This is a genomic window from Burkholderia sp. A2, assembly GCF_001729305.1.
GTDB lineage: Bacteria > Pseudomonadota > Gammaproteobacteria > Burkholderiales > Burkholderiaceae > Burkholderia > Burkholderia sola.
On the sequence record NZ_LZXX01000105.1, the window covers coordinates 111,736 to 339,745 of the forward strand.

Genomic DNA, 228,010 nt, shown 5'->3' on the forward strand with positions numbered 1-228,010 from the left:
GCGCACGCATACGCTGCACGATCCGGTGCGCTGGAAATACCATGCGATCGGCAACTACGTGCTCAACCACGTCAACCCGCCGCGCCACGGCTACCTGTGATGACCGACACGCTCACGACTCCATCGCCGTTCGCGCCGAAGGACCCGGCGCGGCGCCGCTATGCGCTCGCCGCCGCGTGGGCCGCGGCCGGGCTCGGCGGCGCGGCCCGCGTGTTCGCGGCCGACGCCGCGGCCGTGCCGGTGCGCGGCGGCACGCTGTCGCTGTTCGCGCAGCCGGAGCCGCCGTCGCTCGTCAACGCGCTGACGCCGCACGTCGCGTCGCAATACGTCGGCGGCAAGATCTTCCAGGGGCTGCTCGGCTTCGACCCGCAACTGCGCGCGGTGCCGGTGCTCGCGCGCAGCTGGCGCGCGTCGGCCGACGCGCTGACGTACACGTTCGAGCTGCAGCCGGGCGTGCGCTGGCACGACGGGCAGCCGTTCGGCGCGCAGGACGTGGTGGTCACGCTGAAGGAAATCGCGCCGCAGGCGCTGCCGCGCACGAAGGTGACGTTCGACAAGTACGTCGCGTCGATCGATGCGAGCGGCCCGCTGCAGGTGACGATCCGCCTGAAGAAGCCGTATGCGGGGCTGATCAACCTGCTCGGCAGCGGGCTGCTGCCGATCCTGCCGGCGCACCTGTACCAGGGCAAGGACCCGCGCAGCAATCCCGCGAACCAGCATCCGGTCGGCACCGGCCCGTTCGTGTTCCGCGAATGGAAGCGCGGCGCGTACATCCGTGTCGCGCGCAACCCGGATTACTGGAAGAAGGGGCTGCCGTATCTCGACGGGATCGTGTTCAACGTCGTGCCCGACGCGGCCGCGCGCTCGATCGCGTTCGAACGCGGGCAGATCCATGCGCTGCGCGCGGGCGACGTCGACTACGCGGACATCGCGCGGCTCGCGAAGCTGCCGGGCGTCGAGATCACGACGCAGGGCTGGGAGCTGTTCACCGGGATGGCCTTTCTCGAACTGAACCAGCGCAAGCCGCCGTTCGACAACGTGCTCGTGCGCCAGGCGGTGTTGCATGCGCTCGATAGGCAGTTCATCGTCGACCGGATCTTCTTCGGCTACGGGAAGGTGGCGAACGGGCCGTTCGTGTCGTCGTCGCCGTTCTACGATCCGAACGTGCCGCGCTTCGCATACGACCCGGAGCGGGCGCGCGCGCTGATCCGGCAGTCGGGCGTCGACGTCGGCAAGTTTCCGCTCGTGCTGATCAACGGCGAGAAGGGCGGCGCGTGGGAGCGGGTGGCCGAATACACGCAGCAGGCGCTCGGCCAGGCCGGCTTCCGGCTGCGCGTGCAGACGACCGATGCAGCCGGCTGGTACGCGCGCGTCGCGAACTGGGATTTCGACCTGAGCTACAACTTCCTGTTCCAGAACGCGGACCCGGATTTCGGCGTCGCGCCGCTGTACCGGATCGACGGCATCTCGAAGGGCTCGCCGTTCGGCAACGTCGAGGGCTACCGCAATCCGCAGGCCGATGCGCTGTGGGACGCGGCCGCGCTGGACACCGATCCGGCCGCACGCCGCGCGCGCTACGCGCAGCTCCAGACCACGCTCGCGAACGACGCGGCGATCGCGAACATCTTCGAGATGGTGAACCCGACGGTGTACCGGCGCAACGTCCACAACCTGCTGCGCACGGCCACCAGCGTGAACGACAGTCTCGAGGACACGTGGATCGGATGACACGATGAACACGGCGCTGCGCTTGACGTCGACGGTGCTCCGGGGCCTTGCGGTCGTGCTCGGCGTGCTGGTCGTGAACTTCTTCCTGATCCGGCTCGCGCCGGGCGACCCCGCGCTGATGCTCGCCGGCGACGCGGGCTCGGGCGACGCCGCGTACGTCGAACGGTTGCGTGCGCAACTCGGGCTGAGCCGGCCCCTCGTCGAGCAGTTCGTGCTGTATCTGCGCGATCTCGCCCACGTCGACTTCGGGTTCTCGTACCGCAACCAGCTGCCGGTCTTGCAGCTCGTCCTGGACCGCCTGCCCGCGACGCTGCTGCTGATGGCGGCCGCGTTCGCCGTGTCGGTCGTCGCGGGCGTGACGGCGGGTGCGATCGCCGCGTATGGCGAGGCGCGCGGCGGCCCAGGGATGCGCCGTATCGCCCGTGCGATCGGCGCGCTCGCGGTGATCGTCTACGCGACGCCGCTGTTCTGGCTGTCGCTGATGAGCGTGATCGCGTTCTCGGTGGTGCTCGGCTGGCTGCCGTCGTTCGGAATGGAAAGCGTCGGCGCCGGCTATACGGGGTGGCGCCGCGCGCTCGACGTGGCCGCGCATCTGGTGCTGCCGGCCACGACGCTCGGGCTCGTGTACGGCGCGATCTACGTGCAGCTCACGCGCGCCGCGATGCTCGAGGTGATCGAACGCGAATTCGTGCGCACCGCGCGTGCGAAGGGCGCGTCCGAGCCGCGCGTGATGATCCGCCACGTGCTGCGCAACGCGCTGTTGCCGGTCGTCACGCTCGGCGGGCTGCAGCTCGGCCAGCTCGCGGGCGGTGCGCTCGTGACCGAGATCGTATTCGCATGGCCGGGGCTTGGCGGACTGATGTACGACGCGCTGCTGCAGCGCGACTATCCGGTGCTGCTCGGGCTGCTCGCCGTGGTCGCCGCGCTCGTGGTGCTGTTCAATGCGCTGACCGACCTGCTGTACGGGATCGTCGATCCGCGCATCGACTGGCGGGGGGCGCGATGACGCGCGGCTTCCTGCGCCGTTTCATACGCGCGCGCGGCGCGGCGGCCGGCATGCTGTTTCTGGCCGTCGTCGCGCTCGTCGCGCTGAGCGCGCCGCTGTGGCTGCCGTCGCCGTGGCGCATGGCCGGCGAGCCGTTGCTGCGGCCGCTTCAGGCCGGCCATCCGCTCGGCACCGACATGCTCGGGCGCGACGTGCTGATCGCGCTGCTGTGGAGTGCGCGCGTGTCGCTGTTCGTCGGGCTCGCGGCGACGGTTGCGACCTTTGCGCTCGGTGCGTCGATCGGCGCGCTCGCGGGCTGGTGCGGCGGCTGGATCGACCGGGCGCTGATGGCGGTCACGACGCTGTTCCAGACCGTGCCGCAGTTCGCGGTCGCGGTCACGATCGCGGCCGTGCTCGGCGCGTCGCTCGAATCGACGATCGTCGCGATCGCCGCCGTGTCGTGGCCGGCCATCGCGCGGCTCGTGCGCGGCGAATTCATCGGGCTCGCGCAACGGGAATTCGTGCTCGCGGCGCGGCTCGCCGGCGAGTCGCCGGCCACGCTCGTACGGCGCCAGATCCTGCCGCACGTCTGGCCGCCGCTCGCGGTGCTGGCCGCGCTGATGGTCGCGACCGCGATCCTCACCGAATCGGCGCTGTCGTTTCTCGGGCTCGGCGATCCGTCGCAGATGAGCTGGGGCTTCATGATCGGCGCGGCGCGCAACGTCGTGCGCGACGCGTGGTGGCTGAGCATCTGGCCGGGGCTCGCGATCGTCGCGACCGCGCTGGCGATCAACCGGGTCGGCGAAGGGTTGCGGCACGCATCGGCGCTTGCGGAGCACGGGCGATGAGCGGCGCGCCGCTGTTGTCGATCGAGCGGCTCACGCTCGCGTTGCCGGCCGGCGCGGAACGCCGCGACGCGGTGCGCGACGTGTCGCTGACGCTCGCGCCCGGCGAGGTGCTGTGCGTGGTCGGCGCGTCCGGGTCGGGCAAGTCGCTGCTCGCGGCCGCGATCGCCGGCCTGCTGCCGCGCGGCGTGCGGCACGCGGGCGGGCGCATCGCATTGCGTGGCCGCGACCTCGCGCAGTGCAGCGACGCCGAATGGCGCGCGATTCGCGGCCGCGACGTGTCTATGGTTTTCCAGGAACCGCTCGCCGCGCTGAATCCGCTGATGACGGTCGGCGCGCAGGTCGACGAGGTGCTGCGCGTCCATCGCGTGCTGAGCGGCCGCGGCGACGGTGCGGCGCGCGCCGCGCGCGTGACGGCACTGTTGCGCGACGTCGGCCTGCCGGAGCCCGAGCGGCTGCGGCACGCGTATCCCGACGCGCTGTCGGGCGGCCAGCGCCAGCGCGTGCTGATCGCGATGGCGCTCGCGCTCGAACCGGCGCTGCTGATCGCGGACGAACCGACCACCGCGCTCGACGTCACCACGCAGGCGCGCATCCTGGCACTGATCGAGCATGCGGCGCGCACGCGGCGAACCGGCGTGCTGCTGATCACGCACGACTTCGGCGTGGTCGCGCGCGTCGCCGATCGCGTCGTGGTGTTGCGCGACGGCGAACCGGTCGAGAGCGGCCGCGCGGCCGACCTGCTGCGCGCGCCGCGCCATCCCTATACGCGTGCGTTGCTCGATGCGGTGCCGCACGGCCGCGTCGAGCCGCGCACCGTCGTTCGCAGCGGCGTGCCGGTGCTGGACGTGCACGGCTTGCGCAAGCGCCATGCGCCGCGTCGCGCATTGCCGTTCCTGCCGGCGCGAGGGCGACGCGGCGTCGATGCGCTGATCGACGTCGGCTTCACGCTGCATGCCGGCGAGACGCTCGGCATCGTCGGCGAATCGGGTTCGGGGAAATCGACGCTCGCGCGTGCGCTGGTGCGGCTCGCGCGGGTGGATGCGGGGCGCATCGTCCTGCGCGGCGAGCACGATCTCGCGCGCCTGCCGGAACGGGCGTTGCGGTCGCTGCGCCGCGACATCCAGATGGTGTTTCAGGACCCGTACGCATCGCTGAACACGCGTCAGACGATCGCGCAGATCGTCGCGACCGGCCCGCTCGCGCATGGTGTCAGCCGCCGCGACGCGTATCGGCGGGCGGCCGAGCTGCTCGCGCAGGTCGGCTTGCCGCCGGACGCGCTCGACCGGTATCCACACGAATTTTCCGGCGGGCAGCGGCAACGGATCAGCCTTGCACGTGCGCTGGCGCTCGAGCCGTCGATCCTCGTGGCCGACGAAATGGTCTCGGGGCTCGACGTGTCGGTGCAGGCGCAGGTGCTCGACCTGCTCGCGTCGGTGCAGCGAAGCCGCGCGATGGCGATCGTGTTCGTCACGCACGACCTGCGCGTCGCCGCGCAGATCTGCGACCGGATCGCGGTGATGCAGGCGGGGCGGATCGTCGAGCTGGGCGACACCGCACAAGTCTTCGGCGCCGCGCGCCACCCGTACACGCGCGCGTTGCTCGACGCGATGCCGGTATTGCCGGCGCGCGTGGTCGCGAACGGTGCGGCGGAGCCAGCCACGCGTGCTCATCGCATCAACGAGGAACAATCATGACCTCCGTTTCGAACGTCGCGGCCGATGCCTCGGTCGTCGTGGCCGGCGTGCCGGTCGAGGTGCGCGCCGGGCGCACGCTGAGTGTCGCGCATCGCGCCGCGCCGCACGGCTCGCCGCATGCGGGCACGGTGCTGTTCTTCGCGCACGGCGGCGGCGGCAACAAGAATCAGTGGCGTGCGCAGTGGCGCGCGTTCGCCGATGCGGGCTACGAACTCGTCGCATGGGATTTTCTCGGCCATGGCGACAGCCCGCACCCGCCCGCGCGAAACGGCGCGTACCACGGCGACGCAACGCTGCTCGACTATCTCGCGCTGTTCGACCGCTACAAGGGCACGCACAACGTGCTGGTCGCGCATTCGCTCGGCACCGGCAGCACGCTCGCGTTGCTCGATCGTCTGGCGACGCTCGGGCGGCTGCACGAAGCGAGCGGCGCGCTGCTGCTCGGCACGCAGCTCGCGCGCCCGGTGACACGGCCATCGGCATTGCCGGGCTGGTTGCTCGAATGGATCAAGCCCGTGTTCGCGCGGCGGTTCCGGCGGCTCGCCTGGCATCCGCAGGCCGATCCGGTGCTCGTCGCGTACGAGTCGCGCGTGGCGCGCCGCAACCGGATGACGACGTTCCAGGCCGTGCTGCGCGATGCACCGTGGCCCGATGCGGCTCGGCTCGCGGCGCTCGACCTGCCGGTCGCCGTGCTGGCCGGCGATGCCGACGGCCTGACGCCGCCGGCCGGCGGGCGTGCGCTGGCCGATGCGTTGCCGAATGCGACGTTCGACGTGCTGGCCGCCTGCGGGCATCAGTTGATGCTCGAGCGGCCCGATGAGGTCGGCGCCGCATTGCGTGCGCTGCTCGAGCGCGCGGTTCAGCCGGCGCCGTCGGCGTGAGCGTCGAGGTGTGCGTCGGCGGATGGATCATGACAAACCGGCCCGCGGTTCGGGCAACGGTGGATGAGGAGGCGTTTGATGTCTGAAGTCGAAGTTTCGTTGGATCGGCAGGACCGGCTCGTCTATGTGTCGGCCCGGGACCCGCTCACGCAGCCGCTGTTCGACGAGCTGGCGTACGAGTACAGCAGCCGTTACGCGGCTTATATCTCCGAGGACGAACTCGCGAAGGAGCTCGTGCGCTACCCGGTCGAAGCTTTCGCGCCGCCTCATGGCGCGTTCCTGCTGCTGTTGCGGGAAGGGCGCGCCATCGCGGGCGGTGCGTTCATGCGCCATCACACGCCGGCCACCGCGGAGTTCAAGCGCATCTGGGTCAGTCGCGCGCATCGCCGTCAGGGGCTGGCGCGGCGCGTGTTGGCGGAACTGGAGGCGCAGGCCGCGCGGCAAGGCTACACGCGCATTCACCTCGGCACCGGGCCGCGCCAACCGGAGGCGGTCGGCCTTTACCGGACCTCCGGCTATACGCTGCTGTCGTCGCACGATTTCGGCGAGGACGCGCCGCCCGGCGTGCTGTTCGAGAAATATCTGCTGCCGGTTCAGCCGGTGCATGCCGGCAACGTGGAATGAATTGATGACGCCGGACGAGCCGCACGCTTGCGTGCACACCGAGCTTGCCGACGCCGTTGCCCCGGCGCGACCGTCCGGGCGGTTCGGCTCACCTGCGCGACGGCTCGATGCGCGCGGTGCTTCGCACGATGCAAGCGCCAGCGCCGACATCGTGCTGGGCATCTGCGTCGCGATGGGCTTCACTACGCTGCTCGATCAGGCGATCTTCACGCTCGCGGTGCCGGCGCTCAGGAGCGGGCTGCGCGCGTCGACAGCCGAAATCCAGCTGATCACGTCGGTCTATTCGATCGCGTTCGGCATCGCGCTCGTCCCCGCCGGCCGGCTCGGCGACGCGTTCGGGCGCCGCCTGCCGTTTCTGGTCGGGCTTGCGATGTTCACCGGTTTCAGCGTACTGGGCGGCGTGGCGGACGATGCACGAACGGTGATCGCCGCACGCGTGCTGCAAGGGCTCGGCGCGGGGATGATCAATACGCAGATATTCGGCTTGATCCAGGACCTGTTCACCGGCACGGCGCAAGCCCGGGCCCTCGGACGATACGCGATGGCCGGCGGCCTGTCGGGGCTCGTCGGCCCGATTCTCGGCGGGCTGGTGCTTGCATCGGTTCCGCCGGACATCGGCTGGCGGCTGCTGTTCCTCGTCAATGCCCCGTTCGGGATCGCCGTGTTCTGTCTGGCGCTTCGGTATTTGCCGCGCCGCCGGTTGTCGGATCGCCGGTTTTCGATCGACCTGGTCGGGTTGATGCTTCTGTCCGCGATCACGCTCGCGCTCATGCTCGCCACGCTGGTCGGGAGTGCCGCGATGCCGTCGCGGCGCGTGTGCGTCGCGGTCGCGCTGGCCGGGCTGCCGTTGTTTCTCGCGTGGGAAGCCGCGTATCAGCGCCGCGGCGGCACGCCGATCCTGTCGCGCAGCCTGATCGGGTCGCGCGGCTATGTGCTCGGCACGATCGTCGCGATGTGCCAGTTTGCAGCGGGTGTCACGCTCGGGATGGTCAGCGCGTTGTTCTTTCTCGACGGCTTGCATCTCGACCCGCTGCTGTACGCCGCGCTGTCGATTCCTGCCGCGCTCGCATCGACCGCATCGGCGATGTGGAGCTGGCGTTTCGTCCGGCGCTTCGGCCGGGGCGGGACCGTGTTCGCGATAGCGTGCCATGCGCTTGCGGTCGCCGCGCAAGGTTGGGCGGCCGAATACCTCGAGGTTCGCTGGATCGTACTCACGTACCCCGCGATCGTGTTGCTGCAGGGCGTCGCCGGCGGCCTGATTCATGCGCCGAATCAGGCGATGACGCTGGCAGAAATCGGCCAGGATGAAGGACGTGGGCTGGCTGCGGGGTTTCTGCAGTTGTCGCAGCGCCTTGCGTGCTCGATCGGCATGTCGTGGGGAACCGGTGTGTTCCTGGTGCAGGCATCGTCTTCGGCCGGTTTGGCGGCATACCGCGCTGCGTTCGTCGAAGTGCTGATGCCGATATTGCTGCTGGTCGCCGGTGCGTTCGTGGCGGCATGCGCGGACTGGACGAGCAGGCGAGCGCAGCGTCCGACGGCGTGACCGGCAGGACGGGCCGCATTCCTTTGATGCATTCCGATCTCTACGTTACGTCATCCTGATTATGTGTATCTGTGTGCATAACGATTTCAAAAATGCTTGGTTTGCGCGTGAATGGTTAACGCGCACTATTGGGCCACGCGACACAGGAAATTAACCGTGTCGAACAAATCGATCCAATCCGGCAAATCAGAGGCAGATGGCTTGAAGCATCTGGCGTATCCGTGACAGACGAAGTAATCGACACCTCCCCGCTCGACCCGCTCGCGCTGCCCATGTTCGACGAATTGTCGGTCGAGTATTCCACGCGCTACCAGGACTTTCGCGCCGTGCCCGCGGAAGTCGTGCGCGATGAGCTCCTGACGTATCCGCCCGAACTGTTTGCACCGCCCGACGGCGCGTTCGTGCTGATCCGCCGAGGCGACGAAGTCGTGGGCGGCGGCGCATTTCAGCGCTACGACGAAACGACCGCCGAGCTCAAGCGCATCTGGGCGCATTCCGGCGTGCGTCGTCAGGGCATTGCACGTCGCGTGGTGGCCGAGCTGGAAGCCCGCGCGTTGCAGCAGGGGTACCGGCGCGTTTATCTGACGACCGGATTTCGTCAGCCGGAGGCGTCGGCGCTCTATGCCGGCACCGGCTACGCACCGCTATACGATCCGGCGATCGCACTGGAAGTGCATTGGCGGCTGCCTTTTGCAAAGGATCTGCTCGAGCCGGGCCGTACCGATCGCTTGCAGGATTTGAAGCCGGACAGGCCGTTGGGCCGGCCGTTCGGCGCATGACGGATGAATACTTCCATGGGATATCGAAAAATGAATCGTCGTCGCGGAATCGGTCTCGCATTGTCCGGCGCGTTTGCCCTCTTGTTCATCGGAGCGGCTGGCATCGCACAGTCGGCGCCATCGCTGAACCTGAGCCCCGATCAGCATGATCGCCCGCGCGTCACGCCGGATGCGGCCGCCATCAAGCTGATTCCGGAGAATTTCCGCTTCGTCGAGAAGGGCGTGCTGACCGTCGGGATCGCGGTGGGCGTTCCGCCGATCAGTGTGTACGCAACGGATGCGAAAACGATCGTCGGGGCCGATCCGGATCTCGCGCAACTGGTGGCGGACGAACTCGGCCTGAAGCTCAAGCTCGTGCCGCTCGCATGGGCGGACTGGCCGCTCGCCGTCGCGTCGGGCAAAGTCGACGCGGTGCTGTCGAACGTGACGGTGACCGAGGCGCGCAAGCAGAAGTTCGACTTCTCGACCTATCGTCGCGACGTGCTGGGTTTCTACGTCGAACAGAACAGCGCGATCAAGCAGATTCGCGAGCCGAAGGATATCGCGGGGTTGCGCGTCATCGGCGACTCGGGCACCAATCAGGAAAAAATCCTGCTGGCATGGGACAAGGACAATGTCGCGCACGGATTGAAGCCGATTCACGTGCTGTATTACGACGACCCGTCCGTCCGCGCGCTGGCGCTGGCATCGGGACGTGCCGATGCGATTTTCAGCGTCAACGCGGTGTTGGCTTACCAGGTGAGCCAGGGTGTGAAGATCAGGCAGGTGGGCACGGTCAGTGGCGGATGGCCTCACACGGCCGAGGTGGCCGTCACGACCCGCAAGGACGGCGGGCTCGCGGCGCCCATCACCTATGCGATCAACGACCTGATTCAGAACGGCAAGTATCGCCAGGTACTGAGCCGCTGGAATCTCGATAGCGAGGCGATCACGAAGGCCTCGACGAATCCGCCCGGGCTTCCCGATCTCTGATTGGGCTTGAGTGGATGAAGACCGCCAAACGGAATGGCGTTTGACTAATCATACGCACTACTACTGAAAGGCATCGCGTAGCGAGCCTTCGATCGACAACGAGCGGAGAAATCATGCGGCACACACGGGGCGAAGGGGTTTCGCCGAAGACGCGCAGGACAGTGATATCGGTGGCGGTGGCGGCAGGCGTCTTTCATGGCGCGGCCTGGGCGCAGGAAGCGGGAACGGCGGACGCAGCGGCAGCGGCAGCGGTCGCGGCGCCGGCCAGTAGTGCGGTTGCACCGGCATCGTCGGCTTCAGCCGCGCCTGACGGCAAGGTACAGGTGCAGGACCGCGTCGTGATCACGGGTTCGCGCACCGAGACGCGGGCGAGCAAGAGCCTGACGCCGATCGACGTGATCGGCGGCGATCAGTTGCGCGCGACCGGGCAGACCAACCTGCGCGACGCGCTGGTGAAACTGTCGCCGTCGATCACGAAGACCTCGTACTCGGGCGATACCGGCGTGCTGACCGACACGCTGTCGCTGCATGGCCTGACGCCCGACCACGTGCTCGTGCTGGTGAATGGCAAGCGCCGTCATACCACTGCGAACATCACGCTGGACCCGGGCCTGAACCAGGGCTCGACCGGCGTGGATATCGATACGATCCCGGTGGGCCTGATCGACCATATCGAGGTGCTGCGTGACGGTGCATCCGCACAGTATGGTTCCGATGCGATCGCGGGCGTGATCAACATCATCCTGAAGCGCAACACGCACGGCGGCGAACTGGCGACGACCAACGGACAGACGTATTCGGGCGACGGCTTCAAGACCAGCGAATCCGCGACGATCGGCCTGAACATCGCCGACAAGGGCTTTCTCGACCTGAGCGCCGGATTCGACCGGCAGAACCATACGATCCGCACGGGGCCCGACGACTATTTCGGGCGGTTTCCGCAAGGGCAGGGCTATTACAACCCGATTCTCGGCGACCCCTCCAGTTCGCGCGAAACGGTCGGCTTCAACGCCGGCTACTACCTCGGCGACGACGTCGAGCTGTACGGGTTCGGCACCTACGCGCACCGGAACGGCGACGCGTACCAGAACTATCGTCCGCCGTCGGTCCTGCCGCAGGTCTACCCGAACGGGTTCGTGCCGGTCGAAACGATCAACGAGAACGATTACTCGGTGACGGCCGGTGTGAAGGGCAAGAACCTGTTCGGCTGGGCATGGGATCTGAGCACGACCTATGGCGGCGACTACAGCGTGTTCGGGATGCGCAATTCCGCCAACACGGGGTTGTACGCGGCATCGGGATTTACGCCGACCACCTTCCATCTGTCGACCGTCAGCAACACCCAGCTGACGAACAACCTCGATCTGTCGCGGGCATTCAATGTCCCGCTGCTGCCCGCCCCGCTGAACGTCGCGGTGGGCGTCGAGCAGCGTCGCGAAACCTACACGATCCGCAATGGCGAGCAGGCGTCGTGGATCGACGGCGGCTCGGCCGCGTTGCCGGGCCTCGCGCCGGTCAGCGCGAGCGACATCTCGCGCAACGTGATCGGCACGTACGTCGATCTGTCGACCTACCTGACGCCGAAATGGCAGGTGAACCTGGCGGGCCGTTACGAGCACTACAACGACGTCGGCGACACGACCAACGGCAAGGTTTCGACCCGCTACCAGTTCTCACCGGCGATCGCGGTTCGCGGCAGCGTGAGTTCCGGTTTTCGTGCGCCGTCGCTGGCCCAGGAGTCCTACACCAGCGTGACCACGTCGCCCGCGTCCGTGGGCGGCATCCTGGCGACGACATCGCCCGGCGCGCGCCTGATCGGTGCGCAGGCGCTGAAACCCGAGCAGTCGACCAGCTACAACTTCGGTTTGGTGCTCAATCCCGTTCGCAACCTGCAGCTGACGATCGATGCGTACCAGATCAATATCCGCAACCGGATCGTCCTCGGCGGCACCGCGTCGGGCGCCGCGGCGATCGCCGCGCTGGAAGGCGCGGGCCTGAGCGTGCCGGGCTCGGTGCCGGCATCGGCGGTCAGCGCGAGTTACTTCACCAACGGCGCGAACACGCGCACACGCGGGATCGACCTCGCCGGCACCTATCACACCGGGTTCGGCCGCTACGGCCAGGTGGACTGGGATTTCGGCGTGAACCTGAATACGACGTCGGTCACGCACGTGGCGAACGGATCGAACGGGAAGCCGTCGCTGAACGGACAACAGATCGCATCGCTGTCCACGACGACACCGAAGAACAAGATCATCATCGGCGGCACCTGGCGTCTCGACAAGTGGGCGGTCACGCTGCATGAAACGCGCTACGGGAAGACCTCGGGCGAGGGGACCTACTTCGTCGGACCGAACGCGTTCTCGACGTCGCAGTTCGTTCACTACGAGGAAGCCGCGCGGTATGTGACCGACCTCGAAGTGCGCTATGACGTGACCAAGCAGTTCCAGATCGCGGCAGGCGCGCAAAACCTGTTCGACGTTCGCCCGAGCAAGCTGCCTTTCGAGACGCAACTGGAAGGTATCCAGTACAGCGGCGGCAGCACGATCGGCGTCAACGGCGGATTTTATTATCTGCGCGCGCGCTATCTGTTCTGATCGAACGACCATATCCATAGCAGAAATGACCGTAACGGGAAGGTGCTCCGTTATCCATAATGAATGACCTGTCCGGCATGTTCCGCTGTATCGGCACGCGCCGGACGCCGCTTCGTTCCGGCGGGTCAGCCGTTCTACAAGGTTGAGCTTCATGTCTTATTCCCTCTCGATTCTCGACAAAAGCCCGATTGCAGAAGGGGCGAGCGCGCATGACGCACTGAGTTTCACGATCGCGCTCGCGAAGCGTGCCGAAGCACTCGGCTACAAGCGCTACTGGATTGCGGAACACCACGGCGCGCCGGGTCTCGCGAGTTCGGCGCCTGAAATCGTCGTGTCGCATTTGCTCGCGCATACGTCGCGGATTCGCGTCGGGTCGGGCGGCGTGATGCTTCAGCATTACAGCCCTTACAAGGTGGCCGAATCGTTTCGCGTGCTGGCTTCGATTGCACCCGGCCGCGTCGACCTCGGCGTGGGCAAGGCGCCCGGCGGGCTGCCGCTCTCCACGCGCGCATTGCAGTGGTTTCACGACAAGTCGAAGAAGCCGGATTTCGCCGGCCAACTCGCCGAGCTCGATGCGTTTCTCGGCGACGGCGTCGCACCGGACCATCCGCTCGCCGGCGCGATCGCACTGCCCGCCCCGGCGGAGCCGCCGCAGCGGATCCTGCTGGGCGGCAGTCCGGAAAGCGCCGAACTGGCCGCGCGGCATGGCTGGCAGTTCTGCTATGCAGGCCACTTCAACGGCGACGTGGCCAATATCGAGCGGTCGATCGACGTCTATCGCAATGCGACGGGCCACGTGCCGCTGCTCGCCTTGTTCGCGGTTGCCGCGGAGTCGTCCGAGGACGCGAAACGCCAGGTCGGCGCGCTGAGGATCTTCAAGCTGCGTTTCGGGAACGGGCAGAGCGTCAACCTGCCGAGCGCGGAGGCGGCGGCCGATTTTGCGCGCCAGATCGGTGTGACCGATTTCCGGATCGACGAACTGCATCCGCAGGCGCTGGCCGGCACCGCGCAAGAAGTGCACCGGGAGCTGGACGCGCTGCATGAGCGCTTCGGGATCGACGAGTTCGTGATCGACAACCCGGTGACGGACCCGACCAGACGTCTCGCATCGCTCGAAGCGCTGGCACGCGTCGAGCAGCCGGTCGGCGTTTGACGGCGAGCGTTCCTTTTCCCTCTTTCGCATGCTGATCTGACCATGACCCAACGTAACCTGACATTCGGACTGATCCTTCACGGCGCCGGCGGCCACATGAATTCGTGGAAGCATCCGGCCGGCCCGGCCGACGCGAGCGTCAATATCGATTTCGTCACAGGCATCGCGCAGAGGGCCGAAGCCAACGGCGTGGCGTTCGTGTTCGTCGCGGACGGCCTCTACATCAACGAGAAATCGATCCCGCATTTCCTGAACCGCTTCGAGCCGATCTCGATCCTGTCCGCGCTCGCGACGGCGACGTCGAAGATCGGGCTCGCCGGCACGCTGTCCACGTCGTACAGCCACCCGTTCACGGTGGCGCGCCAGTTCGCATCGCTGGACCTGATCAGTGGCGGCCGTGCCGGCTGGAACGTCGTGACGTCGCCGCTCGAAGGGTCCGCGAAGAACTACGGCGGCGAACATCCGGATCATGCGCTGCGTTACGAGATCGCCGACGAATATCTGGAAACGGTGCAAGGCCTGTGGGACAGCTGGGACGACGACGCGTTCGTGCGCGACCGCGCAACCGGCCGCTTCTTCGACCGCGACAAGCTGCACACGCTGAACCACAAGGGGCGCTTTTTCAACGTGGCGGGGCCGCTGAACATCCAGCGCTCGCCGCAAGGGCAGCCGGTGATTTTCCAGGCCGGATCGTCGGATGCCGGCATCGCGCTGGCCGGCAAGTATGCCGATGCGGTGTTTACCCATGCGCCGTCGCTCGACGAGACGCGCGAATTCGCCGAACGCGTGCGCGACAGCGCGGTGGCGCACGGACGCGCACGAACCGACGTGAAGATCTTCCCGGGCATCGGGCCGATCGTCGGCGCGACGCGTGAAGAAGCCGACGAGAAGTACCGCGCGATTCGCGACCTGCTCACGATCGACGAAGCGTTGGCCTACCTCGGCCGCTTCTTCGAGCATCACGATTTTTCGCAGTATCCGCTCGACGCGCCGTTTCCGGAGTTGGGCGAACTCGGCAGGAACAGTTTCCGTTCCACGACCGATCGCATCAAGGAAGAGGCCAGGAAAAACGGTTCGACGCTCAGGGAAGTGGCGCTTGAAGTGGCAACGCCGAAACCAGGGTTCATCGGTACCGGCGAGGAAGTCGCGGACGAACTGATCCGCTGGTTCGATGCAGGCGCGGCTGACGGCTTCATCCTCGGCTTCCAGGTGCAGACCGAAGGGCTCGACGATTTCGTCCGTTACGTGATTCCTGCACTCGAAGCGCGAGGTCGCTACGACCGTGCGTTACCGGGTGCCACGCTGCGCGACCATCTCGGCTTGCCGCGTCGCGTGAGCCGCTACGCAACCGCAGAGACTGCGTGATGAACGACCTCTCCCGGATTGCCGGCCACGCACCGTTCGTGCCCGATACCGCCGCACCGGCGGGCCCCGACTACGCGGATTACCGCGTCGTTCCCGCTCGCTATCCGGCCAGGGCGGCCGGCACCGTCGCGGCGATCGTGCTGATCGCGGCCGTTCTCTATTCGGTGCTCGGCAACCCGCGCTGGGGCTGGAACGTCTTTGCTCACTGGTTTTTCTCGGAGGCCGTGCTCGCGGGCCTCGGGCAGACGCTGCTGTTGACGGCGCTCGGTGCGGTGCTCGGCTTCGCGCTGGCCATTCCGCTCGCGCTCGCGCGGCTCTCGCGTTCGCCGCTGTTGTCGTCGTGCTCATGGGCGTACATCTGGCTGTTCCGCTCGATTCCGACCATCGTTTTGCTGCTGTTGCTGAACAATCTCGGCTATCTGTACGACACGGTCAGGCTGGGTGTGCCGTTCACGGACATCGTGTTCCTGCGCGGCCCGACCACGGACCTGATCACGCCGTTCATGGCGGCCATTCTCGGGCTCACGCTGACCCAGGCCGCGTTTGCGGCGGAGGCGATCCGCGGCGGCATCCTGTCCGTCGATCACGGGCAACGCGAAGCCGCGGCCGCGCTCGGGCTGCCGCGCGCGCGGCAGACCTGGCGCATCGTGTTGCCTCAGGCGATGCGTGCGATCCTGCCCGCCGCGTTCAATGACGTGATCGGCCTCGCGAAGGGCACGGCGGTCGTCTATATCCTCGCGATGCCGGATCTGTTCTACACGGTGCAGATCATTTACCACCGCAACCTCGAAGTGATCCCGATGCTGATGGTCGCGACCGTCTGGTATCTGGTGATCCTGACCGTGTTGTCGGCGATCCAGGTGCATATCGAGCGGCACTATGCGCGCGGTGCGACGCGCGACGCGGTCGCCGTGCCGGGCCGCTTCGCAGTCCTGCGCAGAGGTCGGCTTGCGCTCGACGCACTGCTGTTCCGTGGCTCGGCGACTGACGCTAGGCTGGCCGCCGCCGCCGCCGCCGCCGCCGCCGCGCCGGACACGGAGACGGCCGGCTGGGCGAAGCAGCGCGTCGGCGCGGCCGTCGGCATTCACCGCGTATCGAAGAGCTTCGGATCGCTGAAGGTGCTCGACAACGTGTCGCTGGCGATCCCGTCCGGGAGCGTGACGGTCGTGCTCGGGCAGTCGGGATCGGGCAAGTCGACGCTGTTGCGCACCATCAACCATCTGGAGCGCGTGGACGAAGGGTTCATCGACATCGACGGCGAACTGGTCGGCTATCGCCGCGACGGGCGCACGCTTTACGAGCTCAAGGAAAAGGACATCCTGCGCCGCCGCGCCGAAGTCGGCATGGTGTTCCAGAGCTTCAACCTGTTCCCGCATTTGACCGTGCTCGAGAACCTCGTCGAGGCGCCGGTCGCGGCCGGCCTGTCGCGTGCGCAGGCGGAAGCGGAAGCACGCACGCTGCTCGCCCGGGTGGGCCTCGCCGGCAAGGCCGACGCGTGGCCGCGTCAGTTGTCCGGCGGGCAGCAGCAGCGCGTCGCGATCGCGCGCGCGCTTGCGCTGAAGCCGAAGGTGTTGCTGTTCGACGAGCCGACTTCCGCGCTCGATCCGGAACTCGTGAACGAAGTGCTCGACGTGATACGTCAGCTTGCCCGTTCCGGGACCACGCTGATCGTCGTCACGCACGAAATCGGTTTTGCGCGGGAAGTGGCGGACACGATCGTTTTCATGGACGGCGGGCGCGTCGTGGAGTCGGGGCCGCCGTCGGCGGTGCTGACGGCCCCCGCGCATCCGCGTACGCGCGAGTTCCTGTCCAAGGTGCTGTCGTAGTGGTGCCGTGGCCATGCACCGGCACCACGGCAAATGACGAAGGATGAGAAAGGTGAGCAACGTACGCATTGATCATATAGCCTTCCTGACGCCGGGAAATTATCCCGACGAAGATGCGAGCGCGGGCTTCGAGCGGACGCTCGAACTGTTCCGCGTGGGCGAGGCGCTCGGTTACGACAGCGCGTGGGTGCGGCAGCGCCATCTCGAGCGCGCCGTGTCGTCGGCCGCCACGTTTCTCGCGGCGGCGAGCCAGCGCACGACGCGGATCGGGCTCGGTGCGGCGGTGATCCAGATGGGCTACGAGAATCCGTTCCGGCTGGCCGAGGATCTGGCGACCGTCGACGTGCTGTCGCACGGGCGGCTCAACGTCGGACTCAGTGCGGGCGCACCGAATCACGGCGCGCTGCTCGGCGAGCGGCTGTTCGACACCGATCCGGATCTCGTCGACTTCTCGCACGCGCGGGTGGCGCGCCTGCGCCGCAATCTCGCCGGCGACTGGCTCGGCGACGACGACACGTTCGTGGAGTCGGCCGCGGGGCGCGTGCGGCCGCGCGTGGGTCCTTATGCGCCCGGATTGACGGGCCGGCTCTGGTATGGAGGCGGGTCGAGGCGCTCGATCGAGTGGGCCGCCCGAAACGGCTTCAACCTGCTGATCGGCAATCTGACCACGGGCGAGGGGACGGACAGCTACGTTGATGCCCAGCTCCGGCAGCTCGAGCTGTACCGCGCGCACTGGAGCGAAGCCACCGCGCCGCGTATTGCGCTGGGGCGCGTGATCGTGCCGACCGACGGCGCGAATGCACGCGAGCGCGAACGCTATCGCGCGTTTGCCGACGGCCGCCATGCGCGCACGCTCGCGCCGCAGGGCGAGCGGCGCACGCTGTTCGCGCCGGATCTCGTCGGCACCTCGGACGAGATCGTGGAGCGGTTGCTGGCCGACCCGGTGGTCGGACAGGTGCGAGAGCTGCGCCTCGAATTGCCTTACGACCTGCCGTTCGAGAATTATCGGCAGATCCTCGAGGACTTCATCACGCGTATCGCCCCGGCACTCGGCTGGCAGCCGGTTGGCCGGCGCGAGCCCGCCGCGGCCTGATGCGATCGACATGACATTCCATCGAACGCAGCACGTGATCGAAGTCGACGATGGACCGGATGCCGCCGGGCACGCCGCATCTTCGACCTCGTTGCAACTGGACCGAACATGACAACCGCTTCTCAATCGCAGTTCGCGGCAATCGGCCGCCCGCGCCGCTTCGGCAACAAGCAGACTCATCCGGTACGCCGCTTCGGCGGCATCGCGATTGCCATCGTCCTGCATCTCGTGCTGGTCTGGGCGCTCGTGAATGGGCTCGCCACCCGGGTCGTCCAGATCGTCCAGCAACCGATCGAAACCCGGATCATCGTGCCGGTGAAGCCGCCTCCGCCGCCCCCACCGCCGAAGCCGGTCGAGAAGGTCGTGTCCAAGCCGCGGGTGGCGCCACCGCCGCCGCCGTTCGTGCCGCCGCCCGAGGTGCGCGTGCAGGCGCCGCCGCAGCCGACCATCACGCACCAGGACGTGCCGGCGCCGAGCGCGCCCGTGCACGAGGCGCCGCCCGCGCCTGCGCCGGTGCCGGTGCCGGTCGCGAAGCCGGTGAACCGCGAGATCGGCGTGGTCTGCCCGAATTCGGACGAAGTCCGGTCGTCGATCGTCTATCCGACGGAGGCGCAGGACAACAACATCACGGGCGATGTCACGATCGAATTCACGGTGGACCCGGACGGCCGCGTCGCGAACCTGCGGGTCGCGCAGCCGGCCGACCCGGTGCTCAATCGTGCGGCGCTCAACGCGGTCAAGCGGTTTCACTGCATTGCGCAGGGGGAGCCCGTGCGCGTGCGCGTCCCGTTTTCGTTCAACCTGAATTGATGCAGGCCACGGCAAGCCGTTCGACCGGGCCGTTTTTTCGAATCGACACATGACGCATACGGAGTCCTTATGAACAAGCGCTTTCGCGCCGCGATCGCGGCAAGTCTGATGATCACGGCCGGCATCGGCGGCACGCTGGCTGCACCGCAAGCCGTGCTTGCCCAGCAAGCGGCGGCATCCGCGCCGAGCCAGGCGGCCTCCGGCGGGGCGCCGACCTCTGCGGCGCCGGCTGCCGCAACCGCGGCCGATCATGCGGTGCCGCCGCCCGAGCCCGCGACGTCGGCAACGGTCGAGAATCCGTACGGGCTGGGCGCGCTGTGGGCAAACGGCGACTTCGTCGCCCGCTTCGTGCTCGGGCTGCTGGTGGTCATGTCGCTCGGCAGCTGGTACATCATGATCACCAAGTTCGTCGAACAGGCGCGGGCGAACGGTCGCGCGAAATCGGCCGACGAGCAGGTCTGGAATGCGCCGACGCTGGCCGAGGGCGCGGCCCAGCTCGACGATGCGTCGCCGTTTCGCTTCATCGCCGAGAACGCGATCGAGGCGGGCGAACACCACGACACCGCGCTGCTCGATTCGGTCGACCGCAATACCTGGATCGACCTGAACATCGAGCGTTCGATCACGAGCGTGTCGAACCGGCTGCAGGACGGTCTGGCGTTTCTCGGCACGGTGGGTTCCACCGCGCCGTTCGTCGGCCTGTTCGGCACCGTATGGGGCATCTACCACGCGCTGACCGCCATCGGCATCGCGGGCCAGGCGTCGATCGACAAGGTTGCCGGCCCGGTGGGCGAGGCGCTGATCATGACCGCGATCGGCCTCGCGGTGGCCGTGCCGGCCGTGCTTGGCTACAACTTCCTCGTGCGCCGCAACAAGTCCGTGATGGAGCGCGTGCGCGATTTCGGCGCGCAACTGCATACCGTATTGCTCGCGGGCGGCCGGCGCGCGGCGGGCGGCATCGCGACGCCCGCCGCGCAGTCGCCGCAGGCGCTGGCGGTTCAGTCGTAAGCGGAGCGCGTCATGGCAATCAGTGTCGGCAGTGACGACAACGACGAGGTCATCTCGGCGATCAACACGACGCCGCTCGTGGACGTGATGCTGGTGTTGCTGATCATCTTCCTGATCACGATCCCGGTGGTGACCCATACGGTCCAGGTGCAGTTGCCGGCGGAGCGCGTCCAGCCGCTGCAGACGCAGCCGAAAAGCATCGAGATCGCGGTGAACCGGCAGGGCGACGTCTTCTGGGGCACCGAGCATGTGGACCTGCCGACGCTGGTGACGCGGCTGAAAGACGTGTCGGCGCAGGCGCCGCAGCCGGACGTGCACGTGCGCGGCGACCAGGCCACGCCGTATCAGTACATCGGCAAGGTCGTGACCGCGTGCGAGCGGGCCGGGATCGGCAAGGTCGCCTTCATCACGCAACCGCCCGCACGCGGCGGTTAAGGAGTTCGAACGATGGGTATGAACGCAGGCGCCGGCGCAGGCCGGGACGAGCCCGAAGTGATGGTCGACATCAACACCACGCCGCTGATCGACGTGATGCTGGTGCTGCTGATCATGTTGATCATCACCATTCCGATCCAGATGCATTCGGTGAAGATGAACCTGCCGGTGGGGAATCCGCCGGTGCCGCCGCATCCGCCCCAGGTGGTGCAGATCGACATCGGCGCGGACGGCACGGTCAACTGGAACGGCGCGGCCGTGGGCGCCGGCGCCGCGCTGGACGCGAAATTCCGCGCGGTGGCGGCCGAGGCCGACCAGGACGAGATCCGTTTGCGCCCGGACAAGTCCGCCCCTTACAAGGCGGTGGCCGAAGTGCTGGCCTCCGCCCAGCGACAAGGTGCGACGAAGATCGGGCTGATCGGCAGCGAGCAGTTCTCGCAATGAGTCATTCGAACGCGTCGGCGATCGGTCGAGCTTCGGCGCTCGACGACTGATCGCCGTACATCGGGCAGTCGCTGTTTCCGCAATCTCGGCACCGATGAAGCCGGGGTGGCAGAGGAAGCGTCTTTACATCTATATCAGTAGAACAAACGAATACCAATCATGAGCGAAACGCAGGCAGTGCGGCAGAACGGGCGTTCCAGGCAAATCCATCTTGGCGCGACGATCCATGGTCCCGGCGGACATTACGCCGGGTGGCGCCATCCCGACGCGGTGATCGACGCGAGCATCAATCCTGATTTCGCGAAGCGCGTGGCCCGCCAGGCCGAGGCCGCGAAGTTCGATTTCGTGTTCGTCGCGGACGGCCTGCATATCAATGCGAAATCGATCCCGCACTTCCTGAATCGTTTCGAGCCGCTCACGCTGCTGTCGGCATTGTCGGCCGTCACCGAGCGGGTGGGGCTGGTGGGAACGCTGTCTACGTCGTACAGCGAGCCGTTCACGGTTGCCCGGCAGTTCGCGAGCCTGGATCACCTGAGCCGCGGGCGCGCAGGCTGGAACGTCGTGACGTCGCCGCTCGAAGGTTCCGCGCGGAATTTTTCGCGCACCGAGCATCCGGAACATGACGAACGTTACCGGATCGCCGACGAATATCTCGAGGTCACGAAGGGGCTCTGGGATTCATGGGAGGAAGATGCGTTCGTGCGCGACCGCGCGAGCGGCGTGTTCTTCGATCCGGCCAAGCTTCATACGCTCGATCACAAGGGCAAGTATTTCTCGGTCGAGGGGCCGTTGAACGTCGGGCGTACGCCGCAGGCTCGCCCGATCCTGTTCCAGGCCGGCGCGTCCGACGCCGGCAAGCAACTCGCGGCCACGCATGCGGATGCCGTCTTCACCCATCACGATACGCTCGCTCAGGCGCGCGACTTCTATGCGGATCTGAAGCGGCAGGTGACCGAGCACGGGCGTCAACCCGACGAGCTGAAGATTTTCCAGGGAATCGGCGTGATCGTCGGGCGGACGGCCGAGGACGCGGAGCAGCAATACCAGGACAGTCTGAAACTGATCACGGTCGGCAGCGCGCTCGACCATCTCGGCCGATTCTTCGAACATCACGATTTCGGCCAATATCCGCTCGACGCGCCGTTTCCCGAACTCGGCGATCTCGGCAGCAACAGTTTCCGCAGCGGGACCGACGAGATCAAACGCAATGCGCGCGAGCGCGGACTGACGTTGCGCCAGGTCGCGCTCGAAGCGGCCGCACCGCGGCCGCGTTTCATCGGTACGCCGGAGCACGTCGCGAACGGCCTGCAGGAATGGTTCGAAGCCGACGCCGCGGACGGTTTCATCGTCGGCGGCGGTACGCCGACGGCGTTCACCGAGTTCGTCGAGCAGGTGGTGCCGATCCTTCGGGCGCGTGGTCTGTTCCGGGCCGAGTATCGAGGGGCGACGTTGCGTGACCATCTCGACGTGAGTTATCCGCGCAACCGCTACGCGCAGGCATAAAGTGCGGCAGCACGCGGTGCTTGAACTGCATCGCGACCAGTTTGCCGTTGCCGGATTTTCACGACCAGGCAACGGCAACGCTATTCGAAAAGCCGCCGGGTAAATCGCGCCGATCTCAACCGCCCGCCGGCCCGGCCCGGCTGAAGCGCTGCTCGACCACCTCGGTCCCCCACTGCGTGCCCGCGGCTTCGCTCGTCAGCGCAAAGCCGAACGACTCGTACAGATGGCGTGCGGCGTCGAGCCCCTTGAACGTCCACAGGTAGGTCTCGCGAAACCGGTGTTCGTCGACGAAGCGCATCGCGAGCGTCATCAACTGTCGCCCGACGCCCGAGCCGCGCAACGCATCGTTGACGATGAACCAGCGCAGGTGCGCGACGCCGGTCGCCGGGTCGCCGTCGATCGCGAGCGACGCGAGCGTGCGCCCGTCTTCCTGGCACAGCCAGAGCGCCTTGCCGTCGGCCGGCAGCGCGCCCGCGAAGGCAGCCAGTTCGGTCGCCACCCGCTGCTCGAAGAACGCGCCGAAACCCCAGTGTTCCGCATAGAAGCGCGCATGCAGGCTCGCGATGTCGCCGATGCAGCCCGGCTGGTAGCCCTCGCGAACCGACGGCGCATCGGCGGGCGCAATGGGCGCCCTGGCTGCGTTGTCCTGCGCGAGCGCGTCGGCATACAGCGCGAGCGAACGCAGCAGCGCCTGCTGGTCGGCCGGCATCATGCGGCGCAGCGCATTCGACACCTGGTCGGTCGCGAACGTGTCGATTTTTTTTTGGAGCTTTTTGCCTTCGGCGCTCAGGTACAGCTCGATCGCACGCGCATCCTCGCTCGACACGCGGCGCTCCACGACACCGGCCGCTTCGAGCCGCGCGAGTTGCCGGCTCGTGTTCGACTTGTCGAGCCGCAGGATGGCGCCGAGATCCTTCGCGTTGATGCCGGGCGCCATCCCGATCTCGAGGATCGCGTGCACGGCCGACGGCGCCCAGTCGCTGTCGGCCAGCGTCGCACGCATGAAGCCGAGCTCGCGCACCAGTTTGCGCGAGAAGTCGCGCAGCTCGAGGATGGTCGCGTCGCGCGGCTTGGCCGGCGCGTCGATGAGGTCCATGGTTTGCTCCCGAAAGGTTGCGTGTCGCAATCAATAATAGTTGCGAGTCGCAACTTGAGCAAGGCGGATTTTCATCGGATCGATTGCTTCGGGCGGGCGTTTCCGTGCTGCCGGGGGCCCGGCGGGCGCAGCGCTGGTACCACGCTCGGGCTGCGGGGCCGCGACGGGTATTGAAGCGGATCGCCGCCCGCGGCGAAGTGGCCGCATACTGGGCGGAGTAGGCCGATCTGGGAGCAGGGCGCCGATCGACCCTCGATCGACGACTGCGGACCGCGGAGATCCTGATGAACAAGCTGCTGCCGATGACAATCGCGTTGTTTGCCGGGAGCGGCATCGGGGCGGCGCCGCTCCACCCGGCCGGCACGCTGGATGCACCGCCGTGCAGCGCCGCGCATGCGGCGGACCAGGGCGGGAACGCCGCGATGCCGGGCACGTCGGTCCGCAGCGTCTCGACCGCCGGTTGTTCGGGCGCGGTGTTGCAGGGCGACCGGGCCACCGCGACGGTCAACGGCGACAGGGTGGAGTTGCGCGATGGCGTCGTTTATGTGAACGGCCGATCCTATGGCGCGGTCACGCCCGCGCAGACGGTCGAATACGAGGTCGCGCGCGACCGGCGCACGTTGAAGGTCGACGGAAAAATCCGCACGCCGCTGCGCTGACGCGTCTCGGTTTCGATACGCCGCCACGCGTCATGGGGTGTCCGGATCGCCGCGCCGGCGCGCGTCCTATTCGACCAGCGTCGGCCGGCCGTCGCCGAGCCGTACTTTGCCGCGGTTTTTGTTGGTATTGCCCGGTGCGAGCGGAACGGAAGCGTGGCCCGGCTCGCTGTAGCCGAGCCGCTCCGCGATCGCGGCGACCGTCAGCGCGTGATCGTCGAGCCACCGCACGGCTTCGTCGGGACGCACGTCGTCGAGCAGCGACGGGAACGTGATGCCGTCCTTGTCGAGCCGGTGGTGCAGCGTGCGTTCGGTCGGGTGCAGCGCATCGGCGAGTGCGCCCGCGCCGCATGTGTGCCGTCGCTCAGCGTTCTTCCGGATCCGTTGCGGCCGCATCGAGTGCCGCAACGGATCCGGCGGCCGCGCGCCTGCGGATCTCGGAATCGAGGATCAACCGCCCGCGCAGCTTGCCTTTCATCCGCTTCACGTGCTTGGGCGCCTCGGTCATGTGCTCGACCATCAGCGCCCGGACGCGCTCGGCATCGCGCTCGCGCGCGGCGTGCAGGATCGCCTTGTGGATCGACACGTTCGCTTCGCCGAAGCGCTTGTGCTCGACGAGCGGCGTGTCGTTCCGGAACTCGATCAACTGCCGGATCATCTCGTTGATCAGTTCGCAGCTGAAGCGCAGGAACGGATTCGGATTCGCGGCCGCGAGGATGTCGTGGAACGTCGTGTCCTCCTGCCGCTGACGCAGCATGTGGCCGCGATCGTGCACGCCCGACGCGCCGTCGCAGCACGCGATGTTCGCTTCCAGCGCCGCGAAGTCGCGCGCCGTCAGATGCGGCACGGCGCCGGCGGCCAGTTCGGGTTCGAGCAGCTTGCGCACCGTATAGATGTCGTCGATCGTCACGTCCTTGAAGAACAGGTAGTTCTGCAGGAGCTGAAGCGTGCGGTCGAGCGGCACCTCGACGACCATTCCGCCGCCCGACGGCCCCGTCGTGACCTTGATGAGCCCCTGCACCTCGAGCGATTTCAGCGCCTCGCGGATCGTGCTCTTGCTCACCGCGTAGAGCTGCTGCAGCTCGGCTTCGCGCGGCAGGCGGTCACCCGGCTTCAGGTCCTTCTCGGTGATCAGCCGCTTGATCTCCTCGGCGACGAGGTCGGCCCGCTTCGGCTGCTTGATTTCGACCGCGAGGCCCGCCCTGGCTCGGTCCATGACCATCTTCACGACTCCTTTGTCTGACCGCGCGCCGCGTCATCGTCGACGATCGTCCCGGCGCGGGGTACGGAATTTTGCCTGATTGACACCAATTTTGATCAACTCTAGCATCAGGTTCATTCTATTTATCATGATAAATAGGATCAACCGGCGACGCGCATCCAGGCATGGCGTGGGCACGGTTTGGCAGTCGGTCGTATCGCGTGTGTCCCCCCTCATGAGGAGCGTCAACTTGAATCGCCGAGAACTGTTGAAACTGGCCGCGCTGTCGGCCGTGCCGGGCGCGCTCGGCAGCATGTCGTCCCGGGCCGCGTTCGCGCAGGGCTCGCCCATCCAGCTTGCCTGCCCGGTACCGATGTCCGGCCCGTTCGCCGCCAACGGCAAGTACGCCGATCTCGGCATGCAGCTCGTCGTCAAGCAATACGGCAAGGTGCTCGGCGCGCCGCTCGCCTATACGGCGCTCGACACCGAGGGCAAGCCCGCGACCGCCGTGCGGCGCGTGCAGGAAATCGCACAGCAGAAGGGCGTGCGTTTCTTCGCGGGCGGTATTTTGTCATCCGAATCGTTGGCGATGGGCAAGGAAGTCCAGAAGGCGGACGGCGTGTTCATCACGACGGCCGGCGCGGACGAGATCACCGGCAAGGATTGCAACGCGGCGACGTTCCGCTGGTCGGTGCCGACGTTCGGCGCGATCGAGCAGACGGTGCGCCCGTTGATCCAGATGCTGCCGAAGGCGAAGCGCTGGTACACGATCACGCCGCAATACGTGTTCGGCGACGGCCTGCTGTCGGCCGCGAAGGCGGTCTTCAAGGAGAAGGGCATCGAGCACGTCGGCAACAGCTACCACTCGCTCGCCGAGAAGGAGTTCAGCGGCTACCTGACGAACGCGGCGGCCGCGCAGCCGGACGTGCTGCTGATCCTGAACTTCGGCTCGCAATCGTCGGACACGCTGCGTCAGGCCGTCAGCTTCGGGATGAAGCGCAACTGCACGATCCTGCTCGCGTGGGCATCGGGCCTCGAACAATTCGAGGCGCTCGGGCCGGACATCTGCGACGGCGTGTATTTCGGCGCGCAGTACTGGCACGGCATCGATTCGCCGCTGAACCGCGATCTCGTGAAGCGCGCGAACGCCGCGTTCAAGGCGAACCCGAACTACAGCCTCGCGGGTTCGTACATCTGCTCGAAGATCCTGGTCGACGCGATGGTGAAGGCCGGCAGCGCCGATCCGAAGAAGGTCGTCGCGGCGATGGAAGGGATGAAGTACGACGGCCTCACCGGCCCCGAGGAAATTCGCAAGGGCGACCACCAGGTGCTGAAGAACTACTACCTGCTGAAGGGCAAGCCGAAGAGCCGGATGAAGAACGCGGACGACTATGCCGACATCGTCAGCTCCGGCCAGTCGTTCCTGCCGCTCGACAGGACGGGCTGCAAGCTCGCGTGACGCCGTGCATGCGTTCGCGGCGCATCGCGCGCCGCGGGCGTCCGTTACCTTCCTTTCCGACACGGAAGCCATGAACGTCTATCTGCTGCAGATCGTCAACGGCATCGGCGTGGGCATGCTGTATTTCCTGCTCGCGGTCGGCCTGTCGATCGTGTTCGGCCTGCTGCGCTTCGTGAATTTCGCTCACGGCGCGTTCTACCTGCTCGGTGCGTATCTCTGCTACCAGGCGCTGCAATGGTCGGCGAATTTCTGGGTCGCGCTCGCGCTCGTGCCGCTCGTCGTCGGCGCGTTCGCATGGATTGTCGAGAAGCTGGTGCTGCGCCATGTGTACGCGCAGCAACATGAATTCCACATCCTCGCGACGGTCGGGCTCGCGCTCGTGCTGCAGGAGTGCGCGATCCTCGCGTGGGGGCCGCTCGGCGACAACGTGCCGCCGCCCGACGCACTGAACGGCGTCGTGATCTGGGGCGGCTTCGTCTACCCGAAGTACCGGCTGTTCGTGATCGCGTTCACGGCCGTGCTCGCCGCGTTGCTGTGGTGGGTGCTCGAAGGCACGCGGCTCGGCAGTACGGTGCGCGCGGGCAGCGAATCGACGGAGATGGTGTCGCTGCTCGGCATCAACGTGACGCGCGTGTTCAGCCTCGTGTTCGCGCTCGGCGCGGCGACGGCCGCGCTGGCCGGCGTACTCGCCGCACCGATCCGCGGCGTCGATCCGTTCATGGGCATCGAGGCGCTCGGCGTCGCGTTCGTCGTGGTCGTCGTCGGCGGGATGGGGAATTTTCTCGGTGCGCTCGTCGGCGGGCTGCTGGTCGGCATCGTGCAGAGCCTGATGAGCACGCTGTGGCCGGAAGGCGCGCGGCTGATGATCTATGTCGCGATGGCGGCCGTGCTGCTGCTGCGTCCGAACGGTTTGCTGGGGAGAGCCGCATGATCGATTCGTCGAAACCGCTGCCGCCGGGCGCGGCAGCGTCGCAACGCCCGCAGCCGTGGCGCGGCGTGCTGCAGCGGCCGGAAGGCTGGCTCGCGGTGGTGGCCGCGTGCGTGTTGCCGCTGGTGCTGAGTTCGGGGTCACTCGCGACCGAAGTGCTGGTGTTCGCGCTCGCCGCGCTCGGCTGCAACCTGCTGCTCGGCTACACGGGGTTGTTGTCGTTCGGGCAGGGCATCTTCTTCGGGCTTGGCAGCTACGCGGCGGGGCTGGTGCTGACGCGCGGCGTCGCGTCCGTGACGGCCGCGTTGCTCGCGGCCGCGGTACTCGGCGCGGTCGCGGCCGCACTCGTCGGCTGGTTCTCGATCCGGCAGCGCGGCACCTATTTCGTGATGCTGACGCTCGCGTTCGGGCAACTGTTCTACTTCCTCGCGTATACGACGCCGGACGTGACGGGCGGCGACAACGGGCTGCTCGACATCCCGCGGCCGGCGCTCGCCGCGTTCGGGCATCCGCTCGTCCCGCTCGATTCGCCGTGGCGCTACTACGGCTTCGTCGCGGTGCTGTTCGTCGCGGTGTTCTGGCTGCTGCTGCGCGTATCGCGCTCGGTGTTCGGCCGCACGCTGCTCGCGATTCGCGACAACGAGGCGCGCGCCGCCGCGGCCGGCTACGACGTGAAGCGCTTCAAGCTCGCGGCGTTCGTGATCTCGGGCGCGGTCACGGGCCTGGCGGGCGCGCTGCACGCGTTGATGACGGGCATCGCACCGCTGTCGAATATCGACTACCACACGAGCGAGATGATCCTCGTGATGACGGTGATCGGCGGCACGGGCAACCTGTTCGCGTCGGTGCTCGGCGCGGCGTTCTACGTGCTGTTCGCGGACTGGCTGTCGACGCTGTGGCCGCGCTGGCTGCTGCTGCTCGGCCTCGTGCTGATCGCGGTCAGCCTGTTCATGCAGCGCGGATTGTGGGGGCTGGGCGAACGCATCGTGGCGTCGCTGCGGCGTAGCGATCGCGCGGTGGCCACGGTCAAGGAGCGGCAATGAGCGAAGCGATTCTCGAAGCGCGCGGCATCGTCAAGCGCTACGGCAAGTTCACCGCGCTGGGCGGCGTCGATCTGCGCATCATGCCGCGCACCGTGCATTCGGTGATCGGCCCGAACGGCGCGGGCAAGACGACGCTGTTCCATACGCTGACCGGCACGCTGCCGATCACGTCGGGCTCGATCCTGTTCGACGGCCACGACGTGTCGCACGAACCCGATCACAAGCGCGTGCGACGCGGCATCGCACGCTCGTTTCAGGTCACGAGCCTGTTTCAGAACCTGAGCGTGCGCGAGAACCTGCGCGTCGCCGCGCAGGGCGTCGAATCGCGGCGGGCGTTGAATCCGTGGACGCCGCCGCGCGGTGCGCTCGCGCATGACGGCATCGTCGACGACGTCCTCGAGCGGCTCGGCCTCCAGCGCTTCGCCGATACCGCGGCCGGCGTGCTGTCGCACGGCCAGCAGCGCCGGCTCGAGGTCGGCATGGCGCTGGCGGCGCGGCCGCGCGCGATCTTTCTCGACGAGCCGACGTCGGGCATGGGGATCGACGATCTCGACGACATGAAGGCGCTGATCCGCGGCTTGCGCGACGACTACACCGTCGTGCTGATCGAACACAACATGGGCATCGTGATGGACATTTCGGACACGATCACGGTGATGCAGCAGGGGCGCGTGCTGGTCGAAGGCAAACCCGACGCGATTCGCGGCGACGCGCGCGTGCGCAGTGCATATCTCGGCAACATGATCACGGGAGGCCGCGCATGATGCTCGACGTGAAGGAGGTGCACGCCTGCTACGGCAAGAGCCACGTGCTGCAGGGCATTTCGCTGAACGTGAACGAAGGCGAGACGGTGACGCTGCTCGGCCGCAACGGCGCGGGTAAATCGACGACGCTCAAGACGATCGCGGGCGTCGTCGCGCCGACCGGCGGCACGGTGACGTTCGCGGGCCGACCGGTGTCCGGGCAACCGGCGCACCGGATCGCCGCGCGCGGCCTGTGCTTCGTGCCCGAGCATCGCGGGATCTTCCGGCTGCTGTCGGTCGAGGAGAACCTGCGGCTCGGCGCGCGTCGCGATTCGCCGTGGCAGCTCGACGATATCTACCGGATCTTTCCGCGCCTGAAGGAGCGTCGCCGCAACGGCGGCGCGCAGTTGTCGGGCGGCGAGCAGCAGATGCTCGCGATCGGCCGCGCGCTGATGAATCATCCGCGGCTGCTGATGCTGGATGAGCCGGTCGAGGGGCTGGCCCCGGTGATCGTCGAGGAAATCGTCGAGCAGTTGAAGCGGATCAAGGCGGCCGGCGTCGCGATCCTGCTCGTCGAACAGAACCTCGAAGTGTGCACGCAGCTCGCGGACCGCCACTTCGTGATCGAACAGGGCGTGATCGTCTACGAAGGCAGCAACGCGGCGTTCGCGGCCGATCACGACGTGAAGGACCGCTACCTGGGCGTCGGTGTCGCATGAGCCGTGCCTTTTCAATGCGAGGAATGGCAACGATGCAAGTACAGGATTCGACTCCGGGCGTCGTGGCGTCCGGCTTGCGCGTCGACGGCGCGCGGCTGTGGGACAGCCTGATGCGTCTCGCGCGGATCGGCGCGACCGACAAGGGCGGCGTGTGCCGTCTCGCGCTCACCGAACTCGATCGCGACGCGCGCGACCTGTTCGTCGCGTGGGCGCGGGAAATCGGTTGCACGGTGCGCGTCGACGCGATCGGCAATATCTTTGCGCGGCGCGCGGGCGAACGGGACGACCTGCCGCCGGTGGCGACGGGCAGCCATATCGACACGCAACCGACGGGCGGCAAGTTCGACGGCAACTACGGCGTGCTGGCCGGCCTCGAGGTGCTGCGCACGCTCGATGACGCCGGGGTGCGCACGCGCGCACCGCTCGAGGTGGCGGTCTGGACCAACGAGGAAGGGTCGCGCTTCGTCCCGGTGATGATGGGTTCCGGCGTGTTCGCGGGCGCGTTCACGCTCGACCATGCGCTCGCGCAATGCGATCGCGACGGCGTGTCGGTGCGCGACGCGCTGGCCGCGATCGGCTACGCGGGCAGTGCGGACGACGGGAACGGCGCGCACCCGGTCGGCGCGTATTTCGAAGCGCATATCGAGCAGGGTCCGGTGCTGGAGGCGCACGACACGACGATCGGCGTGGTCGAGGGCGCGCTCGGACAGCGCTGGTACGACGTGACCGTCCACGGGATGGAGGCGCATGCGGGCCCGACGCCGATGGCGCTGCGGCGCGACGCGCTGCTGGTCGCGGCCGATCTCGTGCGTGCGGTGAACGGCATCGCGCGCGCGCATCCGCCGCACGGACGCGGCACGGTCGGCTGGGTCGACGTGCACCCGAATTCGCGCAACGTGATTCCCGGCCGCGTGACGCTGACCGTCGACCTGCGCGCGGCCGACGACGCGACGCTGGCGGCGATGGATGCGGCGCTGCGTGCGGCATGCGCGGATCTGGGCGCGACGGCCGGGATGCGGATCGACATCGAGCCGGTCGTGTACTTTCCGCCGCAGCCGTTCGATCCGGCGCTGGTCGAGCAGGTTCGCGCGGGCGCGAATGCACTCGGACTGTCGTCGATGAACGTGATCAGCGGCGCGGGCCACGACGCGGTGTATCTCGCGCGCGTGGCGCCGACCGCGATGATCTTCGTGCCGTGCAAGGACGGGATCAGCCACAACGAAATCGAGGACGCCGATCCGGCACATCTGGAAGCCGGCTGCAACGTGCTGCTGCACGCGATGCTGGGCGCGGCCGGAATCGCGGAGGGCCATGCGCGATGAAGATCCTGATCGCCCGGATGAACCACGAGACCAACACGTTCTCGCCGGTGCCGACGCCGCTTGCCGCATTCGGCCGAAGCGGCCCCGACTGGGGCGACGACGCATATCGCGCGAATCGCGGGATGCGCACCGCGATGGCCGCGTTCATCGATGCAGCCGAGCGCGAAGGCGCGGACATCGTGACGCCCGTGTCGGCGGCCGCGAACCCGAGCGGGCCGGTTGCGGCCGATGCGTACGCGGCGATCTGCGATGCGATCGTTGCGGCCGCACCCGGTTGCGACGCGGTGATGCTGGACCTGCACGGCGCGATGGTCGCCGAGCAGAGCGCGGACGGCGAGGGCGACCTGCTCGCGCGCGTGCGCGCGGCGCTGCCCGATGCGCCGATCGCGGTGGCGCTCGACCTGCACGCGAACGTCACGCAGAAGATGATCGACAACGCGGACGTGATCGTCAGTTTCAAGACCTATCCGCACGTCGACATGTATGAGACCGGCGAGCATGCGGCACGGCTGCTGCTCGACCGGCTTCATGGCCGCGCGCGGCCCGTGCTCGCGTGGCGGCAGCCGCCGCTGATGACGTCGACGCTGCGCAGCGCGAGCGCCGAAGGCGCGATGCAGCGCGCGGTGGAAGCCGCGCGGGCGGCCGAGGCGGATGGCATGCTCGCGGTGTCGATCCTGCCCGGCTTCTCGCTCGCGGATATTCCCGTGCCGTGCATCAGCGTGGTCGTGGTGGCCGACGGCGACCGCGCGGCGGCCGACGCGGTCGCCGAGCGCATTGCACGGCAGATCTGGGATGCGCGCGACGCATTCGTCTATCGCAGCGCGCCGCTCGCCGAATCGGTCGCGCAGGCCGCGGCGCTCGCCGACGGCGCGGAGCGCCCGGTGCTGATGCTCGATCACGGCGACAACTGCATGTCGGGCGGCCCGTGCGACACGATGGACCTGCTGGAAGCCGCGCTCGCGCACGGGCTCGACGGGATCGTCAGCGGGCCGTTGTGCGACCCCGAAGCCGTCGCGGCGCTGATCGACGCGGGCGTCGGCGCAACCGTCACGGTGCCGGTCGGCAACCGGCTGCCGTCGCACGGCGGCGTGCGGCGCGAACCGTTTCGCGCGACGGGCATCGTGCGCGCGATCACCGACGGCGAATACTTGATTACCGGCCCGACGTACACCGGGCAGCGTGCGTACATGGGCCGCACGGCCGTGCTCGATATCGGCCCGGCCACGCTCGTCGTCACCGAGCGCACGCAGGAGCCGTGGGATCTCGGCGTGTTCGAGAGCGTGGGCGTCGATCCGCGCCGCGCGCGCTTCCTGTTGCTGAAGTCGCGGATGTATTGCCGGCCCGTATTCGTGCCGATTTCGTCTGCGCTGGTCGAATGCGACAGCCGCGGCGTGACCGGTTCGGACTTCGGGCTGTTCCGCTACGAGCGGCTCGCGCGGCCGGTGTATCCGCTCGACGACATCGTCGAATGGCCGTCAGGGACGCGACGCGCGGATTGACGGAACCGAACCGCGTGCGAGACGCCGGGCGGGCGCGCTTTCGGGCATCATGCGATGGCGCCGGCCCGTCGGGCAGCAGGGTCGGCAATCCATTGCGTCCGCAACCGATCCGGAGAACCGACCGCCATGCATTCGAATCCTTTCCGCCTGCGCCGCGCGCGCCTGCTCGCCGCGCTGACTCTCGCCACGACGACCGTTGCCGTGCATGCCGCCGACTGGATCGTGTCCGGCAACGACGGCAAGTACCAGCGCGTCGAGGGCCGCGACACCTATCTGCCTTCTCCGCCCGCCGACACGCTGACGCTGCTCGATGCCAGTACATTCCCGCCGAAGGTCGCGGTGCAGGTCGACGTCGAGAACGGCATCCAGGGGCCGCCGCAGGCCGTCGCGATCACGCCGGACGCGAAGCTCGCGCTGGTCGGCGCGCCGACGCGCTACGACACGGCCGCGAAGCAGCTCGTATTCGACACGTTCCTGCAGGTCGTGAATCTCGACAGCGCGCCGCCCGCGATCACGCGCATCGAGCTCGGCACGCATCCGCAAGGGATCGCGATCGATCGCTCGGGCCGGCTCGCGCTCGTCGCCAACGTCGACGGCAGCGTGTCGATCCTGCACATCGACGGCGCGCAGGTGACGCTCGACGGCACCCTGAAAATCGGCAAGAAGCGGCTGGCCGGGATCAGCTTCACGCACGACGGCAAGCATGCGCTCGTGTCGCTGCGCGACGAGCAGGGCATCGCGGTGCTGAACGTCGACGACGGCAAGGTGACCGACAGCGGCACGCGGTTGAGCACGGGCGTCGCGCCTTACACGATCGACGTGTCGAGCGACAATCGCTGGGCCGTCGTCAGCAACGTCGGGCTCGCCGGACTGCCCGGCTATACCGGCACGCTCGCGGGCGACGCCGATTCGGTCGCGCTGATCGACGTGTCGCGCGTGCCGTTCCGCACGGTCCAGTATTTGACGGTGCCGTCGCTGCCGGAAGGCGTCGCGATTTCGCCGAACGGGAAGTGGATCGCCGTGCAGGCAATGGACGGCTCGAACCTGACGGCCGACAACCCGGGCCGCCACAAGCTCGGCAAGGTGCTGCTGTTCGAGATCCGCGACGGGCAGGCCGTGAAGGTGAACGAGGTGCCGGGCGGCGAAGCCGCGCAGGGCATCGTGTTTACCGCCGACAGCCGGCACGTGATCGTGCAGTTCAACGTCGAACGGCAGCTTGCGTTGTATGCGGTCGAGGGCGGCAAGCTGCGCGACACGGGCAAGCGGATCGCGCTGACGGGCGGGCCGTCTTCGTTGAGGACGTTGCCGCGCTGACGGGCTTTGTTCACGGCTCGTGGCGACGGAGCGTATGCGGGCCGTTCGGCCGTGAGGGGCACGCGCCCCTTCAACGGATGAAGGCGCGGGCGAACCGGCGGCGTGTACACGAGGATGCGTGCGAAAAGAAGCGCGCGGTACGGCCGCACCGGGCCGCACGACCGCCGTTACGGACGCAGCAGATCGAACCCGCCGAAAACCACGACACCGCTGAGCGCGATCATCGCGACGGAGTGCTGGCCGAAGTAGAGAATCGCGGCGGCGAGCCACGTCGTGATGCAGAAGGCGCCGATGCGGGCCATCGTGTGTTCCTCGAATGCGTGATGAAGTGAATGCGTGCCGCACGGCGTTCGCCGCTCGGGCGGTGAGCGGGGTACGCATGCAGGCGGACGGAAAAGGCGACTCGGGAAGCCGCGAGGGGGCGTCGGCATACGTTGCATGCCGTGCCTCGACAGTCCGGAGCCGGAGCCGGCGGCATCGCGCGATCGGGCCTGAAGGAGGCGTCCGACGTGCGCATCCCGCCGGCGAAGCGGCGATTTTACCAGCGCCGCCATGCCGCCAATCTGGCCCTTTCGCGATCAATGTCGGTCATCGCGCGGCAATTCACCCGACCCCGATATTCAAGTTTCGTGTGATGAGTGCCGTAAATGAACTGGCAGGCGATTTCCGCCCCCCGTCATTTCGTTTACCGACACACGAACCGACACGATGCAGATCGATTTCTCCACGACCGCGCGATCGCCGCTCGCGGACAGCGGCGTGACCGCGAACCCGCCCGCCGCGACGTCATCCACCAGCGGCGCGGCGGATGCCGCGAGCACGACGGGCGCCACCAGTGCGACCGGCACGACGGGCGCCACCGGCACGAAGGATTCGACCGGCGTCACCGGCGCAACGCCCGGCGCAGCGGCCGCATCGCAGGAAGACCCGGCGGTCGCCCAGCTGAAGGCGCTGATCGAGCGGCTGCAGAAGCAACTCGCGACCTTGGAGCAGCAGATGGCCACCGCGGCCCAGCGCGCGAAGGACGACCCGGCCGCAGCCATCGAGCAGCAGTCGCTGAGCGCGGAAGCCGGCGCGATTTCGGCCGCGCTTGCCACGGCGATCTCGCAACTCGCCGCGGCGCTCGAGAAATCCGGCGGCTCGCAGTCGGGCGGGCTGGTGTCGACGCAGGCCTGAGCGGCCACGGCGGCGTCGGCCGCACGCATTACAATCGCACGCTCGTCTCCCTCTCAAGGACGGCTGAACGATGAATGCGGAACTCGACGACGACGAACTCGTTCGCTTCGACGCGCACGGCGGCACGCCGCTGCCGGCAGCCGACGCCGAAGGATGGCTCGACCATGACGGCGCGCGCATCTGGTACGCGTCGTTCGGCCAGGGGCCGGCGGTCGTGCTGTTGCACGGCGGCCTGGGCCACGGCGGCAACTGGGGCAACCAGGTGCCGGCGCTGCGCGCGGCCGGCTACCGCGCGATCGTGATCGACAGCCGCGGGCACGGCCGCAGCACGCGCGACGACCGCCCCTATTCGTACGAACGCATGGCATCGGACGTGCTGGCCGTCCTCGACACGCTGCACGTCGACCGTGCACGCTTCGTCGGCTGGAGCGACGGCGCATGCATCGCGCTCGTGCTGGCCGCCCGCGCACCGGAACGCGCGGCCGGCGTGTTCTTCTTCGCCTGCAACATGGACCCGGGCGGCACGAAGGAGATGGCGCCGAGCCCGCTGATCGACCGCTGTTTCGCGCGGCACCGCAAGGACTATGCGCGACTGTCCGCGACACCGGAGCAGTTCGACGCGTTCGTCGCGGCCGTCAGCGAAATGATGCGCACGCAACCGAATTACACCGCGCGGGATCTCGCGGCGATCGCCGTGCCGGTTGCGATCGTGCAGGGCGAGCACGACGAATTCATCCGGCCCGAGCATGCGGCGTACCTTGCGCGGACGATCCCGGGCGCGACGCTGACGATGCTGCCCGGCGTGAGCCATTTCGCGCCGCTGCAGCGGCCCGCGCGGTTCAACGCGGCGATGCTGGCGTTTCTCGACCGGCTGCCGGAATGATCCACGGGCAGGGCGCGCGGCCCGCGGGTGAGCGGGCGCGTGCGGCGGCCCGCGTTCAGACCATCGCGTTGTCGGCGCCGGGAATCTCGTGCGCCTTGATCTGCTTGCGCTGCAGCTTGTAGCGCAGCTTCCCGAGCATGCCGTCCTCGTGGCTGACCCGCGTGATGGTGCGCACGTACTCGTCGTCCGGCGCGATGGCCTGCGCCCCCATGATCCAGCGCACGCTGTCGCGATAGTCGTACAGCGACTTGTCGTTGACGTCGGCAAGAAAGAACGACAGCGCGGCCATTGCGGCCGGGTGGCCGCCTTCGGCATGCCGGCGCAGTTCGTCGACGTAGCGATGGCGCGACGGATAGTCGTCGATGTCGCCGATGAACATCAGCATGCACTCGAGGCCGTCGGTATGCCCCATCTCGTGCGCCTTGCGCGCGGCCTCGACGGCTTCGACCTGCATGCGCGCGCGTTCGGCCCGGTCCGTGCTGGTCTGCCCGATGTGATGGTACGTGTAGCCGAGCCGGTACGCGGCCATGTTGCCGCCGGCTTCCATCGACTCGCGGAAGTAGTGGGCGGCGCGGTACGGGTCGGCCTCGACATGCGTGCCGTCCTTGTAGAAGCACCCGAGCAGGTAGTCGCACGAATCGCCGCCCGCCTCGTATCCGATCCGGCAGATGGCGAGCGCATCGGCGGGGCGCCGGTTTTCATACTCGAGGGCGGTGGCGACCTGGTTCCAGGCGAGCGAGCCCGGCTCGTTCACGCGTGCCGCTTCGAGCCAGGCGTCGCCGCGCGCGTCATCGTGGGCGAAACCGAACGTGCCGGTACGATGTCCGTAGCCGCGCAGGATCATCGCCGCCGTGCACGCGCGTGCGTCCGATGCGCGTTCGATCGCGCGGGTCAGCCAGGCGCCATCCGGATCGAGGGCGAGCGCGAGCCGCAAAGCCATCGCCATCGCGCGGTTGTCGTCGATCGGCTCGTTGCGTTCGGCTTCCTGCAGCCGCGCGTAGGCCTGTTCATACTCGTTGCGTTTGAAATGGCTGTAGGCGAGCCAATGCAGCGTTTCCCAACGGTGATACGGATGCAGCGCGGCGTTCGCACGCGCGAGCGTTGCGGTCATCGCGTGGCGCGCGTCGTCGTCGTCGTCATCCGCATCGAGCGTGCTGCCGGCGTAGTCGTCGCGCCAGATCTCGTGCAGCAGCCGATCCTTCTCGACCGCATCGAGGTGCGCGCACGCGTCGGACGCGACGAACGCGCGGATGTGATCGTGCGAGCCGCCCCAGCGCGGCTGCATGTACCAGATGAACGTGCGCATCGGGAAGAACAGCTTCGGGTGGATGTGCAGCGTCGCTTCCATCCAGTACCACTTTTCCTTGCGCAGCTTCCTGCCCTGGACCGGGCCGGGCAGCGCGTCCGGAAATTCCGGCGGGCAGGCGACCGGCACGTCGGGGTTCAGCCCCGAACGCGCGAACATGTGCTGCAGCTCGGCGCGCGTGGCTTCGTCGTCGGCGCCGGCGTTCAGGCGCAGTTCGGTGACGGGCCAGCGACGCTCGCGCACGAGCTGCGCGAGCCACTCGGGTTCGCCGAACGACGACACGCTCGTGAAGATCACCATCGGCGCGCTCCACAACGTCGGTGCGAGCGCCAGCGCGCGCAGCGCCGCGACGAGCGTCAGCGTCGCGCACGCATGCGCGCCGATCCAGCCGGCTTCGGTCACCGTCTCGGCCCAGCCGCTGCCGCGGTATTCGTAGGCCCAGTGGTGCCAGTAATGCGCTTCGCACAGCCACGCGTGCGCGGAGCGCGGGTTCGCGGCCTGCCATGCGCGCAGGCGCGCGAGTCCTTCGGCGCCGGCGTCGATGCACGGCTGCACGTCGGCCGGCAGCGCGTCGACGTACCGCCCCTCGGCGGTGCGATCGGCGAAGCTGGCCGCGAGCGCGGCATCGAGTTGCGCGTCGAGCGCGGCATAGTCGCCGGCGCGCAGCAGCGCGTCGATGTCGCAGACGAACCAGCGGGATGTCGCGGGCGGAATCAGGTCGGCGGAGGCGGAGGACATGTCGGTATCGGCGGTCATGACGAAACGGGTTGGGGGTCGAAGATGCGGTAGCGCTTCCACGGCAGCGAAAGCCAGTTTCCGGACGGATTGCGCAGGTACTCGCGCACTTCCTGCGTGGCGCGCGACGACGCGGGGCCGTCCTGGCCGCTGCCGCGCAGCCACTGCTGGCGCGCCCGCGCATACGCGAGCCCGAAGTCTTCCCAGCTGTCGAAGCTGTCCTGCGCGCGCTGCGCATTGAGCAGCAGCACGACCCACGCGTGCTGTTCGGACGTCCAGCCGAGTAGCGCGATGCAACGGACGAGAAACGCGGTGCGCGCGCAATCGAATGCGAGTGCGTCGCGCACGCGCCCGATCGCGGCGAGCTGTTCGTAGAAGCCGTCGTGCGAGCGGCCGACGCCGCGAATCCAGCCCGCGAGGATCGACGGCACGCGCTGCACGATCTGCCACTCGGGCAGGTCGGCCGGCAGGTCGAGTTCGCGCCGTACCTGGCGCGCGAGCTGTTCGCGCTGCGAATCGGGCAGCGCATGGACGAGGTCGTCGCAATCGCAGCGCAGCCCGTTGCGGATCAGCAGGATGTCGGCCAGCGCGAGCGCCCAGCGGCGGCGGTTCGGCGGCGCCTGCTCGGCCTGCGCCTGCGCGAGCCTGACGGCCATGGTTTGCCGCACCGGCACCGTGCTGTCGGCGCTCGCGGCCTGGTCGGCGTCGACTTCGCGCACCATCCGTGCGGCGACCCGCAACGAGCGCCACACGTACCACACGAGCCCCAGCACGGCCACGCCAAGCAGCAGTCTCAGCATGACGCGCTCCCGTCCGTCGGCGCAGGCAACGCGAACGCCGCGCACAGCGCGGGATCGATCGCGATGCCTTCGATCTCGAATGCGGTCGCCGCCGGCGGTGCGTCGGGTGCGCGCGCGCTCGGCAGCGCATCGGCCGGCAACGCATGGCGCGCGGCCGCCGCGACGGCGGGATCGATCTGCCGCAACTGGCCGAGCGCATAGGGCGCATTGCGCAGCAGCAGCCATTGCAGCACGGCCGGCGGTTGCTCGAAATGCTCGATCAGGTGGGAGTTCTCGCTCATCACGCTCAGCAGATGGTCGGACGAGCGCACGTCGGTGACGAAGGTCCACGCGCCGGTGGCCGCGCCCGGCGCATCCGGTTCGAACACGAGGCCCATGCCCTCGCAATCGGGATGACGCTCGCCGCGCGGCGCGAGCGCACGCAGGAACTGGCGAACGTCGTCCGCATAGCGGCGCACCGGATGGCGATTCTGCTTGCCCTTGATCTGGTCGATGCGCAGGCCGTCGCCGCTCGCCTGCAGGCTGATCGTCACGTGCGGCTGGTTGCCCGCGCCGCGCAGCGTGAAGAGGCGCAGCCGGCCGTCTCGCGCGGCTTGCGCGTACTGCTCGCCGTAGCCGCCGCGCAGCCGGCGGCGATCCGCGAACTGGCCGAGACAGTGCTGCATGTAGTACGACTCGTACGCGAGCTCCTCGCGCAGCGCCGCATGATCGCCGACGAATTCGCACACGATCCCGTTCGGCGTGCGCAGCACCTCGCGCAGCGCGAGGCCGCTGCTCGGCACCCAGCCCTTGTCGCGGCGCGCCTGCATCCGCTGGTGCTCGCGTTCCCACATGTCGAGCGCCATCGCGCAGGTGATGCGTTGCAGTTTCTGCGCGAGCCGCGTGCCGGCGCGCGAGCGCAGGAATTCGACGAGCACGCGCTCGCGGTCGATCAGCAGCATGTGCTCGGGATCGATGAAGTAGAGCGCCGCCGGCTCGGCGGCGGGCGGCGGCGCATCGGGCGTCGGGCCGGATGCCGCGGATGCCGATTGCGCGCGGAACCGGCGCACGAGCCACTCGGGCGCCGGCCGGTCGGCGCCGGCAAGCGCGCGGTAATCGGCCAGCGAAGCGAGCGGCTGCGCCTGCTCGAACGCCCCGACGACCCAGCGGAAGAAATGGTTGCCGAGCCACGCGCGGATCTCGGCCGGATCGCCGCGCTCGGCGCTGCGGCGCGCGATGGCCGCCTTGATGTCGGGCGCATTGACGACATCGCGCGGCCGATAGGCCGACGCGGCCACGGTTTCGGTCACGGGCTCACTCTCCGGTCGGGCAGGGCGTGCGCGGGCAGTGCGCGCGGGACCCTGGCGGTTCTTCTGGCTCAACGACGAAACGGCGAACGTGCGCGCGGAAATGCGGCGGCGTCGCGTATTTCGGTTCAGGTCGGTCGGTGCGTGAAAATCACGCGACCACGCGGGAGCGGGCGATCGGGAAAGGGCGATACATTGTTTCTCTCAGGATGGGTTTTATTTTTTGCTTCCGCGAGTCTACTTCGATCCATGCGGATGAATCAATCGCGCCGCTGGCCGGCGCCGGCGGATCTGACAAGAGTTATCTCTTTTTCGTCGATTTTCGATACCGCGCCAATCGACCGCCGGATTCGATGCTGTCGAAACCGACAGGTTTTCCTGAAAACCGGGCATGCGGCCCGGAGGCGATCGTGGTCCGTCCGGCATTCTCCACGTCTCATAAGTTTTTCTTTCGGCTCGCGCAACATATCCTCGATTGTTGGCGGCCGGGCGGTAGCGGATAGTCCTGCTTCGACAGGCCGGCCGACGCGCGCTGCGCGCGGCGCGGCCGGATCTGCTGTCCATGCAACCATCAGAAATGGAAAGGAACCGCACCCATGCGATTCAACGCGACACGCTTCGCGGCGATCCTGTTCGTCGCCGCATGCGCGACCGCCACGGCCGGTCGCGCGGCCGCCGTCACGCAGGACGCGCTCCACGACACCGTCACGCGCCAGATCGCACCGCTGATGAAGCAGTACGCGATCCCCGGCATGGCGATCGGCATCGTCGCCGACGGCAAGCCGTACGTGTTCGACTACGGCGTGATGTCGACGCAAACCGGCAAGCCGGTGACCGGCGACACGCTGTTCGAGATCGGCTCGGTCAGCAAGACGCTGACCGCGACGCTCGCCGCGGACGCGCAAGAGGGCGGCGAACTGTCGCTCGCGGACCCCGTGGCCCACTATCTGCCCGAGCTGCAGGGCAAGCCGTTCGGCGTCGTGACGCTGCTCCAGCTCGGCACGCACACGCCCGGCGGGACGCCGCTGCAGGTGCCGGACAGCATCCGCGACGACGCGGGCCTGATCCGCTATCTCGACGCGTGGCGGCCCGAGTATGCGCCGGGCACGCACCGCAAGTATTCGAACGTCGCGATCGGCATGCTCGGCTGGCTGACCGCGAAGGCGACGCACAAGGATTTCGCGACGCTGATGGCGCAGCGGCTCTTTTCCGCGCTCGGGATGACGCACACGTACATCGACGTGCCCGCCGCGCGCATGGCCGATTATGCGCAGGGCTATACGAAGGACGGCAAGCCGGTGCGGATGACGGAAGGCATGCTGTGGCAGCCGGCGTATGGTGTGCGGACCACGGCGGCCGACCTGCTGCGCTTCGTGCAGGCGAACCTGGGGATGATCCAGACGGCGCCGCGCCTGCAGCGCGCGATCGAACGCACGCACACCGGCTATTTCCGCGCGGGGCCGCTGACGCAGGATCTGATCTGGGAACAGTATCCGTATCCGGTCGCATTGCCCACGCTGCTCGCGGGCAACGCGCCCAAGATGCTGTTCGATGCGGTGCCGGCCCGCGCGATCCAGCCGCCGCTCGCGCCGAACCCCGCGACCTGGATCAACAAGACGGGGTCGACCGGCGGCTTCAGCACGTACGTCGCGTTCGTTCCCGCGAAGCGGATCGGGATCGTGATGCTCGCGAACGGCAACGTGCCGATCGAGGATCGCGTGAAGGCCGCGTACCGGATTCTCGGATCGCTCGGCGACGGCCGGTAACGGCGCCGCGCTCGTGCCGGGGAGCCGGCGTCGCGTGGTCGCCGGCTCCCCGGCACGAGATCACGGCCGACGTCCGCACGCTGGTCGAAGCAGGATGCGTCCGACACGGCCGATCATCCCGCCGCGCGCAAAGCTGTTTTAGTGATTCACGCCTTCCGCCGCTGGCGCCGGCCGCCGATACTGCGACGCACGACTTTTTGCGAGACGGTGCCGCATGACCCGTCTCGCCTCCGGAGCAACGAATGAAAGGGGCCGTGATCTGCAACGGCATGATCTACGGCGACGGCCTCGGGCTGCGTTGCGAGAAACGCGCGTCGACCTGCGCGTGTTCGCGGGTCGGGCCGCCCGCTTCATACCCGCCTATTCGGACAATATTCGCTGCGAATTATTGAATCGAAATCAACTGTGATTCGCGTGTGCGCCCGCTTATCAAACGGGCCCGGCGGCACTATCGTGACGGTTCCTGACACCGCTGACGATTGCCGACCATGAAGACGACCCTCGACGAGATGCTCGCGTTCGTGACCATCGCCGATACCGGTTCGTTGACGGGGGCGGCCGACAAACTGCACCAGCCGACCTCGGTGATGAGCCGGATCCTGCGACGCCTCGAGGAAAAGCTCGACACCACGCTGATCCGCCGCACGACGCGCCGCCTTGAAGTGACCCAGGAGGGCACGCTTTTCCTCGACTACGCGCGCGACATCATCGCATCGGTCGAATTCGCCGAGGAACAGATCGCGAGCCAGCGCGAGACGCCGGCCGGGCGGCTGCGGATCAATGCGGCGATGCCGTTCATGCAACATGTGATCGCGCCGATGATGCCCGGCTTTCGCGACGCGTATCCGGCGATCGAGGCCGAACTTCATACGAGCGACGAAATCATCGACCTGCTCGAACAGCGCGCCGACGTCGCGATCCGGATCGGCGAGCTGCGCGATTCGACGCTGCACGCCCGCAAGCTCGGCAGCAGCCGACTGCGCATTCTGGCGAGCCCCGCCTATCTGGAGAAAGCCGGCGTACCGACGAGCGTTGCCGATCTCGCGAACCATACGCTGCTCGGTTTCGTGCAGCCGGAAACGCTGAACCACTGGCCGCTGCGTACCGCGGACGGCGACGTGTACCGCATTCATCCGGCGCTGCAGGCGTCGAGCGGCGAGACGCTGCTGACGCTCGCGCTCAATGGCGCGGGCATCGTATGCCTCGCCGACTATATGACGGGCACGTATCGCCGCGATGGCAGCCTCGTCGAACTGCTCGTCGACGACACGGTCGAGTTTCGCCAGCCGATTCATGCGGTGTTCTATCGCAATGCGACGCTGTCGTCGCGCGTCGTCAGTTTTCTCGACTATGTGAGCGCGCAGTTGAAGGAAGGCGGCGACATCGATTGAGTCGATGCCGCACGCGCGGGTTCGCGCCATGTAACAGGGGCGACGGGTTCGAATGACATCGAACCCGTCGCCCTTTGCGCATCGGTCGATCCCGGCCCACGCGCTTACTGCCCCAGCGCGCTCATCAGCCTGACCCGGCTCAGCGTTTCCTCGGTGCGTACCTGCGCGAGCGAATCCTCGGCCGCGAGCAGTGCACGCTGCACTTCCAGCGTGTCGATGAACGCCGATTCGCCGCTGCGCCAAGACCGGTTGATCTGCGTGTACGCGCCGCGCGCATTCGACACCGCGCGCTCGAGGCGCTCGGTTCGGCCGTGATTTCGGGCGACCGCGGCCACCGATGTCTCGACGTCGGCGACGGCCGTCAGCACCGCCGTGCGATAGGCGGCGAGCGCCTGGTCGGCCTGCGCGCGACGCAGCGCGACGACGCTGCGCCGCCGTCCGCCGTCGAACAGCGGTGCACTCGCGCCGGCGCCGGCCATCCACGCGAACGAACGCGCGAGCGACGCGCCCGAGAAACCGTCGATTGCCGCGCCGATCACGCCGATCAGCTGCAGGTGCGGCTTCAGGTCGGCCTCGGCCACGCCGATGCGGGCATAGGCCGCGACGACGCGTGCCTCGGCCGCGCGCACGTCGGGCCGCCGGCGCAGCAGATCGGCCGGCGTGCCGATGCCCGGTGCGGCGGCGGTCCACACCGGCTCGGACACGGGCGGGTCGAGCCGCGCATAGACGTCCTGCGGCGTCGACGCGGTAATGATCGACAGCCGATGGATCGCGGCCTGCCGCTGCAGTTGCAGCGCGGGCAGTTCGGCCAGCGTCGTTTCCGTTTGCGCGGCGGCACGGTCGACGTCGGCGACCGGCACGACGCCCGCGTCGAACAGGCGCCGTGTCGATTCCTCGGTGCTGCGCTGGCTCAACCCGTTGGCCTCGACCAGCGCGAGCCGCTGTTCGAGGCCGCGCACCGTCACATAGGTGCGCACGGTTTCGTCGATCGTCGCGATCCGCACGGCCGCCGCATCGTTTTGCGCCGACGCAATATCCGCGTCGGCCGCCGACACCCCCTGGCGGATGCGGCCGAAGATGTCGATTTCCCACGCGAGGCTCGCATTCAGGTCGAATGCGTTGCCGATCGTCGGCGTGTCGGTCGGGAACGCCTGCGAGGCGGACAACCGCCGGCGGCTGGCGCCGCCATTCAGATCGACGGACGGCAACCCTTGCGACGCCGCGCCGATGCGCACCGCGCGGGCCGCGTCGATGCGCGCGACGGCCGCCTGCAGATCGAGGTTGTTCGCGAGTGCCGTGTCGATCAGCCGGTCGAGGATCGGATCGTGGAAGCCGCGCCACCACGCAGCGGTGTCGGCGGCCGGGCCGCCGGCCGCGAGATCCGCGTTCGCATAGGTCGCGGCCAGCGGCGGCGGCGCGACGGTGGCGACCGGCGCGCTCGTGCACGCGGTCAGGACGGCCGCAGCGGACAGCGCGGCCACGAGTCGAACGAACTTCATTGCACCTCCTCCGGTGCGACGGCCGCGACAGCGGTCTGGCGCATCGCGAGCCGGCGAACCATCACATAGAACACCGGCGTGAACAGCAGCCCGAAAAACGTCACGCCGATCATCCCGAAGAACACTGCCGCGCCGACCGCCTGGCGCATCTCCGCGCCCGCGCCTTCGGAGATCACGAGCGGCAGCACGCCGAGGATGAACGCGAGCGACGTCATCACGATCGGGCGCAGCCGCTGCACGCACGCGTCGACGACGGCCTCGACGAGTTCGGCGCCGTCGGCCTCCAGCTGCCTTGCGACCTCGACGATCAGGATCGCGTTCTTCGCGGCGAGCCCGACCAGCACGATGAAGCCGATCTGCGTGAGGATGTTCACGTCCTGGCCGAGCGCGCGCACGCCGAGCGAGGCGGCGAGCAGGCACATCGGCACGATCAGCAGGATCGATACCGGCAGGCTCCAGCTGCCGTACTGCGCGGCGAGCACCAGATAGACGAGCAGCACGCACAGCGGGAACACGAGCAGCCCCGTGTTGCCGGCCGTGGTCTGCTGATACGACAGATCGGTCCACTCGAACGAGATGCCGGGCGGCAGTACCTGTTTCGCGAGCGTTTCCATCGTCGCGATCGCGAAGCCCGAGCCGAGGCCCGGTGCGGTATCGCCGTTGATTTCGGTGGCCGGATACAGGTTGTAGCGCGGCGCGCGATCGACGCCGAGCATGTCGTCGATGCGCGTCACGCTGCCGATCGGCGCCATCTCGCCGTCGCGATTGCGCACCTTCAGCCGTGCGAGATCCGACGCGTCGACGCGGAACGGCAGGTCCGCCTGCGCGGTCACGCGATAGGTGCGACCGACGATGTTGAAGTCGTTGATATAGGTCGAACCGAAATACGTCTCGACCGCGTCGTTGATCGCCTGGCTCGGCACGCCGAGCATCTCGGCCTTCTCGCGGTCGAGTTCGACGTGCACCTGCGGGCTCGTCGCGGAGTAGGGCGTGTAGACGCCGACCATGCCGGGCGTGCGGTTGGCGGCCGCGACGAGATCCTGCGTCGCCTTCGCGAGCGCGGCGGTGCCGAGGCCGTTGCGGTCTTCGAGCCGCATCGCGAAGCCCCCCGTGCTGCCGAGGCCCTGCACCGGCGGCGGCATCGCGACGACGATCGACGCTTCGGTGATGGTCGCGAGCCGCTTGCGCATCTCGGCGGCGATCGTGTCGATCGTCAGGCCGCGTGCCTTGCGTTCCGGCCAGGGCTGGAACACCGGGAACAGGCCGGCGCTGTTCGCCGAGTTCGTGCCGGTCGCCGCGTTGACGCCGGAGAATACCGGCACGCGCGCGACACCGGGCACCGACAGCGCGATGTCCTCGATCTTGCGCGCGACCGCGCTCGTGCGTTCGAGCGTCGCGCCGTCGGGCATCCGCACGAGCACGACGAGGTAGCCGCGATCCTGCGCGGGAATGAAGCCCTTCGGGCTCGACACGAGCAGGTAGCCGGTCGCGGCGATCAGCACCACGTACAGTGCAGCCATCGCGGGAATGATCCGGACGATTTTCCGGACCAGCCGGCCATAGGCATCGGACAGGCGCTGGAACAGGCGGTTGAACGCGGTCGAGAAGCGCCGCGCGACGCGCATCGCCGGCGCGAACGGCGCGGCCATGCGCGATGTCGGCGCGAGGGCGTCGTGGTCGCCGGCGTGCGCTTTCAGCATCATCGCGGACAGCGCGGGCGCGAGCGTCACCGACGTGAAGAACGAGATCGCGGTCGACACGGCGATCGTCACGCCGAACTGTCGGAAGAACTGGCCCGAGATGCCGGGAATGAACGAGGTCGGCACGAACACCGCGCACAGCACGAGCGTGATCGCGAACAGCGCGCCGCCGACTTCCTTCATCGTCAGCAGCGTCGCGTCGCGTGGCCCGGCGCCGGCCGATAGGTGCCGCTCGACGTTCTCGACCACGACGATCGCGTTGTCGACGACGATCCCGACCGCGAGCACGAGGCCGAACAACGTCAGGTTGTTGATCGAATAGCCGAGCACGGCCATCGCCGCGAACGTGCCGACGAGCGACACCGGAATCGACAGGATCGGAATGATCGACGGCCGCCAGCCTTGCAGGAACAGCAGTACGACGAACACGACGAGCACGACAGCTTCGTAGATCGTCTTGACGAGTTCGTGGATGCTGTCGCCGATGAACGCGGTCGGGTTGTAGCCGATGTTGTAGACGATGCCCTTCGGGAAGTCCGTGGACAGTTGGGCCATCTTCTTCTCGACCGCGTCCATCGTCGCGACGGCGTTCGCGCCGGGTTGCTGCAGTACCTGCAGCGCGATCGTCGGATGGCGCAGCATGTAGCTGTCGGTCGCATACGCGAGTGCGCCGACCTCGACGCGCGCCACGTCCTTCAGCCGGACGAGCCTGCCGTCCGTGCCCTGCTTGACGACGATGTCGCTGAAATCCTCCGGGCGCTTGAGCCGCCCTTCGAAGATCAGGTTCGGCTGGAACGCCTGGTTCGCGATCGGCGCCTGCGCGACCACGCCGCCCGCGAGCTGCGTGTTCTGCGAACGCACCGCGGCGATCAGGTCGGCCGGGCTCAGGCCGAACGACGCGACGCGCTCGGGGTCGAGCCAGATGCGCATCGAGTATTCGCGCGCGCCGAGCGCGTTGATGTCGCCGACGCCTTCGATCCGCTTGAGCACGTCCGCGACGTTGCGGATCGCGTAGTTCGATACGTACAGCGGATCGTAGCGCTGGTCGGGCGAGTACAGGAAGATCGTACCGAGCTGCGTCGGCGACGACTTGCGTACCGACACGCCGCTGCGCTGCACGGGCTCGGGCAGGCGCGGCGTCGCGAGCGCGACGCGGTTCTGCACGAGCACCTGCGCCTTGTCGACGTCGGTGCCGGGCTTGAACGTCACGGTGATGTTCAGGCTGCCGTCCGACGTCGCCTGGCTGTACATGTACAGCATGTCTTCCACGCCGTTCACTTCCAGTTCGATCGGCGTCGACACCGTTTGCGAGACCGTTTCCGCGGAGGCGCCCGGGTAGGTCGCCTGGATCACGACGGTCGGCGGCGCGATGTCCGGATACTCGGACACCGCGAGCGAGAAATAGGCCAGCGCGCCGACGATCGTCAGCACGATCGACAGGACGATCGCGAGCACCGGCTGCTGGACGGACAGGCGGCCGAGGTTCATTGCGCGCTCCCGGTCGTGCCGCTCGCCGCGTGGGCCACCATGGCCGCGTCGATCGCGCGCGGCACGGCCTTGACCTTGTCGCCGGCCTGCACGCGCTGGAAGCCGTCGACGATCACGCGATCGCCCGCGTTCAGCCCCGCGTTGATTTCGCGCAGGTTGCCGTGCAGGCGGCCGGGCGTCACCGGGCGGATCGCGACGGCGCCGTTCGCGTCGACGAAGTACAGCACGCGGCGCGTCGCATCGGTCGCGACGGCCGTATCCGGCACGAGCAGCGCGTGGTGCGCGACACGGCTCGACAGATACACGCGGCCGAACTGGCCGGGGCTCAGGCGCCGGTCCGGATTCGCGACGCGCGCGCGCTGGCGCAGCGTGCCGGTCGAGTCGTCCAGGCGGTTGTCGACGAAATCCATCGTCCCCGTCAGCGACGGCTGCGCGTCGCCCGGCAGCGCGATCGCGACCTGCCGCGACGACGCGTTGCCGCCGCTTTTGCGCGCTTCGCGCGTATAGCGCAGGTAGCTTTCCTCGTCGACGTCGAAGTAGATGTCGATCGGGTCCTGCGACACGATCGTCGTCAGCACGGTCGCGTCGCTGTCGCCGCCTTTCACGAGATTGCCCTCGCTCACGCGTTTGCGGCTGATGCGGCCGGACATCGGCGCGACGATGCGCGTGAACGACAGGTCGAGCCGCGCGCGTTCGAGGGCGCCTTGCGCGCTCGTCACTTCGGCCTGCGCGCTTTGCACGGCCTGTCTGCGCTGGTCGTAGAGGCTCTGCGCGATCGTATCGGTCTTGATCAGGACGCTCGCGCGCTCGAAATCCTGCCGGCTCAGTTTCAGTTGCGACTGCGCGCGCTCGAGCGCACCCCGCGCGGCCGTGACGGCCGCCTGGTACGGGCGCGGGTCGATGACGAACAGCAGGTCGCCCTTGCGGACGACCGCGCCGTCCTGGAACGCGACCTTGTCGAGATAGCCGCTCACGCGCGGGCGCACGTCGACGGTGTCGACCGCTTCGAAGCGGCCGGTGTAGACGTCGACGTCGTGGACGTCGCGCGCGACGGGCGCGCTGACGATCACGCTCGGCGTCGCGGGCGGCGCCTTGTCGTCCGACTGGCAGCCGGACAGCGCGAACAGCGCGGCCAGCGGAACGGCGGCCAGCACGGCCGGTCGCGCGATGCGCTTCAATCCTGGATATCGGTTCATATGCGTGCGAAATGTCGAGTGGGGCGCGTGGCGCCGGACGGTGCGAAGTATCGTGCGCGGCGCGCGGCGGATAAACCGATGAAGCGGCATAAGAACTTGTACTGCGCAGTCACGAATCGCGGCCCACAGCGGCGACGCGCGAGCCGGTTTCGCGGAGCAGGACGAGGGAACGGAAATGCAGCGACGACGCGCGGCCCGAATGCCTGTTCAGGCGATTCGGGCCGGCCATGCGGAGGGGACGGACGAGCGGGTGCGCGTATCGAAAGGCGTGCTCTCGTGCGCGCCGACGTGACTCAATGACCGCGATAGATCGAGTCGCGGCCGTTGATCATCATCGCGCGGCCGGATTCGCCGGTGGTGCGGGGTTCGCTGCCGTAACCGGTCTTGTCCGCGGTCGGGGCGGCGTGCGGCGCTGCCTGCGCGACGGCGTTCTCGCGCACGCGCTTTTCGGCGGCAAGGATGGCGGCCGGATACTGGTTGTGATCCAGCGCCGGGGTGTAGCCGACGGCCGCGAGGCGGGCCATCTCGGCCTTCACTTCGGCACGGGTCAACTGATGGTCGGCCGATTGCGCGAACGACAGCGCCGGTGCGGAAAGGATCAGGGCGGCGAGGGTGGAGGAAACGAGCGTTTTCATCATGGGTACCTGTGTGGTTGAGTCAGCCGCAACCAACGTCGACCCCGTCGATGTCGTTGCGAGTGCACCCAATATAGGTATCGCGGCGGCCGGGAAAAATGGCCGTCCCGCCAAATCATTTTTGATCCCGAGTCATGAATCGAGCGTGAATTCGGTCGGTAGCCTTGCCTGTCGGGCCGTTCGCCCGAACAGCGCGCCGGAGCCGCGGATCGAAACGGGCCGCAGATCGCCCGGTCAGACCTAACGGGACTCAACTGTGTCGAATTCCGTCTTGGACAGACTTAACCCGTGTGCCTAGACTGAACCCGCTTTCCATCCTTCCCTGGAGAAATCATGAGTCTCAAAGACAAGCTGCCCGGCAACAAGATCCTCGGTTTCGGTACCGCCCCGCTCGGCAACATGTTCCGCAACATCCCCGACGCGGAAGCCGCGGCCACCGTCGAAGCCGCGTGGCAACACGGCATCCGATATTTCGATTCGGCCCCGTTCTACGGCGCCGGCCTCGCGGAAATCCGCCTCGGCGACGCGCTGGCGAACCATCCGCGTGACGAATACGTGCTGAGCACGAAGGTCGGCCGCGTGATCCTCGACGAAATCGAAGACGTGTCGGCGCGCGATCTCGGCGAAAAGGGCGGCCTGTTCGAACACGGCCGGCCGAACCGCATCGTCAACGACTACTCGGCCGACGCGACGCTGCGCTCGATCGAGGACAGCCTGAAGCGCCTGCGCACCGACCGCCTCGATATCGTGTGGGTGCACGACATCGCGCAGGACTTCTACGGCGACGAATGGCTCGCGCAATTCGAAGTGGCGCGCAAGGGCGCGTTCCGCGTGCTGGGCAAGCTGCGCGAAGAAGGCGTGATCAACGCATGGGGCCTCGGCGTGAACCGCGTCGAACCGATCGAGCTGGTGCTCGACCTTGCCGAACCGCAACCGGACGGCATGCTGCTGGCCGGCCGCTATACGCTGCTCGATCACGAGCGCGCGCTGCAACGCGTGATGCCGGCGGCAGCCGCGCGGAACGTCGGGATCGTCGTCGGCGGCCCGTACAGCTCGGGCGTGCTCGCGGGCGGTACACACTTCGAATATCAGAAGGCTTCGCCGGACATCCTCGCGAAGGTCGACCGGATCAAGGCGATCGCCGCGCGTTACGACGTGCCGATCAAGGCTGCCGCGCTGCAGTTCTCGATGTCGCATCCGGCCACCGTCGCGGTGATTCCGGGCGCGAGCCGTCCGGAGCGGATCGCGGAAGACCAGGCGGCGCTGAACGTGGCGATTCCGGCCGACTTCTGGCGCGAGATGCGCGAACAAGGTCTGATCGCGGCCGATGCGCCGCTGCCGGCCGATCGTTGATCCTGGCAGGTGACGACATGGCACAGGCAAATGCAGGTATCGAGGTCGCGGCTTCGGCCGACACGGTTTGGCAACTGATTGGCGGCTTCGGGTCGTTGCCCGACTGGCTGCCGTACATTCCGGCCAGCGAACTGAGCGAAGGCGGGCGCGTGCGGCGTCTCGCGAATCCGGCGGGCGACGCGATCGTCGAGCGGCTGGTCGCGTTCGACGAAGCGGAGCGCAGCTATACGTACGCGATCCTCGAAGCACCGTTCCCGGTCGTGAACTATCGCTCCACGCTGCGCGTGCGCGAGCACGGCCCGAACGCGTCGACAGTCGAGTGGTCGGGCATGTTCACGCCGCACGGCGCGACCGACGAGGAAGCCGTCCGGCTGTTTCGCGGGATCTACGAAGACGGCCTCGCGGAGCTAGCGAAGCGTTTTGCGCCGGCTTGATGGCAGCGGCACGCGGCATCGTGTGAGCAGGAGCCTGGCGAAATCAGGCTCCGTCAGCGCCTTCGTTACGGGCCTCGGCCTGCTGCGAAGGCGTTGGCGCATGCGTGGTGCGCGCGATGCGCGGGAAAGATCGGGGCGCGAAGCAATCGACGCTCCGCGCTTTCAGCGATTCAATTTCCGACTGCCGCGACGACCTCCTCGCCGGTGAGGATCTCGCGGAAGATGCCGACCAGCGGCCGCAGGTTGACCTTGTGCCATGCGGCCCACAGCGGCGTGCGGTAGCTGAACCACGGCAGCTCGCGCAGCACGACGCCTTCCGGCACCTGGCGACGCAGACTCTGCTGGATCATCGTCACGCCGAGCCCCGCGGCCACGAGGCCGAGCGCGGCGAGCGGCTCGGTTGCTTCCACCGAAATGTCCGGCGAGAAGCCGGCCTTCGCGCAGGCCGCGACGAACGCGCCGTGACGCGGCGCGCTGTCCTGCTGCGTGACGCCGATCCACGCCTGCGCGGCGAGATCGTCGGCGACGAGCGTCTTTTTCTTCGCGAGCGGATGTCCGTCGGGCATCGCGAGCAGCATCGGATCGTCCAGCACCTTCGTCGATTCGAGTTCGGGATCGTCCGGCGCGGGCGGCTCGGTGACGAGCGCGATGTCGAGGCTGCGCTCGCGCAAGCCTTCGAGCTGCGCGGCCGATTGATAGTTATACAAAGCGATGTGAACGGACGGGCGCCCGGCGCGCAGCGTTTTCAGCGCGCGCGGCAGCACGCCCGAGTGCGTGGCCGTTTCGAGGTAGCCGATGCAGAGGCCGCCTTCGTCGCCGCGGCCGAGCCGGCGCGCGAGCGATTCGAGCCGGTTCGCGTGGCGCAGGAACGCGTGCGCTTCGCTGAGGAACGTGCGCCCGTCGCGCGTCAGGCGAATGCGCTGCTGGCTGCGTTCGAACAGCGTGAGGCCGAGCTTTTCCTCGAGCTGCGCGATCTGGCGGCTGAGCGGCGATTGCGAAATATGCAGGCGCTCGGCGGCGCGGCCGACGTGTTCCTCTTCCGCGACCGCGATGAAGTACTGAAGCTGGCGGATGTCGAGCATGTCAGACCTTACGGGACTCAAGATTGACGAATTATGTCCCGAAAAGACTTATCCGTGCAACCTGGAGACCGCTCGACGCGGCGCGGCACTGCCGAGCGCCGCATGGCGCAGCGCTCGCATGAGCCGCTCGGGCGAAGCGGAGCCGCCCCCGTATTTGCCGTCAGTTCCCGTACATGTCGAAGTCGAAGTATTTCGACTGGATCTTGTTGTACGTGCCGTCGCTGCGAATCTGCGCGATGGCGCGATTGAGTGCGTCGCGCAGGTCGGTGTCGGCCTTGCGTACGCCGGCCGCGTCGCCGTTGCCCATGATCTTCGCGTCGTACACCACGCCGCCGGCGAACGAGAAGCCCCTGCCGCGCGGCGTCGACAGGAACCCGAGCTGGCCTTGCACGGCATCCATCAGCACGCCGTCGACGCGCCCGGTGACGAGATCCGCATACGCCTGGTCGTAGCTCGGGTACGGCACGACCTCGACCTTCGCGGCCGCCCACTTCTCGCGCGCATAGGTTTCCTGGATCGTGCCCTGTTCGACCGCGACGCGCTTGCCGGCGAGCTTCGCCGCGTCCGGCAGCAGCCCGGATCCGGTGCGCGCGATCAATCGCGTCTGGTTGCGGTACAGGCGATCGGTGAAGTCGATCTGCTGGCGCCGCTGTTCGGTCGCGGCCATCGACGACAGGATCACGTCGAACTTGCGCGCCTGCAGCCCCGGAATCAGCCCGTCGAAACTGCTCGATACCCACACGCATTTCGCATTCAGCTTCGCGCACAGCGCGTTGCCGAGATCGATGTCGAAACCCTTCACGCTGCCGTCGGTCGCCGTCGACTCGAACGGCGGGTAGGTCGGATCGACGCCGATGCGGATGGTCGTCCATTCCTTCGCCGACGCGAGCGACGCGAAGGCCATCGCGGCGGCGGAAAGGAGAATCGTGATGCGCGTCTTCATGGTCAGGCTCCGTTCGTGTGGGGAAGAGTGGGCGGGCGCGTCAGCTCGGGAATTCGCCGCGCTGAAAATCGTTCGACAGTTCGAGCGCGTCGGCCATCTCGCCAATGGCGACCGGCTTGATCGGCGCGCGAATCCGGTAGTGACCGACGTCGCCGACGCTGCGTTGCTGCACGTCGGCGATCAGTTCGCCGACCGTCGTGCCGCACCAGCGGCCCTGGCACGGGCCCATCCCGCAGCGCGTAAACGCCTTCATCTGGTTCGGTCCCTGGCAGCCGAGCGCCGCGAGCTGGCGGATTTCGCCGGCCGTGACTTCCTCGCAGCGGCACACGATCGTGTCGTCGTCGGGGTGGCGCAGCGTGGCAGGCGGCGTGTACAGCGCATCGAGCAGCGGGCGCACCGCGAGGTGGCGGCGCAACGCGTGCAGCACCGGGCGTTCGCGTGCGGCCTGCCGTTGCGCGTCGAGGGTACCGAGCCGCGCGGCGATGTCGAGCGCGGACACTTCGCCGGCGAGCGCCGCCGCCCGCGCGCCGCCGATGCCCGCGCCGTCGCCCGCAATCCACACGTGCGGCACGCTGCTGCGGCCGCGCGCGTCGCACTGCGGCCGCCAGCATGCCGACGATTCGTCCCATTCGTGTGCGCAGCCGAGCGAACGCGCGAGCTGCGTCGACGGAACGACACCCTGATGCAGCAGCACGAGCGACGTGTCGAGCGTCTGCACGACGCGTTGCGCGTCGCGAAAGCGGATGCATTCGGCGCGGTCGTCGCCGTCGATGCGGATATCGGTCGTGCCGCGATACACCGGAATCCCGGCGCTGCGCACCGCGCGCAGCATGCGCCAGCCCTTGAGCAGATAGTCGGCACCGCGCAGCGCCGGCAACGCATGCGGGAGCGCGCGGCGCCACGCGTCGCGCGGTGTCGTGTCGACCAGCGCACGCACGCGCCGGCCGGCATTCAGCAATTGCGCGGCGAACAACCACAGCAGCGGGCCGCTACCGGCGAGCACGGCGTCGGCCGATGGCGCGAGGCCGGACGCTTTCAGCAGCGTCTGCGCGGCGCCGACGCCCATCACGCCGGGCAACGTCCAGCCCGGCACCGGCCACGCCCGCTCCTGCGCGCCGGTCGCGATCAGCACCGCGCGTGCGCCGATTTCGAGCGTGCCGCGCGACGGGCCGCTTTGCGTGAGCATCGCGACGGGTTCCGGCTCGAACGCGATTTGCCATACGATGCTGCGCGGCAGGTAATGCGCGCCGCTCGCGAGCAAGCCGTCGACGAGCGGGCGGCCTGCCGTGTAGTCGGCGCCGAGCCATTGCGCGAGCGGCGCCGGTGCGTCGGCCACGTTGCGATAGATCTGGCCGCCGGGCGCGCGGCCTTCGTCCGCGACGACGACCGACAAGCCGGCCGCACACGCGGCAGTCGCCGCCGCCATGCCGGCCGGCCCGGCGCCGACGATCAGCAGGTCGCACTGGCGGCGCGTCATGCGAGCCTCGCCTTGCCGTGCATCGTGCGCACGTGCATGCCGTCGGCGACGGGCGTCATGCAGCCTTGCACGTTCGGCACGCCGTCGATGTCGACGAGGCAGTCGAAGCACACGCCCATCATGCAGAACGGGCCGCGCGGCACGCCGCTCACCGCGCTCGTGCGGCACGCGGCCGAACCGGCGGCGAGCATCGCGGCCGCGACGCTGTAGTGCGCGGGCACGTCGTGCGGCGTGCCGTCGATATGGATGCGCACGCGTTCGGGCGTCGCGGCGGCGGGAACGAGGGATTCAAACATGCCGGGCTTCCGTGGGCGCGGCGAAGCGCGCGGTGGTAAAGGCGGACAGGTCGGCCGGCGCGGCGTGGCCCGCGATCCACGGCGCGACGAGATCGGCGTGGGTCGCCGCGAGCGTCACGCCGCTGTGGCAGATCGCGATGAACGCGCCGGGATACGTGGTCGACGCCTCGTAGACGGGCAAGCCGTCGGGCGTCATGATGCGCAGCGCACCCCATGCGCGCACGATGCGTGCATGGGCCAGCGCCGGGAACGCAGTGCGCGCGCGGCGCGCGATGTCGACCATGGCGGGGCGCGTCTGCCCGTCGTCGAAGCCGACGTCTTCGGCCGAGTCGCCGAGCAACACCGAACCTTCCGCCGTTTGGCGAACGACGAGCGTCGGATAGTCGAGAAACGGCGCGAGGCGCTCGGTGACCATGATCTGGCCGCGCAGCGGCGAGATCGGCGCGCGCAGGTCGACCATTGGCGCGAGCCGCGCGTTGTCGAGGCCGGCCGCGAGCACCACGCGCCCGGCTTCGAGTTGCGCGTGGCGCGTGTCGATCTCGAAGCGCCCGGCGCGCGGGCGGATCTCGGCGACTTCGCTGCGCGGCAGATAGACGCCGCCGCACTGCTGGAACGCCTGCAACATCGCGCGCAGCGTGGCGAGCGGATTCGCGTGACCGTCGTTCGGCGACCACAGCGCGCCGGCCAGCGACGGCGACGCCGACGGGATGAGCCGCCGCAGCGCGGCGGGATCGAGCACCTCGTACGACAGCGCGGCGTCCTGCCGGCGCAGCGATTCGAGCAGGCCGGTCGCACCGTCGAGTTCCGCGCGATGCTCGAACAGCTCGATGCCGCCCGGCCGTTCGAACGCACAATCCACGCCCGTTTCGCGCTGCAACTGCGCGGCGAACGCGCGCCAGCGCGCCGACGATTCACACGACCAGTGCGCATACGGCAGGCAGCGGCCGCCTTTGCCCTGCACCCACACGAGCCCGAAATTGCCGCGCGCCGCGCGAAACGCGATGTCGTCGCCGTCGCACACCGCGACGCGTTGGCCGAGACGCGCGATGCCCCACGCGATGGCCATGCCGACGAGACCGCCGCCGGCCACGACGACGTCGAAGCGGCGCACGGTCATGCGCGGCTCCGGTGTCGCGGACGAGGCGGTTGCATGTTATATCCCATGGCGGTGCGGCTCCTTGCTTTCAGTACGTTGCGGAACCGATGTTCGGACAGGCAAAATGGGCTGTCCAATACAGCTTGATCAACGACCCATAATCCAGTGTTATGACCACGCCCTCGCTCAGGATTCGCCAGATCGAAGCGTTTCGCGCGGTGATGCAGCGCCATACCGTCACGCGCGCGGCGCGCGATCTCCATATTTCGCAGCCGGCCGTGAGTCGGCTGATCGCCGATCTCGAGGAGCGGATCGGCTTCGTGCTGTTCGAGCGGCAGCAGGGGCGCTTCACGCCGACCGCGCAGGCGCGCGTGCTGTACGAGGAGGTCGAACGCGCGTTCGTCGGCCTCGACCGCGTCGCGCAGGCCGCCGAGCAGATCCGCGCGATGCGGCGCGGCACGCTGCGCGTGGCGGGTTCGCCCGCCGTCGCGCTCGACCTGCTGCCGGAAATCGTCACGCGTTTCTCGCACGCGCATCCGGGCGTCGACATCACGCTGCTCGCGCACAGTGCGTCCACCGTCGTCGACAAGGTCGCGTCGGGGCAATGCGATGTCGGGCTGATCGCCGAACCCGTCCCGCATCCGGCCGTGCGCGGCGAGCGGCTCGCGGAAAGCGCGATGTGCTGCATCGTGCCGCGCGGGCATCGGCTTGCGCGCAAGCGCGTCGTGCAGCCGGCCGACCTGCGCGACGAGTCGTTCATCTCGTTTCCGCCGAGTTTCGAGGCGCGCAGCGCGATCGACCGCGTGTTCGTCGAAGCCGGCGTGTCGCGCGTGCTGTCGATCGAGGCGCAGCTGTCGCGGACGATCGTCGCGTTCGTCGCGAACGGCGCCGGCGTCGCGCTGATCGATCCGGTGACGGCCGCGTACGCGGGCCAGCGCGTGGTCGTCAAGCCTTTCGAGCCGGCCGTGCCCGATCACTTCTACCTGGTGACGTCCGCATCGCAGCCGCTGTCGATGATCGGCGACGCGTTTTGCGCCGATTTGCGCGATGCGTTCGCGAGGATGCACGCACCCGGTTCGACACGGGTCGACTCGCCCCTGCCCGCGTCGAACCGCCGATGAGATGAAGTACCGCCGATCCTATTGCGCCGCGGGTGTGAACGGTGCAGGAATCCGGCCCGCTTCCTGACGCGCGATCATCCAGCCGGGATAGCAGGGCGGTAACGCGCTCACGGCATCGAGACGCGCCAGTTCGTCGTCGGTCAGCACGACGTCGACCGCGCCGAGATTGTCGTCGAGCTGGTCGATCCGCTTGGCGCCGATGATGACGCTCGTGACCGCCGGCTTCGCGAGCAGCCACGCGAGCGCGATCCGCGCGACCGACACGCCGTGCGCGCCGGCGATCGCGCGCATCTCCGCCACGCACGGCCAGGCCCGATCCAGATCGACCGGCGGAAAATCGAAATGACCGCGCCGCGAACCTGCTTCGGTCGACGCACCGGGGCCGAACTTGCCCGACAGCAATCCGCCGGCGAGCGGCGACCACACGAGCAGCCCCATCTGCTCGTCGACGGCGAGCGGAACCAGTTCGCGCTCCACGTCGCGCCCGGCGATCGAGTAGTACGCCTGCAGCGTCTCGAAACGCGTGGCGTGAAGCGCGGCACTCAGGCCGAGCGCCTTGCCGATCTTGCCCGCGCGCCAGTTCGACACGCCGACGTAACGGATCAGCCCCTGCCGCGTCAGATCGTCGAGCGCGCGCAGCGTCTCCTCGATCGGCGTCACGGGGTCGCTCGCGTGAATCTGGTACAGGTCGATATGGTCGACCTGGAGCCGTTCCAGGCTTCGCTGCACCGAATCCATGATGTGACCGCGCGACGCACCCTGGTCGTTGGGGCCCGTGCCCATCACGCCGGCCGTCTTCGTCGCCAGCACGATCTCGTGGCGCGGGACGCCGAGGTCGCGCAGCGCCTGCCCGACCACGCGTTCGGCCTGGCCGAACGAGTAAATGTCGGCGGTGTCGATGAAGTTGACGCCTGCGTCGAGCGCGCGGGCGATCAAACGGTTCGCGTCGTCCTGGCCGACCGCGCCGATCGCCGCCCACATGCCGGCATCCGCGTTGCCACCCATCGTCATCGTGCCGAGGCACAGCTCGGACACATACAGGCCGGTGCGGCCCAATTGCTTGTACTTCATCAGAATTTGCTCCGAGAGCCCCGCCATCGATGGCGGGGGAGGACGTCGATGCAGCGCCCTTCAGAATCGGCCGGACACAATGCGAGGCGTTGACCGGTGGCGCCCCCGCATGAACGTCGGAATGTTAGTTGGCGCGTGATTTGCCGGCCCGCAACTGTCCGGCAATCGCCGCGACGCGCGCGCCATAGCGGCGCGCCGTTTCGAGATCGCCCGGCGACATCTCTTGCGGCGACGCATCGGCCGGCGTCTGCGCCATCGGCGCGATGTAGGCGCCCATGCGGTTCAGGTCGTCGCGCGTCGACGCTTTCAGATTGGCCGGCTTGATGTCCATGCTGACCCAGATGCCGCCGTGCTGTCCGGCCAGCAGAAAGAAGTATTCGAGCGTATTGAGCTTGTCGCCGTTGACGCTTGCGCTATTGGTGAAGCCGCCGAAGATCTTGTTTTGCCATCCGCTGTCGAACCAGACCTTCGACGATGCATCCGCGAACTTCTTGAACTGCCAGCTCGGACCGCCCATGTAGGTCGGCGAGCCGAACAGGATCGCGTCGGCGTCGGCCAACGAGTTCCACGCATCGTCGGCGAGGTGGCCGTCGGCATCGATCGCGACGAGTGCGGCGCCGGCGCCGTCCGCGACAGCGGCGGCCATCCGTTGCGTATGGCCGTAGCCCGAGTGATAGACGACGACCGTTTTTACCGGCGGGTCGAGTTGATCCATGGTGGTTTCCTTTCGTTCGGGTTGTCGTTCGGACGACGTGGGAAACTACTCTACCGAGCCGTAACCGGGTTATAAACGACGACAGATTGAACGTTCCGTTACTTTCCGGATGAACAATGCAGAACCTTGACGCGCTGTTGATTTTTGCCCGTGTCGCCGAAATGGCGAGCTTCACGCGCGCCGCCGAAAGCCTCGGTATTCAGAAAGGACGAGTATCCACGGTCGTCCGTGTACTCGAACGGGACATGGGTGTCGCGCTGCTGCATCGGACCACGAGGCGCGTGCAGCTCACCGAAGACGGACGCGCGTTCTATGCGCGCGCAACCGACCTGCTCGCCGAAGTGCAGGAATTGCAGTCGATGTTCTCGGGGCGCGGTACGTCGCTGCGCGGCAGGCTGCGTGTGGACATGCCCACGGAACTCGCGCGCAGTGTCGTGGTGCCGGCGCTGCCGCAACTGATGGCCGCGCATCCGGATCTGGAGCTGGAGCTTTCCAGTACCGACCGGCGTGTCGATCTGGTTCGGGAAGGGTTCGATTGCGTGATCCGGCTGGGTCCGATCGCCGACGAGACGCTGATTGCCCGGCCGCTTGGCCGGCTGCGCATGACGAATGCGGCGAGCCCCGACTATCTCGCGCGGCATGGCGTACCGCACACGCTCGCCGATCTGCACAGCCAGGGGCACAAGATGATCCACTACACGCTGACGCTCGGCGCGCGGCATCCCGGATGGGAGTATCCGGACGGCGACGGCTATGCGTGGCTACCGTTGCCCAGCGCGATGCAGGTCAACAGCGTGCAGACCTATCACGCGGCGGGGCTGGCCGGCATCGGGCTGATCCAGGCCGGCTATTCGGCGCTCGCGCATCACATCGAAAGCGGCGCGCTCGTGGAGGTATTGCCCGACTTGCGGCCGGAGCCGCTTGCCGCGTCGCTCGTCGTCGCGCATCGGCGCAATCTTTCGCCGCGCGTGCGGGCTTTCATGGACTGGATCGCGGGCGTGTTGAAGCCGTACCTCGATTAGCGGAGGGGGCGGCAGGATTTTCCGAATCCGTGTGGCGATGAACGTCCGGCCACTGCATCAACGTACCGAATCCCGCGCCTCGCCCAGCACCCACTCCGCAAACGCCCGCACCGGCGCCGCACTCAATTCGATCGGCTCGGGCAGCACGAGGCAGAAGTTTTTCGTCACCGCTTTGCCGTCGGGCCAGGGCGCGACCAGACGCCCTTGTTCAAGCTCGGCCCCGATGTAAAGGCGCGGCACCAGTGCGACGCCGAGGCTGGCCAGCGCGGCCTCGATCAGCATCGAATGCAGATCGTATCGCGGGCCGACCGCCGAATTGGTCAGCACGATGCCGGTCTCCTGCGCATAGACCTGCCACGCATCCGGATTCTGCCGCCGGTGAAGGCGCGGCAGCGCATCCAGCGACGGGTTCGCGCCGGCGCCTTCAAGAAGCGCCGGACTGCAGACGGGCACCAGCACCTCTTCCAGCATCGGATGCACATGCATGCCGGCCCAGGCCGGATGCGCGAAATGAATGGCCGCGTCGAAGCCGCTGCCGGCCAGGAGGAACGGTTCCATCCGTTCGGCGATATGCACGGTGACGTTCGGATGGCGATCCTGGAAGCACTTCAGCCGCGGGATCAGCCAGCGCGTCGCGAAGGTCGGAATCGCGGCGATGTCGATGCTCGCGCCTTCGACGGGCTGCCCCATCAGATACAGGCTGTCCCGTTCCAGGCGATCCAGAATCTCGCGCACCTGTACCGCATATCGCGTGCCGTTGGGCGCCAGCCGCACGCGGTTGCCGACGCGCTCGAATAGCGTCACGCCAAGGAATGCCTCCAGCCGGCCGATCTGGCGACTGACCGCGCCCTCGGTGCGCGCCAGCTCGTCGGCGGCGCGGGCGAAGCTGCCGTGTCGGGCCGCGGCCTCGAAGGCCAGGAGCGCGGAATTGCTCGGGATCTTGCGTCGCATCGGGGTCTCGCCGGTCGGAGTGTGTTCGAGCGTCAGCTTGATCAAATATCACTGAAGGCTGACTTTAAGTCGATATCTACGTGGGAGACCGCAGATTAGCATTACGTCACTGCACTGAATATCCCGCATTCGAACGAAGGACAAGCCGATGATCTACACCGTGGAATGCAGCTTCGCCGACCCGGCGAGCGAAGCCGAATGGAACGACTTCTACAGTCTCGACAAGCTGCCGGCCCTCATCTCGGTGGCCGGTTTTCACACGTCGCAGCGGTTCAGCGCGATCAGCGACGGTTGCCCCGTTTATCTGGCCGTTCACACGATCGACGGCCTCGACGTGCTGACCGGCGATGAATATCGGCGCAAGGGCGGCGGCAATTTCGCGCGGTGGCAGCAGCACATCACCGACTGGCACCGCAACCTCTATGGCGATATCGGTCCGGCGCCGGCGGTCAATGCCGACGAACTGCTCGTGCTGAGCGCCAGCGGACCCGACTCGATGATCGAACTGGGCCTCGAGCCGCTGGCCATGCAGGCCGTTGCACTGGAGCAGTGTCCGGCGCGTCGCTGGCTCGCGGTCCTGCCGCGCAGCGATGCGCCGCTTGCCGACAACGTGCCGGACGACCTTGACCTGTACGCACCGATGACGGCGCAACTGACGAAGGCCGCCCGCGATGCCTAACCTGACTTTCCATATCGATGCGGAACGCATGCCGCCTGACGCGCGCCTCGCCGAACTTTCCGGCGACTGCATCGAACTGTGCACGGATGTCCTGCAGGCGGAATTGACGAACGTCCACGTCATTTACGTGGCGGTCCGGCACGGATGCGGGCATCCCGTTTTCGCGGAAATCCGGTATCGCGTGGCGTCGTCTCGCCCGCCCGCGGTCATGAACGCGTTCATGGAGGCGCTGGATCACGCGATCGTTCGCCGCACGGGGCTGACGGCGCGCATCCGTTGCTTCGGTCATGCCGCGCCGGACCTTCACGCCCGGAACTAGCCGCTGCGGAGAAGCATGATGTCCAACGTTACGTTTCCCGGCCGGCGTGTCGGCGATTTCACGATCACCGCGATCAGCGACGGCTACCTCACGGCCAGTCTCGATTTCCTGTCGAATATCGACGCGGCCGACGCTGCTGCGATGCAGCGCGCGGCCGGCCAGCAGCAGCCGTCCGCCGTGCATATCAACTGCTACGTGGTGCGCGGCGCGGGCCGCACGGTTCTCATCGACGCCGGAGCCGGCGGTATCAAGGAATGGGGCGGCCGCCTGATGGACAATTTGCGACTTGCCGATATCGATCCTGTCGCGATCGACACCGTCCTGCTCACCCACGCCCATCCCGACCACGTCGGCGGGCTGGTGAATGCGGCCGGACACGTGGCGTTTCCGAATGCGGAACTGGTCGCGCATCGACGCGAGGTCGAATTCTGGCGGGACGACGGCAACCTGAGCCGCGCCAGCGAACGCGCCCGCGGCAATTTCCGGATCGCGCGTCACGCATTCGACGCTTACGGCGACGCGTTGCGGACCTTCGATGAAGGCGAGGTGCTGCCCGGCATCGCAGCCATACCGCTACCGGGGCATACCGACGGACACACCGGCTATGTGCTCGAATCCGGCGATCGAGGCCTGCTCGTGTGGGGCGACATCGTGCATTTTCCGCATATTCAGATCAAGCGGCCGGACGTATCGATCGCGTTCGACCAGGATGCGTCGCTGGCGGCGACGACGCGTTCGCGGTTGCTGGATCGGGTCAGCGCGGACGGGCTGCTGATCGCCGGCATGCACCTGGGCGAACCCGGGTTCGCGCGCGTCAGGCGAGCGAACGGCGAATACGGGCTGTGTTACGAGACCGACGCGTGACGCGATGCCGGCGATCCGCCGGAAACGCCTGCCGACATGCGCTATAGCGATCGGTGGGCAATGGTGCCGGACGCGTGCGGAAACGGTTGGCCGCGCACCGGGCATCAGCGCATCCTGTCGGCCGACGAGGTTCGTTCCAGGCGCGGCGGCGGCCGGTAGCCGCGCTGCTTCCGCCTTCCCTTGTCGCAATCGTCAAGATTCGCGTCGCGTGCGGATAAAAGCCGCCCGTTCCCGGCGCCGTTAACCCGTTCGCAGCCCCCGCGCCGCGTACTGCGTGATGGCGCGCGTCGTTCGTGTTCCGGAATTCACATCCGCCGCTGGCCGTGCCCGGCCGGCTCAAGGGAACGTCATGCGAAAACAACTCACTATCCGTGGTGGACTCGTCGCGACCATCGCCGGCTATACCGTGCTGCTCGTGCTGGTGGTCGGCGCCTGCATCGCGGCGCTCTACATCGGCAACGGCTCGCTCGAGGCGATGTACCGCGACGACACCGCGTCGCTGCTGCACCTGAAGACCAGCTCCGAGCGAATGCTGGTGCTGCGCGAACGCATGAGCGACGTCGCGCAGATCATCAGCGCCGGCCAGCCGGCGAAAGACGAAGTCGCGCAACTTCACGCGCTGCTCAAGCAGAGCAACGACGAACTGGACGCGTACACGCGTCTGCACGCGCGCGACGCCAGCGAGCAGGCGCTGTTCGATACGCTGCAGAACCATCGTCGCGCGCTGCTCGACCGCGTGTTCCTGAAGGCGCTGTCGCAGCTCGACGGCGACGACGCGTTCAACTTCCTCGACACGCAGCGCACGGCGCCGCCCGCATTGTTCGCCGCCTACCAGGCGGCGATCGACGCGCTCGAATCGTTCCAGGTCACGCGCCAGAAGGCGCGCTACGATGCGGCCGGCGTCAATTTTCATCGGATCGTATGGGGGATGGGGGCGGTCGCGGCGCTGGCGCTCGTCGTCGGGTTCCTGGCGCAGCGCGTGCTCGCGAAGGCGATCATCGAGCCGATCAATCTCGCGGTCGACCAGTTCGAGAAAATCTCGAAAGGCGACCTGACCGGCGCGGTCGTCGTCCCCGGCGCCAATGAAATGGCGTATCTGCTGAATGCGCTGAAGCGGATGCAGGACGGCCTCGTCGAGACCGTGAGCCAGGTGCGCGCGAGCACCGAGACGATCGTCGGCGACGTGCGCACGATCGCGAGCGGCAACGTCGATTTGTCCGCGCGCACCGAGCAGCAGGCCGTGTCGCTGCAGCAGGCGGCCGCGAGCGTCGAGCAGCTGACAGCCGCCGTGCGCCAGAACGCGGACAATGCGCGCGATGCGCGCACGTACGTCGAGGGCGCGGCCGGCATCGCGTCGCGCGGCGGCGAAGCGATGCAGCGCGTCGTCGAGACGATGTCGGAGATTTCGAACAGCTCCACGCGCATCTCCGGCATCGTCGGCGTGATCGAGAGCATCGCGTTCCAGACCAACATCCTCGCGTTGAACGCCGCCGTCGAAGCCGCGCGTGCGGGCGAGCAGGGGCGTGGTTTCGCGGTCGTCGCGACCGAGGTGCGCGGGCTCGCCCAGCGCTGTGCCGCGGCGGCGAAGGAAATTCGCGAGCTGATCGGTCATTCCGCGCGACGCGTCGAAGACGGCAGCGGCCTTGTCGCACGGGCCGGCTCGGCGATGGCCGAGCTCGTCGCGGCGGTCGAGCGCGTCAACGCGATCATGGGCGAAACCAGCCAGGCGTTCGACGAGCAGTCGTCGGGCATCGAGCAGGTGAATGCCGCGGTGATCCAGATGGAGCAGACGATGCAGCGTAATGCCGCGCTGGTCGAGGAGGCGGCGGCCGCGGCGCTGTCGCTCGACGAACAGGGCGCGCGGCTGAGCGCGGCGGTCGCGCAGTTCCGGCTGCGCGAAGCGGCGCTCGCGTGACGTGTACGCTTATTGCGGTGCGTCCGGCAACGTGTAGTCGAAGCGGTACGCGTGCTGGCCGTTGTCGATATCGATGAGCATCGTGCCGGACAGCCCGAGCAATTCGTCCGTTCCGGAATCGGGCACGACCGTGATCGACTGCGTCGGCTGCCCGCGCGTCATGGTGGAGCTGTGCTGCAGCACGAAGCTGCCCTTGCGCCCGCCGAGCACGCCGTGGACGGTTTCCATCGCCACGTAGCCGGCCGAACCCTGAACGCTGCTGCGAAACGCGAGCATTTCGCCTTGGCTGACGGCTTCCAGATCGCCGTGAAAATGCTTGTCCAGCGACATGCGGCCGAGCCCGCTGCTTTCCGCGACGTGACTCAGGGGTTCAGGATTCAGCTTCACTTCGAATGGACCGCGGGCCTGCAGTTTCATTGCTGTTCCCCTTGTTTCCAGCGCCGCCAACGCTCGCGGCCCGTCAACATTTCCATCACTTCCTGCCTGGTGTTAGGCAAAAACACAGTCTTATGCCTACTCGCTGGTTTAAGCGAGAGCCTATGTCCGGCGTTTCGACGGGCTGCTCCGGGTACCAGTTGTTCCCGTGCTGCGGGCTGTGTCCCTTCGATTGACAAGAAGCCCCGCCTCCATCATCTGCGGGGCGAAGTGCCCGCACTTTGGACATCAACGCCAAGTCTTTTTTTTAAGTATTCATTTAATATTGTGCGAACAACTCGAAGTGCGTTGCCGCAGCGCACTTCTGCGTCTATTATGCGCAGATGATATCCAAACGCATTACAACCGCTGATGTCGCGGCTGTTACAGGGCTAACCCGGCATCAGCTGCGCGGACTTCTGGCGGGCCTCCCCGGGTTCGACGAACACGAGAAACGTGCACGCGTCGCACGGGAGTATTCCATCCAGGAACTTGTCCTGCTCGCCGTTTGTTGTGAACTTCAGACGCGCTATGGGCTGCGCCGCGACGCGGTGGCGTCAGTTTTCGAAGAACTGCGGACGATGATGAGCGGTCCCCGGGACGTTGTCGCACATGCACGTCTCCTCATAAACGTACAACCTCCGGCGGTGCGGTATCTTGCCCCATTTTGTTCCGTCGACGACGGTATCGTTTTGCCGGTCGAGCCGATATTTGAGCGCGTCTACAACCACTTGAACAGTGACCCTCGGTATGACTGGGCAGGGCAGCGCTCGCTCGATCTCGGTCCGGTCGCTATAGCCCGATCGACAGCAGAGCCCGCGAGTGCAACTGACAAAAGAGAGAGCGGCGCGGAAAGCCGAATTAGCGGGGTACGTCGGAAATGACATTGGATGATCTCATTCAGGAGCTTAATCTAAGCGGTGTAAATCCCGATAGCTTGGTGCGTCTTGATAAAACTCCTGATCCACGGCATATACGGTACGTTGACTTGATGTCAACTAATCAAGCATCCACTGAAGTCTTGCCAGATGCGGTTGTTGAATCAAGCGGGCAGCCATTTGCCTACGTGATTCGGGGCAACCGTTTGGGAGACTTGCCCCAAGGGGTTCAGGCCCGTTTGGCTGAGCTTGTGCGCGTCCTGGCTTGTCGATCGGATGCTAGGTATCTTTGCGTCGTCCGGCCCGGCGTGCTCGATGTTTACCCCCTCGCCATATTTGAATCGGCTCCCCCTCCGCTCAAACTACGTGACAAGGATGATCGACCGTCTTGGCGAGCGCTGTTGAGCGCCGGTGTTCCGTTATCGAGCAGCACTGCACAAAGCCGCGCTAACGAGAAATGGCTTGAAACTCTCCTTTTTCAGCTTCTCGTTGATGCAGCAAGAGGCATTCAAAAGGCTGCGCCAGGATTTTCGATTCAACAAGTGATCGCCCTGGTTGGGCGAGCATTGTTTTTTCGCTTTTTGGTGGATAGAGGGATCGTGACGGAGAGTAGCACTTCGTCAATTTCTTCTAAAGAACAATCACTGGTGTCGATGTTTGCTGATGCAGCATCGTTGGTCGATACCTGCAGATGGTTGGATAAGACGTTTAATGGCGACTTGCTCTCTCTGGGAGATAAAGACTATGAAGGCTTGATCAGGCTCGCCGGTAAAAATATCGGCACGATCTGCTGGCATCTAACGAACATTCAGCACAGATCGGTCGGTGGGCAACTGCCTCTGGATTGGTCAGGCATCCGCTTTCGTCACGTACCAGTTGATGTTCTTAGTCAGGTTTATGAAGATTTTGCGCATGAATTTGTGCCCGATTTGGCTCGTGCGACAAGTGTTCACTTCACCCCTCGTCAACTTGCTGAAGTCGTGATCGATGGTGCGTTTAGTGCGGTTCGGTCCTGCGCACCTCATTATGCAAAGGTACTCGATCCTTCTGCAGGCGCAGGAGTCTTCTTGGTCCTCGCGTTTAGACGGTTGGTCGCGGAACGCTGGCGGGCGTTCGGCACCCGCCCGTCGCGAACGGATATTCGTCAGATCTTGATGACTCAACTTACAGGTTTCGACATCAATCGCGATGCTCTGAACATCAGTGCTTTGAGTCTGTATCTGGCCGCGCTTGAATTGGATCCGGCGCCGAGTCCTCTGAGTGAGCTTAAGTTTGAAAAGCTGATCGGGAGCGTGCTGCACGTCGTCGATGTTGAAGCGCTCGGAGGAGAAAACGCGGACGATGAGCTTGGAAGCCTGTCCACACGGGTACGTGCGATTTACCAAAAATCGTTCGACATTGTCGTGGGTAATCCTCCGTGGACAGGTCTGAAAGGGGAGGCAGCAGTAGCGCTGAATAATTGTATGACCGGGCTGTTGGCTGACCTCGCAACCCCGTCTCCTGGACTGTCGAAAGTTCCGGACGTCGAATTCTCCTCAGAGTCGCAGTCAATTTCGCGAGAGTCAGAGGACGATGCTATGGTGCCTAGCCAGCTCGTCGCGAGGTATGGTTCGCCCGACGTTGCTTTTCTTCTTGCCTCCGCCAGATGGGCTAAACCGGCTGGGGCGCTAGGCTTTGCCTTGCATGCCCGACTGTTGTTCCAACCGGAAGCGTACGAACTCAGGAGGCGAGTGTTTAGCGCCGTTCGCGTGACGGGGATCATGAACTTCGCCGCACTTCGCCAGGACAAGAAGCTTTGGCCGACGAATAGTGCTCCGTTTATGCTGCTTGTCGCACAGAACGAGAAGCCGGTTGGAGGGGAAAGCTTTTTCTTTGTCAGCCCGAAGCACGAACCTCAACTGGCGGAAATGGGGCAGTTTCGTGTTGATCCATCGGCAGCGATATCGATTCCGCTAAGATTGATTGGAAGCAGCGTATATGCACTGAAGGCGGTCTTCAAGGGCGGTCTCTTAGGGGTGGATCTCTTGAATCGGATTCAGAAGAAAAGTAGTCGCACGGTAGCTCAGCAGCTCGAGTCGGCGAATTTGAAGTTCTGGAGTGGCTATCAACTCGGCAAAGAGCTCAAGAGAACCCAATCGGCTGCTCATTTGGAAGGCTTGCCGCTTGCCACGCTCGCTATGAGATTTAGTGTCCCAAAGCATGCAACACCTTTCGGTCTGACGCATGTGCAGTGGCCTCGCGCGCGTGAGATTTATCGAGGTCCTCTTCTGCTATTCCGCGAGTCACCCAAAAGCGACCGGGCATTGCGTGGAGCGCTTTACGCAGAATCGGATGCCGCATACAGCGAAAGCTTCTTTGGATTGTCATTTCACGGACGGAAAACCCTCAAGCCTCTCGTTGACTTGCTGTACGTGCTTTCATATAGCGATTTATTTTTGTATTATCAATTGCTAACCAGCCCGAAATTCGGTGTTGAACGAGATTCTTCTCTTCAGTCAGACCTCGATGCGTTTCCCTTGGTAGACATCGACGGAGTTGACGGGAATTTGCGTAAAGAAGTGGCCGCGGTCGCAGCGGCGCTACGGTCGGGAGAGGAATGCTGGAACCGAGTCGATTCGGTTATGGCTTCGCTATATGATTTGTCGGCTGCGGACGAGCAATTGATCCAAGATACACTCGCGATGGAGCTTCCGTTCACGGGCACCCGCAAGGGCGCCAGCGAATCCGTCACGCCAGTTCAGTTGCAAGCGTATACGGAGACGTTTAATCGGTTGGTTCGTCCTTTCCTGAAAGGAAGGTGCGAAGACATCGCTTACCCGTCCTTGGAGCAATACATCGATGGTTGGGCTTTTGTTGAAATGCAATCCCCTCATTCGACCGAGGATGCGGATCATGACTCTCCTGTGGCAGATCTCAAGGCGATGGCATCTCTTGCTGGAACATATTGGTCATCGCAAATTTGTGTTCGCCGCAAGGATGGTTCGCAATTGATGGGGCAGCTAAGTCAATCTCGCTACTGGACGCGTACGCAAGCGCGTCTTAGAGCTTTGGACTGGCTGCAGCATGGACCACTCGTCAACTAACAAAGAATAAACCACATGTTTGCGAACCTGGGAACGCCGCCCCAATCAAATATCTACCCGGCGTGGGGCAAAGCGCTAGTGGAAGTTGTTGATTTGGCGATTTGTGAGGCGTGGAAACGTGTCAAAAACAGATGCCCGACGGTGCTAGCGACTGGTGACGAGGATCAGATTACTGACGAATTGAAGACAGAGCTTGTGGCACTGAGAAAAGCTGATTTTCCGCCCGGCTTCAATAATTCGCTATTTGGCGTTCCAACTCGTGATTCGAAAGTGCGAAATTCGTCAGGCACATCTATAGACCCTACACCCGATCTCACCATCTACCCGGCCATACCTCGCCCGGAAGTGAGCGACGACCAGCACGATGCGCTATTCTTTGAATGCAAGGTGCTCGATCGGTCTAGGGGGCTAAGCCTGTACGACAAAAAGGGCATGAAGCGATTTGCTGATGGTTGGTATGCGAGTCGCATGCAGCATGCTGGCATGATTGCTTACGTGCTTGGTGGGACAAATACCTCCCCTGTACCCTGCCTGAAGCGATACCTTGGGAAAACAGCCCGCGGTGAAAGTATGACCAACGGCGATCGGCTTGGCTGCCGATCCTTCCCTCAAAAAGTGATGGATTCCCCGGGCTTGATGGCGTCTGACATTGCTAACACTGTTCATGCTCGGCCAAGTTTGACTATCGGCTCGCATGACATCACGCTAAGACACTTGTGGCTACTTCATTGAGGTGCGCTTGGTTTAACGGTGTCGAAATCAGGTTTCCTATTGAGGCCTTCAGGGAAATTACAGTTTACTGTAGAACAAACGAAACAGTTGCCATTTGCGAAATATAGATGCCCCTTTGTTGGGCTCCGTCGGCCAAGAGATGCACATCCAGCATCCGCAGCGGAGCCTCGACGCCATGCGAGAATTGCACTCTCATCACTATCCTTCGAGTACACGATGGATGAACGTATTCATGCACAAATCGTCGCGGGAGAGCAGGTGAACGCCGCGGTGATCCAGATGGAGCAGACGATGCAACGCAATGCCGCGCTGGTCGAGGAGGCGGCGGCCGCGGCACTGTCGCTCGACGAACAGGGCGCGCGGCTGAGCGCGGCGGTCGCGCAGTTCCGGCTGCGCGAAGCGGCGCTCGCGTGACGGGTGCGCTTATTGCGGTGCGTCCGGCAACGTGTAGTCGAAGCGGTACGCGTGCTGGCCGTTATCGATATCGATGAGCATCGTGCCGGACAACCCGAGCAATGCGTCCGTGCCGGAATCGGGCACGACCGTGATCGACTGCGTCGGCTGCCCGCGCGTCATGGTGGAGCTGTGCTGCAGCACGAAGCTGCCCTTGCGGCCGCCGAGCACGCCTTTGACGGTTTCCATCGCGACGTAGCCGGCCGAACCCTGAACGCTGCTGCGAAACGCGAGCATTTCGCCTTGGCTGACGGCTTCCAGATCGCCGTGAAAATGCTTGTCCAGCGACATGCGGCCGAGCCCGCTGTGTTCCGCGACGGGACTCAGGGGTTCCGGATTCAGCTTCACTTCGAATGGACCGCGGGCCTGCAGTTTCATGACTGTTCTCTTCGTTGAATGGGCAAGCGGCACTATAAGCCAACGCTGCCGACGGTGGCTGATCGTCCATATGCGCGATGATCGTCCTGTTTGATACGCGAAAGGACCGACTTGAAAAGTGCGCCGCCGTAGTCCGACATGTTCCTCTACTCGTCGCCTTGACCTTGAAGTTGACTTGAAGCTTAGAGTGCTTGCCGACGACAGTGAATCGGCAGGCTTCGTATCTCGCCTGTCACTGGTCGACCATCGACGGGAGACAACGAACATGGACAGGCTTTTTACACAGGTCGAATTCGGGCCGCACACGGTCGACGTGCCCGAGGGCGGGTACTACGACCGGTTCCGCATGAATCCGGACCTGGATGTCGTGGCGCGCGATCCCGCCGCGGGGAACATCGATTTTTTCCGGCGGATTCCGAAGCGTCAGGTGATCTCGCGGGTGGGCCCGACCTGGGCGCCGAACTTCTACTATCGTTCCAGCAGCATTCAGCTGCTGTTTCTGGCGCCGCTCGAACGCCTGCGCACCATGCTGCCGGTTCCGCTCGAACCGCTGCGGGCGCTGCCCGGCTACGGGCTCGTTGCGCTGACGTTCTTTTCGTACGCGGTGTGCGACAACGATCCGTATGACGAAGTATCGGTCGCGGTGGTGATCCGCCGGCCCGGCGCGAAAGGCTCGCACGCGCTCGAGCTGATCGACTCGATGCGGCGCCGGAGTTTCTTCGCGCACGTGCTCGCGCTGCCGGTCACGACGGAAATCGCGCGGGTACGCGGCGTGCACGGCTATCAGCTGCCCAAGTGGCTCGCGGATATCGACGTGAGCATCGGCGCCACGGCGCGCGCGCGTGTCGCGGGTCCGGGCGGCCGGCCGGATCTGAGCCTGAGCGTGCCGCTGCCGGTGCTGACCAGCGTGCCGTCGCAATCGCACATGGGCACGACGACGATGGTCAACCGCATCGACGGCGCATGGCATCAGGCGTCGGTGCAGACCAACATGCTGTCGTTCGCGCAGCGCCTGTTGCCGCGCAACGTCGAGCTCGTGCGGCACGGTGGGCCGCTCAGCCAGTTGCTCGACGGGCTCGGCGCATCCACAATCATGCGTCTCGACGTGGTCAAGGATGCGCAACTGGTGCTGAATCTGCCGACGCCGTTGACGGCCTTCGATGAACCCGGAAAGCCACGCTAACGATACGGATGCGTGCGACGTGCGCGCACCGAAGGAGTCGTCCATGCCGCAACCGACCTACGATCTCGTCGTATTCGGCGCCACCAGTTTCGTCGGGCAGATCCTGGCCCGCTATCTGTCCGACTATCTGTCGGACGCCGGTGCGGGCGAAACGCTGCGCTGGGCGATCGCGGGACGATCCGACGCGAAGCTCAGGCAGGTCAGGGATACGCTCGGCGCGGCTGCGCAGACGGTGCCGATCATCGTCGCCGACGCGGCCGACGAGACGCAACTCCGGGCGCTGTGCGCGCAAACGCGGGTGGTGGTGTCCACGGTCGGCCCCTACGCGCTGTACGGCGAGCCGCTGGTCCGGGTCTGCGCGCAGACCGGCACCGACTATTGCGATCTCACCGGCGAAACGCAGTGGATCAAGCGGATGATCGACAAGTACGAGCCCGCGGCCCGCCAATCGGGCGCGCGCATTGTGCATTGCTGCGGCTTCGACTCGGTGCCGTCCGACATGGGCGTGTTCTTCCTGCAGCAACAGGCTCGGCAACAGTGGGGCGTGCCGGCCGCTCACGTGAAGATGCGCGTGAAAACGCTGAAGGGCGGTGCATCGGGCGGCACCGTGGCCAGCGTGATCAACGTGGTGCGAGAAGCGGCTGCCGATCCGGTATTGCGCCGCGAACTGCTCGATCCTTATTCGTTGTGCCCGCAACGTCATGGTTTCACCGTGCGGCAGCATGCGGTTCGATCCGCCGAACTCGATCGCGACTGCGATGCGTGGATCGCGCCGTTCGTGATGGCGGCGATCAACGAGCGCGTCGTGCATCGCTCCAATGCGCTGGCCGGCCATGCGTACGGCAGCCGCTTTACCTATGACGAAGCCGTGATGACGGGCACGGGTCTGAAGGGGCGCATGACCGCGCTGACGATGGTGGCGGGCCTCGGTGCATTCATGGTCGGCGTCCTCATCGGGCCGGTGCGCGGCCTGATGGAGCGCTTCCTGCTGCCGAAACCCGGCGAAGGGCCGAGCGTCGAAGCCCAGCAGGCCGGCCGCTACGATTTGCGCTTCTTCGGCCGCACCGACGACGGCCGAACCTTGCGGGTGAAAGTCACCGGCGATCGCGATCCGGGCTATGGCTCCACCGGCAAGATGCTCGGCCAGGCCGCGATCGGTCTCGCACTCGATTGCAGCCGTGACGGCGTGAAGACCGGACGCGGCGGCGGGTTCTGGACACCTGCGACGATGTTCGACGAACGCTATATCGAGCGTCTGGTGCGCCATGCCGGGTTGCGCTTCGAGGTGATTTGAACGGAGTCCCGCCGGCGATCGCTCGCGGGCGCTACCGCTACACCCGGTTGCGCTTGCCCGCGCCCGTGCGGGCAGCGGTTTCGTCCAGAATCGTCGCGGCGAATTCGACGGCCGCCGGCATCCGCGCGTCGTGCATCATCACGAATTCCATCTCCGGCAGTTCCGGTAAGCCTTCGGGCAATCCCAGTTCACGAAGCGTGTCGTCGAGCGCGCTGCGCGGCACCGGCGCGATCGCGATGCCGGCCCGGGCGAAGGTGCGGATGCCGGTCACGCTGGGGCTTTCGCACGCGATCCGGTAGCGCATGCCGGCCAGCGCGAGCGCCGTGATGGCGGCGCCGCGGTACGGGCACGGATCGGGGAAACACGCGAGCGGCACGTCGCCTTCCGGAAGCGGCTCGTGGCGCGCGAACGCCCAGACGAGCGGCTCGTGCCATAACGTCGCGCCGTGGCCCGAGTGCGAGCACCGGCTGCCGATCACGAGATCGAATTCGCCGTCGGCATGCCGCCGAAACAGGCTGTCTCCGATGTCGACGACCAGATCCAGCCGCAGGCCGCGCCGCGCGGCGCCATGGCGGCGCATCAGGTCCGGCAGCCAGCCGCCTGCAAAGTCTTCCGACACGCCGATCCGCAGCTTGACGTCGGTGGCGTCACCGGTTCCCAGCCTGGCGCGGGCTTCCGCGCTCAGATTGAGCATCGCGCGTGCGTAGCCGAGCAGCGTTTCGCCATGCCCGGTGAGCGTGACGCTGCGCGTGTTGCGCACGAGCAGCGCCTGGCCGACCTGTTCCTCGAGACGAAGGATCTGCGCGCTGACCGCGGACTGGCTGAGGTTCAGCCGACGCCCGGCGCCGGTGAAGCTGCGCACGTCGGCAACCCCAACGAATGTATGAAGCAGCGCCGTGTCGAGGGGAGCATTCATTTATCACCAATCCGGGTTAATTTGATTAATTAATATCGTTTCCGGATTATAGGCCGACCCGATAGGCTGCGAAGCGAAGTGGGCGAGCGCGCATCCGGCGCGCCGTCGTCACTCTTGGCAAGGACCGGCGCCATGACACGCGTGCTCTATATCGAAGGCTCACCCAACAAGGCCCATTCGGCGTCCATCGAGGTATGCAATGCGTTTCTCGACGCGTACCGGCAGGCCCATCCCGACCACGAGATCCGGAAGCTCGATATCTGGGATCTACCGATGCCCGAATTCGACGCCGCCGCGTTGGCCGCGAAATATGCCGGACTGAGCGGCACGGCGTTGACGTCGGAGCAGGTGGCGGCGTGGCAGCAGATCGAGCGGCTCGCGGCGCCGTTCCACGAAGCGGACAAATTCCTGTTCGGCGTGCCGCTGTGGAATTTCAGCATTCCGTACAAGCTCAAGCACCTGATCGACGTGATCTCGCAGAAGGATGTGTTGTTCACGTTCGACGGAACGGGTTTCACCGGCAAGCTGGCCGGGAAAAAGGCGGCGGTGGTCTACGCACGCGGGCTCGCCTATCAGTCGCCCGGGTCGTTTACGCCGGCCGCCGAATTCGATCTGCAGCGCCCGTACATGGAAACGTGGCTCAAGTTCGTGGGCGTGACGGACATCACGGGGATCGTCGTCGAGCGCACGTTGTTCGGCCCGGACGGGAAGGCCGACCGGAGCCGGGCGATCGACGAAGCACGGGCGATCGCACCGACGTTCTGACGTCGCCGGCGCGGGTCGCGTGTCAGCGCCCGCCGCGTGCGATGGCGAGCGCGACGCCGAAGCCCACCAGCAGGCATCCGAACGTGCGATCGATCCAGTGCCGCAGCGACAGCAGGCGATCGCGGACAGCCGTGGCCGAGAAACAGATCGCCACGAGGCTGAACCAGCCGGCATGGGCGGTCGCGATGAATGCGCCGTAGCCGATCTGCACGATCAACGGCGTGTCGGGCCGGACTGCCTGCATGAACAGGCTGACGATGAATACCGTGGTTTTGGGGTTCAGCGCATTGGTCAGGAAGCCCGTGCGCAGCGCGGCCAGATCGGACAGCGGCGCGACGCACGTGTCGGCTTGCACGCTGCCGGCATTCGTCGTGAGCATCTTTGCACCGACGTAGATCAGGTAGATCGCGCCGATCAGCTTGACGGCATCGAAGAGCCACGGCGACTGACGGATCAGGAGCCCGACGCCCAGCAGCGTATAGCCCACGTGGACCGTCACGCCGAGCCCGATCCCGCACGCGGTGAGCACGCCGGAACGACGCGACAGCATCAGGCTGTTGCGCGTGACCATCGCGAAGTCCGGTCCCGGGCTGATGACGGCCAGCAGCGTAATGGTGACTACGACTATCAGTTCGGTCATGGCGTCGTTCCTGCGGAGGAGGTGTTAATGGCACAATCTTATCGATCGTGCCTCATCAGGAAAAACGATGATTTCTGACCAGAATGGTGAGTTTGAATCACAGTCGATTCGGACGAACCTGCCGTCGCTGATGGCGCTGCGCTGTTTCGACGCGGCGGCGCGTCACGAGAATTTCAGTCGCGCGGCGGACGAGCTGTGCCTGACCCATGGCGCCGTCAGCCGCGCGGTGCGCTTGCTCGAGGACGATCTGGGCGTGGCGCTGTTCGAGCGGCGCAGCCGGCGCGTGTTCCTGACCGATGCGGGCCGCACACTCGCCCAGGCCGTCCATGACGGCCTGGGCCTGATGCGTCACGCCGCCCACGCGTTGCGCACCGAGGCCGCCCGTGCGCGGCGTTCGGTGCTGTCGTGCGAGCCGACGCTCCTGATGCGCTGGCTGATCCCGCGCTGGCCGGATTTTCAGGCGCGGCATGCGGGCGTCGATATCCATCTGGCCGCCGCGGGCGGGCCGTTCTCGTTCGACAGCGGTATCGACATGGCGATTCGTCGCAACGATTTCCCGTGGCCGTCGGGGTATCACGCCGAGCATCTGTTCGCCGAACGGGTGGGACCGGTTTGCCGGCCGGACAAGGTCGGTGCGTGGTTTGCGTCGCGGCGCGGCGGACGCGCGTTGAAGCCGGACGCTGCGCTCCTGCATACGCGGACCCGGCCGGACGCCTGGAACGCGTGGGCGCGGGCGGCGAATCAGCCGGCCGCGAACGGGCACGGGCAGCAGTTCGATCATTTCTATTTCAGTCTGCAAGCGGCCGTCGCGGGGCTGGGGGTAGCGATCGGGCCGTGGCACCTGGTGCGCGACGACATCGAAAGCGGTGTGCTGGTTGCGCCGATGGGGTTCGTCGAGGATGGATCGGATTACTACCTGTTGGCCCCCGCGCCAGTGGCGGACGGGAGTGCGCAGGCGGTGTTGTTGGGCTGGTTGAGGGGGATGGTTTGACGCAGGCCGGTACTTCGTCGACGCTCGCTGTCGATATCGATGCCCGAGACAATATTGTCGCTTAAGAGGCAGACGCCGCCTCGAATCGAAATAAAGAACGAATGGCCTTGCCGATGCTTGCTCATGCCAGCCAGCGAACGGAAAATGGGTCGACCGAGACACGTTTGAAAGCTGATCATCGGCATGAACAGCCCTTGTCCCGACGCTGCGCAGGGCGGCAGGATGTTGGCCGGCTTTTATCGAAATGGCGTGTTGCGGCGTGCGTCGCTAAAAGAATGCCGATGCGTGCCTTATCGCTGCAACGAATCGGCGCCGGTGAAATCACCGTCAGTCTTCATCTTTTTGATACGGTTTTTTAACGATGCACGCCAACCCTGGGCGACGTCAGGCTGCGGCGAATATTTCCCGTCGCGTTTAAATCCGCATCCTTTACCCGAAGGTCAACGGCGAGGCGAAGCCATGCAACTTCAAACCGGTAATTTATTCAGCGTCGAAGGGCGGCGCGGCGGCGACGAGCGAATCGACATGCTCGTCACGGGCTCGCGCGTGAACGTCGAGCGAATCGTATCGATGGGGCATGCGAGCCCGGCCGGGTTCTGGTATGACGACCCAAGAGCCGAATGGGTCGTGCTGCTGTCCGGCGCGGCCGTGCTCGAATTCGAAGAGGATGCGACGCGGCTCGATATGCGCGCCGGAGATTACGTACTGATCGAGCCGCATTGCCGTCATCGTGTCGCATGGACGCATGACGAACTGCAAACTGTCTGGCTTGCGATCTATTACGAACGCTGAAGAAAGGATGGGCGTGCGGCACGGTCGGTGGATCAACCCGTGCGCGACACGCCGATCGGGCAAAACCTCGTCAACCGGAGCGGCCATGGAATACCGCCGGTATCGATGCCCCAATCAATGCCCAATTTGCCGGGCAGCGTATTGAATCACGCGCCGGCCCATATGCGGGGAATCTTATTCCTGGATCAGGAATCGATTGCGATTCTTCGCATCCTTGATCCATGCGGGCGCGCGACCGCGGCCCGACCAGGTGGCCCCGGTCTTCGGATCGCGATACTTGGCCTGCACGGGGGCGCCCGCCTGTTTGGCCGGCCGACCGCGGCGCGTACCGAAAATGTCTTTTTCGGTAATGCCGTATTCCGCGACTTTGGTGCGGATGTCGTCGACGACCGCCTGGAATTCAGCGGCGCGCGCTGCTTCGGCTTTCTCGGCCAAAGCATCCATTTGGGCTTTCAGTTCCTTGTAAGTTGCCATATATCACTCTTCAGGTTGTGTCCATACATGATAGCGGTTTCAACCGGAAATGACGAAGAAAATTGCTTCGACTACGAATTCCATTGTGGATATCGCAATGGATGACTGCTTCGAACACCTGAGAAGTGGCTTGACGGGATCGTTTGCGTCCGATCTTCTCGTACGGGACAAGCTTCGGAGACTCAATTATTCTTTATCTTTTTTCAGAGGGATTGGGGAATTCACTGATGAACAGAGATGAAAAGCTGAAACAGGTCGCGGCCGAATTCGGATTCGATCCGGACGAAACGATCAGGATCGGCGGAAAGTACACGCCGGTCCTGATCGACGGAAGCACCGCCTACATTGCCGGCCAGGTGCCGCGAATCGGGGAAGTCGTGCATTTCGTCGGTATCGTCGGCGAATCCGTTTCGCTGGAAGACGGCCGCCGCGCGGCCGGCATTTCCGCGCTGCGCGCGCTGGCGCTGATCCGTAAGCAGTGCGGCACGCTCGATGCGATCGCAACGGTGCCGCGCATGACCGTGTACGTGCGAAGCGCGCCCGGCTTCACGATGCAAAGCGAAGTGGCCGACGGCGCGTCGGACCTGTTGGTCGCGGTGCTCGGCGACGCCGGCGTCCATACGCGTTCGTCGGTCGGCGTGCTGCAATTGCCGAAGGGCGCGTCGGTCGAAGCCGATTTCATTTTCGGGCTGAATCGCGGCGGCGCCGCCGGTTGATTCGGGATAACCGCGGCGACGGGGCAGCGGCCCGCGTGGTATCGATCAGTGCGCCGTGCGCGAGCGGGCTGTGTCGGGCGTCATCCCGGTCCATTCGTTGAATGCGCGGAAGAACGAATTCGGATCCTGGTAGCCGAGCAGGAAAGCGATCTGACTGTAGGGCAGATCCGAGCGATCAAGGTAATGCCACGCGAGCTTCTCGCGCACTTCCGCCAGCAGGGTTTTGAAGTTCGCGCCTTCGTCGCCGAGCCGCCGCTGCAGCGTCCGCTTGCTGATCGCAAGCGTTTGCGCGACGCCGTCCGCGGTGGCGAGCCCGCCCGGAATCAATTCGAGCAGTGCCGCGCGCACGCGCTCGACGATGCCGGCATCGGCCGACAGCGCGTCGAGGCGACGGCGCAGGTCGGGCTCGAAAATCTGCCACATCGCGTGGTTCGCGGTCACGAACGGACGCCGCGCATCCTGCAGCGCCACGCTCACGGAGGGCGCATCGCCGTACCGCGGCGTCACGCCGAAAAAGCGCGCATAGCCGGGATCGGGGCTGACGTCGCGCGGCAGCGTGACGGCTCGCGCCGGCAGTTCGGTACGGGTCGCCAGCCGCGCGAGTTTCACGAAGAAGCCGAGTTCGGCCGCGACCAGCATGCCGGGTGGCGGGATGTCGCGCTCCAGGAAGTCGACCGCGAGGGTCAGCGCGTCGGCCTCGTGCGATACGCGCAACCGGACCGGGCCGATCAGCGGCTTGAACTGGCCGATGCGCCGGAGCGCGATCTCCAGGTTCGGACTGCACAACGCGGCGAACAGAGGCGGATCGAAGGTCTCGACGGAGAGCAGATCGAGGATGCGCAGCGCGACGGCTGGCGTATTCGCCATGTCCTCCATCGCGCGCCACAGACGGAAGTATTCGCGTGTCGTCAGCCCGTTTTCCGGCCGCGTGAACAGATCGGCGGGCAACTGCGCGCGCCGCAGCAGTTCGTCGACGCGCAGGCCGAGGTCGACCATCACGACCTGCCAGCCCGGCGAAATCGCGAAGCGGTTCATCGGCGCAATTGCCCGGTTTCGACGAGCTGCTGGAAGAAGTCGTTCATCGACTCGGCGAGCGGGCGATAACGGATCCCCAGTTCGTTGCGGCTGCGGCTGTTGTCCGCGCGCCAGGGCAGCCCGACGTTGCGCGCGATCATGCGGCGCGTCACGCTCTTGTTCGCGAGCGGGCCGACCAGCCAAACCAGCCATTTCGGCAGGATGCGCCGCGGAACCGGGTAGTCGGCGCCATACCGTTCCAGCAGCGTGGCGGCCATCGCCGGCAGGCTCGTGTCGTGTGCCGACACGATGTAGCGGCCGTTGGCGCTCGGCAGGAACGCCGCACGCACATGCGCGTCGGCGACGTCGCGGACATCCACCGCGCCCATGCCGAGATCCGGCACGCCGGCCTTCATCGTGCCGTTGCCCATTTGCCGCACGATCTCGAAGCTCTCCGACGTCGCGTACGGATTGATACCCGGCCCGATCACGAGCGACGGATTGATGGTCACGAGATCCCAGCGTTGCTGCTGGCGAGCGATCTTCCACGCTTCGCGCTCGGCGACCGTCTTCGAATACGAATAGGGTTGATGCGTCAGCGACGAGCTGGTGTTCCAGATCGCTTCGGTGAACACACCATCGGGCGTCGCGGCGAGATCGGCGTTGTCGCCGTAGATCGCCGCACAGCTGCTGGTCAGCACGACGCGCCGCACCGACGGCGTGCGGTTTGCCGTCTCGAGTACGTTGCGCGTGCCGAGCAGCGCCGGATCGACCAGTTCCTTCTGCGGATCGCGAACGGTGACGGTGAACGGCGACGCGGTATGGAATACGGTCCCGCAACCCGCCATCGCGTCGGCGTACGACCCGGGTTCGAGCAGGTCCGCGCGGAAATAGCGGATCGTGCCGGGCTGGCCGGCCGCGATGCGCTGCAGATGCTCGAGCTTGTCCGGGCTGTCGGGGTCGCGGACGGCCGCATGGACCGTCAGGCCTGCCTCGAGCAGCCGCTGCACGAGCCAGCCTGCGACATAACCGGTCGCGCCGGTCACCATGACGGGCAGGTCGGTATCGATATTCATGGACGGGATTCCGTGGCAGAAAGGATGCGCCATGATGCCGCCATTTGCGCGCCACTTCACTCGCAAAGCGCGCCAATCGACATGCAAGGGGCGACAGGCGGCGCGATACCGGGCACGCCCATGCCCGATTCCCCGTCCGGGGAATTGCGACTGCAACGATGTCGTGCGTTGGAACCTCGCGAGGCGTGCGACGAAGCCGCACGTCGCTGCCGATGGCCGATTCGTCAGACGTGAAAGCGCACGATTCGCCGGAATGCCCGCCATCGTGTTGCCGTGCAACGAGCCGTCGCGCCAGCCGGCCGTTTTTACCCCCGTCCTTTCCGGAAGTCGTCGTCCAGCCCATATCGGCCGGCATCCCCACTTTTGGGGATGCCGGCGCCGAACGGTGGGCCTACGATGGTCAACGGGGCATCGCGACCGGATGTCGCCAGGACAATCGGACAGGCCCGTCATTCCTTTGTCGATCGCTGTGTGCGTCCGCACAATCGGTTGACACGATCGGCGCGTACGCTGATGCGCAACGTATGCGGTGCGTCGTGGCGCCGCGGACGATCGCGCGTGGATGACGGAAGGCCTGATGTCGTATTTCGGGGAATTTCAATCAATATGCTCGCACGAGACTATGTGGAACGTGAGCTCTCTCACATCCAGAGAATGGTGGCGCTGCTGGACAGCGAGACGGCCGTCGCCGATGTGTCGATGTCGGGCGCGGGGCGCGTCAGGCATCCGAGATACTGGCGCGGGCGTATCGAGGAACTGCTGTCGACGCCCGACGTGCCGCGTCACGTCAGAAAGCTGAGCGAAGCGGTGCTCGCGAAGATCGACGAGATGGAAGCGCGGTTCACGACGATGAAGTAAGTGCATCGTCGGACCGGGCGGCGCAACGCGCTCCGTCGCGTGTTCGGTTGCATCGTCTTGACCGGGCGCCATCTCGCCGACCCGCGCCGCGCAGGCCGTCCCGCGTCAATACGGATTGCTTTTCCCTGTCGAAAATAACCGTTTCGTTTGACGAGAAGCAGTCATCACCGTGGTATTTCGATCACACCCGCATCGGCAATTTGAACAATGAGGCCGATTGAGTAAGATGCCCGAACGGCGTTCAATAAAAACGCACGGCACGGGGTGGCCAGATGCAGATGAACGGGTTGATTCCATCGGCATGGATCGATGACGTCTATGCTGCGGCGCTGGGCGACCAACGATGGGAAGCGGTGCTGGACGGCCTGCGCATGTCGGTCGGCGTACGCATGGCGACGCTGCTGTCGTTCGACGATGCAGCGCGGCTGCCGGCGATCGAGCGGGCGGCCGGCGACGATCCGTCATGGGTCGCCGCGTGCCACCGCAGCTACAACACCGAGTTCTACCTGTACGACCCGGTCGTGCCGGTTGCCGCCGACTGGCAGGCAGGGCGCTGGTTCGAGGACGTCAAGCACCTGTCGGTGCGGCAGCGCACACATGGCGTGTTCTATCGGGAATTCCTGCAGCCGTTCGGGCTCGGCAGCATTTCGGGCCTGTACATCCATCGCGGCGAGGGCGCCGGCGCTTTCCTCAGCGTACAGGGCGGCCCCGAATCGCAAGGGCTGTCCGACGAGCAGCGTCGGGCGATCGAAATCATGGGCGCCCACATCAGCCGCGCGTTGCGCATCCACGCGCGCATCGGCGAGCTCGAAGCGCGCGTGGCCGCCGCGGAATCGGCGCTCGACGCGGTGCCGGTGCCGGTATTCCTGCTCGGCGCGCAGCGTGAACTGCGCTATACGAACCGCGCGGCCGATCAGCTGATCGCCGCCGAACCGGCGCTGCGGGTCCTGAACGGGCGTTTCGCGCCGGAAGGCTGCGTCGACGACGCGCAATGGCGGCATGCATTCGCACGCGGCGGACTGCTGCTGCGTCGTGCGACGGGCGAGCCGCTGCCGCTTGCGTTGATCCCCGTTCCAGAACAGTCGCGTCTCGCGCGCGAACGGCCCGGCGTCGCGGCGCTGATGACGGCCGCCGACGTTCGTTCGCCGTCGGCGCGCGCGCAGCGCTTGCGGGTGTTCTACGGGCTGTCGTCGGCGGAAGCCGATCTCGCCGTGCTGCTGTGCTGCGACGGGCGCTCGCCGCAGGAATGCGCGGCGTTGCGCGGCGTGTCGATCGGCACGGTCCGCGCGCAGATCAAGTCGATCTACACGAAGACGGACGTGGCGCGCGCCGCGCAACTGACGTCGCTGGTCATGCAGACCTGAGCGATCCGTGCGCGCGGGCGCGCCTGCGTTTTTACCTATCCGCCGCCGATTCCCTGCAGTACCTTGCCCGTCCCGCCGCAGACGGTGCACGTCTGTCCCTCCACCATGCCGGTGCCGCGGCAGACGCGGCACGTGTCCTCACCGATGCCCGGCGCGTCCGCGGGGCCTTCGTCGCCGGCGTTCGGCGGTGTGGCCGGGTCGGTTGGCGCTGATCGCTTCGTGATCGACATGACTGGCTCCTTTCGCGTTTTCACGCTGTGGCGGCGCGCATCGCGCGTGCCTGTCAGGCGGCACGCCCGACGACGGATCGATCGCACGATTATCGCGGCGGCGCGGCAAGATCATGGTCAGTCATCCTATAACGTCGGCCAATGAAGCGAAAGAAGGCCATTGAGCGGGGGGAAAACCGCGACGCCGATGTGCGATCGGGATACCGACCCACTTCCGGAAAACGTTTCGCGAAAAAGGAAGAAAACGGAGAATCCGGTTTCCCGATTCCTCATCAAGCCCTTGATGACAGCGGTTATACGGGTATGCACCAAGTGAGTTAAACGGTTAACCGACGTACATTCGCTCAACACATCATACGACGTATGACTTGGCGATTGGGGAATCGTCTCGGCGAAGCCCGGGCGGGCCGCCGGATCGCCGCACAACAACGATCGACCATCCAGGAGACTCACCATGAAGCACCGATTCACCGGCTCCCGTACCGTCCTGGCCGTCGCCTTGATGGCCGGCTTCGCGCTGTCCGCGCAGGCGCGCGTGTTCCGCTCGGCGGACGTGCACGGCGACAACTTCCCGACCAACATGGCCGTGAAGTTCATGGGCGACGAACTGTCGAAGCAGACGGGCGGCAAGGATTCGATCAAGGTGTTCGGCAACAGCGCGCTCGGCTCCGAGAAGGACACGGTCGACCAGGTGCGGATCGGCGCGATCGACATGGCGCGCGTGAACGGCGCGTCGTTCAACGAGATCGTGCCGGAATCGCTGATCCCGTCGTTCCCGTTCCTGTTCCGCGACGTCGACCATTTCCGCAAGGCGATGTACGGCCCGGCCGGCCGGAAGATCCTCGATGCGTTCACCGCGAAGGGGATGATCGCGCTGACGTTCTACGAGAGCGGCGCGCGCTCGATCTACGCGAAGCGCCCGGTGCGCTCGCCGGCCGACATGAAGGGGCTGAAGGTGCGCGTGCAACCGTCGGACCTGATGGTCGACGAGATCCGCGCGATGGGCGGCACGCCGACGCCGATGCCGTTCGCCGAGGTATACACGGGCCTGAAGACGGGCCTCGTCGATGCGGCGGAAAACAACCTGCCGTCGTACGAGGAAACCAAGCACTACGAAGTGGCGCCCGATTACTCGGAAACGCAGCACGCGATGACGCCGGAAGTGCTGGTGTTCTCGAAGAAGATCTGGGACACGCTGTCGCCGCAGGAGCAGGCGGCGATCAGGAAGGCGGCGGCCGATTCGGTGCCGTACTACCAGAAGCTGTGGACCGCGCGCGAGGCGTCCGCGCAGCAGCTGGTGACGAAGGGCGGCGCGAAGATCCTGCCGGCCGCGCAAATCGACCGCGCGGCGTTCGTGAAGGCGATGCAGCCGCTGTGGACCAAGTATGAAAAGACGCCGCAGATGAAGCAGATCGTCGACGAGATCGAGGCCACCAAGTGACGCGTCGCACTTCCCTGAATGGCGCCGCGACCGTGGGCTCGCCGGACGCGCCGGCCGCCGACGGCGCACCGCCGTGCCGGCCGCGCGCGGCCGCGCCGCTGCTGCGGTGCGTGAACGATGGGCTGTTCCGCGTGCTCGCCGTGATCGCGTCGGCGTGCCTCGCGGTGCTCACGGTGCTGGTGTTCTATGCGGTCGTGATGCGCTACGTGTTCGAGAACGCACCGGATTTCGTCGAGCCGATCGCGCTGTTGCTCGTGATCGTGATCGCGATGTTCGGCGCCGCGATGAAGGTGCGCGACGGCGGCCACATCGGCCTCGATTCGCTGGTGCGGCGACTGTCGCCGAAGGCGCGCACGGTCGTCATCGCGATCCAGCACCTGAGCCTGATCGCGTTCGCGATCATGATCATGATCGGCTGCGGCAGCATGGCCGTCGAGACGATGGGCGACCGGATCCCGATCATCGGGCTGCCCGAAGGCGTGCGCTACCTGATCACGATGCCCGCGGCGGTTGCGATCATCTTCTTCTCGCTCGAGCACCTGCTCGCGCTTCGCCGTTCTTCGTCGGGACAATAACGCCATGGAACTCGCGATCCTGTCCGTCAGTTTTCTGATATTCCTCGTGCTGGGCGTGCCCGTGTCGTTCGCGCTCGGCATTGCATGCGTATTGACCTACATGGTCGAAGGCCTGCCGATCGCGACCGCGATGCAGGCGATGATCTCGGGGATGAACGCGTTCTCGTTCCTCGCGGTGCCGTTCTTCATCTTCTCCGGCGAGCTGATGCTGCATGGCGGCATCGCGGACCGGATCCTGCGCTTCGCGCAGGCGACCGTCGGCCACTTCCGCGGCGGCCTCGGGATGGCGAACGTCGTCGCGTGCACGCTGTTCGGCGGCGTGTCGGGCTCGCCGACCGCCGATACGTCGGCGATGGGCGGCGTGGTGATTCCGCTGATGAAGCGCGAAGGCTACAGCGCCGCGTACGCGGTCAACGTGACGACGCACGCATCGCTCGCCGGCGCGCTGATGCCGACGTCGACCAACATGATCATCTACGCGTTCGCCGCGCAGGGCATTACCGGGATGCTGCACGGCCAGCCGGTGAGCGGCGTGTCGATCGGCGACCTGCTGTTCTCGGGACTCCTGCCGGTGTTGTGGGTGATGGGCTTCGTGCTCGCCGCCGCGTACTGGCAGGCCGTGCGTCACGGCTACCCGCGCCGTGAGGACGGCTCGTCCGCGCTGCCGCGCTTTCCCGGCTGGTATGCGGTGCTGCGCAGCTTCGTCGGCGCGGTGCCCGGGCTGATGGTGATCGCGATCATCCTCGTGTGCGTCGCGAAGGGCATCGCCACCGCGACCGAAGCGGCCGCGATCGCCGTCGTGTACTCGCTCGTGCTGACCGCGGTGGTCTACCGCACGCTGACGGCCGAGAAGCTGCGCCGCGCGCTGTCGCATGCGGCGCGCACGACGGGCGTCGTGCTGCTGCTGATCGCCGTGTCCAACATGCTGCGCTTCCAGATGTCGTATCTGGAGATCCCGGATGCGATCGAAGGGCTGTTGAAGCAGTCGACCGCGGCGCCGTGGCTGATGCTGCTGTACATCAACATCATCCAGGTGTTCCTCGGCACGTTCGTCGACATGGCCGCGCACATCCTGATCACGACGCCGCTGTTCCTGCCGATCGCGATGGCGTGCGGCGTCGGGCCGGTGCAGTTCGGGATCATGCTGCTGCTGAACTGCTCGCTCGGCCTCGTGCATCCGCCGATCGGGTCGGTGCAGTTCGTCGGTTGCGCGATCGGCAACGTGTCGATCGGCGAAACGACGAAGATGGCGTGGCCGTACTACCTCGCGATCTTCAGCGCGATCAATATCGTCACGTACATGCCGTTCTTCTCGACGTGGCTGCCGAGCCTGATCAGCGGGCACGCGGTGTTCTGATTGCACGCTTTGCCCGTCGCGGCGCCGGACGACCGACGGTGTCCGGCGCCGCGGTCGCATGTGCGCGCTTGCCGGCCCGCCGCGAGCCGGCTGCTCAATCCTGCCGTCCATCCGGCTCGACGTGGCGATCGGCCGACCGTTCGTCGCGCCAGTCCGCCAGCGCACGCCACAGCGCCGGGCGCGCATGGTCGCGCGGCGGCAACGGGATCACGCAGGCGACGCCCCGCACGTTGACCACCACGCCCGAGTCGGGCAGCCTGGCCGGGATGCCGGGGGACGAAGGGTCGGCGTCCGGTTCGGACGGGATGCCGCGCTCGGGCGGGTGTCGAAACATCATGCGAAATCTCCGTGGCGCCGCGAATCGGCGAATCAGTAGCGAACGCGTCCGACCAGACCCAGCGGATCGATCGCGTGCTGGACGGCGCCGGCGAGCTGCCGTTGCGCGGCCGGCACGTGCTTGCGGTAGTACGCGATATTGACCGGCCCGACGCCGTGCTCCGCGCTGAAGCAGCCGCCTGCCTGCACGACGCGGTCGTACAGCGCGCCGCGCAGCGCCATTTGCTGCAGCGGCCCGTAGCGTTGCGCCGCGGTAGGCGGAATCGACACGACGAGATGGCAGCCGCCGTCGCCGAAATGGCCGAACGCATGACAGCGCAGCGCCGGATGCGCGGCGGCGAGCCACCGCTCGGCGTCGGCGACGAATCCGGCCAGCGCGCCGCGCGGGAACGACACGTCGAACGACAGCGGCAGGCCGTCCTGCGCGACCGCGGCCGGCAGCGCGTCGCGAATCCGCCAGAACCGTTCCGCCGGCGCGCACGCCGCGTCGAGCACCAGGCCATCGCCGGCCAGCGCGTCGAGCGTTGCGACCGCGCGTTCCTCGAGCAGCGCATCGAGCCCCGGCATGCCGGTCGCGATCTCGACGAGCGCGTGGCAGGCGGCTTCATCGGGCTCGAACGGCGCGCGCAATGCCGGAAACGCCGCCGCGACGCAACCGACCGCCGCCGCCGACATGAACTCGAACGCCGACAGCATCTCGCCGAATGCGCGTTCGAACGCGAGCAGGCCGGCGAGCGCCGCATCGTACGACGCGAACGCGACGAACGCCGCGCATGCCGACCGTTCGAGCGGCGCGAGCGCGAACGACACGGCCGTCACGAGCCCGTTCGCGCCATTCGCGCCGATGAAGCATTGCGCGACGTCGAAGCCCGCGTTGCGCTTGCGCAGCGGCGCGAGCGCGTCGATCACGGTGCCGGCTTCGTCCGCCAGCACGACTTCGACGCCGAGTACGTGACGGCGCACGTCGCCGTACTTGATCAGGCGGCTGCCGCCCGCGTTCGCACCGACGAGGCCGCCGGCCGCCGGATCGCTGCCGAGATCGATCGGCACGCAGAGGCCGGCTTCGCCCGCCACGCGGTTGAGGTCGGACAGCCGCACGCCGGCGTCGACCGTGATGCTGCGATTGGCCGGATCGAACGCGCGAACGGCGCGCATCCGCTCGAACGACACCACGCATTGGGTGCCGCTGCGATCGGGCACGGCCGCGCCGACGAGGCCGCTGCGCGCGCCCTGGGCGACGAGCCCGATCCGGTGCGCGACGGCGACGCGGGCCAGCGCGCGCACGTCGGCGGTCGATGCCGGCCGCGCGACGCCGAGCGGCACGCCGCCGTACTGCATGACGTCGGTCGCATACGGCTCGCATGCCGCGCCTTCGAGCCAGCCGTCGCCGAGCGCCGCGGCCAGCGCGTGCCGTTGCGCGGGGTGTGCCGCGTGTGCGGGCAACGCGTTCATCGTCAGCGTGCCCGCGCGAGCTGCTTGCGCAGCCGGCCGCGCACGACGACCAGCGCGATCAGCGGCACGACGCCGCCCCACAGCGGGCTGTGGCGCATCGCGATCGACACCGCGAGCGCGACGACGGTGACGGCGAGCAGCACGAGCGACAGCGAACGCACCCGCGCATGGTCGACGAACGTGCCGTCGACGAAGCCGCCGTCCGACCACGCGGTATGCACGATGCCGACCACCAGCACGCAGACGAGCATCGCGGCCGGCCCGAGTTCCTCGCCCCACAAACGGCTACCTGTCGGCGACACGAGCGCGAGCACCGCGCCGATCACGAGGAACAGGTCGACGCCGATCGCGATGCTGTTGCGCTCCGCGCGGCGCAGCAGCCACGCGCCGTGCACGAGCGCGAGCACGCCGCCGATCAGGAACGCGTGGGTCCAGCGCAGGTCCGGCTGCTCGGGGCCGAGCCGGCCGTAGAACAGGAACACGATCGCCGGCAGGAAGTTGCTCGCATGCAGCAGGTAGTCGGTTATGGGATGGTTCGATTTCATCGTGTCTCTCCTTCGTCGAAACAGCGTGGCGACGCGTCATGCGTCGTGCCAGCGGAACAGCCGCGCGGCGGCGAACAGGAACAGCGCGGTGCAGGCGGTCATGCCGAGCAGTTGCGGCGCGAGCTGCGCGTACGGCGCACCGTCGACCAGCGCGCCGCGCAGCGCGACGGCGAACTGGTTGGTCGGCAGGAACGCGAGCCCGGCCTTCAGCCACGCGGGCGCGTCGTGCATCGGGATCGTCAGGTCGCTGAAGAACAGCAGCGGGTAATACGTGACGTTGCACGCGAGTTCGGCCGCCGCGAGCGAGCGGGTGCGGCTCGCCAGCAGCACGCCGATGCTCAGCACCATCGCCGCGCCGAGCAGCACGATCGGCAACGCGCGCAGCCCGTCCGGCGTCGCGATCGGCAGTGCGATGCCGAACGCGACGCGCGCGACCGTCAGCAGCACGAGCGCCGACAGCGCCATCATCGCCATCCGCGCGACGATCAGCGCGGCGAGGAATACGCCGCGCGACACCGGGAAGCACACGTACAGCTTGAACGTATTGCGCTCGCGCAGCGCGGCGATCGCGGTGGTCGTCGAATTGAGACCGATCGCCATGAACGCCATCACCAGGATGCCGGTCGCGAAGAACGCGCCATAGTCGAACGGGCGGCGCGCGGGCGCGGCGTTCTCGAAGCGCGCCTGCGCGGCCGGCAGCCCGAGTCGCTGCGCGGCGCAGCGCGCGAGCGCGATCTCGACGACGCGCGACGCGGCCTTCACCGCGAGCGAGCCGTTGAAGTCGTAACGGATCGTCGCCGGCGTGCGTTCGTCCGCGCCGAGCACGACCGTCACGCGATCGGCCGGCGAGCCGCGCCCGCCGAAGGTCGCCTTCACCGTGTCGCTGTGCGACAGGCTGGCGACGATCTGCGCCGTGCACGCCTGGTTGTACGGCGTCGCGCCGCCGGGCACGTCGAACGCGATGTCCGCCGTGCCGAGCGAGCCCGAGCCGCCGAACGCGAACAGCATCACGCTCAGCAGGAACACGGGAAACACGAGCGTCCAGAACAGCGACGAGCGGCTGCGCAGATAGCCGAGCAGCTCGTTGCGCACGAGGATCAGGAATACCTTAGTCATGGGTCGGGCCCTCGGTGCACAGGCGCAGCAGGTCGCCCGGCGTGCTCGGCGCGAGCGCGAGATGCTGGATGCCGCGTTCGCCGACGATCCGGTGCACGTTCGGATGCAGCGTTGCATCGCCGAACGCCTCGACTACATGCGCGGCCGACACGCGTACGCCGGTCACACCGGGCAGCGCCGCGAGCCGCTTGCGCAGCGCACGCGCATCGGCTTCGTCGCGGCAGTGCAGGACCGCGCGCGCATCGCCGACGAGTTTGGCGCGCAGCGTGTCCCGGTCGCCCTGGTAACGCACGCCGCCGTCGCGCACCCACACGAGATCGTCGACCACGCTCAGTTCTTCCTCGGAATGGCAGATCATCGCGACGCTCGTGCCGCGGGCGCGATGACGCAGCAGGTCGTTCACGACGCCGGCATAGCGGCGGTCGAGGCCCGTGAACGGCTCGTCGAGCACGGCGAGCTCGGGCCGGTGCGCGAGCGCGACGTACAGGTCGACGCGCTGGCGCTGCCCCTTCGACAGCGCGCGGCACGGCTTGTCGAGCAGTTCGGCGATGCCGAGCGCGTCGGTGATCGCCGCGTCGGTGTGCGCGTACATCGCGCGGTGCAGCGCGACGATCTCGGATACGCGCAGATGATCGGGATACTCGACCTTCTGCAACTGCGCGCCGAGCCGCCGCAGCGACCGCGAATCGCGCATGAAGCGCTCGGCCGGCACGTCGAGCACGCGCACGTCGCTGCCGCCGCGCCGGAAGCCGAGCAACGTCTCGAGCAGCGTGGTCTTGCCCGAGCCGTTCGGCCCGACGATCGCGGTGATCGCGCCGAGCCGGAACCGCACGTGGCGCGCGGAGAAGCGGAAATCGCCGGCCGCGACGTCGATCGCACGCGCGCCGAGCGCCGCGCCCGGCGCATGCGCGTCGGGCAGCGGCGGCGTGCCCGCGCGCTGCGGCCGGTCGAACGCGGCGGGCGGGCCGAACATCGCGCGCACGGACGCAAGAAACGAAACGCTCATCGTCGGCATCCTCAGTCGAACAGCATGACCTGCGTGTCGCGCGCACCCCGGTACGGGTTGCGGCCGTGCGCGACCAGCATGTTGTCGACGACGAGCACGTCGCCGGCCTGCCACGGGAACGCGCATTCCTCGTCGTCGAGCGCGTCGTAGATCGCCACCAGATCGTCGAACGGCATTGGCGCGCCGTCGCCGTAGCGGATCTCGTACGGGAACGCGGCGCGCGTGCCGTACATGCGCTGCAGGTAGCGGTAGCTGAGCTCGCCCATCGAACGCGGGTTCGGGTGCTGCGCGCTCGCCTGGTTGAACCACACCGTTTCGCCGGTGCGCGGATGCGTGCGCAGCGCGCTGCCGACATGCGACACGGTCACGCTGCCGTCGTCGAGCCAACGGCAGCCGACGCCGCGTTCCGCGCACAGCCGCTCGACCTCGGCGCGCTCCGTCGTGCCGAACGCGTCGTCCCACGGCCGGTGGTACGCGGCGAACGGCAGGTTCGGGTTCGCGGCGAGGCCGTCCGCGCGGTCGCCCGGCGCCGCGAAATTGCGCAGGTACATCACGCCGCGCTCGGCGAACCGCGCGCGCAGCGCGGCCGGCACGCGCGCGGTCACGCGCCGCATGTCGCAGATCGGCGTTTCGCCGCCCGCGTCGGCCGGTTGCCGGCAGTAGAACGCGACGAGGCGCGGGAACGCGGGCATGTAGGCCATCTCCTGATGCAGCCCGATCCTGAACGGCGGCGGCATGCGAGTCGATTCGTACACCTGGCCGTCGATCTGCCGACGCGGGGCGGCGCCGGCCGTATAGCCGTTCGCGTGCGCCGGATACAGCGCGCCGAGGCGGCCGAACGCGGCGGTGTCGGGCACCGCGAAGCCGCGCCACAGCAGCGCGCCGCATGCGTCGAGCAGCGTGTCGATCGTGTCGAGCCGCGAGCGGTACCACGCGACGAACATCTCCGGCGACGTCGCGAGTTCGGCGCTGCGCGGCGTCACGCACAGCGGCAGCGTCGCGCCGGGCGCGACCGGCGCGCACTGCACGTCGTCGGCGCCGAGCCGCACGGCGGCATGCGCGGCGAGGAAGGCGAGATCGGTCATCGCTCAGGCCAGCGCCGGTTTCTTCAGCAGGATTTCGAAGCCGAGCGCGCCGAGCCCCATGCTCGGGCTGTAGATCGACGCAACGGCAGTCAGGCCGGCTTCGGCCACCAGCGCATGCGCTTCATCGAGCGTGATCTTTTCCTCGACGTGGGTCGGCGGATAGTCGGCGGCCGCGCGCATCTCGGTGAAGCGGTCGAGCAGGTGCTGCGGCGCGTCGCGGCGCATGTCGTGCACGAGCGCGATGCCGCCCGGCTCCAGCACGCGATACATCTCGGTCAGGCTGAGCGCCTTGTCGGGCAGGTGATGCAGCGTCGCGCGGCCGACTGCCATCGTCAGCGTGCCGTCGTCGAACGGCAGCGCGAGCGCGTCGCCGACGCGCATCTCGATCGTGTCGTCGAGCCCGAGTTCGCGGATGCGCGGGCGGCCTTCGTCGAGCATCGCCGGATCGAGGTCGATGCCGACGTAGCGCCAGCCGCGCATCGCCGGATCGGTCGCGAGCCGCACCGGCACGACGCCGGTGGCCGTGCCGATGTCGGCGATCGTGCCGGCCGTCATCCCGCGCGCGAGCTGGCGGATGCGACTGATGAACAGCAGGTCCCACGGTTCGAGCGTTTCGGTGGCGAAGCGATCGTAGTCGTTCGCCGGGCGCAGGTTCTTGAGCAGCATGACGTTCCTTGTGCGAAAGGGTGAGGGTTCACAGCCAGCCGACCGGCACGGCGGCCAGCAGCCGTCGCGCGGTCGCGCTGTTGACGCCGAACGCCGGGCGGCGGCGCCGTTCCACTGCATGCGCGGCCATCGCCGCGATGCGTGCGCCGAGCCCGACGCCGACGCCCCACGACGGCGCGGCGACGCCGAGTTCGAGCAGCGTCGCGGCGGTCAGGAAATCGATGTTCGGCCGCAGCGCGCGGCGCGCGTCGGCCTGCGCGCAGCACGCGTCGAACAGCGTCATGTACGCGCCGTCGAAGCCTTCTTCCGAAAATCGGGCACGTAGGTGCGGCGGACGCGGATCGGCGACGAACAGCGGGTGGCCGAAGCCGTACAGCATGCGTTTCGCATCGAGCGCCGCATCGATCGCCGCGCGCCCGGCCGCGTCGAGCGCAGCGGCCGACGTGCCCGCGCCGCCCGGCACCGACTGCGCGAGCGCGGCGAGCCACTGCATCGCTTCGAGCGCCGCGCCGACGTGCGACGGCCCGCTTGCGAGGAAGCCGGAGGCGACGGCCTGCGTCAGCGTGACGCCGGTGCCGATCGCGACACGCGGCGCGAGCACGGTCGGCGTGATGTAGCCGAAGCCGGCGTGCCACGCGACGAGCAGCATGTCCATCGCCGCTTGCGCCGGTGCATCGTGGCGCATCGCGCCGATCAGCACGAGCGTGCGTTGCGCGTGCGTCGCAGCGGCATCGAATGCCGCGCTGCCGGCGCCCGTGCCCGCGCCCGCCGCGAACGGCCGGCCCTCGATCGCCGCATGCAGCAGGAACGGCGCGGCGGCCGCGCACAGCAGCATCGTGTCGAGATCGGCATCGTCCGGCGCCGGGCCGTGCACGCGTGCGGTCACGTCGTCGAGGCCGCGCAGCAGGCCGGACGCGGCCGCGAACACCGGCGCGACGCCGGCCGCGCCGAGGTCGGCCGCGACCGACTGCGCGACCGAGCCGGGCGCCAGCGCATCGGCGAACGCCGCGAGCCGCGCGCCGATCGTCGCCTCGTGCGCGCGATGGTCGGCGCTGCCGGGCGCGACGTCGAACCACAGATGCGCGAGCGCACCTTCGAACGTCGTCGCGCCGATCAGCGCGTTCAGGTCGAGATCGCGCACGCGCAGCGCTTCGGGGTCGAGCGTCGCGCCGTCGATGTCGGTGCCGCGATGACGCGTCGCCGGCCGGCCGAGCAGGTTGCGCGGCGCATCGGCGGTTGCGGCCGTGGTGGCGGAGGTGCGGGAATCGAGCGTCGTGTCCATGTCATTCCACCGCGGCGAGTTCGTCGCTGCTGACGCTGATCGCCGCGTGCGCCATCGCGGCGATCACGGCCGCGTGCTGGTCGACGACGGGCAGCACGTTCGCGAAGTAATAGCGCGCGCTTTTCAGCTTGCCGCGATAGAACGCGCGTTCGGCCGGCGCGTCGGCCGTTTCCGGTGCGTCGAGCCGGCGCGCGGCGATCGTCGCGGATTCGAGCAGCACCCATGCCGACGTGACCACGCCGAACATCTCCAGAAAGCGCGTGTAGAACTGGCTGCTGCGATGCGTGTGGCCGTCCTGCACGTCGCGCGCGATGTCGTCGAGCGCGGCCGCGATGCGGTCGGCGCCCGCGCGCAGCGCATCGAACAGCGGCCGCAGTTCCGCATGCGTGCCGGGTTGATGCTGCTGCGCGAGGAACGCGTCGAGTTCGTCGCGGTAGTACTGGATCAGCCGCGAATGGCGGCCGAAGCCGAGCTTGTCGCGCACGAGATCCTGCGCCTGGATGTAGTTCGTGCCTTCCCAGATCGACAGGATCTTCACGTCGCGCGCGTTCTGCTCGACCGGGCTCGCGTCGGTATAGCCGAGGCCGCCGTGCACCTGGATCGCCGTTTCGCAGATGCGCCACGCCTGGTCGGAGATGAACGCCTTGCAGATCGGCGTCAGCAGCAGTTGCAGCTTGCGATGGCGCTCGATCTCGGCCGGGTCGGCGTCGGGCGTCGCCTCGAGCATCGCCGCGCGCGTCGCGGTCGCCGCGAGCTTGCCGAGCAGGCCGCGGCAACCGTCGACGCGGCTTTTCATGTCGACCAGCATGCGCTGCACGTCCGCGTGCTCGACGATCGCGACACGCGCCGCGTTCGTGTTCGACGCGCGCTCGATCGGCCGGCCCTGCAGCCGGCGGCCCGCATACTCGACCGCGTGCAGGTATGCGCTCGACGCGACGCCGACGCCGAACATCCCGGTGCTCATCCGCGCCTGGTTCATCAGCGGCATCAGCTGCAGCAGCCCGACGTTGCGGCGGCCGCCGAGCAGCCATCCTTTCGTCGTGCCGTTCGAGCCGAACACGAGATGCGTGTTCGCGCAGCCCTTGAGCCCCATCTTGCGCGGCAGGCCGATGCAGTCGACGTGGTTCGGCTGCAGCTCGCCGGTGGTTTCGTCGGGCCAGAAGCGCGGCACGACGAGGCACGACAGCGAGAACGAATCCGGCGACGCGGTATCGATGCGCCCGAGCACGAAATACAGCGTGTTTTCCGTCAGCTCGTGCATGCCGGCCGAGATATAGACCTTCTCGCCGTCGATCGCGTAGATATCGCGTTCGAGCGGCGTCGCGCGCAGCGCGACCGCGGTCAGGTCGGTGCCGGCCTGCGGTTCGGTCGCGCAGAAGCACGCGTCCCAGCGGTACGCTTCGAGCGGTGCGATCAGTGCTTTCTGGTGCGGCGTGCCGTGCATCTGCAGCAGCTTGACGGCGGGGCGCGTGAAGCCCCCGTACGTCATGAACGACGGATTCGCGCCCATGAACATCTCGTAGATCATCTGCGTGACGATCGGCGGCAGCCCGTGCGCGGCGCCGAACAGCGTGTTCGACCATTCGTCGCGAAAGCGCGCCCACAGCGCGTGGAAATGCGAAGGAATCCGTACCTGTCCGTCGTCGAGCAGCGTGCAACCCTCGACGTCCGCCTGCTGGTAGCTGCGGCCGAGGTCGAGCGCGAAATCGCGTGCGCGTTCGAGCAGCGCATCGATCGATGCGCGATCGTGCGTGCCGTACAGGCCGTGTTCCGCCAGGAACCGCTTGTCGGCCTCGAACAGTTCCCACAGAAAGAAGCGCAGCTCGCGCAGGCTGACCTTGTAGGCGCTCATCATGCGTCTCCTTCGATATCGAGTGCGGCGTCGAGCCCGCCGGCCAGGTCGACGACGGCTGCTGCCGCCGCGCCGTGCAGTGCCGCGTCCCAGACGAGCACCGTGCGGCGTTCGCCTTCGTCGAGCGCGCCCGCGAGCCGGATCAGCGCGGCGGCCGATTCGGCCGACGACAGATGGCCCGACCCGTCGTGCTGGATGCGCGCGGGGACCGGAATCGACGCGGCGTCGGCCACGCGCGCCGCGAAGCCGGGATCGAAGCCGGGCGGCACGCACCAGTCGATCTGGTTCGCACGCAGGTCGGCCTGGTCGAGCGCGCGGCGGATCGCGCGCGCGGCGACCGGCGCGAGCGTGTCGCGCAGCGCGGCCGGCGCATCGGCCCACGGATCGGCGATCGACGGCCCGAATTCGAGCGCGACGGACCGCACGCCGCCCCACGCGGCCGGCTCGGGCGCCGGGCCCGCACGCGACACGAGCAGCGCGGCGGCCGCGTCGCCGTAGCCGACCAGGTCGCCGAACTGGCGGAAGAACGGGTAGAGCCATTTGTCGCTGAGGATCACGAGCGCCTGGTCGCCTTCGTCGCGCAGCAGCCCGTCGAGCAGCATCAGTGCCGAATACCAGCCGAGCGTGCCGTTCTGGCCGAGCGCGAACGGCGTCACGCGCTGCAGCCCGAGTTCGTACTGCATGCGGCCGACGACCGAGTCGCCGATGCCTTCGTTGAGCGCGCAACTGGCGACGATCACGTGCGTCGTGCGGGCCAGCGCGCCGGAGCCGAGCTGGTCGCGCAGGTCGAGCGCCGCATCGGCGGCGAGGTCGGCGAGGCTGCGCCCGGGCGGCGCGACGCGCAGCGCGGGCCGGCCGCCCGGCGCGAGACGCGTGCCTTCGTCGGGCGTCAGCGCGCCCATGCCGCGCGGCCGCGCAAAGCGCGCCTGCGGCAGCAGCAGGTGCCGGTAGCCGGGATGGCGCTCCTGCGCCTGGATCGCACTGAACACGACGGCGGGCGGCAGCACCACGACGCCGCCGGATAGCGCGAGCGTGCCGGGCGCGGCGACGCGCGGCGCGCCGACACGGGTTTCATCGAGCGTCGACAGGGTCATGCGGCGGTCTCCTCGAGGTTCGGGCGCGCGAACGCGTCGCGATACTGCGCTTTCAATGCCGGTCGGTCGATCTTGCCGTTCGGGTTGCGCGGCAACGCCGGCAGCGGCTCGACGACGAGCGGGTTCATGTAGGTGGGCAACGCGTCGCGGCACGCGCGGGCGATGTCGGCGCGGCACGCGTCGGCGTCGAGCGTCGACACGACGCACGCGGCGATCGCCTCGCCGAGCGCCGGGTGCGGGACGCTGAACACGGCCGCCTCGCGGATGTGCGGCAGCGCGAACAGCACGTCCTCGATCTCGGTCGGGCTCACGCGATAGCCGGACGTCTTGATCATGTCGTCGCCGCGCGCGACGAAGTACAGATAGCCGTCCGCGTCGCGCCGCACGATGTCGCCGGACCACACGGCGATGTCCGGGCGCGGGATTTCGCCGTGGCGGCGCGGCAGCGGGCGAAAGCGCTGCGCGGTCAGCTCCGGCCGGTTCCAGTAGCCGAGCGTGACGAACGCGCCGCGATGCACGAGTTCGCCGGGTTCGTCGGCCGCGCATTCGCTGCCGTCCGCGCGCAGCACGAGGATCTCCGCGTTCGGCACGGCCTTGCCGATCGACGTCGGGCGCAGCGCCGCGTCGGCCGGCGGCAGATAGGTCGAGCGGAATGCCTCGGTCAACCCGTACATCAGGTACGGCGAAGCCTGCGTGAAAAGCGCCTCCAGGCGGTGCAGCAGCGGTGTCGCGAGATGGCCGCCGGTATTCGCGAAGCGGCGGATCCGCGTGCGCGCGCCGTCGCTCCAGCCAGCCGACGCAAGCTGCATCCACAGCGGCGGCACGCCGGTGATCGACGTGACGCCGAACGCATCGCAATGGCGCGGCACTTCGGCCGGCTGCAGGAAGTCGAGCGGCGTATAGCAGGCGCCGGACGCGAGCGCGGTCGTCAGCTGGCTCAGGCCCGCGTCGAAGCTGAGCGGCAGCACGCCGAGCACGACGTCGTCTTCGGCGAGCTGCTGGTACGCGGCGACGCTGAACGCGCCCGACACCAGGTTGCGATGCGACACGACGACGCCCTTCGGCTTGCCGGTCGAGCCCGACGTGTAGAGCAGCGCGGCCGCATCGTCGTCGACCGGGCGGCCGGCGGCGGGCAGTGCCGGCGCGTCGGTGCCGGCTGCTTCGATCGCATCGGCCAATTGCTCGATCAGCAGCGTGCGTTCGCCGACGAGCGCGGCGAGCGCCGGCAGGCGCTTGAGCCGCTGCGCGCCGGTCACGAACAGCGCGGCGCCGCTGTCGGCGACGATGTGTTCGATCTGCGCTTCCTTCAACTGCGGATTGACCGGCACGAAGATCGCGCCGAGTGCGTTGGCCGCGAGCATCGCGACCACGGTTTCGATGCGCTTCGGCGCGTAGATCGCGATGCGTTCGCCGCGCTGCACGCCGCGCGATGCGAGCGCGGCGGCACCGCGCCGGACCGCGCGCGCGAGCTGGTCGTAAGTCAGTGTGCCGCCGCCGTCCGCATACGCCGGATGATGCGGCCAGCGCACGGCGCCGTGTTCGAGCAGGTCGGCGATGCTGATCAATGCGTTCATGATCGGCTCCTCGGGTTCAGGCCGGCCGCACGTACACGTGCGCGGCTTCGTGGGACAGGAAATGCGCCATCGAGTACGTGCGGTGATACGCGCCGCAGCGCGCGAACACCGCGATGTCGCCGACCTGCGGCGGCGCGCCCGTGTCGTCGCGGCCGATCACGTCCGCACGGCTGCAGGTGCTGCCGACGTAGAGCGTCGGCACGCCACGGGGCGGTGGCGCGGGCGTGCGGCGCACGAGCGACGGCGCGGCCAGGCGGCGCATCATCGTTTCGGTCTGCGCGAGCAGGAACGCCTGCGACAGTCCGCCGTCGCAAACCGCGATCGTGCGGTCCTGCCACGTCTTGACCGCGACGACGCGCGTCGCGAACACGCCCGCATCGGCGAAGATCGCACGGCCGGACTCGTGGGCGAGCGAATACTGGCCGGCGAGCGGCGCGAGCGCGGCGGCATAGCGTTCGAACGCGGCATCGCCCGGATGATCGTCGGAGAAACCGCCGCCGAGGCTCAGCGACGCGAGCGGCGCACCGTTGGCCGGCGCGAGATCGCGGGCCAGCGCCGCGAGCAGTTCGGGCAACACGAGCGTGTCCGGCTGCGCCGGGTCCTGGCGGATGAACGAATGCGGGCCGGAGAACACATGCAGCCCCGCGACGGGCAAGCCGGCGCCCGCAAGCGTGCGCACCGCGTCGTGCGCCTCGTTCGGCGTCATCCCGAAGTGGTCGTGCCACAGTGCTCTCGCCTGTTCACCAGCCAGCGCGCCGGCGTTCACCCGCAGCAGCACGGCGGCCGGCGTGCCGCCGCCGGCCGCCGCCTCGCGCGCGAGCGGCACGAAACGCGCGACCGCGTCCGGGTTGTCGAGCACGAAATGGCAGCGCGACGCGAGCCCCGCACGCATGAACATCTCGTCCATCGACGGATTGTTCAGGTAGCGCGGCGTCTTGATTCGGCCGATCACCGCATCGAGTTCGCCGCGGCTCGCGAGTTCGACGCCGTCCTCGTACGCATGCGCGCAGCGCGCGAGCATGTCCTGGTTCGGGTTCGCCTTCAGCGACACGATCAGCCGCGTGCCGAGCCGCGCCTTCAGCGACCGGTAGCGGGCGATCGCGACCTCGGGCTCGTACACGTAGCACGGCGTGCGCAGATCGGCGATCCATGCGTGATCGGCGGCGGGCGGAAGCGGGCGCTCAGGCGTCATGGCGGCTCACCGGATGGAGCGTGGCGGCCGCATACGCGCCGCAGTTCGACTGCATCACGCCGAGCACGCGCCGGCCGTGCGCGACCGCATCGAGCCCGACGTCGGCCAGGTTGATCGGGAAATCCGAACAGCACGCGTGGCCGCGCGCATGGATGTTGTCCGCGTAGAGCCGCTCGGCCGGCACGCGCATCGCGCGGCACAGCGCGTTCCAGCCGGGCAGGTCGGCGTTGTGCGGCAGCAGCAGGTCGTATGCGTCGAGCGCATGCGGCTCGAGCGCGACCGCCGCGTCGATCGCACGGCGCGTGTACGGCCACTCCATCATGATCAGGTCGGCCTCGTTCGCGGCGACGGTGTCGGACCCGCGATGCCATTTCGCATGCGTCTCGATCGCGATGCCGCCGAGCCGGTTCTTCGTGCTGTTGCGCGCGATCAGCATCGCGGCCGCGCCGTCGCACTGCACGCCCGTCATCTGCCGCATCCGGTAATCCTCGCCGTACACGCGGTCGGACGACACGACGAGCGTCGCATCGAGTTGCGGATGGCGGCGCATCAGCGCGCGCACGGTCTCGATGCCGGCCGCGACCGACACGCAGTTCAGTTGCGCGACGGAGCCGAGCCACAGCGGCTCGATGCCGAAGCGCGCGGCCACTTCGTGCGGCAGGCTGCGCGGCGCGGGCGGCACGCTGAACTGCTGCGTGTGCACGTGCACGATCGCGCCGACGTCGGCCGGATGCACGCGCGCGGTGTCGAGCAGCCGGCCGACCGCCGCGATCGCGAGATCGGTCTCGCTCGTGTCGAGCGCCATGTGGAAATAGCGGCTGCCCGACTGCGCGATCGCGGCCGCCCGCTGCGCCGGGTAGTCGCGCTCGGCGGCCCAGGCCTCGATGTCGATGGGCGGGCCCGGCAGTTCGTAGGCGACCGCGTCGACGCCGATCCAGAAGCCGGCGTCGCGGGATGCGTGGGAGGAGGGCTTCGTCATGTCAGTTGAGCGGCATCGCCGCGTAGTCGAGGACGTCGAGCTTTTCGAAGGTTGCCTGCACGGTCGGCGTGAGCAGGCCCATTTCGCGGATCGTCGGCACGAGGCGCCGGAAGATCGAGCGGCGGATCGAGCTCGACACCGGCGATTCGCGCACCATCGCGCTGCATTCGCGCTTGGACAGCCCCATCGGTTCCCAGATGTCGTCCGCGCACAGGTGCTCGTACAGCACGGCCGCGCCTTCGCAGATGAATTCCTCGCGCTCGCGCAGCTCGTGCGAACTCATCTCGGCGTACACGCGGCACAGCGTGATGCGGCCGACCGCGAAGTGACGCGCTTCGTCGCGCTGGATCCGCAGGAACAGGTCCTTGATGAACGGGTCGGTGCTGTACGCGACGACGCTCTGGAATATCGACAGCGCGATGCCCTCGACCAGTACCTGCATCCCGAGGTTCGTCATGTCGAGCGCGCTGCTCGTGATCGTGTCGTGCAGCAGCCCCTTCAGCGAGCGGCTCATCGGGTAGCTGACGTCGAGCTTCTCGTTGACGAGCTTCGCGTATGCCTCGACGTGGCGCGCTTCGTCCATCATCTGCGCGGCCGCGCACAGCCGCGCGCTGAGGCCGCTTTCGGCCGACGCGAGCTTCGATGCGCAGATCAGCGCGGCCTGCTCGCCGTGCAGGATCTGCGACAGCAGCCAGCCCTGCGCGTGGTGGCGCACCTCGCGCTTGTCGGCGTCGGCGAGCTTGCCCCACAGCTCGGTGCCATAGATCAGCAGCGTCGGGTCGGGCATGCCGAGCGGGTTCGCCGGGTCGAGGTCGTGGCGCCAGTCGACGTCGGTCGCGACGTCCCACTGCGCGGCTTTCGCCTTCTCGTACAACCGGTTCAGCGCCTCTTCGCGCAGCGCGTAGTCGTTCGACATCAGCGCGTCGACGGGCATCGACCAGCGGATATCGGCCGTGTCCTGCATCACGGTAAGCGTGTCATTCATTTCAGGGTCTCCCCGGCCGCGCGGCGGCGCCGGAATGATGGACGGAATCGGTGAACGAGGCGGCGCGCGACGCGCCCGGGTGCGGTTCGAGCCGGATCGCGAATGCCGGCCACGCGCCGCGCAGTTGCGCGTCGAACGCATCGGCGAGCCGCGCGGGCCAGATCGCGCAGCACACGCGGTTGTCGCCGGCGAATTCCGCATCGCGCAGGATGCGGTCGCCGATCCAGACGACCGGCGCGCCGCGCGCGGCATCGCGCAAGGCTTCGTCGTACAGGTGCACGCCGAGCAGCACGTGCGGCGCGAGCAGTTCGGCCGGCAGCGTGCCGAAATACGGCGCGCAGACTTCGATGAACAGGCGGGCGTCCGCGGGCACGGCATCGCGAATTCGCGCGGTGATTTCCGCGAGGAATGCGAAATACTGCACGTGGTCGAGCAGCACGCGGCGTTCGCCGCCGGCCGCGTCGTGCGCATTGCCCGCGTCGTCCGCATCGCCGGCCGCTTCCGCGAGCGCGGCGCGTGCGTAGTCGGCCGGCGTGTCGAGCGGCATCCGGTACGCGCTGGCCGCGACCGCGACCGGCCGGCGCGCATCGCGCTCGATCCGGTAGGTGAAGTGAACGGGTCGCACCATGTCACGCGTCGCCTTCGAGAGAGAACGTCGCGTCCGGCGCGAACGCGACGTCGGCGATCGCGTAATAGCCGTTCAGCGCGAGCGAGCAGACGGCCGCGCGGCGCGGCGTGTCGCCGTCGCGGTGCGCGAGCAGCACCGACAGCCACGGGTCGCTGCCGAACGCATGACCGAACATGCCGTGGCCGTCCGGCAGCAGCGGCGTCTTGCCGACCGACGCGAGCAGCGCGCGCCGCGACGTGGCCGGAAAGAACGGCAGCGCCGCGTGCAGGCCCGGGCGCGCCGCGCAGAACGCGCGGATGTCGCGTCCGAGCCGCACGACCGCGCTGGACGGCGGCGCGGCGTCGGCGATCACCGACTGCGCCGGTTCGCGGCCGACGTCGACGAGCAGCGTGCAGACGCCGAAGCCCGAGCGTCCCCATGCGGGATTGCCGTGCCAGTACGTATAGCCGTGCACGTCGATGTCGACGATCTGCAGCAGCAGCGTGCGCGGCCCGGTTTCTGCCGCGGTCGCGAGCGTACGCCGCAGCACGTAGCCCCAGCCCGCGCATTCGTACGAGCAGGTCATCCAGTCGGGCGTGTAGTCGTTCGCGCCGGCGAGCGCCTGCGCGAACACGCGATGCTGCGGCGAATCGTTCATCAACAGCATCGACAGGATCGTCGAGCTGACCACGTAGTCGTCCGCGCCGACCGCGCCGCACAGCCGCTCGCGCTCGGCGCATGCGAGCGTGCCGATCGCGTGCGCCGTGTCGTCCAGCGGCACGGCCGCGCCGTCGCGCGACGGCGCGACGCGCCGGTACGCGAGCGCCTGCACGGTCAGCGCGGTCGCCGGGGCCGGCTCGACGGCGGCGGCCGCCACGGGGGCAAGGGGCGCGAGCATCGCCGTATCAGGCCGCGTGCTGCTGGCTGCGCAGTTGCGCGTCGAGCTGCTGCAGCGTCGTGTACTGCGTGATGTTCAACGCTTCCGGATCGATCGAACCGTAAAGCTGTTCGCAGAACACGATCAGCTCGACGATGTTCAGCGAATCGATGCCGAGTTCGCCGATGCCGGCGTCCGTGTCGACGGTTTCGACGTTGAGGATCTTCGCGACTTCGCGGGACAGGATGTCGAGCGCGTCGGCCGGAACGTTCTGGGTCGTCATGAGGGGAGCTCCTGGAGTTGGGTTGAATGGATCGGGATCGATCGGCCTGTCGCGTGGATCAACTGCCGGCTTCGCAGCGCAGGCTCTTGCGAAGCTCGTGATAACAACGGTACGAACTGCCTTCCATCTTCGAAAACGCCAGCAGGTCGCGCTGGTCGTCGAATAGCGCCACCTTGCCGTCGCGCACGAGCGCGCTCAGGAACTCGTTCGACAGCAGCTTGATCGCGAGCACGCGCTGCACCTTGCCGAAGCTGTAGTGCGCGTCGTCGGTCTGGCTGCGCGCGGCGTCCGCGATGAAGCGGTGCACGGCGCGCGCATCGGCGTCGAGCTCGACGCGGCCGGCCCGTTCGAGCCAGCCGACGTGCGCCATCAGCGCGCGGACGAAGTACGGCCGCACGACGGTCAGGTATTTGTTGAAGACGGTCGGGCCGCCGATTCGCAGCCGATCCTCGGCGGCGACGCGCACCTGGCCGCCGACGTTCGCGAGCTGCAGGTTGCCCGCGAGAAACGGCGCGCCGCAGGTCGTGCGTTTCAGTTTTCGGTACTCGTCGGGCCACACGAGATAGGCAGCCGGAAACATCACACCCGGCAAGCGCGCGGCGACGACGGCCATGCAGTCGCGATGCGCCTCGATGCCCCACACCTTGTCGACCGCGAGCGCGAGCCCGTTGTCGTCGCTGCGTACGACGGTGCGCCAGGCGGCCAGCGTCGGGCCGCCGCCGTCGCTCATCAGGAACGCGAAGTTGTGGCCGGCGTCGATGCAATCGCATGCGCGGCGGTTCTGGTCGTCGGAGAAGAACAGACCGAACATGATGCGGATGAACGCGCGCATGAACGGCTTGAACAGATGATGAAATCCTTCGCTGCCGATCTGCTCGAGCAGCGCTTCGGTGAGCGGCGCTTCGTCGTGCCGCAGCGGCGTCGACGCGGACGCGTCGGGCAGCACGTCCGGCGTGGCGGCGCGCAGCGCGATGACCATCTCGCTGTCGAGCAGCCGCACGGCGGCGGCTTCGACGAGCCGGGCCGCCGCGCGCGGCGGCGTGCCGATCGCGTCGAGGTGGCGCAGCACCGGATACGCGGCCTGGTCGGCCACGCGCAGCAGCAGCGGCGGTGCGATCGGGGCGGGAGCGGAAAGCGTGGACATGGCAGGGTTCCTGTCAGAAACGCACGCGCACGGCGGCGTCGATGCGGGTGCCGAGGCCGACCATCCGGTACTCGGACTGGCTGTCGGAGAAAGCGTGGGTGAGCGCGACATCGACGCTCACGCGTGTGTTCACGTCGGCGACGACCTGCGCGATCGCGAGCAGGCCCTTGTCCTGCGGCGAATAGACGCCGCGCAGCGAATACTCGACGCGGCCGACCTTCTTGCCGAGCCGCGCGAACAGGTAGTCGCGCAGGCTGCCGTCGACGCTCACGAAGTTGGCCGTGCCGCCGAGGCCGGCCAGCGCGGCGCCGGGCGCGACGGGCAGCAGCGCGTTGTTCGCCTGCGCCGCGCGGACCATCCGGCGCCATTGGCTCGCGTCGTAACGCGCTTCGTCGTGCGACCACTCGACGATCAGCGACAGGTTGCCGGGCAGCGCGCTTTGCATGCCGAGCGCGCTTCGCCACATGTACTGGCGATCGTTGCGGCGATCGACGGCGTCGTACGCGGCCGCCGAACCGAGCGGCGTGCCGTTCGCGATGAAGGCGGGCAGCGGCCGCGTCGTGCCGCGTTCGAGCCATGCGCTCGCGTAGACGGTGTTCGAGCGCGCGACGTCGAACGACAGCGTCGCGCCCGCGCCGCCGCGGCCCGCGTGACGGCCCGCGAGCAGCGCGGCCGAGCCGCCCGACCCGTTGTACGCGCCGCGCACGAGCTGCGTCGCGCCTTCGACGTCGCGGTTGTCGACGTCGTTGCGCAGCGTGCGGTTCTCGCCGGCGATGAACTGCAGCGTGGTCTGTTCGCCGGCCCATTTCGCTTCGACGAGCGGCGTGCCTTCGACGTCGCCGTAGCGATCGTAGATGTCGGCCGTCGCCGCGCGTTTCTGGAAGAAGCCGAGCGGAAAGAACGCCTGCGACGTGTCGAGCGTATCGATCCGCTTGCCGGCCGTCAGCGTGATGCCGTTGTCGAACGCGTAGCGCACGCCGGCCTCGTTGAAGCGGCTCGCCTGCGCGCCGAGCGAATGGTTGCTGGCGACGACGCGCGCGTTGACGAACAGGTTCTCGCCGTCGATGCGTGCGAGCAGCCCGGCTTCCTGCTGATTGCGCGGCGAGTCGCCGATCAGGCGGCCGAGCAGCGCGCGGCCGTCCATGCTGTCGACGGAGCGCGCGTAGCCGATACCGTTGAGCGTGCCGAGCTGATCCATCAGCGATTCTCCGTGCGCGAGCATGCAGCCGAGCGCGAGCGGGATGGCGAGCGCGACACCGGGCCAGCCTCGGCGGGCGCGATCGGGCGATGAACGGCGGCGGTCACGATGAGCGTCGGCATCGTCGTCGTACTCACTGGCCATCGGCGAGCGTGTCGGGATTGAACCAGCCCGACGGAATCTTGCGCGGCTGGCCGTCGAGGATGTCGACGACGCTCGCCCGCTGCTTCTCGATCTCATTGCGATACGTGATCTTGCGGATCACCTTGCGGCCGTTCGCGTCGACCGGCGCCGAGAAGTCGGCGCTGCGAAACAGCAGGCCGCTCGCCAGGAAGAACTGCGCGCGCACCGGCACGTCGGTATCCGGCGTGACCCACAGCTTGATCGTCGGGTACACGTTGTCGGGATCGGTCGCGGTCAGGTCGAGCTCGGTGGCCGGCTTGCCGGCGATCGGCGTGGTGCCCGGCGCGACCGTCGCGCGATAGCTGTCCGCCCAATGCGTGCGCGTGATGTCGCTGATCACGACTTCGCCCTGAAGCCGCTGCATTCCGTTGATGCGCACCGCGCTGCGCGTGTTCGGCACGTAGAACCAATGCCCGCGCGTCGTCGCCAGGTACTTCTGGCCGTCGTTCTCGCCGCTGCGCGTCAGCGCGAGCGTGTCGCCGTTGCCGCGCGTGTAGACGAGATAGCGCGTCGCGTCGCCGGACTGTCCGCCGACCTCGTTGGTGATCCGGATGTTCGTCTGCGTATCGGCGGCCGTGCTGCGGTATGCGTCGGCACGGGCGAGCATGGTCTGGGCCGTCGGCGCGTCGGCCGCGTGCGCGGCGAGCGGCGCGCACGCGACGAACGCGGCGAACGTAAGGCGAATGCGGTTCATGGGGCGAGTCCTTCGAGGATGTTGCGTTTCGCGAGCCCGAGCGTCGCGAGCAGCGCCGCGGCCACGCCGAGCACGACGAACGCGGCTTCGACGGCGGCCACGGCGACGGGCGACACGGTGAATTCGAGCAGGATCGGCTTCACGCGGCCGGGCGGTGCGGGCAGGTGGATCTGCGCGTGATTGAGCGCGACCATCGTCAGCAGCGCGAGCGCGATGCCGGCGGCCGCGCCGAGCAGGCCGAGCAGCGCGGTTTCCTGGACCAGCACGCCGCGCACCGTCGCGGCCGGCACGCCGAGCGCGCGCAGCGTCGAGATCTCGCGGCGCCGCTCGACGATGCTCATCAAAATCCAGTTGCTCATCGACAGCAGGATCGTCACGCAGAGAATCGCGCCGAACACCGAGAACTGGTTCCTGTACAGCGCGACGACCTGGTGATAGAGCGACACGAGCTGATCCCAGGTCCGCACGTCGAGCGTCGGCAGCGCGGCGCGCAGCGTCGCGGCGGCGGCCGTCGTGCCGGCGGTGTCCTTGAGGAACACCGCGATGCGCGACGCGCGGTCGGTGCGCAGCAGCGCCTGCGCGGCCGTGAACGTCACGTCGACGATCCGTTCGTCGACGTCCTTGTTGCCGGTGCTCATCACGCCGACGATCTGCGCGTCGGTCGCGTTGATGCCGCCGTGCGCGGTCGACGCCATCAACTGCACGACCGAGCCGACGTGCACGCCGAGCTTGCGCGCGAGTTCGGCGCCGACGACGACTTCGGTCCCCGCGTTCGTCGGCGACAGATAGCGGCCCGACAGTACGGTGTGATAGTCGAAGAAGCCGGGCGGCTCGCGATTCGGCTCGATCCCTTCGCCGACGAAGCCGTAGCTGAGATCGCCGTTCGATACGAGCCCGTCGAAGTCGATGCCGCGCGCGGTGGTTGCGACGCCGGGCAGCTTTGCGATCGCCCGCGTGGCGGCAGCCTGTTCGTCGGCGGTCAGTCCGTATTGCAGCGGCCGTTCGCCGATCAGGTCGAGATAGCCGTGATGCAGCACCTGTACGTGGCCGACGCCGCTGTCGATCGACCCTTCGCGCACCGCGTCGAACGTCGCGATCACGTAGCCGAGCGCGAGGCTCGACGCGAACGCGGCGACGCCGATCATCGCCATCGTCAGCACGGTGCGGCGCCGGTTGCGCCAGAGGTTACGCCACGCAAACGTCGACCAGTTCACGATTCACTCCCGGTACGCCGTCGCGCATCTCGATGCGACGCGGCAGGTGCGCGCACAGACGATCGTCGTGCGACGCAATCAGAAAGGCGGTGCCCAGCGTGCGGTTGGTGTCGAGGATCAACTCGGCGACCGCCCGCGCATTGATGCTGTCGAGGCTCGCGGTCGGCTCGTCCGCGATCACGATCGCCGGCTCCTTGGCGAGCGCGCGGGCCAGCGCGACGCGCTGCTGTTCGCCGCCGGACAGCTCGCCGGGGCGGTGCCGTTCGCGCGCGGCGAGCCCCACCGCGTCGAGCATCGCGCGGGCGCGTTCGCGCCGCGTGCGCGGCGTGCCCCACGCGAAGCAGCCGAGCTCGACGTTCTCGAGCGCGGACATCACGGGTATCAGGTTGAATTGCTGGAACACGAAACCGATGCGTTCGCGGCGAATCCGTTCGAGCGTGTCCGGCGCGTCGTCGATGCGGCGGCCTTCGAGCCAGCGTTCGCCGCTCGTCGGCACGTCGAGAAAGCCGGCGAGGTTGAGCAGCGTGCTTTTGCCGCTGCCCGACGGACCGACGAGCGCGACGACGTCGCGCCGCCCGATCGAGATCGTCGCGTCGCGCACCGCGACGACGCTGCCCGCGCCTTCGTATACGCGCGTGACGTCGCGCAGCTCGAGCACGGGGGGGAGCGACGCGGCCGTCATGCGAATGCTCCGTGGCCGGCTTCGACGGCGGCCGGCGCGGGAATCACCGGCAACGCGCCGTTCGCATAGAGATCGCGACACTTCAGGCGTTGCAGCTTGCCGCTCGTCGTGCGCGGCAGCGAGCCGGGTTCGACGAAACACAGATCCTGCGCGGCGAAGCCGATGCGCGACGCGAGCAACTGCTGGCACTCGGTGCGCGTTTGCGGCGTCGCGTCGACGGGCCGCGCCTCGATCGCGACGACCAGCCGCTCGGTGCCGGTTTCGGGATCGGGCAGCCCGAATGCGATGCACGTGCTCTTGCGCAGCGCGCTGTGCGACGCCAGCGCTTCCTCGATCTCGTGCGGAAAATAGTTGCTGCCGCGAATGATGATGACTTCCTTCTTGCGGCCGAGGATATGCAGCTGGCCGTCCGCGACGTAGCCGATGTCGCCGGTGCGGAACCAGCCGTCGGCCGTCAGCGGTGCGGCGATCGTGCCGTCGTCGGGGTTCAGGTAGCCGAGCATCACCGACGTGCCGCGGATCGCGACTTCGCCGACCGCGCGGTTCGCCAGCGCGTGGTCGCCGTCGTCGAGGATGCGGAACGCCATCCCGTCGATCGGCGTGCCCATCGCGAGCACTGTTTCGGTTTCCGTATCGCGGCCGTCGTTCGCGGCGGCCGGCTGCGCGTCGCGGCGCTTGATCAGCGCGCGCCGGTCGAGCGTGTCGACGATCACGTACGGCGCGCCGTCGACCGCGCCTTCGTGCCACGCGCGATGCATCGATACCGCGAGTGTCGATTCGGCCATCCCGTAGCACGGCTGCAGCGCCGATGCCGCCAGGCCGTACGGCGCGAATGTCGCGGCGAAATCGCGCAGCGTCGCGTCGTCCACGCGTTCGCCGCCGATGAAGATGTTGCGGCACGCGGACAGATCGACGCCGTCCATCGCGGCGGCGTTGAAGCGGCGCACGCAGTAGCGCAGCGCGAAGGTCGGCACCGACGTCGTCGTCGCGCGCGCCGATGCGATGCGCTTCAACCAGCCGAGCGGATTCCGGATGAAGCTGTTCGGCTGCATCATCAATAGCGGCGCGCGGTAATGCAGGTTCGACAGCAGCGTGAGCAGGCCCATGTCGTGATAGAGCGGCAGCCATGACGCGGTGCCGTCGCCGGCCGCGATATCGAAGCGCACCGAGCCGCCGATGCCGAGCACGTTGGCGATCACGTTCTCGTGGCTGAGCACCGCGGCCTTCGGATGCGACGTCGAACCGGACGTAAGCTGGACATGATGCGGATCGTGGCCGCTCTTCGCGCTGATCAGCGCGCGCGCGCCGGCGTCGGCGGCGCTCGACAGCGTCGCGAGATCGACCACGCGCGTGGAGGCCGCCGGAAACGCGTCGTCGCGCCAGGCCGCAGCCTCCGCATCGGCGGCGACGACGATGCGCGGCCGGTACAGCTCGCACGCGACGTCGACCACCTGCCGTCCGGCCGCTGCGCGCCGTGCAGGAACGGGCACGGTGCAGGGCAGCGCACCCGTCATCACGCAGGCCATCATCGCGGTCGCATGTTCGACCGACGCGGGTAGCGCAAGCATCACCAGATCGTTCTCGCGCACACCGAGCTCGCGCAGCGCGCCGGCCTGGCGAAACACCTCTTCCGCGAAGCGTCGGTACGTGATGGCGGCTTCGTTGCCCGCGTCGTCGACGAACGTCATGCGATGCGTGGCGCCCGCCACGTCCTCGAGCGATTCGATCAGGCGATGAATGGTCGATGCGTACTTCGTCACGAGGATTCTCCCGTTGCGGAACACGGCCGCTCGCGCCACGGTGCCGGCGGCGCCGTTCGTCGAGTGAGGTGGATTCTTGCCGGATCGATCCGCCGCGACAAACGGAATCTATGCAGGCTATGCATGAGCGGAGCGCATCCACTCGGGCCAGTGCAAGTTCGTGATCAGCGTGAACCGTGAGCACGCGCCAGGTGACTGGTCTGTCTCATTCGACCGGTCGTCTAGTTCACGATGTGGTGCGCTCATGCGCAGGCGTCATGCAATGCGTTCGGAAAATTCGTTTGTCCGAAGCATCGACTCACAGAAGAATTGCATCCCGGCAGCGCGCCAGCGCCGCCGCGTCATCGTGCCGGGCAGGGCCCGGCTCAAGGAGAGCGTCTTGTCCGTCACCTCATCGCTGGTCGCCCGCACGAAATCGGTTGCAGACATGAAGAGCCGCCCGAGCGGCGTGGTCTTCTCGCTGAAGCTGGCGGTGTACGTCGCGCTCATCGCGCACGGGATGATGTTCGCGTTGTCGGCGCTCGTGATCCTGAAGATCGTCGGCATCCTGATGATCGGTGCGATGTATGCGCACGGCGTCGAGCTGCAGCACCAGGCGCTGCATTACCAGGGGTTCCGCAGCAAGCGCCTGAACATGGTGTTCGGCGTGCTGCTCGGCATGCCGATGCTCGTATCGTTCCACGCCTACCAGGACAGCCACCTGCGCCATCACCGGCTGCTCGGCACGCCGGAGAACAAGGAGTTCTTCGACTACGGCGACCAGTACGGCGCGCGCCCCGTCGTCAACGTCGGCCTGTGGGCGTGGCGGCTGTCGATGGCCGCGCACTATATCCAGTTCGCGAAGAACGTCGCGAAGCTCGTCGTGCCGGGCGCGCGCTTCGGCGACAACGCGCTCGTGTCGCGTGCGATCCGCCGCGACTACCTGCTGATGGCGGCGACGATCGCGCTGCTGGCCGCGCTGTCGTTCGCGCTGCACACGTGGTGCGTCGTCTGGGTGTGGGTTGTGCCGCTCGTGTGCGTCGCGGCGCCCGTGCATGCGCTGGTCGAGATGCCCGAGCACTACCGCTGCGACCTGACGAGCACCGATCCGTTCCGCAATACGCGGACGATCGAGAGCAACGCGTTCATGACATGGTTCACGAACGGCAACAACTATCACGTCGAGCACCACATGATGCCGAACCTGCCGATCGAGCGATTGCACGATCTGCATGGCGCGATCGCGCCGCGCATCCGCTATTACCACCGCACGTATCGGCAGTTCTATTACGCGTTGCTGCGCGGCCGGCTGACGCCGCGCTCGGTGGACGACGATCGGGACGATCGCGAGCCGGAGGCCGAAGCGGCTGCGCCGGCGTCCACGCAATCGGCGTGACCGCCGGTGCCGAATGCGTTGCAATGACGGTGACGACGATGCTCTATCCGGAACTTTTCAGATCGCTCGAAGCGGTTCGCTGGAACATGGAGCAGGACATTCCGTGGAACCGGTTCGATGCCGCGTTGCTCACCGACGAGCAGGCCGAGACGATCAGGATGAACGCGATCACCGAATGGTCGGCGCTGCCCGCGACGGAGATGTTCCTGCGCGACAACCGGCACGACAGCGATTTTTCCGCGTTCATGAGCGTGTGGTTCTTCGAGGAACAGAAGCATTCGCTCGTGCTGATGGAATACCTGCGCCGCTTCAGGCCGCGGAGGGTGCCGACCGAAGCGGAACTGCACGCCGTGCGTTTCGAGTTCGATCCGGCGCCGCCGCTCGAGACGCTGATGCTGCACTTCTGCGGCGAGATCCGCCTGAACCACTGGTACCGCTGCGCGGCCGACTGGCACACCGAGCCCGTCATCAAGCAGATCTACGAAACGATTTCGCGCGACGAAGCGCGTCATGGTGGCGCCTACCTGCGCTATATGAAGAAGGCGCTGAACGACCACGGCGACGTCGCCCGTGCCGCATTCGCGAAGATCGGCGTGCTGATGGCGTCGGCGCGTCGCACCGAGAAGCCGCTGCACCCGACCAACCTGCACGTGAACCAGGCGCTGTTCCCGCGCGATACCGTGCAGTCGCGGCTGCCGGATCCGGAATGGCTCGAGCGCTGGCTCGACGAGCAGATCCGTTTCGACGGCGAGTGGGAGAAGAAGGTCGTCGAGCGGATCCTGCACAACCTGTCGATCCTGTTCGAGCGCACGTTCGCGACCGCGCAGGAACTGAACCGCTATCGTCGCGAAGTGGCCGCGCGGACGAATGCCGCGGTGGGTCGCCCGTAGCGGATCGACGCGCCCAGTTGTCGCGTCGCGCAGGCCGGAATCCGGCCGATATGCGAACGCCATGCACGCCGACCGACGAATTAATCATTTCCGGACATAATCGGCGCATCAGTTGCTTGAAATTGCATGGCGGCTTTGAATTTCATCCGTTTAGTAAATTTATGTAAACACTGGATTCGGGATTTAAACGGCATTTTCCGTGTATGTTGCTGACCGTTTGCCTTTCGCAATCCGGGAAATAAAATTAAAAGTCGGGTAGTTGAAATTGAATTGTAGGAATCGGATGTTGTACCTGCTTGTACGGCGCAACCGGTGCGATAGCGTCATGCTTTGGCGGTAATTCCATGTTTTTGCGGGGATTTATCGACTGTCTTGGCGGTGCTGGATTCGTTTGCCCATTAATTTACAAAATCACTACCGAATAATGTTTATGTAAGCATATCGATGCGATGAAAATCGATAGATAAATACAGATGTCACGATTGAAAATAAGAATGATGTGCATCCATGCTTCAATATAAAATCGTTTCCGAATCCAAATGGGAGAGACGATTCACGGAGACGAACGGCGACTTGTGTGTCGATGGGTGCAACTTTGAGGCGGCGGTATGGCTAATGTGAGATTGGCAAAGCGATTGAGAAGTCTGCCTTCGCTGGATTTCCTGAGAGGCTTCGAATGCGCGGCGCGCCATTTGAGCTTCACGCGGGCGGGGCAGGAACTGAACGTCACGCAATCGGCCGTGAGTCGGCAGGTCAAGGCGCTCGAAGAGCAGCTCCGGATCGAGCTGTTCCATCGGCACATTCGTTCGTTGACGCTGACCGACAAGGGGCGAGAACTGTACGACGCGATCTCGTTCGCGTTGTCCGACCTGGAGTCGGTGGTCGGCAAGCTGTCGTCGAGTGTCGGCCAGCGCGCCATCTCGTTGTCGACCACCGTCTCGTTCGCCGCGCTGTGGCTGATTCCACGCCTCGGTTCGTTCCGCGCGAGTTATCCGGACATCGACGTGCGCGTGTCGGCCACGAGCGAAATCGAAGATCTCAAACGCAAACGTTTGCACCTGGCCGTGCGCTATGCAGGCCCGTATACGTCGACCGACGATACGGACGTGCTGTTTCGCGAGCGTGTCGTCGCGGTGTGCAGCCCGAGCCTGGTGGCGGCGGGCGACGCCGCGTCGATGAAGCCGGCCGACCTCGACAAGCACGTGCTGCTGCACCTCGACGACCCGCGCGGCGAATGGCCGTGGCACGGCTGGAGCCATTTGCTGAAGGAACTCGGCGTGCCGCGACTGCGGCCGGCCGGCGCGCTGCACTTCAGCCAGTACGATCAACTGGTCCAGGCCGCGGTCGACGGACACGGTATCGCGATCGGCAGGCGGCCGCTGGTCGACGGGCTGCTGAAGCAGGGGCGGCTCGTCGAGCTGTTCCCATACTGCACCGTTGCATCGGGCAGCTACGTGCTGGTGCAGAACCCCGATGCGTGCAACGAATTCGATATCGCGGTGCTGACCAACTGGCTGCTCGAACAAGCGTGTCATTCGCTCGAGGCGGAGCCGGGCATCGGCGGCAGCAACGTGCTGCCGATGTATCGCGTCGGATAGCGCGGCGCGGCGCGGCGCATGCGCCGTGCGCGGCGTCATGCGCAGCAGCTGCAACCTGTGCGATGATGCGCCGCTTCGCGTTCGTTGCAGAACGCCGCCGACCGCGGCGCCCGTTTCCGGGCCACCGCCGCGTCCTCACATCCGGAGACAGCATGCCCGCACACAGCATTCACGGCAGTACCCTGCACTACCTCGATCACGGCGCCGGTTTTCCGGTGCTGCTCGGGCACAGTTATCTATGGGACGCGACGATGTGGGCGCCGCAAATCGACGCACTGTCGCGCCGGTATCGCGTGATCGTGCCGGATCTCTGGGGGCATGGCGAATCGGGCGCGCTGCCGGACGGCACGCACACGCTCGACGATCTCGCCGCGCACGCGAGCGCGCTGCTCGACGCGCTGGAGATCGAACAGTGCGCGATCGTCGGACTCAGCGTCGGCGGCATGTGGGGCGCGCGGCTCGCGTTGCGCGAGCCGCAGCGCGTGCGCTCGCTCGTGATCATGGATGCGTCGCTCGAAGCCGAACCCGATGCGACGCGTATCCGCTACTTCGCGATGCTCGACGCGATCGAGGCCGCGGGCCGCATCGCGCCGCCGCTGCTCGACGCGATCGTGCCGCTGTTCTTCCGGCCAGACGTCAATCTCGACGACCCGGTGCCGACGGCGTTTCGCGATGCGCTCGCGAACCTGCCGGCCGACCGGCTGCGGCAATCGATCGCGCCGCTCGGCCGGTTGATCTTCGGCCGGCCCGATACGCTCGCGACACTCGCCGAACTCGATGCCGCACGCACGCTGCTGATGTGCGGCGCGGGCGACATGGCGCGCCCGCCGTCGGAAACCGTGAAGATGGCGAGCGTGATCGGTTGCGCGCATGCGCTGGTGCCCGACGCCGGCCATATCTCGAACCTGGAAAATCCCGCGTTCGTCACGCGCACGCTGCTCGACTGGTTCGACGCGCAGCAACTGCCGTCGAACTGACGATCGCGCGAGTGGCGGCGCCCGCGCAAGCCGCGCGGCGTCGCACCGGCCCGCGTTACGCGCGCTCGCTGACCGCCGTGAACTTGCGGTTGCGCACCGGTGCTTCGTCGGCGCCGCCGCGCACGAGGCTCAGCGCTTCCGCGCGGCTCGCGACGCACGGCCCGGAGCCCGGCAGCGGCTGGCGCGCGGTCTCGCGCAGCGCGAGCACCGATACGATGCCGATGAACGACGCGCCCATCAGGTAGTACGCGGGCATCATCAGATCGCCGGTGCGATCGACCAGCCACGCGGTGACGAGCGGCGTCGTGCCGCCGAACAGCGACACCGACACGTTGAAGCCGATCGCGAGCGCGCCGTAGCGGATCCGCGTGGGGAAGAGGGCGGGCAGCGCCGACGGCATCACGCCCGTAAACGTCGACAGCAGGATGCCGTAGATCAGCATCCCGCCGAAGATCGGCAACATGCCGCCGGTGCGGATCAGCATCAACGCGGGCACCGACAGCACGAGCAGGCCCACGCAGCCGGCCATCATCACCGGCTTGCGGCCGACCTTGTCCGACAGGCGGCCGGCGTACAGCGTCATCGGCATCATCAGCACCATCACGAGCAGCACCATGAAGAGGCCCTGCGATTCGCGCACGTGCAGCGTCGCCGACAGGTAGCTCGGCAGGTACGACAGCGCCATGTAGTCGGTCACGTTGAAGATCAGCACGAGGCCGACGCACTGCAGCAGCGGCTTCCACTGTTCGACGAGCAGCGTCGCGAAGCGCTGCTTCGGCCGCGCGCGCTCGTCCGCTTCGCGTGCTTCGGCTTCCTTCTGGAAGGCCGGCGTTTCCTCGAGCTTGAGCCGCACGTAGAGGCCGACGAGGCCGAGCGGGCCGGCGATGAAGAACGGCACGCGCCAGCCCCATGACAGCAGCGCTTCCTGCGACAGCGTGGCCGTCAGCAGCGCGACCGTGGCCGCGCCGAGCGTATAGCCGATCAGCGTGCCGAATTCGAGGAAGCTGCCCATGAAGCCGCGGCGCTTGTCGGTCGAGAACTCGGCGATGAAGGTCGCCGCGCCGCCGTATTCGCCGCCTGTCGAAAAGCCCTGCACGAGGCGCGCGACGAGCAGCAGGATCGGGGCCATGATGCCGATCGACGCGTAGCTCGGGATCAGCCCGATCGCGAAGGTGCCGACGGCCATCATGATCATTGTGGCCGCGAGTACGCGCTGGCGGCCGATGCGGTCGCCGAGCGGGCCGAACACCATGCCGCCGAGCGGACGCACGAGGAACGCGGCCGCGAACGTGCCGAAGGTCGCGAGCAACTGTGCGGACGGGCTGCTGGACGGGAAGAACACCTTGCCGAGCGTGACGGCGATATAGCTGTAGACGCCGAAGTCGAACCATTCCATCGCGTTGCCGAACGCCATCGCGCCGACCGCGCGCTTGAGGACGGCAGGGTCGACGATCGTGATGTCATCCAGCTTGACGGACTGGCGCGAAGACCGGGCTTTCGCGGGGTGCGCTTGCGACGAACTCAATGATCTCTCCTGGAATGGCCTTGGCGGCGCGACCGGCGGGAATGCAGCGGGGGCGTGCGGGCCGGCGGACAGCGAAGGCGGATAGCTCGGGGATGCCTCGATGCCGGTGGCGTGACGCGCGCGGCGGACAGCACCGGGCAGGTGTGTTGTGCGAACCAGTTTAGAGAAACGGGCGCGAGCGGCTATCGGTCATGCGCCCGGAACCCGGTGGTAAACGACACGCGGGGAAGCGGTGCCGATTTCGCCCCGGCGGGCGGACGCGCGGCGTGCACGGTCATCTGGCCGCGCGCCGGCTCGCGGATACCAGCAACGCGACGAACGCCGCTTCATCCGCGCGCAGGCCGCGCGGCGTGCGCCGCACCGCGAGCGCGGCGAGCGTGCCCGCCTCGAACGCGTCGAGCACGGCCGGATGGATGTAGCAGCGCCGGCACACGGCCGGCGTATTGCGCAGCAGGTCGGCCACCGCGCGCACGGTCTCGACGATCTGCTTGCGCGCGTGCGTGACGCCGCGATGCTCGATGCGCCGCAGCAAACCGAGCGCGTGCACGCTGCCGGCCCAGGTCCGGTAATCCTTCGCGGTGAAATCGGCGCCGCCGGCCTCGCGCAGGTAGTCGTTCACGTCGGACGACCCGACCGGATGGCGTACGCCGTCGTCGTCCACATACTGGAACAACTCGTGCCCGGGCAGCTCCGCGCAGCGTCGCACGATCCGCGCGACCCGCGCGTCGTCGACCGTCACGTCGTGCTCGATTCCGCTCTTGCCGGCGAAGCGCAGCCGCACCTGGCCGGGCTGGATCTTCAAATGGCGCTTGCGCAGCGTCGTCAGCCCGTACGAGCCGTTTTCGCGCGCATATTCCGCGTTGCCGATCCGCGCGAGCGTCGTATCGAGCAAGCGGACGATCGTCGCGACGACCTTGTCGCGCGGCATGCCCGGCAGCGCCAGATCGCGCGTGACGCGTGCGCGGATGCGCGGCAGCGCCCGCGCGAACGCGGCCATCCGCGCGTACTTGTTCGCGTCGCGGGTTTCGCGCCACTGCGGATGATAGCGATACTGCTTGCGGCCGCGCGCGTCGCGACCCGTCGCCTGAAGATGACCGCGCGGGTCCATGCAGATCCACACGTCGGTGTACGCGGGGGGAATCGCCAGCGCGTCGATGCGGGCGATTTCGTCGACATCGCGCAGCCGCGCGCCGTCCGGCCCGTAGTACGCGAAGCCGTTGCGCAGCCGGCGGCGCGTGTAGCCGGGCTGGCGGTCGTCGACATGGCGCAGCGCCACGACGGCGCTCGAAGCGGGCCGCTTCATGTCGCGACGCGCCGGCCGGCGGCGGCGGTGCGCGGCGACCCGCGCTCACGGGCAGCGATCATGCTTGTCTCCTTGGGTTCGCGTGAAGGGCGGGCGTGTGACATGGGGTGCGAACAGCCATGGCCAGGGAGCAAGAACCGTGCGCCGCGCCGCCCGGCCTTGCTCGCATGCTTAGGTGTTTATACGCATGCCGATTCCGGCATCGCCCCAATCCAATATTTCATTGGAAGGTTATCGGACTTGTTCCTACACTGATGCGGGGCCTGTATACCGCGCCGGCACGACACGCCGGCCGGCGCAGCCCGATCCGCGCCAGCGCCACGCAGAAACACAACAGCGCCGCGGCACACAACGACATCATCGGAGACGGACCATGACATTCATCAGGAAGCTGGCGGCCGGCGCGATCGTCGCCGCGGCGACGGTGCTGGCAGGCGGCGCGCACGCGCAGCAAAAGCCGATCACGCTCGGGTTCTCGCAGGTCGGCGCGGAAAGCGCATGGCGCACCGCGAACACCGTATCGGTGAAGAGCGCGGCGAAGGACGCCGGCATCAACCTGAAGTTTTCCGACGCACAGCAGAAACAGGAGAACCAGATTCGCGCGATCCGCTCGTTCATCGCGCAGAAGGTCGACGTGATCGCATTCTCGCCGGTCGTCGAATCGGGCTGGGAGCCGGTGCTGACCGAAGCGAAGGCCGCGCATATCCCGGTGATCCTGACCGACCGCGGCGTCGACGTGAAGGACCCGTCGCTGTACGTGACGATGATCGGCTCCGACTTCCTCGAGGAAGGGCGGCGCGCGGGCCACTGGCTCGAAGAGCGCTACAAGAATGACGCCGGCCCGATCAACATCGTCGAGCTGCAGGGCACGGTCGGCTCCGCGCCGGCCAACGACCGCCGCGCCGGCCTGCTCGAAGTGATCAAGAACAATCCGAAATTCAAGGTGATCGCATCGCAGAGCGGCGACTTCACGCTCGCCGGCGGCAAGCAGGTGATGGAAGCGTTCGCGAAGACCTACGGCAAGCAGATCAACGTCGTCTACGCGCACAACGACGACATGGCGCTCGGCGCGATCCAGGCGATGGAAGAGGCCGGCATCAAGCCCGGCAAGGACGTGAGCGTGGTGTCGTTCGATGCGACCAAGGGCGGCTTCCAGGCGATGGTCGCGGGCAAGATCAACGTCGACGTCGAATGCAGCCCGCTGCTCGGCCCGCAACTGATGACCGCGGTGAAGGACGTGGTCGCCGGCAAGCAGTTGCCCAAGCGCATCGTGACCAACGAGACGGTGTTCCCGATGAACGTCGCGGCGCAGGTGCTGCCGACCCGCAAGTACTGACCTGTCCGCCGGGGCGGCGGCCTCGCGGCCACCGCCCGGCGACGCTTCGAGGGAGGATGCATGCAGAGTCCGCCGGTGGTCGAGATGATCGGCATCGACAAGTCGTTTCCGGGCGTCAGCGCGCTGCAGCGCGTGGACTTCCGGCTGTTTCCGGGCGAGATCCACGCGCTGATGGGCCAGAACGGCGCGGGCAAGTCGACGCTGATCAACGTGCTCACCGGCGTGCATGCGCACGATGCGGGCGAGATTCGCGTCGGCGGCGCGCCGGTGAATTTCGCCGCGCCGCGCGAGGCCGAGGCGGCCGGGATCCAGACGCTCTACCAGGAAGTGAACCTGTGCGCGAACCTGTCGGTCGCGGAGAACATCTTCGCGGGCCGGCAGCCGATGCGGCGCGGCGCGATCGACTGGAAGACGATCCACGCACGGGCGCGCGACGCGCTCGCCGAACTCGACCTGGCGCTCGACGTCACGCGTTCGCTCGACTCGTATCCGATCGCGGTGCAGCAGATGGTCGCGATCGCGCGTGCGGTGTCGGTCGACGCGCGCGTGCTGATTCTCGACGAGCCGACGTCGAGCCTCGACGACGGCGAAGTCGCGCGGCTGTTCGACGTGCTGCGCCGGCTGAAGGCGTCGGGCATCGCGATCCTGTTCGTCACGCATTTTCTCGAGCAGACCTATGCGGTGTCCGACCGGATCACCGTGATGCGCAACGGCGAGCGCGAAGGCGAGTACCTCGCGCGCGACCTGCCGGTCGACGTGCTGGTCGCGAAGATGACCGGCCGCGAGCGCATGTCCGACACGTTGCAGGCCGGCGCCGCCGCGGTCGAGCGCACCGCCGCGGCCGATGCGCCGTTCCTGTCGATGCAGCAGGTCGGCCGGCGCGGGATGATGAGCGCGCTCGATCTCGACGTGCGCCCCGGCGAGATCGTCGGGCTGGCCGGGCTGCTCGGCTCGGGCCGCACCGAAACCGCGCAACTGGCGTTCGCCGCCGCGCGCCCCGATACCGGCGCGATCGAGATCGACGGCGCGCGCAAGCGGCTCGCGTCGCCGCACGACGCGGTGCGCAACGGCATCGCCTACTGCCCGGAGGACCGCAAGAAGGAAGGCATCGTCGCGGCGCTGTCGATCCGCGAGAACATCGTGCTCGCGCTGCAGGCGCGGCGCGGCTGGTGGCGGCTGATCGGTCGGGCGCGCCAGCGCGAGATCGCCGACACGTATATCGCCCGGCTCGGCATCAAGGCGCGCGACGCGGAGCAGCCGATCGGGCTGCTGTCGGGCGGCAACCAGCAGAAGGTGCTGCTCGCGCGCTGGCTCGCGACGGACCCGAAGCTGCTGATTCTCGACGAGCCGACGCGCGGCATCGACGTCGCCGCGAAGTTCGACATCATGGAGCGCGTGCTCGCGCTGTGCGCGCAGGGGCTCGCGATCCTGTTCATCTCGTCGGAGATCGGCGAGGTCGTGCGCGTGAGCCACCGGATCGCGGTGCTGCGCGACCGCCGCAAGGTCGCGGAACTGAGCGGCGCCGATGCGTCGGAGGAGCAGGTTTACCGGTTGATCGCGGGAGGCCAGTCATGACGTGGCTACGCACGCTGTTTCGTCATTCGCTCGCGTGGCCGGTGCTGACGCTCGCGCTGCTGTTCGCGCTGGACGTCGCGCATCGTCCGGGCTTCCTGTCGATCGCGCTGCTCGACGGCCATCTGTTCGGCGCGCCGATCGACATCCTGAACCGCGCGGCGCCGCTCGTGATCGTGTCGCTCGGCATGACCCTCGTGATCGCGACGCGCGGGATCGACATCTCGGTCGGCGCGATCGTCGCGATCGCCGGCGCGGCGGCCGCGACCGTGCTCGAGGCGGACCCGTCGCAAGTCGGCACGGCGCTGGCCGCCGCGCTCGGCGTCGGCCTGCTGGCCGGCGCGTGGAACGGGCTGCTCGTCGCCTTCGTCGGAATGCAGCCGATCATCGCGACGCTGATCCTGATGGTGGCCGGGCGCGGCATCGCGCAACTGTTGACGGGCGGCCAGATCATCCCGATCGGCGCGCCCGGCTACCTCGCCCTTGGCGGCGGCTATCTCGCGACCGTGCCGTGCGCGGTGTGGATCGCGCTTGCGACGATCGGCGCGATCGCGCTGCTGGTGAACCGCACGGCGCTCGGGCTGTTCATTCGCGCGATCGGCGTGAACCCGGTCGCGACGCGGCTCGTCGGGCTGCGCTCGGGCGCGATCGTGTTCGGCGTGTATCTGTGCTCGGGCGTGATGTCCGCGCTCGCGGGCATTCTCGCGAGCTCGAACGTGCGCAGCGCCGACGGCAACAACGCGGGCCTGCTGCTCGAACTCGACGCGATCCTCGCCGTCACGCTCGGCGGCACGTCGCTGCTCGGCGGCCGCTTCAGCCTCGCCGGCTCGGTGCTCGGCGCGCTGATCATCCAGACGCTCACCTACACGACCTATTCGATCGGCGTGCCGCCGGAGGCGACGCTCGTCGTCAAGGCGGTCGTCGTGATCGTCGTGACGCTGATCCAGTCGGACGCGGCGCGCGCGCTGCTCGTGCGGCATGCGTCGCGGCTGCTGCCTTCCGCGCGATCGCGCGCCACCACCACCGGAGCGACGCCGCGATGACCCGTTTTCTTGGCCGCCTCGCCGATCCGCGCACGCTGCCGATCGTCGTGACGATCGTGCTGTTCGCCGCGCTGTTCGGTTTTGGGTCCGTGATGTACACGGGCTTTTTCTCGATGCAGGTGCTGACCGGGCTGCTCGTCGACAACGCGTTCCTGCTGATCGTCGCGATCGGGATGACGTTCGTGATCGTGTCGGGCGGCATCGACCTGTCGGTCGGCTCGGTCGTTGCGCTGACAACGATCTTCTGCGCGGTCGGCGCCGAACGGCTGCACTGGCCCGTGTGGGTGATCGTGCCGCTGGTGCTCGCGTTCGGTGCGCTGTACGGCGCGGCGATGGGCGCGCTGATCCACTACTTCCGGCTGCAGCCGTTCATCGTCACGCTCGCCGGGATGTTTCTCGCGCGCGGCGCGTGCTTCCTGATCACGACGCAGTCGATCACGATCAACGCGCCGGCGTTCCATGCGATCGCGGGCATCAGCGTGCCGCTAGGCGGCGGCATGCTGAGCGCCGGTGCGCTGATCGCGCTCGCGACGCTGGCCGTCGCGATCTACGTCGCGCATTTCACGCGCTTCGGCCGCAACGTGTATGCGGTCGGCGGCAACGAACGCTCGGCGCTGCTGATGGGCTTGCCGGTCGCGCGCACGAAGATCGGCGTCTATGCGCTGAGCGGCTTCTGTTCGGCGCTCGGCGGCGTGGTGTTCACGCTGTACGTGCTGTCGGGCTACGGGCTGCAGGCGCAGGGGATGGAGCTCGACGCGATCGCCGCGACCGTGATCGGCGGCACGCTGCTCACGGGCGGCGTGGGTTACGTGATCGGCTCGGTGTTCGGCGTCGGCATCCTTGGCACGATCCAGGTGCTGATCACGTTCGACGGCACGCTGAGTTCGTGGTGGACGCGGATCGTGATCGGCGCGCTGCTGTGCGTGTTCTGCGTGCTGCAGCGGGTCATCGAGCGGCACGCGACGCGGCGCCGCACCGGCGGCACCGGGCTCGGTGCGCGGCGGCCGACGCAGGCCGCCGCCGCCGCGCGGCCGGCGCCGCCCGAAGAGGACATCGCGCTGGTATCGACGATGCGGCGGTCGTAGTTCGACCGACCCCCCTTGCGCGAGGAGAACATGATGAAGCGCGATGATCTGACAACGGGCATGGCCGATGCGCTGGCCGTCGAGCATGGCCGTCGGCCGCTGCTCGACCTGGGCGACGCGCGCGATTGCCGGATCGTGGCCGACGCGCTGCGGGTGCTGCTGCGCGAGCGCTCGGAAGCGCTGGCGTTCGCGATGCGCGTGGCCGACGAGCATGGCCGCCCGCGCCCGGATGCCGGCGAATTCGGCTTGACCGACATCATTCGGCTGGCCCGCGTGGTCGAGCGGGCCGATCGGCAGCGTGAGGGAACCGCGGTGGAATGATGCGCGCGGCCGCATGCCGGTCGCATGCCGCCCGCCCGCGTCCGCGCCGTCAGGCCGGCCCGGTCGTGTCCGCCTCGGTGTCGAACGACGTATCCGCGACGCGCGTGCGTTTCAGCGAGCCGGCCAGTTTTTCGATCGCATGCAAGTCCAGCGCATCGAGGTGCGCGCGCACTTCCTGCGCGAACGGCGCATGGTCCGGCTCGTCGGCATACTGGCCGAGCCATTCCTCGATATCGGTCAGCCGGCCCTCGCCGGCAAGCGCGATCAATTCGGCGAGCGCGTCGGCGGGCGGGCAGCGCATCGCGGGCGCGGCGCTGGCCGGTTCCGCTTCGACGGCGGGATCGAACCGCCTGACGAGCCCCGACGCCGGCGCGAGCGCATGGCCGAGGGCCGGCGCGACGACGGCGAACGAGAACGTCGTACCGACGCCCGGCTGGCTCGCGACGGCCAGCTTGCCGCCCATCGCGGCGACGATGCGCTGCGCGATGAACAGGCCGAGCCCGGTGCCGCCGTTCACCGCCTGCACCTGCTGGTACGCGCGGAAGATGTCATCGGTCGCGGCGATGTCGATGCCGATGCCCGTATCGGCGACCTCGAACAGCAGGCGCCATGCGTCGCCTTCGCGCGACGCGTGAACCGACAGCGCGACCGTGCCGTCGCGCGTGAATTTCGATGCGTTCGACAGCAGGTTCAGCAATACCTGTTGCAGGCGAATGCCGTCGATCAGCACCGTGCGCGGCAGCGCCGTGACCGGCCGATAGACGAACCGGTTGTGCTGCTGCTCGCACAGCGCGGCCGCGTAGTGGCCGATGTCGTCCAGCAGCCCGGGCAGGTCGGTGCGATCGGGCGCGACGCCGAGCGGCTGGAGTTCGGCCTTCGTGAACGCGAGCAATTCGTCGATCAGCGCGAGCTGGTAGCGGATGCTGCGGTCGATCGACCGGATCAACCGCGCCTGCCCGCGCGTCGCGCCTTGCAGCAGCAGCTTCGCATAGCCGTTGATCGTCGACAGCGGCGCGCGCAGGTCGTGGCTGACATAGCCGAGCGTCTCGATCTTCTGCTGCATGTGCGTCTTCGACTGCTGCAACGCTTCGTTGAGCGCCACCGTGCGCCGCGCGACCTCGTCGCGCAGCCGGTCCTGCTCGGTGAGCTGCCAGTGTTCGAGCCGCTTGCGTGCCTCGGTGCGCTGCCGGCCCACGTGGTGGATCCACGCGGCCAGCACCAGCAGGTGCGTCGCCAGCCCGATGATCGCGATGACGGGGTTCGGAAAGACGTCCGAGTGGATCCATGACAGCACGGACGGCAACGCATCCCGGCCGTCGAGTATGCGGATCAGCATGTTGAACGTCGCGAACCCGACCGCGATCAGCATCACGCGGGCCGTCGGGGTGCGCCGGATCACGAGCATCAGCGCGAGGCTGATGTTGACGAGCGCGAGCACGGTGTTCAGCCACAGGCAGAACCGGGCGAAGGTCGCCAGATCGCCGAACGCCGCGCCGGTTATCCCCGCGCATTCGAGCGCGAGAAACACCACGTACACCGCGCGCATCGGGATGTTCGCCTTCTCGCGATGCGAGACCATCAGGATGAAGGCGATGAAGCACGCGACGGACAGGTACACGAAGATCGTTTCGCCGCGCGTCGACCACTCGCGCGCGCCGGGCGACAGGAGCATCGCGAGATAGCCGCGGTACGCCGCTTCGAACAGCGCGGTGTTCAGGGTCAGCGCGGCCAGCACGTGGAACACGCCGCTGCGCGAGAAAAAACCGATCAGCAGCGCACACCAGACGAGGGCGAGCAGCCCACCGAAGAACCCGAAGTTCCACATCGACGCATGCAGTTCCTGCGCGATCCACGCGTCGCGGGTGAACGCGGCCGGCGCAAGCCGCATTTCCTTGCGCGACGTGATGCGGATCAGCACAGGGAGTTGTTCGCCCGCGCGCAGCGTGGCGTCGAGAGTCGGGTAGCGCGACGGCGCATCGAGCGCGTCGCCGCGGTCGGTCGGGAAGCTGCGCTCGAGCGTCCATTGGCCGTGCCGGTCGACGTAGAAGTCGGCGCGGTCGACGCGCGCGTCGCGAATCGCGAGCACCAGCGGGCGTGTCTCGCTGTCGCGGTTGACCAGCGTCGCGCGAACCCACCAGGCCGAGCGCGAAAACGACACGTTGAACACGGGAGGGGCGGCAGCGGCCGCGTGGCGGGCCGGGTCGGCGAGCCGGGCGGCGACCGCGTCGGCCGACAGTGTCTTGCCGGCGTCTTCGAAAACCGATACGGCTTCGAGTGGCGCGGGATTCGGCGCGGTAGCGGCACGCGCCGTCGCGCACGTCGCGGCCAGCGCCGCCAGAAGCAGGAGCAACGCGCGAAACGCACGGTCTCCCGCCGCCCATGCCGGGTAGCGCCTACGCATCGCCGTGGCGCCCGCCCGGCGCGGCCGGCGCGTCGACCGCGTGGCGCTGGCGTCGCCAGTCGGACGGCGTGATGCCGAAGCGTTCGCGAAACGCCGTCGCGAAATTGCCGGGGGTGGAGAAGCCGATTTCCTCGGCGATGTCGCCGATCCCCATCGACGTTTCCGACAGGAAGTGCATCGCGGCGCGCAGCCGCGTGTCGCGCAGGTACTCGAATACGGTCTGGCCGAGATGATCGCGGAACACGCGCGACAGCCGCTTTTCGTGCGTGCCGACCTGCTTCGCGAGATCCTCGAGGGCCGGTGGATGGCGCAGGTCGCGCAGCAGCACGTCGCTCGCCGCGCGCACGAGCGCCGCGTCGGGGTTGTCGGGCAGTTCGGGCAGGTGCGCGAACGGCTGGCTGCGCCGCACCCGCTTCAGGTGATTGCGGATGCGCGCGATGACTTCCGCCGGCTCGAACGGCTTGATGATGTAGTCGATCGCACCCGTTTCGAGCCCCGCGATGCGATCCTCGAGATCGCCCGCGGCCGTCAGGATGATCACCGGAATGGATTGCGTCGACGGCGTCGACGCCAGCAGCCGGCTCGCGGCGAAACCGTCCATGCGCGGCATGCGGACGTCCATCAGGATCAGGTCGGGCGCGATGGCCTGCGCGCGGTGGTAGGCCTGCAGCCCGTCGAACGCGACGCTGATCCGGCACTGCGCGGTGCGCAGGATTTCGGTCAGGAGCCGCAGGTCGTTCGGGCGGTCGTCGACGATCAGAATATGGGCGCCGGCGAGATCCGGCGTGGTGCGTGGCGACGCCGAACTGGACAGGCGGGATGACATGGTTGCGAACGCGTTGGAAAGGAGTGGCGTGTCAGGTCGGAGGCATCGCAATCTGTACGATTATTGCAAAAAATTATATGTCGACAGCCGCGTCGATAGTGAGGATTCCGTGCGGCGCGTGGGGGCTTGTCGCAGCGGCGTCGCGGGGGCGCGGCGGTGTCGTCCGTTCGTCGGGAAAATGAGTCGGAAAAATGTGCCGAATCGATTTATAAAATTCCGGTCTTTATTTCCGGTTAAATGACGGATGGAATGGAAATGGCCCGAATGATGAATTCGTGCAAATAATGTCGAATTCGATGGTGATGCTGTAAATCTAATCCACCGATTCCTTGTCGGTATATCGAGTTCTGACCGAATACGGGCTGGTATTCGTCTTTCCGAAAAATCGGATTTTTCATTTTGATGTGTATGAATGTAAAAGCCGTCCGCTCCGGAAAAGGATTTTTCCGCTGCGGAAAAGGTTTGTTTGGACGAATATCGGCACACTAGCTCCAGAGCGGCTGGAATCGGTTTTCTGGATGTGTCCGGGCGCCATGAAAATTGCTGTCGCCGTCGCTTCATGGGTAGCCAATATTCAATGTCACATCGATTGATGGTATTTCAAGGGGCTGTGCGGTCGATTACAAAACGATAACAGGCACGAGGGTAATGAAAACGTCATCATCCGCGAAATTCACAGATAAACAAGATGAGTCGAGAAATGACGGGATGGGTCTGGGTGTGAGGCATCGGGCGAGAAGAAATCGTCACGAAAATTCGATCGATTAATTCGATGCCGGGGTCGTTCGGTGAGCGGCCGGTTTTTTCCGGAGATCCGGAAAAGCCGGACACCCGCCGGACGGAAAGGGGTGAGTGACTTCGCGTGGGCCGCCGGGCGGATGGATCGATCCGGAGGTCGCGCGTGGCGCGCTATCGAATCAGGCGGATACGAAAAATATGAATACGACAAGCATGGCGGGTCAGGGCATCGGGTCGATAGACCCGGCGCCGGCTGTCAGCGTCAGCGATCCGGCGGCGCATGCTTCAGACCCGGGGACGGCGTGGCGCCTTTCGCCGCCTGAATGAAACATGACGGGCCGCCCGTGGTGCGGGCCGGCGTCCGTTCGTCCAGCGTCCGAACGACGCTTTTCCAGTGAAATTCGAAGTCGCCCTTCGGCGGGTGCGACGGTGCGCGCGTGCGGATTCGCGACGCGTCGTGCGTCGTGTCGCCGCCGGGCAGGCGATGTCGACTTCCATGAATCGATAAACGGCGATTGCTGTTGCGCATCGTGCCGAACGGGCATGCGCGGCGATCGGTCGTGCACTCGCGACGTGAGTCGAGCGTGTCGGGCAACGCTGTTCGTAGTTTTTATTAGTAATGCGAAGTGAGAGGCGAGGCGCCGCGAGACAGGCGAAAGCGGAGAAGGTCCGCGCGTCGCCTGACGCCGCGTTCGCTGTTGCGTCATCCAGCACAGAACCGAGGGAATACAAGATGAACAAGTCGTTCAAGTCGATCTGGAACGAAGCATTGGGAGCCTGGGTTGCGGCTTCGGAGCTTGACCGGGCGCGCGGCAAGCGCGTGGCGTCGTCGAGGCGTGCGTCGGAATGCACCGCGCACGGAGAAGCCGCAACGCACGAGGGCATGCCGTCGGCGCCTTCGGTACTGAGACTGGCCGTGCTGACGGCGACCGCTTGCCTCGGGTTGTTCCATGCGAGTGCACATGCGCAGTACGCGCCGGATGGCGGTACCGCGTCGGGCGGCACGACGGCGATCTCGATCGGCCTCGGTTCGACTGCCGCGCAAGAGAATTCCACTGCGCTGGGCAACCTGTCGACAGCGCAGGGGTTGTCGGCCACCGCGCTGGGCCCGGGCGCGCATGCGATGGGCGATGGTTCGACGTCCGTCGGCATCAACTCGCAGGCGACCGGCGTCAACAGTTCAGCGCTCGGCGTGCAGGCGATCGGTTCCGGCGCCTACTCGGTCGCGATCGGCAACCTGTCGAGCGCGACCCAAAGCGGCTCGGTCGCGATGGGCAGCGGTGCGGCGGCGACCGGCGTTTCCGCCGTCGGGCTCGGCAACAACGCGTTGGCATCCGGCCAGTACGCTGCAGCGCTGGGTCTCGGCGCGAGCGCGGCCGGCGCGCAGAGCGTGGCGCTCGGCTATGCGGCGCATGCGACCGACACCGGCGCGGTCGCGGTCGGGAACCAGGCGACGAGTACGGGCGCGGCCGGCGTGGCCGTCGGCAGCGGGGCACTGACGACCGGTAATTCCGGCGTCGCGATGGGCGTCAACAGCGGCGCGAAGGGCACCGCGTCGATCGCGATCGGCTGGGGCGGCACCGCCGGCGTGCCGGGGTCGGGCACGCAGTCGCTCGGCACGAGCTCGATCGCGATGGGCTCGAACACGTCGGCCGGCGCGGACAATGCGCTGGCATTCGGCCTGAACGCCAACGCGTCGGGCGTCAGTTCGATCGCGATGGGCGTGCAGTCGACCGCGACGCAGCAGTTCGCGACCGCGCTCGGCAATCTGTCGCTCGCGACCGGCGTGTCCGCCAGCGCGCTGGGGCCCGGCGCGACCGCGTCGGCCACGAATGCGACGGCGGTCGGCATCAACAGCGTCGCGGCGGCGAGTTCGACCGTGGCGATCGGCGATTCCAACTCGGTTGCCGCGGCAGCGGGTGCGGGTTCGGTCGCGGGCGGCTACGGCTCGAAGGTGCTGGGCGGCGTCGGCGCCGTCGCGCTCGGCTTCGGCCAGACGGTGAGCGGCGACGGCGCGGTCGCGATCGGCGATCCGAGCACCGCGATCGGTACCGGCGCGGTCACGATGGGGTCGAACAACACCGCGAACGGCGACGGCGCGGTGGCGATCGGCAATACCAACAATGCGCAGGGCACGGGTTCGCTGGCGCTCGGCAATACGTCGACGGCAGCGGCGGCGGGGGCGGTCGCGTTCGGTGCGTCTGCCGTGGCCAACAACGCAAACGATGTCGCGCTCGGCTCGGGATCGACGACGGCCGCGCCGAATCCGACGGCGAGCGCGGTCATCGGCGGCGCCACGTACACTTTCAACGGCATCAACCCGACCAGCGTCGTCAGCGTCGGGAAAGCGGGCAGCGAGCGCCAGATCACCAACGTCGCGGCCGGGCGGATCAGTTCGGCGAGCACGGACGCGATCAACGGTTCGCAACTCGCCGCGACGAACACGGCGCTCGATTCGCTGTCGACGTCGACGGCGTCGAGCATCACGTCGTTGTCCACGTCTACGTCGACCGGCATCGGTTCGTTGTCCACCGGTTTGAGTTCGACCAACAGCACGATCACGTCGCTGTCCACGTCGACCTCGACGGCCGTCGGTTCGCTGTCCACCGGCCTGAGCTCGACCAACAGCAACCTGACGTCGCTGTCCACGTCGACGTCGACGGTCGTCGGTTCGTTGTCCACCGGTTTGAGTTCGACCAACAGCAACCTGACGTCGCTGTCCACGTCGACGTCGACGGTCGTCGGTTCGCTGTCCACCGGCTTGAGCTCGACCAACAGCACGATCACGTCGCTGTCCACGTCGACGTCGACAGTCGTCGGCTCGCTGTCCACCGGCCTGAGTTCGACCAACAGCAACCTGACCTCGCTGTCCACCGCCACGTCGACCGGCATCAGTTCATTGTCGACCGGCCTGAGCTCGATCACGAACAACAACACGAACCTCGGCAACAGCACGGCCGGCGCGATCGGCGGCGGCGCCACCTACGATCCGACCACCGGCACCATCTCCGCGCCGTCGTACGTGACGTACAACAGCGACGGCTCGACCACGATCAACAACAACGTCGGCTCCGCGATCGACAACATCAACGCGAACGGCATCAAGTACTTCCACGCGAACTCGACCGCGCCGGACAGCCAGGCGCGCGGCCTGGACAGCGTCGCGATCGGCCCGAACGCGATCTCGCGGGTGGACGGCAGCATCGCGCTCGGCTCCGGCTCGGTGGCCGACCGCGCGACGGCGCCCGCGTCCGGCATCATCCGCAACGGCAGTGCGTCGATCCCGTTCGACACGACCGACCAGACGCTGCTCGGCGCGGTTTCGGTCGGCGATGCGACGAACCGGACGTATCGCCAGATCACCAACGTCGCCGACGGCACCGGCCAGCAGGATGCGGTGACGGTGCGGCAGCTGACCGGCGCGCTGCAGTCGTTCGCGGTCACGGGCCAGAAGTACTTCCACGCGAATTCGACGGCGGGCGATTCGCTCGCGGTCGGCGCGGAATCGGTCGCGGTCGGACCGACGACGGTCGTCAACGGCGACAACGGCGTGGGCATCGGCAATGGCGCGATCGTCGACCAGACCGCGCCGGGCGGCATCGCGATCGGGCAGGCGGCGAGTTCCGCGCAGGCCGATGCGATCGCGCTGGGCAGCGGCGCGACGGCGACCGGCGCGCAGTCGGTCGCACAGGGGGCGAATGCGGTGGCGGTCAGCGTGGGCAGCGTCGCGCTCGGCTCGGGGGCGCGCGGCAGCGCGACCGACGCGCTCGCGCTCGGCGCAGGGGCCTCGGCGACGTTCGCGAACAGCGTCGCGCTCGGCGCCGGTTCGCTGACCACGGTCGGCGCGCTGACGAACTACGTCGCGTACGGGCTGAGCAGCCCGCAGTCGTCGGCCGGCGAAATGAACGTCGGCAACCGGCAGATCACCGGGCTGGCCGCCGGCAGGAACGGCACGGACGCGGTGAACGTCTCGCAGCTCGATTCGGTCGCGAACCAGCTGACGACGCTGATCGACCAGCGCACGACCAACCTTGGCGGGCAGTACACGACGAACCCGCCCGGCGGCAACGTGCCGCCGGGGGCGAGCGGTTCGAATTCGTCGGCGGGCGGCTCGGGGGCGGTCGCGTCGGGCTCGAACAGCACGGCGGTCGGCAATAGTTCGACGGCGTCCGGCAACGGCTCGACCGCGATCGGCGTGGGGTCGACCGCATCGGGCAACAACTCGACGGCGCTCGGCGCGGGCAGCAACGACGGCGGCCGCTCGAACGTCGTCGCGGTCGGCTCGGGGGATTCGCCGCGGCAGGTCGTGAACGTCGCGGCCGGCACGCAGGGCACCGACGCGGTGAACGTGAACCAGCTCAACGCGGTATCGAACCAGTTCACGCAGTCGCTGAACACGGTCAACAACCAGCTCACGCAGATGCAGCAGCAGATTCAGCAGACCGATTCGATGGCCCGCGAGGGGATCGCCGCGACCGCCGCCCTGGCATCGATTCCGCACATGGACCGCGATTCGAACTTCGCGATGGGGGTCGGCACGGCGACGTTCCAGGGCCAGAAGGCCATGGCGGTCGGCGTGCAGGCGCGCATCACGGAGAACCTGAAGGCGACGGTGAACGGCGGTTTCGCCGGCAGCCAGCGCGTCGTCGGCGCGGGCATGCTGTATCAGTGGAAGTGATCGCGGGCAGCGGTTCGTTCCGGCACGGGTTGCCGGAGCGGGCCGCGCCGAACGCAAACGCACGCGCGTGCGGCCGCGTCATCGCGCCGCGCACGCTGCGCCCATCGCATTCTCGGAGTCATCAAGTGAAAAACATCCATCTTGCCCTGCTGGCGTCCGTCGTTGCCCTCGCGGGCTGTTCGAGTGCGTCGGGGCCGACGTACAACGCGTACGAACTGCAGTCGCGAAACGGTATCCGGACGTTCCAGGTCGACTGCCACGGCATCCTGTCGACCGCGAAGACGTGCATGAAGGTCGCGACGCGCATGTGCGGCAACGAGGCCGTGCGCCTGGTCGACACCACCACGCCGTACCGCGACGGCGCCGATCCGCATTCGATCGTGTTCCAGTGCGGTGCGGCGCCCGCGCCGGCCGCCGCGGCCGTTGCACCGGCGCCCGCGCCGGCCGAGAAGGTGAGCCTGACCGGCGACGCATATTTCGCGACCGACTCGGCCGTGCTGACGTCCGCGGCCACCGCCGCGCTCGACGCGCTGTTGAACCGGCAGGGCGACCGGCATTTCTCGCGCGTGGAAGTGGACGGCTATACCGACGCGACCGGTTCGGACGCGCACAACCAGGCGCTGTCGAAGCGCCGGGCGGATGCCGTCGCCGGGTATTTGCGCGATCACGGGCTGAAAGCGGATGCGTTCGCCGCGGCCGGTCACGGCGAAGCCAGTCCGGCGGCGTCGAACGATACCGCCGAAGGGCGCGCGCGCAATCGTCGCGTGGAGATTTCGCTGCAGAAGTAGGACGCTGCGACCCAGTTGCCGCCAAGCGCGGCCGTCGAAGCCGGACGGCTCGCTTGCGGCAAGGATGCTCGACACAGACGAGCGCGGCGGGAAAGGCGCGTCGCGGCGTGCGCATGCGGTGCCCGTCACAGGAGCGCCGCCGTCGCACGACGACTGGCGTCCCGCACGCGGATCGCCTTCCGTACCGGGCCGGGGATCGGCGTTCAGTGCCTGATCATGCAGACGGCCACGATCTCGTACCCCGGGTCGGCATGCGCGCTCGCGGCTTTTTCCGCTTCGTCATACGAACCAAAGGATGCGGCGTCTTCGATTGCCGGCGCCATGCCGATATCGCCGTCCTCGGCGGTGCACAGGAACTGCTCGCCGGTCTTCACGACGTAGATGGACATCATGGTTCCCTCCATCGTTTTGCAGGGGGAAGTTTCAGTCTAGCAGGCAGCAACGAAGTCGGCAGTTGATGCGAATCCGGCCGTCAATCGGGGCCGGTTTGCCGATTCGGCCGGCCGTGAAGGGCCGGATTCGCAGCCGTGGAGCGGCGGGCACGGAGCGGGGCCGCGATGCGCGCGGGAGCGAAAAGCCGTGCACAATGCGCGCATGCGCACCCCTGATCTTGAATGCCTTGTCGCCGTCACGATGCCCTTCGGAAAATACAAGGGCCGACTCATTGCCGACTTGCCCGGCCCCTACCTCAACTGGCTGGCGCGCGAAGGATTCCCGCGCGGGGAACTCGGCCGACAGCTCGCGCTCATGCACGAGATCGACCATAACGGCTTGCGGCACCTGCTGGAGCCGCTGCGCAAACCGGCTTAGCGCGGCGTCACGCGCCGCGACAGGCGCTTGTCGACCTCGCCGCACTGCATGCCCCGTCGGCGGGAGCAGGCTTCGGAGCGTGGACGGCCGCGACGAGCACATACAATGTGTGCGTTCGTCGGTTGAGTGCCGCGCGCACCCCGACTCCTTCCGCGCATCTCGAGGGCCAGCATGGAAATCAAATGGATCGAGGACTTCCTCGCCCTCGCTCAATATCAAAGCTTTTCCCGGGCCGCTGAATTTCGCAACGTCACGCAATCGGGCTTCAGCCGCCGCATCCAGTCGCTCGAACAATGGATCGGCGCGGAGCTGATCGATCGCAGCAGCTTTCCGCCGGTGCTGACGCCGGCCGGCCGCCTGTTTCGCGAGACGGCGGAGGACGTGCTCAGCCGCCTATTCGACACCCGCGCGATCATCCGCACCGAGCAGCGGATCGCCGGCAAGAGCCTGCAGATCGCCGCGGGCCACACGATCGCACTGAGTTTCCTGCCCGGCTGGCTCAAGGCGCTCGCGCCGCATTTCGGCGAGGTGCGGGCGCGCGTCATTCCGACCAATGTCCACGATTCGATCCTGATGCTCGTCAACGGCAACTGCGAGCTGATGTTTGCGTACCACCATCCTGAATTGCCGCTTCATCTCGATCCCGCGAAGTACGCGCACCTGACCGTCGGGCTCGACACGTTGATGCCGGCGTGCCGGCCGAACCGTCGGTCCGCGCCTGCATTCCGCCTGCCCGGTACGAAGCAGCATCCGCTGCCGCTGATTTCGTATACGGAGACCAGCTACTTCGGGCGCTGCCTCGCGCTGCTGCTCGGCCGCGCATCGGACGCGCCGGCATTGCAACTGCACTACGAGTCCGACATGGCCGAAGTGCTGAAGAAACTCGTGATGGAAGGCGAGGGCGTCGCATGGCTGCCCCGCAGCGCGATCGGCGCCGAACTGGCGTCCGGCGAACTCGTGCCGGCCGGGCCGGCGGCGTGGAACCTGGAAATCGAACTGCGCGTGTATCGCGACGTGTCGAACCGCAGCGAATTTCTCGACACGCTGTGGCAGCACCTGCGCGCGGCGCCTTCCCGGCTCGGCTGAGCCGGGGGTTTTCCCGCGTTATGCGGGGCTCGCATACCGCCATGTTGCTCCGGCATCACGTTTTTTTCGGTCCTCCCTACCATTCGTTCCAACGGCAAATGTGACGCATGACACGCGTCGCGCGGCCTTCTTCGCCACGCTCGTCCGCCTTCCGGCGGCCGGGCGCCACCCACGGACGAACGGACATGAAAAATCGCCTTACCTTGAGCATCGCAGTCGGCATGATCGCAGGTGTCGTCGCCGGTTATGCGTGCCACGCGACTATCGCGGACCCGGCCCCGCTCAAAGCGGTCGCCGGCTATTTCTCGATCGTCACCGACATATTCCTGCGGCTGATCAAGATGATCATCGCGCCGCTGGTGTTCGTGACGCTCGTATCCGGGCTGGCCGGCATGGACAGCGGCGGCGACGTCGGGCGCATCGGCCTGCGCTCGATCGGGTGGTTCGTCTGCGCGTCGCTGATTTCGTTGAGTCTCGGCTTCGCGATGGCGAATGCGCTGCAGCCGGGCGCCGGCCTGAACCTCACGGCCACTGCCGGCGAGGCCGGCGCCGGACTGAACACCGCCGCGCTGAACGCACGGGACGTGATCACGCACGCGTTCCCGACCAGCCTGCTCGACGCAATGGCGCGCAACGACATCCTGCAGATCCTGGTGTTCTCGGCGTTTCTCGGCATCGCGTTGAGCGCGCTGAAGCACGACGAGCGCGTGAGCGTCGTGATCCGGTCGATCGACGGGATGGTGCCGGTGATGCTGCGCCTGACGAACTACGTGATGCGCGCGGCGCCGCTCGGCGTGTTCGGCGCGATCGCGTCGTCGGTCACGCTGCGCGGGCTCGACGTGATCTATACGTACGGCAAGCTGATCGGCGCGTTCTATCTCGGGTTGCTCGTCCTCTGGGCGATCCTGATCGGCGTCGGCTACCTGTTTCTCGGACGACGTATCGGAAGCCTGCTGAAGGCCGTACGCGAACCCGCGCTGATCGCGTTCTCGACCGCGAGCAGCGAGGCCGCGTATCCGCGGCTGACCGAGCAGCTCGAGCAGTTCGGCGTCGACAAGAAGGTGGTGGGCTTCACGTTGCCGCTCGGTTATGCGTTCAACCTCGACGGCTCGATGATGTATCAGGCGTTTGCCGCGCTCTTCATCGCGCAGGCGTTCGGTGTGCACATGCCGTTGTCGGAGCAGGTGTTCATGCTGCTGGTGCTGATGTTGAGCAGCAAGGGAATGGCCAGCGTGCCGCGCGGGTCGGTGGTCGTGGTCGCGGCGGTCGCGCCGATGTTCCATCTGCCGGTGGCCGGCGTCGCGCTGGTGCTTGCGATCGACCAGATCCTCGACATGGGCCGCACGATGACGAACGTGATCGGCAACAGCGTGGCGACGGCGGTGATCGCGAAATGGGAAAGCCGGCGCGCCGCGAAGCCGCGGGACGCCGTGTTCGACCGGCCGGAGCTGAATGCATGATGCGCACGGACAACGTGACCGCGCGGCGGACTTTCGGCGTGGTCGGCGGCCTCGGGCCGCTGGGCAGTGCCGACGTGTTCTTCAAGATGGTGAAGGCGACGCCTGCGTCGTCGGACGACGCGCACCCCGAAGTGATCTTCGAGCAACACCCGTTCGACGGCTCGGGGGAGGGGAGTGCCGCGACCGCCGAGCGCAAGCTGTACGTGTTCGACATGATCCGGCAGCTCGAGAAGCGCGGCGTGACGACGGTCGTGCTGCCGTGCTTCCTGAGCCACACGTTCATCGACGAGCTGAAGGCGAATACTTGCCTGCCGATCGTGGATATCGTCGAAGCCGTTCGCAGTCATGTGCGGCGCACGCACCCGGACGCGACGCGTATCGGCGTGCTGGCTTCCGACTACGTGCGGGACAAGCGGCTCTTCGATGCGTATTTTCCGTCGCCGCGGTTCGAAGTCGTCTATCCGCGGCCGCACGACGGGATCGACCTCGTGACCGAAGCCATCTACGGCGCCGACGGCATCCAGCGCGGCAATCTTCGGGGGCGTCCGGTCGAGTGGTTGCGCCGCGCGTGCGACGACCTGATCGATCAGCGTGTGCACGTGATCGTCCCCGGCCTGACCGAGATCGCGCTGGTCGCCGATGCAATCCGTCCGCGGCGTGTACCGCTGGTGGATTCGAACCAGGCCTATGCGCAGTACGCGCTGACCGAACAGCCGGCTTTGCGTGCGGCGGCGTTCAAGCTCGGCGTGGTCGGCGGCGTCGGCCCGGCCGCGACGGTCGATTTTCTGGACAAGATCGTGCGCAACACGCCGGCGTCGCGCGATCAGGACCATGTCAAGCTGCTGGTCGAACAGAATCCGCAGATTCCCGATCGAACGGAGAACCTGGTGGGCGCCGGCGCGGACCCGACGATCTCGCTGTACGCCACCTGCAAGCGGCTCGAGGAAGGCGGGGCGGACGTCATCGCGATTCCGTGCAACACCGCGCACGCGTTCGTCGAACGGATTCAGCCGCACCTTGGAATTCCGATCGTCAACATGCTGACCGTGACGGTCGCGCACTTGCGCGATACGTGGCCGGCGCTGCGCGAGGTCGGCGTGCTGGCGACGTTCGGCACGATCGCTAGCGGCGTCTATCAAAAGGCACTCGAATTGCAAGGGCTCCTGCAAGTCGCGCCGACGGCCGCGTTGCAGGCGCGCGTGATGGAGGCGATCTACGGCAAGCACGGTGTGAAGGCCGGCTTCACGACCGGGCGGTGCAAGGAGGATATCGGCGCGGCGGTCGACGCGCTGATCGCCGACGGCGTGCGCGTGATCGTGCTCGGCTGCACCGAGCTGCCGATCCTGCTGCCGGGCGGCGAATACGTCGCGCGAAATGGCGAACGCGCGACGCTCGTCGACCCGACCGACGTGCTCGCACGGTCGTGCATTGCCTATGCGGCGGGCGGCGGCTGAACGGATTCCGGCCCGACGTGGGCGTTGACGCGGTGCCGGCCACGCCAGGCCGTCAAACTTCCTGACCCTGTACGTTCGCCGCGTCTTTCCGTCGCTCCGCGATGTTCGTCGGCATGACGACCGCCGTGCCTTCCACCACGACGAGACCGTTGACTTCGCAACAGGTTTCCAGCACGACCCGCCGCCGGCTCGCGAGAATCTCCTTGACCGTCACGGTCGCGCAAACCGTTTCGCCGAGCTTCACCGGGCGCCGGAATTGCAGATCCTGCGACAGGTAGATCGAACCCGGGCCGGGAAGGTGCGTCGCAATGGCCGCCGATATCACCGAGGCGGACAGCATGCCGTGGGCAATGCGGCCGCCGAATCGTGTCTGCTTCGCATAGGCGTCGTCGAGGTGCACCGGATTCTTGTCGCCCGACGCGCTTGCAAAGAGGAACACGTCGCGCTCGGACAGTGTTTTCAGGAAGCGCGCACTCATGCCCGGGATGAGATCCTCGAGATCGTATCCGCCTTCGTCGTTCATCGTCTGTTCCCGTATCGTTCGTACCACGTCGTGTTGGAGGGGCGAGCGTCGTCGTTCGCTATGCCGCTGCGCTTTCCTGTTGCGGCGCCGTGCGCACATCCGGCGACGCGAACAATCGATTTGCCGAGTCAAGCGCCCATTGCGCGGCGAGCACACCGGCGTGCGGCAATGCGCCGACGATGGCATCGATGATTTCGCGCTGCGATGCGCCGAGCGACAGCGCCCCGCGCATATGAGCCGCAAGTGCGTCGACGTCGGCATTGCGGGCGACGCAAGTCAGGCAGGCGATGGCCGTCAGGTGTCGTGCCTTCGTGTTTTCGATCGAAGCCGGCTGCGACGTCGACGCCTGAAGCTCGTCGAGGCAACGAGAGAGTTCGCGCGACATATCGGTGTATGCGCCGGGCGCGTCGATGCGGCGTTCGGACGCTTCCGGCGCTTCCGGTGCGGTGACTGCGTTCGCCTGCGCCGAACCGGGGCAGCCGTCCGCCGCATCGAACACGGCGAGCGCAATGCGCGACACGGGCAGCACCAGCGGCCAGCCGATATAGCCGGTGAGTTGAATCAATACCTCGGTCAGTTCACTGCGCGTCCAGCCGACATCGAGACAGACCCTCAACTGCTGGCGGACCGCGTCGTGCCGATTTTCGAGTGCGATGACGATCGCGAGCGTCGCGAGTCCGCGCTCCTTGGGCGTCAGCGCATCGAATGGCCGCTGCCGACGCTGCAGCAGGTAGGCGAGCGCGCAATCGTACCCTTCAACGAGATCGGCCACGTGGTCGGCGCCGACGCCACGCTCCCGCAGCAACGCCGCGACGTGGAGCATGCCGGCCATAGCCACCGGCACCCCTGCGTAGTCCAGCGTCAGCAAGACCGTTTCGAACAGCGCCTCGGGCGTCCAGCCCGTGTTCAACATGCCGCCCGCGTGGTATCTGAGTGCGGAATCGGCATTGCCCATCGTGGTCAGCGCCGCGACGGTCACCAGTTCGCGGTTTTTCAGCGACAGATTGGGGCGGGCAATGATGTCCGCATAAGCGCCCTCGACGAGCAGTCGCCCGAAATCCGGATCCAGGCGATCGAGCGCGGCGCTGAGGCCGCTGAAGCCTTCGACGCCAATGGCATGGATGACGGACATGCCGAGTTCATGTCTGGATATCGTGTTCGCGTGCATGGTTGACTCAATCGGTTGAACGCTGAAGCCACTGACGTTCCGGATGATATTCGCCCGCTAGAAAATCAAATTTGAACTTTTATGAACTTTCATCTTCGCCCGGTTTTCGCCGTCTAGAATCGTCCCGACTACGAGATGGCAATTGGATTCAGACGGGTGGAATGGATCAACGGATGGCTATCAGGAATCCGTCATATCAACGCAACCGGGAGAGTGCAGTGTCGAGATTTCAAGATAAGGTCGTCCTCGTGACCGGCGGGAGTTCGGGCATCGGTCGCGTCACCGCGTTGCGGTTTGCGGCGGAAGGCGCGCATATCGCGATCGCATCGCGTCGTACCGACGAGGGGCTGGCCGTCGTCGAGGCAATTCGCGCCTCGGGCCGCAACGCGATGTTCGTGAAAACCGATGTCTCCCGCGCCGACGATTGCGCAAATGCGGTCGCGCGAACGGTAAGCGAATTCGGCCGGCTGGATATCGCCTTCAATAATGCCGGCGTCGAGTCGTTCGGCAAGCCGGTGGCCGATACCGACGAGGCGAGCTGGGATTTCGTCGTGGACATCAACCTGAAAGGGATGTTCCTGTCGATGAAATACGAAATTCCGGAAATGCTGAAAACAGGCGGCGGCGCGATCGTCAATATGTCGTCCACTTACGGAATAGTGGCATCGGCATTCGGCGGCTGCGCGTATCACGCGTCGAAGGCCGGCATTCTCGGCCTGACGAAGGCGGCTGCGCTCGAATATGCGAAGCAGAATATCCGCGTCAATGCGATTTGCCCCGCATTCGTCGCGACGGCGATGGTCGAGAAGTTTCTCGGCGAGACCGGCATGACCGATCAGATCAAGGCATTTCATCCGGTAGGCCGCCTGGGGACCGAAGACGAGATTGCGAAGGCGGTCCTGTTCCTCGCGAGCGAAGAGTCCTCGTTCATGACGGGCACTGCGCTCTCCGTGGATGGCGGAATGGCCGCGGCCTGACCTGCGAGCGACATCTCAATCGAATCGAATCTTTTGGGGATATCAATATGGATGCCAAAGTATTGGATATGGCGGTCGAAACGAGACGTGACCAGGCTGAATTGTTCGAGATCGGCAGCCCGATTCCGCTCGGCGTCGTGCCAGTGAAAATGCATGCATGGACGATTCGCCGCGAGAATCATGGCGAGCCCCAGCGCGCGTTCACGAAGGAAATCGTCGACGTGCCGACGGTCGGCCCCAACGACGTGCTGATCCTCGTGATGGCGGCGGGTGTCAACTACAACGGCGTGTGGGCAGCGCTCGGTCAGCCGTTCTCGGTGCTCGACCTGCACGACGATCCGTATCACGTCACCGGGTCGGATGCCGCGGGCATCGTCTGGGCCGTCGGGTCGAACGTGAAGAAGTGGAAGGTCGGCGACGAGGTGGTCGCGCATTGCTCGCAGGTCGACGGCGACGACGAGGAATGCAACGGCGGGGACCCGATGCTGTCGCCGTCGCAGCGCATCTGGGGTTACGAGACCTCCCATGGCTCGTTCGCGCAATTCGCGCGCGTCCAGTCCACGCAGCTGATGCCGCGCCCGAAGCATCTCACGTGGGCCGCGAGCGCGTGCTACACGCTCACGCTCGCCACCGCATACCGGATGCTGTTCGGACACAAGCCGCACGTGCTGTCGCCGGGTCAGTCGGTGCTCGTGTGGGGCGCGGCAGGCGGATTGGGCACGATGGCGATCCAGCTCGCGGCGCTGGCCGGTGCGCGCCCCGTCGCGGTGGTCTCCGACGATTCGAAGGCGGAATTCGTCAAGCGGCTCGGCGCGGTCGGCGTGATCAACCGCTCGAACTTCTCGTGCTGGGGCGCGCCGCCCTCCGTCGATGAAAAAGACGCGTACGCCACCTATGTCGACGGCGTGAAGAAGTTCGGCAAGGCGATCTGGGACGCGCTCGGCGAAAAGCGCGACGTCGACATGGTGTTCGAACACCCCGGCCGCAACACCTTCGCGCCGTCGTGCTACGTCGTGAAGCGCGGGGGCATGGTCGTCTTCTGTGCGGCGACGAGCGGCTACGACCTGACCTGCGATGCACGCTACGTATGGATGCGGCAAAAACGCATCCAGGGCAGTCACTTCGCGAGCCTCAAGGAAGCGGCGCAAGCGAACCGGCTCGTGATGGGCGGCAAGATCGATCCGTGCCTGTCGGAAGTGTTCCCGTGGAACCGCCTGCCGGACGCGCACGCGAAGATCCGCTCGAACGAGCACTTGCCGGGCAACATGGCGGTGCTGGTCCAGGCGAGCAGTCGCGACGATCTCGACGCCGCGCGTCGCCACTAGCCACGAAGCATTCTTCTTGCTGAGAGAACGGTATGGATCGGTCAACTACTGACGCGAAACGCGTCGCCATCATCGGCATGTCGTGCCGTTTTCCCGGTGGTGCGTCGTGCGCGTCGAGCTATTGGGCGCTGCTGAATTCGGGCCGCACCGCGATTCGCGAAACACCGCGCGAGCGGTTCGATATCGACGCATTCTATTCATCCGATCCGCATGAACCGGGCACCACGTATTCTCGCGTGGCCGGCTACGTCGACGATCCATTCTGCTTCGACCGCAAGCTCTTCCGCACGTCGGCGGCCGAGGCGATGGAGATGGATCCGCAGCAGCGCTGGATGCTCGAACTCGCATGGGCCGCGCTCGAAAACGCCGGCATCGCGCCGGGGCAGCTGCGCGGCACGAACGTCGGCGTGTTCATGACGACGGGCGAAGCCGACTATGGCCGGCGCACGGTATGGTCCGGCGATCCGGAGCGCATCACCACCTATTCGAAGCTCGGCAATCTGCGCGCGATGGCGCCGGGCCGCGTCGCGCACGTGCTGGGCCTGAGCGGGCCCGCGATCTTCGTCGACACGACGTGCTCGTCGTCGCTCGTCGCGATCCATCTTGCCGCGCAGAGCCTGCAGGCGGGCGAATGTGACGTGGCGATCGCCGGCGGCGTGAACCTGATCCTCGGGCCGGAGGAAACGATCGGCGTCGCGCGGCTTCAGGCGATGTCGGTGTCCGGGCAGTGCCGTCCGTTCGATGCGAACGCCGACGGCTATATTCGCGGCGAAGGCGGTGGCGCACTCGTGATGAAGCGACTGGACGATGCGCGCTCGCACGGCGACCGCATCGATGCCGTGCTGGTAGGGTCGGCCGTCAACAGCGACGGCGCGAGCAACGGACTCACGGCCCCCAACGGCGCGGCGCAGGAGGCCGTCATCCGTCGCGCGCTGACTCGCGCGGGCATCCGTCCGGAAGCCGTTGCGTACGTGGAAGCGCACGGCACGGGCACCGCCCTCGGCGATCCGATCGAGCTCTCCGCGCTGCGCAACGTCTATGCGCGCCACGCCACGCGCGACAAACCGGTTCGGGTGGGCTCCGTCAAATCACAGCTGGGCCATCTGGAGGGCGCGGCCGGCATGGCCGGCTTCATCAAGGCGATGCTGGTCCTGCGTCATCGACACGTGCCGGCGCAGGTGAACTTCACGACGCCGAACCCGCGTTTCCAATGGGAAGGCGCGCAGCTCGAGATCCCGCGCGAAGGTATGCCGCTCGGCGAAGGCGACGCGTTGGTCGGTGTGAGCGGCTTCGGCATCACGGGCACGAACGTCCATCTGATCCTTGCCGCGCCGGACCGCACCCCGGATGCCGCCGTGCACGTCGCACGGGAACGGGTGCTGACGCTCTCGGGTCGGTCGCCGGAAGCACTCCGGCGAGTTGCCGCCGCGTGGCGTGCGTGGTTCGCGGAGACGTCGACGCCGTTGCGCGATGCGTGCCACACCTCGTGTGTGCGGCGCGACCATTTCGATTATCGCGTCGCGCTGGTCGGTTCGACGAAAGGGGATTGCGTCGCGGCGCTCGATGCGTTTCTCGCGGCGGATCCTACGGGGCGATGGCACGCGGGCGAGCACCCGAGAAAGCCACGCGTCGCATTTCTGATACCCGGTCAAGGGGCTTGGCAGCCAGGCATCGGTGCGAATCTGTACGACGAGAACGGCATGTTCCGCAAACATGCGGATGCATGCGTCGGTCAGCTCGACACAGAGACGGCGCGGCAAGTGCTCGATGCGATTCTCGGCCGTACCGCCGAATCCGTACGCCATCATCCGGGCCAGCTCGCGCACTTCATCGTGTGTTACGCGCTGGCGCGTACATGGATGAATCTTGGCGTGCGCCCCGAACTGTTGATCGGGCATTCGCTCGGCGAGCATGTGGCGGCCGTGATCGGCGGCGTAATGTCGCTCGGCGACGGCCTGAAGGCCGTGGAGGCGCGTGGCCGGCTGTTCGACACGGCGACGCCGGCCGGCGCAATGCTCGCGGTCGCCGCCGGCGCCGACGAGCTTGCCGCACGCTTCACGTTCGGCTCGGACCTGTTCGTGGCGGGCATCAACGGGCCCGGGCAAACCGTCGTGAGCGGGACGAAGGCCGCGGTCACGCAGGTTCACGACGCGATGATCGCGGCCGGCAAGCGCGTGTCGCTGCTCAAGACCTACGACACGCCCGGCCATTCGCCGATGTTGCGGTCGATGCGCGATGCATTCCGGCACGCACTCGAACCGCTGAAATTCGCGTCGCCGTCGATTCCGATCATTTCCACGCTCACCGGCGAACGCGCGACGGGCGCGATCGCCAGCGTCGAGCACTGGCTCGATCTCGTGGAGCAGCCGGTGCGCTTTCATGAGGCGCTGGTCGCGGCATCCGATGGCAAGACGCTTTTCCTGGAAGTGGGGCCCGGCGCCGCGCTTGCCAAGCTCGCACGCGCCGCGGCGGGCGGCGACTGGGAATGCGCGATCTCGTCGCTCGCCGACGGGCCGGAAGGCGACGAGGAAACGGAATCGGCCGGCTTTGCGCATGCGTGTGCGCGGCTTTACAGCGTGGGGCAGAAGATTGCGTGGAGCCGGCTGTATGGCAGTGCGCCACGGCCGGCCGAAGCACCGACCTATCCGTTCGAGGCCGAGCGCTTCGAGTTGCCGTTCCCGGATCGCGCGGGTGCCGGGTCGAAGCACGGCCGCGTGCAACAGCGGCACGACATCGCGGCGAATGAGGCTGTGCCCCACGCGGTGTCGCAAGCGGTGGACCTCGGCGAGGCGGCCGCACGTGCGTACGCGGAGCCGGTGCTGACGACGTTGCGAGCCATCGCGGCGGCTGTCGCGCCGGATGGCGTCGTCCTGGCCGATGACGTCGCGCTCGTCGGACAGGGACTCGACTCGCTGGCGTTGACCGAACTGCGCGTGCGCCTGCAGCAACACTTCGGCCGGATGCCGCCGATCACCATGCTCGCGCGCGGCGCGTCGCTGTCGACGCTGGCGGGATGGCTCGGCGCGTCGCGCGACAGCACGCCCGATGTGGAAATCGTCTCGCGCGACTTGCAGCCGGCATCCGCCGCAGCGGACGATCGCGATCTCGTCGTCACGCTGCGCTCGGGCGCCGGGCCGCTCGTCGCGCTCGTGCATCCGGTCGGCGGAAACGTGCTGTGCTATCAGGATCTGGCCGCCGTGTGGCCCGGCGATCCGACGATCGTCGCGGTCCGCCATCCATACGCGGACCCGGGCCGCGCGCCGACGTATCTGTCGATCGGGCAACTGGCGTCGCGCTATCGTGCGGCGCTGCTCGCCGCACACGGCAAGCTGCCGGACCTGCTGGGCGGCTGGTCGTTCGGCGGCATCGTCGCGCACGAGATGGCCGCGCAGTGGGAAGCGCAGGGGCTTGCCGCGCCGCCGTTGACGATCGTCGATACCCCGCTACACGACGGCGAATTCGCGATGCGACTGCGCGAGCTCGATAGCGAGTTTTCGGCCGTCGAGGTCACGCAGGTTGTCCAATCATGGCTTGCCGATCCGCGCTTCGATGCGATGCTCGATCGTGACTTTTACCTCGGCGACGTACGGCGGCGCGCGGACCCCGCGATGTTCGCGCATATCGCGCGGCTGCACGCGGCCAGTGCGCTGGCGCTCGCGCGTCACCGCCCGCAACAGGTGCACACGCGCATTGCGTACGCGCTTGCCGCGCGCACGCCGGGCAACCTGTCGGGCGCGCAGGCGACGCAGAGCCTGCGGCTTCTCACGCACGGCGACATCACGGTGAGCGTGTTCGACGACGATCACAACTCGATCGTGCGCGAGCCCTCGGCGCGTCGCGTCGCGGAGTGCTTCGGTGACGGCGTCGGCACCGCAGATGCGGTGGCCGACTCGCTCGTGCGGGCGACGTCCACCTAGGCGGCGTGTGTCGGCTTCAACCGTTTCACCCATACAAGGCCCGGTCCGAGCCGCGCCTTTCCTTCTCAATCCGACAGCAGGAGATCGATGCCATGAGCGACCAACTTCAAGCAGCAAACGTGAGCGGAACCCCGGCGACCGCACAGACCATTCTCGCGTGGATCCAGGAGTGGGCCGAAGCGAACAATCTCCAGGTCCCGACCGATCTCGACCAGACCTTCGCCGACGCGGGATTCGATTCGATGCATTCGGTCGAACTCGCGTTCTTCCTAGAAGAGCGGCTCAAGATCAAGATCGACGACACGGTGCTCTACGATTACCCGACCTTCATGTCGCTGGCCGAACATCTCGTGTCGCTGGGCGGGCACGACGCGGCCGCCGACACGGTGCCAGGCGAAAGCGCGAGCGCGGGTAACTGGTAACGGCGTGCGCCGGTTGCGATCGATCGGTCGCCCGGCTCCTTATCGACCTTCACCGGAGTATGGAAGATGGCGGACATCACTCGCGCGGATAACAGGATCTCGCGCGTCGTCGGTTGCGGCTCGGCGCTTCCCGAGCAGCGGATGACGAATCATGACATCGCGCGCAGGGTGGACACGTCGGACGAGTGGATCACGCAGCGCACCGGCATCAAGGAGCGCCGTATCGCGGCGAGCGGCGAGCATACGTCCGATTTCGCGATCGGCGCGGCCAAGGCTGCGCTGAAGCAAGCGGGCATCGGCGGCGCCGACGTCGACCTGATCGTGCTCGCGACCTGCACGCCCGATCGCACGATGCCCGCGACGGCCGTGCGCGTCCAGGAGGCAATCGGCATGCAGCGCGGTGCGGCGTTCGATGTGCAGGCCGTGTGTTCGGGCTTCGTCTACGCGCTGTCGGTCGCCGACAACATGATCCGGCTCGGCCAGGCTCGCACCGCGCTCGTGATCGGCGCGGAGACGATGTCGCGCATCGTGGACTGGGAGGATCGCAACACCTGCGTGCTGTTCGGTGACGGCGCGGGCGCGGTGGTGCTGCGCGCCGAACGGCGCGACGGTGACGCGCCGCGCGGCGTTCTCACCACGCATCTGCATTCCGACGGCCGATATCACGACAAGATTCACACGGACGGCGGCGTATCGTCGACGCAGGGCGCCGGCAAGATGCACCTGGAGGGGCGCGACGTGTTCCTGCATGCCGTCGTCAACCTCGCCGAAGCGTCGCAGGAAGCACTCGCGTCGCAAGGCCTGACCCAGGACGACGTCGACTGGATCGTGCCGCATCAGGCGAACCAGCGCATCGTGCAGACGCTCGGCGTCAAATTGAATCTGCCGATGGAGAAGGTCGTGCTCACCGTCGGCAAGCACGGGAATACGTCGGCGGCGTCGATTCCGCTGGCGCTGAGCGAGGCCGTGTCCGATGGGCGCATCAAGGAGAACGATCTGGTCCTGACGCCGGCGATGGGTTCGGGCTTTACGTGGGGTTCGGCGTTGATCCGGTGGTAGATCGAGGGTCGATTGTCGCATCGGAATCGTGTGACCCGCCCGAACCTGTCGGTGCGTCGCGCATGGGTCGGGCAGGGCGGGCGCCATGCCTGTCTACGCGAGGGGGCTGCGTTGACGGCTCGCAATGAAACCATCGACGTCCGCTTCGCACAGCGGTTCGCCGAGGTAGAAGCCCTGGCCCTCGACACCGGGCAGCGTGCTGGCCCATTCGAGTTGCTCTGCCGTCTCGATGCCGGTAATCACGATCTGCTTGCCATGACCTTTTGCAAGATACACCAGGGTTTCGAGCACACGCGTGGACTCGCCGTTCTGCAGCACGTCGCGGATCAGCGAGCGATCGAATTTGACGATGTCCACAGGCAATTGCTGCAGCAGCGTCAACGAGTTGAAGCCGGCGCCGAAGTCGTCGAGCGCGACACGCACGCCAATCGCCTGCACCGCATGGATGGCTTCTACCAGCCAGTCGAGCCGGGCGGGCGGCACGACGTCGGTCAGTTCGATCTCGAAACGGCCCGGATCGATGCCGTGCGATTTCAGCAGCGTAACCAGTTGACCGGGAAAATCCGCATGGCCCAGTTCCCGCGACGACAAATTGATCGCAAGCGCCAATTCGTCGTATCCGGCCGCCGTCCACTTCGCGAGCGTGCGTGTCGCGTGCTCGGTGAGGAGGTGGGTGAATCGTGCGGCAAGGAACGAATCCTCGATCACGCTGAGGAACGATGCCGGTTCCAGCACACCGCGCTCGGGATGTCGCCAGCGCATCAGATACTCGAAGCCGGATAGGCGAGATGCCTGCAATGCGAATTTGGGTTGCATCAGGAAAAAGAATTCGTCCTGACGAAGTCCCCGTTCGGCATCGTTCAATGGATGGGTTGACGCAAATGTGCTGTTTGTGAACATTTATGCAGGCCGATGGAGGCAATGGCTTCGTCGTTTGACCGACCAATTCTATGGAGCGGGGCTGAAATTTTCAATATCGAAAAGTGATCAAATGTAAATTTGTTTAACGGTGTTGATTTGGAATTCGATATTTTTAGATGCTTGTTTTTCGGATGATGTAGCGGTCTTTATGCGTGTTGCGAATCAAAAATGCGATTCACGTTTTGTAATGTCGTGGTCGGCTTTGGGTGGCACTCTTGTCCGGTATGAAATACCCGAAACGAGCACCGAAAATATCGAATTGCATTCTGATTTTATTTAAAAATAAATTACAATTTATTTTAAATTGTAATACAATAGATACATTGGAAGTGATTCTTTTGTTGTTGGATTATGTACTATAAGATAAGATTGTTTGGGTGGTGTGTTTGTGAATTTTTTGCAAATGAATTTTTTTTGAAAAAATAATAAATTTATTCAATAAAAATTGGGTTTTTGGTTGTCTGTATTCGAGTCGGGGGGATTTGCAACGTTTGATGCAGTTGTTTCAAATGTTGCCCAATGCGATATTGATGGAGCATCATCTGATCGACATGTTCGGAAGATTTCTTGTGCCACGATGGCGCCGTTCATGTGACGAGGGCAAGACGGCGCCCGGGCATGCGCCGTCGAACCTTGCAATCGAGTGGGTAGGTCTGACGTTCGCGCTCATGCTGATTTGCCTGATCTTGACGGCGGCACATGCATTGCAGCGCGTCGACGAGGCTTTTTTGGGGCTGGCGGTGCCCGGCCGCGTCGGTGTCGGCACGGAACTGCTGTTCAACGAGCTGATCGTTGTCGCGATTTGCACACTGCTCTACAGGCTCGGTCCCTCGGCCGGCTTGTTCGCGGCGGTAGGGATGTCGGCCGCGATCGCGGCGACCGCCTCCACCCTCTTCACTTGGCAAGGCCGGATCATGCCGCCCGCGACCGGCATGTTGATCTGCGTACTCGCCTACCTGCTGTGGGCATGGCGACGTCTCGAAGCCTTGTTGCGCTTCACTGCGTTGCTGACGGACCGGATGACGACCGAACCCGTGCTGCATGCGAAGCCTGTCCAGGCCGGGCATTGCATGGATCCGGTTCAGCGGCAGTTGCGTCGCGTTGCGATGCTGGACACGCAAGTGCGCCGGTATCGCGCGCTGATCGACGCATGGGTCGACAGTCTGCCGGAGGCGACGCTGATCGCGTCGGCTGCGGGGACCGTGCTGCTCGCGAACGCGCGCGTGATGTCCTTGTGCGCGAATCGCGATGCGCATTCGCGGGCGGGGAGTTCGCCGGTCGGACGCGCGGTTTCCGACGTACTGTTCCAGATCACCGGGTCGCACCGGGCCAACGAGTTTGCCGCGCAGGCGCTGGCGTCGCTCGATCACTGGCCGGACGGCGACGCGCTATCGGCGCGAACGAAATCCCAGCTCGATCAGGGCATCGAGATTGCCAATGCGCGCGGCGGCCTGTCGTTGCTGATCAAGTGCGCATTGATCCGTCCGTCGTTCCATGGCGAGGGCGCGCTGGTGTTCCATGTCGCGGATGTCTCTTCGGTACGGATGGCCGAGCGGCAGCGGGACATGGCGCTGCGCTTCCTGTCGCACGACATGCGAGCCCCGCAGGCTTCCATTCTCGCGCTGGTTTCCCAGATGCAGCGCGACCCGTCGCGGTACACGCCGCAGCGATTCGCGGAACTGGTGTCGCAGTATGCGACGCGCGCGCTCAGCCTGTCCGACGATTTCCTGTTCCTGGCCAAGGCCGAGAACCTGCCGCCGAAGCTGGCCGAAGTCGATCCCGCGCTGGTGCTGGGGGATGCCGTGGACGATCTGCTGCCGCAGGCAAGCGCGAAATTCACGACGATCAATCTGACGGCGGAGCCGGGGCTCAGCACGATCGCCGACGTGCAGTTGCTGCGGCGCGCGTTCGTCAATCTGATCGGCAATGCGATCAAGTTCGGGCGGGAAGCGTCGACGGTCGACGTCGAGTTGTCCGCCACGGATCGGCACGTGAAGATCGCCGTCACCGATTATGGAGCGGGCATATCCGAACGGGATCAGGAGAAGCTGTTCCGGGAATTTACGCAGCTGGACGGTCATGCATCGATGTCCGGGCATGGGCTCGGCCTGGCATTTGTGAAGACGGTGGTGGATTCGCTCGGCGGAAAGCTGCAGGTCCGATCGAAGGTCGGCGAAGGGACGACGTTCCTCATGTTCCTGTCGAGGCACGATCACGATGCCACAATGGGCGACTGAGCGCGGCGCAGTTGCGTTCCCGCGTCGTGCGAACGGAAAAACGGGATGAGTGCCGCCGGGCCGATCGGCGTGCGATTCACCGGCCGCGTGGCGGCGCGCGCCGATCGTCGCGGCGCCTCGCTGGGCTAGACGGCGGAAACGACCTGGATTCGGCGCGCCTCGAGCGCGCCGTTCTGCTTTGCCGGCGGGGCGAGGTCGAACTCCAGGACCGTGCTTCGGGACGGCAGCCGCGTGAGCGCGGACGAATCCAGAAAGCTGCTGCTGCGGAAGTAGGCGGGGCTGGTTTCGGCTGCCGCGAGCAGCGGCGTATCGGGCAGCGACGCCCAGAACGCGATGAAGCCGTACCCGTCATCCTCCTCGAACCGATTGCACAGGCCGCGCACGCGGGACCCGACTTGCCCCCATGCCGGCAGGCCAGGGGCGGCGTCGCGGATCGGCAGCAGGCCAGGGACCAGGTAACCGCTGATGAATTGATCGGCTGCATCGCGCAGCTCGAGCGGCACGTTGTCGAACCCCAGCACTTCGACCCGGCATCCCTTTTTTTGCAGCGCTCGTACGACTTCGACGAAATCGCCGTCACTGGTCGCGACGAGGACCGTATCGAGCCTGTCCGATTCGGACAGCGCGTCGATTGCCATCCCGAGATCCGAATTCGATTTGACCGTCTCCGTGCCATCCTCGTCCGCATAGTGTCTGAGCGGCTTCACCGTGACGCGGAATCCCTTGTCGCGCAGGGCGGCCTGATAGCCCTTGATCCGTACGTCGTAATCGGCCGAGCGTGCCGCGCGGCGCTCGTCGAAACTCAGATACGCGTGCAGGCGCTGGATCGTCGCGCCGGCGCGTCCCGCGAGCGCGCGCAGCACTTCGTACCGCATCATGTGACCGCCGTTCGCGTCCATGCTGCTTCCGTCTACATAAACCCCGACCCTTCTCATCATCGTCTTCCGGAATGCTGTTGGCTTTCGATCAGGAAACCGAATCAAGTGCCGTCGAACCGCGCGATTCGGCATGGCCCCGGGTCTAAAGGTGTGCTGGCGCGTCGGCCGTCGCGTGGCGTGCGATACGCGAATTGCGCCGCCGCGGCCTGCTGCCATCCCGGCGGCGGTTCGATGAGCGCGATGATCGAACGTCGCGAAGAGCATCTTGCGCGCGCAATGAATGGCTTGCCGCCCGGCGGCACGCTCGACCGGTTTCACCTGTCGGTTCGATGGGTGGCGCCGATCACACGGGCGATGCGTGATCGACGCCACGGGCTCCGCGGTTTTTCAGTTGCGGCCGCTCACCGTGATCGACACACGGCGATCGGGTTGCAGGCACGCGATCACGGCGCTGCTGCGGCCCGGCGGACAATGGGTGACCGGCTCGCTCGATCCCACGCCTTCCGCCTGGATGATGCTGCCGTTCAGCCCATGCGAGACCAGATAGCCGCGGACCGTCTGCGCGCGCGCCCTCGACAGCGGTTCGTTGACCTTGTCGCTGCCGATACGGTCGGTATGCCCGACGACGACGATCCCCGTGACCTCCTTGTGGCGCTTGATCCGTTCGATCGCATCGTCGAGCTGCGCCTTGCCGGCCGGCAGCATCGAATCGATGCTCGATTTCCCGAACGCGAACAGCGCATCGCTCTGCAGCGTGAACTGCTCGATGGTCGAGACCGGCTGTTCCGCCGCGACCGCCGGCGCGACCGGTTTCGTCCGCACGAAGTCCGCGCATGCGGGATCGCGCCAGTAGGTGTCGCTCACCTTCATGTGCTGGTCGTATCGCACCTGGTACTGGCAGGCGACGACTTCGTTTCCGCGGCGGAAGTTGAACAGGTAGTTCCAGACATGGCTGCCGACGAACCACTCGTTGAAGTGAGGGGGGCCGAGCAGGTCGAACATCTGGTCCTTGTTCAGGCCGGGCCCGACGTTACGCAGGTTGTCCACGTTCACGAAGGTGCCGCCCTTCGGGCTGGCGGACTGCGGATCGGGAAAGCGGGGCGGGCCGTCGACAGCACAGCCCTCGAGGGTGGCAACGCAAAGCAGGCTGGCGGACAGCGCAAGTGCCCATTGGATTTTCATGATCAGTATCTCTCGTCGTGTGAGGAGCGGCGCACCCAACGACTGCGGCAACGATCGCCGAAACGTTGCGCGCAGTCGTCGTGCATTCCGGTTGGACGTCAGGTTCGGGCGATCACCACTGATAGCCCGCGCCGATCACCGCGCCGTAGTCGTTGCGCGTATTGGTCGTGATGGCGGCCTTGTAGATCCAGTGATTGTTTTCGGAGATCGTCGAGATGCCGATTGCCTGGCCCGACTGGCTTCGATAGACGCTGCCGGCGATCGCGACCATGCTCTTGCCCGGTCCCGACGGCTGCGGCAGACCCGCGACGGCCATCGCACTGGCGGTGCCCCCGTCCGCGTCTCGCCGCAGGCCCTGAATCTTCGCGTCGGTATAGGCGTTTGCATTGCCGACCGCGGCATTCAACTGCTGGACATTGACGCCATCGGTGGGGGCAGTGCCGGCCGCGACGTTCGTCAGTTGTCGCGTCGAGGTCGCCGTGCCGATCGACACGACGTTGTTGCGTCCGCCGTCGTTGCTGCCCGTGCCGAGCGCCACCGAGTTGTTGCCGGACGACGTCGAGCCGGCGCCGATCGTCGTCGAGCCCGCGCCCGACGCGGTCGAGCCGTTGCCGACGGCCGTGCTGTTCGAGCCGGACGCGACTGCGCCGTTGCCGCCGGCCGACGAGTTCGAACCGGTCGAAGCGGGCGGCGTCGACGAGCCGGGCGTCGACGGGAAGCCGCCGGTTCCGCCGTTGGTATTGCTGAGGTTCTGGATCATGGTTGTCAGACTCTGGTTGACGGCTTCGAGCTGGCTGACGTTGACCGCATCGGTGCCTGCCGACCCGGCAGCCACGCTGGTGATCTTGCGGTTCCCGATGTTGACCTCGCCGGCCGACGATTGCGGGCTGCTCAGGCCGTACGCAATGTAGTTCGACTGCGCGCCGACCGTCGTGACGGAACCGGCGCCGAGCGCGATGCTGTTCGCGAAGTTCGCGCTTGCCCCGGCACCCAATGCGATTGCATCGGCCGCGCTGCTGTTCGCGCCCGAACCGAGCGCGATGCCGCCCGATGCGCTCGAGACGGCGTTGGCCCCTTGCGCGATCGACTGCGGCCCCGTCGCATTCGCGCCGCTGCCGAGTGCGATGGCATCGGCCTGCCCGGAATTCGCGGCCTGGCCGATTGCCACGCCGCCGGGCGCCGTCTGCTGAACGATCGCGCCGTTGCCGATGCCGACACCGTTGTCGCCATTGACGACGGTGGTCGGCCCGACCGCGATCGACTCGGCGCCGACGGCGAGCGAATCGGCTGCGGTCGAATTGGCGTGGAAGTACATCGTCGGCGTCACGGCGAACGATTGCAGTGCGCCGGTCAGTTGGCGGACCGTCACGGCGTCGTGGGCACTTGTGCCGTCGGCGACGTTGATCAGTTGGCGGTACGTGTTGCCGGAAGCACTGCCGAACGAGACCGCACCGAGCAGCGTCGCGTCGGATGTGTTGAACGGTACCGTGTGGGTGCCGGCCGGAATCGTACCGCTGCCGGCGGCGATGGCGCGGTCCGCGATGGAACCCGCGCCAATGGCGACCGCGCCCGCGATGGAAGCGGTCGTCTGCGCACCGAGCGCCATCGCGCTCGCCGCGGTGGATTGCGCGCCGTTGCCGACGGCAAAGCTGTCGGCCGCGCTCGCGGCTGCCTGCGGGCCGACGGCGATGCTGTCCGTCCCCGTGGCCTGGCTGTCGGCCAGCGTCGAGTTCGCGTGGAAGTACTTGATCCCTGCGCCGTTCGTGATGTTCGATATCGCCGTGGTGTTGGCGGTCACCTGTTCGTTGGTCGCGAACAGCTGCGAACCGTTGACGGCATCGGTGCTGGCGCCGCTCAGTTGACCTGCGGCGACGTTCTGGACCTGGCGTTCCGCGCCCGGTGCGCCGACGCTCACGACGCCCGTGGGCGCCGTGCCCGCGAAGTTGTAGGTCACGCCGCCGATCACTGCGTTGGGGGTCGGGGTGGCGGCGGTGGTCGTCGAATTCGCACCGAGCGCCACGCTGTTGGCGACGCTCGCGTTGGCGCCCGAGCCGAGCGCGACGCCGCTCGTTGCGGCGGCCTGGACGGTTGCCGTGTCGCCGATGGCGATCGCGCCCGCGACGTTGGCTTGCGACGCGTTGCCGAGTGCGACCGACCCTTGGCCCGTCGCGACGTTCGTGTTGCCCAGCGCGATCGCGCCGTTGCCGTTCGCGGTGTTGTTGGCGCCCATCGTCACTGCGCCGTTGCCGATGGCGGTGTTCGGATCGCCGATCGCCACCGCGCCGTTCCCGCTGGCGGTCTGACCTTCGCCGAGCGCGACGGCGCCCGTGCCGCTCGTCACCTGAGAGTTGTGACCACCGGCGATGGAACCCGCGCCCGCGGCCGCAGTGACCTGGCTGGTGTCGCCGAACGCGACGGTCGATCCGGCCAGCGCCTGGGAATTGACGCCGATCGCGACGCCGCCATATGCCGATGAAACGGCATTCACGCCGAGTGCCACGGTGTTGTCGGCGCTCGCGGTCGCGCCCGCGCCCAATGCAACGCCGGAAATGCCGGCAGCGGTTGCCAGGTTGCCGACGGCGATGCCGAACAGCGTGGACGCCGTCGCGGTATTGCCGACCGCAATCGAACTGGTGCCGCTGGCCGTTGCCTGCCCGCCGAATGCCTGCGAAGTGGTGCCGCTGGCGAGCGCGTTGTAGCCGAGGGCAATCGACTGGTCGCCAGTCGCCTGCGTACCCGAACCAGGGACACCGGCTGTCCCGCCCGGGCCGATCGCGACCGCGTTCACGCCCGACACGCCGCTGTTCACGCCGATCGCGATGCCGGATGCGCCGCTCACCGACGCGCCCGATCCGAGCGCCACGCCTGCGGCGGCGGTGTTCGTCGTGATCGATTTGAACCCCACGGCGATCGAATAATCGCCTGCTGCAGTCGACAGCGTCGTGAACGCGGTCGAATGATCACCTGATGCGGTGCTTCCTGCGCCGAGCGCCGTTGCGGAATTGTTGGATGCAACCGACGCGTTCCCGAGGGAAATCGATGAAATGCCGGAAGCGGCCGAGTTCAATCCGGCGGATAGGGCGTTGTCGGCGCTCGCACGAGAGCCTGCACCCAGCGCCGTACTGCCGGAGCCGGACGCCGTCGAGAAATCGCCCAATGCGCTGGCGTTTTCCCCCGTCGCGGCTGCCGAGGCACCGAGCGCCGAAGAGTTGGTGCCCGTCGCCAGCGCTTGATGTCCTATTGCGCTCGCACCGATACCGCTCGCTGTGCTGTTGCCGCCGATGGCCGTCGAACTGCTGTTGGTTGCCGTCGCGGCTTGCCCGAATGCGCTGGTCCCCGTGCCATTCGCGACGGTGTTGGTGCCGACTGCCGTCGCGGCCGTGCCGGCGGCGGTTGAGCCGGGTCCCGCCTGGTACTGGGCCGACGCGTATTCGGGACTCGCCACTGCGCCGACGAATAGCGACATGATCGCCGCAGCGAACTTTTTGACGCGCAAAGACTGAACACTTGGCGTGCCACGTTGGGCGACCGCGCCTGCCCCGATGCCTCGTTGCGCCTTACCGCCCGCCGTGTCGATTTCCGACACGGCGACAAGCGTCCCACGCGACTTGCTCCATATGATCTTGTGCACTCTGTTCATGTTGATGCTCCATGTGAAATTATCACGTTCTGTAATGGAAAATTCAGTAGTGATGCTAACTTTTATGGTCAAAGAAAGATCGCGAGATGATCAGCCAATCAATAGATCGAAATTATGGCGCCACGGATCGAGGGGGAATTGACGAGTATCGTCCTTCCGTGTGGCCAGATTTCCGCAATGCCGATGCGGAAACGGGTTTACGTGAAATATGCGCATGGTGCGGGTTTGGCTGAATCACGCATTGCCTCATTGATTGCGTCACTGGGGCGGATTTGAAACGCGTCGGCGGAATCGACCGTCGTTCCCGCTCGATCCGGATTCTGATCTCGGCGGAGCCACGCGGATGAGCCGGGTCGGGCACGGTTGCAAATCGCGCTTGCGCGGGCGCGGAAGACCGGCGCGCCGTGCAGGCGATATCCAGTGAAACGAGATGCACTCTGGATAATCACGGATTGTCTCGTGAGATTCGACATCACTGTATCTCTATCGGGATAAGTTACGATCTGGTGATGGATCGAGGTTACTTTATAAAACCGCTTCGTTGCCTGAATAATTGTGTGTCCGTGCATTAAGATGCGACGTAATCTTTAAATCGGGGGAGGGCGATTGTCCATTTGGTAATTCGAATTTGCATTTCTCGTGAGAATGCATTGAATTTAATGCCGCTTGTGATGGCTAGATGTTAGGAGAGGACGGGAAAATCAAAAAGTGAACATTTGTCATCTTTGCGTGAGCTACGGAACTGCGATGACCCACCATCCATCGTGATGGATCGCGATGCCCATCCACCGCTAGCGAATGGGCCGCGTTCGACGAGTCGCCCGGCAAGCGCGGCGAACGGCGCGCCACGTCGGAAAAATTAATAGGACAACGAATTTTCTGTCGCGTAAGTAATGTGGAAAATGACCGCGCCCGCGCACCAGGCGTGCGCACATTTTTCCGACAACGCATGAAGGCGCGGCAGGCGATGCACTGCGCCGCGCCGCAGGCAACGCCGCCTGCGGCACGCGTGCCTGCTCAAGCCTGATCTTCGACCAGCATCCTGGCGTCGCACGGGACGTCGATCGTCGCCTTGATTTGATCCAGCCGATAGCCGAGCGTATAGATCGCCGACAGTCGCAAGCCGTTCTCGATGCCGAGCTTCAGCTTTTGCCGGATCCGGTAGATATGCGTATCGAGCGAACGCGATTCCGTGCCCAGTTCGCGCCCCCACGCCGTGGTTGCGAGCAACTCGCGCGACATGATCTTGCCGAGGTTCTGAAACAGGCACGCGACGAGCTGGAATTCCTTGGTCGTCAGTTCGATCTTGCTGTCGCGAAGCCGGACCGCGCGTTCCACCGGATCGAGCACGTACTCGCCCGCGCGGATCGGCTCGTCGCGCTTCACGTTGCGCGCGACTCGGCGCAACAGCGCGTTGACGCGCGCGGCCAGTTCCTCCGCGCGAAACGGCTTGGTCAGGTAATCGTCGGCGCCGGCCTCCAGTGCTCTGACGACGTCGAGTTCCTGGACCCGGCTGGTCAGGAACAGCACGCCGTATTCGACGTCGGCGCGCGTGCGAATCCAGTTCAGTACTTCGATTCCGGTCATGCTGGGCAAGTGCCAGTCGAGCACGACCGCGTCGACGGACTGGGATCGCAGGAACCGCAACGCCTGCTCGCCGTCGACGACGACCTTGATCGTGTGACGGTACGGAGCCAGCGCGCTCTGGACTTCCTCGGCCTGAACGGGATCATCCTCTACCACCAGTATGCGCATTCATGCACCCCGACTAACGTGATCGGCTTGTCGGCCGACACCTGAAAAACATCGGGCGGCGAGCAAGCAAACGTTTGCTTTTTGGTCCGTCTGGAACAAACGGTTAGGCAATATAAATCATCGGTAATAGATGCGATTGTGACATTTTGTGAATTCGTCGGAGGATTTTCGCCGTAGGTAAAAAGAGACGGAACCGCTTTTATTTCCAGAATTTTTTACTTGCCCGGCGCGTGCTTTCAGATAAAGAAGTGCGGTTTCGGGCCAGCGGACAGACAATGGCGCGTGCGACCGCATGACCATTTCGCCGTGTCGTAGCGGTAATGGAAAACTGTATGAATATACAGTATAGTATCCGTCGAACTCGAGCCGCACAGGTCCAACCCTTGCGGCCCGTGCGCCGCGCCTGCGGGCATCCGCCGCAGCGTTCCGGCACCGTGAATTCCGGCTAACTCATTCAGACGGGCAGGCAAATTGTCATCCAGCAATCTGATCCGCATTCGCGGAGCACGTCAGCACAACCTCAAGAACCTCGATCTCGACCTGCGCACCGGCGAAATGACGGTCGTGACGGGCCCGTCGGGCTCCGGCAAGTCGAGTCTCGTGTTCGACACGCTGTACGCGGAAGGCCAGCGGCGCTACGTCGAAACCTTCAGCGCGTATGCGCGGCAGTTCCTCGACCGGATGGATCGCCCGCAGGTCGAACGCGTCGACGGCGTGCCGCCCGCGATCGCGATCGACCAGACCAACCCGGTCCGCAGTTCCCGCTCGACCGTCGGCACGATGACCGAGCTGAACGACCATCTGAAGCTGCTCTACGCGCGCGCGGCCGAGCTGTTCGACCGCAAGACCGCGCGGCAGGTGCGGCACGACACGCCAGAAACGATCTACGCGGAGCTCGTCGCGCGCACGCAGGCGGACGATCCGCGCGTCGTCGTCACGTTCCCGGTCGAATTGCCGGAAGCTGTGTCCGATGAGGAAATCGCGCAGTGGCTGTCGGCAAGCGGCTACACGCGCGTGCAGGCGCAGCGCGAAGCCGCGTCGCCCACCGGGCCGCGCAAGCTGCTCGACGTGGTGGCCGACCGCTTCCGCGTGCAACAGGCCGACAAGGTGCGCGTGGTCGAGGCGATCGAGGCGTCGCTGAAGCGCGGCGGCGGCCGCGTGAACGTGTATGTGCTCGCGCCCGAAGCGGAAAACGCGGTGGCGGAGCCGGTGATCTGGCGTTTCTCCACCGGGCTGCACGACCCCGACAGCGACTTGCGCTACGCGGAGCCGCAAGCGGCGCTGTTCTCGTTCAATTCGGCGTACGGCGCGTGCGAAACCTGCCGCGGCTTCGGCCGCGTGATCGGCGTCGATCTCGGCCTCGTGATTCCCGACGCGCGCAAGACGCTGCGCGGCGGCGCGATCAAGCCGATGCAGACGCCCGCGTGGAAAGAGTGCCAGGACGACCTGATGCGCTACGCGGCGAAGGCCGGCATCCGGCGCGACGTGGCGTGGTCCGAGCTGACGGACGCCGAGCGCGACTGGGTCGTCAACGGCTCGCCCGACTGGAACGGCAAGTGGCAGAGCCAGTGGTACGGCGTGAAGCGCTTCTTCGGCTACCTCGAATCGAAAGCGTACAAGATGCACATCCGCGTGCTGCTGTCGAAATACCGCAGCTACACGCCGTGCGACGTGTGCGGCGGCGCGCGCCTGAAGACGGAATCGCTGCAATGGCGGCTCGGCTCGAAGGAAAACGCCGACGCGGTGCTCGCGCCGGCCGATCGCTTCATGCCGCGCGGCGTCGACTGGAGCCGCGCGCAGCTCGAAGCGCTGCCGGGCCTGACGGTGCACGACCTGATGCTGTTGCCGATCGAGCGCATCCGGCGCTTCTTCGACGACATCGTGCTGCCGAGCGCGCTGCTCGACGATGCATTGAAGCTGCTGCTCGCCGAGGTGCGCACGCGCCTGAAATACCTGTGCGACGTCGGGCTCGGCTATCTGACGCTCGACCGGCAAAGCCGCACGCTGTCGGGCGGCGAGGTGCAGCGGATCAACCTGACGACCGCGCTGGGCACGTCGCTCACGAAAACCCTGTTCGTGCTCGACGAGCCGAGCATCGGGCTGCATCCGCGCGATCTCACGCGGATCGTCGAGGCGATGCAGCGGCTGCGCGACGCGGGCAATACGCTGGTCGTCGTCGAGCACGATCCGTCGGTGATGCTCGCGGCCGATCGATTGATCGACATGGGGCCCGGCCCGGGCGAGCGCGGCGGCACGATCGTGTACGACGGCACGCCCGGCGACATCCGTTCGGCGCACACGCTGACGGGCGAGTATCTCGGCGGCCGCAAGCAGGTCGCGCATGCGTCGAACTGGGCGCGTCGCCCGGTCGACGCGAACACGCCGCGCATCGTGCTCGAGGGCGCGACCGAGCACAACCTGCGCGACGTGACGGTCGAGATTCCGCTGCAGAGGCTCGTATGCGTGACGGGCGTGTCCGGCTCCGGCAAATCCACGCTGCTGCAGGACGTGCTGTATCCGGCGATGGCGCGGCACCACGGCAAGGCGACCGAATCGCCGGGCGCGTACCGCAGCCTCACGGGCGCCGACCAGGTCGGCGACGTCGTGTTCGTCGACCAGTCGCCGATCGGCAAGACCACGCGCTCGAACCCGGCGAGCTACGTCGGCGCGTTCGACGAAATCCGCAAGCTGTTCGCGAAGGCGCCGCTCGCGCTGCAGCGCGGCTACGGCGCGGGCACGTTCAGCTTCAACTCGGGCGACGGCCGTTGCCCGACCTGCGGCGGCTCGGGCTTCGAACATATCGAAATGCAGTTCCTGAGCGACGTCTACCTGCGCTGCCCGGACTGCGACGGCAGCCGCTATCGTGCAGAGATTCTGGAAGTGCGCATCGAGCGCGACGGCCGCGCGCTGAACATCGCCGACGTGCTCGATCTCACCGTCAGCGAAGCAGCCGCGTTCTTCGCGACCGATGCCGAGGTGCTGCGCGTGTTGCAGCCGATCGTCGACGTCGGCCTCGAATACGTGAAGCTCGGCCAGCCGGTGCCGACGCTGTCGGGCGGCGAAGCGCAGCGCCTGAAGCTCGCCGGCTTCCTTGCGGAGTCGGCGGCGGCGGCCAACGGGCGCCGGGTCGCGACGGAAGAGGCGCGCATCGCACGCGCGAAGTTGTTCATGTTCGACGAGCCGACCACCGGGCTGCACTTCGACGACATCGCGAAGCTGATGCAGGCGTTCGGCAAGCTACTCACGGCCGGCCATTCGCTGATCGTGATCGAGCACAACCTCGACGTGATCCGCGCGGCCGACTGGCTGATCGATCTCGGCCCGGAAGGCGGTGACGGCGGCGGTCTCGTGCTGTGCGCGGGCACGCCCGACGACGTGAAGGCGTGCGCCGAATCGCATACCGGCGTGGCGCTGCTGCAGTATGACCGCGAGATGGACGGCGAAGCAGGGCGCGCCGACGAAGGCGTGCCGCTGCAGACCGTGCTGAACGCGGCGCGCGCGCGCCGTGCGATCGAAGGCGAGGACGTCGTGCGCATCGTCAATGCACGCGAACACAACCTGAAGTCGCTCGACGTCGACATCCCGCACGGCAAGTTCAACGTGATCACCGGCGTGTCGGGGTCCGGCAAGTCGACGCTCGCGTTCGACATCCTGTTCCACGAAGGCCAGCGCCGCTACCTCGAATCGCTGAACGCGTATGCGCGCTCGATCGTGCAGCCGGCCGGGCGCCCCGAGGTCGACGCGGTGTACGGCATTCCGCCGACCGTCGCGATCGAGCAGCGGCTGTCGCGCGGCGGCCGCAAGAGCACGGTCGCGACCACGTCCGAGGTGTGGCACTTCCTGCGGCTGCTGTACGTGAAGCTCGGCCTGCAGCACTGCATTCACGACGGCACGCCGGTCACGTCGCAATCCGTCGAATCGATCGCCGCGCAACTGCTGCGCGATCATCGCGGCGAACACGTCGGGCTGCTCGCGCCGCTCGTCGTCAACCGCAAGGGCGTGTATACGGATCTCGCGAAGTGGGCGAAGGCGCGCGGCAGCACGCATCTGCGTGTGGACGGCGAGTTCGTCACGGTCGATCCGTGGCCGAAGCTCGACCGCTTCCGCGAGCATACGATCGAATTGCCGGTGGCCGATATCGTCGTGTCGCCGGACAACGAGGCCGAGTTGCGGCGCAGGCTCGACGAGACGCTCGAGCTCGGCAAGGGCGTGATGCACCTGCTCGCGCCGCTCGACGGGCTGCACCACGCGATGCAGAACGATCGTTCGACCGCGCAGGTCGGCGCGGTCAAGGTGCTGTCGGTCAAGCGCGCGTGCCCGGTGTGCGGCACGAGCTATCCGGAACTCGACCCGCGGATGTTCTCGTACAACAGCAAGCACGGCTGGTGCACGACCTGCGTCGGCACCGGCGTCACGCTCACGCGCGAACAGCGCGCCGCATACGACGACACGGTGCTCGCCGGCGACGATCGCGGCCGCGAGCAAACCTTGCCGTCGGACGAGCAGGAGCCGGAAGGCGTCGGCAACGAGCCGTGCCCGGATTGCCACGGCACGCGGCTGAACCCGTCCGCGCGCGCGGTCACGTTCGACGCGCATCCGATCGTCGAGGTCGCGCAGTGGACGGTGTCGGACACGCGTCGCTGGATCGACGCGCTCGAACTCATCGGGCGCGACGCGCAGATCGCGCGCGACATCGTCAGCGAGATCGGCAGCCGCCTCGCGTTTCTCGAGGAAGTCGGGCTCGGCTACCTGAGCCTCGACCGCGCGGCGCCGAGCCTGTCGGGCGGCGAAGCGCAGCGGATCCGGCTGGCCGCGCAGCTCGGCAGCAACCTGCAGGGCGTGTGCTACGTGCTCGACGAGCCGACGATCGGCCTGCATCCGCGCGACAACCAGATCCTGCTCGACGCATTGCGCAAGCTCGGCGACAAGGGTAATACGCTGGTCGTCGTCGAGCATGACGAGGACACGATCCGCCGCGCGGATCACATCATCGACGTCGGCCCGGGCGCCGGCAAGCGCGGCGGCACGCTGGTCGCGCAAGGCGCGGTCGCCGATCTCGCCGCGCAGCCGGATTCGGTGACGGGACGTCTGCTCGCGCAGCCGATGCTGCACCCGTTGCAGCCGCGCCGCAGCGTGAGCCTGCCGGGCAAGAAGGGCGGTGAAGCCGCGCCGGAAGCGTGGCTGACCGTGCATGGCGCCAAGCTGCACAACCTGCGCGACGTGACGGTCGGCATTCCGCTCGCGCGGCTCGTCGCGGTGACGGGCGTCAGCGGCTCGGGCAAGTCGACGCTCGCGCGCGACGTACTGATGACGAACCTGCTCGACGCGGTCGGCCGCTCGGTGCTGTCGTCGCCCGCCACGCGGCGTGCGCGCAAGGCCGCGCAGCAGGACGCGCCGGCCGCCAACCGCCGCTCGAGCGTGCTCGCGCGCAGCGCACCGCGGCCGTCGCTGAACGTCACGCATGCGTGGCAGGGCTGCGAGTCGCTGAGCGGCTGGGAGCAGATCGACCGCGTGCTCGAAGTCGATCAGACGCCGATCGGCAAGACGCCGCGTTCGTGCCCGGCGACCTATATCGGCGTGTGGGACACGATCCGCAAGCTGTTCGCCGATACGCTCGAAGCGCGCGCCCGCGGCTATACCGCGTCGCGTTTCTCGTTCAACACCGGAGACGGGCGCTGCCCCGCGTGCGAAGGGCAAGGCGTGCGCACGATCGGCATGAGCTTCCTGCCCGACGTGAAGGTGCCGTGCGACGTGTGCCACGGGCAGCGTTTCAATCCGGAAACGCTCGCGGTCACGTGGCGCGGCCGGAACATCGGCGACGTGCTGACGATGGAGATCGACGAGGCGGTGGCGTTCTTCGCGCCGATCTCGAACATCGCGCATCCGCTGCAACTGATGAAGGATGTCGGGCTCGGCTACCTGACGCTCGGCCAGCCGTCGCCGACGCTGTCCGGCGGCGAGGCGCAGCGCATCAAGCTCGTCACCGAGCTGACGAAGGTGCGCGACGACATCACGCGCCGCGGCCAGAAGGCGCCGCACACGCTGTACGTGCTCGACGAGCCGACGGTCGGCCTGCACATGGCCGACGTCGCGAAGCTGATTCGCGTGCTGCACCGGCTCGTCGATGCGGGGCATAGCGTCGTCGTGATCGAGCACGACCTCGACGTGATCGCGGAAGCCGACTGGATCATCGATCTCGGCCCGGAAGGCGGCGTGGGCGGCGGCACGATCGTCGCGGCGGCGCCGCCGGAAGCGCTCGCGAAGGTGAGCGCGAGCCATACCGGGCAGGCGCTGAAGCCGGTGCTGGCGCGAACGGCCAGCGAAGGCGCCGAAGCGGTGCAGCAGGGTGCGGCGCGGGTCGGCTGACCGCGTTGCATCCGGCGAGCGGCCCCGGTGCCTGGCGAGGCATCGGGGCCGTTCTCGTTTTTGTCAGTTCATGTCGACGATGGCGCCGCGCTCAATTCCCGTTGACGCCGATCGCCTCGATGATGGTCTCCAGTTGCGGGCTCATCGGCAGGTTGAGACTCAAGCCCGACGGAAGCGGGCGCAGAAACCAGCGCTTGTACTGACGTGCGATCTCGCCGTCGGCGGCCAGTTCCTGGAACGTGCTTTTCACGACCTGCGCGAGCTGCGGATCGTCCTTGCGGAACATGATGCCGTACGGGTCGTAGGACAGAAAATCGCCCACCACGTCGTACTGGCCGCCCTTGCCCGCATTCTCGGCGATCAGGCCGTACAGCAGCACGTCGTCCGTCGCGAACGCGTCGGCGCTGCCGTTCGCGACGAGCGCGAAGCCCTGCGCATGATCGGGCACCACCTGTAGCTGGATCCCGAGCCTGAACCGCTCGTTCAGGTCGCGCAGCGCCTTCTCGTTGGTCGTACCGGCCGTCACCGCGACTTTCTTGCCCGCGAGATCGCGGAACGAGCGGATCGGCGCGCCGCGTTTCACCATCACTTTCGTGCCGGCCACGAAGAAGATCGGCGAGAACGCCACGCGCTTCTGGCGCTCGAGGTTGCTGGTCGTGGAGCCGCATTCCAGATCGACCTTCCCGCTGACCACCGCGTCGATGCGGTTGTCGGACGTGACCGGCACCCAGCGGATCGTGAGGCTCTGGTTGATCGCATCCTCGATCGACGACACGAGCGCCTTGCACAGCTCGATCGAATAGCCGATCGGCTGGTTGCGCGCGTTCAGGTACGAGAACGGTATCGACGCGTCGCGATAGCCGAGTGAGATCGTGCCGCTGCCGCGCACCTTCGCGAGCGTGCCGGTCAGTTGGGCCGGCGCGAACGGCTCGACGCGCGGCGGCGTCGAGGGTGCATCTTCCGCGCGAGCGGTCGCGCCCGCGGCAAGCAGGCCCGCGAGCGCGAGCGCACGCCAGAATCGCTGCATCTTCATCGCCGGACCTCCGTCACACTTCGGTCGGATGGGCGATCGTCGCTTCCAGTTCCGCTTCGATGCGCGCCGCGTTGGCTTCGGCTTCCGCTTCCGACAGCAGCTGGCCTTCCCATTTCGCGACCACCGCGCTCGCGATCGAATTGCCGACCGCATTGGTGGCCGAGCGGCCCATGTCGAGGAACGTGTCGACGCCGAGAATCAGCAGCAGCCCGGCCTCCGGCAGCCCGAACTGATGCAGCGTGGCCGCGATCACGACGAGCGACGCGCGCGGCACGCCGGCCATCCCCTTCGACGTGAGCATCAGCACCAGCAGCATCGTGATCTGCGTGCCGAGCGACAGGTGGATGTTGTACGCCTGTGCGATGAACAGCGACGCGAACGTGCAGTACATCATCGAGCCGTCGAGGTTGAACGAATACCCCATCGGCATCACGAAGCTCGAAATCTTGCGCTTCACGCCGAAGCGGTCGAGCGCGTCGAGGATCTTCGGGTACGCGGCTTCGGAACTGGCCGTCGCGAACGACAGCATGAACGCTTCCTTGATCAGCACCAGCAGCTTGAACACGCGACGGCCGAGGAACAACAGCCCGGCACACACGAGCAATGCCCAGAGCAGGAGCAGGCTGACGTAGAAGTCGCCCATGAACACCGCGAACTTCAGCAGCACCGACAGTCCGTTGACCGCGACGGTCGCGGCCATCGCGGCCATCACCGCGAGCGGCGCGAGCTTCATCACGTAGCCGGTGATCTTGAGCATCACGTGCGACAACTGGTCGATCGCGGCGATGAGGATCTTGCCGCGCTCGCCGAGCGCGGCGAGCGCGACGCCGAAGAACATCGAGAACACGACGATCTGCAGGATTTCGTTGTTCGCCATCGCCTCGGCGAATGACTTCGGCACCATGTGGCCGACGAAATCCTTCAACGTGAACTTGGACGTCGCGAGGTTCGCCGAGGCGCCGATGTCCGGCAGCGGCAAGCCGAGATTGTCGCCGGGCCGCAGCAGGTTCGCCATCAGCAGCCCGAGCAGCAGCGAGACCAGCGATGCGGTGACGAACCAGCCGAACGCTTTCGCGAACACGCGTCCGACCGAGGCCGCGTCGCCCATGTGCGCGATGCCGACCACCAGCGTGGAGAAGACGAGCGGCCCGATCACCATCTTGATCAGCCGCAGGAACACGTCGGAGACGAGCGAGATGTACCCGGCGATTTCAGCGGCGGCCTTCTTGTCCGGAAAGCTCGTGAAGACCATGTAGCCGATCGCGATGCCTGCCACCATCGCGATCAGGATCCAGACGGCTGCAGCATTCTTTTTTCGCATCGTAAGCCTCCCATGCAGCGGTTTCGCAATCGGGGATGGGACGACGATACAGGACCAGAATCGCGATGAACAGTGCAACCGGGTTCGGGTTTGCGCTAGCGCCGGGTCGCGGCCGATCGGGCGACGGCGGCTGCGCCGGTGGCGCTTCGTGCCAGAAGCCGGCGCAACCGGCTACCGGTTTGTTGCGGAGCAGCACATCGCTTGTTCGGCGGCCGCCGGATCGGCATGACCTGCGCCGCCGCGCCATGTGCGCCCGTCCGGCGCTGATCGGCGAGCGATGCTGCGTTGCCGCGATGTTGCACGCGTCACGCGCGCTGGGATCGGGCAGGCGCGTGCTGAAATCGCCCGCTTGCGCCGCGAGCCGGACGATCCCGGCGGCCAGCGAACGGACGCATTCGGCGTGACGGCCCGCGATTCTCGATCAGCCCGCCGGCGCGACCGATGCGCCCGTGATGCGGTGCCGGCGCAGCGAGTCGGCGACGAAGCCCGACGCCTTCATTTCCTCGACGAAGGCGCTCAGTGCCGCCGCGGCCGCGTCGCCGCGACTCTTCGGCACGCCCATCGCCTGCCGGATCACCATGAAGCGCTCGTCGAGCAGGCGCAGGCCGGGCGTTTTCGCGGCGTCGGTTTCGAGCTGCTGCTTCACGCCGGCCGCCACTTCCAGCTGCTGCTCGACGAACGTCGGCACGACGGCCTGCGACGTCGGCGCGCGCACGATCTGCGCGGCCTTCAGTTCGCGGGTGAGGAACAGGTCGTACGCGCTGCCCTTGCCGACGGCCACGCGGTTGTGTGGCTGGTCGACGTCCGCGTTGGTGCGGATCGGCGATGCGTCCGGCACGAGATAGAAGCCTTCGATCAGTACGTACGGCGCGGTGAACGCGACCGTTTCGCCGCGCAGCGGATCGACCGCGAAGAAGCCGAAATCGGCGCGCTCGTCGGTCAGCGCCTGCACCGATTTGCCGGCCGTGTCGAACACCACGAGTTCGAGGTCGGCCGACAGGCGCTCGGCGAATGCACGGGCGAGGTCGATCGATACGCCGAACGGTTCGCCCGTTGCCGGGTCGCGGTTCGCGAGGATCGGATTGCCGAGGTTGATCGAGGCGCGGAGCTTGCCGGTGGGGGTGAAGGCGGCGACGACAGCAGGAGCGATGGGCATGGGCGGACTCGCGGGAGGCGTGGGGTCGGTCGGGTGACGGAATGCGCGACAGCGCGTCGATGCCGAGCTTATCACCGGACGTCGTAGATCGCGTGTTGCGGGCGTGCCTGGGTGGAGACGACGAGACGTTGAGTCGGCACGCGGCCTTCATGGGCGGCCGCTGCATCCCTGTTACGGGGCTGCACACGTGTCCGGAGCGGAAGCTGACGCTGGACGGCCAGCCACATGCGATCAAGGCGCGCGGCAGCAGGATCGGCAACGACAACGAGGCGCTTCTGTCGGCGGCGCGTATCGGGCCGGGGATTCTCGCGCGCGACGACTGGCTGACGATGCAGGACATCGACGGCGGCAATCCGACGAGCGGGCTGCCGCGCCGCTGTCGGCTCACTCCTGAATGCTGAGCGCCTTCTCGATCGCGGCAATCAGTTTGAGTGCATCGCTGCGCCCGATCAGCAACCCGCGGCTGGTGTACTCGCACCCGAAGGCATAGAAGCTCGGCAGCAGTGTCACCATGTCGTTCTCCCGATCGAAATCGACTTCGCATTTCGTCAGCGGGAAGAACGGTGGGGCCTCGGCCGGCATGTCGTACACGATGTACGCCTAGTACATTTTTCGGGGCGGCAACAGGCGCTTCGCCTGCAAGCGCTGTCGGGCAACGGCGCTGGCTTTTTTCCGCTTGCGCTCCGTCGTCGGCTTCTCGTAGCTCGTGCGGCTGCGCAGCTCGCGAATCAGCCCGATTTTCTCGATGTCGCGCCGGAATCGCCGCAGCGTGACATCGATCGGTTCGTTCAGCTTCGGCGTGATTGTCGTCATGTAGATCCTGTCTGGAAAGAGGTGGGAACGGAAAGCTAGCCGAGCCGTGTCATGACGGCGCTGGCTATCTCGTCGGATTCGAATTCCGAATAGCCTGCGCCGATCGATAGCGCACGGACCGCCATGAACATGTGCAGCTCGGGTTGATGGCACATCGCCGAATCGGCGATTCCGGCCGGCACGGCGGTGTCGATCCGGGTGACTTCACGCCGGCTGATCAAGCCGAGCAGTTCGTCGATGATCATTTCGACCTCCAAAGTACCGAAAAGGTGTATGCATTGACGAGCCGCGTCAGCACGCGCTGGCGAAGAATCCCTGTTTGCCGCGATTGTCGTCGATGATGTTCTCGGCATAGCGCACCGACGCTCGACGCGCGTCGCCGGCGTTGTCGAATGGCGATGCGTCGCCCAATCTGAAGGTCTGGCTCTGCGTCAGCGTATCGGTGGTGCCGCGCAGGCAAATCTTGACCGCCGCGTCGAATCCGGCGTCGTAGTTATGCGGGCAGCCGTTCAGCGCCGGCACGTGAGGATAGATGAGTGGATAAATCTCGAATCCACGATAGACGTGCATGCTCATGACGAACTCCTGGCGTTCGGCCACGACGAGTCGCATGGGCGAACACATCCGGCCAGTATTCCCGTTATGGGGGGCCGATGGGTGAAGGGGACAACGTTGCAGCGCGAAGGAGGGGCGATGCAGCAAGCGGGTGGGTGGAGGGGCGAACGGTCAAAGGACGGCTGATCGCGCGGATGGACCCATCATACGCGCATCGTCTGCCGAGCGGTCGATTTATTCCAGGCGGCGCAGGCACGGCGGCACGCGCGGCGCCGGCGTCAGAGCGTCGTCAGCAACTGCAACTGACGTTCAGTCTCGTTTCCCGCGACCAGCGAAAAGAACCCGGTCTCGCGACGTTCGACCACCGTGAGCCCCTCGCTGTCGGAGAAGACGTTCCACGCGCTGTCGTCGACATGGGCGATCGCGCCGCGCGTGCGCGCGAATGCCAGCAAGAGCGGACTCGCCTGGCGGCGCAGCACTTGACGATCCGCGTTCAACACATAGGGTGGCCAACCGGCCCGAAGGACGAGATAGTAAGGAATGGAGCCGGGATCGATTGTCATTGGCGCGGTTTCATGTGTGGGCCTGCGTTTGCCGTCCGGCTGCATTCGGAACGGTATCGGCGAAAGCGCGCGATGGCGCGACGGGAATTCGCCGTGTCGTGCTTTCAGTTTATGCGTTGAACCGCTCGATTCGCAGGATATCGTAACGATGTCCCGCGGCGTCGGTCCGGCGACGAGGCGATCCGGCCGTCAGGTGGAGCGCGCTCCACGCGTCGAGTGGAGCGGCCTGCCGCCGAAGCGTTGTAGCGATATCTACTGAATTGCAGTGCTCGTGACGGCCCATTATGCTGCCGTCATGAATCCCGCCCCGACGCCCTGGCTCCTGTTGATCGTCAGTCTGCCGACCTCCGGCGCGACTGCCCGCATGCGCATCTGGCGTACCGTCAAGGCGCTCGGCTGCGGCGCGTTGCGCGACGGTGCCTACCTGTTGCCGGCGCATGCCGAGCAGGCGGCGCAGTTGCGCGAGCTGGCCGACGACGCGCGTAACGGCGACGGCCACGCGTGGCTGCTGGATGTCCGTGCGGACGATCCCGCGGACGAAGAAGCGTACAAGTCGCTGTTCGATCGCGCGGGCGATTACGCAGACTGGCTGGCCGAGCTTTCGGAGGCCCGCAAGACGCTGCCCGACCTGACGGCAGCCGATCTCAATCGCCTGCAACGCCGCCACGCGCGCACGTACGAGGCCATTCGAAGCATCGATTTCTTTCCCGGTGAAACGTCGCTGCGCGCGCACGCGCAATGGCGGGATTTCACCGCCGCGATCGAAGCGCGGCGCTCTCCCGGCGAGCCGCATGCCGCTCAACGCGGCATTCCCCGTCGCGACCCCGCGCAGTATCAGGGCAGGCTGTGGGCGACGCGCCGTCACCTGTGGGTCGATCGCGTCGCCAGCGCGTGGCTGATTCGGCGTTTCATCGATCCGCATGCGCGTTTCGTGTGGCTGGACAACCTCGCCGATTGTCCGGCTGATGCGCTCGGCTTCGATTTCGACGGCGCTCCGTTCACGCACGTGGGCGATCGCGTGTCGTTCGAGGTGCTGGTCGCGAGCTTCGGGCTCGGCGACGACGACGGACTCGTCCGGCTGGGGGCCATGGTGCATGCGCTGGACGTGGGCGGCGCGACCGTGCCGGAAGCCGGCGGATTCGAGGCCATTCTCGCCGGCGCCCGCAAGCGTCTGGCCGACGACGATGCGTTGCTGATGGAGATCGGCGCGGTACTCGATTCGTTGTACGTGCATTTTCGCGGCAACCGCAAACCCTGACCTCGCTGCCCGCCTCGACATGAATACACATCGCGACCGTCCGGCCTATACGCTGTGGCAACTGATCCTGTACTTCGCGTGGCTCGGCGCGACGGGTTTCGGCGGGCCCGTCGCGCTGGCCGGCTACATGCATCGGGATCTCGTGGACACGCGCCGCTGGATCGCGGACGCGGACTACAAGGAAGGCCTGGCGCTCGCGCAGCTGGCCCCCGGCCCGCTTGCCGCGCAACTGGCGATCTATCTCGGCTACGTGCACTACCGGATCGTCGGCGCCACGATGGTCGGGATCGCGTTCGTGCTCCCGTCGTTTCTGATGGTCGTGCTGCTCGGCTATGCGTACACGCGATTCGGCGGCCTGACGTGGATGCAGTCGGTGTTCTATGGCGTCGGCGCGGCGGTGATCGGCATCATCGCGATCAGCGCGCGCAAGCTGACCGTGAAGAGCATCGGTCGCGACAAGCTCCTTTGGGCGATCTACCTCGCGCTGGTCGCCGTGACGGTGATCACAGAATCCGAAGTGGCGTGGCTGTTTCTCGCGGCGGGCCTGCTCGTCTGGTTCACGCGCGCGCCGCCGAGGTGGTTGCGCCAGCGGCGCGTCAATGCCGCCGTGGCGTTGCCCGTGTCCGCCACCGGCGCATGGCTCGGTATCGTCGACTGGCCGCAGCTCGCGCAACTCGCCGTGTTCTTTGCGAAGGCCGGCGCGTTCGTGTTCGGCTCGGGGCTCGCCATCGTGCCGTTCCTCTATGGTGGCGTCGTCACCGAGCACCATTGGCTCAACGAGAAGCAGTTCGTCGACGCCGTGGCGGTCGCGATGATCACGCCAGGCCCGGTGGTCATCACGGTCGGCTTCATCGGCTATCTGGTGGCGGGACTGCCGGGTGCGTGCGTGGCGGCGGCCGGCACGTTTCTGCCGTGCTATCTGTTCACGGTGTTGCCGGCGCCGTACTTCAAGAAGTACGGCAGGCTGCCGGCGATCCTGGCATTCGTCGACGGCGTGACGGCCGCGGCCGTCGGCGCGATCACCGGGTCGGTGATCGTGCTGGCGCGGCGTTCGATCGTCGACGTGCCCACCGCGTTGATGGCGCTCGCGACGATCGTGCTGCTGGTCAGGTTCAAGAAGCTGTCGGAGCCGGTGGTCGTCGGCGGGGCCGCCGTGATCGGCCTGATTGTGTACCCGCTGTTGCATCACTGATCGTGGAGGCCGTCATGCAATGGATTACGCGACAACGTCCGAAAATCGACCGGGTAGCGTGCCCCTGGCTCATTGCCCGTTTTATCGACGAGACGCCCGAATTTCTGTATGTCCCGCCGGGCGACGTGCTGCGGATCGCCGACGAGACCGGCGCGATTCCGTACGACATTCCGGGGGTGGAATTGACGCACGTCGGCGAGCAATGCAGCTTCGACGCGTTTCTCGACAAGTATGGTCTGGCTGACGATCGGGCGTTGCAGCACATGGCCCGCATCATTCGCGGCGCGGATACGTCGCGGCTCGACCTGACGCCGCAGTCGAGCGGCCTTTATGCGATTTCGCTCGGACTGTCGGACATGTTTGCCGACGATCACGCGATGTTGGAGCACGGTCTCGTCATGTACGACGCGCTGTATGCGTGGTGCAGGCATTGTCAGGCCGAAGGCCATGCGTGGCCGCCGAGGATGGCGGAGTGACGACGCGGAGAACGGGGGGATTCGTCGAACCGTCCGGCTCCGTCGACAGATGAAAAAATGCCCGCGATGCGCGGGCATTTCGTCAACAGTTGCCTTTCTTGGCCTGTCCCGGCGGACAGAATCCATTCCCCGGCCCGCCTTGCGGCGCGACCACGACCGGTGGGCCCGGAACATAGGCGACGCACCCGCCGAGCGCGCCGACCATGCTCGCCGCTGCGAGCACTGCGATTACCCCTTTTTTCACTTCGTTCTCCCGTTGATAGGAAAGGGCCGTTCGGCCCTTTCGATGATGCGGTCAGCGCGTCAGAAACTGAAGTTGACGTTGGACTGACTGGTCGTTGCGTTGACGTTCGCCGACTGGGTCGCGCCCGATGCCGCGTCGGCCTCGATCGTATATTGGCCCGCGGCGGCCGGCGCTGCGGCCAGCGCGACCGGCAGCGAGCCCGAGTAAGTGCCGACGATCGGTGCAGCCGCGGGCACGGACAGCGCATAGGCGCCGGTGTCCATGTTCGCGTTGATCGACGTGATCTCGTAGGCGTTCGCGTCGATCGTCTGCAGCGCGCGCACGAAGGCGTTCGCGCTGGCCGTGACCGTACCGCTGACGGTGCTCATCGTCGAGGCCGGCAGCGTGATCGGTGCGCTCGACGCCGACACCGCCGTGGTCGTGTTCACGACCACCGGAACCGAGCGGACGATGCCCGACGCGAAGTTGTTCTGCACGATCACGACATCGTAGTTGCCCTGCGTCGAGCTCTGGATCAGCGGCGACAGCACGAACTTCCCGGAACTGTCGGCCACCGTGCCGCGGACGACCTTGCCGCCTTGTTCGGCATAGACGGTCGCGCCGGCTTCGGCGGATGCGACGTAACCAGAGATCGCGCCGCTCACGACGGTCGGGATCGCGGTGACGACGGGTTTCAGTGCGTACGAGCCGTTGCCGCGCTGGACGATCGACTTGCATGCGTTGAAGTCGAGCACGAGATCGACGAGCGTGTTGGGCTGGACCGTGAACGGCTGGATGATCTTGTAGCCGCTTTGGGTCGCGCTCGGCGTGGCGAGCGCCTGCTCCGTGCCGCCCGTCGGGACGACCGAGTTGGCGAGGTTGTTGCCCTGGTTCTGCGCGAGCACCAGCCGGACTTGCTGATACTGGCCGGCTGGCAGTGCGGTCTGGCCGAGATCGGCGAGCACGCCGTTGGTCAGCGACAGCAGGTCGATCTTCTGCGGCGTCGCGAGGGAAACGGTCGACCAGCCGGCGTCGTTATCATTGGCGTTCGGGTTGGCGTTGACGCGGACTTGCGAGACGGTGACGTACACGTGGTCGAAGCCGCACGATGGCGCATCCGTCATTGCGACGTGCAGCGTGCCGGTTTGCGTGCCGCCACCGTCGTCGCCGCCGCCGCAACCGGCGAGAATGAATGGTACGAAGGCAGCGCACAGGGCGCTCTTGATCAGGTTGTTCATATGTCACCCCCAGTGGGATCGTTATTGTGGGTGACGGAAGAATAGCCGGGCCGCAGCTCACTATCTGGGTAACTTTGAAACGAACGGTAACTATTTGTTCGATCGGTAAATCTTGGCCGGCATGGATGTCGCTTCGGCGCACGCCGGGCGGGCGGCGAAGGCGATTGCGTCGTACGGCGCAATCCCTTTCGTCATACGTTATCGCCAGCTTTGCCGGCTGTAACACTGAGTTGTCGGTAAGGGAGGGCCCTTCGTGACGGCAATCTGGCAAGATGCGTCCACCGACTGGAGACAGGGTATCCCATGCACATCGCGATCGTAACCTTCCAGGGCTTCAACGAGCTCGACTCGCTCATTGCGCTTGGCGTGCTCAATCGGATCAGGAAGCCCGGCTGGCGGGTCACCCTCTGTTGCCCCGAGCCTGCCGTCACGTCGATGAACGGGGTCACCGTGCATGCGCAGTCGACGTTGGCGGACGCTTGCGCGGCCGATGCCGTCATCATCGGGAGCGGTATTCAAACCCGGGAAATCGTCAACGACACGGCGCTGATGGCGCAGTTGAAGTTGTTGGACCCCGCGCGCCAGCTCATCGGCGCGCAATGCTCGGGCACGTTGGTTCTGGCGAAGCTCGGTTTGCTCGGCAAAATCCCGGCGTGCACCGATCTCACGACCAAACCGTGGGTGATCGAGGCGGGCGTCGACGTCCTGAATCAGCCGTTCTTTGCTCAAGGTAACGTCGCCACGGCGGGTGGCTGCTTTGCTTCTCAATATCTGGCCGCGTGGCTCATTGCGCGGCTGGAAGGTGAGGACGCCGCGCGCGGCGCGCTGCACTACGTCGCGCCAGTCGGGGAGAAGGACGAGTATGTTTCCCGCGCGCTGGCGAACCTCAAACCCTACTTGCCCTAGCTCGACAGTCAATCCATCGCGGCGAGCCGCGACCGGCGAACTGACGGGCCGCCGTGGCGTTCGTCACCGGCGTCGTCTCCAGCACGGGTTCACGCGAATCGCGCTCGATGGAGCGTGCCTCGCCGTTAGCCCGGACCATCGCTCGCGGCCGCGAGAAGCGGCACGACCAGATCGCTGATCGGCGTCGGAATGCCGTGCGTTCGTCCGTATCGCTGTATGACGCCATTCCGGCAGTCCCATTCGAGCGGACGGTTGCCCTGCCGGTCGGCAAGAATCGACGTCCCCAAATCGGGCGGAAAGCCGTGGAATCCGTCGACGATCTCCTGCGGCACTTCATCGCCCAGCTTCGCACCCTCCGCACGCGCGACCTCGAGACATTCCCGCAAGTACGCGAGCGACAGGTCGGTGATGTCGCTTCGCGCGAACATGCCGGCGCGGCGACCGGTCAGTACCATGAGCCCCGCCACGGCGTTCTGCAACAGCTTTCGCCACGCGAGCGAGATGAAATCCTCCGCCACCTCGGGCGAGCACCGCGTGCCGCGCAAAGCCGAGACCACCACGTCGCTCGCCGGCGTATCGGGCAGGGTGAGCCGGGGCTTGCCCCGCAGCCACACCGACGTGCCCGATTCGCGTTGCGCGGGAAACCAGACGACCGACGGCACGATCGTGGCGCCGGCCGCGTACGGTGCGAAGGCGGCTTTCTGCTCGACGCCGTTTTGCAGCACGCAGACGACGGTATTCGCGTCGCATAGCGCGGAGACCCACGGTGCCGCGCTCGCGATCTGCGTCGACTTGACCGCAACGAACACGAGATCGAACCGGTCGTGGACGGCTTGCGGATCGGTCAGCACGGGCCCGGGCACGACGATCTCGCCGCCGTCGAAGCGCAACGTCAACTGCTCGTGCGCCGAGCGGCCGCAGATTACCGGCGTGCGGCCGGCTTCATGAAGGGCCGCGGCGACGGTCGTTCCGATTGCGCCGGGACCGACGAGGGCGACGCTCGGGTAGTCAGGCTTCGTCATGGCGTTCATCCTGTGAGTGGTCTGTCAGATGCGGGCGCAGTGCGAGCGCGAGCGGAAAAATCGCCAGCGCGGTCAACGCGGTCGCATACGTGGCGCCGTGCACACCGATCCTGTCGCCCAGGAAACCGTAGAGAACGGGCGAGATCGCGCCCGATGCGATCGTCCCGGTATAGAAAATCGCGAATGCGCGCTCGGTGCGCTCGGGTGCGGACATCTCCGGGACGGTTCCGTACAGTACCGACGACGTGCCGTTGAGCATCATGCCCAGAATCGGCAGCAGCACCATGGTAAGCGTCAACGGAAGATATATCACCGCGACGATGCACGCCGCCGTACCGCCCTCGGTGAGCAGCACCGTCCTCACCGTCCCCATGCGCGCGCCGAGCCAGCCGCACGTGAATTTGCCGGCCGCACCGCCAATGAAAACGAGTGCAAGCGCCGTTCCCAGCAGTTGCGGCGAAACGCCCTTTGCCTTCAGCAGGAAAGGCAGGAAGGTAAGCAGTCCCATGCGTACGGCCGTATCGAGCACGCCGATGGAAAACAGCGCGGAGAATCCGCTTCCGCCGGTGCCACTGTGTCGAGCGGACGTTTGCTCTTTTGCCGTTGCCTGCGCGGCGGCGCGGGGCACGGCGGGAAACCAGAGCGCGATGCCGGCGGCTACGACGCAGCCCAGCCCGGCGACGATCCATAGCGCATGACGCCACGGCATCATGGTCACGAGCAGCGAAATGGCGGCCGGCAGCGCGGATTTCCCCAGATCGCCGGAAAAGTTGTAGATGCTCAGCGGGCCTCTCGCGTCGCGCCCGTAGACACGGGAGACGGCGCCCGACGCGATCGGATGCTGCGTGCTGGAGCCGCCGCCCGAGATCGCGAGCGCGACGCCCAACCCGAGCAGCCCACCCGACATGCCCGCGATCGCATAGCCGAGCGCGGCGAGCAGCGTACCGATTGCGAGCGTCGCGCCGCTGCCCAGACGTTGCGCGACACGCCCCGCGGACAACTGCAGCGTCGCCATCGTGCCCGCATAGACGCCGCGCAGGATAGCCAGGGCCGCAAAGTCGAGCCCGAATTCCGACTGCCACACGGGTAGCAGCGCGTAGATCATGTCCGTATAGCCATCGTGTATGGCGTGCGCAACGCAGGATAGCCACAGCACGCGCGGCCTCGACGGTGCAGTTTCCCGCACGACGGGAGGGGAAAAAACGGGCAAGCGCATTGTCATTCTCTCCGTACGAGCGGTGAATGAAAGGCGCTCGCGGTATGGTTTTCAGGCTCGACGCGTCAATTCTATGACCGGGGCGCCACCCATTTCAATTGAGCTAAAATCCCGTCAACAGAGAGAAAAAGTCACGTCATGGACGAAAGCCGAGGTACTTCGAAGCACCGGGACGAGTTGCCTCCGCTCAATGCGCTGCGCGCTTTCGATGCGGTCGCGCGGCACGGCAGCTTCGCCGGGGCCGCGGCGGAACTGCATGTCACCCACTGGGCCGTCGGAAAACAGATCAGGTTGCTGGAAGACTGGTTCGGCCTGCCGTTGTTCGACCGCCGTCCGCGTGGCGTCGTGCTGACCGACGAAGGAGCCGCGTTGCTGAACGACGTCAGCCACGCGTTCGAGCGCCTCGGTACCGCGGTGGTGCGGCTGCGCCACAACCCGTTCGCGCACCGGATATCGGGCGTCGTGCGGGTGAATGTGCCGATGAGCTTTGCGCTGTGCTGGCTGCTGCCGCGGCTCGCCGATTTCCATTCGCGGTACCCCGACATCGACGTCAGGGTATCGACGACGTCGCGCAAGCTGCGCTATGTCGCCGACGCTTTCGATATCGGCGTCCGCTCCGGTCCCGAGCAAGGCGCGGGCGTCGTCTCGCGTCCGTTGATGCCCGACCCGCGTGTGCCGGCTTGCAATCCCGCCGTGCTGCGCCGGCATCCGATACAGAGCGTGACCGATCTGCGTCATCACACGCTGCTGCATTCGGCCACGACGCGTGCCGCGTGGTCGCACTGGTTGAAGGAAGCGGGCGCGCCCGATCTGCGAGCGGCGCGCCATGTCGAATTCGATCACGTGAATCTTCAGCTTGGCGCGGCGATCGAGGGGCTCGGCGTGGCGCTGGCATCGCTGCCGCTGATCGGGCGCGATCTTGCCGAAGGGCGCCTCGTGTGTCCCATCGCATCGCCCGTCTGGCGTGCGGACGACTACATGCTGGTGACGAATGCCGATCGCGCCGACGATGCGGCCGTGTCCGCGTTCGAGGCGTGGATGGAAGGCATGGCGAGTCAGGAAGGCGGCTAGGTTCGCCGATCAGGCCGGGCGAGGTACGACACCGGAGCCATGCCGCCATTGCTCCGGTGTTGCGAGCCGGCGATCAGAAGCCGTGGAACATGCCGATGTTGACCTGAACCTGGTTGCCGCCCGACGAGGTGTTGCCGAAGTCCGCAGCGGAAGCCTGCGCACCCTTCGCATGCACGTAGGCGCCCATCGCATACAGCGCGGTGCTCTTCGACAGCGAGTACGTTGCACCCAATGACACCTGGTTGATCGAGGCCATCGTGCGACCTTCGGCGGCTTGCGTGGGCGTGGCTGCGGAACCGTAGACATACGTGTAGCCGGTCGCCAGCGACAGTGCCGGCGTGACGCGGTACTGCAGCAGCGCACCGAGCACGTTGAAGTGGATCGACGGCTGGCCGTCGTTGCCCTTGTACTGGGCGTTCGAGTAGCGCAGGCCGGCCGTATACGGCCCCACCTCGTATTGCGCGGCGACTTGCGCGATGCCCGCGCTCTTGAATGCATTGCCGCCGTTGTAGCCCGAACTCGGATAGCCGAGCGCGCCACCGAAGCTCGGTTGCGCCGTTGCGTTCAACCATCCGTTCTCGCCCTGGTTGGCCGCACGGAAGTAGCCGCCGGCGACCGTCAGGCCACCTTGAGCGTAGGTCGCGGCCGCCGACCACGATTGCCCCGAACCCGTTGCACCGGCCACGCCGCCGAACGAGTACGCGGCTTCGGCCTGGAAGCCGTGGATGATCGGCGAAATGTACTTCACCGCGTTGTTCTGGTTCGTCGTGTTGTCGTTGTTGTCGACGTCGCCCGGCGTCGAGAAGGTCGACGCCGAAATGGCGTCACCCGTCAGGACCTGAACCATTTCCGTCACGGCGTCGAGTTGGCGCCCCATGCGCAACGCGCCGTACTGATTGGACGCAAGGCCCACGTAAGCCTGGCGGTTGAACAGCGAACGCGTGGAACCGATCGGCCCCTGGCCGCCTATGCCGCCTGTCCCGATGTTGAAACCATTCTCGATCTTGAATACCGCCTGGAGGCCGCCACCGAGATCCTCCTGCCCTCTGAGGCCCCACTTGTTCGAACCCGCGGCGCCGCCATCGAGGCCGTACCTGCTGTGGCCGTTGATGTTCGACGTGTAACCGATACCTGCATCGAGCATGCCATACAGGGTGATCGACGACTGTGCCATTGCTGCCGAAGATGCTGCGAAGGCGGCAACAGCGATAACGCTGATGTTGATTTTTTTGTTTTTCATCTGCATTTCACGGTCAGGAGTAGTTTCGGGATGGGGTGAAACGGCCTTTGTCGTATCCGGATGCAGCGGACGGTGCATGGCCTGCGCGTCGTCTCGGTCGCGATGGCCGCCGTCATGTTCGCCAAATCGGCATGCGAGATCAGCTCACTTCGTGGTCCTTACAATTTCCCTTGCTCGGTTGTCGCATCGGCCATCCTTATGGACTGGCCAAGCGTCCGGTTCAGCCGCTGGCGGCGGGCGCCAATACGGCCTGGCCGCACTTTGCAAGTGCAAAGACCATATCAGGAACATAAATTCTGGTCAAAATTTGTTTGATATAAGTTAATCTCGTCTGATTGCGGGGCGTCTTACGGGATTTCCCTTACAAGCGCCGGCACGAAGGCGACGTGTTATCGCGATCCGCGCCGTCACGCTGATGATCTCGACCACGGCAAGCGAATTCGGATTGGGTGGGGTGGGGGAGCAATCACCGGCTTCAAGAGGCCGGCCACGACGGGCGACGATCAGGCAATACCGGTTGTAATCGTTCCATTTATTCCCGGATTGCAGTAATCGAAACAGAAAAGGCGATTGTTGAGTATCTGTTCGTATTGGCCGCCAGCGGGTTTTTCACATGTCGCAGTGCGTCGGAGGGGTTTTACGCGGGCGAACCGGCTCATGCGGACGCCGGGCGAACCGGTTTTCCGGGTCGGCAGCCAGCGCCTGACATCGGCCTCCGATTCCAATCGAACGTCAATCGCGGACGAAACTCAGCATTCGATCCGGCGTTGCATTAAATAGAATTTCATGTCGTCGCGGCCATGCATTGAAATCGGTATCGGGTCCCGCTCAAAGCCGAGCATTTCATAGAATGGATATGCCGATTCGCGCGCCGTGCACCAGAGCAGGACGCCACGCTGTTCGCGCACATGGCGAATGGACAGATTGACCAGCAGGCGTCCGAATCCCAGGCCGCGTACCGACGGATCGACGGCCATGCCGCGAAGGCGCCACATTTCAGTGTTCAAAGCGCCGGATTGTGCTTCTTTACACACCGATGCCACTGCAACGATCCTGTCGTTGTCACGAACGGCAAAGTGCATCGTCGTGGGGGCGTGATCTCCGTGTAACGCGCTTCCCTCTTCATCTCCAGCCATCAGGATTGCGGCTCTGAGGGGATAGGTTTCTTCCGCACGGACGGCACAGATGGTAAAGCGCACATCTTGTGAAGTCATATAATTATCGGCTCTCTTCGTAACGCGGATTTTCTTCCAATTCTCTTTCGGCATACCCACTCGCAAAATTAGCAGTTGCCGGGCATGGCGAGTAAGGGTAATTTCCTACCTGTTTCTTTTTTTGAATCATACGCTAACTGCGATCACAGATGACGTTGAAAGTATCGACAGATGCAGAACTGGCCTACGACGAGATCCGATCGAGGATCTTTGACGGCCGTCTTGCGCCTGGGCAGAAAGTATCTCACCGAGGCCTGTCGGACGAACTGGGTTTCGGCCAGATGCCGGTGCGCAGCGCATTGCATTTGCTCGAATCCGAAGGGCTGGTCGTCGTGGTCGAAAAGAGTGGCACCTATGTCGCGTCGCCGACTACCAGCGATCTTCGCGAAATTTTTGAAATGCGGCTGGCCCTCGAGAGTACCGCAGCGTTTCTTGCAGCGAAGTCGGGCGTAACGGCGGGCCTTCGCGAGGCCGCGGCAAAAATGCAGGAGCTGATCGAACGGGACGTCGCGGACATCATGCTCGAGCAACGTATCGGTTGGGTGTTTCATCAAGAGTTGTTTGCTGCCGCACGGAACGTCCGGATCTCGTCGGCGTATGGTTTATTGCGGGCCCAGACCTTGGCCCTGAACGAACTCCCGCGTGGCGACGCGGAAACCGTTCGGCGCGGCACGATCGAGCACCTGCACATCTTTCACGCAATCGAAGCGAACGACGGCGAGCTTGCGCGTCAGCATATGTGGAATCACATCGTTGACGGCACGCCGGCACGGATAAAACTGCTAAAGGCACGGCATGAACACGAAAAATAAAGGGCTTTCCCTCCCGATGCAAATGTTTGGCGGACTTGTGCTGGGCGTCGCTTGCGGCGTGTTCGCGCCGGGCTTCGCCGCGAAGCTGGGCTTTCTCAGCACGATGTTCGGCCACGCGATCAAGATGGTCGTCATGCCGCTGATCTTCCTGTCGGTCACGGTCGGGGTCTTTCGCGCGGGCCGGCTGCGTGAGCGGCTCGGAAAGGTCGCGCTGTCCAGTATCGGCTTCTTCGTTCTTATGACCGGCCTGGCTGCCTCGTGCGGCCTGCTGCTCAACTTTGCATTTCGACCGGGGCTCGGGGCGAGCCTGACTCACTCTGGATCGATGCCCGCCGCGCTCGCGTCCAGCATCGACTGGACGAAATTCCTGGTCGATTTGATCCCCGCCAACATCGTCGCTGCGCTTGCCGCGGGGAATTCGCTCCCGGTGCTCGTTTTCGGCGTCATTTTCGGCGCCGCATTGTCGGCCGCCCCGGAGCGTGCCGAGCCTGCGATTGCCGTTTTCGAGGCGCTGCTGTCGGGGCTGTTCAAGATGATCCAGTGGGTGATCGCCTGGTCGCCGCTCGCGATCTTCGCCGCGATCGCGCAGCTGTTGTCAGCGAAGGGCTTTACAGGCGCGCACTCGCTCATCGAACTGCTGGGCGTGGCCTATCTCGGCATGGCGATTCTGGCGGTGGTGCTCACCATCGTCATTCGCGTCGCCGGTCAGTCGCCGCTCGCCGTGCTGAGAAAGGTGAAGGAACCGCTGATCCTGGGGTTCACGACACGTTCGTCCGAAATTACCTACCCGTTGCATCTGAAGAAGCTGGTTGAACTGGGCGTGCCCTACGGCGTGGCGTCCACGATCTTGCCGCTTGCCTATATTTTCAATCGCGACGGCGCGGTCCTCTACACGGCCCTCGCGGTCGGGTATCTGGCCGACGCCTATCACCTCGTCTGGTCCTGGCCGCTGGTGATCACGATCTTGATTTTGACGATCGTCACCATCGACGGAGCAGCCAACGTGCCGTCCGGCGCGATCGTCGCGATCACCATCGTTCTCACGTCGATCGGGTTGCCTGCCGATGCGGTGCTGCTGCTGCTGGGCGTCGACGCCTTTTTCGACATGGGGAGAACCGCCCTCAACGTCTACGGAAGCACGGCGGCCGCCGCCGTGGCGGTGAAGCTTTCCGGTTCGGAGAGTACGGCCGCGGAAACCGTGACGGGGCGGGCAAGCGTGTAGAGGCTCCGGAAGCGACGGGCGGTGCGCGTTTCCATGTTGCGCCCGCCTGTTGCAAGGCGCTGGCGTATGTCCACTCGAGCATCCAGGCACGGCGACGAGAGGACATTGGATGAGCGAGCGTCTTCATCAAGTTACAGTGAGTAGAACGACGTATCGTTGCAGGAGAAACATGATGATTGGTTCAGAATCCGCAGATTTTTTCATGCTGCGTTTGGGCACGCCGCATCCGTCGTGGACATTCACCGATGACAGCAACATGATCGGCATTGTCGATTGCGACGGGGTGGTGAGCGCCATGTTCGAGCTGGATCGCAACCAGGTCGCACAGATCAGAGGGCTGGGCCAATCGGTGGGGAGAATCAGGTGTACTTGCGAGCGCGCCGGCCGGGAGCTGCACTTTTATCTCCATGGCAGACAGGTGTCTCAAGGACTGTGGGCCGGCGTCGCGTCGGCCGATCCCGACTATCTGCCGACCGATGCGATGATCGCAACATGGGAAGGGCCGACTCCCGGCGAGGCGTTCGAGCTTGCGGGCGTGAGCGCTCGCCTGGCAGCATCCGTTAGCCCGGCCTGAACTGCGATCACAGATTGTTGCGCGGGGTCGAGCCGGGCGTCCCGATTTTCGGGGCAGGTCGTTGGCCGTCCCCGTCCGTTGGTACACGTACGCCGTTCAATGTATGCGGTTCTGGCACACTCAACCTCGGATCGCCAGAACCTTTTGCTGGCCAGCTCACTGGCCAGCGTTTTTTATTCGTTGAGCCGATCGCGTCGGCTCGCTTGCTTCGCGCGCGCCGATCGAGGAGAGGCGTGCCGCCGAAGTCCGTGTTGAGCGAAGATGTCCGGAGTCAGTTCATGCAAGCGCAAGGCATCGAGGCGCGCTGACGAGATCACGCGTTTTCGACGCCCGGCGGCGCGCCTGGCCGGGCCGAGCGCTTGCTTCCTCCCGCATCTCGTCAGCCAGTGACGACGGCCCCGACCTTCTTCCCCGTCACGCTGTACATCGTGCCCGTGCATCAGCGGAGGGGCATCGGCGCCGCCGTGCTGCGCGAGATCCTGGCCGACGCCGACGAACATCGAATGCCCGTTCGCGTCGGCGCATTGCGCGGCAGCGATTCGAACCGCTTCTGCGAACGGCACGGCTTCGTGCAAACCGACGAAGCGGAACGGGACATCTACTCCCGGCGCGAACCGGGCGCGGCAACGACGCAGCATTCGCGTGATGCATTCCGGTTGAAATCGACACGCGCGCATTAGCGTTTCCACCAATGCGGAAAACGCGGCCCCGGCCGATGTTGCAGAGAGGGCGTAAATAATTGATCCGAGGCCGATTATGACGACATCTGCAACAAACGGCGTGAACGCCGTGCCGCCCGAAACGTCCGACACCGCAGCGGCATCCGGCGACGCAACCCGCGTACCGTCGATCCTGCTGGTCGACGACGAACCGAACGTGCTGTCCGCGCTCAGGCGCGTGTTCCGGCCCACCGGCTACGACATCGTGACCGCCGACAGCGGCGAGGCCGCGCTCGAGATTTTGGCGTCGACGGAAATCGACCTGATCGTGTCCGACATGCGGATGCCGCACATGAGCGGCGCGGAATTCCTGGCGCGCGCGCGGGAGCTGTACCCGGACACGATGCGCATTCTGCTGACCGGCTATGCGGAGATCGCGTCGGTCATGCAGGCCGTCAACGAAGGCGGCGTGTATCGCTACCTGAACAAGCCGTGGGACGATCACGACCTGCTGCTGACCATCGAGCACGCGCTGGAGCAGCGCCGTCTGCGCCGCGAAGCGGCCCGGCTGGCGGCGCTGACGGAAGCGCAGAACGAAGCGCTGCGCCGTTTCAATACGGATCTCGAAACGCAGGTTCGTGCGCGAACGGAGGAGCTCGGCCAGACGGTGATGTTCCTCGAAGCGGCGCAGAGCGACCTGAAAAGCAGCTTCACGGCGATGGTTCAGGTGTGCGCAAGCATGATCGAGCTGCGCTGCGGGGCCGCGAGCGGGCATGCGATGCGGGTCGGCGAGATCGCGCGCCGGCTCGCGCTTGCCGCCGGGATGAGCGAACTGCATGCGCAGGACGTCTATTTCGCGGGACTGTTGCATGGTATCGGCAAGCTGTCGCTGCCGGACGAATTGCTGCGCAAGCCGCTCTCGCGGATGACGACGGACGAGCACCGCGTGTTCCAGGAGCATCCGCTGCGCGCGCAGATGGTGCTGACGCCGGTCGCCCAGTTGCACAAGGTCGCGTCGATCGTGCTGCACCAGTACGAGCGCTTCAATGGTCGCGGCACGCCGGACGGTCTGGTCGGCGACGCGATCCCGGTCGGATCGCGGATCGTCGCGATCGCGCGCGATTTCGAAGGGCTGCGCCACGGCGAAATCGGTGCGCCGCATTCGATCGAGCAGGCGATCGACGTGTTGCACTCGCAAGCAGGCGTGCGTTACGACCCGCAACTGGTCGCACGCTTCGTCGAGTTGATGCGGGATCCGGAGAGTCTCGGCATCGCGGCGTCCGTCGCCGAAATCCGGTCGGCTCAACTGCGCGAAGGGATGGAACTCGCCGACGATCTACGCACGCATCGCGGCGTGTTGTTGATGACGAAAGGCAGCGTGATGTCCGCGCACCAGATCGAACTCGTGCGCCGCTTCGAAACGCGGGAGGGCACGCCGTTCGACATTCTCGTGCTGGCCCGTTCGGCGGGGCAGACGCACGCTCCCAACGCAGGCGCGCCGCCGGCCTGACGTCGAACGTCGGCCCGATGGCCGCGGTGCGCGCGACTGCCCGTACCGCGGCGATGCAATCAACCCGTTCCGGGCGTCCGATCATGCATGGCATCTACAACCTTCCGCTCGTCCTGCTGTCGCTCGCGATCGCGACGCTGGCCTCCTATACGACGCTCGACCTCGCCGCATTCATTTCGCTGCTCGACAATCCGAAGTTGAAGCGCGCATGGTTGGGCGGCGGCGCGGCGGCGATGGGCACCGGCATCTGGTCGATGCATTTCGTCGGCATGCTCGCGTTTTCGTTGCCGGTGCCGCTCGGCTACGCATGGCGGGAAACCGGCGCTTCGCTCGCGATCGCGGTGCTCGTATCGTATTTCGCGCTGAATGTCGTCACGCGCGCACGGCTGGGCTGGCGGCGGCTGTGCGCGGGCGGTGTGCTGATGGGCGGGGGGATCGCCGGCATGCACTACACCGGGATGGCCGCGATGCACATGCAGCCCGGCATTCGCTACGATGCCGCGCTGTTCGCCGCGTCGATCGGCATCGCGGTGATCGCGTCGACCGCCGCGCTGTGGATCGCGCAGGCGCTGCGCATGCAGCAGGCACGCTACGCGACCGCGCAACGCATCGGCGCGGCCGTCATCATGGGCATCGCGATTACCGGCATGCACTACACGGCGATGGCGGCCGCGCATTTCGCGCCGGATGCGCGGTGCGGCGCCGCGAACGGCGTCGACGCGCCGTGGCTCGCGACGACGGTCGCGTTGTTCACGATGGCGACGCTGGTCGTCACGCTGCTGGTGTGCCGTTTCGATGCGCGCACAACGTTCCTGCGCGGGATGACCGACACGCTCGAACGGCTCGTGCGGTTGCGAACCGGCGAACTCGAACGCGCATTGCATCGCTACGAGCAGACGACGCAGATGCTGCAACGCACGCGCGAGAACATGGCGACCGAGATCGACGAACGCAAGGCCGCGCACGCGCTGCTCGAACAGGAGAAGGACGAACAGCGGCGCCTGCTGCATGCGCTCGAGGAAACGCACGAGCAATTGCTGCAGTCGGAAAAGCTCGCGTCGATCGGCCAGCTCGCGGCCGGCGTCGCGCACGAGATCAACAATCCGATCGGCTTCGTCAGCGCCAACCTCAATACGTTGAAGACGTGGGTGCGCAGCCTGCTCGACGTGGTCGCAGCGCATGAGGCCACGCTGCCGCAGCTCGATCCGGCCACCCGCGACGCGCTGGCGGCCGTGCACCGTGCCGCGGATCTCGACTACGTCCGCGACGAGATCGCGATGCTGATCGACGAATCGATCGACGGCGCGCTGCGCGTGCGGCGCATCGTGCAGGATTTGCGCGATTTCTCGCGCCCGGCCAGCGATGAATGGAGCGTGGTCGATCTGCATGCGGGCCTCGAGAGCACGCTCAACGTCGTCCATAACGAGCTCAAGTACAAGGCCGACATCGTGCGCGATTACGGCGATGTCCCGCAGGTCGAATGCCTGCCATCGCAGTTGAACCAGGTCTTCATGAACCTGCTCGTCAACGCGGCGCAGGCGATTCCGGAGCGCGGCGTGATCACGATCCGTACGTCGAGCGACGGCGATCAGGTATCGATCGCGATCAGCGACACCGGCGCCGGCATGACGCCCGACGTCGTCCGGCGGATCTTCGATCCGTTCTTCACGACGAAACCGGTCGGGCAGGGCACGGGGCTCGGGCTGTCGGTATCGCACGGCATCGTCGAGCGTCATCGCGGCACCATCGACGTGACCAGCGAGCCGGGGCGCGGCACGACCTTCCGGATACGGTTGCCGGTTCGGCGTGCCGGCGATCGCGCGAATGCGGCGGCGCTGGAGCAACGGGCATGACGATGCGATGGCGGCCGGCGCGAGCGTCGCGCGTCACGCCAACCGCTTGCGGCGCTGACGACGAAAGAAATGCCAGAACATCGCAGTCGCGGCCGGGCCGGTGGCGGAATGGAACGGCTCGCCCGGATCGCCGCCGCTCCATGCATGCGGCAGCCCGCGGACGATGCACACCCTGACGACCAGCCGTCCACCCTTCAGATAGTCGATGTAGTCCGCATCGTCCTGCGCGTAGCTGCGTTGCTCGCCGACGCGGATCGCTCCGTGTTCGTCGACGAGCCGGTTGAGTCGCGCGAACGCGATGCCGAGCTGCGTCGCGTTCCGGTCGGTCACGACCGTATCGAGCCGGCCATGGATGACGAAGGCCGGCATGCCGGGATAGGATGCGACGTCGACGCATGCGTCGAGCGCGTGAATCGGATCGTCGCGGAGGCCGCGGCGCATCAGGTTCATCGCGGCCATCGTCGACGACGGCGGCGCGACGGCCGGCCCGGAGTGCAGGCCGACGGCCGCGAAGCGGTCGGGATAGCGGAGCGCCAGCGCCGCGGCGAGCCCGGCGCCGGCGGACATGCCGGCCACGTAGATCCGGTCGCGATCGAAGCCGTGGCGCCGGACGATGGCGTCGATCAGCGACGCGACGGACGCGGCTTCGGACTGGGTCGCGTCGCCATGCCAGTGCCAGCAACGGTGCGCATGGGCGGTTTTGGCCTGCTCGGGAAACAGCACGGCGAACCCCGCCCGCTCCGCGAGACGGCAGATGCGCGTACCCGCGGCGAACGATTCGGCGGTCTGCCTGCAGCCGTGCAGCATGACGACGGCCGGCATGCCCGCTGTCGTCACGGGCGCCGCGGGAAGATACAGCGCGTACGCCAGATGGTTCACGAGCCGGCCTGCGCTCGGGCCGGACGAATGAAACGACCGGAGCCAGGTGCCGGGCGGCCGGGCCGACGGGGCGCGTGCGGTGCCCTGCCGTTTGGCGGCGCGCGCGGGGGCGGCCGGCTTGGCGGGCCGTCGAGCGAGCTTGGCGGCGGTTTTTTTTGCGGCCGGCCGCGGCTTGCCGGCGCGCTTCTTCGGACGTGCGCCGGCCGCCGCTGAAAACAGTTCAAGATGCCGCAACCAGAGGCTGGATTTTATCCTGGGCATGCGCAATCTCGTGCCGGCGGCCGGCCGTGACAGGAAGCGGCGGCCGATCCCACCGTCGGATGGAAGTCGAACGGGCGCGAAGCAAGGTTCGTGCTGCCGGTGTCGCGGCAGTCGAAAGGTGGCGCGCTTCGGAACCGGAATGACGCGAATCGATTATCGGCGATACTGGCCGCCCGACGTGACGGGCGTGCGAATCGAAGCCCGCTTCGGCTAACGCCGTGATTCACGTGATATCGTGCGGTTCGACAGAAGATCCACCGTTCATTCCGTTGTGAGGGGCGACATGCGTCTTTCCGATTTCATCGTACGGAACATGGAACCGATCCTGGTGCAGTGGGAAGCGTTTGCCGCCACGCTGTTACCGGCCGCGAGGAACATGACCTCGCACGGGCTACGCGACCACGCGCGCGAGATCCTGACCGCCGTCGCCAGGGACATCGCGACCCCGCAGACGAGGGAAGCGCAACACGAAAAATCGCTGGGGCGCGCACCCGAGCCGGCGGACGCTCGCGAGACGGCTGCCCAGACGCATGCCGTTCTGCGCGCCCGGCGGGGCTTCAACATCAACCAGCTGGCAGCCGAGTATCGGGCGCTGCGTGCCAGCGTGCTGCGCCTGTGGATCGACGCGTGTCAGCCGGGCCCGATCGATATGGACGACATGATTCGCTTCAACGAAGCGATCGATCAAGCGCTGGCGGAATCCGTCGCTTTTTTTACCGAACAGGTCGAACAGGCTCGTAACTTGTTTCTCGGCATGCTGAGCCACGACATGCGCACGCCGCTGCAGACGATCCAGCTCACGGCGTCGTATCTTGCCGCGCTCCATGCGGGTGAGGAAGTCTCGGCGGCCGCCGCGCGGCTGATCAGAAGCGGTGGTCGCATGCAGGGCCTGCTCGACGATCTCTGCGATTTCAATCGAACCCAGCTCGGGCTGGGCATCAACGTCGTTCCCCGCCCTATCGATCTCGCGCACGTGCTCGTCAATGTGGTGGACGAGCTGCGGGCGGGTCATCCGGATCGCGAAATTACCGTCGATATACGTGGGGACCTCCGGGGTGAGTGGGACGAACAGCGCATGCAGCAGTTGCTGAGCAATCTGGTGAGCAATGCCGTCAAGTACGGCACGCACGATACACCGGTGCGGGTGGTGGCGACGACGACCGGCGCCGAAGTGGTCGTCGAGGTCGGCAACAGCGGGCCGGCGATCGATCCGCGCACGCTCGACCGTATTTTCGATCCGCTCGAGCGCGGGGAGGATGATCGTTCGCGTCGGACGGGGGATGATGCCGGTCTAGGGCTCGGGTTGTTTATCGCCAACGAAATCGCCAAGGCGCATCGCGGCCGGATTGATGCGCGGTCGGATCAGGCGGAAACCGTTTTTACGGTGCGGTTGCCGAGAGGCATATGAGGCGGGGAGAGCGGGCAGGGGAATGATTCGCCGGGCTTGCGGTCGGCGGTGTGGCGAGAGGCCGCTATCGGCCAGAAGCGGTCTCTCGGAGGCGACCGCCTTGTGGGCCCTGTTGTCGCTCCTCGCATATGGGGAAGCCCGAGCGCTCAGTGTCACCTAGAATATGACGCCCGTCGCCGACCGTCGCCGGGACGACCGCAGTACGCATGCGCGTTCAACTTCCGGCCCATCAGCGAGATTCGGTTGAGTGGACTAGTCTGGGGCAGTCGAAGTGGAAACTGTCGCCCGCAACTTCGCCATGCCCCGGATCTGGTTTACACTCGTTCTTATCTAAAAGCCGCTTGCCCGGATGGGATCGACATATGAGCGTTGCAGCAGCAAATTTCAGAAAGGCAATTCAAGTTGCTGAGGACAGCGCCAGGGACCTGTTGCCCGAACTATCCGATTTGAAGTTGGAGGGCGTAGTCATTTCCGGTAAAGACTACGAGGTAACCCTTAGCTATTACATTTCCGGGCAAAGTCCTCTTGAGCTTTCCCAGCGCAGCAAGAAGGAAACCCTAGGCTTGCTTGCGGCAATGATGACTACACGACGAGAGTACAAAGTGTTCTTGGTTGATAAAAGCACTTTCGCCTTCCGCGGCTTCAGAGCCTACAAAGAATGACCAAGGCCAAACGTCGGGCGCTTCAGCGATTATTGATTGACACCAATCTTTGGCTTGTCATGATAATCGGTGGCGTTGAAGAGGGGAGGTACATCGCCAAATCGAAGCGCCTGGGGTCGTATTCTCTTGAGGACTTCGACAATCTATGGAATATCTTTGCCTCATATAAGGAGGTTTGGATAACCCCCTATATTGCTGCCGAAGTTTCGAATCTAATTGATTTGGATGGAGAGGCCGGCGTCAAGGCATATGTTATTGCCAAGGAGATTTTTTCTAGACTTAATCAGGTCGATTCGTTGATCTCTAAGGACTGTGAGAACGAGTTCTACATTCCATTTGGTCTGACTGATGGCTCAATCATCCAGCTTTCGGAGCAATTCGATGTTCTCACAAATGACAAAAGAATGCTCGGGCCGCTTTATCAAGTGGGTATGGAAAACGTGATACCTTACTATCCAGTCAGCTCGCTCTCAGGATGAAATCCATGTGTCCGACCGAACTCTCGGTGCCGAGCGCGCCCTGATGCCATTGCGCTAAGCGTCCGCATTTCGACGGCGAGCGGATGGCGCCTCGTCCACTCGGTGACTCCAAGCGGGATTCGGCGCAGCGGACGTCGCGCGACGGCACCTCTGTGCAGTGCACCACGCGTGAAGGGCAGCATAGGTGCGGCGGCTGCCGCTCGCCTGATTCAGCTCCGAACGTCTGACTTCGAGCGGTCGGCTCGACATCTCGACCGACCGAAACGGGTCGGAAGTTGCCCGTCGCAGAGCAGCGGCCAGCGGAATTCAGCCAGCAAGCGGGTAGACCTCGCCTTCATCGCCCCGGATGACGGCAGAAAGCGCCACGGCCAGTTGCATAGCCGCCGCCATCGTTGGATCGACCGCGGATAGATTCCGAGGCGCGTTGAAACTTGCACGGCCCTGATTCCAGCTAAAGGATTTGATCCATTCGCCATCGACGAGGACCGCGACATCGCCAGGTCTGCCCGGAATCGAAATCCGTTCGCCCGTCACTGGATTCGCCGACGTGACCGGGCGCTCGTCCTCTTTTAAAGAGGCTTGCCCGAGGATAGCGGCCCGCCATTCATCCAGCGAGATGGACGGTTCACGTTCGATGTGCAGTCGATAAGCCATGGCAGAAACCGGAACTGTAGGGGGAGGATTACGCTAACACGAATGATGGCTTAGGAGAAAACCGGGTGGTCGCAAGGGGGCTCGAAGGTGTCATCGAGCGGCGCGGGGCGGCATCGGGCGGAAGTCGGCCATCTACGGTCATTCCGCGATTCCGTAGAATGGCCCGTCGAATGTCGGTTTTTGCGAGCACAACCGGCCGCATTACCCGACGTGGTTGCACTCGATCCCGCCAAAATTCTGGCCGCCGGGTATCTTTGGCGAACGCACGCACTTGGGCTCATGAGGGCCGGTCCGATTTACAGCAGGTTATTCTGTCCACGAGAAGGAGGTCATCTTGCTCCTGTACGATGTAAGCGGCCCCGTGACAGCGGCGGCCGAAAGCAAGCCATTGCCGAGAGTTGCCACGGCGACGCAGAAGCCTATTGGCTTGATTGGCCACGGGCCGAGACATGTTCATCGCACCGGTACCGACTATGACGTCGATGCCGAACAGGGCGAACGTAGTGCAGTTCGAAGGGGCTGCGTATGAACCCATCGACATGCGATCACGTCGACCATCCCGGTATTTCGTTCGAAAAGGTTGTGGCGGCTATCCAGGCCCAGCTCGACCCCGCAGCCAGCGTTACCCATAATGAAGTGCTCGTGGATAGACTGGGCCACTCACGCCAGTTCGATGTCGTAGTCCGAGGCGTCTTTGCTGGACAGAAGATGCTCGGCGTTATCGAATGCAAGGACCTCAACAAGAAGGTGGGGACCCCTGAGGTCGATGGCTTTATCACCAAGGCGTCGGACGTTAACGCCAACTTCAAAATCCTGGTGTCCCGCAAGGGGTTCTCGAAGCCTGCCCTCTCAAAGTGTTGTCACTATGGAATTCAACCTCTATCTCTCGTAGACAACGATCCAGCTAATAAGAATTTCTTCGTTGGAACGCGCTGGGAAGCTGACATAACTCGCTGGGGACGGATCGCTGTAACGCTCCATTTCGCTAATCAACCTACAGAGGCCGTTCATTTCAACGCCGATGAACTGACTGTCCGCGGCAAGAAGGTGCTCGACTGGTTCACAAACTACCTGCTGGACAAGGAGGCCGAAATCACAGAGCTTGGGTGGGTAGTAAATATCATCGTTCAGTTTGAAGAACTGCAGACAGTCAGCGTGCGTCCGGGCGAAGAATATCTGTGTACGGCAATTTCCTTTAGTGCAGAGCGAATCTGCGACAAGCTTGAGCGACTCGTCGGAATCAGCGGGACAGGATTTTTTGACTGGAATTCAAAAATGGCAACCTTTCCTCCCGGCACAGAGATCCGGACTGACGCGGTCCCGATGGACTTTTCGCAATGGAAGCCTCGCTCCGATCGTCGAGGCGTGCCATCCGGATTTCTGGAGGTCCGACTGGAAGCTTGTTCCGTTCAGTTCGAAAGAATGCCCGATGCAATCGAACTCGACAGGCTGTAATGCACTCAGTAGCCGTCTCAACTCATGCTCGAAGCCGAACGTACTGACTGGCTGCGCTAATGATTGCCTCTGTCGCCGAACGGCCTTTCGACCGGTCATAGCCAACGACCGTTGCCTCCCGAACCCGCTGTTCGGAGCCCGGCGCAACGAATGTCTCAGATGGGTCGGCAGCGGACGATCCACGCCGCCTTCGGCAACGGCTTGCAAACAACCGTTCGCATCTCGCCGCGACGATCAATCAGCGTCGCAGCCATTCAACCGGGCACATGGCGGAAGGTTACTCCAGTACGGAGCATGCGGCCGACACGCGTTGCCCACCGACGCGACGCGGCACATCGCCGCGCCGGCGGGCATGCTGCCGTCAATGCGCGTCGATGAACCGCGAATCGATATACGCGTCGACATCCTGCGACTGCTTGTACACAGCGTTACGCACGTTGAACGCATTCGCATTGCGCGTCGAGCCATAGATCGAATCGAGCCCGTCACCCTTGCGGAACGCACGCTTCGCAGCCGCTTCGTCCAGCAGGTGCGTGCCCTTCAGCAACGGAAGGTATTGCGCCGGCGCGAGCCCGACGCGCGCCGACATGATCTTGACCGCATCGGCCTGCGTCTTCGGATCGTTGATGTACGCGACGCAGCGATACCAGACCTTGACCACCTTCGCCCAATCGGCGCGGCGCGCGGCGAGGCTCGCCGGCGCGACCGTGATCGCATCGTAGATCAGCCCCGGCGCATCCGCGGACGTAAAGATCGCGCGTGCGCCCGGCGCGCGCTTCAACGCTTCGCCCGCGTTCGGTTGCCATGCAGCTACCGCCGCGATGTCGGCCGACGAACCGAGCACCTGCGGCAGCTCGTTGGTTTTCGCATTCACGAGCGTGACGTCGCTGTTCTTGAGTCCGTGCTTCTGCAGCGCGGTTTCGAGCAGCAGGTGGTCGACGAGGCCGAGCTCGACGCCGACCTTCTTGCCTTTCAGCGCCTCGACGGTGCGCAACGGCGGCTTCGCGACGATCATGTCGTTGCCGGCCGAATAATCGGTCAGCAGGATCATCACGTTCTTCGCGCCGGAAGCGCCCGTCACGAGCGCATCGCCGTTGGTCGCCGCGACCGCGTCCAGCTTGCCTGCGGAAAACGCGTCGAGCGACGCCGAATAATCGAACCATTCGAAATCGACGTCGACGCCGGCTTCCTTGAACCAGCCCTTGTCGAGCGCGACCTGGAACGCGACCCAGCCGGGCCAGTCGCTGTAGCCGATCTTCAGCGGTGCGGCAGCGTGCGCGGCAGGCGCCGCCCACAGCGTGGCGGCCGCGGCGGCGGCGCCCAAAGCATGACGGATGAAACGGAAGGACGACAGGCGGCGGAACGCCGGGGCGGGACGGGTCATCGTTGTTCTCCAGGAGACCGGGATCGGGATCGTCGATACGGCCCGTGCGCGAACACACGGGCCGGCTGCGTGACCGGTTCCTGCGGATGCGGAACGAACGGGGCGGCCACGGAGAGGCGCGACGGCCGTTGCCATCGCCAATCTCCCGGGCTTTTGTCCCGCCGTGTAGCACGCGTGCATCCGGTCTCGCGATCGGATGAACCCGCGCCGGGCTGCTCTCGGACCAGACATTCGATGAACCGGAACCCTAGCACCCCTAAGATGCGACGCCGCCGCACCTCTCGGCGTCATGCCGAGCGAGAAGCGTGCCAACGGCGCGCGGCAACGCGATTCAACGTTGACGCATGGTGCGCTGAAGTTCGATGAAGCGGGCGGCGAACAGCGCGTGCAGCGCGCGCCGGAGCAGGTCGAGCTTGTTCATGAAGGAGCGGGTATGAGGTAACGGTGCGTGAGTTCAGCAATGCCCGTGCCATCGCGGATCGCACGGTGCGCGCCCACGCGACGCGCACTGCACCGGTGCGCGGTTGCGTGCGCATGGTGCGCCGCGCGCCCGCCGCGAGGGCAAGCGAACGCGTCCGCCATCCGGATGCCGCGCGGCATCGCGCCACGGGGCCGCGTCGTACGGTGATTAGGCGGCGGCTGGCATGCAACTCGCTTATTCGATGCCCGAGAGGTGCGAAGCAATTTGCATCATCTTCAGGATCGCTAGGGTTCCGGTCGTGCGGCGTGCGCCGCGCGATGTCTGGTCCGAGAGCAATCCGGTCTTGCCTTCGCCTCGATGAGAGGAAACGGCGAGGCTCCACGGAGGGATAAAAGCCCGGGAGGTCGCGATGTCGTTCGGTCGCCCTCTCACGCCTTTTGTCCAACCGATCCCGGAGCCGCCATGTCGCCGAGCCCCCAAGCCGTCCTTGCCCCGCCGCCACACGTCGCGTGGGAAACGCTGATTCCCGCCGGAACCCACTGGTCCGGCATCCTGCGCCGCGGTCTCGCGCTGCGCATCGTCGATGTCGACGGCGGCGCGAACCTGTCCGCCGTCTTTCATCGTCAGGAAGACCTGCTCGAACGCTACAACATGGCCGATACGCTGAAGGCGCAGCACACCGCGCATCTCACGCGCGGCCATGCGCTGTATACGGACATGGGGCGCGTGATCGCGTCGATCACGGCCGACACGCTCGGCTGGCACGACCCGCTCGGCGGCGTCGGCGATGCGCGGTTGTTCGCGCACAAGTACGGCACGTCGTCGTATCAGGCCGACCGCAACGCGATGATCCGCAACGGCCGAGACAGCCTCGTGCTCGAACTCGCGAAATACGGGCTGTCGGCGCGCGATCTCGCCGCGAACGTCAACTTCTTCAGCAAGCTGGACACGCGCGACGACGGCGCGCTCGATTTCGTCGCCGGACATTCGCCGGCCGGCAGCGCGTTCGATCTGCGCTTCGAGATGAATACGCTGGCGGCGTTCTCGACCGCGCCGCATCCGCTCGACCCGCGTCCGGACTACGCGCCGAAAGCCGTGAAGCTGATCGCGTACCGCGCGTATCCGGCCGACGGCGCCGCGCCCGACGACGACCCGTGCCGGCGCGCATGCGCGGAAAACGCGCGCGGCTTCGCCAACACCGACCGCCTGTTCGCATGAGGAGCGACACCATGCCGATCATCGAAAGCCGACTCGACCCGCGCGACGCGATCCACGACACCACGCTGAACGCGGGCGACCCGTGGCTGCACGACCTGAAACGCGGGCAGATCTTCCGCATTCTCGACCTCGAAGGCAACCAGGCCGTCGACACGCTGTTCTACCGCACCGACGATCCCGAGGAGCGCTACAGCGCGCAGGACACGATCCGCACGCAGCGCAACCTGTACCTGAGCGCGGGCAGCGTACTCGTGTCGAGCCACGGCAACCCGATGGCGACGATCGTCGCCGACACGTGCGGCCGTCACGACACGCTCGGCGGCGCGTGCGCGGCCGAGAGCAACACGGTGCGCTATGCGCTCGACAAGCGCTACATGCACAACTGCCGCGACAGTTTCCTCAACGCGATCGCGCACTGCACGTGCGGCGCCGGCGCGCGGCTGACCAAGCGCGACCTGGTCGGCAACGTCAACTTCTTCATGAACGTGCCCGTCACGCCGCTCGGCGGACTCACGTTCGAGGACGGCATCTCCGCGCCCGGCAAGTACGTCGAGATGCGCGCGGAGATGGACGTCACGGTGCTGATCTCGAACTGCCCGCAACTCAACAACCCGTGCAACGGCTACAACCCGACGCCCGTGCGCCTCATCGTGTGGGAGGCGGAATGAACTGCCCCCACGCTCACTTGCTTTGCATGGGGCCGGAGTACGCGCTGAAGCGCTACTACGGGCCGACACGTTCGCTGCGGGAGGCAACATGAGATTCGCCAAAGTCCTCGTCGCGAACCGCGGCGAAATCGCGTGCCGCGTGATCCGCACGCTGAAGCGCCTCGGCATCGCATCGGTCGCGATCTATTCGGATGCCGATCGCGATGCGCGCCACGTGGCGCTCGCGGACGAAGCCGTGCGTGTCGGGCCCGCACCGGCCGCCGACAGCTATCTGAACGTCGCGGCGATCCTCGCCGCCGCGCGCGAGACCGGCGCGCAGGCCGTGCATCCCGGTTACGGCTTCCTGTCCGAGCACGCGGGCTTTGCCGACGCATGCGAAGCGGCGGGCCTGCGCTTCATCGGGCCGCGCGGCGATCACATGCGCGCGTTCGGACTCAAGCACACCGCGCGCGAACTCGCGGCCGCGCACGGCGTCGCGCTGCTGCCCGGCACCGGGCTGCTCGACGACGTCGCGACGGCGCTCGCCGAAGCCGATGCGATCGGCTATCCGGTGATGCTGAAGAGTACGGCCGGCGGCGGCGGGATCGGCATGTCGCTGTGCCGCGATGCCGCGCAGCTCGGCGCGGCGTTCGAATCCGTCGTGCGGCTCGGCGCTGCGAACTTCGCGCATGCGGGCGTCTATCTCGAGAAGTTCGTCGAACACGCGCGGCACATCGAAGTGCAGATCTTCGGCGACGGCCGCGGCGGCGCGATCGCGCTCGGCGAACGCGATTGCTCGGTGCAGCGCCGCAACCAGAAGGTGATCGAGGAAACGCCCGCGCCCGACCTGACCGACGCCGAGCGCGATGCGCTGCACGCGAGCGCGGTGCGGCTCGTGCGCGCGGTGGGCTACGCATCGGCCGGCACGGTCGAATTCGTATTCGACGCGACCGCGCGGCAGTTCTATTTCCTCGAGGTGAACACGCGGCTGCAGGTCGAACATTGCGTGACCGAGGCAGTGACGGGCGTCGATCTCGTCGAATGGATGATCCTGCAGGCCGAAGGCGACCTGCCGCCGCTCGACACGCTCGCCGTCGCGCCGCGCGGCGCGAGCATCCAGGTGCGGCTCTATGCGGAGGATCCGAACAAGCAGTTTCAGCCGAGCGCCGGGGTGCTCACGCACGTCGCGTTTCCCGACAACGTGCGGGTCGACGGCTGGATCGACGCGGGCACGGAGATCAGCGCGCATTACGATCCGCTGCTCGCGAAGCTGATCGTGCACGGCGACACGCGGCGCGACGCGCTGGGCGCGCTGCGCGCCGCGCTCGACCAGACCGAGCTGTACGGGATCGAGACCAACCTCGACTACCTGCGTGCCGTCGTCGGTTCCGACACGTTCGCGCGCGGCGCGCCGACGACCGCGTTCCTGTCGCGCTTCGCGTTCGCGCCGCACACGATCGACGTGCTCGACGGTGGCGTGCAGACCACTGTGCAGCAGGCGCCCGGGCGGGTCGGCTACTGGAGCGTCGGCGTGCCGCCGTCGGGGCCGATGGACGATCGCGCGTTCGATCTCGCGAACGCGCTGCTCGGCAACGCGCGCGACGCGGCCGGGCTGGAATTCACGATGGTCGGCGCGACGCTGCGCTTCAATACCGCCACGCTGTTCGTGCTCGGCGGCGCGCCGCTCGCGGCCACGCTCGACGGCGAAGCGGTGCCGTTCTGGGAGGTCGTGCGCGCACGAGCGGGTGCGGTACTCAAGCTGGGTGGCGTGACGGGCGCGGGTGTGCGCGCGTGTCTCGCCGTCAACGGCGGGCTGCAGGTGCCCGACTATCTCGGCAGCAAGGCGACCTTCACGCTCGGCCAGTTCGGCGGCCATGCCGGCCGCGCGTTGCGCAAGGGCGACGTGCTGCATCTGCACGCGGACGCCGGGCGCGGCAACGCCGGTGCGACGCTGGCCGCGGCCGATATTCCCGCGCTGACGCATGCGTGGACGCTCGGCGTGCTCGACGGTCCGCATGGCGCGCCGGACTTCTTCACGCCGGACGACATCGCGATGCTTTACGGCACGCAGTGGACCGTCCATTACAACTCCAGCCGCACCGGCGTGCGGCTGATCGGCCCGAAGCCGCAATGGGCGCGCGCGGACGGCGGCGAGGCGGGGCTGCATCCGTCGAATATCCACGACAACGCGTATGCGATCGGCACCGTCGATTTCACGGGCGACATGCCGGTGATTCTCGGCCCGGACGGGCCGAGCCTCGGCGGCTTCGTGTGTCCGGTGACGGTCGTGCGCGACGAGCTGTGGAAGCTCGGGCAGTTGCGGCCGGGCGATACCGTGCAGTTCGTGCGCGCGAACGTGTCGGTCGGGATATCGACCGGGAAACCCGCTGCCGCGATCGCTGAGGCGACGCGTGACGTTGCCGCCGTTGCTGCTGCATCCGGCTCATCCGACGATTGCGTGCTGCATCGCGACCCGTCGGCCGGCGGCGGCATCGGCGTCGTCTACCGGCGCTCGGGCGATCGCAACGTACTGGTCGAATACGGGCCGCTGGTGCTCGACCTGAACCTGCGCTTTCGCGTGCATGCGCTGATGGGCTGGCTCGACGCGCACCGGCTGCCCGGCATGCTCGACCTGACGCCGGGCATTCGCTCGCTTCAGGTGCAGTTCGATGCACGGACGCTGCGGCTGGACGCGCTGCTCGCGCATCTGCAGGCCGCGGAGCGCGAACTCGCCGACGTGGCCGACATGCGCGTGCCGAACCGCATCGTGCATCTGCCGCTGTCCTGGGACGACCCGTCGACGCGCGTCGCGATCGAGCGCTACATGCAGTCGGTGCGGCCCGACGCGCCGTGGTGCCCGAGCAATATCGAGTTCATCCGGCGCATCAACGGCCTGGCGAGCATCGACGACGTGAAGCGCGTCGTGTTCGACGCGCGCTATCTGGTGATGGGCCTCGGCGACGTTTACCTCGGTGCGCCCGTCGCGACGCCGCTCGATCCCCGGCACCGGCTCGTGACGACGAAGTACAACCCCGCGCGCACGTGGACGCCGGAGAACGCGGTCGGCATCGGCGGCGCGTATCTGTGCGTGTACGGAATGGAAGGGCCGGGCGGCTATCAGTTCGTTGGCCGGACCGTGCAGATGTGGAATCGCCACCGCACCACGCGCGAATTCGAAGCCGGCAAACCGTGGCTGCTGCGCTTCTTCGACGAGATCCGCTTCTACGAAGTCAGCGAGGCCGAGTTGGCTGCGCTACGGGCGGATTTCATCGCGGGCCGCGCGACGCTGAAGATCGAGGAATCGGTGTTCGATCTGCGCGAATACAACCGCTTCCTGCACGACGAGGCGGAGTCGATCGCCGCGTTCAAGGCGACGCAGCAGGCCGCGTTCGACGCGGAGCGCGAGCGCTGGCGCGCGGCCGGCCACGCGGAATACGTCGGCGACGGGGAGCCGGGTGATGCGCACGCGGACCGCGTAGCGGGCGCGCTCGACGACACGCAGCGCGCGATCGCCGCGGACGTGTCGGGCAGCGTGTGGAAAGTGCTGGTCGAAGCCGGCGAGCGCGTGACCGAAGGGCAGGTCGTCGCGATCGTCGAGTCGATGAAGATGGAGGTGGCGGTGACGGCAACGGAAGACGGCACGATCGAGACGATCGATTGCGCGTCAGGCGCTGCGGTGGTGGCTGGCCAGCGGTTGATGGTGATGAAGGCGGGCGCCGCCGAGGAGGTTGCATGAGCACGACGAAACGCCCGGTTTTGCCGGGGCGGCACTCGATTGCCGCGCTGCGCGCGCGCTACGCGGCGGGCGACCTGACGCCGCATGCGCTCGTCGACGCGATCGCTACGCACTTCGACGCGGGCGATCCGCACCATGCGTGGATCCGGCCGCTGACGCGCGACGAGATGATGCCGTACGCCGACGCGCTGGCCGGACGCGACATCGCGTCGTTGCCGCTGTACGGCGTGCCGTTCGCGATCAAGGACAACATCGACGTCGCCGGCATCCCGACGACGGCCGGCTGTCCCGCCTACACATACACGCCGGCACGCAGCGCGCCCGTCGTCGAGCGGTTGATCGCGGCCGGCGCGATTCCCGTCGGCAAGACCAATCTCGACCAGTTCGCGACCGGGCTCTCGGGGCAGCGCTCGCCTTACGGCGCATGCCGCAATGCGCTCGACCCGCGCTATGCGTCGGGCGGGTCGAGTTCCGGGTCGGCGGTGGCGGTCGCGCTCGGCGTCGCGACGTTCTCGCTCGGCACCGACACGGCTGGCTCCGGGCGCGTGCCGGCCGCCTTCCACGGGCTCGTCGGGCTCAAGCCGACACGGGGCGTGCTGAGCACGCTCGGCGTGGTGCCGGCCTGCCGGTCGCTCGACTGCGTGTCGGTGTTCGCGCGGTCGGCGGACGACGCGCGCACCGTATTCGCCGCCGCGCACGGCGTGACGGAAGGCGACCCGTACGGGCGCCCGTGGCAGCCGCTGTTGGGTGCGGACGGATTGCGCGCGGACCCGGCGCGGCCGCTCGGGCAATTGCGTTTCGGCATGCCGCGTGCCGATCAGCTCGAATTCTTCGGCGACGAATCGTATCGCGCGGCGTGGGGCGCGGCGCTCGAACGGCTGCGTGCGACCGGCGCGCGGATCGTCGAGATCGACTTCGAACCGTTTCTGGCGGCCGCGCGGCTGCTGTACGACGGCCCGTGGGTCGCCGAGCGGCTCGCCGCGATCGGCGCGTTCGCCGCGCGTGAGCCCGATGCGCTGCATCCGGTGATCCGCGAGATCATTGGCGGCGCCGCGCGCTTCAGCGCCGCCGATGCGTTCGCCGCATTCGACCGGCTTGCGGCGCTGCGCGTCGAGGCGGCCCGCGCGTGGGACGGCCTCGACGCGATCGTGATGCCGACCTCGGCGACGACCGCGACCGTCGAGGCGCTCGAAGCCGATCCGATCGCGATCAATTCGCGCTTCGGCTACTACACGAACTTCGTGAACCTGCTCGACCTGTCGGCGATCGCGGTGCCTGCGGGCACGTGCGCGACCGGGCCGCATGCGGGCTTGCCGTTCGGGATCACGTTCGTCGGCCGCGCGCACGACGATGCGCGGTTGCTCGATCTCGCGCACGCGTGGGGCGACGGCGCAGCCGCGCTCGACGAGGTTCGGCCACCCGCGGCCGCGACGCCGGCGCGTGCCGCGGCCGAGGGCGTCGTGCGGGTGGCCGTCGTCGGTGCGCATCTGCGCGGCGAACCGTTGAACGGGCAGCTCACGCAGCGTGGCGCGCGCTTCGTCTCCGCGACCACGACCGCGCCGGCCTATCGTCTCTATGCGCTGTCCGCCGATGCAAGCGGCGGCGTCGCCAAACCGGGCCTCGTGCGCGTGCCGGACGGCGGCGCGCCGATCGCGGTCGAGGTCTGGGAGATACCGGTCGACGCGTACGGCAGTTTCGTCGCCGGTATCGCGGCGCCGCTCGGCATCGGCACGCTGACACTCGCCGACGGTGCGCGCGTGCAGGGCTTCCTGTGCGAAAGCGTGGCGCTCGACGATGCGCAGGACATCACGCGCTTCGGCGGCTGGCGCGCTTACCGCGCGCAGGCGGCCCGCGACGTACTGCAATGAACGCACGGTCGCGCGATGCCGCGGCATCCGCGCGACCGGCACCCGAAACGATACGGAGATTCCGATGACAACGACCCGCAACACGACCGGCTGGCTCGCGGTGCGCCGCGAGCTGACCACGCGCGGCAAATGGACGCTCGGGCTGGCGTCCTTCCTGCTGCCGTTCGCCGTCTGGTGCCTGATCAGCTATGTCCCGTTCGTCTGGCATCCGCAGATGCGCATCACGAATCCGGGCAGCGTCGACTATTTCCAGACCGGCATGCAGATCGACCGCGACGTGTTCGACGACGAGCGCGCGCATGCGCGTGCGACGCACGCGGCGGTGCCCGAGGGCGAGCGCGCGAATCCGGTGTACCTGCCGGCGCCGCACCAGGTATTGCGCGCGTTCTACACGGCGTTCACGACTCCGCCCGCGTCGCGCGACGGCGTGTGGCTGCACGAAAGCCTGTGGCACAGCATCCGCATCATCTTCTGGGGCTTCGTGATTTCGTCCGCGATCGGCGTGCCGCTCGGCATCGTCTGCGGCACCTTCAGTGCGCTCGCGCGGCTGCAGGAGCCGTTCCTCGAGTTCTTCCGCTATCTGCCGGCGCCCGCGTTCGGCGCGCTGATGGTCGCGATTCTCGGCATCTACGACGCGCCGAAGATCGCGATCATCGTGATCGGTACGCTGTTCCAGCAGGTGCTGATCGTCGCGAACACCACGCGCAAGCTCGAATACGGACTGTTCGAGGCCGCGATGACGCTCGGCACGAAGAAGCTGAAGCTGCTCACGCACGTCGTGATTCCGGGCGTGCTGCCGGACCTGTATCGCGATCAGCGGATCCTGCTCGGCTGGGCGTGGACGTATCTGATCGTCGCCGAGCTGGTCGGCACGAGTTCGGGCATCACGTGGTACATCAGCCAGCAGGCGCGCTACCAGCATTTCGACAACGTGTATGCGGCGATCCTGATGATCGGGATCATCGGCCTCGGCACCGACATCGTGCTCGGGCTGCTCGGCCGCCGGCTCTTTCCGTGGGACCGCACGCTGAAAGCGTGACGTTCGCCCGCCCGTACCCATCGACCGATTTCCGCAGAGGGCATCATGCAGAACCCGCAAGCCGTCCCCGATTACCTGATCCAATCCGACGCGGTGCGCGAGCGCTTCGCGCGACTGAAGGCCCGCGACGTGATACTCGACGTGCGGCACGTCGGCAAGCGTTTCGCGACGCCGCAGGGCGAGTGCGTCGCGCTCGACGACATCAGCTTCCGCACGCACCGGCGCGAGTTCGTGTGCGTGATCGGCCCGTCCGGCTGCGGCAAGTCGACGTTGATCCGGATCCTTGCCGGGCTCGACGCGCAGACGAGCGGCGAAGTGCTGCTGGACGGCAAACCGGTGGACGGGCCGGGCGCCGATCGCGGGATGGTGTTCCAGGGCTATACGCTGTTTCCGTGGCTCACGGTCAAGAAGAACGTGATGTTCGGTTTGCGAATGAACGGCAGCAGCAGCGGCGTGGCCGAGCGCGAGGCGCTGCAGTGGCTCGATCTCGTCGGGCTGACGCGTTTCGCCGACGTGTATCCGCACCAGTTGTCGGGCGGCATGAAGCAGCGCGTGGCGATTGCCCGCGCGCTCGCGAACCGTCCGCGCATCCTGCTGATGGACGAACCGTTCGGCGCGCTCGACGCCCAGACGCGTGCGAGGATGCAGACGCACCTGCTCGACATCTGGCGCAACATCGACGTGACGATCCTGTTCATCACGCACGACCTCGACGAGGCGATTTTTCTGGCCGACCGGATTCTGGTGCTGAAGGCGAATCCGGGTGGGGTGCAGGAGCTGATCGAGGTGCCGGTGCCGCGGCCGCGCGATTATTCGCAGGTCAATACGCCCGAGTTCATCGCGACGAAGGCGCGGCTCGAAGCGCTGATTCATCCGAAGGAGGCCGCGACGGCGGAAGACGACGGTATCAAGCCGCACATGATCCGGATGACGGATGTTGCGGATAACGTCGAATAGTCGACGACTTCACACGCGCCTGCACCAAAATGATGTCGCCAACTGGCTTACACCCGGATTAATTTTGTCCACGCTTCGTGGACCTCGACTTCCCACGGTAAGCTGATGAATTCCCGATCGATTCTTCGGCTTGCGAGAGAAAGCGATGAAGGTGACCATTGCGTACATCGAAGAACCGCCATTCGGCTGGACCGAAGCGGAGGGCACGGCTACCGGCGCCGATCTCGAACTCGCGGCGATGATTCTCCGGCAGATCGGCGTCACCCGGATCGAGTATTGCGCGACGACGTTCGGCGAATTGCTGCCCGGCGTTGCGTCAGGTCACTGGGACATGAATGTGCCGCTCTTCGTGACGCCGCAGCGAGCCCATGCCGTCGCGTTCAGCGTGCCGGTGTGGGGGATCGAGGACGGTTTCCTGGTTCGACCCGGCAACCCGAAGGCGCTCAGGAGTTATGCGTCGATCGCCCAACGTCCCGATGCGCGCCTCGGCATCATTGCCGGACAGGTCCAGCATGATTCCGCGATGGCGTCAGGCGTGAGCCGGCGGCAAATCGTCGTCTTCGAACAGCAGGCCGACGCGATTGCGGCCGTTCTCTCCGGCGTGATCGACGCGTATGCGAGCACCGCGTTGGGGAATCGAATCGTGGCGGGCCGGATAGGCAGCGCGCTGATCGAGGCCGTCGCGCACGAGCCGGATGTCGACGGCGGACAGCGGACGCCTCCGCTGGGCGCGTTCTCGTTCAACCGGGAAAACCGGGGTCTTCTCGACGCGTTTGATCGGCGACTTCGTGCCTATCTCGGCTCGCCCGACCATCGCGCCCGCATGGCGAGATTCGGACTGACGGCGCGCGAGATCGATCCAGCCGTCTTGCAGGCAGGATAGGTCGGCGCCCGGCCGCGCCGGGCAACCGACCATTCGTCTCGTCTCGTCCCGGCGGAATGCCCGGACATCGAGCTTGATCAGTCAAACCTGATCAAGTCCTTGAAGATCAGGCGTCCCCAGCTTTTTCCGCGCGCGTGCACCAGCCATCCGCCTTCCGACAGCCCGCCGAGCTGGATCGGCGCGAAGCCGAGTTTTTCCGCAAGCGCGCTCACGTCCGCCGCGGCCTCGTCGTCGTCGCTCGCCAGAAACACGACTCTCCTGCCGCCGTGGACGGCCGGGTCCTGGCCAAGGACGGCCGCGACCAGATGGTTGAAGCCTTTCACCAGCCGGGCTCCGGTGAACGCTTTCGCGACGAAGGCCGAGGACGGGAGACCGTCCAGTTCGTCCAGCGGGGCCTGCGTGTTCATCGCGTCGATGACGGTCTTCCCGTTCCAGTCGGCCAGCGCTTTGGCGACCGCGGGGTGCGACTCGAAACGAACCGCCAGAAAGATGACGTCTGCCTTGACGGCTTCCGCCAGGCTCGTGGGCGTGATCGTCGGTCCGATCGCGGCCGCATCGGCCGCAAAGCTTGCCGGGTCGCGCGTGGTTGCAACGGCCACGTCGATACCGTTGCGGGCGAACGCGCCGGCAAGCGCGTGGCCGATCTTGCCGAAGCCGATGATGGCGTAACGCATGGGTTTCTCCTTCGTTTTCCGGTGTGCTCAGAGCTTGTAACCGCCGCTCGCCTCGATCGTCTGGCCCGTCACCCAGTGGCCGTCGTCGGACGCGAGAAACGCGACGACGGCCGCGATTTCCGAAGGCTCGCCAAAGCGGCCCAGCGCGATTTGCGCCTCGACCGCCTTGACGAGTTCGGGATTCTCGCGAAAGGCGGCGTTCGCATCCGTTCGCGTGAAGCCGGGCGCGACGGCGTTCGCGGTGATGCCGCGCGGCCCGAGCTCGATGGCGAGCGTCCGGGTCAGCGTGTTGATCGCCGCTTTCGCCATCGAGTAGACGGGCGCCGCCGTGACGGGCTTCGTGGCGGCAGCGGATGAAATGTTGACGATGCGCGCGCCATCGGCGAGGCGATCCAGCGCGGCCTGGACGATGAAGAAGGGCGCGCGGGCGTAGACCGCCATCAGCGTGTCCCAGCTTTTCGGCGTCGCGTCCTTGAAGCCGACCCAGCCGGAATTGCCTGCGTTGTTGACCAGAATGTCGAGGGTCTTGCTGCCGTTGCGCCGGGTGAGTTCGTCGTCGAGTCTTTCGAACAAGGCCGGCACGCTCGCCGGGTCGACGAGATCCGCATGGATCGCAAACGCGGTGCCGCCCGCTTTTTCGATCGCAGCGATCGCCTCGTCCGCGCCGGATTGGCTGGCGTTGTAGGTCAGTGCGACCGTCGCGCCGTCCCGGGCGAGACGTTCGGCGATCGCACGGCCAATGCCGCGTGACGCGCCGGTCACGAGCGCCGTTTTGCCTGTTAGCGATTGGGTCATGTGGTGCCTCTCCTCAGAGTTGCGCCAGGCCGCCGTCGACGGCGACCTCGCTGGCGGTCATGAAGCTGCTGTCCGACGACGCAAGAAAGGCGGCCACCGCGCCGATCTCTGCCGGATCGGCCATGCGCTGGAGCGGCGTCATCGCGCCGTAGGCTTTCTGGCCTTCTTCGCCGAGCGCTTCCTTGGCCAGTTCCGTCGCCGTCGCACCGGGCGACAGCACGTTGACCCGGATGCCGGTGCCTTTCAGCTCTTCCGCCCAGGTCCGGGCGAGGTTGCGCACCGCGGCCTTGCTCGCGCTGTAGGCCGTGAACCCCGGGGCTCCCGTGGTGCCGGCGCTCGAGCCGGTCAGGATGATCGACCCGCCCGCGCGCATCAGCGGCAGCGCCTTCTGGACCGTGAAGATCGTCCCCTTCACATTGGTATCGAACGTGTCGTCGATGTGCCCGGTGGTGATCTGGCCGAGCGGAAGCGGGCTGCCCGTCCCCGCATTGGCGAAGACGATGTCGAGGGTCCCGCGCTCCGCCTTTACCGACGCGTAGAGCCGGTCGAGGTCGGCCGGTTCGGCCACCGAGCCCTTCATCGCGCGGGCATGGGGCCCCAGGTCGGCCACTGCCGCGTCGAGCGCCGCCTGCCGGCGACCGAAGAGGAAGACGAACGCGCCTTCCTCGATGAAGCGCTTTGCCGCCGCCCGGCCGATGCCGGTTGCGCCGCCGGTGATCACGGCGGTCTTTCCATTCAGTCTGTTCATGTCATGCGTCCTTCGAAACGAAATCGACAAGCCCGATTCTGGCGCGCTTGATTCATGAAGAAAACTGACTGAATATCTATAAGTGCCATCTACTTTTTAGATAGATATATGCTGGACAACGTCACCATCAATCAGCTTCGCGCGTTCGTCGCCGTGTGCGACCAGGGAAGCTTTTCCGGCGCCGCGCGGGAACTGAGGCGTGCGCAATCGGCGATCAGTCATGCAATCAGCGCGCTCGAGAGCGCATTCGACGTGGTGCTGTTCGAGCGCAACACGCGCAAGGCGACGCTCACGGCCGCCGGCCGCAGCCTGCTGCCCGATGCGCGCGGGGTGATCTCACGCACCGAGGAAATGAAGATGCGTGCGGTTGCGATCGCCGAAACCGGCGTCCCGCAGGTGTCGATCTCCATCGACACCTATTTCCCGCGTGCGCACCTGATCGAATGCCTGCGCACGCTGCAGGCGGAATTTCCAACGATTGCCATCAATCTGCGCATGACGACCATGCAGGGCGGCGAGCGCCTGGTTCTCGAGGGCACGTGCGCATTGGCGGTGACGATCACGGACGTGCCCGAGTTGAGCCCGGGCACCATCGAACGGCATCATTTGCTCGATGCGCAAATGGTGACCGTATGTGGGCCAGCGCATCCGCTGGCCGCATGCGCGAAGCCGATTCCGCGGGAGGAATTCGGCCGGCACATCCAGCTCGTCGTCACCGACAATCAGCCCGATGCGGAAAAGACCCAGCAAGGCGTCGCCAGTGAACGCCAGTGGTGGGTGAACGATCTCGGCGCGAAGCACGACCTGCTCAGAGGGAACCTGTGCTGGGGGCACATGCCGCGCCATATGGTCGAGGCCGACCTCGCGAACGGAACGCTGGTCGAGCTCCAGCGGCGTGCGTGGCACATGCGTCCGCTTACGTTCATGATTTCGCAGCGGCGCGGGTACGCGTTTTCCGGATGCGAGACACGGCTGGTCGAGCTCCTTGGCAGTTGTCCTTCGCAAAAGGCGGGAAGCGCGAGGTCGACGTGACGTGCGGCCGCTTTCGGGCGGCAGCGGTCTTGATGGAGCGGGGCCGGGGCATCAGGTGGCAGCGCGGTCATGGGGCAGGGTGCTCGACTCCGCCACCTGCCGGACCATCACTTCGGCCATCGCCAGACGGGATTGCCCAGATGTTCGGCGAAGTAGTCGGACAATGCCGTCACCTTCGCCGGGCGTGCCCGTGCCGACGGCGTAACGAAATAAAGACCGCCCTTCGTCAGCGACCAGTCGGTGAGAATGGCTTCGAGGCGGCCATCGGCCAGATATTCATGGGCGATGAACTCCGGCAACTCGGCGATCGCGAGCCCATCGAGCAGCGTCGGCAACAGCGCATCGGCGTTGGTGACGCGCAGCGGGCCCGTCGGCATCACCGGCTCCTCGTCGCCCGCGTCGTTCGTGAAGCGCCATACGGCACTCCGCGCGCGATACGCGTACGAGAGGCACGGGCGATCCGCCAGCTCGCTCGGATGCGTGGGTCGCCCTTCGCGCCGCAAATATTCCGGCGATGCCACCACGAGTTGCGTGACCGCGCACAGCCGACGCGCGACCAGCGACGAATCCGGCAGCGCGGCGATCCGCAACGCGGCGTCGAATCCATCGGCGATCAGATCGACCGACGCATCCGATAAATGCAGGTCGATCGACACTTCCGGATACGCGCGAAAGAAGCCCGGCAGCAGTGGTGCGACCCAGCGCAGCCCGAACGACATCGGCACGGCCAGGCGCACCAGCCCGCGCGGCTGCACCGACATCTCGCGCGCCGAGCTTTCCGCCTCCTCGGCCTGGCGATAGATCTCGCCGGCTTTCTCGCTGATCGTCCGGCCGAACTCGGTCAGCGACAGCTGGCGCGACGTGCGGTTGAACAGCCGCGCGCCGAGCCGCTCCTCCAGACGCGCCACCCCGCGCGAGACGGTGGCGACCGACACCCCGGTCGCGCGCGCCGCGGCGGCAAACGACCCGTGCTCGGCCACTTTCGCGAACATCGCGAGCCCTTCGAAATCAGGTAGGTGCGCCATTTCTCTTCATCTTTTCATTTATGCAACGTTTGTTTGCGATTGATTCTATTTCGAAAAGATCAGCCCGTCGATATTCTCCTCACATCGCAGCACGTAACACCGAACCCAAACACCGCTGACCCACTGAAAGGAGCAATACCATGGCACGCAAACTCGACAACAAGATCGCACTCGTCACCGGCGCAACCAGCGGCATCGGGCTGGCCACCGCTCAACGCTTCGCGGCGGAAGGCGCTCACGTCTATCTCACGGGCCGCCGCCAGGCCGAACTCGATGCCGCCGTGAAGCGCATTCGCGAAGCCGGCGGCAACGCGACCGGCGTGCGTTCCGATTCCACGAAGCTCGATGAACTCGACGCGCTGTATGCGCAAATCAACGAAGAACAGGGGCGCCTGGACGTGCTGTTCGTGAACGCCGGCGGCGGCTCGATGCTGCCGCTGGGCAGCATCACCGAAGCGCACTACGACGAAACCTTCGACCGAAACGTGAAGGGTGTGCTGTTCACCGTGCAGAAGGCGCTGCCGCTGCTCGCCGATAGCGCATCGGTGATTCTGACCGGCTCGACGGCGGGTAGCGCGGGCACCGCTGCGTTCAGCGTGTATTCGGCTTCGAAGGCGGCGGTGCGTGCCTTCGCACGCAGCTGGATTCTCGACCTCAAGGAGCGCGGCATCCGCGTGAACACGATCAGCCCGGGCGCGACCCGCACGCCCGGCCTGCTCGATCTCGCCGGTGACGATGCGGCTCAGCGGCAGGGGCTGGCCGATTATCTGGCGGCGCAGATCCCGATGGGGCGGCTCGGCGAGCCGGAAGAGATCGCGAGCGCGGCGCTGTTCCTGGCGTCGGACGACGCGAGCTTCGTGAACGGCATCGAATTGTTCGTCGACGGCGGCCAGCAACAGATTTGAGGGGGGATCGACGCGACGTGGGACACGCGTTCGCGTCGATCGTCGTCAGTGCGCGCAGGAACGCGTTGGCGTGTGTTGTCGCCGTGGCGCCGGCCGGCGTTGTTTCTGCCGCGGACGTATCTTCAAGCCGCCGCGGACCGCCCTTGTGGCTGGGCGAGGTGCGCCAGCCCGAGGCTTTCCAGCGTCTGGGCCTGGATCGATGCTGCCTGGGCGTTGAGGGCGTCGGCGCCGAACGACTGGCCCACGACCACACGGGCGGGCCGCGTGCCGTTTGCCTGTTCGGCGAGCTGCACGATTGCATCGGCGACGTCGTGCGGGTCCGGCGCGTGGTCGCTCGCGAACAACGCCATCAACGTCTCCACCATCTTGTCCGGAATCGCACCGGCTTCACCGTAGCCGGCGGCGCGCGCGGCGTCGGCGGGCCGCTGCGCGCTGGCGAAGATATGCGTTGGATAGTTGCTGGGTTGAACGAGAACGACGTCGATGCCCAACGTCGACAATTCATAGCGGTAGCTGTCAGTCAACGCTTCGATCGCAAACTTCGATGCGCCGTAGAGACCGAAGAACGGAAACGTCACGCGGCCGAGTATCGAGCCGATGTTCACGATCAGGCCTTCACCCTGTTTCCTGAAGGTCGGCAATACCGCTCTCGACGTTCGCTGGATACCAAATACGTTCACGTCGAAGAGTGCCTGTACCTGCTTGGTCGTGAACGCCTCGGAAACGCCGGCCGACCCGATACCTGCGTTGTTGACGAGGACGTCGAGACGCCCGGTATTGTCCAGCACGGAAGCGACGCCGCGCTCGACGGACGCATCGTCCGTCACGTCGAGTTCGACGACATGCGCGCCGCTCGCCCGGAGGGCATCGGCATGAGGCCGGTTGCGGCCGGCGACGTCACGCATCGAGGCGAATACCCGGTGCCCTGCACGCGCGAGCGTTTCCGCGGTGTCGCGGCCGAAGCCGCTGCTGGCGCCGGTGATCAGAATGGTTCTGGACATGTCGAGTGTTTCCCAGCAAGAAGGTTGGAGGACCGCAACCGCATCCGTACGTGCAGGTCCGATGCGGTCGAGATGAAACGTGCGATGTCGTTGAACCCCCGGGCGGCCGGTGTCTTCATCGCGTTGCCACGCAGTCTAGGCTTTGCCCGGAAACCGGGCTATAGTCGTAAATGACATTAATAGTGGTATTTACGACATGAGATTGACGATCCTGGCCCTCGAGGGCCTGTTCGATACCGGGCTGACGGTACTGCTGGATACCTTCGCGATGGCCAACGAACTGGCTGCCGCCCAAGGCTTCGCCGCACCGCCCTTCGAGGTGACGGTGGCTGGCGTGCGCAAACGCATTCGTACCGCGCATGGATTGTCGATGCTGGTGGAGCCGGCAAGCAGCGTACGCCACGCGGACTGGGTGGCCGTGCCCGCGCCCGGTATCAGAGAGCCGGAGCGCCTGATCGAGACGCTGCGGCGTCGGGACGTGTGCGATGCGATGGCGCACCTTCGTGCGTGGCATGCCGATGGCGTCGGCGTCGCCGCCGCTTGTATCGGTACGTTTTTGCTGGCCGAAGCCGGGCTGCTGGATCATCGCGAGGCGACAACGACCTGGTCGCTGTCGCCTTTTTTCCGTCAACGTTATCCGGCCGTCGATCTGAACGATTCGCGGATGGTCGTCGCCGCGGATCGCGTGGTCACCGCAGGATCGGCCATGGGCCATCTCGACCTTGCGCTGTGGTTGCTGCGTCAGGCCAGTCCCGAACTGGCGACGCTCGTGGCTCGCTTCATGCTGATCGACAAGCGTTCGTCACAGGCCGAATACATCATTCCGGATTACCTTGCGCACGCCGATCCGTTGATCGCGCGATTCGAGCGCTGGGCCCGCGAGAATCTTTCCCTCGGTTTCTCGCTGCAGACGGCGGCCGCCGCACTCGCCGTCGGACCGCGCACGTTGCAGCGCCGTACCGAGGCGGTACTCGGGAAGTCGCCTTTGGCGTTCTTCCAGGATCTGCGAATCGAACGGGCGCAGACACTCGTGTCGATGGGTTACGACCTGGAGACGATCGCAGGCGAGGTGGGCTACGCGGATTCGGCGACGTTGCGGGCCTTGTTGCGTCGCAGGCTCGGCCGCGGGGTGCGGGAATTGCGTGCCGACAATCGGTAGCGAATCGGTAGCGCCCCCGGTACGGATCGGCATGGCTTCGTCAATGGCGAGCGCTTCGGCTTCGAGGACCGTCGCTGCGAATGCCGAAGCGAGGCTCCGTGGGTTCCGCCGGAACAGCACTAGCGCGCGCCGACGCCCCCGTGAATGCCCGTCAGTTCGACCACGAAATCCAGGAACGCGCGCGTCTTGGCCGGCACGTGATGCCGGGACGGGTAGTACGCGTATAACGGATACCGCTCGTCGGCCCATTCGGGAAAGAGATTGATCAACCGGCCGTCGGCGATCAGCGGCTCGGCGCCGAGCAGCAGCATCTGCGCAATGCCGGAACCGGCGAGGCACGCATTGAGCAGCGCGCCCGGATCGTTGACCGTCAGGCGTCCGCGGGTGTCGACCACGATGCGTTTGCGCCGGCGATGGAATTCCCACGTGAACGGCTTGCCTGTCTCCGGATTGCGAAACTCCAGGCAGCGGTGGCTGCGGTTTTCGAGGTCCTGGGGTTTGGCCGGCCGCCCCCGGCGTGCGATGTACGAGGGCGCCGCGACCGTCACGACGCCGGTATCGAGCAGCTTTCTCGCGATCAGGCTGGATGCGCGCGGTTCGCCGAATCGCACGGCGAGGTCGAAGCCGTCCGTGACGAGGTCGCCCAGGCTGTCTCGCGCGATGAGCTCGATTTCGAGGTCGGGATGCGCGTCCATGAACGCATCGAGCCGTGGCCCGAGAATGGCCCGGTAGACGACCGGATCCAGATTGATCCTCAGCCTGCCGCGCACGGCGGAGACGCCTCCTGCCGCCGCCGCCGCGGCTTCCTCCAGCCCGGCGAGATGGGGCATCACCTGCTCGTAAAAGCGGCGCCCTTCTTCCGTCAGCGAGACGGACCGCGTCGTTCGGTTGAAAAGCCGGATGTTGAGCCTTTTTTCCAGCCGCGCAATCGCTCGACTGACGCCCGGCGGCGTCATGCCGATGACGTCGGCGGCAGCCGAGAACGTCCCGGCATCGACCACGGCGGCGAATACGCTGATGCTGCCGGACAGTTTCTCGCTATTGGATCTCATGGTTGTTCGAGTGAATACGGATGGCGAATCGCGCGCGCCCCACTGAAGGCCGGCACGCCAACGCCGCACAGCGCAGCCATTCGGGCGTCGGTGTCGATCATGCCGAATTGATGACGCGTTGTCACTTATCTGATGCCGTCCATGTCGTTTTGTTTTGGTCGGCATTTGTCGACAATGCGACCCGCGTATTCACACACGGAGAACGAGCAATGTATGCAATCACGGGAATCACCGGTCAGGTCGGCGGCGCGCTGGCGCGCGAGCTACTGGCCTCGGGTCGGTCGGTCCGCGCAGTGGTGCGCGACACGACGCGGGCAGCGGTGTGGGCGGAGCGCGGGTGTGAGATGGCGACCGCCTTCATGGAAGATCCTTCGTCGCTCGCCGCCGCGTTCGCCGGCGCGGCGGGCGTTTTCATCCTGCTGCCGCCGGTGTTCGATCCGGCGCCCGGGTTTCCCGAAGCGCGGAAAGTGATCGAGGCCGTATCCGCCGCGCTTCTGAAAGCGCGCCCCGAAAAGGTCGTGTGCCTGTCGACGATCGGCGCGCAGGCCGACGAGACCAATCTGCTCACGCAACTCATGCTGATGGAGCAGACGCTGCGCGAGATGCCGATGCCGGTGACGTTCCTGCGGCCCGGCTGGTTCATGGAGAACGCCGCGTGGGATGTCGCGTCCGCGCGCGACGAGGGCGTCGTCGCCAGTTACCTGCAGCCGCTCGACAAGCCCGTGCCGATGGTCGCGACCGCGGACGTGGGCCGCGTTGCGGCGGAACTGCTGCAGCAGACGTGGAGTGGGGTGCGCGTCGTCGAGCTCGAGGGGCCGCACCGGGTGAGCCCCAACGATCTCGCGCTGGCCTTCGCTCGCGTGTTGGGCCGTGACATGCGCGCGGAGGCCGTCGACAGGCGAACGTGGGAAGCGCTGTTCCGCTCGCAGGGCATGAAGCATCCGCTCCCGCGCATGCGCATGCTGGACGGCTTCAACGAAGGCTGGATCGATTTCGAAAGTAATCCTGACGGCATCTTGCGCGGCCGTGTCGAGCTGGACACGGTTCTGGGCGAGCTCATGTCGCGTACGGTCTGATTGAATGCGGCGGGCGACGCGTGGCGCGCTTGCGCTACGCCCGCCCATGCAGCGGATTTCCCGTCGGACGGATAGTGGCTTCCGTGTCGAAGGGATGTCGCAAATGTCGCCATTAATGTCATTTATGACTATGGCGAACGACCTCGTCCCGCGTCTAGACTGCGAAGCATTTCCGGCATCCGCAGGCCCCTCCTGCGGCTCGGTCCGACAGAGGCCAATCCGATGACATTTTCGCCAGAACTTCACCTGCTGACGCTGACCGCGATCGCGACGCTGCTGATGTGGATCCCCTACATGCTGGCGAGAATCGTCACGCGTGGCCTGATGGCGGCCTTGAGCAATCCCGATCCGTCCTTCCCGCCTGATCCGCCGTGGGCGGAGCGCGCACGGCGCGCGCATGCGAACGCGATCGAGAATCTCGCCGTGTTCGCTCCGCTCGTATTGATGTGCGCAATGACGGGAGCGAGCAGCCCGGCGACGGTGTTCTCGGCCAGGCTCTATCTGGGCGCGCGGCTGGTTCACTACGTCGTCTACGCCGCAGGCATTCCGGTGGTTCGCACGATCGCTTTCCTGACCGGTTTCGCGGCAACGCTCACGTTCGCTGTTGCGCTGCTCGGCCATGCGACCTGACCGTTTCCCGCCGGGTCTTGCCCGTTCGCTTACTTAAGAGGTCAATATGAAATCGACTCCCGGCAGCATCCTCGACACGATCGGCAACACGTCGCTCGTCCCGTTACGACAGGTTGTCCCGAAGAACGGTGCGCGTCTGTTCGTCAAGCTCGAAAGTCAGAATCCGACCGGCAGCATGAAAGACCGGATCGCGCTCGCGATGATCGAAGCGCCTGAGCGCGATGGGCGTCTGAAGCCCGGCGGCGCGGTGGTCGAGTACACCGGCGGCAGCACGGGCGTGTCGCTCGCGCTGGTGTGCGCCGTCAAGCGGCATCCGCTGCATCTGGTCTCATCGGATGCGTTCTCGAAGGAGAAGCTGGATCACATGCGCCTGCTTGGCGCGAAGCTGACGCTCGTCCCGAGCGACAACGGCAAGCAAACCGAAAAGCTGACGAAGGACATGATTCGCGAGGCGCATCGGATTGCCGGCGAGACGGGCGCATACATCACCGCGCAGATGGAAAACACCGATCAGCTCGACGCTTATACGAAGATGGCCGACGAGATCTGGGAGCAGACCGGCGGCCGTCTCGACGGTTTCGTCCAGAGCGTCGGCACGGCTGCGTCGCTGCGCGGGATTTCGCGGCGCTTGCGCGAGCATGACGCACGCATCCGGATCGCCGGTGTCGAGCCGGCCGAATCGGCGGTGCTGTCGGGTGGGCCGACCGGCGCGCACAAGATCGACGGAATCGGCGCGGGCTATGTCGTGCCGCTTTGGCGCGACGGCATCGCGGACGAGCTCGAGCGCGTCACGACGGAGGACGCGAGAGCCATGGCGTTCCGACTGGCCGCCGAGGAGGGGCTGTTCTGCGGTACGTCGACCGGCGCCAACGTAACCGCCGCCTTGCGACTCGCCGAGCGGCTCGGCCCGGACGCCACGATCGTGACGATCATGTGCGACACGGGCATGAAGTATTTGAAGTCGTTTGCGCAAACGATCGGTTGATGGCTTGGGGGGATCGTAGGCCCCGGCTTTTTACGCGTGAACCTGCCCGTTCTTCGCGAGGCGCGTGGCGAGTATGGACAACGCGTCGTACGCGTCGCGCGCGGCAGGATCCCACGCGCCGATCGCGCGCAATGGCGCCAGTGGTCACGATGGTCAGTCGAGACATGGCGATTCTCCGGCGGCGGCCCCGCACGACCGTCGCACCGTTGCGACGCTCAGTCGTGCCTGATCGCGATGGTCTTCAGCGCGGTAAAGCCGAGCAATGCCTCGAAGCCTTTCTCGCGGCCATATCCGCTTGCCTTCACGCCGCCGAACGGCAGTTCCACGCCACCCCCGGCGCCGTAGTTGTTGATGAAGACCTGTCCGGCCTGCAGCTTGCGCGCGAGCCGCAGCGCGCGAGCGCCGTCGCGCGTCCACACGCCCGCCACGAGGCCGTACTGCGTGCCGTTCGCGAGTGCGACCGCCGCGTCTTCGTCGTCGAACGGCATGGCCGCGAGCACGGGGCCGAATACCTCTTCCTGAGCGAGTTCGCTGTCGGGCGGCACGTCGCGGAACAGGACCGCTTCCTGGTAGTAGCCGGCACCCGATGCGCCGGCCGCGATGGTGCCGCGCGCCGCCACGCGAATGCCGTCGGCCTGCGCGCGCTCGACGATGGCCCGGACCCGGGCATGCTGCTTCGCGTTGACGAGCGGCCCCATCTCCAGATTCATCGACGGCGGCCCCGAACGCAGCCGCGCAAATTGCTGAGCGAGACGATCGAGCACGCGCTCGTAGACGGCGCGCTGGACGAGCAGGCGGCTGCCGGCCGAGCAGGTCTGCCCCGCGTTCTGCACGATCGCGTTGACGATGACGGGCAGCGCCTGGTCGAGATCGGCATCGTCGAACAGTAATTGCGGCGACTTGCCGCCCAGCTCGAGCACCGCCGGGCAGTGACGCTCGGCGGCCGCGCGGCCGACCAGCGCGCCCGTTCCGGTCGATCCGGTAAACGAGATGTGGCGAATGCCGGGATGGGCCGACAGGGCCGCGCCGGCTTCGCCGCCCAACCCCGTGACCACGTTGACCGTGCCGGCCGGAAAGCCGACCTCGGCCGCGATTTCGGCCAGCCGCAGAATGGACAGGCTCGCATCCTCCGCCGGCTTGACCACGCACGCATTGCCGGCGGCGAGCGACGCACCGACCGAGCGACCGTAGATCTGCATCGGGTAATTCCACGGAATGATGTGGCCGGTCACGCCGATCGGTTCGCGCACCGTCAATACCGTGAACCCGGCGGTGTAGGGCAGCGTGTCGCCGTGCAGCTTGTCGACGCATCCGGCGTAGTACTGGAGGTAGCGCGCGAGCACCGCTGCGTCGGTACGTGCGGTGTTCAGCGCCTTGCCCGTGTCGCGCGCTTCGAGCTGCGCGAGCTCGTCGGCATGCCGCGAGACGGCCGCGGCGTACGCGAACAGCAAGTTGCCGCGCTCGACCGGCGACAGCTTCGCCCACGGGCCGTTGAGCGTGTCGCCCATCGCGCGCTGGGCGGCGGACACGGCGTGCTGCACGTCCGTCGCATCGCCGCGCGCGATCGTCGCGAACGGTTCGCCGGTGCTCGGGTCGACGACGTCGATCCGCGCGCCGGTATGCGGCGCGACGCGGGCGTTGTCGATGTAGTGATCAAATTGCATGGGTCATTCCTCGATCGATGCGGGATTCGCGACGGTGTGCGCAATCGCGGCGCCCAGTTCTTCGGTGCTGGCCGTGCCGCCCATGTCGCGGGTGCGCGGGCCGGCGACGAGGACGGATTCGATGGCCGCCACGATTTCGGCGGCCGCGGCTTCGTAGCGCGATTCGCCGCGACCGAGGTGTTGAAGCAGCAACGCGGCCGACCAGATCTGGCCGATCGGATTCGCGATGCCGCGGCCCGCGATATCAGGTGCCGAGCCGTGCACCGGCTCGAACAGCGACGGGAAGCGTCGCTCCGGGTTCAGGTTCGCCGACGGCGCGATGCCGATCGTGCCGGTACAGGCGGGGCCGAGATCGGACAGGATGTCGCCGAACAGGTTCGAGGCGACGACGACGTCGAAGCGATCCGGATTCTGGACGAAGTGCGCGCACAGTATGTCGATGTGATATTTGCGCGTTTCGATGTCCGGGAACGATCGGGCGATCTCCGCGACGCGCTCGTCCCAGAACGGCATGGTGATCGAGATGCCGTTGGATTTCGTCGCCGCCGTCAGTTGCTTGCGCGGGCGCGAGCGGGCGAGTTCGAATGCGAACCGGAGCACGCGATCGACGCCGACGCGCGAGAAAACCGATTGCTGCACGGCGATCTCGCGGTCTGTCCCGGTAAACATCCGGCCGCCCACCGACGAATACTCGCCTTCCGTATTCTCGCGCACGACGATGAAGTCGATGTCGCCCGGCTGGCGCCCGGCGAGCGGCGCGGGCACGCCCGGCATCAGGCGGACCGGCCGCAGGTTCACGTATTGATCGAACTCGCGCCGGATCTTGATCAGCGATTCCCATACGGCGACGTGGTCCGGCACGATATCGGGCGCGCCGACGGCCCCGAAGAAAATGGCGTCGTGCGCACCGATCTGCCGTGCCCAGTCGGCCGGCATCATCGTGCCGTGGCGAACGTAGTGATCGGTACACCAGTCGCCGAATTCGTCGAACGCGAGCGAAATGTCGAAGCGGTCCGCGGCAGCGCGCAGCACGCGCAAGCCTTCGGGCATCACTTCCTTGCCGATGCCGTCGCCGGCGATGACCGCGATGCGGTGCGGGTTCTTCATGTTGCGGGAAGCCTCCATGCCGATGCCGTCGCCCCGCACGGGGGGACAGACACGGGGACGGTGCGCGAGCCGGACCGCATCGAACTGCTGCGCGGCGGCCTTCGATACGCGACGCTGCATCCGGTCACCCCGGATCGCATCGGCATGTCTCCCGTGTCTCTTCCGTTGCGGTAACCGGCGGACTGTTGAATCTGTCCGTCGAATCTACTGCGTCGCAGGCGCCGGAAGGAAGTGCGGATCCGTGAACGGGACCTTCGAAAATCTGCAACACGCGGGGCGCGCGCCGACGTGGGGCGGCGCGGTCAGTCGTTCGACTGCCCGGCTTCACCGGCGACGAGCGAAGGCGGCGCGAACGATGCGAGGAACTCGAACAGCTTGCGCGTCGGCAGCGGCACGGCGCCGGCGCGAATGCCGACCGACATGACGCGGTTCGCCCATGGATCGTTGAGGCGAATGAAACGCAGGCGCATCGGTTCGCGAAACAGCGCGACCGCGCGCTCGGGCAGGATGCCGATGCCTTGCCCTGCGGCGATCAGCCGGCACATGGCTTCGAAGCTTTGCACCTGCACGCGGAAACGGACCGACTTGCCGAGCAGCGCCGCTTCCCTGACGAGCGAACGCGTGAGTTCCGAGCGGTCGTCGAGCGCGACCAGATCGTGGTCGAGCAACGCGCTGAAGTCGATCGAATCGCCGGCGAGCGGGTAGTCGTCGGGGACGACCACGCTGGCGCGGTCCATGCAGTAAGGAGCGAGGTGGATGCCCTCGGGTGCGGTGCGCGACGTGACGATGCCGACGTCCGCGCGGCCTTCGCGCAGCGCCTGCAGGATGTCGGAACTTCTCAGCTCGCTGATCTGCAGCTTGATGTCGCGATAGCGTTGCGAGAAGGTACGCAACTGATCGGGCAGATCCTGGCTGATCGCCGAGATGTTCGCGAACACGCGGACGCGGCCGACCGCGCCTTTCGTATAGTCGGACAGTTCGCTGTAGATCGCATCGGTGCGCAGCAGCAGGTCGGTCGCGTGGCGCAACAGCGCTTCGCCGGCGGGCGTGAGCTCGACGCCGGCCACCGTGCGGTTCAGCAGCACCACGCGAAAGTGATGCTCGAGCAGCGCGATCCGGCGGCTCGCGGTGGACAGCGACATGTGGGACTGCTGCGCGGCGCGCGACAGGCTGCCCAGCTCGGAGGCACGGACGAACAGGGCAAGGGACGTGAGATCGAACAAGCGCGGGCTCCGATTGAAACTGCGGCAAGTATGTCATCCATCGCCGCGCGCGACGGCATCGGGCGAAGTGGTGCTAACCCTGACTGGCTCTGACCGCCCGCGAATGGTGCGCCGCACACCGCGACGCCGCCGTCATGCCGCGAAGGCCCGTGTCGTGCGGGCGGTCAACGGGCGGAATCCGTTTCCGATGGCTTGTGCGTTGCACGGTACGATAGCTGCCCGCGCGTGCGTTCGAGATATTCGAAGTGCCGCTTGAAGGATTTCGCATATCGGGTGGGCGGGGCAGCCGGGTAGATTCGAACCGTCCCCTGTCGCACACACCTATATCGACAGCGACTGCACGCGTGACGACGCAAGCATGCACGCGGGGGCATCCATGAACTTTCGGAGACAAACGTGGAAATCGACGCGACCTGCAACCCGGGCGAGCTCGCCGCCCCGGCATCGGCGCACGACCTCGCCCAGGAGGACCGGATCTTTCGTCGGCTCGCCGTGCAAATCCTTCCGATCCTGATGTTCGCGTACGTCACGTCGTACATCGATCGCGTGAACGTCAGCTTCGCCAAACTGCAGATGAGCCAGCATCTGGGCTTTTCCGACGCGGTGTTCGGCTTCGGTGCGGGGATATTCTTTCTCGGTTACGTGATCTTCGAGGTGCCGAGCAACATGCTGCTGGTGCGCGTCGGGCCGCGCCGCTGGATCACGCGGATCGTCGTGTCGTGGGGCGTCGTGTCGGGATTGACGGCGTTCGTGTCCACGCCGATGCAGTTCTACGTGATGCGCTTTCTGCTCGGCGTCGCCGAGGCCGGCTTCATTCCGGCCATCGTGCTCTACATGGCCCGTTCGTTCCCGGGGCGGCGGCGCGCGCGGATCCTGTCGATGTTTTATGCGGCGCTCGCGCTGGCCGGGTTGATCGGATCGCCGTTGACCGGCTTCATTCTTCAGTATTTCGATGGGGCGATGCAGATACCGGGCTGGAAATGGATCTTCATCCTCGAGGCGCTGCCGGCATTCCTGGCCGCTTTCTACGTATGGAAGGGGCTCGACGACGACGTCACGCGCAGCGAGCGCTTCTCGCCCGCGGATCGCGCCGTCCTCGCGCGCGTGCTGGCGGAAGATCGTGCGACGACCGAGTCGACCGATCACCGCGGTCTGTTCTCGAGCTGGCTCGTGTGGGCGTTCTGCGTGATCTACTTTCTCGACGTGTTCGCGATTTACGGCTATACATTCTGGGCGCCGACGATGATCAAGCAGATGGGCATCGGCAGCGATTTCGTCATCGGCTTGCTCGCCGCGCTGCCGAACGCGGTGGCCGTGGTCGTGATGGTCCTGTTCGGACGCAGCGCGGACCGGCGCGGCGCGCGGCGGCTGCACGTCGCCGCGCTTTTGCTGATGGGCGCGACCGGGCTCGGGCTGTCGGTCGTCTGGCACGATCAGCTGTGGCTCGGCATGTTCGCCCTCTGCATCGCGAACGCGGGGCTCATCTCGTTTCCGCCGCTGTTCTGGAGCATGCCGACCGCGGCGCTCGGCACCGCGTCGGTATCGATGGGCATCGCGGTGATCAGCTCGTTCGGGAACCTCGGCGGCTTCTTTGGGCCCTATGCGGTCGGCTACCTGAAGCAGATGTCGGGCGGTCTCGCCGCGCCGCTGTTCGTGATGGTCGGGTGCCTGTTGCTGGGCATCGTGCTCACGATGCTGCTGCCGGCGCGGCTGGTCGAGCGGTAACGGCAATCCATTTCGCCGCGGTGCTGCGCCGTGGCGCCATCTTTTGACGGGAATGAAATGAAACAGCAGATTGGCCTGATCGGCGTGGGTTTGATGGGGCATGGTATTGCACGCAACGTGCTGAAGCACGGTTATCCGCTCACGGTCGTCGAGCATCCGGGCAACCAGCCGCTCGACGAACTGCTGCGCGGCGGCGTGCGGACCGTGCGGACCGCGCGCGAACTGGCCGCGCAAGTGGACGTCGTCATCCTCTGCGTGACGGGTTCGCCCGAAGTGGAGGCGGTGCTCACCGGTGAAGACGGCGTGTTGGCCGGGTTGAAGGACAACGCGATCGTCGTCGATTGTTCGACCGCCGTTCCGGAGTCGACGGTCAGAATGGCGCGGCTCGTCGAAGCGGCAGGCGGGCGCTTCGTCGATGCGCCGATGACGCGCGGCGCCAGGGAGGCGCACGAGGGCCGGCTGAACCTGCTGGTCGGCGCGACGCCCGGGTTGTTCGCGGAGATCAGGCCGGTGCTCGCGTGCTTCGCGGAAAACATCACGCACGTCGGCGATGTCGGGGCCGGCCACAGCATGAAGCTGCTGCACAACTATGTTTCGCTCGGGACCATCGCGTTGCTGTCGGAAGCCGTTGCGTGTGCGAAGCGCTCGGGCGTCGATGTCGCGATGCTCGCCGACGTGCTCGCCAACGGCGGTGGCGGCGGCGCCGCGCTGAACCGGATGCGTCCGTTCCTGGAGACCGGCGACACGTCCGCGCTGCCGTTCCATATGGCGAACGCGCTCAAGGACCTGTCGTACTACTCGGCGATGGCGGAAGGCGTCGACGCGGCGCATGCGATCGCGGCGGCTGTTACGGAGACGTACCGCGATGCCGTTGCGGGCGGGGGGGCGCATTGTCCGGTGTTGAAATTGTCGGATGTGCTGGTGGCGGCCGCCAGGCGGGACGAGGGTACGTTGCGTTGAGGGGCGAGCGGCGGTGCGTGCGGGGCAGGATCGAGGTCGAGAGGGGCAGCGCGCTCAGCGTATGATGAGCCCGCCGTCTGCCGAAATCGACTGCCCAGTCACACGGCTGGATGCCGAACTGCATAGCCGCGGTCCGAAGTTGTCGGTCGAGCGGTGCAGGGCGGTGGGGCGGGGTGACCGGCCAAGAACGGCCGTTCATGCAAGCCGTTGCCCGGACATTTGAATGTCGCCTTCGCCCAGACAACGGGCCTTCATGTGCGAATGATGTTAGTCGGGTCGGCCGATGTCTGTGCGCTGTTCGCTACAGCAATAGCTCAACCCGTTCTTGAATAAAGTGAGCGATTTCCTGCGGACCGAACCTTTGGCTATCTACGTATCCGTCTGTTTTGAAGACACCGTCGACTGAGCCATCGTCCATCTTTACGAACATGATCTTCTTGTGGTCGCGTTCCATGATGATTTCTTTGATCGCTCGAAACTCTATGCCACACCAATCTTTCAACTGATAGTCACCGCCGATGAAAACCACGATCAGTTTAGAGCGGTTTCTGTAAATGTCCTGAAGCAGGGTATCAAGCGACGGCCGTGCAAGCTGGGACACATAGTTGTTATCGTAGAAGTATGAATTCGGGCCAATCAGCCGCTCCAACTCTTGGGCGATCTGTTCAACCACGGGCCGGGCTTCGCCAGGGAACGATAGCGCCACATCGAACGCGTGAGTTGAAATATCCACGGCCTTGGTAACATCACGAGCCCACGCAGGCAGGTTGATTCTGCGGCTCCTAAGCTCCTTAGCCAGATTGACGTTCTTTACCGCCCAATGGGACCTGTTCAACTCCCACTTGGAAATGTCCAAGTCGAAGGCCAGCGACTGTAGGTCATCCGCTGACAGGAATGGGTTGACGTCCCTTATTTCGTACTCGATGCGTACTTGGTCTTGGCGCCGCGTGATGTTGCGAATAACCCCAAACTTTGGGGCCTGTTTCCAAGACGCCTCGTAAGCGAAAATACACGGCAAGCGTTGAAGCTCGTTGACCGCAGTAGCATCAAGCTCACCGAATCGCTTCGTGATTTCGGTGTCGGTGTATTCCCTGACGCATCTGCTGGTTTCAATGAGCCAAGGCTCGCCGCTCCAACCTTCGTTGTTCCCTGTTACGAGCAAGTTATACATGCGTGCGTCCGATCCGATAGGGTTACGCTAACCGTTGTTATAGAGATGCTATGTGCCGTGGGATCTGTGTGCGACTACGTCACACAGCGGAAACAAGGCGGCACTAACGAACTGCGGCAGGCAAAATCAGCGGTTCTGCGACATGCGGCAGATGCTTAACGACAGAACCCCACGTTAGTATTCTAATATGGTTGAGTTCGAGTGCGCTCCTAGTCGGCCAGGAACGGACGCCCGCATGCATCGTAGGTCGGTCAGTGGACGGCTCGCCATTTGACCGGCCAATCGATTTTGGCTCCCTCAAAAGTTGAGACTGCGGCTAGCCGTTGCACTTCAAGTTTTGCGCGGCGATGTCGTAAACAAGTGATTCGCCGCAGGTTCACAGCGTATCGACGCAACGACGTCATCTGATCGGTCGAGCACGCTCCCCGGCTCGGATGATTGCGGATCAGAAAAACTCAAGCAACACAAGGACAATGGAAAAGCCCATCTCGCTGGAACGCCTGTTCACTCAGAAAATATTCCGCATCCCCGATTTTCAACGAGGCTATGCGTGGCGGCACGAGCAGTTGAGAGCATTCTGGGAAGATCTGGTCAACCTCAACGCGAGCCGGTCCCACTACACGGGTGTTGTGACGCTGACGGAGGTCCCTGGCTCTTTGATCCGTGAGGATTCGAAAGAGCACTGGCTCGTTGATGACCATTCCTATTGCCTATATCACGTCGTTGACGGTCAGCAGCGCTTAACGACCTTCGTGATCTTTATTCAAGCCTTCGTGAATTTTTTCCGCACGCTTTCCCAACATCAGGGAATGCCGGTGAAGGAAATCTACGTCACCGATAGCATGACGCTTGCAGACGTCGAGGAACGCTACCTTTTTAGAATGAACCCGAAAGGTGGATTCCGGACGTACCTTTTCGGTTACACCGAGGACAATCCGAGTGAGGAATTCCTTCGCTTTCGCATCTTGGGCGAACCTGACGGGAAGCAAGTGCAGGAAACGTTCTATACGTTGAATCTCGATAACGCGAGCAAATACTTTTCCGCGCAGATTGCCGAATTCCATCGAATCAATGGCCACCAGGGTTTGGCCGATCTGTTCAAGAGGCTCACCAAGCGCCTCCTCGTCAATGAGTATGCTATCGACGACGAGTTCGACGTATTCGTGGCTTTCGAGACGATGAACAATCGTGGAAAAAAGCTTTCCGACCTCGAACTGCTGAAGAATCGGCTCATTTATCTCACGACTTTGTACGGGGACGAGCAGGTTGATGCGGCAGGAAAAAAGGCGCTTCGCGACGACATCAACGACGCGTGGAAAGAGGTGTATTACCAGCTCGGCCGCAACAAGACCCGTCCGCTGAACGACGACGACTTCCTTCGCGCCCACTGGATCAGCTACTTCAAGTATTCACGCGATACTGGCCGCGACTACGCTCACTTCCTGCTAGACGAATATTTCACGTCCCAGAACGTGCACGACTTGGTCGAGAGAACCGTGACACTCGAAACTGTCGAGGAACAGCGACCAGAAACTGACGTGGACGACCTGGATGAAGCGATGACCGAAGCTGCGGAGAAGCCAGCTACATCGCACGGAAGCAAGCTTGCGCCCAAACACATCAGGGACTTCGTCGGTAGCCTACGCCAGTCCGCTCAACATTGGTTTAACTCGTTCTATCCGCATCTCGCGGTCGGCATGTCGAATGCCGAGCGGACTGCAGTGGACCGACTGAATCGAATCGGAATGGGGTATTTCCGCCCGCTAGTCATGGTGGTGTTAAAGTCTGTGGAAGAGGAGGCGCACAGACTCTGGATCTTCGGGAGGATCGAACGTTTCATCTTCATCGCGTTCCGAATCGGCACTGCGCGCTCGAACTACAGGAGCAGTGTGTTCTATAAACTTGCGCGCGACCTGAATCGGCGCGAGACTACGCTCTCCGAAATCTCGCAACACCTGGATAACTCGCTGAAGTACGCCTTCGATCAGGATGGCAAGCTCCGCATTGATGAGTTTCACAGCATCCTCTTCAAGAAGTTCGAGGAGGGTACAGGCTATTATGGCTGGTCGGGTTTGCGGTACTTCCTTTACGAATACGAGCAGCACCTCCGCTCCAACAGCCGACAACAGAAGGTGGACTGGGAGGACTTGCTGAAGTCAGGAAGCGACCGTATCTCGATCGAGCATATATATCCACAGACGCCAGGGCCGGACTGGGAAGCTGCGTTCGTGGACCTTTCCCAAAAGGAAAAGACGCGCTATGCCGGATCGCTCGGCAATCTGCTCTTGCTTTCCATGTCGATTAACGCTTCCCTTCAGAACGATACGTTCCACGACAAGAAGCAGCCTAGGTACGACGCGTCGGGCGGCAAGATCCGCAACGGTTATTCCGATGGTTCACATTCGGAAATCAAGGTGGCGGAAAACGATGATTGGGGACCGGAGCAGATCCGCGAGCGCGGTCAATGTCTTCTGATGTTCATGGAGAAAAGATGGGGATTTTCCCTTAGGGATGACGATCGCGAAAATCTGCTGTTCCTCACCGCCGAAAAACAGGAAGAGACGGCCTCTGCATAGCTTGTTGACGACATCGAAGTCCCTGAGGCTCGAGTCGATGAGCGGCCGTTATCGAATGCCGACATAGATGTCGCGCCAGGCTAACGGACCGCTCAAGGTCGGCTACAGCCGCCCTCCTTGGGCGACATCCGGCCATATCCAGTCTTTGGTTCCCAATTGTGGGTGGACGATCGAAGGTCGACTCCGTAACCGAGAGCGGACACAAGCACAAAGACAGTCTGATCCACGTACAAGAATGGCCCAGCAAGCACGCCGCGTCGATTTGATACCAAGGATCCTGAATTCAGGTGGACCCAATACCGTCTCCTCGCCGATTTGCGCTTGTACGTTGCTCTATCCGCGAGCGTACGTTGCCGCTTGCCCCGACGACGACGGCAGCAGCTATTTCGACAGCCTGCTAGTCAGCCGTCTGCTCATCCCTAAAACGCCTTACGACTTCCTCCTGTTCCCGAACCGGGCCTTCATAGCAGGCTGCGGATTCACCTTTCACAAATTCCAGCCCCTTGTAGAGAACCCCGGCCTGCACGTCATCGTGCTCGTAAGTTGGGATCATCAACGGGTCCCGCTCGGATTCCTGAAATGAAATGTAGCCTCCGACAGCTCTGGGGCCGGCAGATATGCGGTTTCCTATATCAATAATGTGATTGGCGGATTTTATAAGATTAAAAAACAAGCGTTTCAAAACATCTTTTTTGTACTCTACATAGTCACGCTGCTCATGATAGTTCAGCGGACCAACATCCACCCAATGCGTGTAATAGTCGCCAAGAGGATTATACCGCCGTGCATCAAGGGTCGCGCAATCTACAATATCACGAGAAACCGCATTGAAGTTATCAAGGGCAGATATCAATCTTTCATCAATGTCAGGAAAGCGATTTCGATCGAAGA

At 66.3% G+C, this 228,010-nt stretch carries 197 protein-coding genes, 3 pseudogenes and 2 riboswitches (2 of these 202 running past the window's edge); of the genes and pseudogenes, 110 read left to right on the forward strand and 90 right to left on the reverse strand.

The window, feature by feature from the left end; genetic code table 11:
* The 20 genes from A9Z05_RS21010 to A9Z05_RS21110 form a co-directional block, all read left to right on the forward strand.
* A protein-coding gene (locus A9Z05_RS21010) for an SfnB family sulfur acquisition oxidoreductase (protein ID WP_069619766.1) crosses the window boundary here: on the forward strand, positions 1–100 show its 3' portion. 1,142 nt of this gene lie to the left of the window's left edge; the window shows 100 of its 1,242 coding nt (coding positions 1,143–1,242); its start codon lies beyond the left edge, outside the window; the stop codon is at positions 98–100.
* Positions 100–1,728 carry an ABC transporter substrate-binding protein gene (locus A9Z05_RS21015; protein ID WP_226193066.1) on the forward strand — a complete coding sequence of 543 codons (1,629 nt, stop codon included), beginning with the start codon at positions 100–102 and terminating at the stop codon, positions 1,726–1,728. The genes A9Z05_RS21010 and A9Z05_RS21015 overlap by 1 nt, the downstream gene beginning before the upstream one ends.
* 4 nt (positions 1,729–1,732) lie before the next feature.
* The gene (locus A9Z05_RS21020; protein ID WP_006481085.1) at positions 1,733–2,734 is read left to right on the forward strand and encodes an ABC transporter permease; all 1,002 of its coding nucleotides are present in this window, start codon (positions 1,733–1,735) and stop codon (positions 2,732–2,734) included.
* The gene (locus A9Z05_RS21025; protein ID WP_069619767.1) at positions 2,731–3,561 is read left to right on the forward strand and encodes an ABC transporter permease; all 831 of its coding nucleotides are present in this window, start codon (positions 2,731–2,733) and stop codon (positions 3,559–3,561) included. Before A9Z05_RS21020 ends, A9Z05_RS21025 begins: the two co-directional genes overlap by 4 nt.
* A complete protein-coding gene (locus tag A9Z05_RS21030) occupies positions 3,558–5,255 on the forward strand; it encodes an ABC transporter ATP-binding protein (protein WP_069619768.1) in 1,698 nt (565 codons plus the stop codon). The genes A9Z05_RS21025 and A9Z05_RS21030 overlap by 4 nt, the downstream gene beginning before the upstream one ends.
* On the forward strand, positions 5,252–6,136 hold the full coding sequence (locus tag A9Z05_RS21035; RefSeq protein WP_006481087.1) for an alpha/beta fold hydrolase: 885 nt from the start codon (positions 5,252–5,254) through the stop codon (positions 6,134–6,136). The genes A9Z05_RS21030 and A9Z05_RS21035 overlap by 4 nt, the downstream gene beginning before the upstream one ends.
* Positions 6,137–6,214: 78 nt before the next feature.
* The gene (locus A9Z05_RS21040; RefSeq protein WP_050766535.1) at positions 6,215–6,760 is read left to right on the forward strand and encodes a GNAT family N-acetyltransferase; all 546 of its coding nucleotides are present in this window, start codon (positions 6,215–6,217) and stop codon (positions 6,758–6,760) included.
* Positions 6,761–6,764: 4 nt separating this feature from the next.
* A complete protein-coding gene (locus tag A9Z05_RS21045) occupies positions 6,765–8,303 on the forward strand; it encodes an MFS transporter (RefSeq protein ID WP_069619769.1) in 1,539 nt (512 codons plus the stop codon).
* A 221-nt stretch (positions 8,304–8,524) separates the two neighbouring features.
* Entirely contained in the window at positions 8,525–9,082 is a 558-nt protein-coding gene (locus A9Z05_RS21050) for a GNAT family N-acetyltransferase (protein ID WP_069619770.1), read from the forward strand.
* Between the two features lie 30 nt (positions 9,083–9,112).
* Positions 9,113–10,054 (forward strand): ABC transporter substrate-binding protein, encoded by a 942-nt coding sequence (locus A9Z05_RS21055; protein WP_069619771.1) that lies wholly within the window; start codon positions 9,113–9,115, stop codon positions 10,052–10,054.
* A 113-nt stretch (positions 10,055–10,167) separates the two neighbouring features.
* On the forward strand, positions 10,168–12,651 hold the full coding sequence (locus tag A9Z05_RS21060) for a TonB-dependent siderophore receptor (RefSeq protein WP_069619772.1): 2,484 nt from the start codon (positions 10,168–10,170) through the stop codon (positions 12,649–12,651).
* A 151-nt stretch (positions 12,652–12,802) separates the two neighbouring features.
* Complete coding sequence (locus tag A9Z05_RS21065) at positions 12,803–13,804, forward strand: LLM class flavin-dependent oxidoreductase (protein ID WP_069619773.1); 1,002 nt, start codon at positions 12,803–12,805, stop codon at positions 13,802–13,804.
* Positions 13,805–13,846: 42 nt separating this feature from the next.
* Positions 13,847–15,169, forward strand: coding sequence for an LLM class flavin-dependent oxidoreductase (locus A9Z05_RS21070; RefSeq protein ID WP_006481094.1), 1,323 nt, complete (start codon positions 13,847–13,849; stop codon positions 15,167–15,169).
* Positions 15,169–16,995: an amino acid ABC transporter permease/ATP-binding protein gene (locus tag A9Z05_RS38315; protein WP_084044369.1), complete on the forward strand. Its 1,827-nt coding sequence runs from the start codon at positions 15,169–15,171 to the stop codon at positions 16,993–16,995. Before A9Z05_RS21070 ends, A9Z05_RS38315 begins: the two co-directional genes overlap by 1 nt.
* A 43-nt stretch (positions 16,996–17,038) precedes the next feature.
* On the forward strand, positions 17,039–18,088 hold the full coding sequence (locus A9Z05_RS21085) for an LLM class flavin-dependent oxidoreductase (protein ID WP_006481096.1): 1,050 nt from the start codon (positions 17,039–17,041) through the stop codon (positions 18,086–18,088).
* A gap of 108 nt (positions 18,089–18,196) precedes the next feature.
* Positions 18,197–18,898, forward strand: a complete 702-nt coding sequence (locus A9Z05_RS21090) for an energy transducer TonB (RefSeq protein ID WP_069619774.1) — start codon at positions 18,197–18,199, stop codon at positions 18,896–18,898.
* 69 nt (positions 18,899–18,967) lie between these two features.
* Positions 18,968–19,906: a MotA/TolQ/ExbB proton channel family protein gene (locus tag A9Z05_RS21095; protein ID WP_059500466.1), complete on the forward strand. Its 939-nt coding sequence runs from the start codon at positions 18,968–18,970 to the stop codon at positions 19,904–19,906.
* Between the two features lie 12 nt (positions 19,907–19,918).
* The gene (locus A9Z05_RS21100) at positions 19,919–20,341 is read left to right on the forward strand and encodes a biopolymer transporter ExbD (RefSeq protein WP_006481099.1); all 423 of its coding nucleotides are present in this window, start codon (positions 19,919–19,921) and stop codon (positions 20,339–20,341) included.
* Between the two features lie 12 nt (positions 20,342–20,353).
* On the forward strand, positions 20,354–20,785 hold the full coding sequence (locus A9Z05_RS21105; RefSeq protein ID WP_006481100.1) for a biopolymer transporter ExbD: 432 nt from the start codon (positions 20,354–20,356) through the stop codon (positions 20,783–20,785).
* A gap of 159 nt (positions 20,786–20,944) precedes the next feature.
* Positions 20,945–22,288 (forward strand): LLM class flavin-dependent oxidoreductase, encoded by a 1,344-nt coding sequence (locus A9Z05_RS21110; RefSeq protein ID WP_069619775.1) that lies wholly within the window; start codon positions 20,945–20,947, stop codon positions 22,286–22,288.
* Positions 22,289–22,403: 115 nt separating this feature from the next.
* On the opposite strand, the gene A9Z05_RS21115 is transcribed toward A9Z05_RS21110, so the two are convergent.
* Complete coding sequence (locus A9Z05_RS21115) at positions 22,404–23,384, reverse strand: helix-turn-helix domain-containing GNAT family N-acetyltransferase (protein ID WP_069619776.1); 981 nt, start codon at positions 23,382–23,384, stop codon at positions 22,404–22,406.
* Between the two features lie 284 nt (positions 23,385–23,668).
* Here A9Z05_RS21115 and A9Z05_RS21120 point away from each other — a divergent pair, with 284 nt between their 5' ends.
* On the forward strand, positions 23,669–24,043 hold the full coding sequence (locus tag A9Z05_RS21120) for a sugar ABC transporter ATPase (protein WP_069619777.1): 375 nt from the start codon (positions 23,669–23,671) through the stop codon (positions 24,041–24,043).
* Between the two features lie 159 nt (positions 24,044–24,202).
* On the opposite strand, the pseudogene A9Z05_RS21125 reads toward A9Z05_RS21120, so the two are convergent.
* Both A9Z05_RS21125 and A9Z05_RS21130 read right to left on the reverse strand, forming a co-directional pair.
* Positions 24,203–24,379: pseudogene (locus tag A9Z05_RS21125) on the reverse strand (helix-turn-helix domain-containing protein); the annotation flags it as partial.
* Positions 24,380–24,404: 25 nt separating this feature from the next.
* A complete protein-coding gene (locus A9Z05_RS21130) occupies positions 24,405–25,262 on the reverse strand; it encodes a FadR/GntR family transcriptional regulator (RefSeq protein ID WP_069619779.1) in 858 nt (285 codons plus the stop codon).
* Positions 25,263–25,491: 229 nt separating this feature from the next.
* Here A9Z05_RS21130 and A9Z05_RS21135 point away from each other — a divergent pair, with 229 nt between their 5' ends.
* From A9Z05_RS21135 to A9Z05_RS21170, 8 genes are all read left to right on the forward strand, one after another.
* The gene (locus A9Z05_RS21135; protein ID WP_069619780.1) at positions 25,492–26,700 is read left to right on the forward strand and encodes an ABC transporter substrate-binding protein; all 1,209 of its coding nucleotides are present in this window, start codon (positions 25,492–25,494) and stop codon (positions 26,698–26,700) included.
* A 70-nt stretch (positions 26,701–26,770) separates the two neighbouring features.
* Positions 26,771–27,631, forward strand: a complete 861-nt coding sequence (locus A9Z05_RS21140; protein ID WP_050013636.1) for a branched-chain amino acid ABC transporter permease — start codon at positions 26,771–26,773, stop codon at positions 27,629–27,631.
* A complete protein-coding gene (locus tag A9Z05_RS21145; protein WP_069619781.1) occupies positions 27,628–28,671 on the forward strand; it encodes a branched-chain amino acid ABC transporter permease in 1,044 nt (347 codons plus the stop codon). The genes A9Z05_RS21140 and A9Z05_RS21145 overlap by 4 nt, the downstream gene beginning before the upstream one ends.
* Positions 28,668–29,435 (forward strand): ABC transporter ATP-binding protein, encoded by a 768-nt coding sequence (locus A9Z05_RS21150; protein ID WP_069619782.1) that lies wholly within the window; start codon positions 28,668–28,670, stop codon positions 29,433–29,435. Before A9Z05_RS21145 ends, A9Z05_RS21150 begins: the two co-directional genes overlap by 4 nt.
* Entirely contained in the window at positions 29,432–30,133 is a 702-nt protein-coding gene (locus tag A9Z05_RS21155; protein ID WP_050013633.1) for an ABC transporter ATP-binding protein, read from the forward strand. The genes A9Z05_RS21150 and A9Z05_RS21155 overlap by 4 nt, the downstream gene beginning before the upstream one ends.
* A gap of 32 nt (positions 30,134–30,165) precedes the next feature.
* Positions 30,166–31,455: a Zn-dependent hydrolase gene (locus A9Z05_RS21160; RefSeq protein WP_069620098.1), complete on the forward strand. Its 1,290-nt coding sequence runs from the start codon at positions 30,166–30,168 to the stop codon at positions 31,453–31,455.
* On the forward strand, positions 31,452–32,954 hold the full coding sequence (locus A9Z05_RS21165) for a M81 family metallopeptidase (protein WP_069619783.1): 1,503 nt from the start codon (positions 31,452–31,454) through the stop codon (positions 32,952–32,954). Before A9Z05_RS21160 ends, A9Z05_RS21165 begins: the two co-directional genes overlap by 4 nt.
* Positions 32,955–33,080: 126 nt before the next feature.
* Entirely contained in the window at positions 33,081–34,268 is a 1,188-nt protein-coding gene (locus tag A9Z05_RS21170; protein WP_069619784.1) for a YncE family protein, read from the forward strand.
* Between the two features lie 167 nt (positions 34,269–34,435).
* Here A9Z05_RS21170 and A9Z05_RS37940 read toward each other — a convergent pair whose 3' ends face one another.
* Positions 34,436–34,570, reverse strand: a complete 135-nt coding sequence (locus A9Z05_RS37940) for a hypothetical protein (protein WP_006405345.1) — start codon at positions 34,568–34,570, stop codon at positions 34,436–34,438.
* A 406-nt stretch (positions 34,571–34,976) separates the two neighbouring features.
* On the opposite strand from A9Z05_RS37940, the gene A9Z05_RS21175 reads away from it, so the two are divergent.
* On the forward strand, positions 34,977–35,444 hold the full coding sequence (locus tag A9Z05_RS21175; RefSeq protein ID WP_069619785.1) for a hypothetical protein: 468 nt from the start codon (positions 34,977–34,979) through the stop codon (positions 35,442–35,444).
* 70 nt (positions 35,445–35,514) lie between these two features.
* A complete protein-coding gene (locus A9Z05_RS21180; protein WP_069619786.1) occupies positions 35,515–36,327 on the forward strand; it encodes an alpha/beta fold hydrolase in 813 nt (270 codons plus the stop codon).
* Between the two features lie 55 nt (positions 36,328–36,382).
* Here A9Z05_RS21180 and A9Z05_RS21185 read toward each other — a convergent pair whose 3' ends face one another.
* From A9Z05_RS21185 to A9Z05_RS21195, 3 genes are read right to left on the reverse strand one after another with little or no spacing between them, the layout of a single operon-like run.
* Positions 36,383–38,371 (reverse strand): DUF4034 domain-containing protein, encoded by a 1,989-nt coding sequence (locus A9Z05_RS21185; RefSeq protein ID WP_256122054.1) that lies wholly within the window; start codon positions 38,369–38,371, stop codon positions 36,383–36,385.
* A 14-nt stretch (positions 38,372–38,385) separates the two neighbouring features.
* Entirely contained in the window at positions 38,386–39,168 is a 783-nt protein-coding gene (locus A9Z05_RS21190) for a DUF1266 domain-containing protein (protein WP_069619788.1), read from the reverse strand.
* The gene (locus tag A9Z05_RS21195) at positions 39,162–40,457 is read right to left on the reverse strand and encodes a hypothetical protein (protein ID WP_069619789.1); all 1,296 of its coding nucleotides are present in this window, start codon (positions 40,455–40,457) and stop codon (positions 39,162–39,164) included. Before A9Z05_RS21195 ends, A9Z05_RS21190 begins: the two co-directional genes overlap by 7 nt.
* A gap of 137 nt (positions 40,458–40,594) precedes the next feature.
* On the opposite strand from A9Z05_RS21195, the gene A9Z05_RS37005 reads away from it, so the two are divergent.
* The 3 genes from A9Z05_RS37005 (at position 40,595) to A9Z05_RS21205 (ending at position 43,611) form a co-directional block, all read left to right on the forward strand.
* Positions 40,595–40,957, forward strand: a complete 363-nt coding sequence (locus tag A9Z05_RS37005; protein ID WP_176730233.1) for a hypothetical protein — start codon at positions 40,595–40,597, stop codon at positions 40,955–40,957.
* Between the two features lie 93 nt (positions 40,958–41,050).
* Positions 41,051–42,220: a class C beta-lactamase gene (gene ampC / locus A9Z05_RS21200; RefSeq protein ID WP_069619790.1), complete on the forward strand. Its 1,170-nt coding sequence runs from the start codon at positions 41,051–41,053 to the stop codon at positions 42,218–42,220.
* A 488-nt stretch (positions 42,221–42,708) separates the two neighbouring features.
* On the forward strand, positions 42,709–43,611 hold the full coding sequence (locus tag A9Z05_RS21205; protein WP_069619791.1) for a LysR substrate-binding domain-containing protein: 903 nt from the start codon (positions 42,709–42,711) through the stop codon (positions 43,609–43,611).
* A 104-nt stretch (positions 43,612–43,715) separates the two neighbouring features.
* Here the strand turns inward: A9Z05_RS21205 and A9Z05_RS21210 are convergent, their stop codons facing one another.
* From A9Z05_RS21210 to A9Z05_RS21225, 4 genes are all read right to left on the reverse strand, one after another.
* Complete coding sequence (locus tag A9Z05_RS21210) at positions 43,716–45,110, reverse strand: efflux transporter outer membrane subunit (protein ID WP_069619792.1); 1,395 nt, start codon at positions 45,108–45,110, stop codon at positions 43,716–43,718.
* A complete protein-coding gene (locus A9Z05_RS21215; RefSeq protein ID WP_069619793.1) occupies positions 45,107–48,298 on the reverse strand; it encodes an efflux RND transporter permease subunit in 3,192 nt (1,063 codons plus the stop codon). The genes A9Z05_RS21210 and A9Z05_RS21215 overlap by 4 nt, the downstream gene beginning before the upstream one ends.
* Positions 48,295–49,476 (reverse strand): efflux RND transporter periplasmic adaptor subunit, encoded by a 1,182-nt coding sequence (locus A9Z05_RS21220; RefSeq protein WP_256122056.1) that lies wholly within the window; start codon positions 49,474–49,476, stop codon positions 48,295–48,297. Before A9Z05_RS21220 ends, A9Z05_RS21215 begins: the two co-directional genes overlap by 4 nt.
* A gap of 311 nt (positions 49,477–49,787) precedes the next feature.
* Positions 49,788–50,132: a DUF4148 domain-containing protein gene (locus tag A9Z05_RS21225; protein ID WP_176730234.1), complete on the reverse strand. Its 345-nt coding sequence runs from the start codon at positions 50,130–50,132 to the stop codon at positions 49,788–49,790.
* 330 nt (positions 50,133–50,462) lie between these two features.
* On the opposite strand from A9Z05_RS21225, the gene A9Z05_RS21230 reads away from it, so the two are divergent.
* Complete coding sequence (locus tag A9Z05_RS21230; protein WP_069619795.1) at positions 50,463–51,482, forward strand: aldo/keto reductase; 1,020 nt, start codon at positions 50,463–50,465, stop codon at positions 51,480–51,482.
* 17 nt (positions 51,483–51,499) lie between these two features.
* Positions 51,500–51,916: an SRPBCC family protein gene (locus A9Z05_RS21235; protein ID WP_069619796.1), complete on the forward strand. Its 417-nt coding sequence runs from the start codon at positions 51,500–51,502 to the stop codon at positions 51,914–51,916.
* A 170-nt stretch (positions 51,917–52,086) separates the two neighbouring features.
* On the opposite strand, the gene A9Z05_RS21240 is transcribed toward A9Z05_RS21235, so the two are convergent.
* The 5 genes from A9Z05_RS21240 to A9Z05_RS21260 form a co-directional block, all read right to left on the reverse strand.
* Positions 52,087–52,998: a LysR family transcriptional regulator gene (locus tag A9Z05_RS21240; RefSeq protein WP_069619797.1), complete on the reverse strand. Its 912-nt coding sequence runs from the start codon at positions 52,996–52,998 to the stop codon at positions 52,087–52,089.
* Positions 52,999–53,158: 160 nt separating this feature from the next.
* Positions 53,159–53,941 (reverse strand): ABC transporter substrate-binding protein, encoded by a 783-nt coding sequence (locus A9Z05_RS21245; protein ID WP_069619798.1) that lies wholly within the window; start codon positions 53,939–53,941, stop codon positions 53,159–53,161.
* Between the two features lie 40 nt (positions 53,942–53,981).
* Positions 53,982–55,418, reverse strand: a complete 1,437-nt coding sequence (locus tag A9Z05_RS21250; RefSeq protein ID WP_069619799.1) for an NAD(P)/FAD-dependent oxidoreductase — start codon at positions 55,416–55,418, stop codon at positions 53,982–53,984.
* The gene (locus A9Z05_RS21255; protein ID WP_069619800.1) at positions 55,415–55,714 is read right to left on the reverse strand and encodes a (2Fe-2S)-binding protein; all 300 of its coding nucleotides are present in this window, start codon (positions 55,712–55,714) and stop codon (positions 55,415–55,417) included. Before A9Z05_RS21255 ends, A9Z05_RS21250 begins: the two co-directional genes overlap by 4 nt.
* Entirely contained in the window at positions 55,707–56,831 is a 1,125-nt protein-coding gene (locus A9Z05_RS21260) for an FAD-binding oxidoreductase (protein ID WP_069619801.1), read from the reverse strand. The genes A9Z05_RS21255 and A9Z05_RS21260 overlap by 8 nt, the downstream gene beginning before the upstream one ends.
* Before the next feature lie 149 nt (positions 56,832–56,980).
* Between A9Z05_RS21260 and A9Z05_RS21265 the strand changes: the two genes are divergently transcribed.
* The gene (locus A9Z05_RS21265) at positions 56,981–57,931 is read left to right on the forward strand and encodes a LysR family transcriptional regulator (protein WP_069619802.1); all 951 of its coding nucleotides are present in this window, start codon (positions 56,981–56,983) and stop codon (positions 57,929–57,931) included.
* An 18-nt stretch (positions 57,932–57,949) separates the two neighbouring features.
* On the opposite strand, the gene A9Z05_RS21270 is transcribed toward A9Z05_RS21265, so the two are convergent.
* On the reverse strand, positions 57,950–59,002 hold the full coding sequence (locus A9Z05_RS21270; protein ID WP_069620100.1) for an aldo/keto reductase: 1,053 nt from the start codon (positions 59,000–59,002) through the stop codon (positions 57,950–57,952).
* Positions 59,003–59,126: 124 nt separating this feature from the next.
* The gene (locus tag A9Z05_RS21275; RefSeq protein WP_069619803.1) at positions 59,127–59,717 is read right to left on the reverse strand and encodes a flavodoxin family protein; all 591 of its coding nucleotides are present in this window, start codon (positions 59,715–59,717) and stop codon (positions 59,127–59,129) included.
* 116 nt (positions 59,718–59,833) lie between these two features.
* Between A9Z05_RS21275 and A9Z05_RS21280 the strand changes: the two genes are divergently transcribed.
* The gene (locus tag A9Z05_RS21280; RefSeq protein ID WP_069619804.1) at positions 59,834–60,739 is read left to right on the forward strand and encodes a LysR family transcriptional regulator; all 906 of its coding nucleotides are present in this window, start codon (positions 59,834–59,836) and stop codon (positions 60,737–60,739) included.
* A gap of 57 nt (positions 60,740–60,796) precedes the next feature.
* Here A9Z05_RS21280 and A9Z05_RS21285 read toward each other — a convergent pair whose 3' ends face one another.
* Positions 60,797–61,690, reverse strand: a complete 894-nt coding sequence (locus A9Z05_RS21285; protein WP_069620101.1) for a LysR substrate-binding domain-containing protein — start codon at positions 61,688–61,690, stop codon at positions 60,797–60,799.
* A 148-nt stretch (positions 61,691–61,838) separates the two neighbouring features.
* On the opposite strand from A9Z05_RS21285, the gene A9Z05_RS21290 reads away from it, so the two are divergent.
* From A9Z05_RS21290 to A9Z05_RS21305, 4 genes are all read left to right on the forward strand, one after another.
* Positions 61,839–62,369, forward strand: coding sequence for a sugar ABC transporter (locus tag A9Z05_RS21290; protein WP_069619805.1), 531 nt, complete (start codon positions 61,839–61,841; stop codon positions 62,367–62,369).
* Entirely contained in the window at positions 62,362–62,688 is a 327-nt protein-coding gene (locus A9Z05_RS21295; protein ID WP_069619806.1) for a hypothetical protein, read from the forward strand. The genes A9Z05_RS21290 and A9Z05_RS21295 overlap by 8 nt, the downstream gene beginning before the upstream one ends.
* 18 nt (positions 62,689–62,706) lie before the next feature.
* A complete protein-coding gene (locus tag A9Z05_RS21300; RefSeq protein ID WP_069620102.1) occupies positions 62,707–63,552 on the forward strand; it encodes an MBL fold metallo-hydrolase in 846 nt (281 codons plus the stop codon).
* Between the two features lie 349 nt (positions 63,553–63,901).
* The gene (locus tag A9Z05_RS21305; RefSeq protein WP_069619807.1) at positions 63,902–65,467 is read left to right on the forward strand and encodes a methyl-accepting chemotaxis protein; all 1,566 of its coding nucleotides are present in this window, start codon (positions 63,902–63,904) and stop codon (positions 65,465–65,467) included.
* A gap of 9 nt (positions 65,468–65,476) precedes the next feature.
* Here A9Z05_RS21305 and A9Z05_RS21310 read toward each other — a convergent pair whose 3' ends face one another.
* Complete coding sequence (locus A9Z05_RS21310; RefSeq protein WP_069619808.1) at positions 65,477–65,884, reverse strand: DUF3224 domain-containing protein; 408 nt, start codon at positions 65,882–65,884, stop codon at positions 65,477–65,479.
* An 883-nt stretch (positions 65,885–66,767) separates the two neighbouring features.
* On the opposite strand from A9Z05_RS21310, the gene A9Z05_RS35085 reads away from it, so the two are divergent.
* The 3 genes and pseudogenes from A9Z05_RS35085 to A9Z05_RS38455 all read left to right on the forward strand — a co-directional run.
* Positions 66,768–69,842, forward strand: a complete 3,075-nt coding sequence (locus A9Z05_RS35085; RefSeq protein ID WP_176730235.1) for a class I SAM-dependent DNA methyltransferase — start codon at positions 66,768–66,770, stop codon at positions 69,840–69,842.
* Positions 69,843–69,857: 15 nt separating this feature from the next.
* Entirely contained in the window at positions 69,858–70,574 is a 717-nt protein-coding gene (locus A9Z05_RS36350; RefSeq protein WP_141723454.1) for a hypothetical protein, read from the forward strand.
* A 252-nt stretch (positions 70,575–70,826) separates the two neighbouring features.
* Positions 70,827–70,988, forward strand: a pseudogene (locus A9Z05_RS38455) (methyl-accepting chemotaxis protein); the annotation flags it as partial.
* A gap of 9 nt (positions 70,989–70,997) precedes the next feature.
* On the opposite strand, the gene A9Z05_RS21325 reads toward A9Z05_RS38455, so the two are convergent.
* Complete coding sequence (locus A9Z05_RS21325) at positions 70,998–71,405, reverse strand: DUF3224 domain-containing protein (protein WP_069619811.1); 408 nt, start codon at positions 71,403–71,405, stop codon at positions 70,998–71,000.
* Between the two features lie 265 nt (positions 71,406–71,670).
* Here A9Z05_RS21325 and A9Z05_RS21330 point away from each other — a divergent pair, with 265 nt between their 5' ends.
* Positions 71,671–72,588 (forward strand): acetoacetate decarboxylase family protein, encoded by a 918-nt coding sequence (locus tag A9Z05_RS21330; RefSeq protein ID WP_069619812.1) that lies wholly within the window; start codon positions 71,671–71,673, stop codon positions 72,586–72,588.
* A 43-nt stretch (positions 72,589–72,631) separates the two neighbouring features.
* Positions 72,632–73,882, forward strand: coding sequence for a trans-acting enoyl reductase family protein (locus tag A9Z05_RS21335; RefSeq protein WP_069619813.1), 1,251 nt, complete (start codon positions 72,632–72,634; stop codon positions 73,880–73,882).
* A gap of 37 nt (positions 73,883–73,919) precedes the next feature.
* Here the strand turns inward: A9Z05_RS21335 and A9Z05_RS21340 are convergent, their stop codons facing one another.
* Positions 73,920–74,798 (reverse strand): LysR substrate-binding domain-containing protein, encoded by an 879-nt coding sequence (locus tag A9Z05_RS21340; RefSeq protein ID WP_069619814.1) that lies wholly within the window; start codon positions 74,796–74,798, stop codon positions 73,920–73,922.
* A 132-nt stretch (positions 74,799–74,930) separates the two neighbouring features.
* Between A9Z05_RS21340 and A9Z05_RS21345 the strand changes: the two genes are divergently transcribed.
* Positions 74,931–75,563, forward strand: a complete 633-nt coding sequence (locus A9Z05_RS21345; protein ID WP_069619815.1) for an FMN-dependent NADH-azoreductase — start codon at positions 74,931–74,933, stop codon at positions 75,561–75,563.
* A 22-nt stretch (positions 75,564–75,585) separates the two neighbouring features.
* On the opposite strand, the gene A9Z05_RS21350 is transcribed toward A9Z05_RS21345, so the two are convergent.
* Complete coding sequence (locus A9Z05_RS21350) at positions 75,586–76,203, reverse strand: LysE family translocator (protein ID WP_069619816.1); 618 nt, start codon at positions 76,201–76,203, stop codon at positions 75,586–75,588.
* A gap of 67 nt (positions 76,204–76,270) precedes the next feature.
* Between A9Z05_RS21350 and A9Z05_RS21355 the strand changes: the two genes are divergently transcribed.
* Together A9Z05_RS21355 and A9Z05_RS21360 are read left to right on the forward strand one after the other, a co-directional pair.
* Positions 76,271–77,194, forward strand: coding sequence for a LysR family transcriptional regulator (locus tag A9Z05_RS21355; RefSeq protein ID WP_069619817.1), 924 nt, complete (start codon positions 76,271–76,273; stop codon positions 77,192–77,194).
* A 459-nt stretch (positions 77,195–77,653) separates the two neighbouring features.
* Positions 77,654–77,986 carry a cupin domain-containing protein gene (locus A9Z05_RS21360; protein ID WP_069619818.1) on the forward strand — a complete coding sequence of 111 codons (333 nt, stop codon included), beginning with the start codon at positions 77,654–77,656 and terminating at the stop codon, positions 77,984–77,986.
* Between the two features lie 174 nt (positions 77,987–78,160).
* Here the strand turns inward: A9Z05_RS21360 and A9Z05_RS21365 are convergent, their stop codons facing one another.
* Positions 78,161–78,460: an H-NS family nucleoid-associated regulatory protein gene (locus A9Z05_RS21365; RefSeq protein ID WP_006481154.1), complete on the reverse strand. Its 300-nt coding sequence runs from the start codon at positions 78,458–78,460 to the stop codon at positions 78,161–78,163.
* A 227-nt stretch (positions 78,461–78,687) separates the two neighbouring features.
* On the opposite strand from A9Z05_RS21365, the gene A9Z05_RS21370 reads away from it, so the two are divergent.
* Positions 78,688–79,176, forward strand: a complete 489-nt coding sequence (locus A9Z05_RS21370; RefSeq protein WP_069619819.1) for a RidA family protein — start codon at positions 78,688–78,690, stop codon at positions 79,174–79,176.
* Between the two features lie 45 nt (positions 79,177–79,221).
* On the opposite strand, the gene A9Z05_RS21375 is transcribed toward A9Z05_RS21370, so the two are convergent.
* Together A9Z05_RS21375 and A9Z05_RS21380 are read right to left on the reverse strand one after the other, a co-directional pair.
* Entirely contained in the window at positions 79,222–80,211 is a 990-nt protein-coding gene (locus A9Z05_RS21375) for an AraC family transcriptional regulator (RefSeq protein ID WP_069619820.1), read from the reverse strand.
* Positions 80,208–81,266: an NAD-dependent epimerase/dehydratase family protein gene (locus A9Z05_RS21380; protein WP_176730236.1), complete on the reverse strand. Its 1,059-nt coding sequence runs from the start codon at positions 81,264–81,266 to the stop codon at positions 80,208–80,210. Before A9Z05_RS21380 ends, A9Z05_RS21375 begins: the two co-directional genes overlap by 4 nt.
* A 606-nt stretch (positions 81,267–81,872) precedes the next feature.
* Here A9Z05_RS21380 and A9Z05_RS21385 point away from each other — a divergent pair.
* Both A9Z05_RS21385 and A9Z05_RS21390 read left to right on the forward strand, forming a co-directional pair.
* Positions 81,873–82,124, forward strand: a complete 252-nt coding sequence (locus A9Z05_RS21385) for a hypothetical protein (RefSeq protein WP_069619822.1) — start codon at positions 81,873–81,875, stop codon at positions 82,122–82,124.
* Between the two features lie 278 nt (positions 82,125–82,402).
* The gene (locus tag A9Z05_RS21390) at positions 82,403–83,488 is read left to right on the forward strand and encodes a helix-turn-helix transcriptional regulator (protein WP_249190429.1); all 1,086 of its coding nucleotides are present in this window, start codon (positions 82,403–82,405) and stop codon (positions 83,486–83,488) included.
* A gap of 35 nt (positions 83,489–83,523) precedes the next feature.
* On the opposite strand, the gene A9Z05_RS21395 is transcribed toward A9Z05_RS21390, so the two are convergent.
* Entirely contained in the window at positions 83,524–83,718 is a 195-nt protein-coding gene (locus A9Z05_RS21395) for a hypothetical protein (RefSeq protein ID WP_069619824.1), read from the reverse strand.
* 454 nt (positions 83,719–84,172) lie between these two features.
* Here A9Z05_RS21395 and A9Z05_RS21400 point away from each other — a divergent pair, with 454 nt between their 5' ends.
* From A9Z05_RS21400 to A9Z05_RS21410, 3 genes are read left to right on the forward strand one after another with little or no spacing between them, the layout of a single operon-like run.
* Entirely contained in the window at positions 84,173–85,159 is a 987-nt protein-coding gene (locus A9Z05_RS21400) for a TRAP transporter substrate-binding protein (RefSeq protein WP_069619825.1), read from the forward strand.
* The gene (locus tag A9Z05_RS21405) at positions 85,156–85,734 is read left to right on the forward strand and encodes a TRAP transporter small permease (protein ID WP_069619826.1); all 579 of its coding nucleotides are present in this window, start codon (positions 85,156–85,158) and stop codon (positions 85,732–85,734) included. The genes A9Z05_RS21400 and A9Z05_RS21405 overlap by 4 nt, the downstream gene beginning before the upstream one ends.
* A gap of 4 nt (positions 85,735–85,738) precedes the next feature.
* Complete coding sequence (locus tag A9Z05_RS21410; protein ID WP_006481162.1) at positions 85,739–87,091, forward strand: TRAP transporter large permease; 1,353 nt, start codon at positions 85,739–85,741, stop codon at positions 87,089–87,091.
* A gap of 94 nt (positions 87,092–87,185) precedes the next feature.
* On the opposite strand, the gene A9Z05_RS21415 is transcribed toward A9Z05_RS21410, so the two are convergent.
* From A9Z05_RS21415 to A9Z05_RS21525, 23 genes are read right to left on the reverse strand one after another with little or no spacing between them, the layout of a single operon-like run.
* Complete coding sequence (locus tag A9Z05_RS21415) at positions 87,186–87,428, reverse strand: hypothetical protein (RefSeq protein WP_069619827.1); 243 nt, start codon at positions 87,426–87,428, stop codon at positions 87,186–87,188.
* Positions 87,429–87,460: 32 nt separating this feature from the next.
* The gene (locus A9Z05_RS21420; protein WP_069619828.1) at positions 87,461–88,879 is read right to left on the reverse strand and encodes an FAD-binding oxidoreductase; all 1,419 of its coding nucleotides are present in this window, start codon (positions 88,877–88,879) and stop codon (positions 87,461–87,463) included.
* A gap of 2 nt (positions 88,880–88,881) precedes the next feature.
* Positions 88,882–89,424, reverse strand: a complete 543-nt coding sequence (locus A9Z05_RS21425; protein ID WP_069619829.1) for a permease — start codon at positions 89,422–89,424, stop codon at positions 88,882–88,884.
* 36 nt (positions 89,425–89,460) lie between these two features.
* The gene (locus A9Z05_RS21430; RefSeq protein ID WP_069619830.1) at positions 89,461–90,540 is read right to left on the reverse strand and encodes an ABC transporter permease; all 1,080 of its coding nucleotides are present in this window, start codon (positions 90,538–90,540) and stop codon (positions 89,461–89,463) included.
* On the reverse strand, positions 90,533–91,546 hold the full coding sequence (locus A9Z05_RS21435) for an ATP-binding cassette domain-containing protein (protein WP_069620103.1): 1,014 nt from the start codon (positions 91,544–91,546) through the stop codon (positions 90,533–90,535). The genes A9Z05_RS21430 and A9Z05_RS21435 overlap by 8 nt, the downstream gene beginning before the upstream one ends.
* Positions 91,547–91,557: 11 nt before the next feature.
* Positions 91,558–92,631: a TauD/TfdA family dioxygenase gene (locus A9Z05_RS21440; RefSeq protein ID WP_069619831.1), complete on the reverse strand. Its 1,074-nt coding sequence runs from the start codon at positions 92,629–92,631 to the stop codon at positions 91,558–91,560.
* A gap of 3 nt (positions 92,632–92,634) precedes the next feature.
* Complete coding sequence (locus tag A9Z05_RS21445) at positions 92,635–93,297, reverse strand: class I SAM-dependent methyltransferase (protein WP_069619832.1); 663 nt, start codon at positions 93,295–93,297, stop codon at positions 92,635–92,637.
* A gap of 28 nt (positions 93,298–93,325) precedes the next feature.
* Positions 93,326–94,579, reverse strand: a complete 1,254-nt coding sequence (locus tag A9Z05_RS21450) for a citrate/2-methylcitrate synthase (protein WP_069619833.1) — start codon at positions 94,577–94,579, stop codon at positions 93,326–93,328.
* A 1-nt stretch (position 94,580) separates the two neighbouring features.
* Positions 94,581–96,431 carry an acyl-CoA dehydrogenase gene (locus A9Z05_RS21455; RefSeq protein WP_069619834.1) on the reverse strand — a complete coding sequence of 617 codons (1,851 nt, stop codon included), beginning with the start codon at positions 96,429–96,431 and terminating at the stop codon, positions 94,581–94,583.
* Positions 96,431–97,525: a hypothetical protein gene (locus tag A9Z05_RS21460; RefSeq protein ID WP_069619835.1), complete on the reverse strand. Its 1,095-nt coding sequence runs from the start codon at positions 97,523–97,525 to the stop codon at positions 96,431–96,433. The genes A9Z05_RS21455 and A9Z05_RS21460 overlap by 1 nt, the downstream gene beginning before the upstream one ends.
* The gene (locus A9Z05_RS21465) at positions 97,522–99,099 is read right to left on the reverse strand and encodes an acyl-CoA ligase (AMP-forming), exosortase A system-associated (RefSeq protein ID WP_069619836.1); all 1,578 of its coding nucleotides are present in this window, start codon (positions 99,097–99,099) and stop codon (positions 97,522–97,524) included. Before A9Z05_RS21465 ends, A9Z05_RS21460 begins: the two co-directional genes overlap by 4 nt.
* 16 nt (positions 99,100–99,115) lie before the next feature.
* Positions 99,116–100,291 carry a PLP-dependent decarboxylase gene (locus A9Z05_RS21470; RefSeq protein ID WP_069619837.1) on the reverse strand — a complete coding sequence of 392 codons (1,176 nt, stop codon included), beginning with the start codon at positions 100,289–100,291 and terminating at the stop codon, positions 99,116–99,118.
* The gene (locus tag A9Z05_RS21475) at positions 100,281–101,270 is read right to left on the reverse strand and encodes a 3-oxoacyl-ACP synthase (protein WP_069619838.1); all 990 of its coding nucleotides are present in this window, start codon (positions 101,268–101,270) and stop codon (positions 100,281–100,283) included. The genes A9Z05_RS21470 and A9Z05_RS21475 overlap by 11 nt, the downstream gene beginning before the upstream one ends.
* Before the next feature lies 1 nt (position 101,271).
* Positions 101,272–102,255, reverse strand: coding sequence for a ferritin-like domain-containing protein (locus A9Z05_RS21480; RefSeq protein ID WP_059579151.1), 984 nt, complete (start codon positions 102,253–102,255; stop codon positions 101,272–101,274).
* Between the two features lies 1 nt (position 102,256).
* On the reverse strand, positions 102,257–102,883 hold the full coding sequence (locus A9Z05_RS21485; RefSeq protein ID WP_069619839.1) for a hypothetical protein: 627 nt from the start codon (positions 102,881–102,883) through the stop codon (positions 102,257–102,259).
* A 1-nt stretch (position 102,884) separates the two neighbouring features.
* Positions 102,885–103,760: a hypothetical protein gene (locus tag A9Z05_RS21490; RefSeq protein ID WP_069619840.1), complete on the reverse strand. Its 876-nt coding sequence runs from the start codon at positions 103,758–103,760 to the stop codon at positions 102,885–102,887.
* Between the two features lie 7 nt (positions 103,761–103,767).
* Complete coding sequence (locus A9Z05_RS21495; RefSeq protein ID WP_006481176.1) at positions 103,768–104,022, reverse strand: acyl carrier protein; 255 nt, start codon at positions 104,020–104,022, stop codon at positions 103,768–103,770.
* 58 nt (positions 104,023–104,080) lie between these two features.
* On the reverse strand, positions 104,081–105,166 hold the full coding sequence (locus A9Z05_RS21500; protein WP_069619841.1) for a hypothetical protein: 1,086 nt from the start codon (positions 105,164–105,166) through the stop codon (positions 104,081–104,083).
* A gap of 13 nt (positions 105,167–105,179) precedes the next feature.
* Positions 105,180–106,508 (reverse strand): hypothetical protein, encoded by a 1,329-nt coding sequence (locus A9Z05_RS21505; RefSeq protein ID WP_069619842.1) that lies wholly within the window; start codon positions 106,506–106,508, stop codon positions 105,180–105,182.
* Positions 106,498–107,241: an outer membrane lipoprotein-sorting protein gene (locus A9Z05_RS21510; protein ID WP_069619843.1), complete on the reverse strand. Its 744-nt coding sequence runs from the start codon at positions 107,239–107,241 to the stop codon at positions 106,498–106,500. Before A9Z05_RS21510 ends, A9Z05_RS21505 begins: the two co-directional genes overlap by 11 nt.
* The gene (locus A9Z05_RS21515) at positions 107,238–108,455 is read right to left on the reverse strand and encodes an ABC transporter permease (RefSeq protein ID WP_069619844.1); all 1,218 of its coding nucleotides are present in this window, start codon (positions 108,453–108,455) and stop codon (positions 107,238–107,240) included. The genes A9Z05_RS21510 and A9Z05_RS21515 overlap by 4 nt, the downstream gene beginning before the upstream one ends.
* A complete protein-coding gene (locus A9Z05_RS21520; RefSeq protein WP_069619845.1) occupies positions 108,427–109,137 on the reverse strand; it encodes an ABC transporter ATP-binding protein in 711 nt (236 codons plus the stop codon). Before A9Z05_RS21520 ends, A9Z05_RS21515 begins: the two co-directional genes overlap by 29 nt.
* Complete coding sequence (locus tag A9Z05_RS21525) at positions 109,134–110,897, reverse strand: fatty acyl-AMP ligase (protein ID WP_256122058.1); 1,764 nt, start codon at positions 110,895–110,897, stop codon at positions 109,134–109,136. Before A9Z05_RS21525 ends, A9Z05_RS21520 begins: the two co-directional genes overlap by 4 nt.
* Positions 110,898–111,324: 427 nt before the next feature.
* Between A9Z05_RS21525 and A9Z05_RS21530 the strand changes: the two genes are divergently transcribed.
* The 4 genes from A9Z05_RS21530 (at position 111,325) to A9Z05_RS21545 (ending at position 115,737) form a co-directional block, all read left to right on the forward strand.
* Positions 111,325–112,272, forward strand: coding sequence for a fatty acid desaturase (locus A9Z05_RS21530; RefSeq protein WP_069619847.1), 948 nt, complete (start codon positions 111,325–111,327; stop codon positions 112,270–112,272).
* 29 nt (positions 112,273–112,301) lie between these two features.
* On the forward strand, positions 112,302–113,162 hold the full coding sequence (locus A9Z05_RS21535; protein ID WP_069620104.1) for a ferritin: 861 nt from the start codon (positions 112,302–112,304) through the stop codon (positions 113,160–113,162).
* Between the two features lie 608 nt (positions 113,163–113,770).
* Complete coding sequence (locus A9Z05_RS21540) at positions 113,771–114,760, forward strand: LysR substrate-binding domain-containing protein (RefSeq protein ID WP_069619848.1); 990 nt, start codon at positions 113,771–113,773, stop codon at positions 114,758–114,760.
* Between the two features lie 152 nt (positions 114,761–114,912).
* Entirely contained in the window at positions 114,913–115,737 is an 825-nt protein-coding gene (locus A9Z05_RS21545; protein WP_069619849.1) for an alpha/beta fold hydrolase, read from the forward strand.
* 55 nt (positions 115,738–115,792) lie between these two features.
* Here the strand turns inward: A9Z05_RS21545 and proP are convergent, their stop codons facing one another.
* Positions 115,793–117,262 carry a glycine betaine/L-proline transporter ProP gene (gene proP / locus A9Z05_RS21550; protein WP_069619850.1) on the reverse strand — a complete coding sequence of 490 codons (1,470 nt, stop codon included), beginning with the start codon at positions 117,260–117,262 and terminating at the stop codon, positions 115,793–115,795.
* A 274-nt stretch (positions 117,263–117,536) separates the two neighbouring features.
* Complete coding sequence (locus tag A9Z05_RS21555) at positions 117,537–118,565, reverse strand: DNA topoisomerase IB (RefSeq protein ID WP_069619851.1); 1,029 nt, start codon at positions 118,563–118,565, stop codon at positions 117,537–117,539.
* A gap of 373 nt (positions 118,566–118,938) precedes the next feature.
* On the opposite strand from A9Z05_RS21555, the gene A9Z05_RS21560 reads away from it, so the two are divergent.
* The 5 genes from A9Z05_RS21560 to A9Z05_RS21580 are packed head-to-tail and all read left to right on the forward strand — an operon-like array spanning position 118,939 to position 123,922.
* Positions 118,939–119,901 (forward strand): ABC transporter substrate-binding protein, encoded by a 963-nt coding sequence (locus A9Z05_RS21560; RefSeq protein ID WP_006482235.1) that lies wholly within the window; start codon positions 118,939–118,941, stop codon positions 119,899–119,901.
* Positions 119,902–119,961: 60 nt separating this feature from the next.
* Positions 119,962–121,476 carry a sugar ABC transporter ATP-binding protein gene (locus tag A9Z05_RS21565; protein ID WP_069619852.1) on the forward strand — a complete coding sequence of 505 codons (1,515 nt, stop codon included), beginning with the start codon at positions 119,962–119,964 and terminating at the stop codon, positions 121,474–121,476.
* Positions 121,473–122,516 (forward strand): ABC transporter permease, encoded by a 1,044-nt coding sequence (locus A9Z05_RS21570; RefSeq protein WP_069619853.1) that lies wholly within the window; start codon positions 121,473–121,475, stop codon positions 122,514–122,516. Before A9Z05_RS21565 ends, A9Z05_RS21570 begins: the two co-directional genes overlap by 4 nt.
* Complete coding sequence (gene yjfF / locus A9Z05_RS21575; protein ID WP_069619854.1) at positions 122,513–123,601, forward strand: galactofuranose ABC transporter, permease protein YjfF; 1,089 nt, start codon at positions 122,513–122,515, stop codon at positions 123,599–123,601. Before A9Z05_RS21570 ends, yjfF begins: the two co-directional genes overlap by 4 nt.
* A gap of 30 nt (positions 123,602–123,631) precedes the next feature.
* Positions 123,632–123,922, forward strand: coding sequence for a hypothetical protein (locus A9Z05_RS21580; RefSeq protein WP_256122060.1), 291 nt, complete (start codon positions 123,632–123,634; stop codon positions 123,920–123,922).
* Between the two features lie 49 nt (positions 123,923–123,971).
* On the opposite strand, the gene A9Z05_RS21585 is transcribed toward A9Z05_RS21580, so the two are convergent.
* From A9Z05_RS21585 to A9Z05_RS21595, 3 genes are all read right to left on the reverse strand, one after another.
* Positions 123,972–126,323: a sensor histidine kinase gene (locus A9Z05_RS21585; RefSeq protein ID WP_069619855.1), complete on the reverse strand. Its 2,352-nt coding sequence runs from the start codon at positions 126,321–126,323 to the stop codon at positions 123,972–123,974.
* Positions 126,316–127,149, reverse strand: a complete 834-nt coding sequence (locus tag A9Z05_RS21590; RefSeq protein WP_069619856.1) for a response regulator — start codon at positions 127,147–127,149, stop codon at positions 126,316–126,318. The genes A9Z05_RS21585 and A9Z05_RS21590 overlap by 8 nt, the downstream gene beginning before the upstream one ends.
* A gap of 1,000 nt (positions 127,150–128,149) precedes the next feature.
* Positions 128,150–128,482, reverse strand: coding sequence for a hypothetical protein (locus A9Z05_RS21595; RefSeq protein ID WP_256122061.1), 333 nt, complete (start codon positions 128,480–128,482; stop codon positions 128,150–128,152).
* Positions 128,483–128,620: 138 nt separating this feature from the next.
* On the opposite strand from A9Z05_RS21595, the gene A9Z05_RS21600 reads away from it, so the two are divergent.
* Together A9Z05_RS21600 and A9Z05_RS21605 are read left to right on the forward strand one after the other, a co-directional pair.
* Positions 128,621–132,565: a YadA-like family protein gene (locus tag A9Z05_RS21600; protein WP_069619857.1), complete on the forward strand. Its 3,945-nt coding sequence runs from the start codon at positions 128,621–128,623 to the stop codon at positions 132,563–132,565.
* A 125-nt stretch (positions 132,566–132,690) separates the two neighbouring features.
* The gene (locus tag A9Z05_RS21605) at positions 132,691–133,353 is read left to right on the forward strand and encodes an OmpA family protein (protein WP_069620106.1); all 663 of its coding nucleotides are present in this window, start codon (positions 132,691–132,693) and stop codon (positions 133,351–133,353) included.
* A gap of 203 nt (positions 133,354–133,556) precedes the next feature.
* Here the strand turns inward: A9Z05_RS21605 and A9Z05_RS21610 are convergent, their stop codons facing one another.
* Positions 133,557–133,745 (reverse strand): hypothetical protein, encoded by a 189-nt coding sequence (locus tag A9Z05_RS21610; RefSeq protein WP_059583815.1) that lies wholly within the window; start codon positions 133,743–133,745, stop codon positions 133,557–133,559.
* A 202-nt stretch (positions 133,746–133,947) separates the two neighbouring features.
* Here A9Z05_RS21610 and A9Z05_RS21615 point away from each other — a divergent pair, with 202 nt between their 5' ends.
* The 4 genes from A9Z05_RS21615 to A9Z05_RS21630 all read left to right on the forward strand — a co-directional run bounded on the left by A9Z05_RS21615 (position 133,948) and on the right by A9Z05_RS21630 (position 138,163).
* Positions 133,948–134,163, forward strand: a complete 216-nt coding sequence (locus tag A9Z05_RS21615; protein WP_069619858.1) for a DUF3820 family protein — start codon at positions 133,948–133,950, stop codon at positions 134,161–134,163.
* 171 nt (positions 134,164–134,334) lie between these two features.
* Entirely contained in the window at positions 134,335–135,249 is a 915-nt protein-coding gene (locus tag A9Z05_RS21620) for a LysR substrate-binding domain-containing protein (RefSeq protein ID WP_069619859.1), read from the forward strand.
* A 185-nt stretch (positions 135,250–135,434) separates the two neighbouring features.
* Entirely contained in the window at positions 135,435–136,709 is a 1,275-nt protein-coding gene (locus A9Z05_RS21625; protein ID WP_069619860.1) for a dicarboxylate/amino acid:cation symporter, read from the forward strand.
* Positions 136,706–138,163 carry an amino acid racemase gene (locus A9Z05_RS21630; RefSeq protein ID WP_371090907.1) on the forward strand — a complete coding sequence of 486 codons (1,458 nt, stop codon included), beginning with the start codon at positions 136,706–136,708 and terminating at the stop codon, positions 138,161–138,163. Before A9Z05_RS21625 ends, A9Z05_RS21630 begins: the two co-directional genes overlap by 4 nt.
* A 52-nt stretch (positions 138,164–138,215) precedes the next feature.
* Here the strand turns inward: A9Z05_RS21630 and A9Z05_RS21635 are convergent, their stop codons facing one another.
* Positions 138,216–138,686 (reverse strand): MaoC family dehydratase, encoded by a 471-nt coding sequence (locus A9Z05_RS21635; RefSeq protein WP_069619861.1) that lies wholly within the window; start codon positions 138,684–138,686, stop codon positions 138,216–138,218.
* 58 nt (positions 138,687–138,744) lie between these two features.
* The gene (locus A9Z05_RS21640; protein WP_069619862.1) at positions 138,745–139,818 is read right to left on the reverse strand and encodes a carboxymuconolactone decarboxylase family protein; all 1,074 of its coding nucleotides are present in this window, start codon (positions 139,816–139,818) and stop codon (positions 138,745–138,747) included.
* A gap of 209 nt (positions 139,819–140,027) precedes the next feature.
* On the opposite strand from A9Z05_RS21640, the gene A9Z05_RS21645 reads away from it, so the two are divergent.
* The 5 genes from A9Z05_RS21645 (at position 140,028) to A9Z05_RS21665 (ending at position 147,554) form a co-directional block, all read left to right on the forward strand.
* Entirely contained in the window at positions 140,028–140,831 is an 804-nt protein-coding gene (locus A9Z05_RS21645) for an SDR family NAD(P)-dependent oxidoreductase (RefSeq protein WP_256122062.1), read from the forward strand.
* A gap of 47 nt (positions 140,832–140,878) precedes the next feature.
* Positions 140,879–142,156 (forward strand): crotonyl-CoA carboxylase/reductase, encoded by a 1,278-nt coding sequence (ccrA, locus tag A9Z05_RS21650; RefSeq protein WP_141723455.1) that lies wholly within the window; start codon positions 140,879–140,881, stop codon positions 142,154–142,156.
* Positions 142,157–142,188: 32 nt separating this feature from the next.
* Positions 142,189–146,073, forward strand: a complete 3,885-nt coding sequence (locus A9Z05_RS21655) for a type I polyketide synthase (RefSeq protein WP_084044375.1) — start codon at positions 142,189–142,191, stop codon at positions 146,071–146,073.
* A 92-nt stretch (positions 146,074–146,165) separates the two neighbouring features.
* Complete coding sequence (locus A9Z05_RS21660; protein WP_069619865.1) at positions 146,166–146,495, forward strand: acyl carrier protein; 330 nt, start codon at positions 146,166–146,168, stop codon at positions 146,493–146,495.
* A gap of 66 nt (positions 146,496–146,561) precedes the next feature.
* Complete coding sequence (locus tag A9Z05_RS21665; RefSeq protein WP_069619866.1) at positions 146,562–147,554, forward strand: beta-ketoacyl-ACP synthase III; 993 nt, start codon at positions 146,562–146,564, stop codon at positions 147,552–147,554.
* A 93-nt stretch (positions 147,555–147,647) separates the two neighbouring features.
* Here the strand turns inward: A9Z05_RS21665 and A9Z05_RS21670 are convergent, their stop codons facing one another.
* Positions 147,648–148,418, reverse strand: coding sequence for an EAL domain-containing protein (locus A9Z05_RS21670; RefSeq protein ID WP_256122063.1), 771 nt, complete (start codon positions 148,416–148,418; stop codon positions 147,648–147,650).
* Between the two features lie 551 nt (positions 148,419–148,969).
* Here A9Z05_RS21670 and A9Z05_RS21675 point away from each other — a divergent pair.
* Entirely contained in the window at positions 148,970–150,712 is a 1,743-nt protein-coding gene (locus tag A9Z05_RS21675; RefSeq protein ID WP_084044377.1) for a HAMP domain-containing sensor histidine kinase, read from the forward strand.
* A 125-nt stretch (positions 150,713–150,837) separates the two neighbouring features.
* Here A9Z05_RS21675 and A9Z05_RS21680 read toward each other — a convergent pair whose 3' ends face one another.
* From A9Z05_RS21680 to A9Z05_RS21695, 4 genes are all read right to left on the reverse strand, one after another.
* Positions 150,838–151,908 carry an NYN domain-containing protein gene (locus A9Z05_RS21680; RefSeq protein WP_084044379.1) on the reverse strand — a complete coding sequence of 357 codons (1,071 nt, stop codon included), beginning with the start codon at positions 151,906–151,908 and terminating at the stop codon, positions 150,838–150,840.
* 69 nt (positions 151,909–151,977) lie between these two features.
* Entirely contained in the window at positions 151,978–152,772 is a 795-nt protein-coding gene (locus A9Z05_RS21685; RefSeq protein WP_069619869.1) for an OmpA family protein, read from the reverse strand.
* A gap of 112 nt (positions 152,773–152,884) precedes the next feature.
* The gene (locus A9Z05_RS21690) at positions 152,885–156,412 is read right to left on the reverse strand and encodes a YadA-like family protein (RefSeq protein ID WP_069619870.1); all 3,528 of its coding nucleotides are present in this window, start codon (positions 156,410–156,412) and stop codon (positions 152,885–152,887) included.
* Between the two features lie 1,017 nt (positions 156,413–157,429).
* A complete protein-coding gene (locus A9Z05_RS21695; protein WP_069619871.1) occupies positions 157,430–158,167 on the reverse strand; it encodes a response regulator transcription factor in 738 nt (245 codons plus the stop codon).
* A 471-nt stretch (positions 158,168–158,638) separates the two neighbouring features.
* Here A9Z05_RS21695 and uvrA point away from each other — a divergent pair, with 471 nt between their 5' ends.
* On the forward strand, positions 158,639–164,533 hold the full coding sequence (gene uvrA, locus A9Z05_RS21700; RefSeq protein ID WP_069619872.1) for an excinuclease ABC subunit UvrA: 5,895 nt from the start codon (positions 158,639–158,641) through the stop codon (positions 164,531–164,533).
* 91 nt (positions 164,534–164,624) lie between these two features.
* On the opposite strand, the gene A9Z05_RS21705 is transcribed toward uvrA, so the two are convergent.
* From A9Z05_RS21705 to A9Z05_RS21715, 3 genes are all read right to left on the reverse strand, one after another.
* A complete protein-coding gene (locus tag A9Z05_RS21705) occupies positions 164,625–165,566 on the reverse strand; it encodes an amino acid ABC transporter substrate-binding protein (RefSeq protein WP_069619873.1) in 942 nt (313 codons plus the stop codon).
* A 13-nt stretch (positions 165,567–165,579) separates the two neighbouring features.
* Positions 165,580–166,887 carry a dicarboxylate/amino acid:cation symporter gene (locus A9Z05_RS21710; RefSeq protein WP_069619874.1) on the reverse strand — a complete coding sequence of 436 codons (1,308 nt, stop codon included), beginning with the start codon at positions 166,885–166,887 and terminating at the stop codon, positions 165,580–165,582.
* Positions 166,888–167,308: 421 nt separating this feature from the next.
* The gene (locus A9Z05_RS21715) at positions 167,309–168,043 is read right to left on the reverse strand and encodes an ABC transporter substrate-binding protein (RefSeq protein ID WP_069619875.1); all 735 of its coding nucleotides are present in this window, start codon (positions 168,041–168,043) and stop codon (positions 167,309–167,311) included.
* A gap of 41 nt (positions 168,044–168,084) precedes the next feature.
* Here A9Z05_RS21715 and A9Z05_RS21720 point away from each other — a divergent pair, with 41 nt between their 5' ends.
* Positions 168,085–168,444: a hypothetical protein gene (locus tag A9Z05_RS21720; protein WP_141723457.1), complete on the forward strand. Its 360-nt coding sequence runs from the start codon at positions 168,085–168,087 to the stop codon at positions 168,442–168,444.
* Here A9Z05_RS21720 and A9Z05_RS21725 read toward each other — a convergent pair.
* The 5 genes from A9Z05_RS21725 to A9Z05_RS21745 form a co-directional block, all read right to left on the reverse strand.
* A complete protein-coding gene (locus tag A9Z05_RS21725) occupies positions 168,428–168,634 on the reverse strand; it encodes a hypothetical protein (protein ID WP_069619877.1) in 207 nt (68 codons plus the stop codon). The two genes, A9Z05_RS21720 and A9Z05_RS21725, sit on opposite strands and share 17 nt — an antisense overlap.
* Before the next feature lie 9 nt (positions 168,635–168,643).
* Entirely contained in the window at positions 168,644–168,856 is a 213-nt protein-coding gene (gene rpsU, locus A9Z05_RS21730; protein ID WP_069619878.1) for a 30S ribosomal protein S21, read from the reverse strand.
* Positions 168,857–168,891: 35 nt separating this feature from the next.
* Positions 168,892–169,101: a hypothetical protein gene (locus tag A9Z05_RS21735; RefSeq protein WP_069620108.1), complete on the reverse strand. Its 210-nt coding sequence runs from the start codon at positions 169,099–169,101 to the stop codon at positions 168,892–168,894.
* Between the two features lie 46 nt (positions 169,102–169,147).
* The gene (locus tag A9Z05_RS21740; protein ID WP_069620109.1) at positions 169,148–169,432 is read right to left on the reverse strand and encodes a hypothetical protein; all 285 of its coding nucleotides are present in this window, start codon (positions 169,430–169,432) and stop codon (positions 169,148–169,150) included.
* A 257-nt stretch (positions 169,433–169,689) separates the two neighbouring features.
* Complete coding sequence (locus A9Z05_RS21745; RefSeq protein WP_050013512.1) at positions 169,690–169,974, reverse strand: hypothetical protein; 285 nt, start codon at positions 169,972–169,974, stop codon at positions 169,690–169,692.
* A 295-nt stretch (positions 169,975–170,269) separates the two neighbouring features.
* Here A9Z05_RS21745 and A9Z05_RS21750 point away from each other — a divergent pair, with 295 nt between their 5' ends.
* From A9Z05_RS21750 to A9Z05_RS21760, 3 genes are read left to right on the forward strand one after another with little or no spacing between them, the layout of a single operon-like run.
* On the forward strand, positions 170,270–171,232 hold the full coding sequence (locus A9Z05_RS21750; RefSeq protein WP_069620110.1) for a chromate resistance protein ChrB domain-containing protein: 963 nt from the start codon (positions 170,270–170,272) through the stop codon (positions 171,230–171,232).
* 19 nt (positions 171,233–171,251) lie between these two features.
* The gene (locus A9Z05_RS21755) at positions 171,252–172,424 is read left to right on the forward strand and encodes a chromate transporter (protein ID WP_069619879.1); all 1,173 of its coding nucleotides are present in this window, start codon (positions 171,252–171,254) and stop codon (positions 172,422–172,424) included.
* A gap of 14 nt (positions 172,425–172,438) precedes the next feature.
* Entirely contained in the window at positions 172,439–172,900 is a 462-nt protein-coding gene (locus tag A9Z05_RS21760) for a chromate resistance protein ChrB domain-containing protein (RefSeq protein WP_069619880.1), read from the forward strand.
* 303 nt (positions 172,901–173,203) lie between these two features.
* Here A9Z05_RS21760 and A9Z05_RS21765 read toward each other — a convergent pair whose 3' ends face one another.
* Positions 173,204–174,361 (reverse strand): DUF4382 domain-containing protein, encoded by a 1,158-nt coding sequence (locus A9Z05_RS21765; RefSeq protein ID WP_069619881.1) that lies wholly within the window; start codon positions 174,359–174,361, stop codon positions 173,204–173,206.
* Between the two features lie 303 nt (positions 174,362–174,664).
* Here A9Z05_RS21765 and A9Z05_RS21770 point away from each other — a divergent pair, with 303 nt between their 5' ends.
* Entirely contained in the window at positions 174,665–175,267 is a 603-nt protein-coding gene (locus A9Z05_RS21770; protein ID WP_069619882.1) for a DJ-1/PfpI family protein, read from the forward strand.
* Positions 175,268–175,392: 125 nt separating this feature from the next.
* On the opposite strand, the gene A9Z05_RS21775 is transcribed toward A9Z05_RS21770, so the two are convergent.
* Together A9Z05_RS21775 and A9Z05_RS21780 are read right to left on the reverse strand one after the other, a co-directional pair.
* Positions 175,393–176,289 carry an oxidoreductase gene (locus A9Z05_RS21775; protein ID WP_069619883.1) on the reverse strand — a complete coding sequence of 299 codons (897 nt, stop codon included), beginning with the start codon at positions 176,287–176,289 and terminating at the stop codon, positions 175,393–175,395.
* Positions 176,276–177,505, reverse strand: coding sequence for an MFS transporter (locus A9Z05_RS21780; protein WP_069619884.1), 1,230 nt, complete (start codon positions 177,503–177,505; stop codon positions 176,276–176,278). Before A9Z05_RS21780 ends, A9Z05_RS21775 begins: the two co-directional genes overlap by 14 nt.
* A gap of 138 nt (positions 177,506–177,643) precedes the next feature.
* Here A9Z05_RS21780 and A9Z05_RS21785 point away from each other — a divergent pair, with 138 nt between their 5' ends.
* The gene (locus tag A9Z05_RS21785; RefSeq protein ID WP_069619885.1) at positions 177,644–178,576 is read left to right on the forward strand and encodes a LysR substrate-binding domain-containing protein; all 933 of its coding nucleotides are present in this window, start codon (positions 177,644–177,646) and stop codon (positions 178,574–178,576) included.
* Positions 178,577–178,649: 73 nt separating this feature from the next.
* On the opposite strand, the gene A9Z05_RS21790 is transcribed toward A9Z05_RS21785, so the two are convergent.
* Positions 178,650–179,816, reverse strand: coding sequence for a porin (locus tag A9Z05_RS21790; protein WP_069620111.1), 1,167 nt, complete (start codon positions 179,814–179,816; stop codon positions 178,650–178,652).
* A 749-nt stretch (positions 179,817–180,565) separates the two neighbouring features.
* Positions 180,566–181,030 carry a GNAT family N-acetyltransferase gene (locus A9Z05_RS21795; RefSeq protein ID WP_069619886.1) on the reverse strand — a complete coding sequence of 155 codons (465 nt, stop codon included), beginning with the start codon at positions 181,028–181,030 and terminating at the stop codon, positions 180,566–180,568.
* Between the two features lie 149 nt (positions 181,031–181,179).
* Here A9Z05_RS21795 and A9Z05_RS21800 point away from each other — a divergent pair, with 149 nt between their 5' ends.
* From A9Z05_RS21800 to A9Z05_RS21825, 6 genes and pseudogenes are all read left to right on the forward strand, one after another.
* Entirely contained in the window at positions 181,180–181,842 is a 663-nt protein-coding gene (locus tag A9Z05_RS21800; RefSeq protein ID WP_069619887.1) for a GntR family transcriptional regulator, read from the forward strand.
* Positions 181,826–183,064: a dicarboxylate/amino acid:cation symporter gene (locus tag A9Z05_RS21805; RefSeq protein ID WP_069619888.1), complete on the forward strand. Its 1,239-nt coding sequence runs from the start codon at positions 181,826–181,828 to the stop codon at positions 183,062–183,064. The genes A9Z05_RS21800 and A9Z05_RS21805 overlap by 17 nt, the downstream gene beginning before the upstream one ends.
* Before the next feature lie 169 nt (positions 183,065–183,233).
* Complete coding sequence (locus tag A9Z05_RS21810; RefSeq protein WP_069619889.1) at positions 183,234–183,638, forward strand: hypothetical protein; 405 nt, start codon at positions 183,234–183,236, stop codon at positions 183,636–183,638.
* A 419-nt stretch (positions 183,639–184,057) separates the two neighbouring features.
* Positions 184,058–184,318: pseudogene (locus A9Z05_RS37945) on the forward strand (hypothetical protein); the annotation flags it as partial.
* 76 nt (positions 184,319–184,394) lie between these two features.
* Entirely contained in the window at positions 184,395–185,807 is a 1,413-nt protein-coding gene (locus A9Z05_RS21820; RefSeq protein ID WP_069619890.1) for an HD domain-containing phosphohydrolase, read from the forward strand.
* An 83-nt stretch (positions 185,808–185,890) separates the two neighbouring features.
* A complete protein-coding gene (locus A9Z05_RS21825) occupies positions 185,891–187,660 on the forward strand; it encodes a histidine kinase (protein WP_069620112.1) in 1,770 nt (589 codons plus the stop codon).
* Between the two features lie 33 nt (positions 187,661–187,693).
* On the opposite strand, the gene A9Z05_RS21830 is transcribed toward A9Z05_RS21825, so the two are convergent.
* Positions 187,694–188,800: an alpha/beta fold hydrolase gene (locus A9Z05_RS21830; protein WP_069619891.1), complete on the reverse strand. Its 1,107-nt coding sequence runs from the start codon at positions 188,798–188,800 to the stop codon at positions 187,694–187,696.
* A 283-nt stretch (positions 188,801–189,083) separates the two neighbouring features.
* On the opposite strand from A9Z05_RS21830, the gene A9Z05_RS21835 reads away from it, so the two are divergent.
* The 3 genes from A9Z05_RS21835 to A9Z05_RS21845 all read left to right on the forward strand — a co-directional run bounded on the left by A9Z05_RS21835 (position 189,084) and on the right by A9Z05_RS21845 (position 191,349).
* On the forward strand, positions 189,084–190,208 hold the full coding sequence (locus A9Z05_RS21835; RefSeq protein WP_069619892.1) for a sensor histidine kinase: 1,125 nt from the start codon (positions 189,084–189,086) through the stop codon (positions 190,206–190,208).
* Positions 190,209–190,570: 362 nt separating this feature from the next.
* A complete protein-coding gene (locus A9Z05_RS21840; RefSeq protein WP_069619893.1) occupies positions 190,571–190,870 on the forward strand; it encodes a hypothetical protein in 300 nt (99 codons plus the stop codon).
* Positions 190,867–191,349: a hypothetical protein gene (locus tag A9Z05_RS21845; RefSeq protein ID WP_141723458.1), complete on the forward strand. Its 483-nt coding sequence runs from the start codon at positions 190,867–190,869 to the stop codon at positions 191,347–191,349. The genes A9Z05_RS21840 and A9Z05_RS21845 overlap by 4 nt, the downstream gene beginning before the upstream one ends.
* Positions 191,350–191,655: 306 nt before the next feature.
* On the opposite strand, the gene A9Z05_RS36360 is transcribed toward A9Z05_RS21845, so the two are convergent.
* Complete coding sequence (locus A9Z05_RS36360) at positions 191,656–192,003, reverse strand: hypothetical protein (protein WP_141723459.1); 348 nt, start codon at positions 192,001–192,003, stop codon at positions 191,656–191,658.
* A 525-nt stretch (positions 192,004–192,528) separates the two neighbouring features.
* On the opposite strand from A9Z05_RS36360, the gene A9Z05_RS21850 reads away from it, so the two are divergent.
* The gene (locus A9Z05_RS21850; RefSeq protein WP_069619895.1) at positions 192,529–193,458 is read left to right on the forward strand and encodes a restriction endonuclease; all 930 of its coding nucleotides are present in this window, start codon (positions 192,529–192,531) and stop codon (positions 193,456–193,458) included.
* Between the two features lie 361 nt (positions 193,459–193,819).
* On the opposite strand, the gene A9Z05_RS21855 is transcribed toward A9Z05_RS21850, so the two are convergent.
* Positions 193,820–194,842 carry an ABC transporter substrate-binding protein gene (locus A9Z05_RS21855; protein ID WP_069619896.1) on the reverse strand — a complete coding sequence of 341 codons (1,023 nt, stop codon included), beginning with the start codon at positions 194,840–194,842 and terminating at the stop codon, positions 193,820–193,822.
* Positions 194,843–194,982: 140 nt separating this feature from the next.
* A riboswitch (guanidine-I (ykkC/yxkD leader) is annotated at positions 194,983–195,104 on the reverse strand.
* A gap of 432 nt (positions 195,105–195,536) precedes the next feature.
* Positions 195,537–195,668, forward strand: a riboswitch (guanidine-I (ykkC/yxkD leader).
* Positions 195,669–195,725: 57 nt separating this feature from the next.
* On the opposite strand from A9Z05_RS21855, the gene A9Z05_RS21860 reads away from it, so the two are divergent.
* The 7 genes from A9Z05_RS21860 to A9Z05_RS21890 all read left to right on the forward strand — a co-directional run bounded on the left by A9Z05_RS21860 (position 195,726) and on the right by A9Z05_RS21890 (position 205,611).
* Complete coding sequence (locus tag A9Z05_RS21860) at positions 195,726–196,481, forward strand: urea amidolyase associated protein UAAP1 (protein WP_069619897.1); 756 nt, start codon at positions 195,726–195,728, stop codon at positions 196,479–196,481.
* A gap of 11 nt (positions 196,482–196,492) precedes the next feature.
* The gene (locus A9Z05_RS21865; protein WP_069619898.1) at positions 196,493–197,149 is read left to right on the forward strand and encodes an urea amidolyase associated protein UAAP2; all 657 of its coding nucleotides are present in this window, start codon (positions 196,493–196,495) and stop codon (positions 197,147–197,149) included.
* Positions 197,150–197,237: 88 nt separating this feature from the next.
* A complete protein-coding gene (uca, locus tag A9Z05_RS21870) occupies positions 197,238–200,864 on the forward strand; it encodes an urea carboxylase (protein ID WP_069619899.1) in 3,627 nt (1,208 codons plus the stop codon).
* Positions 200,861–202,732, forward strand: a complete 1,872-nt coding sequence (gene atzF, locus A9Z05_RS21875; protein WP_069619900.1) for an allophanate hydrolase — start codon at positions 200,861–200,863, stop codon at positions 202,730–202,732. The genes uca and atzF overlap by 4 nt, the downstream gene beginning before the upstream one ends.
* 64 nt (positions 202,733–202,796) lie before the next feature.
* On the forward strand, positions 202,797–203,771 hold the full coding sequence (locus A9Z05_RS21880; RefSeq protein ID WP_069619901.1) for an ABC transporter permease: 975 nt from the start codon (positions 202,797–202,799) through the stop codon (positions 203,769–203,771).
* 45 nt (positions 203,772–203,816) lie between these two features.
* Entirely contained in the window at positions 203,817–204,728 is a 912-nt protein-coding gene (locus A9Z05_RS21885) for an ABC transporter ATP-binding protein (protein WP_069619902.1), read from the forward strand.
* Positions 204,729–204,873: 145 nt separating this feature from the next.
* Positions 204,874–205,611 (forward strand): transporter substrate-binding domain-containing protein, encoded by a 738-nt coding sequence (locus tag A9Z05_RS21890; protein ID WP_069619903.1) that lies wholly within the window; start codon positions 204,874–204,876, stop codon positions 205,609–205,611.
* A 77-nt stretch (positions 205,612–205,688) separates the two neighbouring features.
* On the opposite strand, the gene A9Z05_RS21895 is transcribed toward A9Z05_RS21890, so the two are convergent.
* From A9Z05_RS21895 to A9Z05_RS21905, 3 genes are read right to left on the reverse strand one after another with little or no spacing between them, the layout of a single operon-like run.
* Entirely contained in the window at positions 205,689–206,285 is a 597-nt protein-coding gene (locus tag A9Z05_RS21895) for an NADPH-dependent F420 reductase (RefSeq protein ID WP_069619904.1), read from the reverse strand.
* Positions 206,286–206,312: 27 nt separating this feature from the next.
* On the reverse strand, positions 206,313–207,080 hold the full coding sequence (locus A9Z05_RS21900) for an SDR family NAD(P)-dependent oxidoreductase (RefSeq protein ID WP_069619905.1): 768 nt from the start codon (positions 207,078–207,080) through the stop codon (positions 206,313–206,315).
* Between the two features lie 13 nt (positions 207,081–207,093).
* Positions 207,094–207,828, reverse strand: a complete 735-nt coding sequence (locus A9Z05_RS21905; protein ID WP_069619906.1) for an SDR family NAD(P)-dependent oxidoreductase — start codon at positions 207,826–207,828, stop codon at positions 207,094–207,096.
* Between the two features lie 108 nt (positions 207,829–207,936).
* On the opposite strand from A9Z05_RS21905, the gene A9Z05_RS21910 reads away from it, so the two are divergent.
* Entirely contained in the window at positions 207,937–208,860 is a 924-nt protein-coding gene (locus A9Z05_RS21910) for a LysR family transcriptional regulator (RefSeq protein ID WP_069619907.1), read from the forward strand.
* A gap of 107 nt (positions 208,861–208,967) precedes the next feature.
* Here A9Z05_RS21910 and A9Z05_RS21915 read toward each other — a convergent pair whose 3' ends face one another.
* Complete coding sequence (locus A9Z05_RS21915) at positions 208,968–209,885, reverse strand: LysR family transcriptional regulator (protein WP_069619908.1); 918 nt, start codon at positions 209,883–209,885, stop codon at positions 208,968–208,970.
* A gap of 140 nt (positions 209,886–210,025) precedes the next feature.
* Here A9Z05_RS21915 and A9Z05_RS21920 point away from each other — a divergent pair, with 140 nt between their 5' ends.
* The gene (locus tag A9Z05_RS21920; protein WP_069619909.1) at positions 210,026–210,790 is read left to right on the forward strand and encodes an SDR family NAD(P)-dependent oxidoreductase; all 765 of its coding nucleotides are present in this window, start codon (positions 210,026–210,028) and stop codon (positions 210,788–210,790) included.
* Between the two features lie 122 nt (positions 210,791–210,912).
* On the opposite strand, the gene A9Z05_RS21925 is transcribed toward A9Z05_RS21920, so the two are convergent.
* Complete coding sequence (locus A9Z05_RS21925) at positions 210,913–211,791, reverse strand: SDR family oxidoreductase (RefSeq protein WP_069619910.1); 879 nt, start codon at positions 211,789–211,791, stop codon at positions 210,913–210,915.
* Positions 211,792–211,987: 196 nt separating this feature from the next.
* Between A9Z05_RS21925 and A9Z05_RS21930 the strand changes: the two genes are divergently transcribed.
* Positions 211,988–212,950 (forward strand): GlxA family transcriptional regulator, encoded by a 963-nt coding sequence (locus tag A9Z05_RS21930; protein ID WP_069619911.1) that lies wholly within the window; start codon positions 211,988–211,990, stop codon positions 212,948–212,950.
* Between the two features lie 119 nt (positions 212,951–213,069).
* Here the strand turns inward: A9Z05_RS21930 and A9Z05_RS21935 are convergent, their stop codons facing one another.
* Positions 213,070–214,002 carry a LysR family transcriptional regulator gene (locus tag A9Z05_RS21935; RefSeq protein ID WP_069619912.1) on the reverse strand — a complete coding sequence of 311 codons (933 nt, stop codon included), beginning with the start codon at positions 214,000–214,002 and terminating at the stop codon, positions 213,070–213,072.
* A gap of 209 nt (positions 214,003–214,211) precedes the next feature.
* Between A9Z05_RS21935 and A9Z05_RS21940 the strand changes: the two genes are divergently transcribed.
* The 3 genes from A9Z05_RS21940 to A9Z05_RS21950 all read left to right on the forward strand — a co-directional run bounded on the left by A9Z05_RS21940 (position 214,212) and on the right by A9Z05_RS21950 (position 216,693).
* Positions 214,212–215,078: an NmrA family NAD(P)-binding protein gene (locus A9Z05_RS21940; RefSeq protein ID WP_069619913.1), complete on the forward strand. Its 867-nt coding sequence runs from the start codon at positions 214,212–214,214 to the stop codon at positions 215,076–215,078.
* Between the two features lie 222 nt (positions 215,079–215,300).
* Positions 215,301–215,708, forward strand: coding sequence for an MAPEG family protein (locus A9Z05_RS21945; RefSeq protein ID WP_069619914.1), 408 nt, complete (start codon positions 215,301–215,303; stop codon positions 215,706–215,708).
* A gap of 46 nt (positions 215,709–215,754) precedes the next feature.
* Positions 215,755–216,693, forward strand: coding sequence for a PLP-dependent cysteine synthase family protein (locus A9Z05_RS21950; protein WP_069619915.1), 939 nt, complete (start codon positions 215,755–215,757; stop codon positions 216,691–216,693).
* A gap of 215 nt (positions 216,694–216,908) precedes the next feature.
* Here the strand turns inward: A9Z05_RS21950 and A9Z05_RS21955 are convergent, their stop codons facing one another.
* From A9Z05_RS21955 to A9Z05_RS21965, 3 genes are all read right to left on the reverse strand, one after another.
* The gene (locus A9Z05_RS21955; RefSeq protein ID WP_069619916.1) at positions 216,909–218,357 is read right to left on the reverse strand and encodes an aldehyde dehydrogenase family protein; all 1,449 of its coding nucleotides are present in this window, start codon (positions 218,355–218,357) and stop codon (positions 216,909–216,911) included.
* A gap of 3 nt (positions 218,358–218,360) precedes the next feature.
* Positions 218,361–219,464, reverse strand: a complete 1,104-nt coding sequence (locus tag A9Z05_RS21960; protein ID WP_069620113.1) for a tartrate dehydrogenase — start codon at positions 219,462–219,464, stop codon at positions 218,361–218,363.
* A gap of 302 nt (positions 219,465–219,766) precedes the next feature.
* Complete coding sequence (locus A9Z05_RS21965) at positions 219,767–220,687, reverse strand: LysR family transcriptional regulator (RefSeq protein ID WP_069619917.1); 921 nt, start codon at positions 220,685–220,687, stop codon at positions 219,767–219,769.
* A gap of 396 nt (positions 220,688–221,083) precedes the next feature.
* Between A9Z05_RS21965 and A9Z05_RS21970 the strand changes: the two genes are divergently transcribed.
* Together A9Z05_RS21970 and A9Z05_RS21975 are read left to right on the forward strand one after the other, a co-directional pair.
* Positions 221,084–222,412, forward strand: a complete 1,329-nt coding sequence (locus A9Z05_RS21970) for an MFS transporter (RefSeq protein WP_069619918.1) — start codon at positions 221,084–221,086, stop codon at positions 222,410–222,412.
* Positions 222,413–222,469: 57 nt separating this feature from the next.
* Positions 222,470–223,372 (forward strand): NAD(P)-dependent oxidoreductase, encoded by a 903-nt coding sequence (locus A9Z05_RS21975; RefSeq protein WP_069619919.1) that lies wholly within the window; start codon positions 222,470–222,472, stop codon positions 223,370–223,372.
* Between the two features lie 301 nt (positions 223,373–223,673).
* Here the strand turns inward: A9Z05_RS21975 and A9Z05_RS21980 are convergent, their stop codons facing one another.
* Positions 223,674–224,543: a TIR domain-containing protein gene (locus A9Z05_RS21980; protein WP_069619920.1), complete on the reverse strand. Its 870-nt coding sequence runs from the start codon at positions 224,541–224,543 to the stop codon at positions 223,674–223,676.
* Positions 224,544–225,016: 473 nt separating this feature from the next.
* On the opposite strand from A9Z05_RS21980, the gene A9Z05_RS21985 reads away from it, so the two are divergent.
* The gene (locus tag A9Z05_RS21985; RefSeq protein WP_069619921.1) at positions 225,017–227,119 is read left to right on the forward strand and encodes a DUF262 domain-containing protein; all 2,103 of its coding nucleotides are present in this window, start codon (positions 225,017–225,019) and stop codon (positions 227,117–227,119) included.
* 397 nt (positions 227,120–227,516) lie between these two features.
* Here A9Z05_RS21985 and A9Z05_RS36370 read toward each other — a convergent pair whose 3' ends face one another.
* Positions 227,517–228,010: the end of a hypothetical protein gene (locus tag A9Z05_RS36370; protein ID WP_141723460.1), read on the reverse strand. The gene runs 628 nt beyond the window's last position; the window shows 494 of its 1,122 coding nt (coding positions 629–1,122); its start codon lies beyond the right edge, outside the window — the gene reads right to left on this strand; it ends in the stop codon at positions 227,517–227,519.

Excerpts from the sequence above, each read along its gene's own strand:
- A9Z05_RS21275 (WP_069619803.1), bottom strand. The coding sequence starts at position 59,717 with ATGGATCAACTCGACCCGCCGGTAAAAACGGTCGTCGTCTATCACTCG.
- A9Z05_RS21295 (WP_069619806.1), top strand. The coding sequence starts at position 62,362 with ATGCCTAACCTGACTTTCCATATCGATGCGGAACGCATGCCGCCTGAC.
- A9Z05_RS21140 (WP_050013636.1), top strand. The coding sequence starts at position 26,771 with ATGAACGTCTATCTGCTGCAGATCGTCAACGGCATCGGCGTGGGCATG.
- A9Z05_RS21950 (WP_069619915.1), top strand. The coding sequence starts at position 215,755 with ATGAAATCGACTCCCGGCAGCATCCTCGACACGATCGGCAACACGTCG.
- uca (WP_069619899.1), top strand. The coding sequence starts at position 197,238 with ATGAGATTCGCCAAAGTCCTCGTCGCGAACCGCGGCGAAATCGCGTGC.
- A9Z05_RS21210 (WP_069619792.1), bottom strand. The coding sequence starts at position 45,110 with ATGAAGTTCGTTCGACTCGTGGCCGCGCTGTCCGCTGCGGCCGTCCTG.
- A9Z05_RS21395 (WP_069619824.1), bottom strand. The coding sequence starts at position 83,718 with ATGTCGATCACGAAGCGATCAGCGCCAACCGACCCGGCCACACCGCCG.
- A9Z05_RS21530 (WP_069619847.1), top strand. The coding sequence starts at position 111,325 with ATGAAGAGCCGCCCGAGCGGCGTGGTCTTCTCGCTGAAGCTGGCGGTG.
- A9Z05_RS21755 (WP_069619879.1), top strand. The coding sequence starts at position 171,252 with ATGAATACACATCGCGACCGTCCGGCCTATACGCTGTGGCAACTGATC.
- A9Z05_RS21830 (WP_069619891.1), bottom strand. The coding sequence starts at position 188,800 with ATGCCCAGGATAAAATCCAGCCTCTGGTTGCGGCATCTTGAACTGTTT.
- A9Z05_RS21445 (WP_069619832.1), bottom strand. The coding sequence starts at position 93,297 with ATGCTGCTCAAGAACCTGCGCCCGGCGAACGACTACGATCGCTTCGCC.
- A9Z05_RS21565 (WP_069619852.1), top strand. The coding sequence starts at position 119,962 with ATGCAGAGTCCGCCGGTGGTCGAGATGATCGGCATCGACAAGTCGTTT.
- A9Z05_RS21665 (WP_069619866.1), top strand. The coding sequence starts at position 146,562 with ATGGCGGACATCACTCGCGCGGATAACAGGATCTCGCGCGTCGTCGGT.
- A9Z05_RS21825 (WP_069620112.1), top strand. The coding sequence starts at position 185,891 with ATGCATGGCATCTACAACCTTCCGCTCGTCCTGCTGTCGCTCGCGATC.
- A9Z05_RS21310 (WP_069619808.1), bottom strand. The coding sequence starts at position 65,884 with ATGAAACTGCAGGCCCGCGGTCCATTCGAAGTGAAGCTGAATCCTGAA.
- A9Z05_RS21105 (WP_006481100.1), top strand. The coding sequence starts at position 20,354 with ATGGGTATGAACGCAGGCGCCGGCGCAGGCCGGGACGAGCCCGAAGTG.
- A9Z05_RS21720 (WP_141723457.1), top strand. The coding sequence starts at position 168,085 with ATGCGCGACAGCGCGTCGATGCCGAGCTTATCACCGGACGTCGTAGAT.
- A9Z05_RS21350 (WP_069619816.1), bottom strand. The coding sequence starts at position 76,203 with ATGACCGAACTGATAGTCGTAGTCACCATTACGCTGCTGGCCGTCATC.
- A9Z05_RS21940 (WP_069619913.1), top strand. The coding sequence starts at position 214,212 with ATGTATGCAATCACGGGAATCACCGGTCAGGTCGGCGGCGCGCTGGCG.
- A9Z05_RS21710 (WP_069619874.1), bottom strand. The coding sequence starts at position 166,887 with ATGCGAAAAAAGAATGCTGCAGCCGTCTGGATCCTGATCGCGATGGTG.
- A9Z05_RS21930 (WP_069619911.1), top strand. The coding sequence starts at position 211,988 with ATGAGATTGACGATCCTGGCCCTCGAGGGCCTGTTCGATACCGGGCTG.
- A9Z05_RS21230 (WP_069619795.1), top strand. The coding sequence starts at position 50,463 with ATGAGTCTCAAAGACAAGCTGCCCGGCAACAAGATCCTCGGTTTCGGT.
- A9Z05_RS36360 (WP_141723459.1), bottom strand. The coding sequence starts at position 192,003 with ATGGCTTATCGACTGCACATCGAACGTGAACCGTCCATCTCGCTGGAT.
- atzF (WP_069619900.1), top strand. The coding sequence starts at position 200,861 with ATGAGCACGACGAAACGCCCGGTTTTGCCGGGGCGGCACTCGATTGCC.
- A9Z05_RS21500 (WP_069619841.1), bottom strand. The coding sequence starts at position 105,166 with ATGTCCACGCTTTCCGCTCCCGCCCCGATCGCACCGCCGCTGCTGCTG.
- A9Z05_RS21300 (WP_069620102.1), top strand. The coding sequence starts at position 62,707 with ATGTCCAACGTTACGTTTCCCGGCCGGCGTGTCGGCGATTTCACGATC.
- A9Z05_RS21955 (WP_069619916.1), bottom strand. The coding sequence starts at position 218,357 with ATGCAATTTGATCACTACATCGACAACGCCCGCGTCGCGCCGCATACC.
- A9Z05_RS21045 (WP_069619769.1), top strand. The coding sequence starts at position 6,765 with ATGACGCCGGACGAGCCGCACGCTTGCGTGCACACCGAGCTTGCCGAC.
- A9Z05_RS21655 (WP_084044375.1), top strand. The coding sequence starts at position 142,189 with ATGGATCGGTCAACTACTGACGCGAAACGCGTCGCCATCATCGGCATG.
- A9Z05_RS21910 (WP_069619907.1), top strand. The coding sequence starts at position 207,937 with ATGCTGGACAACGTCACCATCAATCAGCTTCGCGCGTTCGTCGCCGTG.
- A9Z05_RS21035 (WP_006481087.1), top strand. The coding sequence starts at position 5,252 with ATGACCTCCGTTTCGAACGTCGCGGCCGATGCCTCGGTCGTCGTGGCC.
- A9Z05_RS21060 (WP_069619772.1), top strand. The coding sequence starts at position 10,168 with ATGCGGCACACACGGGGCGAAGGGGTTTCGCCGAAGACGCGCAGGACA.
- yjfF (WP_069619854.1), top strand. The coding sequence starts at position 122,513 with ATGACCCGTTTTCTTGGCCGCCTCGCCGATCCGCGCACGCTGCCGATC.
- A9Z05_RS21790 (WP_069620111.1), bottom strand. The coding sequence starts at position 179,816 with ATGAAAAACAAAAAAATCAACATCAGCGTTATCGCTGTTGCCGCCTTC.
- A9Z05_RS21630 (WP_371090907.1), top strand. The coding sequence starts at position 136,706 with ATGATGCGCACGGACAACGTGACCGCGCGGCGGACTTTCGGCGTGGTC.
- A9Z05_RS21900 (WP_069619905.1), bottom strand. The coding sequence starts at position 207,080 with ATGACCCAATCGCTAACAGGCAAAACGGCGCTCGTGACCGGCGCGTCA.
- A9Z05_RS21205 (WP_069619791.1), top strand. The coding sequence starts at position 42,709 with ATGAAGACGACCCTCGACGAGATGCTCGCGTTCGTGACCATCGCCGAT.
- A9Z05_RS21620 (WP_069619859.1), top strand. The coding sequence starts at position 134,335 with ATGGAAATCAAATGGATCGAGGACTTCCTCGCCCTCGCTCAATATCAA.
- A9Z05_RS21020 (WP_006481085.1), top strand. The coding sequence starts at position 1,733 with ATGAACACGGCGCTGCGCTTGACGTCGACGGTGCTCCGGGGCCTTGCG.
- A9Z05_RS21410 (WP_006481162.1), top strand. The coding sequence starts at position 85,739 with ATGGAACTCGCGATCCTGTCCGTCAGTTTTCTGATATTCCTCGTGCTG.
- A9Z05_RS21645 (WP_256122062.1), top strand. The coding sequence starts at position 140,028 with ATGGCTATCAGGAATCCGTCATATCAACGCAACCGGGAGAGTGCAGTG.
- A9Z05_RS21090 (WP_069619774.1), top strand. The coding sequence starts at position 18,197 with ATGACAACCGCTTCTCAATCGCAGTTCGCGGCAATCGGCCGCCCGCGC.
- A9Z05_RS21330 (WP_069619812.1), top strand. The coding sequence starts at position 71,671 with ATGGACAGGCTTTTTACACAGGTCGAATTCGGGCCGCACACGGTCGAC.
- A9Z05_RS21880 (WP_069619901.1), top strand. The coding sequence starts at position 202,797 with ATGACAACGACCCGCAACACGACCGGCTGGCTCGCGGTGCGCCGCGAG.
- A9Z05_RS21360 (WP_069619818.1), top strand. The coding sequence starts at position 77,654 with ATGCAACTTCAAACCGGTAATTTATTCAGCGTCGAAGGGCGGCGCGGC.
- A9Z05_RS21110 (WP_069619775.1), top strand. The coding sequence starts at position 20,945 with ATGAGCGAAACGCAGGCAGTGCGGCAGAACGGGCGTTCCAGGCAAATC.
- A9Z05_RS21375 (WP_069619820.1), bottom strand. The coding sequence starts at position 80,211 with ATGAACCGCTTCGCGATTTCGCCGGGCTGGCAGGTCGTGATGGTCGAC.
- A9Z05_RS21750 (WP_069620110.1), top strand. The coding sequence starts at position 170,270 with ATGAATCCCGCCCCGACGCCCTGGCTCCTGTTGATCGTCAGTCTGCCG.
- A9Z05_RS21840 (WP_069619893.1), top strand. The coding sequence starts at position 190,571 with ATGAGCGTTGCAGCAGCAAATTTCAGAAAGGCAATTCAAGTTGCTGAG.
- A9Z05_RS38315 (WP_084044369.1), top strand. The coding sequence starts at position 15,169 with ATGAACGACCTCTCCCGGATTGCCGGCCACGCACCGTTCGTGCCCGAT.
- A9Z05_RS21040 (WP_050766535.1), top strand. The coding sequence starts at position 6,215 with ATGTCTGAAGTCGAAGTTTCGTTGGATCGGCAGGACCGGCTCGTCTAT.
- A9Z05_RS21325 (WP_069619811.1), bottom strand. The coding sequence starts at position 71,405 with ATGAAACTGCAGGCCCGCGGTCCATTCGAAGTGAAGCTGAATCCGGAA.
- A9Z05_RS21860 (WP_069619897.1), top strand. The coding sequence starts at position 195,726 with ATGTCGCCGAGCCCCCAAGCCGTCCTTGCCCCGCCGCCACACGTCGCG.
- A9Z05_RS21890 (WP_069619903.1), top strand. The coding sequence starts at position 204,874 with ATGAAGGTGACCATTGCGTACATCGAAGAACCGCCATTCGGCTGGACC.
- A9Z05_RS21520 (WP_069619845.1), bottom strand. The coding sequence starts at position 109,137 with ATGACGGCCGCGTCGCTCCCCCCCGTGCTCGAGCTGCGCGACGTCACG.
- A9Z05_RS21245 (WP_069619798.1), bottom strand. The coding sequence starts at position 53,941 with ATGAAGACGCGCATCACGATTCTCCTTTCCGCCGCCGCGATGGCCTTC.
- A9Z05_RS21430 (WP_069619830.1), bottom strand. The coding sequence starts at position 90,540 with ATGACTAAGGTATTCCTGATCCTCGTGCGCAACGAGCTGCTCGGCTAT.
- A9Z05_RS21225 (WP_176730234.1), bottom strand. The coding sequence starts at position 50,132 with ATGATGAAAACGCTCGTTTCCTCCACCCTCGCCGCCCTGATCCTTTCC.
- A9Z05_RS21255 (WP_069619800.1), bottom strand. The coding sequence starts at position 55,714 with ATGTTTGAATCCCTCGTTCCCGCCGCCGCGACGCCCGAACGCGTGCGC.
- A9Z05_RS21865 (WP_069619898.1), top strand. The coding sequence starts at position 196,493 with ATGCCGATCATCGAAAGCCGACTCGACCCGCGCGACGCGATCCACGAC.
- A9Z05_RS21355 (WP_069619817.1), top strand. The coding sequence starts at position 76,271 with ATGATTTCTGACCAGAATGGTGAGTTTGAATCACAGTCGATTCGGACG.
- A9Z05_RS21945 (WP_069619914.1), top strand. The coding sequence starts at position 215,301 with ATGACATTTTCGCCAGAACTTCACCTGCTGACGCTGACCGCGATCGCG.
- A9Z05_RS21420 (WP_069619828.1), bottom strand. The coding sequence starts at position 88,879 with ATGAACGCGTTGCCCGCACACGCGGCACACCCCGCGCAACGGCACGCG.
- A9Z05_RS21805 (WP_069619888.1), top strand. The coding sequence starts at position 181,826 with ATGAACACGAAAAATAAAGGGCTTTCCCTCCCGATGCAAATGTTTGGC.
- A9Z05_RS21975 (WP_069619919.1), top strand. The coding sequence starts at position 222,470 with ATGAAACAGCAGATTGGCCTGATCGGCGTGGGTTTGATGGGGCATGGT.
- A9Z05_RS21715 (WP_069619875.1), bottom strand. The coding sequence starts at position 168,043 with ATGCCCATCGCTCCTGCTGTCGTCGCCGCCTTCACCCCCACCGGCAAG.
- A9Z05_RS21780 (WP_069619884.1), bottom strand. The coding sequence starts at position 177,505 with ATGCGCTTGCCCGTTTTTTCCCCTCCCGTCGTGCGGGAAACTGCACCG.
- A9Z05_RS21470 (WP_069619837.1), bottom strand. The coding sequence starts at position 100,291 with ATGACGCCTGAGCGCCCGCTTCCGCCCGCCGCCGATCACGCATGGATC.
- A9Z05_RS21510 (WP_069619843.1), bottom strand. The coding sequence starts at position 107,241 with ATGAACCGCATTCGCCTTACGTTCGCCGCGTTCGTCGCGTGCGCGCCG.
- A9Z05_RS21100 (WP_006481099.1), top strand. The coding sequence starts at position 19,919 with ATGGCAATCAGTGTCGGCAGTGACGACAACGACGAGGTCATCTCGGCG.
- A9Z05_RS21460 (WP_069619835.1), bottom strand. The coding sequence starts at position 97,525 with ATGACCCTGTCGACGCTCGATGAAACCCGTGTCGGCGCGCCGCGCGTC.
- A9Z05_RS21480 (WP_059579151.1), bottom strand. The coding sequence starts at position 102,255 with ATGAATGACACGCTTACCGTGATGCAGGACACGGCCGATATCCGCTGG.
- A9Z05_RS21270 (WP_069620100.1), bottom strand. The coding sequence starts at position 59,002 with ATGAAGTACAAGCAATTGGGCCGCACCGGCCTGTATGTGTCCGAGCTG.
- A9Z05_RS21855 (WP_069619896.1), bottom strand. The coding sequence starts at position 194,842 with ATGACCCGTCCCGCCCCGGCGTTCCGCCGCCTGTCGTCCTTCCGTTTC.
- A9Z05_RS21980 (WP_069619920.1), bottom strand. The coding sequence starts at position 224,543 with ATGTATAACTTGCTCGTAACAGGGAACAACGAAGGTTGGAGCGGCGAG.
- A9Z05_RS21260 (WP_069619801.1), bottom strand. The coding sequence starts at position 56,831 with ATGACCGTGCGCCGCTTCGACGTCGTCGTGGCCGGCGGCGGTCTCGTC.
- A9Z05_RS21265 (WP_069619802.1), top strand. The coding sequence starts at position 56,981 with ATGACCACGCCCTCGCTCAGGATTCGCCAGATCGAAGCGTTTCGCGCG.
- A9Z05_RS21600 (WP_069619857.1), top strand. The coding sequence starts at position 128,621 with ATGAACAAGTCGTTCAAGTCGATCTGGAACGAAGCATTGGGAGCCTGG.
- A9Z05_RS21675 (WP_084044377.1), top strand. The coding sequence starts at position 148,970 with ATGCAGTTGTTTCAAATGTTGCCCAATGCGATATTGATGGAGCATCAT.
- A9Z05_RS21120 (WP_069619777.1), top strand. The coding sequence starts at position 23,669 with ATGAACAAGCTGCTGCCGATGACAATCGCGTTGTTTGCCGGGAGCGGC.
- A9Z05_RS21660 (WP_069619865.1), top strand. The coding sequence starts at position 146,166 with ATGAGCGACCAACTTCAAGCAGCAAACGTGAGCGGAACCCCGGCGACC.
- A9Z05_RS21185 (WP_256122054.1), bottom strand. The coding sequence starts at position 38,371 with ATGTCCTCCGCCTCCGCCGACCTGATTCCGCCCGCGACATCCCGCTGG.
- A9Z05_RS21690 (WP_069619870.1), bottom strand. The coding sequence starts at position 156,412 with ATGAACAGAGTGCACAAGATCATATGGAGCAAGTCGCGTGGGACGCTT.
- A9Z05_RS21170 (WP_069619784.1), top strand. The coding sequence starts at position 33,081 with ATGCATTCGAATCCTTTCCGCCTGCGCCGCGCGCGCCTGCTCGCCGCG.
- A9Z05_RS21390 (WP_249190429.1), top strand. The coding sequence starts at position 82,403 with ATGAACGGGTTGATTCCATCGGCATGGATCGATGACGTCTATGCTGCG.
- A9Z05_RS21985 (WP_069619921.1), top strand. The coding sequence starts at position 225,017 with ATGGAAAAGCCCATCTCGCTGGAACGCCTGTTCACTCAGAAAATATTC.
- A9Z05_RS21240 (WP_069619797.1), bottom strand. The coding sequence starts at position 52,998 with ATGCTCGACATCCGCCAGCTTCAGTACTTCATCGCGGTCGCGGAAGAG.
- A9Z05_RS21745 (WP_050013512.1), bottom strand. The coding sequence starts at position 169,974 with ATGACAATCGATCCCGGCTCCATTCCTTACTATCTCGTCCTTCGGGCC.
- A9Z05_RS21385 (WP_069619822.1), top strand. The coding sequence starts at position 81,873 with ATGCTCGCACGAGACTATGTGGAACGTGAGCTCTCTCACATCCAGAGA.
- A9Z05_RS21450 (WP_069619833.1), bottom strand. The coding sequence starts at position 94,579 with ATGGACACGACGCTCGATTCCCGCACCTCCGCCACCACGGCCGCAACC.
- A9Z05_RS21485 (WP_069619839.1), bottom strand. The coding sequence starts at position 102,883 with ATGGTGCGACCCGTTCACTTCACCTACCGGATCGAGCGCGATGCGCGC.
- A9Z05_RS21585 (WP_069619855.1), bottom strand. The coding sequence starts at position 126,323 with ATGCGTAGGCGCTACCCGGCATGGGCGGCGGGAGACCGTGCGTTTCGC.
- A9Z05_RS21810 (WP_069619889.1), top strand. The coding sequence starts at position 183,234 with ATGATGATTGGTTCAGAATCCGCAGATTTTTTCATGCTGCGTTTGGGC.
- A9Z05_RS36350 (WP_141723454.1), top strand. The coding sequence starts at position 69,858 with ATGTTTGCGAACCTGGGAACGCCGCCCCAATCAAATATCTACCCGGCG.
- A9Z05_RS21540 (WP_069619848.1), top strand. The coding sequence starts at position 113,771 with ATGGCTAATGTGAGATTGGCAAAGCGATTGAGAAGTCTGCCTTCGCTG.
- A9Z05_RS21695 (WP_069619871.1), bottom strand. The coding sequence starts at position 158,167 with ATGCGCATACTGGTGGTAGAGGATGATCCCGTTCAGGCCGAGGAAGTC.
- A9Z05_RS21160 (WP_069620098.1), top strand. The coding sequence starts at position 30,166 with ATGCAAGTACAGGATTCGACTCCGGGCGTCGTGGCGTCCGGCTTGCGC.
- A9Z05_RS21425 (WP_069619829.1), bottom strand. The coding sequence starts at position 89,424 with ATGAAATCGAACCATCCCATAACCGACTACCTGCTGCATGCGAGCAAC.
- A9Z05_RS21625 (WP_069619860.1), top strand. The coding sequence starts at position 135,435 with ATGAAAAATCGCCTTACCTTGAGCATCGCAGTCGGCATGATCGCAGGT.
- A9Z05_RS21960 (WP_069620113.1), bottom strand. The coding sequence starts at position 219,464 with ATGAAGAACCCGCACCGCATCGCGGTCATCGCCGGCGACGGCATCGGC.
- A9Z05_RS21580 (WP_256122060.1), top strand. The coding sequence starts at position 123,632 with ATGATGAAGCGCGATGATCTGACAACGGGCATGGCCGATGCGCTGGCC.
- A9Z05_RS21845 (WP_141723458.1), top strand. The coding sequence starts at position 190,867 with ATGACCAAGGCCAAACGTCGGGCGCTTCAGCGATTATTGATTGACACC.
- A9Z05_RS21465 (WP_069619836.1), bottom strand. The coding sequence starts at position 99,099 with ATGAACGCATTGATCAGCATCGCCGACCTGCTCGAACACGGCGCCGTG.
- rpsU (WP_069619878.1), bottom strand. The coding sequence starts at position 168,856 with ATGACGACAATCACGCCGAAGCTGAACGAACCGATCGATGTCACGCTG.
- A9Z05_RS21130 (WP_069619779.1), bottom strand. The coding sequence starts at position 25,262 with ATGGTCATGGACCGAGCCAGGGCGGGCCTCGCGGTCGAAATCAAGCAG.
- A9Z05_RS21030 (WP_069619768.1), top strand. The coding sequence starts at position 3,558 with ATGAGCGGCGCGCCGCTGTTGTCGATCGAGCGGCTCACGCTCGCGTTG.
- A9Z05_RS21305 (WP_069619807.1), top strand. The coding sequence starts at position 63,902 with ATGCGAAAACAACTCACTATCCGTGGTGGACTCGTCGCGACCATCGCC.
- A9Z05_RS21095 (WP_059500466.1), top strand. The coding sequence starts at position 18,968 with ATGAACAAGCGCTTTCGCGCCGCGATCGCGGCAAGTCTGATGATCACG.
- A9Z05_RS21025 (WP_069619767.1), top strand. The coding sequence starts at position 2,731 with ATGACGCGCGGCTTCCTGCGCCGTTTCATACGCGCGCGCGGCGCGGCG.
- A9Z05_RS21280 (WP_069619804.1), top strand. The coding sequence starts at position 59,834 with ATGCAGAACCTTGACGCGCTGTTGATTTTTGCCCGTGTCGCCGAAATG.
- A9Z05_RS21770 (WP_069619882.1), top strand. The coding sequence starts at position 174,665 with ATGCACATCGCGATCGTAACCTTCCAGGGCTTCAACGAGCTCGACTCG.
- A9Z05_RS21920 (WP_069619909.1), top strand. The coding sequence starts at position 210,026 with ATGGCACGCAAACTCGACAACAAGATCGCACTCGTCACCGGCGCAACC.
- A9Z05_RS21370 (WP_069619819.1), top strand. The coding sequence starts at position 78,688 with ATGAACAGAGATGAAAAGCTGAAACAGGTCGCGGCCGAATTCGGATTC.
- A9Z05_RS21290 (WP_069619805.1), top strand. The coding sequence starts at position 61,839 with ATGATCTACACCGTGGAATGCAGCTTCGCCGACCCGGCGAGCGAAGCC.
- A9Z05_RS21250 (WP_069619799.1), bottom strand. The coding sequence starts at position 55,418 with ATGACGCGCCGCCAGTGCGACCTGCTGATCGTCGGCGCCGGGCCGGCC.
- ccrA (WP_141723455.1), top strand. The coding sequence starts at position 140,879 with ATGGATGCCAAAGTATTGGATATGGCGGTCGAAACGAGACGTGACCAG.
- A9Z05_RS21455 (WP_069619834.1), bottom strand. The coding sequence starts at position 96,431 with ATGAGCGCCTACAAGGTCAGCCTGCGCGAGCTGCGCTTCTTTCTGTGG.
- A9Z05_RS21765 (WP_069619881.1), bottom strand. The coding sequence starts at position 174,361 with ATGAACAACCTGATCAAGAGCGCCCTGTGCGCTGCCTTCGTACCATTC.
- A9Z05_RS21400 (WP_069619825.1), top strand. The coding sequence starts at position 84,173 with ATGAAGCACCGATTCACCGGCTCCCGTACCGTCCTGGCCGTCGCCTTG.
- A9Z05_RS21065 (WP_069619773.1), top strand. The coding sequence starts at position 12,803 with ATGTCTTATTCCCTCTCGATTCTCGACAAAAGCCCGATTGCAGAAGGG.
- A9Z05_RS21180 (WP_069619786.1), top strand. The coding sequence starts at position 35,515 with ATGAATGCGGAACTCGACGACGACGAACTCGTTCGCTTCGACGCGCAC.
- A9Z05_RS21925 (WP_069619910.1), bottom strand. The coding sequence starts at position 211,791 with ATGTCCAGAACCATTCTGATCACCGGCGCCAGCAGCGGCTTCGGCCGC.
- A9Z05_RS21145 (WP_069619781.1), top strand. The coding sequence starts at position 27,628 with ATGATCGATTCGTCGAAACCGCTGCCGCCGGGCGCGGCAGCGTCGCAA.
- A9Z05_RS21570 (WP_069619853.1), top strand. The coding sequence starts at position 121,473 with ATGACGTGGCTACGCACGCTGTTTCGTCATTCGCTCGCGTGGCCGGTG.
- A9Z05_RS21495 (WP_006481176.1), bottom strand. The coding sequence starts at position 104,022 with ATGACGACCCAGAACGTTCCGGCCGACGCGCTCGACATCCTGTCCCGC.
- A9Z05_RS21640 (WP_069619862.1), bottom strand. The coding sequence starts at position 139,818 with ATGTCCGTCATCCATGCCATTGGCGTCGAAGGCTTCAGCGGCCTCAGC.
- A9Z05_RS21490 (WP_069619840.1), bottom strand. The coding sequence starts at position 103,760 with ATGCTCGCGCCCCTTGCCCCCGTGGCGGCCGCCGCCGTCGAGCCGGCC.
- A9Z05_RS21800 (WP_069619887.1), top strand. The coding sequence starts at position 181,180 with ATGACGTTGAAAGTATCGACAGATGCAGAACTGGCCTACGACGAGATC.
- A9Z05_RS21635 (WP_069619861.1), bottom strand. The coding sequence starts at position 138,686 with ATGAACGACGAAGGCGGATACGATCTCGAGGATCTCATCCCGGGCATG.
- A9Z05_RS21505 (WP_069619842.1), bottom strand. The coding sequence starts at position 106,508 with ATGGCCAGTGAGTACGACGACGATGCCGACGCTCATCGTGACCGCCGC.
- A9Z05_RS21380 (WP_176730236.1), bottom strand. The coding sequence starts at position 81,266 with ATGAATATCGATACCGACCTGCCCGTCATGGTGACCGGCGCGACCGGT.
- A9Z05_RS21795 (WP_069619886.1), bottom strand. The coding sequence starts at position 181,030 with ATGACTTCACAAGATGTGCGCTTTACCATCTGTGCCGTCCGTGCGGAA.
- A9Z05_RS21475 (WP_069619838.1), bottom strand. The coding sequence starts at position 101,270 with ATGACGAAGCCCTCCTCCCACGCATCCCGCGACGCCGGCTTCTGGATC.
- A9Z05_RS21175 (WP_069619785.1), top strand. The coding sequence starts at position 34,977 with ATGCAGATCGATTTCTCCACGACCGCGCGATCGCCGCTCGCGGACAGC.
- A9Z05_RS21555 (WP_069619851.1), bottom strand. The coding sequence starts at position 118,565 with ATGAAGCGGCCCGCTTCGAGCGCCGTCGTGGCGCTGCGCCATGTCGAC.
- A9Z05_RS21150 (WP_069619782.1), top strand. The coding sequence starts at position 28,668 with ATGAGCGAAGCGATTCTCGAAGCGCGCGGCATCGTCAAGCGCTACGGC.
- A9Z05_RS21285 (WP_069620101.1), bottom strand. The coding sequence starts at position 61,690 with ATGCGACGCAAGATCCCGAGCAATTCCGCGCTCCTGGCCTTCGAGGCC.
- A9Z05_RS21740 (WP_069620109.1), bottom strand. The coding sequence starts at position 169,432 with ATGAGCATGCACGTCTATCGTGGATTCGAGATTTATCCACTCATCTAT.
- A9Z05_RS21775 (WP_069619883.1), bottom strand. The coding sequence starts at position 176,289 with ATGACGAAGCCTGACTACCCGAGCGTCGCCCTCGTCGGTCCCGGCGCA.
- A9Z05_RS21685 (WP_069619869.1), bottom strand. The coding sequence starts at position 152,772 with ATGAAAATCCAATGGGCACTTGCGCTGTCCGCCAGCCTGCTTTGCGTT.
- A9Z05_RS21785 (WP_069619885.1), top strand. The coding sequence starts at position 177,644 with ATGGACGAAAGCCGAGGTACTTCGAAGCACCGGGACGAGTTGCCTCCG.
- A9Z05_RS21115 (WP_069619776.1), bottom strand. The coding sequence starts at position 23,384 with ATGGACCTCATCGACGCGCCGGCCAAGCCGCGCGACGCGACCATCCTC.
- A9Z05_RS21615 (WP_069619858.1), top strand. The coding sequence starts at position 133,948 with ATGCGCACCCCTGATCTTGAATGCCTTGTCGCCGTCACGATGCCCTTC.
- A9Z05_RS21905 (WP_069619906.1), bottom strand. The coding sequence starts at position 207,828 with ATGAACAGACTGAATGGAAAGACCGCCGTGATCACCGGCGGCGCAACC.
- A9Z05_RS21935 (WP_069619912.1), bottom strand. The coding sequence starts at position 214,002 with ATGAGATCCAATAGCGAGAAACTGTCCGGCAGCATCAGCGTATTCGCC.
- A9Z05_RS21190 (WP_069619788.1), bottom strand. The coding sequence starts at position 39,168 with ATGCTGAGACTGCTGCTTGGCGTGGCCGTGCTGGGGCTCGTGTGGTAC.
- A9Z05_RS21760 (WP_069619880.1), top strand. The coding sequence starts at position 172,439 with ATGCAATGGATTACGCGACAACGTCCGAAAATCGACCGGGTAGCGTGC.
- A9Z05_RS21415 (WP_069619827.1), bottom strand. The coding sequence starts at position 87,428 with ATGATGTTTCGACACCCGCCCGAGCGCGGCATCCCGTCCGAACCGGAC.
- A9Z05_RS21345 (WP_069619815.1), top strand. The coding sequence starts at position 74,931 with ATGACACGCGTGCTCTATATCGAAGGCTCACCCAACAAGGCCCATTCG.
- A9Z05_RS21560 (WP_006482235.1), top strand. The coding sequence starts at position 118,939 with ATGACATTCATCAGGAAGCTGGCGGCCGGCGCGATCGTCGCCGCGGCG.
- A9Z05_RS21215 (WP_069619793.1), bottom strand. The coding sequence starts at position 48,298 with ATGAACCTCGGCCGCCTGTCCGTCCAGCAGCCGGTGCTCGCGATCGTC.
- A9Z05_RS21070 (WP_006481094.1), top strand. The coding sequence starts at position 13,847 with ATGACCCAACGTAACCTGACATTCGGACTGATCCTTCACGGCGCCGGC.
- A9Z05_RS21895 (WP_069619904.1), bottom strand. The coding sequence starts at position 206,285 with ATGCGTTACGCCATCATCGGCTTCGGCAAGATCGGCCACGCGCTTGCC.
- A9Z05_RS21850 (WP_069619895.1), top strand. The coding sequence starts at position 192,529 with ATGAACCCATCGACATGCGATCACGTCGACCATCCCGGTATTTCGTTC.
- A9Z05_RS21885 (WP_069619902.1), top strand. The coding sequence starts at position 203,817 with ATGCAGAACCCGCAAGCCGTCCCCGATTACCTGATCCAATCCGACGCG.
- A9Z05_RS21435 (WP_069620103.1), bottom strand. The coding sequence starts at position 91,546 with ATGAGCGTTTCGTTTCTTGCGTCCGTGCGCGCGATGTTCGGCCCGCCC.
- A9Z05_RS21165 (WP_069619783.1), top strand. The coding sequence starts at position 31,452 with ATGAAGATCCTGATCGCCCGGATGAACCACGAGACCAACACGTTCTCG.
- A9Z05_RS21340 (WP_069619814.1), bottom strand. The coding sequence starts at position 74,798 with ATGAATGCTCCCCTCGACACGGCGCTGCTTCATACATTCGTTGGGGTT.
- A9Z05_RS21440 (WP_069619831.1), bottom strand. The coding sequence starts at position 92,631 with ATGACCGATCTCGCCTTCCTCGCCGCGCATGCCGCCGTGCGGCTCGGC.
- A9Z05_RS21590 (WP_069619856.1), bottom strand. The coding sequence starts at position 127,149 with ATGTCATCCCGCCTGTCCAGTTCGGCGTCGCCACGCACCACGCCGGAT.
- A9Z05_RS21705 (WP_069619873.1), bottom strand. The coding sequence starts at position 165,566 with ATGAAGATGCAGCGATTCTGGCGTGCGCTCGCGCTCGCGGGCCTGCTT.
- A9Z05_RS21735 (WP_069620108.1), bottom strand. The coding sequence starts at position 169,101 with ATGATCATCGACGAACTGCTCGGCTTGATCAGCCGGCGTGAAGTCACC.
- A9Z05_RS21820 (WP_069619890.1), top strand. The coding sequence starts at position 184,395 with ATGACGACATCTGCAACAAACGGCGTGAACGCCGTGCCGCCCGAAACG.
- ampC (WP_069619790.1), top strand. The coding sequence starts at position 41,051 with ATGCGATTCAACGCGACACGCTTCGCGGCGATCCTGTTCGTCGCCGCA.
- A9Z05_RS21835 (WP_069619892.1), top strand. The coding sequence starts at position 189,084 with ATGCGTCTTTCCGATTTCATCGTACGGAACATGGAACCGATCCTGGTG.
- A9Z05_RS21545 (WP_069619849.1), top strand. The coding sequence starts at position 114,913 with ATGCCCGCACACAGCATTCACGGCAGTACCCTGCACTACCTCGATCAC.
- A9Z05_RS21915 (WP_069619908.1), bottom strand. The coding sequence starts at position 209,885 with ATGGCGCACCTACCTGATTTCGAAGGGCTCGCGATGTTCGCGAAAGTG.
- A9Z05_RS21085 (WP_006481096.1), top strand. The coding sequence starts at position 17,039 with ATGAGAAAGGTGAGCAACGTACGCATTGATCATATAGCCTTCCTGACG.
- A9Z05_RS21365 (WP_006481154.1), bottom strand. The coding sequence starts at position 78,460 with ATGGCAACTTACAAGGAACTGAAAGCCCAAATGGATGCTTTGGCCGAG.
- A9Z05_RS21155 (WP_050013633.1), top strand. The coding sequence starts at position 29,432 with ATGATGCTCGACGTGAAGGAGGTGCACGCCTGCTACGGCAAGAGCCAC.
- A9Z05_RS21015 (WP_226193066.1), top strand. The coding sequence starts at position 100 with ATGACCGACACGCTCACGACTCCATCGCCGTTCGCGCCGAAGGACCCG.
- A9Z05_RS21610 (WP_059583815.1), bottom strand. The coding sequence starts at position 133,745 with ATGATGTCCATCTACGTCGTGAAGACCGGCGAGCAGTTCCTGTGCACC.
- A9Z05_RS21335 (WP_069619813.1), top strand. The coding sequence starts at position 72,632 with ATGCCGCAACCGACCTACGATCTCGTCGTATTCGGCGCCACCAGTTTC.
- A9Z05_RS37940 (WP_006405345.1), bottom strand. The coding sequence starts at position 34,570 with ATGGCCCGCATCGGCGCCTTCTGCATCACGACGTGGCTCGCCGCCGCG.
- A9Z05_RS21235 (WP_069619796.1), top strand. The coding sequence starts at position 51,500 with ATGGCACAGGCAAATGCAGGTATCGAGGTCGCGGCTTCGGCCGACACG.
- A9Z05_RS21055 (WP_069619771.1), top strand. The coding sequence starts at position 9,113 with ATGAATCGTCGTCGCGGAATCGGTCTCGCATTGTCCGGCGCGTTTGCC.